The following is a 230686-nucleotide window of genomic DNA, read 5'->3' on the forward strand; positions in this document are numbered from 1 at the left end:
CAATAAAAAAGAAGAGGCTGTCTGATAGTTTTGGGACAGCCTCTTTTTTAGAGTAATTATTAATTAATATGTTTTTAGTAGCCTGGTGTTTGTTCCACTTCTGGGTCGGTGTCAGTTACTCCTTTGTTTATTGGCCATAATACTTTATGAGCCTCAGTGCTTGGGTTTAGAATAGGAGCAGTAGAGCTATCGTAATTAGCTTCTGTTGAGAAAACCAGTGGTTTTCCTGATGCATCTTGTAAACGAATGATGTCAAACCAACGTTTATTTTCTGCTACAAATTCCTTATCTCTTTCCTTCAAAATAGCTAATTCATTTTCAGCAAAACTACCATTGGTGTACCCATGTGCAGTTGCGTTATAGGCCGTACCATACGCCCTTTTGCGAACTTGATTGATATATTGAGCAGGGTCTCCTCCTTTTTTGTTTTCAACTTCAGCAAGCATTAAAAGAACATCTGAGTAGCGGTAAACAGGAATATCACTTGACCAAATACGTTTTCCACTCGTGTTGATAAAGCCCATGTATTTAGTTAGCACAATGCCTCGTCCTCCGCCTGTGGCGGTTCCGTAGAAATCATAGAAAGTAGCTGTTTTTCGAGAGTCAGCAATATCGAATTGTTCGAAAAGAGGGAAAATATATTCGTTACGGAATACACCCGCACCTGATGCAATGTTTAACGGATCATTGGTAGGGATTGGAGTTCCGTCAGCTTTGAATTTACTATTAAAATCGTTTGGATTATACATAAACTGACTAAAGTGGTTGGTCGCTTCATTTTCAAGGAAAGGCATTGAGAAAATAATCTCTGCGTTTTCTTTGTTGTTATGAGCAAATACATTGCTGAACGAAGGTAATAAACTGAAACGTCCTGAGTTTTTAACAAAATTTAATGCACTCTCAGCAGTGGCTAAATCTGTTTCTGCGGGAGTTTGATTACCTGTTGTTACTTTTGCTGACCATAAATAAACCTCAGCTTTCAGCATTTTTGTTGTATAGATACTCCATTGTGATTTTATCAAAGCAGTTGAATTTCCAAAATATGATTCTGATTTTGCAATATCCTCTTTGATGAGATCCAAAATTTCTTTTGGAGTGCTTCTTGGAGTGTACAAATCAATTCCATTTTCAGGTGTTTTGTCAAGTACTTTGGTTTCTTTGTTCATAGGAACACCTCCGTAAGTTCTGTACAACCAAAAATAATACCATGCTCTTAAACCATATGATTGAGCTAACATTAGTTGTTTGTCTGTGTCTTTCAGATAGTTAGCATTTTCAACCTGTTTAATAGCCCAGTTGATTCGCAAAATATTACCATAAAAACCAACCCAATTTGCTACACCTGTGTTAGCACTGGTTAAGTTTTGAGATTTAATTGCCGAGTAACTTACTGAGTTGGCCAGAGAGGTACTTGTGGTGATTTGAGTTCCTCCACGAGCTTCTCCTAATAACCAGTAATTTACGTAGTTACTTCGTAGTTCTCTGTGCAGCCCCAGCATATAACCTTTTGCTTGGGCTTCTGTTTTCCAAAAATTCTGACTTCCATAGTAGTCCTCTGGACCTAAATCCAAATCGTTACACGATACGGTTAATAGTAATGAGGAAGTCAATACTGTTAAATATTTAAATACTTTCATCTTGCTAAAATTTTAAAAAGTCAAGTTTAAACCAATGATTACTGTTCGCGGTAAAGGATAATTATTTGCAGTTCTTCCTAAAGCCTCAGGAGAATAGGCTTTTGATTGTGTCAAATATCCCAAGTTTTGTCCAGTTAAAGAAACTTCCAAGCCATTTAATGATAATGATTTGCATAAATCGCTATCGAAAGCATATGCTAATGAAATTTCTCGGAAAGCTAAATAACTTCCTTCGTACACGAACATGCTTGTATCACGGGTGTAATTTCTTTTTCCTAATTGGTCAGCCCATACATAACGGGGATATTTAGCATTTGGGTTTTCAGGTGTCCAAGAATCTTTGACTTCGGTTACTGTGTTGAATGAACCTTGTGCGTTTGCCATAAACCAAGGTAAACTTCCAATTTCACTTATCAATTGCTTAAATCCAAGGGCATAATCCATACGAGCTGAAAGGCGAATGTTTTCATAAGAGAATGTGGTATTGATACCTCCTGTGAATTTAGGGAATATATTTCCTACTTTGACTTTATCGAATTGGTCAATTTTTCCGTCTCCATTCACATCTTTCCAAATCACATCTCCTGGTTGAATAGGGAGGTGTTTAACCTTTGATGCTGATTTTTCGGCTTCACTGAGGGCTTCCCAAGCAGCAGGGCCATACAATTTTTTGTTATCGCTACCATACCCCCCGATAGATTCATCTATTAGGTTATTTGCTAACTGTCTAATTTCTTCTTCATTTTTGTAAATACCTAAGGCTTCATATACGTACAAGTCTCCTGGAGTTTGCCCTTCTTGATAACCGCCTACCCAAATTTTATTTCCTGTAGTTCCGTCATACACCTCAAAAGCTCCTTGTCGATTTCTCTCTAAGCCATTGTTAGGTAGTTTAATTACAGTGTTTTTGTTATGAGTTATATTTAGTCCAATGTCCCATTTCATTTTTTCTTTGTTAATGGCTTTGAAGTTGGCTTCAAACTCAATACCTCTATTTCTGAAAGCTCCGTTATTGGTTCTGATAGCTGTGATACCAGAAGAATGAGGAAGACCGATATTCGCATATTTATCCTCGGTCAAACGATCATAAAATGTAATGTTTGTTGACAAACGGTTCTCTAAGAACATTAAATCAGCCCCTACTTCAAAGGTTCTTGATTTTTCCCAACGCAACCCTGTGTTAGGTAAATCTCCTAAGTGAAAGCCTGTTTCTCCTTTGTATTTTCCTGTTCGGTAGCTACCTTGTAAATCGTAGGGTCCAATGCCTGAAGCGTTACCGTTCAAACCAAAGCTGGCTCTAAGTTTTGCAAACGAAAGTATATTTTTGAAACTGTCAGAAACAAAATCTTCTTTGGTAATTACCCATCCTCCTGAAACTCCAGGGAATGTACCCCAACGATTGTCAATCAAACTTGAATATCCATCACTGCGAAGTGTGAGAGATAAAATATATTTTCCGTCATAGTCATAATTTAAGCGACCGAAATAGGATTTGATACGATTATTACTATGGTTTGAATCAATGCGACGTTTTCCTTCTTCACTTAATGTAAGAGATAAATCCATAAAGTCGTCGGTAGGAGCTCCTTCACCTGTTGCAGAGAACCCCATGTGGTAGTTATCATAGTATTCATATCCCGCCATAGCATCTAAGTTATGAGAGCCTAATGACACTTTGTAGTTCAAAATACCGTTATAGGTCTGGCGAATCGTTCTTCCAAAAGAGGCTGAAGAGCTTCGCGTTTTGTTTATTGAGTTAGGTCTATCTAAATAGTCCTTGTCAAAAGATTCGTAAACTCCCTCGTCAAACATCACATAACCATTCAATGTGAAAGAAAGTCCTTTCAATAAATCCACTTTGAACGATTGTCCTAAGTTAAATTTATCGGTATTGTTTTTGCGAATGAATTTCCCATCGTAGATCCATGGGTTTCCGTCTTGAACATCTCTTCCCAGTACTAATTGTCCATCAACATATTCTTTCTGTGTAGGAGGAGCAGAAAGCATACGACCAAAATAACGGTCATCACCCATTCCGTTGATGTTATTATTCCAAGTAGCATGAGCAATAGAAAAACTACTGATTGATTTTAGCCAAGGTCTTAATTGATATTCAGCATTTAACGTACCATTTAAGCGTTTGTACCAGTTTTTTACAGGCAACCCTTCTTGATTAAAATATCCTAAACTTGCGTAGTATTTTCCTTTTTCGTTACCGCCAGTCATTGAGAATGTATAATCTCTTGTTAGAGCAAATGGGCGGAATGCTGTGCTTGAACGATCAAAATTAGAGAAGATAATTTCTTTTCCCGTTACGGGATCCATCATGGTTTGCCATCCTTCGCCAAGCAATGTTTGTTTTTGAGAATCTGACAATCGCTCTAATAACATCGGAGACCAAACCGCTTGTGAGTAAACATTAGGGTCAATCAATTCACCTGTTCTTGGATGGAAATGCAGGTTTCCTATTCCGTAAGGACCTACATTATTCAAAGAGTTAGCATTCGAATATCCTTTCCAAGTGCCATCCGCTAACTGATAGATACGAGAGGTGTTATAAACGGCGGTTCTTTGCCAATGTAGATAATCGCGTGCGTCCAAAAATTCATGCTGGCGATTCATATAGTCAAAGCTGTGCTTTATCCTCAAGTTCATCGAAGAAGAACCTACTTTACCGCGTTTTGTCGTTACAAGGATAACCCCGTTGTTGGCTCTTGCTCCGTAAATTGCTGTGGCTCCTGCATCTTTTAATAAATCCATTGATTCGATGTCGTTGGGGTTTAAGTCATTCAAACCTCCGCGAACTTGCCCGTCAACAATGACTAAAGGAGAACCAGAACCGTTTAGGTTTGTACCTCCACGTAGAATTAATGTTGGGATGGATCCAGGTTTACCCGAAGTTTGTGCTACTCGCAATCCTGCAACAGCCCCTGATAATGCTTGTGCAGGGTTTGAAAATGACCCCTTTTCCAATACTTCGGCCTTTACTGTGGCAATAGAGTTTGTTAATTTGGCTTTCTCACGAGTTCCTCCGTATCCCGTAACAACAACCTCTTCCAATTGGTTTGCTTCTTCTTTCATTAAAGCGTTGATAATCAATGATTTACCCCCCCCTGTAACTTTTTTCTCAACGGTTGTAAAACCTAATGAGATAAATTGAAGAATTTCTCCCTCGTTGGCTTTGATGGTATATTTTCCATCAAAATCGGTGGCAACACCACGGTTTGTGCCTTTTACAATAACCGACACGGCAGGAATTGGCATTCCATCATCTGATGAAGTTACCACCCCACTAACTTCTTTCTCCTGAGCAAAAACTCCTTGAAGAAAGAAACATAATGACATAATCAAAATGTGTTTTAGAAATTTTCCTTTCATTGCAACATTTAGTTTTTAAAGTTTTACTTAATTTTTTTAATATGTTATACATAATAACACAGAGGCAAAGATAATCTTTTTGGTCGAATAAGCAACAATTACGTTAATTTTTTTTATGATTTTCTTGATTTAAATCTTATAAATGATTCATTTTTTTGTGAAAAATATCCTCAAAATTGTTTTTTTTACAGTCTTAAATGTTAAAATTAGATGTATAGTTACATCAGATCTATTAAAAAAATGATTTATCAATAATTTTGTTTTTTTTCGTTTTTAAATCGATTTCTTGTGTAAAAATAGTTTAAACATCTCTATTTGGATTGAAACGAAAATAAACGAATTTTTTTCAAATTATCTAATTGTTTAGAAAAATAAAAGTATCATCCGAAAGGAATTGTTAGATTATGAAATAATAAAACCTTAAAATATCAATTTATAAAAATTCTAATTAGAGTATAAGTTATTTAAATACAGTTGTTTATTAGATAGCGAAAGAATACAAATAGTTGTCAGAACATAAAAAAGATATGAATCGGTTTAAACCTTGTTATTTTTTTATTGTCTAAGAGCTATATTTCGAATATTAAACCATAGGCAGTATGAAGAAAATTGTACTTTTATTATTTTTAGCAACCACTACGATTTGGGGGCAGGATTATTCTATTACAGGTAAGGTCGTTGAATATGACTCTAAAACTCCTTTAGAATACGCAACTATTGTTTTAGAACCTATTGAAAATCCAACAAAGTTGACGGGAGGCGTAACCGATGAAAAAGGAGAATTTCACATTAAAGCACCTAAAGGGATGTATACCTTGAAAGTCAAGTTTTTTTCGTTCAAAAATTATGAAGTGAAAAATTTCAACCTTAAAGAAAATACAAAGTTAGGTACCATAGCTCTACATTCAGATGTAGAGCAGTTAGAAGGAGTGGAAGTAGTTGCAGAGCGTACCACAGTTGAATTACATTTAGATAAAAAAATATACAATGTAGGTCAGGACATGACCGTTAAAGGAGGTTCAATTTCAGATGTTTTGGACAATGTGCCGTCCGTTTCGGTCGATACGGAAGGAAAGGTAAGTTTCCGTGGTAACGAAAGCGTTCAAATTCTCATTAACGGAAAACCTTCGGCCTTGTCTGGTGTGAATGATGAAGCTTTACGTCAATTACCTGCCGAATCTATAGAACGTATTGAGGTAATTTCGAATCCTTCATCACGTTACGATGCCCAAGGAACTGCAGGAATCATTAATATCATTCTTAAAAAAGGAAGTGCTATTGGACTTTTTGGGTCTGTAAGTGCATCTGTTGGAAATCCGGAGGCTTATGAATTGGGTACGAATTTGAGTTTACGAAAAGAAGATTGGACATTCTTTGGAAATCTATCCTACAGTAATCGAAAATCTCCAGGAAAAACACTTTTTAACCAAGAAAATTTGGATGCAACAGGAAAAACCGCTAACTTCCAAGATGAAAATCGACAAACATTCCGTAATCGTAAAGGGTTGAATTTCAATCTTGGAGCTGAATATCGTTTCAATGAACGTTCTTCCATTACAAATAGCGTAGTAGTGGTTTCCAATGACGGTAAAAACATTACTGACACAGACTTTTTTAACTATAACGCCAGTCGTGTTTTGACAGCGCAACGTTATAGAAATAACACTGAGAAAAGTGATGATTTACGTTTTCAATACGCAATGAATTTTGAGCATAAATTCAATGATGAAGGTCATAAATTGACTGCTGACTATCAATTCTCTAAATCAGATCAAGAAGGAAATGGACTCATTACGGAGCATAACTTAACATCGAATACCTATTTAGATGTGGAACAAACCATCAATAAAGAAAAAGTGAATAAGCATTTAGCTCAAATTGACTATGTTCTTCCGTTTGGAGCTAACAAAAAATCACAGTTCGAAGCAGGATATCGAGGAACAGTCGATGAGAACGATACCGATTACACAATGGGAATTTTGGATAACACAGGGAAGTTGATAGTAAATAACAATTTAAGCAATCGATTTATTTATGACCAATACGTAAATGCTTTTTATTCACAATTGGGAGTTAAAGTAAATAAATGGAATTTTATGGGAGGCCTACGTTTTGAACACACCAAAGTCCAATCACTGTTAGTTAATACTGATGAAAATTATTCCAAAGAGTATGCAGGATTGTTCCCCTCGGTGTATGTAGGACGTGAGTTTGAAGGCGACCAACAAGTTAGCGTGAGTTATAGCCGTCGTTTGCGTCGTCCGTGGTCACGTTTTATAAACCCATTTGTGTCACGTTCAAGTAATACCAATTTATTCGGTGGGAACCCAGACCTCGACCCAACTTATACGAATGCTTTTGAGATTTCTCACTTAAAAAAATGGGAAAAAATGACGCTAAGTTCATCCGTATATTACAACTATTCGACCCAAGTTTTTGATATGATTTCTTTGGAAACAGGTGATTTCGTTACAGTCAATGGATTGTTAGTGCCAGTGATGTTGCGTCGTCCAATCAACTTATCCGATGAGGCACGCACGGGAGTAGAATTTACCGCCAATTATACTCCTAAAAGAAATTGGCGTTTTTCATTGAATTTCAATTTTTATCATTATAAATCAAATGGTGAATACACCTATACTAACTATCTGAATACAACAACCGTTCAACGATTCAATACCGAGGCTAACTCTTGGTCAAGCCGATTTACAGCTCGTTTGCCGATTGTGTATGGAATTGATTTTCAAACAAATGTTAACTATTCAGCACCAAGAAAATCAGCTCAGTCAGAGGTAGAAGGCTCTATTTCAGCTAATTTGGCACTCAGTAAAGAACTTTTTGACAGAAAGGCGAGCGTATCGTTGAATGTAAGCGATGTGTTTAACTCACGTAAAATGATTGCCGACACTCGTACTGAGCGTGTTATTTCACATTCTGAGATGCAGTGGAGACAACGTCAAATCATGTTAAATTTCACCTATCGTTTCGGAAATATGAAACAACAACCTAAAGAACGGCGTCAACGCACTATGGACGATGCAGGTGGAGATATGGAAATGATGTAAAAACATAAAGAAAAATGACTAATGAAAGAGGTGATTCTTAACGAATTGCCTCTTTTACGTATTAATTCATAAGTTCTAAATTTGAGATAATTGTACTCTTTTTATAATTACATTTAAAATTTCGGTTGTGTTATAAAAAGTATGATGGTAGTTTTGATTGTCAGGCTGAGCGTAGTCGAAGCCCTGTAATTACGAGGCTTCGACTACGCTCAGCCTGACAGAAATATCCACTTTATTAAAGGTATCATACTTTTTACAACACTTTCAAAATTTCATCTGTGTTAAGTGTATCGAAATATAACAAAACTTTATTTTATTATTAAATATGTTATTTTCAGGTGTTTAAATATAAAAAGGCTATTTATATTCTTTTTGTTTATTACGAAAATATAGTTAATAATTACGATTTAACTTTTTATTAACAAATTTATATTTTTATATCCATACATTTGCCCTGAATTGCAATTGAATGGGTGTATAAAAAATGTCGAAGACCATTCGGAGATAATAATTATCTAAGAATGATGAAAAGTATACCTGTGAAAATAAACCTAATTTTGAATACGATTAAGATATGAGAGCGTATAAGTTATTTTTAATATTGCTATTTCCGTTTTTTGCAATTGCACAAAATGGACGCTCTTTGGAAGTCACATCCCTTTTTGGAATGCCTGTGTATACTTCCTTTGATAAGATAGACAATGCTTTGGTCGGTCGATCATATCCTGCTTTGGTTGCCAAATTAGATAAAGGAAATGGTTTAGCTGGAGGCGGTGAATTTATTTTCAGATTCAACCGCTGGGGAATTAAATTGGGGACATTATCAGCAAATTTAAGTAGCTCCTCAAACCAAGATGGGCATTATTATAGCGGTGAAAATGAATATACTACTTTTGGTGTAACGTACGATGTTATAGCTAATGAAATCTTTACGTTTACTCCCTATTTTGGTTTAGGTCATCAAGAAAGTGAAATTTATTTAGATTATGAATTTAAAAATTCAGTTACACCTACATCACTTCATATACAAGGCAAAGAAGCTGATTTTACTTTTGGAGGCAAATTTTATTTTAGAGTCTACCATTGGAATGACAAACGTTTTAAGATATACTTAAACGCTGATATTTTCTATAAGATTTCTTATTCAAACAAGTGGCGATTTGACAATATGTTGATTAAATCTAAAGATTTTGATTTATCGACTTTAGGAGTTTTAGGAGGGGTTACTCTTCGATATGATTTTTAAGTCCAGTGCATTTAGTCTCTAAAATATGAGAGTATCATTTTCAGGACTTTTTAAATTTTTATCAGGATATAATCTTGTTCTTTCTTTTTTTGCGATTATGTTCGATATGTAATTTGGGTTTATAGAAAAAATATAAACGTAAAAATTTGGTAGATAGTAAAAAAAGTACTACTTTTGCACCTCAAATTTTTAACACAAAAAATAATTTTATGAATCATTACGAAACTGTTTTCATTTTGAATCCCGTTTTATCTGAAACACAGATAAAGGAAGCAGTAGAGAAATTCGAGAATTTCCTTACGGCAAAGGGTGCAGAGTTTGTATCAAAAGAAAATTGGGGCTTGAAAAAATTAGCTTATCCAATTCAAAACAAAAAAAGTGGTTTTTATCACTTGTTTGAGTTTAAAGCAGCTGGTGAAGTTATCAGTTCATTTGAATTAGAATTTAAACGTGACGAGCGTGTAATGCGTTTCTTGACCGTTAAATTAGACAAACACGCTGTTGCGTGGGCTGAGAAAAGAAGAGCAAAGTTGAACATTAAAAAAGCGTAAGAAATGTCTATCGAGCAACAAGCAAAAGGAAAAAAAGACGGAGAAATTAAATACTTAACTCCGCTAAATATCGACACTTCAAAACAAAAAAAATACTGTCGATTCAAAAAATCAGGAATCAAATACATTGATTATAAAGACGCAGATTTCTTATTGAAATTTGTTAATGAGCAAGGAAAATTGTTACCACGTCGCTTGACAGGGACATCTTTGAAATATCAACGTAAGGTAGCTACGGCAGTTAAAAGAGCACGTCATTTGGCCTTAATGCCTTATGTGGCTGACTTGTTGAAATAATCAAAAAAATAATAATAATCAAAAGTTGTTGGTTTTCTCAACAGCGAGAGGCCTAACTTCATAATTCGTAAAAAGGACAACAACATCATGGAAATTATCCTAAAACAAGACGTTCAAAACTTAGGTTTTAAAGACGATATCGTAACCGTTAGAAATGGATATGGTCGTAACTATCTAATCCCACAAGGATTGGCAATTTTAGCAACTCCTTCTGCAAAGAAAGTGTTAGCAGAGAACTTGAAACAACGTGCTTACAAAGAGCAACACATTATTGATGAAGCTAAAAAAACAGCTCAGGCATTGGCTGGATTGGCTGTTAAAATAGTTGCAAAAGTGGGTGCGGGAGGCAAATTATTTGGTTCTGTTAATAATGCTGATTTGGCTCAAGAATTAGCAAAGGCTGGTCATGAAGTAGATAAAAAATATGTAACTATTCCAGGAAACAGTTTAAAAAGAGCAGGAAAATACAACGCTTCTGTGCGTTTACACAGAGAAGTGATTGTGGATTTGCCTTTCGAAATCGTTGCTGAGATTGAGAAAGTTGCTGAAAAACCAGTTGAAAAAACTGAGAATGAATAGTTTAGAGACTCGTACAAATCGAGTACTTAATTAAAGATAGAAGAGGCTGTCAGGAAAATCCGACAGCCTCTTCTGTATTCTCTGTGATTTGTGCCATGTGTGATTTTAATAAAAGGTCTGAACCATTTATAAGGTTTAAAACCACATGGAAACATAGCTCCTATCTCGTTTAATAAAATTCGTTTATCTTTCAAATTACAAAAGAGATTTCCTATTTTTCAATGACTTGCAATTTTGCAAATTTGAGGAGTATTTTCCGAATGCCTCCTGACTCAAAATCAATACTTGCTTTTCGGTCGCTTCCAATACCTTCCAAAGAGATGATTTTTCCTCTGCCAAAACGCTCGTGAAAAACAAGCATTCCTTCGGTTAAGGCGACTCCTTGGTTGGGGTTAGTACCATTACTAACAGAAGCACTGTTGATGGGTTTTAGCTTGCGTAAACGTTGTAGTTCATCTCCTGTTGGAGCATGAGAAGGGGGAGGGGTGGAGTTTGTAGGTTTTTGTAAGCGCAGTCGACTTTTATCTACTTCTCCGAAAATATCTCTGTTAATTAGCGGTTTGTATCGGTAGTTTGGATTGTTTATAGGAGCTGTTAGGTACTGTACGTATTGGTTGTTAATTTCATCAATGAATCGGCTAGGTTCTGCATCCGATAGCTTACCCCAACGGTAGCGATTTTCCGCATAGGTTAAATAAGCCTGTTTTTCCGCACGAGTAAGAGCTACATAAAACAGACGACGCTCTTCTTCTAATTCGGCACGTGAGTTTACGCTCATCGCTGAAGGGAACAAATCCTCTTCCATACCTACAATATATACGTATGGAAATTCCAGTCCTTTGGCTAAGTGAATGGTCATCAGTGCCACGCGGTCATCATCACCAGTGTCTTTATCCATGTCGGTAACCAAAGCAACATCCTCCAAATATTCGGCTAAAGAAGCTGTGCTATCGGCAACATCCTCCTGTCCCTCCACAAAATCTTTAATACCATTGAGCATTTCTTCGATATTTTCCATTTTGGCGATTCCCTCAGGCGTACCGTCTTTTTTGAGTTCTTGTAATAATCCTGTTTTTCGAGCCACCTGTTCGGCAATCTCAAAAGCATTGGATGTTTTACTAAGTGATTGAAAATTAAGTATCATAATCACAAAGTCAGTCAATCTTTGCTTTGTGGAAGCATTCATATTCAATCCGTCGATTTGGTTAATTTTGTACATAATTTCAAAAATCGACTTTTTGTAATGATTTGCGGCAAAGGTAAGTTTCTCAAGTGTTGTTCCTCCAATTCCTCGAGCAGGGAAATTGATAATTCGTACTAAAGCCTCTTCATCATTTGGATTGATAATCAAGCGTAAATATGCTAACATGTCTTTCACTTCCTTACGTTGATAGAAAGACAATCCACCGTAGATTCTGTATGGAATGTCGCGTTTTCGCAAGGCATCTTCAATAGCGCGTGATTGCGAGTTGGTTCGATAAAGTACTGCAAAAGCACTATTTGGTAATTGTAGGTTCATCTTATTTTCAAAGATGGATCCCGCTACAAAACGCCCTTCATCGGAGTCGGTGGGGCTACGGTGTATTTTTATTGGTTCGCCTAATTCGTTGGCTGTCCATACCACTTTCTCAAGTTTAGTTTTGTTGTGGTCAATTACCGAATTGGCAGCTTCAACGATGTTTTTCGTTGAACGATAGTTTTGTTCCAGTCGATAGACCCGAGCGTTTTGATAGTCTTGCTGAAAGTTTAAGATGTTATTGATGTTCGCTCCTCGGAATGCGTAAATACTCTGAGCATCGTCTCCCACCACACAGATATTCTGAAATCGGTCAGCTAATGCCTTGACAATCAGATATTGAGAATGGTTGGTGTCCTGATACTCATCTACCAAAATATACTGAAAACGCTGTTGATATTTTGCCAATACATCTGGATACAAGTTTAGTAACTCATTGGTTTTCAGTAGTAAATCATCAAAATCCATAGCTCCCGCTTTGAAGCAACGTTCCACATAAGCCTGATAGATTTCCCCCATGCGTGGACGTTTTGACATAGCATCGGATTCCATCAGTTCGGGATTGTTAAAATATGCTCTAACGGTGATTAAATTATTCTTGAAAGATGAGATTCGTGATTGAATTTGCTTGTATTTATAGACATCCTTGTCCAATTCCATTTCCTTGATGATCGAGTTTATCAATCGTTGTGAATCTTGGGTGTCATAAATTGTAAAATTTTGAGGATATCCTAATTTATCAGCTTCAATACGTAAAATTTTAGCAAAAACAGAGTGAAACGTCCCCATCCACAGATTTTTAGCCTCATTGCCTACGATTTCGGTAATACGTTTTTTCATTTCATTGGCTGCTTTATTGGTAAAAGTCAATGCCAATATATTGAAGGCGTCTACCCCCAGATGTATCAAATTTGCAATGCGATAGGTCAAAACTCTTGTCTTTCCAGATCCAGCTCCTGCAATAACCATCAGAGGCCCTTCCTTTTGTAGTACGGGGGCTCGTTGAGCATCATTGAGTTGTGCTAAATATTTTTCCATAGTGCTGATTTTTATTTAAAGAGCTCCTTATTTTTTAGTTTCAATTTGCTTGAGATTTTCCATTTTTTTCTTTTGTAAGAAACCATAAATGTTTTCAAGATGTTCTATGATGCGACCGCCTCCAAATTCGTAAACCTTACTAACCAATCCGTCTAAGAAATCACGATCGTGTGAAACTACTATTAGTGTGCCATCAAATTCTTTCAAAGCTTGTTTTAGTATGTCTTTAGTTCGCATATCTAAATGGTTTGTAGGCTCATCCAGAATCAGTAAATTTACAGGTTCGAGTAATAATTTAATCATCGCCAAGCGGGTACGTTCTCCGCCTGAAAGTACTTTTACCTTTTTTTCACTGGCTTCCTTGTCAAACATAAAAGCTCCGAGTATATCGCGAATTTTGGTACGAATATCACCCTTAGCAATGTCGTCAATGGTCTGGAATACAGATAATTCTTCATCAAGTAAAGATGCTTGGTTTTGAGCAAAATAACCTATTTGTACGTTGTGCCCAAGTGTGAGTGTTCCTTCATGCTCAATTTCTTGCATTAAACATTTAACAAAAGTCGATTTTCCTTCGCCGTTACGCCCTACTAAGGCTACTTTTTCACCTCTTTTAATGGTGAAATTGGCATGGGAGAATACTTTCTTATCTCCATATGACTTGCCTATGTCTTCGGCAATTACAGGATAATTTCCTGAGCGTGGTGATGGTGGAAATTTTAGCCTAAGAGCTGATGTATCTTCTTCATCAACTTCAATGATTTCTAATTTTTCCAGCATTTTTACGCGTGATTGCACTTGTAGGGTTTTGGAATACGTACCTTTGAAACGTTCGATAAACTCCTTGGTTTCAGCAATCATTTTTTGTTGATCTTCAAATTGTTTCTGTTGTTGAGCTCTGCGTTCTTTGCGGAGTTCTAAATAGTGAGAATATTTAGCTTTGTAGTCATAAATACGTCCCATTGTAACTTCTATAGTCCGATTAGTAATGTTATCCACAAAAGCTCGGTCGTGTGAAATTAACACTACCGCTTTGGCACTGTTTATTAAGAAATCCTCGAACCATTCGATAGAATCAATATCTAGGTGGTTGGTAGGTTCATCTAAAAGTAATACATCGGGATTTTGCAAAAGTAATTTAGCCAATTCAATACGCATGCGCCATCCACCACTAAACTCTTCTGTTTTACGTTGAAAATCTTCACGTGTAAAACCCAGTCCAAGCAGTGTTTTTTCGATGTCAGCTTCGAAATTTGTATCCTCAATGCTATAAAACTTTTCGCTCAAAGCCGATACTTCTTCAATAAGTTTCATATACTCGTCGGACTCATAATCTGTGCGAACCGTAAGCTCGTTATTGAGTTCTTCAATACGTTTTTCCATTTCGTGCAGATGAGCAAATGCTTGAGCAGTTTCTTCAAATACGGTACGACCATCATTGGTCATCAAGTGTTGTGGCAGGTAGGCAATGGTGAAATCTTTGGGATACGATACTCCTCCTCTTGAAGGTTCACGCACACCAGCCAGTATTTTGAGTAGTGTCGATTTTCCTGCCCCATTTTTTCCCATAAGGGCTATTCTGTCCTTTGGATTGATAACAAAAGATACATCCGAAAAAAGTGTAGTGCCGCCAAATTCTACGGCTAATCCGTTTACTGAAAGCATGATTATTGAGTTGAAAACGGCAAAGATACACCATTAAATCTGATTTGCAAAAGAAGTTTTTTGAAATGCTTTCGGAGTAAAATCTTTATTTCAGAGTAGATGTTTTGATAGGTTTAGGATTCAAAATTAGGTTATAGATGTAGTGTATAACAGTTGTATTAAGCTGAAGTATAGACGGTTGATGGTGTAATTTTATTATACTACAAAAAACTTCGATTTTCCTATTTGGATATTTTCCAAAAATTAGATAATCGAAGTTTTATATAGTAAAATTATTTGATTATTAGATGTGTATCACCTCGTCGTAAGCAGCTGCTACGGCCTCCATAACAGCTTCACTCATCGTCGGGTGTGGGTGAATTGCTTTTAGCACTTCGTGTCCGGTGGTTTCCAATTTACGAGCCACGACTGCTTCTGCAATCATATCAGTAACACCTGCTCCAATCATATGACAACCCAACCATTCCCCATATTTCGCATCGAAAATTACTTTTACAAAACCATCTGAATTTCCTCCAGCTTTTGCTTTTCCTGATGCTGAGAATGGGAATTTTCCTACTTTTATGTCATAACCTTTCTCACGAGCTTGTTTTTCAGTAAGTCCTACTGAAGCAATTTCTGGGGTACAGTATGTACATCCCGGAACGTTGCCATAGTCAATTGGCTCTACGTGAAGACCTTTAATTTTCTCAACGCATAAAATTCCTTCCGCCGAAGCCACGTGAGCCAAGGCTTGTCCTGGAACTACATCTCCAATGGCATAGTATCCTGGAACATTGGTTTGGTAGTATTTGTCAACCAAAATTTTATCGCGGTCCGTAGCGATTCCTACATCCTCCAAACCGATATTTTCGATGTTGGTTTTGATTCCAACGGCTGAAAGTACTACATCAGCCTCAAGTACTTCTTCTCCCTTACTTGTTTTTACATGAGCTTTCACTCCTTCACCTGAGGTATCTACTTTGGTAACTTCAGCAGATGTCAATATTTTAATTCCTAATTTTTTGAAGCTACGTTCTAATTGTTTTGACACCTCTTCATCTTCCACAGGAACGATGTTTGGCATGAATTCCACAATAGTAACTTCAGTCCCCATTGAGTTATAGAAATATGCAAATTCAATTCCTATAGCACCACTTCCTACAACAATCATTTTTTTAGGTTGAGCAGGTAAAGTCAAAGCTTGGCGATATCCAATCACTTTTTTACCATCTTGTGGAAGAGCTGGTAATTCACGCGAACGAGCTCCGGTAGCAATGATAATATGGTCAGCACTGTATTCAGTTATTTTACCATCCTTGTCCTTTACTTCCACTTTTTTACCTGGCTTCACTTTTCCATATCCTTCGATGACGTCAATCTTGTTCTTTTTCATCAAGAATTGAACCCCTTTGCTCATTCCATCAGCTACATTACGACTTCGTTGTACCACTGCTGAGAAATCTTTATCGAACTCCTTAACCGAAAGTCCGTAGTCAGAAGCATGTTTCAGATATTCAAATACCTGAGCTGATTTTAATAAGGCTTTTGTTGGGATACATCCCCAGTTCAAACATACACCTCCCAAATTTTCTTTCTCAATAACAGCGGTTTTGAAACCTAACTGAGAAGCACGGATTGCGGTTACGTAACCACCAGGCCCACTTCCCAATACAATAATATCGTATTTACTCATCTTTAAAAATATTTATTTGTCAAAAATATCTATTATCAATCAAGTTACGAAGTTACGTATTTTTATTGTATTAATGATGTTTTTTTTGTTTTTTTTTATTTATTGATGGGTTAACATGCTTATTAACAATAGATTGTGCTTTTATGAAAATTAATTCTATATTTTAGTTTAGTATTGATTTTTATCGTAAATTTGCCGTTGAGTGCCTTCCTAAATTCGGAAGTGCAATAAAAATTGAATAGAAGTAAAATGAGATATAAAATATACGTATTACTTATATGTTGTATAGTCAACGTACTTTTTTCACAAGAAAAAAAAACGGATAAAGACCTTAAAGTAGGTTTAGTGTTGAGTGGGGGAGGAGCGAAAGGATTGGCTCATATTGGTGTTTTGAAAGCTATTGAAGAAGCTGGAGTTCGCATTGATTACATCGGAGGAACAAGTATGGGAGCAATTGTGGGGGCTATGTATGCTACAGGATATTCAGCAAATGAATTGGATTCTATCTTTCATCGTTTAGATTTCGATAAATTGATTTATGATAAAACATCACGCCGAGCCAAATCGTTGCATGAACGTTTTATTTATGACAGGTATGCTTTGGCACTACCTTTTAATAATTTAAAAATTGGGATTCCACGTTCAGTATCAAAAGGTCAAAATATTTATAATGAGTTTGTTAAACTCTTATATCCAATTGGAGATACGTTTGATTTTTCAAAACTATCAATTCCTTTTTTGTGCATTGCTACCGATATTGAAAAGGGAAAACAAGTAGTTTTGGAAAGTGGTTTTTTGCCTAAAGCTATTATGGCAAGTGGTGCGTTTCCTTCATTGTTTGATTTAGTTGAGATTGATGGGGATTTATTGACAGATGGCGGAGCATTAAACAATTATCCTATAGATGAAGTAAAAGCAAAGGGAATGGATATCATCATTGGAGTTGATGTGCAAAGTCCGTTTCAAACACGAGAGGAAATTAATTCCGCTTTTGGTGTATTATCACAGGTCAATGCTTTTGCAATGTATGGGAATATGCCCGAAAAAATAGCAAAGACAGATGTTTACATAAAACCAAATATTGTTGGATTTAATGTCATATCCTTTGACAGAGGTAGTGCAATCATCAAAAGAGGAGAGAAAGCTGGGTTTGACCAAATAGAAAAACTTAGAGAAATAGCTTCCCAACAAAAGGAGAAACGAACTCCTGAAAAAATAAAAAAAATAGATTCTATATATGTTAAAGCAGTTCATTTTCACGGTAATGAGCATTATTCTCGTAGCTATTTGCGAGGAAAACTTTATCTGAAAGAATTAGAGCGAAAAATCTCGTTTCAAGATTTGAATGAAGGAATAGATAACTTAATGGCTACCAATAAGTTTCATACGGTACATCACCAAATTCGTTATACCGATGAAGGAGAACATATTGATTTCTTATTGCGAGAAAATCCTGAACGCACTTTCGTCAAGTTTGGATTACATTATGATAATTTATTCAAAACAGGTTTCATAATGAATTATACCAAACACTATTTATTTCAAATCGACGATTTTTTCTCCGTAGATGTGGTTTTAGGGGATAATTTCAGGTATCAATTTGATTATTTTGTAGATAAAGGATATTACACTAGTTACGGATTTCGTTCTAAATTCAATCAATTTTATAGAAAAATACACCCCGACAGAATCTCAAAATACAGTATTGAAGGGTCTAAGCTTAACCGTTTACATTTGGATGCTTATGATTGGGTAAATCAGTTTTATTTTCAAACGTTATTAGGAAATGGGTTTGTAGCGGGTATTGGTATTGAAAACAGAGACATAAGTTTTAAAACAGAACAAGTGTTCTTCACAGAAGATTTCACACCCCTCTACAAAGAAAAATCAAACTTTGGAAGTGCTTATAGCTACATAAAGTACGATTCTTTTGACAATAGTTTTTTTCCACGTAGAGGTGTCTATTTTGACGCTATGTTTCATCTTTATTTATTAGGAAAAACTCCAGAGAAATTCAATCAATTTTCAATGACTAAAGCAAGTTTATCATTTGCAATACCTTTATTTCCTAGGCTTTCAGCAAAATTGGCTTTCGATGGAGGATTCACTTTGGGGAACGCCGAAGGAATTCACACGTTAGATTATTTCTTTGGAGGCTACAATAAAAATGCATCAAATAATTATATTCCTTTCTATGGATATGACTTTTTGAGCTTTGGAGGAAAAAATTTTCTAAAAGCAGATATTACCTTAGACATTAACCATTACAGAAAACATCACATTCTGTTACACGGAAATGTCGCTAAAGTAGATAATGAGCTATTCCAAAGTCTAAATTGGCAAACTTCTCCTGATTTTTCAGGCTATGGGATTGGTTATAGCTTGCAGAGTGTGTTGGGGCCCATCGAATTGAAGTTTACCTATTCGCCGGAACTTAAAAAACCAATTTGGCTACTTAACATAGGATATTGGTTTTAGTTGATAAATTTAATAAAAAAAATCGTGCGATTTCCGTTTTTTTAGTAGATTTGTGGGTTGTTTACCAATATTGCTTTTACTAAAGAAAAATTAATCATAAACACATTGATAATCATTACATTAACAACAGACTTTGGAGAACGAGACTACGCAGTTGCAGCCGTTAAAGGAAAGATTTATACCGAAATTCCGAATGTGGCTGTGGTTGATATTTCCCATCTTATAGCTCCGTTCGATGTGATGCAAACTCATTACATACTCAAAAATGCCTACCATCATTTTCCAAAAGGAAGTGTTCATATTATTGGAGTAGATGCTGAAGCTACACCAGAGCGTAAGCATTTGATAATGAAGTTAAGAGGTCATTATTTCATTGGTGCTGACAATGGAATTTTTCATTTGCTTTCAGAAAATGAGTCGGATGTGGAAGTGTATGAATTATTTAATACAACTACCAAAAATCAATTTCCTGTATTGCATTTCTTTCCGAAAGTAGCTAAAGATTTGTTGGAAGGAATTCCGTTACAAGTTCTGGGAAATCGAATTGAAAAATGTTTTGAAATGACTTATTTTAAGCCAGAAGTGTCCGATAACAAAACATTTATTACAGGAACCGTGATTTATATTGACCACTACGGTAATGCAGTGAGTAATATTCCAAAGTCTTTATTCCACGAGGTGGGACAAGGACGTCCTTTTGAGGTCATTTTCAACATGTATTCTTTTACTAAGATACATGAAAATTACAGCGATATTATTGATTTTTCGATACCTAAGCAACGCAGAGCCATACCCGATGGAGAGCGATTAATTTTGTTTAACAGTCTTGATTATCTGCAAGTTAGTGTATACAAAAGTAATTTACATACTGTTGGAGGGGCTTCTTCATTGCTTGGGATAGATTATCTTGACCAAGTTAGTATTCGTTTTTTGGATAAGAAAAAGTAAACAAATAATCAGATATAGAATAAAAGATATTTATTATGACTTTAATTAAATCAATTTCAGGGATTCGAGGTACCATTGGAGGCAAGCCCGAAGACAATTTAACTCCAATTGATGCAGTGAAATTTGCTGCTGCCTACGGAACATGGCTAAAAACGACTCTTAATAAAGAAAATATCCGTGTAGTATTAGGGCGCGATGCACGTATTTCAGGAGAAATGATTCAGAATTTAGTAGCGTACACCTTAGTAGGTTTAGGTATTGAGGTAATCGACACAGGATTGAGTACTACTCCTACTGTAGAGGTTGCTGTACCGATGGAAAACGCTGATGGAGGGATTATACTTACGGCAAGTCACAACCCTAAGCAATGGAATGCCCTGAAACTCCTCAATAGCAAAGGTGAATTTTTAAATGGCAAAGACGGTGAAGAAATCTTGAAAATTGCCGAAAAAAGTGATTTTACATTCTCTCAAGTTGATGATTTGGGTAAAATAACCAAAAATGACACTTACATAGATAAACACATAGAATCAGTTTTAAACCTAAAACTTGTAGATGTTTCCGCCATTAAAAGTAAGAAATTTAAAGTAGTAGTCGATGCGGTAAATTCAACAGGAGGTATAGCTATTCCTCGGCTTTTGGAGAAATTGGGAGTGGAAGTAGTAAAGCTTTACTGCGAACCAAACGGTCATTTTCCTCACAATCCTGAGCCTTTGAAAGAGCATTTGGGAGATATTTCTGCCAAAGTGATAGCTGAAAAAGCTCATTTCGGTATTGTTGTTGATCCTGATGTAGACAGATTGGCACTCATCTGTGAGGATGGAGAAATGTTCGGCGAGGAATACACCTTGGTGGCATGTGCGGATTATGTACTAAGCAAAACACCAGGAAACACGGCTTCGAATCTTTCATCATCAAGAGCCTTGCGTGACATTACAGAAAAATACGGAGCTAACTATTTTGCTTCGGCAGTCGGTGAGGTAAATGTAGTAGAAATGATGAAGAAAAACAACGTTATCATAGGTGGAGAAGGTAATGGAGGAATTATCTACCCTGAGCTACATTACGGGCGAGATGCTTTGGTTGGGGTAGCTTTATTTCTCTCTTTATTAGCTACTAGAAATATAACATCCGTAAAAGAATTACGAGAAAGCTATCCAGCGTATTTCATGAGTAAAAACAAAATCGAACTTACGCCTGAGGTAAATGTTGATATGATTTTGACAAAAATGGCTCAAAAATATGCTCACGAAAACGTGAATACGATTGATGGAGTGAAGATTGATTTTGCTGAAAGTTGGGCTCACTTACGAAAATCAAATACAGAGCCAATTATTCGTATTTATACCGAAGCTAAAAGTTTTGAAGAAGCTGATGCTCTAGCAAATCGTATAATTGCTGATATTCAGAATATTATAAAATAAAAATATTTTACACTAATGCTTTGTTAAGTTATAAGAAGTCTAATATATCCAAGCAATAGAAACAGAATTGTTATAAATCTCAAGGTTCTGCAGAATTTCTTTTCATCGTTGATGGAGGATTGGGTTTACTTTTCTATCTTAAGTTCGATTAGTAAGTGCAATTTTTGACATGCCTTTTCTCTTTTTTTAGAAAGAGTGTATCCAAAGTCTGCGAAAGAAAAATCCATGAGAAAAAAAGGTTGTCTGAAAAGTATAATTTTGGCAATTCAAAAAATAAGACTTTCATAATCAATGTTTTTATGAATCTAATTTTGTTAAAATAGACCTTTTCAGACAGCTTCTTCAAGGAAATGTTTTTTCTCTGTTAAATAATCATATGAGACAATATATAAATTTCTAACATAAAAAAATTGAGCTTTGATTTGAGGTGAATCTGTGTTTTGTAAAAACATAAATATTTTTTAGTTTAATCTAAAAAATGTTATACCTTTGCACTCGGTAAAACAATTTTTTTTTAAATGTACAGTACCTTAGTAACTTATTTAGAAAATATAGATCCTATTTTAGCCGCTTTCTATGCTACACTTTTCACGTGGTTAGTGACGGCATTAGGTGCATCGGTGGTATTTTTTTTCAACAAGGCAAATAAAATCGTTCTTGATGGAATGTTAGGTTTCACGGGAGGAGTTATGGTTGCTGCCAGTATATGGAGTTTACTAATTCCTGCTATTGAAATGTCTGAAGGAGAAGGTTTTGTAAAAATAATTCCGGCTACGGTTGGTTTTTTATTAGGTGCATTCTTTTTGTTTTTATTAGATAGACTTTTACCGCATTTTCACGCCAATTTCAAACAAACAGAAGGTGTTAAATCGCCTTGGCAGAAAACAACTTTGCTGATTTTAGCAATCACTTTACACAACATTCCTGAAGGATTGGCAGTAGGAGTGCTTTTTGGTGGTGTAGCAGCAAATATTCCTGAGGCATCCATTGCGGGGGCTATTACTTTGGCAATAGGAATTGGTCTACAAAATTTTCCTGAGGGGATTGCAGTTTCAATGCCTTTACGTCGTATGGGGTTAAGTCGTAGGAAAAGTTTTTTCTATGGGCAGTTATCAGCTGTGGTTGAGCCAATTGCGGGAGTTTTAGGGGCTGTGGCTGTAATGTTTTTTACTCCTATTTTGCCCTATGCCTTGGCTTTTGCTGCTGGTGCCATGATTTATGTAGTTGTTGAAGAAGTTATTCCTGAATCACAGCAGAATAAAAATACAGATGTACCAACCGTCGGTTTTTTAGGAGGGTTTATTGTCATGATGGTGTTGGACGTAGTGTTAGGTTAAAAATGAAAAAAGTACTAATCATCACATACTATTGGAAACCTGCGGGAGGCCCCGGCGTACAGCGTTGGCTTACGTTTGTGAAATATCTCCGAAATTTTGGAGTTGAACCGATTGTTTATACACCTGAAAATCCAAGCTATCCAATTGTGGATGAGAAAATTGGTGAAGATGTTCCTTCTGATATTCAAATTATTAAGCATCCTATTTGGGAACCTTATGGTTTGGCTTCATTCTTTTCAAAAAATAAAACTAAGAAAATGAGTGCTGGTATCATTCCCCGAAAAAAAATATCTTTTGTAGAGAAAATGATGCTTTGGCTCCGAGGTAATCTTTTTATTCCTGATGCGCGTAAATTTTGGGTAAAGCCTTCTGTTGCTTTTTTATCAGATTTTATTGAAAAAAATGATATTCAGACTATTATAACAACATCTCCTCCTCATAGTATTCACCTTATAGGATATAAATTGAAAAAAAAATATCCAGATTTGAAATGGATTAGTGATTTCAGGGATCCATGGACAACTATAGGTTACTATAAAGATTTGCGATTAACAAAATGGGCAGATTCAAAGCAAAAATATTGGGAAAAAACGATCTTGAATACTGCTGATACGATTCTCGTTACGAGTTTCAAAACTCAGAAAGAATTTTCAGAACTTACAAAGCGACCTATTCATGTAATTACTAATGGATATGATGACATGAACATTCAAAAAATATCTCTTTCAGAGAAATTTTTAGTATCGCATATAGGGTCGTTACTTTCCGACCGAAATCCAAAAATGTTATGGCAAGTATTTTCAGAACTAGTAACTGAAAATGAGGAATTTGCTAATGACTTTCAACTGTGCTTTGCAGGAAAATTTAGTGAAGACGTTGAACAAGAAATTCGTGCTTTTGGTTTGGGAAGATATATAATAAACAGAGGTTATATTACTCATAATGAAGCTATTGAATTACAACGTTCTTCCCAAATTTTATTGCTTATCGAAATCAATAGCAAAGAAACAGAAAGTATCATTCCTGGGAAATTGTTTGAGTATATGGTATCGGGTCGACCCATTTTAGCCATAGGCCCAAAAGGTTGGGATGCTGTTCAAATCATTCGGGAAACTAATACAGGAAAGTCTTTTTCATATGACGAACATCAGCAATTAAAAGCAACTATTTGGGAATGGTATGAATTATTCAAAATTAGGAGTTTGAAAACTACTCCGATAGGTTTAGCTCCATATCATCGAAAAAAATTGACCCAGAAATTAGCAGACTTGATTTAGTCAAATTCAGGGTTTAGATACGTGGTTTTGTTAAACGTACGATGTATGTATAAAAACTTACAAAACAAAAATAAATCAAACTAAATATACAAGAATCAAAATATGAAAGTAGCAATTGTTATGGGAAGTAAAAGCGACTTACCTGTGATGCAGGAAGCAGTCGATATTTTAAAAGAATTTGGTATTGAAACTGTAGTTGATATTGTTTCGGCGCACAGAACTCCTGAGAAATTAATGGATTTTAGTATGAACGCCCATAAACGAGGTATAAATGTAATCATTGCAGGGGCAGGAGGAGCAGCACATCTTCCGGGAATGGTAGCTTCCATGTCACCTTTGCCCGTGATTGGAGTGCCTGTAAAAAGCAGTAATTCCATTGATGGTTGGGATTCAGTTCTCTCTATTTTGCAAATGCCAGGAGGAGTTCCTGTAGCTACTGTTGCATTGAATGGGGGAAAAAATGCAGGTATTTTGGCTGCTCAGATTATTGCTGCTCAACACCCACAAACTTTAGAAAAAATTTTACAATATAAAGAAGGATTAAAACAAGCTGTTTTAAAATCCGCTGAGACATTGTAGAAATTTAATACTATACCCAATAAAACAATAGAATATTGATTGTCAATGCTTTGACTAATTAAACATCTCAGCTGAAGTTTTATTGGGTGCTGTATTTCATGATGGTTAGGAAAGGTTTAATAATTTATCCCTATTTTGTTGATTTTAATATATGATTTATTACAAACTCATCGGGAGAAATGGCTTCATCGACGGAAAATTCTCCAATTTTTGTACGTCGTAAGGCAGTTAAGTATCCGCCACACTGTAAGGCTTTCCCAAAATCATTAGCCAAGGAACGGATGTACGTTCCTTTACCGCATATTACTTCAAAATGAATATTTGGAAATTCACTTGTATCTAAGTTGAATTGCTCAATAGAAACCGTTCGTGAAGGGATTTCAATAGTTTCATCTCCTTCACGTGCAAATTCATAAAGTCGTTTTCCTTTTTTTTTAAGGGCTGAAAACATAGGCGGATACTGAACAATTTCTCCTACAAATTGTTGACGAGTTTTTTCAATTAGCTCGGGAGTAATGTGTTCTATGGAAAAAGTTTGATCGATTTCCGTTTCCATATCAAAAGAAGGTGTGGTCGCTCCAAGCCGAATAGTACCCGTATATGTTTTTGTAGCTTCTTGAAACTCAGTAATTTTTTTGGTGAATTTTCCTGTACATACAATCAATAAACCCGAAGCAAGTGGGTCGAGCGTCCCTGCGTGTCCAATTTTAATCTTTTTGAGTTTGTAATTTTTGATTATAGACCACTTTATCTTATTAATAGCTTGGAACGATGACCAATGTAAAGGTTTGTCTATCAGTAATATTTTTCCGTTGGAGAATTCTTCTGGGGTAATAATCATTTTAGCTATTTTGTTCTTCGTTTCCGTAATATTTGACTCCAATTTTGATACGTTCCCTTCCGTTTTCAATACGCCATTTATTGGTATCACGTAGTGAATAGGCACATCCACAGTACTCCTGCATATAGAATTTTTCACGTTTGCTGATTTCTAACATACGAGCCGAACCACCTTTTTTCCGCCAATTGTATGTCCAATACGTAATACCGTCGTATTTGGCAGCTGCACGTTCACCACAATCATTGATTTGATCAAAGTTTTTCCATCGTGAAATCCCTAATGAACTGCTAATCACATCAAATCCGTTTTCGTAAGCATAGAGTGCGGTGCGTTCAAAACGCATATCAAAACACATCGTACAACGGATACCTCGTTCTGGTTCCATTTCCATACCCTTGGCTCGTTCATACCAATTGTCCACATCATAATCAGCGTCAATGATTGGAATATTGCATTGTTCAGCAAATCGAATATTTTCTTCCTTACGAAGTTCATATTCTTTCAATGGATGTATGTTTGGATTGTAGAAAAAAATTGTGAAATCAATGCCCGAAGCCTGAATGGCTTCCATCACCTCGCCTGAACAAGGAGCACAACAAGAGTGTAGCAACAATTTTTTTCCATCATTTGGCAGTACTAATTTTTCTCGAATTAATGTCATAAGTGTGTTTTCTAATTAGTTTTTTGCAAATAACGCAATTTTTTTTCAAATATAAAAACCGAAACATTGAATTAGTTCAAAGACACCGAATTTATCAAGTTTCAATTGAGTAAATGGGAGAAAGCGTTTAACAAACTGATTTCTAAGACGCTTTGGGTAGTAGAGCGTACTTTTGGGAGTCAAAAGCGATGGTTTGGTGTGGGCGTCACATGGCTCAAAGGCTTAGCAAAAGTACACACGCAACATATTTTGGAAGCCATTGCCTACAATCTGAAGCGAAGTCCGAAGATGGAGATACTTCCTGTCTTTTAATGAAAAAAAGGCTCAAAAAAGGGAGAAAAAACGATGAAAATCACCTATTTTCTGTTTTTAAATATGTGATTTTCTAAAAAATCGGTTCAAAGATTATTTAAAACCAGTTAGAAAAAGGAAATGGAGGGTATTGCAAAGGACTCTATATTTAGCTATGAACACCTTTAAAAACACGATGATAAATGTTAATTAACATTATTTAAAGAACTAAAAGTTGCTTTTTCGAATAGATAAAAATAACTTTGCAGTATCTTATAGCAATACATATTATTATCTAATAACTAATTTTTATCTAACATTCGATATGAAAAGAATTCGTCATGTTTTTTATGCTTTCGTTTTGTTTTTTTCGTTACAATCTGTCAATGCAGAAAACAATCACACGGTATCCGTTACAGATTCTATTCGCTCCAAAGAATATGTTTCCTTGGCTCTTAAAAAAATGGAAAACAATATCAAGGAGTTGTACGATGAATTGGAGGGGGAGTATTATGACCTGAATTATGAGGCTTTTCGTTATGCCTACATTGGCTATCAATCACTTAAAAATCAACAACGCTTGAACGAAAAGGAAATTCTTTCTATTATTGATTTTTCAAAAGATAGTAACACTAAGCGTTTTTATACCATTGATTTGGAAGAAAAACAAATCATTTTTCATACATATGTCTCGCACGGAAAAAAAAGCGGAGATAAACTATCTACCTCATTTTCAAATACTAAGGAGTCTAATAAAAGTAGTATAGGTTTTTTTATAACCGGCAGTACCTACATGGGAAGTAAAGGGTTCAGTCTTCGTTTGCACGGTGATGAAAAGGGATATAATAGCAATGTGGCGACACGCGGAGTGGTTATCCATACAGCCGATTATGTTAGTGAAGATTATATCAGACGTAACGGTCGTTTGGGACGTAGTTTAGGATGCCCTGTTCTACCTGAGCATATCTATAAAGATGTTATTGAAACTATAAAAGATAAAACCGTTGTTTTTGCATATTATAACGATAAAAAATATTTAAAATCTTCAAAATATCTCAACTTATTGAAATTGATTGACTATACGGTTTTTTAACCTATTTGTGATTCAACAAATTAAGTTTCTTCGAGAATATTAAATTTATTATGGAAGGAAATACAAAGGTACTATCTTCTGTTATCAAACAGATTATACAACAAAATAAATTGGAATATGGACTCCATAAAGTAGAAGTGCAGGAGATATGGGCTCGGATAATGGGGATTAGTATTGCCAAATACACCAAATCCGTAGAGCTAAAGGGAGATGTGTTGTACGTTGAATTATCTTCTCCTGCTCTTAGTGAGGAACTTACGTACGGAAAAGAAACTATTGTCAGAAGTATTAATGAAGAGATAGGCAAAGAAGTTGTTAAAAAATTAGTCTTCAGAAGTTGATTTTTCCTGCCTACTCTATTTACGGTATGTTCTAATGTAACTGTACGTCTTTAAATAAAAAATATTTTCCTTCTTACACCATATATTATAATTTAATTTTATATTTTTGCGACCAAAAGTTAGTAGTATGGCTAAAAATATAGTGATTGTTGAGTCGCCTGCAAAGGCAAAAACTATTGAAAAGTTCTTAGGCAAGGATTTTAAAGTGGTATCAAGCTACGGGCATATTGTTGATTTGCCATCTAAAGAAATTGGGGTGGATATTGAAAACGGATTTAAACCTAAATATCTTGTTTCCAACGATAAAAAGGAGGTGGTAAAAGAATTAAAAGCACTCACACAAAAAGCTGAAACGGTTTGGTTAGCAAGTGATGAAGATCGCGAAGGAGAAGCTATTTCATGGCATTTAGCAGAAACTTTGAAATTAAATCCTGAAAAGACAAAACGTATCGTTTTTAACTCAATCACAAAAACAGCTATTGAAAAAGCAATACAAAATCCACGAAGTATTGATTATAATTTGGTTAATGCACAACAAGCTCGTCGTGTGTTGGATCGGCTTGTAGGCTATGAACTTTCTCCGGTGCTTTGGAAAAAGGTAAAAAGTGGGCTTTCTGCAGGGCGTGTACAATCCGTTTCGGTGCGGCTTATCGTGGAAAGAGAGCGTGAAATCCAAGAGTTTAAAACGCATTCATCCTATAAAATCACTGCTGAATTCGCTAATTCTGAAGGGAAAACTTTCAAAGCTACTTTATCCAAATCGTTCGACACACTCGAAGAAGCAAAGGCTTTTTTAGAAAAAAATATAGAAGTTACATTCAAAATAGCTTCATTAGAAACTAAACCAGCTAAAAAATCACCAGCTCCGCCATTTACGACTTCAACATTACAACAAGAAGCCTCACGAAAACTTTACTTTTCAGTGAGTAAAACGATGACCGTAGCTCAACGGTTGTATGAATCTGGATTCATCACTTACATGCGTACGGATAGTACTAATCTTTCCCAAGAAGCTCTATCGACAGCTCAGAATGCCATACATCAGCTTTATGGTACTAAGTATAGTCAAGTGCGAAACTTTGCGACCAAAGCCAAGGGAGCTCAAGAAGCACACGAAGCGATTCGTCCAACGGACATGATGCGTACAAATATTCCCGCTGAAAGCGACCAAGCTCGACTCTATGAATTGATTTGGAAACGTACTATCGCATCTCAAATGGCTGATGCCCAATTAGAAAGAACAAATGTAAAGATCGAAGCTGATAAACATAAGGATTTGTTTGCTGCTCATGGAGAAATGATCAAATTTGACGGTTTTCTGAAAGTTTACTTAGAAAGTACCGATGAAGAGGAGGAAGAACAAGAAGGTATATTGCCTATACTAAAAACGGGAGAAAGCGTCAAAAATAATGATATCATTGCTACACAACGTTTTACACGTCCACAAGCACGGTATACAGAAGCTTCATTAGTCAAAAAATTGGAAGAGTTAGGTATCGGCCGTCCTTCCACTTACGCTCCAACCATCTCAACTATTCAAAATCGCGGTTATGTAGAACGTAGCAATTTTGAAGGAGAAGAGCGTAACTATCAGCAACTTACATTAAGCAATGGAATCGTAAAACAAAAAACACTTTCCGAAAAAGTGGGTGCGGACAAAGGAAAATTAGTTCCTACAGACATTGGCATGGTCGTAAATGATTTCTTAGTATCCAACTTCGAAACGATTATGGATTACAATTTCACTGCTACAGTCGAGGGAAGTTTTGACCATATTGCAGAGGGAACCGAAAATTGGACAGAAATGCTACAAAATTTCTATTCCCATTTTCATCCCGTAGTGGAAGATGTAGAAAAAAACGCAGGTAGAGAGACGGGTGAACGTGTATTAGGAATTGATCCAAAATCGGGTCGTCCGCTCAGTGTGCGTCTGGGACGTTTCGGAGCAATGGCACAAATTGGAACAAGTGAAGATGAAGAAAAACCATTGTTTGCGAGTCTTCATTCGGGAATGTCAATTGAAACAATTACTTTTGAAGAAGCCTTACAATTATTTGAATTGCCTCGTAAATTAGGGATTGTTGATGGAAAAGAGGTAGATGTGAATATCGGACGTTTTGGCCCGTATGTGCGTCATGGAGATACGTTCATTTCATTAGACCGAGGCGAAGACGTATTCAGCGTCACCCTTGATAGAGCCAAGGAAGTCATTGAGAAAAAAAACAAAGCAGATGCTCCTTTTGCGATGTATGAAGGTAAGGGAGTGAGCAAAGGCGTAGGTCGATTTGGTCCTTACATTAAATGGAATGATATGTTTATTAATGTAAGTAAGAAATATGATTTCAACAATCTTTCACAGAATGATGCCGAAGAGCTGATAGAAGCTAAATTACAGAAAGAATCCGAGAAAGTTGTAAAAGAATGGGATGACGTTCGTTTGGAAAAAGCTCGTTGGGGACGCTACAATCTCATCAAAGGTAAAACCAAAATTGAACTACCGAAAGAAACGGATGTGGCAAATTTTACATTAGAACAGGCAAACGCTTTGTTAGATGCTAAAACAAAAAAGACTCCAGCAAAAGCAAAGACTGAGAAGAAAACCACAACTAAAAAAGTCACAACAACGAAGGCAACTAAAAATAAATAACTTTAATTCAAAAATTTAGCCTTTTATAATACAAACATATAATTAATAAACATATTAATGGATAAATTCGGAAATATAGTAGATGTTAACGTACCTGTTTTGTTCTGTTTTTATGCTGATTGGCATGAAACTTCTGTGCAGATGAATGGCGTACTGAAAGAAATAGTTACCCAACTTGGAAATAAAGTCAAAGTTGTTAAAATTGATGTTGATAAAAACAAAGAATTGACAAAGGCTTTAAAAATCAATGGATTACCAACGATTGTCATATTCAATCAACGTGAATTAGTTTGGCGTGGTGAAGGTTTCCACGGCAGTAATCTGCTTATTACTGAATTGGTAAAATACTTACAATAGAATTTTTTAATTTTGATTTATCTTACCCTTTGTGATAAAGTACATTTTTCCATTATTAAATTTTAGGAATGAAAATGTAGTTTAAGATAGATTTTAAAAATTATATATAAGCTTGTGAGAGTCATGATGAAAATAGTTTTATTATGACTCTTATTTTATACAAAATAGAATGGAAAAGGTCTGTTTAGTGTATATAACCACATTATTAAAAATGAAATAATAAATGATTAATGGCAAAATTTGATTTATATTTCATTAATCACATCTTTGAAAGTTTTATTTGTAACTTTTTGTGTGTATTTTGACTTTTTGTTTCATAAAAATTTTGTAGTTAAAAAGAAATAGTATTTTTGCATTTCAAAATAGAACTATTATGAATACAACAGACCTACTTTCCATAGCTAATGAATTTGGTAATCCAGTGTACGTGTATGACGCTACGAAAATAACTTCTCAATATCAAAGACTTACGTCAGCTTTCAATACTATTCCAAACCTCAGAGTGAACTATGCAGTTAAAGCTCTTTCTAATATTTCTGTTTTGAGACTGCTTCGTAATTTAGGAAGTGGATTGGATACAGTCTCCATTCAGGAAGTACAATTAGGTTTATTAGCAGGTTTTTCACCTGAACAAATAATTTTCACTCCCAATGGAGTTTCATTGGAGGAAATTGAAGAAGCCACTGCTTTGGGTGTGCAAATCAATATTGATAATTTATCTATTTTAGAGCAATTTGGAAGTAAATATCCACAAATTCCTATCTGCATTCGTATCAATCCGCATGTAATGGCAGGTGGAAATTCTAATATTTCAGTCGGACATATTGATAGTAAATTTGGCATCAGTATTCATCAAATACCTCATATTCTGCGTATTGTTGAAAATACCAAAATGCAAATTAATGGAATTCACATGCATACTGGAAGTGATATTTTGGATATTGATGTATTTCTGTATGCTGCTGAAATTCTCTTTGAAACAGCAAAACATTTTGAAGGATTGGAATTTCTTGATTTTGGCAGTGGATTTAAAGTCCCTTATAAAGAGGGGGATATTCAAACTAATATTGAAGAATTAGGCGAACGACTTTCAAGCAGATTTTTAGCATTTTGCAAAGAATATGGCAAAGATTTAGCTTTAGCTTTTGAGCCAGGAAAGTTTTTAGTCAGTGAAGCAGGTTTCTTTTTGGCAAAAGTAAATGTTGTGAAGCAGACTACTTCAACAGTATTTGCTGGAGTGGATACAGGATTCAATCATCTGATTCGACCGATGCTCTATGGAGCAACTCATCAAATTGAAAATATTTCCAACCCTAATGGAAAAAAACGTTTTTATTCGGTGGTAGGTTATATCTGTGAAACAGATACTTTTGCCTCTAACCGACAAATAGCTGAAATTTCCGAAGGAGATATTCTTTGTTTCAGAAATGCAGGGGCATACTGTTTTTCGATGTCAAGCAACTATAATTCGCGTTTGAAACCCGCTGAAGTTCTATGGCACGACGGAAAGGCAAAACTCATCAGACAGGCCGAAACCTTTGATGATATTTTGAGAAACCAAATTCAGATATTTTAGAATCGGTAATAATTGAACAATTTAATATTCAGTAATATCTATAACACAGATTCATGACTTTGTCAAATCTTTAAGATTTGACAAAGTTTTTTCATATAAAACAGCTTTGAGGATATTCCACTTGTACTAAAAATAATCCACAAGCAGGAACAGATTTTCCTGCTTTACTTCGATTCTTACTTTTTATAATATTTTCGAAATCGACAATGGAAATTTTTCCCAAGCCAACATCCAGCAATGTGCCCACAATAGCTCGAACCATATTTCGCAAGAAGCGATCTGCGGAAATCGTAAAAACTAAATGATGCTCTTGCTGTTGCCAAAAAGCATCGTAGATTTTACAATCATAAGTTCTCACATCTGTATTGGATTTTGAAAAGCACTGAAAATCAGTATAATCAAATAATTTTTTTGTAGCTATTTCCATTTTAGGAAGATCCAAAGGAAGATTCAAATACATGCTTGACTCGTAGGCAAACACATCTTTTTTCATAGAAATATGATATTGATAGGTACGTTTTAGAGCGTCAAAACGAGCATGTGCTTGATCTGTAACACGGTGAAGTTTATGAATGGCTATATCTTTTGGAAGAAAAGCATTAAGCCTGTAAATCAATTGATTATCAAGCTCTTTTTCGATGTCAAAATGGGCAAACATTTGGTGAGCGTGTACACCACTATCTGTGCGTCCTGCCCCCACTACTTCAATAGGAGTTCTCAGTAATGTGCTTAGACTATTTTCTAATATTTCTTGCACACTAACTGAATGAGGCTGACGTTGCCAACCAAAGTAATTTTTTCCATTGTATGAAAATTCAATGAAATACCTCATTTTTGTATTTAAAAATTTGATAATAAACTTTTTACACCAATTCCTGAATCATCCAATGGGATAATTTTTCCATTAATAAGTTTGGCTCCATCGAAACAATCGTTGGCTATAAGCAAGGCTCCATCAAGGTCTGCAAAATCCATATCTGCACAGAGTTGTGCCGCAGCCGAAATAGCACAAGAAGTCTCGGTCATACACCCCATCATTGTTTTCATTCCAAGTGACTTTGCCAAATCACGCATTTTCCATGCTTCTCGCATTCCTGTACATTTCATCAATTTGATGTTTATACCTGAAAAAACGCCTTTCAATCGTGAAATATCTTCTAAACGCTGAACCGACTCATCGGCGAAAATGGGCAAGGGACTGCTCTCTGTTAAGAGAGCTATATTATCTAAGTCATCTTTTTGCATGGGCTGTTCTACCATAACGACACCTTGTTCTTGTAACCAGAAAATCGTATCCATAGCTTGGTGAACATCTGTCCATCCTTGGTTGGCATCCACCGCAAGAGGGAGATCCGTTACAGAACGTACAGCCCGTAACATTTGTTTATCATCCCTCCCTCCAAGTTTTATTTTCAATATATTGAAACGTCCCACAGCTTCCCTGGTTTTCTCACGAACCACTGTATCAGTATCAATGCCTATGGTGAATGTAGTATCAGGTATATTGTTTTTGTCTAAATGATAATACTCGTGCCAAGATTGATTGTTGATTTTTCCAACTAAATCGTGCAACGCAATATCAATAGATGCTTTTGCAGCTGTATTCTTCATAGCGAGGCTATCGACATAGTCCAGAATCTCATCTATATCTATAGGAGAAGAAAAGCTTGTGAAGTCGATTTTTTTCAAGAAATCAATCACAGAAATTTTTGTCTCACCTAAATAAGGAGGCAAAGAGGCTTCGCCATACCCACACAGCCCATCGTATTCTATTTTAGTAAGAACGACAGGTGTGGTACTACGCGAATGTCCAGAAACAGAAAACCTATGCCGAAGGCGTAAGTCATAGGGAAACCAAGACAATTTCATTATCTATATTTCTCTCGTACCGTCTCCAATACTTACATCATAAATCGAAGGAGCATAACCTATTTTTTCGGTGTATACTTTTTCAATATGCTTTTTGTAAGCATTAACACGGTCATTTTTTACCAACGCAATAGCACAGCCTCCAAAACCTGCTCCCGTCATACGAACTCCTGTAACCCCTTCAAAATTAACACTTTCTAAATAGATAGTATCCAATTCCTTCCCTGTAACTTCATAGTCTTCCATCAGTGATTTATGTGAAGCTGACATTAACTCACCAAATTTTTCTATATCACCCAATTTTAATGCTTTTTCAGATGCTTTAACACGTAAATTTTCATAAATTACGTGCTTCACTCGTTGTTGCATTTCAGGAGTAAGCAAATGCTTATTAGCTTCAAAATATTCCGCAGGGATAGAACACAAATCTTTGAAATTTTCGGTTTTGTTGAATATTTCTAAAGCTGCTTCACAGGTAGCTCTACGCTCGTTATATTTGGAATCTGCTAATTTACGTTCCTTATTGGTATTGATAATCAGTAATGTATCGTCTTTTAAAACAAAAGGTGTGTAGGTATATTCTAACGTCTGACAATCCAAAATAATAGCATGGTCTTCTTTTCCCATACCAATAGCAAACTGATCCATAATACCGCAGTTTACCCCCACAAACTTATTTTCTACTTGTTGAGATATTTTAACTAATTCTACTTGATTTTTTCCCAAGTCAAACAGGGTGTTTAAAGCAAAAGTTGTTACCAATTCAATCGATGCAGATGACGACAATCCTCCTCCGTTGGGAATATTGCCATAAAACAAAAGTTCCAACCCTGATAGAGTAGCCCCCTCACGAGTGAAATAGTCAATACAACCCAATGGATAGTTTATCCAAAGAGAATCTTGTTTTGTATATCCTTTAGTGTTTACAGGAACCTGATGAACAGAATCAGGGAAGTTCAAACTCCTGAAAGTAAACATATTATCCTCTGTCTTACGTACTGCTAAATAAGTTCCATTTCCTAAAGCACAGGGCATTACCAGTCCTCCGTTGTAGTCTATGTGTTCTCCTATCAGATTTACTCTTGCAGGAGCAAAAAATATCTTGTCAGCAGGTTTTCCGTATGCTTGTTCAAAGGATTCTTGAATATATGCTTTCATATTTTGTATGTGTTATTTAGTTGTTTTTGTCATTTTACGAACATCAAAGTTACAAAAATATATTGGAAAAATAAAATACATATTCTTAGATTTTTCAATCCATAATATTCATAAAATTATTTGGTAGTTTTGATACTAATCATCAGGCATTAAACCTCCTTTTTCGTTTCAAAAGTCATACATTCTGTACTCATTAATTTCTTATGCTAGAATAAAAAATTAGTATGACTATATTAACGGTGATTTTAAAACTACAAAATAGTCGTTCCAAATGAATAATTTTCTTTTACTTTACCACGACTACAAAATAATTTTTTTTGCCTTTTTGTAACAAGATAAATTTTCCGTCTATCAAATCGTTTTCAGAGGCTACAAACCCTTCTGTTACTTTTTCTTTATTAACCGAAATAGCGTTGGCTGTAAGGTCGCGACGGGCTTCTCCACGTGATTTCAAAAAGCCTGATTGGTCAGCAAGTAACTCCACAATATTTCCACCGATAACTTCCTCTTTGGCAAGTTCTTTTTGTGGTACACCATCAAAAATTTCTAAAAACATTTTACTATTGAGTCCTTTCAAACTTTCGGAGGTAGAATTTCCAAACAGAATTTCCGAAGCCTTTACAGCGTTGTCATAATCCTCTCGAGAATGTACCATTACGGTGATTTCTTCGGCTAATTTCTTTTGTAAAATTCGCAAATGCGGTGCTTCTTGATGTTGTTTTGTAAGTTCGGCAACCTCTTCTTGCGTAAGCATCGTAAAGATTTTGATGTACTTTTCGGCATCTGTATCGGAAGTGTTGAGCCAATATTGGTAAAACTTATATGGTGAAGTTTTTTCAGGGTCGAGCCAAATATTTCCTCCTTCGGATTTCCCGAATTTTGTTCCATCGGCTTTGGTAATCAGCGGACAAGTCATTGCGTAGGCTTTTCCACCGGCAATTCTTCTAATCAGTTCGGTTCCTGTGGTGATATTTCCCCATTGGTCAGAGCCTCCCATTTGCAAAGTCAATCCGTTTTCGCGGTACAAGTGCAAAAAGTCGTAACCTTGTAACAATTGATATGAAAACTCGGTAAAAGACATTCCTTCTGTGTTTTCTTTTGGGTCAAAGCGTTTTTTTACCGAATCTTTTGCCATCATATAATTCACGGTGATGTGCTTCCCAATATCACGAATGAAATTTAAGAATGAAAAATCTTTCATCCAATCGTAATTATTGACTAAGATAGCTCTGTTTTCGGCAGTGCTTTCAAAATCAAGGAATTTTGAGAGTTGTTTTTTGATTCCTGCAATATTATGCTCTAAAACCTCGTTGGTCAAAAGGTTTCTCTCGGCAGATTTCCCCGATGGGTCGCCCACCATTCCCGTAGCACCGCCCACCAGTGCATAAGGTCTATGACCGCAATTCTGAAAATGCTTGAGCATCATTACCCCCACCAAATGCCCGATGTGGAGCGAATCCGCCGTTGGGTCAATCCCCACATACGCCGAGCGTACGCCCTCTAAAAGATGTTCTTCCGTTTCAGGCATCATATCCTGAATCATTCCACGCCATTGTAATTCCTGTATGAAGTTTTTCATTGTTTTTATTATTCTTATATAATTATCAATTATTTTAACACACTGTTATTTAGTTATTTAAATGCATAAATCAAAAATACTTAGTGAAATTAGAAATCCGCAATTTTGTATGATATACACCAGTAAATTTTTCATTTTGCAAAGATACGTTTTTTGTCCTTGCTATGGATATTGTAATAAGATATTTTTCCTTAACTAACGTTGTAAATCACTCGAATTGAACGAAAATTCGGGATAGCCTGAAAACTAATTTGAGTACGTAGAATGTATTTTTTTACGTTTTCAGCGGAATGGGTAAAAGGAATTTTCAGTAGAATGTCCTTGATATATTCATTTCGTATACGAGAAACTAAAGGGCTTTCAGGGCCTAAAATATGTATATCAGTATGTTTTTCAAATCCTTGACGTAATGATTTTCCAAACCAATCGGCTCCTTCTGTAACTTTATTAAAATCGGCATGTTTGAATGAAATTTTTATCAATCGAACCATTGGTGGATACAAAAATTCCCTGCGTTCAGCTATTTGATTGTTGAACATATCTCTAAAATTGTGTTCCAATACCTGTTTTAGTACCGGATGGTTCGGATTGTAAGTCTGAATCAATACTTTACCTTTTCTAGTACTTCGTCCTGCTCGTCCAGAAACCTGAATTAGTAATTGGAAACTACGCTCATAAGCCTTATAGTCAGGAAAATGAATGAACGAATCGGCGTTCATCACTCCTACCAAACCTACATTTTCAAAATCTAATCCTTTACTAATCATTTGTGTGCCCACCAAAATTTGAGTTTGTTGTTGCTCAAATTTCGACAGTATTTTTTGATAGCCATATTTTCCGCTTGTGGTATCTTGATCCATTCGGTCAATGGTCACTTCAGGAAAAAGTTGAGCCAATTCCTTTGTGATTTGCTCTGTTCCAAATCCTTTGGTTATCAATTCATTACTTCCACAAGCAATACAATTATCAAGTATTGGAATAGCATACCCGCAATAGTGACAACGCAATTGTTTCCTACCCTGATGATACGTTAAACTAACGTCACAAGCGGGACATTGAGCTACTGTTCCGCAACTTTTACATTGTATTTCAGGAGCATAACCTCGTTGATTTTGGAATAGAATTATTTGCTGTCCTTCCGACAAGGTAGTTTGTATCTCTTGGATAAGTTTATCAGAAAAATGCCCTGTCATCTGTTTCCGAAAATGTTTATCTCTAATATCAATCAACTCAATATCAGGGTATTGAAACTCACCAAATCGTTTTAGTAAATACGCAAATCCATATTTTTTACGCTTAGCATTGTATAGGCTTTCAATTGAGGGGGTAGCCGAACCTAGTAACACCCTAGCATTCTGTATTTTAGCTAACATAATGGCTGTGTCACGAGCTTGAAAACGAGGTGCAGGATCAAATTGTTGGTAAGAAGCATCGTGTTCCTCGTCGATTATGACTAATCCTAAATTGGAAAAAGGTAGAAATACGGACGAACGAACTCCTACAATTAGCTGATTTTTAATATTTTCATTGAGTACATTATTCCAAACTTCAACCCGTTCATTAGTTGTATATTTGGAATGATATACCCCTAATTTATCTCCGAAATGCTTTTTCAAACGATTGATCAAATGTTCCGTAAGTCCAATCTCAGGTAATAAATACAATACTTGTTTGCCTTCATCTAAACATTTTTGAATCAGATGTATGTAGATTTCAGTTTTTCCAGAAGCGGTAACTCCTTGAAATAAAACAACTTGGTTAGTATTAAACTGTTCATTAATTTGCTTTAAAGCTGTTAGCTGAGCCTCGCTGAGCGATTTACTTCCAATCAATTCACCTTTGAAATTGATTCGGTCTTTTTGGATGTAATATTCCTCAAAAATTCCTTTTCCAACCACTGATTTCAAAACAGTAGCCGAAACGTTAGAATCGGAGAGCAATTTTTCTACCTTTAGAGGAAGTTTATTACGCATCATCCAATTAAAATAGGCTACTAATAATTGCTTTTGCTTTACTGACTTACCGACATCCTCAAAAACAGCTTTCATCCCTTCATCCGATTGGTATTTTTCTGCCAAACGAATGTATTTTTCTAATTTAGGTACGTATTTTTCAAATATTTTTTCAGAAATACGAATGGCTCCTTTTTCTAATAAACTTTTAACCACTTTCAAAGCTTTTCGTTTTCCTACAATTTGATTTATTTCCTTAGCAGTGAGTGCTGTTTTATAGGATAATGCCTCATAAACCATCCATTCATCATCTGAAAAAAGAGTCATTTCCAAATCAGTTTCGTCCCTCTCCACGATAGTTTCACTCTCTAACAAAAAAGCTGATGGCATGGCTGCTTTAAATACATCTCCCAACCAACACATATAGTAGTCCGAAATCCATTTCCAAAGTCGTAATTGAGAATGATTTACAATAGGGGTTTCATCCAAAATATACTCAATATCTTTGGTTTCGTATGAAGGTTCTGTAGTGTGTACACTCTCTACCAAAGCCGCATATACTTTTGATTTCCCGAAAGGTACAGCAACACGCATCCCTGGTTTTAGGAAATGAGCTTCTTCCTTAGTTACGTTGTATGTGAATAGTTTTCGCAACGGAATGGGAAGTATAACGTCAATGAAATAAGCCATTTATCGTATTTTTTTAAGTCGTAAAAGCGAAGCGTTGAGTTCAAATCCCAACAAAAGAATATTAGAATTTAACCAAATGTACAACAAAAAAATCAACAATGCTCCAATGGAACCATATAATTGATTGTATTGTGAAAAATTTTCGATGTAAATACCAAACAAATAGGTGGTTAATGCAAATAATAACACTGTCAGAATTGAACCTATGGAAAAAAACTTACTTTTTTTACCCTCCTTAGTACCAAAGAAAAACAGAATAGAAGTTGCTAAATAGATAATGACAGTTACAAAACCAATTTTTGACCATTGAATGATAGTTTCTGTACTGTAAAGTAGTCCTGTTCTCTCCAAGTATGGAACTATGTAAATGCCATAGTAAATAAACATTGCTATCACAATCAGAATCAGCAAAGCAATAATGATTGCTACCATTAGAGCAACCATATACTGACGGATGTAAGTACGTGTTATTCGTACATGGTAGGATGATTCAAAGCCTCCAAAAATAGCTACTATTCCATTTGTCATCAGTAATATAGATAATAAAAAAACTGATGAAAGTAATCCTCCTCGGCGGTTATCGGCTATGTCAAAAAAAATACTCGAAAACAGTTCATTAGTGCCAGGAGGCAATAGCCCGTCAATAAAACTCCAAACGTCAATTTGAAAAGTGTCAATCGGTACGTACGGAATCAAATTCAGTATAAACAACAAAAACGGAAAAATAGCTAAGAAAAAACTAAATGAAATAGCGCTAGCACGATAGGTCAATGCCCCCTTGACAATCCCAACAATGTAAAGCTCTAAGAAATCGTATAGAGAAAAACTATTTTGCGAAATGGTTACTCTTTTCAGTAATGCAACAAGGTTTTTCACTACAGGAATTTTAGCTAATTTTTGTTCTATTTTTTCCGACATATGTTTTTTGTTGAAGTAGGGTGATTTATCTAATTGAAGATGAGTTTTTTTAAGCGTTAATTTCGAAAGTAATTAGCTTTTCTTTTAGTCAGTAAATTTTAGGCTAAGAACTACACTTGATGACAAAAGTATAAAAAATATTTCACAATCGAAAGATTTTTGGCAGCTCGAGTAATAAGCTAATGGCAACTTGTAAATAGGTTTTAAAATTAAATTATATGAACAAAAAAAGATTTTTACGAAGTTTTTACTTCGCAAAAATCTTCAATTATCTTGTACTGCTTGAGCTTTTAACTCTCAAAAAGTGGCTATGCTGATTTTTTAGCTTTTCTTGCTTCTCTTTTCTCTTTGATAGCTTCCATAATAGCTCCTCCTACCCAGTAAGGAACTACGAAAGTCAATAGGAAAATCATCAACCAAAAACCGATAGTTGCGATGCCTAAAAACACTAAAAATCCTAAATATTGGTCAAATTCAAACATAATCTTAAAATTTCGCCAAATGTACAAATTTTTGTACATATTCAAAAATAAATTTTTTACATTTTTCTGTTTTTGAATCTAATTTAAAATGCTTTTAAATTATTTTTCTACAGGTTTTCCTGCACCGCTCCACTGCATAAAACCCCCATCTAAGTGCATCAAGTTTTTAAACCCAGCCTTTTCGAGTATTGCATAGGCTTTTGAACTGCGTCCACCACTTTTGCAATATATGTAGACAGTATCCTCTTTATCGTATTGTTTTTCAAAATTTTCTAAGGAATCATCTTCAAAGAAATCTATATTAATGGCTCCTTTCAGATGTCCATCAGCAAACTCTTCTGCAGTACGTATATCCACTAATTTGTCAGTAGCTTTTGGTTCATAGTCTTTGATTTTGATGTTTTTTTCTGAAGGAATGTTACTACAAGAAAAAAGTCCCATAGCTAAAATTAAAATTGATTTTTTCATAGGTATTCGTTTTTTATTCAATTTACATTCATTATAATTAAATTTCACCATGAATAGTATGGTCATATAGTAATTAGGTATTATTCTTACTCTTGTACAAACAGAAGAATGTTACTTATGTTTTATCTTTAAGCATTGGAACAAATTGAAAATCACCGTATTCCGTTTTGTGAAATTCCGTATCTGATATACGTTCAAAAAGGGTCATTACTTGGGTTTCTATTCCAATAGGTACTACTAATCGCCCCCCTATAGCTAACTGAGATAACAACGTCATAGGCACTTCGGGAGCTCCTGCTGTCACTAAAATACGATCGAATGGAGCTTCGTTTGGTAAACCTTTATAACCATCGCCAAAATACATTTTTGGCAGACGAGACATTAATTTAGGTAATAACAACTGCGTTTGTTTGAACAATTTGTGTTGACGTTCAATCGTATAAACTCTTGCTCCTAAAAAAACTAATACACAGGACTGATAGCCACTGCCAGTACCTATCTCCAGCACCTTTTGTCCTGTCGAAACTTCTAATAATTCAGTTTGAAAAGCCACTGTGTAGGGTTGTGAAATTGTCTGTCCTTCTCCTATAGGAAAAGGCTTGTCTTGATAGGCGTGCATTTCAAAACCGCTGTCCATGAACAAATGACGTGGAATTATGCGAATAGCCTCTAAAACATCTTGGTCTTTTATTCCTTTGGCTCTGAGCAAATCAACTAACTGATTTCGCATTCCTTTATGTTTCAAGGTGTCATTTAGTTGTAACATAACAATCGTTTATCCTCAGTGAGCAAAGGTATTATTTTTTTTCATTTTTGTAAAATTATTTAGTTCAAAAGTCATACTTTTTTTATTAACTTTGCCCTGAAAACATATCAATATAATATTTTATGAAGAGAATTAGTATCATTGTGATTCTGTTGGTCGTTTTTTCATGCAAAACGAATCCATTTACAGGTAAAAGTACGTTTAACTTTATGCCGAATAGTAATTTATTTCCGTTGTCTTTTTCTCAATATTCTTCTTTTTTGAGTGAAAATAAGGTCATTACTGGAACTAAAGAAACCGAAATGGTAAAGAAAGTGGGGCAACGTATTGCGAAAGCAGCTCAAATGTGGTTGGAACATAACGGATATAAAGATTATCTAAAGGACTATCAATGGGAATATAATCTGGTACAAAGCGATCAGGTAAATGCTTGGTGTATGCCAGGAGGAAAAATTGTAGTTTACACAGGAATTTTACCTATCACACAAACCGAAACAGGCTTAGCGGTGGTTATGGGACACGAAATAGCACATGCTTTGGCTGACCATGGAGCTCGACGCATGAGTGTAGGTACAACACAACAACTTGTCGGAATGTTAGGAAACGTAGCTTTACAGAACAGTAAGTATTTAGATGAGTTTAATATGGCGTATAACGTTGGTTCTCAGGTAGGTGTAACCCTTCCTTTTAGTAGAGCTCATGAAACGGAAGCGGATGAAATAGGAATTCAAATCATGGCAATAGCAGGATATGATCCAGAAGAAGCACCAAGACTATGGGAACGCATGGATGCTAATAGTTCAGGTGGCACCATTGAGTTACTCAGTACACACCCTTCAAATGCCTCAAGGATAGCTAATCTCAAAAGTATGGTTCCTAAAGCAAGAGCCGAAGCTGCAAAATTTGGTATTAGAACGTTTCAATATAACTAAGTTACTTTCGTATTCTGAGAGTAGATTTTCAATCAATAGGCAAATTCCCTTATTTAATTAAGTTAAGTTAGAGGATTTGTGTGTTTATGACCTCAAATAAAAATAAAAATTTTACTAATGCCAAAAAAATATACGGACTTGGTATTAATGGTACTGTATACGAATATGGGTTGAGTAATATTTTGTAAAATTTGATGGGTAATTACGGAAATCAGTAATGCAAAAAACGGTTGATGTAGCTTTATTGTTTCCAAGTTGAGCGTATTAAAGGGCTGTTCAAGATGATAAAAGTTTTGTATTTTAACATTTTGGACGGTTTCTTTTTGTTTATAAGATAGAATGTTTATATTTTTGCGTTATTCTTTATCTGGAATGAAACTCATGTCATTATTATGAAAGCAGTATTATCTTTACTATTTATCCTATTTTTCTTCTTTTCTTTTTCCCAAGAGAAAACAATGACTTTAACTTTGGAGCAGTTAGTGACGATGGCAAACAGTCAATCCATAGCTTCGTTTAAGGCAAAAAATATGTACCTATCGAATTATTGGAGTTTTAAATCGTTCAAAGCAAACCGATTGCCTTCCCTTTCACTGAGTATGACGCCTTTGCGTTACAATCGAGATTTTGTAAGACGGTACGATTCCCAACAAAATATCGATGTGTACCGCCCACAACAAACCTTGTTTTCACACGGAAACCTTTCTCTAATTCAGAATTTTGATTGGTTAGGGGGAACCTTTTTTGTAGACTCAGAGTTAGGGTATCATCGTAATTTTAGCGACAATAAGTTTACACAATATTCAAGCGTACCCATTCGTATAGGATACAGACAGCAACTTTTGGGGTATAATCCGTTTAAGTGGGAAAAAAGAATCGAACCCATCAAATACGAAGCTGCCCAAAAAGAGCTTCTTTACAACTTGGAACAAACAGCGGAAGAGGCCGCCGGCTACTTTTTTAATTTAGCGATGGCACAAGCGGAGCACAAATTAGCAAAAGAAAAAATACAAAGTGCAGACACGTTATACAACATCGGGAAAGAACGTTTTGAAATTGCTGCCATTCGCCAATCCGACCTGATGACGCTACGTTTGGATAAAATCAATGCTGAAAATGCTCTACAAACTGCTGAAATTAGTGTAAAAAGAGCAATGTTTGCGTTGGTTTCTTACTTAAACTTGGAAAAAGATACTAAAATTCTGTTGGATATACCACAAAAGGTAAAAAACATCACTATAAATCCTGAAGAAGCACTCAGTTATGCTAAGAAAAACAATCCTAACTTCTTAAAACAAAAAATACAGATATTGGAACTGCAACAAACGGTGGATAAAACCAAACGAGAAGCGAGATTTAATATGGGTGTTTCGGCAAGTGTAGGTTTTAATCAAGTAGCTCCGAGCTTTGACAAGGTCTATAACTCCCCCTTACAGCAGGATGTGTTTGCCATCACGCTTTCTGTCCCGATTTTGGATTGGGGTGTGAATAAGGGCAAATACAATATAGCAAAAAGTAATCTTTCAGTGGCAGAACTCTCTACCAAACAAGAAGAAATCAAAATCGAAGAGGAAATACTGATGACTTTGGGAGATTTTCAAGTACAACAGCAAATCATCATCAGCGCACAAGAAGCCTTGGAGTTGGCATCGCAGGCATACCAACAAACCCAAGAACGATTTATCATTGGTAAGGCAGACATTAATAGTCTTACCCTTGCTAATGACCGACACCAACAAGCACAACGCAATTATATTTCAGCTCTTCGAAACTATTGGCTAAATTATTACAAAATACGAAAATATACCTTATTTGATTTTGAAGTAGGGGAATCCATACAAATTGATTTTGATAGTTTGAATTAAAATAATTTGTTAATAGTAAAATTAATTGTTATTTTTAACAAAATTCTGTAGTATATAATTATAAAAATGAAACAGTTTACGTACCTTATTTCCTTTCTTTTGTTGATTTCTTGTAAAAATGAATCAATACGTCCTCAAAGTGACAATCAAATTAAAATAGACCCAAACAAAAAAGAGCTGTTTTTTGACATTAAACAAGCTCAATTTTCTGAAACGATACCTCTTGAGAGTACAGAGCATTCTTTATTGGGTAATATCGATAAAATATTAATAAAGAATAACCATATGTATATTCTTGATAAGGAGATTGCAGAGGCTATATTCGTTTTTGATGAAAAAGGAAAATTTATCTACAAAATAGATCGTTCGGGGCAAGGACCAGGAGAATATTCGTCCTTAGATGACTTTACTATCGATGAGAAAACAGGATCGTTGTTAATTTTAGATGCAGATCAGAGAAAAATTCTATATTTTGAAGGTTCTACATTCACTCACGAGAAAAAAATACCATATGATATTAGTTTTATCTCTTCTAACGGGGAAAATTTCATTGGTGTAACTAATTATTGTGACGGTGAAGGGCAAGAATGTCACCATGTGTTGTTGTTTGATAATGATTTTAATCTCATCAAAAAAGAGGAATCTTTCGTGTATGACCCTCAAAAAATAGAATGGGATTTAAGATTACCTCTATTTACATCTGCTCAAAAAAACTTTTATACAAAATCTTTTTCAAATTATATTAAACTTGTAAATGAAGGTAGCGTAAGAAATTTTGTACACATAGATTTTGGAAGTAACAATCTGCCTGAGAATGTGTTGAATTACGATAGACAAAAACTCTTAGATTATTTAAAAAAAGAAAAGAATGTTGCTTATCTAATAGATAATTTTATGATGGATGAAAATCTTGTTTACTTCAATTTCTTCTATAATCAGAAGTTGTTATCCGCTTTTGTATCTACTGAAGATTTTAGTAAGAACAGATTATTCCATAACATAATAACTATGGAAAAAGTATCTCTAACTCCTCTCTATATGCATGGTGGTTTTATCTATTTCGTAATGGACTCAATGCAAATGGAAAATCAAGCCGATGCAGATTCGGAAGACAGCCATACAATGGAATCTAATCCCATTCTGTTAAAAGTTAGTAGTGAAAAAATAGCAGGTTTATTTTTTAGCAATTGATAAATAATGATTTAAAAAATGAAATTTATTAGAAATGCCTTATCTTTGATAGCTACTTTGCTTGTAATCAGTTGTAACTCGGAAAATAAATCGATTGATTTTCTGCAAGTTGACGTTAAATTAGAAGATAATACTATTCATCTTTCAGATATTTTTTCTTCGGTAGAGATTGTGCCTTTACAAACAACCGATTTATCCCTGATTACAGATGGAGCTCAGCTAAAATTTTCCGATCAGTTCATTTTTATTGAAAGTAATAAAAGTATCAAATTATTTGATTATGAGGGAAATTTTGTTAAAAATATCGACCGCAAAGGCAATGGAGTAGGGGAGTACTTGGGTATTTCAGATTTTTATGTTGATGATAATTCAAAAAAAATTGAAGTCCTTGACAAGCGTCAGAAGAAAATATTGCAGTACAACCATAATGGAGATTATTTAAGTGAAATTCCATTGAATTTTTGGGCAGTTAAATTTACTCGAGACACTAATAAAGATTTATTTGTTTACAGCGGAAACGAGAGAGATAACAATAATGCGTACAAATTCAATATATTTGATAATGAAGGGAAAGGTTATCGCTTTTATGGGATAGACGAAAAAAAGAGTAAGTTTTTACACATTTTAAACTTGGTACACTTTTATAAAAGTGGAGATGAAATGTTGTTTTTTGAGCCTTTTAATGACACCATTTACAATTTTAAAGAAAATAAATTAAAGCCGAAATATGTCATTTCATACAACGGAAAGAACGTACCTCCATCATTTTATGAAAACAATAATTGAGTTCCTCATATAATTTCATATATTTGCAGTTCATAAAATCAGGTAGTTATGGAAATTTTTAACGGTCAAAATCTTTTAGAGTTCACTGAACGCTTCAAAACCGACTTAGATTGTGAAGAATATTTAGCTCATTGGAAGTGGGAAAAAGGCTTTGTTTGTCGTAAATGTGGGCATACAAAAAGCCAAATCCGCAAGGATTTTTCAAGAACTTGTAACATTTGTTCTGATACGGAAAGCCCTACGGCAGGAACACTTTTTCACAAAGTAAAATTCGGGCTTCGTAAGGCTTTTTTTATTTGTTTTGAGATGTGTGCAACCACTAAAAACCTATCAGCTTTACAAATGTCTGTTCGTTATGGAATTACCGAAAATACGGCTCGATTGTTTATGCACAAAGTTCGTGAAGCAATGAAATCCAATGAATTACATAAAATGAATGGTCAAGTTCAAGTGGACGAGTTTACTGTGGGAGGGAAAGAAGATGGCAAACAAGGTAGGAGTTACGATTCAAAGAAAAAAAAGATTGTTTGTGCCATAGAACTAACTGATGATGGGAAGGTTAAACGATTCTATGCTAATAAAATAGAAGATTATTCTGCCAAATCATTACGGACAATTTTTGATAAACATATTGATAAATCCGCCCAAGTGACCACTGATGATTGGAAAGGTTACAGACCTATTAAAGATTTCAATATCAAACAAATACCGAGTAATAAAGGGAAGAATTTCCCTATTTTACATACCATAATACACCAAGTAAAAAGTTGGTTGAGAACGATTTATTGTCGAGTTTCAGATTTCAATATGGATAGATATTTGGCTGAATTTTCATACCGAATTAACCGTTCTCAATCGAAAGATAATATATTCAATAATCTCATCAAACGAATGATTGAGAAGAAACCTGTTCATCACCGGAATTTGATATGTAGTTAAGTGTGGAACTCAAAACAATAATTTTGGAAATATATTTGAATTTTTCCAAGAATTTAAAAAGTATGGTTACATAAACTCCACATACAACGCATTTGAAACCCAAACAAAATTATATTTTCAATGTTTCAAACAAAGTGAAAAATACCTGATTTCATACGATAAAAAAACAAGTAAGTCATTTTCTTATAACAAAATTATAGATGATTTATTTTCAAAAGGAAAGGAATTGCCTTTTCAAGAGTCGGATATCACTTTTTTTGCAGAAAACAGTACGGTAATGTTTATGGTACACCCCTCGTGGATTATTGAAAATAAGATAAATGAGCTATATCCTAACCTAAATAACCTCAAAGAAGATGATAATTCGTTGTTATTTATCGGAAAATTAAAATAGAAGTCATTTTTGAAAAAGAGTTGTGTTCTAAAAGAATGATATTATTATGAAAAGCTATATTGGAATTGTTTGTTTTTGCATATGTTTTACTTTCGTAAGTTGTGAACAGAAGGATAAGACATTGAAATTCAGTGATAATCCTGTGGAATTGTTCTTTAAGGATAGCATTCCTATAAACCAGTTGCTGAATGTTGAACAAATGCAAGTAACAAACAATTCCAATTTGGTAATTAGAAATTCAGCAACAGATACCATTTTTAGTGTATATGATTTGCAAGATTTGAAACATATAGGAAATATTGGATATAAAGGGAGCGGTCCGAATGATTTTTTGATGCCTTTGATAATTCATGCAGAGAGCGATTCTCTTTTTGTATTTGATTTCGCAAAAGATGGGTTTAGTTGCATTATAAACAAGAAAAGTAGTCAATTATGGAAAGGATTATTTATAAAAGAAACTCCTCTGTCTATGTTGCTCACTGAAAATAAAATCGTGTTAGACACCAAAGATGGTGAGAGACTTCGGTTGGTTACTTATGATACTTCAGTTGGCGAATTAAATGAATTATTTTCTTTTGAAGAAATCAACAATTTAAATATTCCTATAAATCTAAAAACAGGATATTGGACAAAACTTTCTAAAAAGGACATTTTTGTTTACGCATATCAATATATTCCGAAAATTGATATTATTTCTTCAAGTGGAAAATTGTTGAAGACTATTTTATATGAAAATCAAGCTTTTCCTTCTTCCAATGACAATGTGGATTATGGAAAAGCGATGGTATATAATTTTAAAGTATTGGCATCATCGGAGCATTTTTTCATTTACAGAATAAATCAGGAGGGCAGAAAAATAATGGATAAGGATATAAAAACGTTTATCGACAAATATTCGTTGGAAGGTGATTTAATAGAAACATATCAATTAAACACCTTTTTTAAGGATTTTGTTATATGGAATGATTTATTAGTGGGAGTTAAATATCCTGAGCAAGATTGTTTTATGATTTACGAATTTCCAAAGAAATAAGCCTTTGAATTTTTGAGCATTATAAAATGGTCTTCTAACTTAAATTGATTTTGGCATTTTTTGATAATTTTTAAAATGAATAAGATAACTATTTTTTCCTTTGTTTTTTCAAAATCAAGAATGAGTTATTAGGTTAAAAATTTGAATTAGATAGAAAATGTTGGAAAATAAAATATCTTCATTCAGCATTATTTTAGTGTTTTTGTGCATTTCTTTAGCGGGAATAGCACTTGTTCCTTTATTGCCTGTAAAGTTAGCACCCTCCCAAAATCTCCCTGCTCTGACAGTGTCTTTTTCGATGCCCGGAAGTGCATCGCGTGTGGTGGAAATGGAAGCTACTTCAAAGATAGAAGCGATGCTTTCCCGTATTAAAGGTATTAAAAAAATTACTTCTCGTTCGGGAAATGGTTGGGGAAGCGTTTCCTTGGAAATGGATAAACACACTTCCATTGATGTTGCTCGTTTTGAGGCATCCACCGTTATAAGGCAGTTGTGGGGCGATTTACCAAGAAGTGTTTCTTACCCACAATTGCAAGTGCGTCGCCCTGATGAAAATGCGAATCGCCCTTTTCTAAATTATACTCTCAATGCATCAGCACCACCCATTACTATTCAAAATTATTGTGAAAACAGCATCAAACCCCGACTTAGTGAGATTGAAGGTATCTATAAAGTGGATGTAAACGGAGCAACTCCTATGGAATGGCAACTTCAATACGACAACGACCAACTGAACCGAATGGGAGTAAGTGTGGACGAAATCCAACGAGCCATACAGTTGCATTATAATACACAATTTTTGGGTATTGGAGAAATTGAAGATAATGGAAATGTTCGAAAATTTGCACGAGTTGTCTTAGGAGATGCTTCTGAAAAAGAAACTTTTGACGCTTCCAAAATTTCTGTCACCAATAAAGACGGAAAGATACTCTATTTGAATCAATTAGTAAATGTCAGTAGGGTGGAACAAGCTCCCCGAAGCTATTACCGTATCAACGGACTCAATTCCATCTATATTTCCATTTCGGCAGAAGAAAACGCCAATCAATTGCAGTTGAGTAGCGAGATCAAAAAATTGATGGAAGATATTAGAAAAAATCTTCCGCAAGGGTATGAATTACATCAGAGTTACGACGCTACCGAATACATCAAAGATGAACTCAACAAAATTTACTTCCGAAGTGGGCTTACTATCCTGATTTTATTGGCTTTTGTATTGCTCATCTCACGAAATTTTAAATATCTGTTCCTTATCGTTAGCAGTTTGTTCATCAATCTGGCAATAGCTGTTGTGCTGTATTATTTTTTACGTTTGGAAATACAACTCTATTCACTGGCAGGGATTACCATTTCCCTCAATTTGATGATAGACAATACTATCATAATGACCGATCATTTGCAAACCAAAAATAATCGAAAGGTCTTCTTACCGATTTTGGCAGCTACGCTAACTACCATCGGAGCTCTTTGTATGATTTTCTTTTTAGACGAGCGATTGCGACTCAATCTGCAAGATTTTGCGATGGTAATTGTTATTAATTTGGCGGTTTCGTTGCTCGTTGCCTTGTTTTTCGTACCTGCAATGATGGAAAGAATTAAAATCGCTAACAAAACACGAAAATCACGACAGAAATTCCGTATATCGAAGCGTTTTATCGTAAAAACAAGCCGATTTTATCAAAAAATCATTTTGCTTTTAAAGAAAGGAAAATGGGCTGTATATGTATTTTTTATTCTTTTGTTTGGACTACCTGTTTTTTTGCTTCCCGATAAAATTGATAAGGAAACTCGATGGGCGGAGCTGTACAATAATGTTTTCAATACGGCAACTTACAAAGAAAAAATAAAACCCATAACGGATAAGGTTTTTGGAGGAACCTTGCGTTTATTTGTTCAGAACGTATATGAGCGGGGATATTTTGACCGAAATCAGGAAATGGTCTTAACCATTACCTCTTCAATGCCCAACGGGACTACACTCTCACAGATGAATACTTTGGTACAGCGAATGGAAAGTTATCTTTCTACTTTTTCTGAGATAAAACAGTTTCAAACCTCTATAAATAGCCCTAACAGAGCTTCCATTTCTGTGTATTTTACCAAGGAAGCGGAACGCTCGGGATTTCCGTACAGACTGAAAAATAGTGTGATTACCAAAGCCTTGGAATTGGGTGGCGGTAGTTGGGGTGTTTTTGGGTTGGAAGACAGAGGATTTAGCAATGACGTGAAAGAAACTGCGGGAAGTTTTTCGGTAAAATTGTTGGGATATAACTACGATGAGCTGAACACTTGGGCAGACTCTCTGAAAAATAATTTACTGAAACATCGTCGTATCCAAGAAGTGACCATCGGTTCAGATATGTCTTATTACAAAGATGATTATCAAGAATTTATGTTTAACTTAGATAAAAAACAACTTGCCATTCAGAATATGTCTCCCTCTCGGTTGTTTAATTCGCTTTCGAGTATGTTTGGTAGGGACATTTGGGCAGGAAGATTGTTTGTTGATGGACAAAATGAAGATATCGTACTTCACAGTAAGCAATCCAAAACATACGATATTTGGGCATTGCAACACGCTGGAAATCATTTTGACGAACAATTTCATAAACTGAATCAATTTGCTCAAATTACCAAAGGACAAGCTCCGAAAGAAATCGCCAAAGAAAATCAACAATACCGATTGATAGTGCAGTTTAATTACATAGGTTCTTCCCAACAGGGAAATAAGGTACTTGATAATGAAATAGAAAAGCTCAACAGTAGCTTGCCTTCGGGATATAAAGCCGAAAAACAAGGTTGGAATTGGAATTGGGGAAAAGATAAAAAACAATATTGGCTATTGGGTTTGCTTATTGCGATTATCTTTTTTACTACTTCCATTTTGTTTAATTCGCTCAAACAACCTTTTATTGTTATTTTGATTATCCCTATATCATTTATTGGGGTTTTTCTTACGTTTTATAGTTTCGACTTGAATTTTGACCAAGGCGGATTTGCATCGTTTGTACTGCTTTCAGGGATTACGGTAAATGCTAATATTTACATTTTAAATGAGTATAACGGTCTTCGTAAAAAATACCCTAATCTTTCCTCAGTAAGAGCTTATTTGAAAGCGTGGAACAGTAAAATCATTCCGATATTACTTACCATAATTTCTACTATTTTAGGATTTATCCCTTTTGTAATCGGACTCAAAAGAGAGGCTTTTTGGTTTCCACTTGCTGCAGGAACCATGGGAGGATTGCTCTTTTCGCTGGTAGGAATTTTTATATTGTTACCGATGTTGGTTGTCAAAAGAAAATAATCTTTATGTTTAAAAATTGAAAAGTTCACACTTTAAGGACTATTTAGTATTTCAAAAAATAAAAGATGGTAGATAAAACAAAAGACCAACAAATAACGCTGTGGATTGAAATGTATTCAGAGTCATTGCTCAATAGGGCTTTATACTTGGTTTCGGATAAGGAAGATGCGGCCGATATCGTGCAAGAAGTTTTTCTTGTAGCTTACACTTCATTTGAATCTTTTCAAGAGAAAAGTAGTCCACTTACGTGGTTGTACAATATTCTTCGCAATAAAACAGCCGATTTTTATCGGAATAAGTATAAAAATCCTGTCAGTACGAGTCTTTCTGATTTTTTTGATGAAGATGGAATCTGGACAGATCAGAGCGTCTTAAACTTTTGGCAAGAAATATCAGAAAATTCCTCAGAAAAGGAAGATTTTTCACGAACTTTGGACGAATGTATCGAAAAACTGCCTCAACGATGGAGGTTTCTCGTTAAACTTTATTATTTAGAAGAGAAAAAGACGGAAGTAGTCTGTCAGGAAATGGAAATTTCAACGACTAATATGTGGAAAATATTGCAAAGGAGTCGTTTGCAGCTCAGAAAATGTTTGGAAATTAATTGGTTTGGAGATGTTTAGCAGAATTATTCATTATTTTATATTGCCTTGTAGTGAAATTTCATTGCTTATTGAAAAGAAAACAGCAAGGAAAATTTCTTTCTTTGAAAAAATACGTCTTTTTTTACATCTGCGGTTGTGTCGTTTGTGTAAAATGTATCACAAAAAAGTAATGTTTTTGGATAAATCACTTCAAAATACAGAAATCACTGAAAAAAAAGTTGTTTTTAATCATTCTGAAATTCAGTTATTTAAGCGTAAAATGAAAGAAAATTTAAAAAAATAGTTCTTTTTTTGTCAGGTTTTTTAAAAGTTAACGACTATAAGGATGTACGATTAATCATACATTTTTAACAGATAACCTTTTAATAATTAAACCAGATGGAAAAACAAATTTCAAATTGTCCGTTGTCGGATGAAAAAATCTACAAAATAGGCTATTACGTATCTCTTTTCGGGACAGCTTTAATTTTATTTTGGATAGGAATTTTCAAATTCACAACAGCTGAAGCCAATGCGATAAAACCTTTGGTCGAAAATCATTTCTTAACATTTTGGGCATACGATTTGATGAGTGTACAAGCCGTTTCAAATCTTGTCGGTATCGTTGAAATTACATTGGCTTTATTGCTTTTACTCAGTCCGTTTTTTCCAAAATTGAGAAAATATGCTGCCTACGGAATGATAGTAACTTTTTTAGTAACAATTAGTTATTTGTTTACTACTCCAAATATGTGGCGAAAAGTAGAATGGCTACCAATTACAGATTTTTTTATACTGAAAGACCTTGTATTGTTGGGTTTCAGCCTAATGTTGGTAGGAAAACAAGAAAAAAAATAATTTTAAATTAGATGTCAAAATGAAAAATATAATTACTTTTATGGCGGTATTGCCTATCATGATTTTGCTTACAAGTCAATGCAAAATCTCAAAGGAATCAGTGAAAATTCAAGAGTCAGTTATGAAAAAGCAGAATATGGATATCAAAACAAAGAATAACAAAAAGGATATGAAAGAAATTTATTTTGCGGGAGGTTGTTTTTGGGGAACAGAACACTTCTTTAAGCAAATTCGTGGTGTTATTGCCACTCAAGTTGGGTATGCCAACGGAAATACCCAAAGGCCAAGTTATGAAGAAGTATATACCGATAAAACGGGATTTACGGAAGCTGTGAAAGTTGTTTATGACCCGAAAGAGGTTGATTTACAATTGCTTTTGGATTTATTCTATAAAACTATCGACCCAACCAGTTTAAACAAACAAGGAAACGATATAGGAACACGTTATCGTACAGGGATTTATACTGTTGATGATTCTGATAGAAAAATAATTGAGAAATCACTTAACGAATTGGCTTCCAAATATAATCAGCCGATTGTGGTGGAGAATTTGCCTTTGAAAAATTTCTATGATGCGGAAGAAAATCATCAAAATTATTTAGATAAAAATCCGGATGGGTATTGTCACATAAATCCCAAATTGTTTCAGGTGGCAAAAGAAGCTAACTCTTTGCCTAAAAACGGTAAAAAAATGTACGAAAAGCCGACCGATGACGTATTAAAGGATAAGCTTACCAAAATTCAGTATGAAGTTACACAAAAAAACGCTACGGAACGTCCTTTTCACAATGAATATTGGAATGAATTTCGCGAAGGAATTTATGTGGATATTACCACAGGTGAGCCTCTTTTCATTTCAACAGATAAATTTGAATCGGGATGCGGTTGGCCAAGTTTCTCCAAACCGATTGATAAAAAACTCATTGCAGAGAAAATAGATAAATCGCACGGAATGACCCGTGTAGAAGTTCGAAGCAAAACAGGTGACGCTCATTTAGGACACGTATTTACAGATGGACCTTTGGACAAAGGAGGATTGCGTTACTGTATCAATAGTGCTTCTCTGCGTTTCATTCCAAAGGAAGAAATGAAAAAGGAAGGGTATGGTGATTATTTGAAACTGCTGAAGAAATAAATTCTTCTTATTAGATTTGGACTTCTAATAAAAATGTTCACAAAACAACAAGAGACCATATTCAAACGGTCTCTTGTTGTCTTATAAAGCAACCTCAAAGATGTAGGTATTTATTTCGAATTTTTGTACTGTGTCATTAGTTTTCTATGAAAATCTCTTTCTGCATTTTTCAATAATACTAATTTTTGTGCAGAGATAACTTTTAAAAGTTCTTTATCTTTATCCTTGCTTATTTTTGAAATTTTATCTCCTAATTCAGTGTCTTTTTTCAAAATTTCCAAAGCCTCTTTTTCGGTCAGATTCTCTTTCTTAGAAAAACCATGTCTACGACACGTTTTGGCTTCGGTATGTAAATCGTGTAAAATTTTATTATATTTTTCGTATATAGGCCAAAACTTTTTTGCCTCTTCAGCAGTTAAACTCACTTCTTCGGTGATATATCCTATTTTTAGAGTTTTTATACGCTCATAGTTATCCTCTTTTTGAGCAAAAATAGAAAAAGTAAATAAATTAAATAACAAGAAAGTATAAATCAATTTCATAATTACCTATTTTTTTAATATTCATCTAATCTATAATCGTATTCTGACAAGTAACTGTCAATATTTCCAAAGGATTGTATGTCCCCAACCAAAAAATTATCTAAGTGAACATCTTCAGATTCTTCAACTATCAGGTAAGATTTATCTTCGATATATATATCGCTGAAATAACCCTGAATCTCTGCCGAAGTCAAATCCGAAAAACGAATGATATCCTTTTGATTATGAGATGTATATATCCAAACAGAAGAGAGTGCAACAGCAACTAAAACCGAAGCTACGGCATATCTGACAAATGAAAACGTGCGTGTTTTTGTTTTCTTCGTTGTAGCTTTCAAAATAGCTTGTTTTGACTTCTCAAAATACTTCTCTGGAACAATAAATGTTTCTTTATTAGGTGCATACTCTTCCAATTCAACCCTATTCATCAATTTCTTTTTGAACTGGTCAAAATAATTTTCGGGCAGTTGCATTCCCGATTGAATATGTAAATTATCTTCGTTCATTTTCTCTAAGACGATAAAAAAGTAAAAAAGTTTAATGACTTTCTAAATAATTTTTAATTTTCTGTACAGCATGATGATATGAAGATTTCAACGCTCCCACTGAAGTACCCAAAATTTCAGAAATTTCCTCATATTTCAATTCTTCAAAATATTTCATATTGAATACAATTTGCTGTTTTTCAGGTAACGAAGATATAGCTTGTTGGAATTTTCGCTCAATTTCGTCGCCTTCAAAATAAGTATCAGCTTCTAAGTGCGAACTTCGGTCGTATTGCAAATCTTCGATAGTACAATTTTTCTCATTAGCTTTCTTTTTCAAAAAATCAAGAGCTTGATTGGTCGCTATGCGGTAAATCCATGAAAATAAAGAGCTATCTCCTCTGAAATTTTCAATACTTCGGAAAATTTTGATAAATGTTTCTTGTAATACATCATCAGCATCATCGTGTGAAATTACAATACGACGGATATGCCAATAAAGTCGCTTTTGGTACAAATCGACCAAAATTTCAAAAGCCTTTCCTCTTTTTTTCTCATTTTGAAGTTGTGATATGAGCTCTTTTTCGTCCAAATTTTATGTTTCAAAAGATTGCATTTCTACCAGTTTTCGATATACGCCATCTTTGGCAAGTAACTCTCCATGAGTACCTTGTTCTACGATGCGCCCCCTTTGCATTACCACGATTAAATCCGCATTTTGGATGGTTGAAAGTCGATGAGCAATGACAATTGAAGTTCGATTTTTCATCATATTTTCCAAAGCACTTTGTACCAAACGCTCACTTTCCGTATCTAATGCTGAGGTGGCTTCATCTAAAATCATAATGGGTGGATTTTTTAAAACAGCACGGGCGATACTCAACCGTTGTTTTTGCCCACCACTGAGTTTACTGCCGGAATCACCTATGTTTGTGTCAAACCCCTCGGGTAGGTCTTTGATAAATTCGTAAGCATTTGCCACTTTGGATGCGTCCAAAATAGCCTCATCGTTAGCAGTCGGATTTCCTATCAGTAAATTGTTCTTTATGCTGTCATTAAATAAGATTGAATCTTGTGAGACCACGCCGATAAGTCTGCGTAAATGACTTATTTTTAGTTGTTTGATGTCTATTCCATCGATTTCGATAGTTCCTTCATTAACATCGTAAAAGCGAGTTATAAGATTGGCGATCGTACTTTTTCCACTTCCCGATTGCCCCACCAAAGCAATGGTTTTTCCTTTGGGAATTTCTAGTGAAAAATCAGTTAAAACGTTTTGTTCTCCGTATCGGAATGTGATGTTTTTCAGTGAAATAGCTGATGAAAAATCAAAAATTTCGGTTGCATTCTCTTTTTCCTTAATTGGATTGTCATATTCCAAAATCTCGAATACGCGTTCGGCTGCGGCATTTCCTCTACGGAAATCGTACGAGGCTTTGCTAATTGCTTTGGCAGGGGTTAAAATGTTGTAAGCCAATCCCATAAAAGCGATAAATGCAGCTCCATCTAAACTTTTTTCCACCAAAACCATTGTTCCACCAAACCATAAAAGCGTAGCAATCATCAATATTCCTAAAAACTCGCTCATGGGCGAGGCTAAGTTTTGTCGGTTACCTAAATTATTTGCTAATTTAAAAAAACGATAGGTTGACTCCTCAAATCTTTTTTGGAAAGTTTTTTCGGCATTGAATGCTTTTACAACTCGCAATCCGCCGACGGTTTCTTCAATGAGTGATAAAAATTTGCCTTGTTCTTGCTGTACTTTTGTGGATTGCTTTTTTAGTGATTTTCCTATTTTGGAAATAATCCACCCTGAAAGTGGAATAAATACAAAAGTGAAAATGGTTAATTTTATACTGATACCGAGCATCATTACAATTGAAAATATAATTGTAAGAGGCTCACGTACAATGAGTTCTAATATAGATAAAAAGGAATGCTGAACTTCTCCTACATCACCAGCCACACGAGCTATGATGTCTCCTTTTCGTTGTTCTGAAAAGTAGGAAAGCGGTAGATTGGTAATTTTTTTATAGAGTTTGTTACGTAAATCTTTCAAAACGCCATTTCGCAAATGGGTAATGAAAAATACTGCTATATAGTTAAATAAATTTTTTAGTAAGAACAACAAAATTACCAAACAGATGACAATAGTGAGTGCTGATACAGAATCCTCACCTACCATATTCGAAATTTTGTAGTTTAGCCATTTTTTTCCGTAGTCCACTAAATCGGAGACGTTTCCAGAGAAAGTGGGCACTTCGTAAACCCTGCTCTCTTTCTTTCCAAACAAAATGTCCAACATAGGAATCAATGATACAAACGACAAAGCACTGAATAATGCATATAATACATTAAAAAGGACATTTAAGAAAGCGTATTTCTTATATGGGTATATATATGGTATGAATTTTTTTAAATTAGGATTCATTTTTTTTGGATTCTGAATTTTATTTTACAGAGGAGTATGTTTTTTAAAAAACTTTCTCATATTCTATTCATCAGCTACATTTGTTAATTTTTGGTGTAGTTACGATGATTAATAACGCAATTTGAATTTAGGAAAACATTATTTACTTTTATGTGAAAGACTCAAATTTCATAAAAAAAACTCAAAAAACGCACATAAAAACACGAATTTTGAGTTTTTTATCTATCTGAAAAACATACTTATTTGTTGTGTTTTTTCACAGTTTCGTCTCTTCGAACCTTCCCGTTATCTGTGTATTCAAATTTTGGAACAAAATAAATAGCTCGTGGCACTTCCAATTTTAACATATCTTTATCAACAAACAAATCATGCGATAAAGTTGGATAATCTTTTTCATTACCTTCTATGTATAAAACCGCTTTCTCCCCAAGTTTCTCGTCAGGTTCACTGGTTAAAAAGTACTGGTTTTTGATATATTTTTTCATTTTACGCTCCACACTTTCAGGAAATACCTTGAATCCGCCCGAATTGATTACATTATCGTAACGTCCCACCCAAATAAACTCAGTTTGAGATATTAGTTCCACAATATCATTCGTAACCACCAAATGATCCGCGATTTGAGGTGCGTTGATTACCAAACACTTTCGGTCATCTTGTGAAAAGGTAACACCCGGTAGTGCTTTGTAACTTTCTTCGTGAGTAGCGGTGTGATTCACTCTACGCATTGCAATATGTGAGATAGTTTCCGTCATTCCATATGAAGAGTAAACATGTGTAGAAACATTTTGCAATTTGTTTTCCAAATCTTCATCGATGGAAGCTCCTCCCAAAATCAATTTTTTCACCCGATGTAAATCGTACAACGACTTTGAAGCTTGTAACGGAATCATCGCTGAGAAATCATAGTCACGGTTAGTTAATGCTAAAGGCATTGACGAGGGCTGGATGATATCTAAATGCAATCCTAAAATGATAGAACGGATAATCATCATTTTTCCAGCAATGAAATCAGCTGGTAAGCAGAAAAGAGCCGTATTTTTAGGTGATAAATTTAGATATTTACCTGTAGCCAATGCTGAGTTGACCATAAACTGCTTTTTCAAATGTATTACCTTAGGAACACCTGTTGAACCAGAAGTAGTTGCTTCAATAAAGTCACGATTATCCAACCAATTTAACAAGAAATCTCCGACAGATTTCAGATGATTCTCTCCGTTTTTTACATAGTCGGTAGCCAAGATAAGCAACCGTTCTCTGTCCATTGGAAAATTGTCAATTTTGAAATCTCTATGTATGAATGTATAATCTATTTCGTTCATTATGTTTATTTTTTTATGCTATGTATTAATTAATTATCTAAAAATGTATGTAAATCTTGTAACACAAATATCTTGGAAATAAAGTGTTTATTTCCTTATGTTTTATGAAAAAATAGAGGTGCAAATATACGAAAAGGATAGGGAAGTTAAAAATAATCGTAAAAATATTTTTATCGGGTAGATTTAACCTTTAAGGCTATGTCTGTTTTTGAGCTTTTCTAGTTGATTTACAAATCAAAAACAGAACTTCGTTTGGTGTAAAATAGGTCTTTTATCCTTAATAGAGATGCTAATAACAGATAGATTCCGAACCAAGCTCCGAGTGTAGCAAACGTGCTGTATATGAAAAATATACGTACATCTTTAGCTCGTACACCTAGCTTTTCTGCTATTCGAGAGGAAACTGCAAATCCGTGTTTTTCCAAAAAAAAACGAAAATCGAACAATTTTTGTTTCATATCTGATTAATTACCTTGCAAATATAGTAAAAAATAGGTACATGATTCACTTTGTTTTTAAATTCTTTATTGATGTTGCACCTGTAATTTGTAATCTAAATGATATTATTCGATGAATAATTTTGAAAGTACTCATAAAAAAACCGCTTGATTCTCAATAATCAAGCGGAATATTACAAGTTTTTTTGTAAGAAAGAGTATCTTACTGTTTGGTAGTGAATAAGGTTGGTTTTATGTTCAATTGCACCCAGAACCAATTTTGCATATCGTGAGTTATGGGCGTTTTTATGGCATCAGAAGGCAAATGATGTGAGTATCCAATGTTTAAGCCAACATCTTTGCGGAATTGCTGTGTGAACATAAAGTCTAACTCGGTTCCGAGATAGCTTTTGTTATCAGCACGTTTTGCATTGCTCATAAAAATATGCGGCATGAATAGCAAATTTGATTTCTCATTGAATTTAACAATGGCTTTAGCATAGATATCGTTGAGTCCTGTGGTTCCCTGTAAATTTTGACCTAAGTAGTAAAAATCCATATGCCCGTTGAACTTGTGAGCCGTTCCGTACAGAGGATTGAAACTTTTGATTTTAGCAGAAGTGTCATCATAGTCTCTACCGCTAAGCATTTCCATTCCCAATCCTGCGGTAAACTCCTGTGTCTTATAAATTAACTCAGCCCGAAGTTGATATGCCAAAACGCTTGTTTTTTGAAATTTTCCAAATTGGTAATAAGCACTTGCTTCCAGCATTAGGCTTGATATCGGGAAAATACCGTAAAAACCAGTGGTTTGCATGTTCGACACACCATCTTGTTTTCCTGATGAGTCAAAGTCTTGAAATCCATTGTTGATAAACAAAAAGCTAAGTGAATTGTCCTGCCATTTTTTGTTGGCTCTTAAAAACTGCATTGTTTTGTAGGTGTTTTTTGAAGCACTACCGACATTATAGGTGTTTCCTACATTGGGCTGTCCCTCTTGATTGAATGCCAATCCGATATTCAGAAAATCGCCGTATGAAATGACAGCCGCATCGTGAAAACGACCATATTGAGACCAATCCAATCCTCCTAAGATCCGCTCATCATCATACGAAATGACTTGTCGTCCTAATTTTACATTCCAATTTTCATCAATTTGCATTTTTGCCCAAGCTTCAAAAAAACCTAAATGATTTTTTAATTCTGCTTGAGGTTGTTGTGCATCGCCCCAAGTAAAAATTTGCTGTGCTGTCAAGCGAAGTTCTAACCACTCGTTTTGATAGGAAGTCCCCAATCGAGCTCGTTGGTTTACAAAAAAAGCAGGTTTCTCTTCTTTTTGAAAAAGCCTTCCCTGACCGTGCCGATATTCAGATCGAGTTCTGAAATTAGCGTCAACAGAGAAATCTTGTGCGACCAAAGTACTAAATCCCACAAGGAATAATAACGTTGTTAAGAAATGTTTTTTCATTTGCAATGGTATTAGTTTGTTTAAGTAACTTTTACATCTTATATAAGAGATTTTTTAATCTCTTATAGAGACAGCACAAATATACACACTATTTTTTATAAAATGAAAAAATAAATCTTAAAAATTACGTTTATCACAATAAATTGTTTGTTTTTTGCGTATAAATATGATATTTATCATTTCTGAGGATATAAAATAATTTTTTGATAGATTATTCCTGTCTTTCCACTTTTTTGTAGAAGTATTCAATTCCCGCTGTATTTTTCACCGTAAATGATTTTTCCGATAGCGACTCCAAGGTTTCTACCCATTTATTGTCTTTGGAGGTATAATTCATCTCCCAAGTATTACCTTTTTTGACGATTGAGAAAAATTCGGCATCCTCACTCGTTTGGTACTTACCAAAAAGTTGTGGATAAACCTTTTTACGAAATCCGCTGTTATCCTTCAAGTCGATATAATCGTAGGTTGTATTTATTTCGTATATTTTTACAGATTTGTCAGCTAAGATAACCTTTTCAATTTCCCAATACCCATTGAGTAGCACCAATTCCTTCTCAGTGATTTTATTTTTGCAAGATGTTGATAGTGAGATTAATAATACAATTATAGTATACTGAATTGTTTTCATAAGTATGTCAAATTATTGCAACTTTATCTTTATTTAAAAAACGTTTACGTACGAATATCGGAGGTCAAATTTACAAAAAATATGCGAGAAAGTTTTGTTATTTCCTTTTTTTGTTGTTACTTTGCATTTCAAAGAACTTTAAAAATGGAAGATAAAAGCTATTTAGAAGATTTACAGCATATTAAACAAATGATGCGAAAATCTACTCAATTTCTGTCATTGAGTGGACTTTCTGGGGTGTTAGCTGGAGTGTATGCGCTCATTGGAGCCTATGTTGTTCATCTTTTGCTTGAAAAACATTATGCTTATAATCAATTTGTTATCTTAGAAAGTAAAACGTTTAAGGCTATTTTAGGAGTTGCAGCAACTGTATTGATACTCTCATTAGTAACGGCTTATATATTATCACAACGCAAAGCAAGACGTAGGGGAGAAACTTTAATCAACGCCACTTCGAAACGTGCTTTTTGGAATTTTGCCATTCCAATGCTTACAGGAGGGATACTGATTTTCTTGCTACTAAAGAATGAATATTATGGATTATTAGCACCTATGACTTTGATCTTCTATGGTTTAGCTTGTGTGAATGTCAGTAGATATACCTTTGGGGATGTTCGTTATTTGGGAATAACTGAAGTTATTTTGGGCTTGTTGGCTGTACAATTTTCAGGCTATGGATTGCTCTTTTGGGAGATTGGTTTTGGAGTATGTCATATTTTTTACGGTTTGTTAATGTATTTTAAATATGATAGGGGTAGGGTGGAGTAGTTTTCTCTTTCTTAAAACCTGTACCAAAATTACCATTTTATACTGATGAACATCTGTTTTAAAGGAAATAAAAATTAAAAATTGAAGGAACTTTTACAACATATAAATAAAGCATTCGATAATCGCACACGATTGGGGATTATGTCAATACTTATGGTCAATGAAAGTGCTGATTTCAATACCTTAAAGGAATTACTTGACGTCACAGATGGAAATTTAGCGAGTCATACAAAATCCCTTGAAAACGAGGAGTATATCGTTGTAGAGAAACGTTTTATCGGTCGTAAAACCAATACTACCTACAAAGCAACAGAAAAAGGACGAAAGGCTTTCCAAAGCCATATACTAGCCTTGGAAAAAATTATAAAAGGGACTGAAAATTAGTGAGTTCTATTTTTTTAATTTTAAACTTTGAAATTCAAAGAGCTTTTAAATTTATTATTAATATAAAAACAAACGTTATGGAATCAAATCAAAAATCATTTATCGCAACATTGTTGCAATCAAGTACCGCTCGAATGGTCATGGTCGGAATTTTAATTTTGGTATTGCTAATTCCGTTAGAATTAGTAAAAAGTTTAGTTAGAGAACGCAAATACCGACAGGAGGAAGTCATAGGTGAAATCAATTCAAAATGGGGGGAGAAAGTGTTTTTCTATGGGCCTATTTTAAAGGTTCCTTACACTTCCTACGAGAAAAATACCGTTTATGACAAAAAATTAGGGACAACTGTTATAGAGCGAAAAGCCCAACAAAATGTAGCGTACTTTTTTCCTGAGACATTAAAAAATATTTCGAACGTGATGACCGAAACTAAAAAGCGTAATAATTATGAGTCGGTGGTATTCACAGCTGAAATGGAATTCGAAGGGAAGTATGTAAAACCAGATTTCTCGTCAAAAAATATCCCTGAAGAAGATATTCACTGGGATAAAGCTACTATTTTGATTCGAACAACCAATTTATCAAGCATAAAAAATGGTGTTTCCATCAATTTATCAGGGAAATCGTATTCTTTCGAGCCTATTTATGAAGAAAGTTCTTCGAATTATGCTGAATATGATGAGTATAACGGTCATACAGGAGCCTATTTCGTAGTATCTTCATTAGAAACATCTTTTTTTAACCTAAAAGAGCATTTTGATAATGGGAATTTTAATTTTTCGATAAAATATGATGGAAGTTCAAGCATTAGTATCGTCCCGATTGGAAAAATTACAGAAAGTACAGTTAAATCGAATTGGAAAGATCCGAGTTTTAAAGGCAATTTCTTGCCGTATCAAAAAGAAATTACAAATAGCGGATTTTCAGCTGATTGGAAAGTGTTACATATCAATCGTCCTTTTGCTCAACAATCTTTTGGTGTGTTACCAAGTATTGAAAAATACACTTTCGATGTAGATTTTGTAATCCCTGTGGATGAATATCAGCAAAATGAAAGGGCTAGTAAGTATGGATTTTTGGTTATAGGACTTACATTTTTAATTTTCTTTTTGATACAAACCATCAGTAAAGTAAAAATTCATATTTTTCAGTATACGATGATAGGATTAGCTTTGATCATGTTTTATACACTTTTGATTTCGATTACAGAGCATAGTAGCTTTTCAAAAGCGTATCTTATTGCATCATTAATGGTTATTTTACTCATTAGCTTATACTCGGTATCCATATTGAAAAACAGAAAGTTTCCATTTTTTATAGGATGCTCACTATCAGCTGTATATGGATTTATTTATGTGATTATTCAATTGGAGAACTACGCACTTTTAGTGGGAAGCATTGGCTTGTTTGCAATTCTTGCTATCGTGATGTACGTTTCGAGGAAAATAGAATGGTAAGAGAGTTATAATGCAATGAAGAAAGTCGGGGTGACTGGACTCGAACCAGCGACCACACGCACCCCATACGTGTACGCTACCAACTGCGCCACACCCCGATTTTTCGGTTGCAAATATACTATTTTTTATTTAAATTCCTAATCTTTCCTATAACCTGTTTACTTTATCAATACCTTTGATATGTTTCAAATCTAACATCAATTGCTTTAGAGTAGCGTTATTGTTCACTGTAATTGATAGCTTTCCGTTGAACATATTTCCCTCTGTGTCTATGTTTATGTTTGTCATTTTTACAAATTTATTACTTCCAATGGTTTGTGAAATATCAGCTACCAACCCATCACGATCTAAACCGCTAATTCGGATAGCGACTTTAAATTCTTGTTCGGCTGATTTTACCCATTTGGCAACCATGATACGGTAAGCATAGTTTGACTGCATTGAAATAGCATTCGGACAGTTTTTTTTATGTACCTTAACTCCCTCATTGATAGTAATAAACCCAAAAATAGGATCCCCAGAAATAGGGTTACAACATTTAGCAAACGTATAGTCCAAAGATTCCTCTTCTTTGCCAAAAACAATGCTATCGTAGTGTTCATTTGAACTTTCCACCTCTTCCACCACATTCTTTTTACTGGTGATTTTGCTTTTGAAAAAGTTGAAGAATGACGAACGTTTTGAAGCAAAATCTCTAAGCATCTGGTTTGTGATTTCTCCCGTACCAACTTGGTAAAAAATATCCAAACTTGTTTTGGTTTTGAAATGGCTAACTAAGTCGTTTACAACATCTTCTGTAAGGCTTACTTTCAATTGTTTCAATTTGCGTTGCAACAGTTCCCGTCCTTCGGCGGCTACCGTTTTAACCTCTTCTTTGAGAGCTGATTTGATTTTGCTTCGAGCCTTAGCTGTAGTTGCATAGTTCAGCCAGTTTTTGTTTGGTTTGGCATTTTCAGCGGTGATGATTTCTACTTGATCGCCACTTTTCAGAACATGGCTTAGGGGAACGAGTTTGTTGTTTACCTTTGCCCCACGAGTTTTCATTCCTACCCCCGTATGGATGTAAAATGCAAAGTCAATCGGTGTGGCTCCTTTAGGTAAGGATTTGATTTCTCCATTAGGGGTAAAGACAAAAATTTCTTTGGCATAGAGGTTTAGTTTGAAATCCTCAACGAAATCCACAGCATTACCATCACTATTTTCCAACACTTCTTGCAAACGATTAAGCCATACTTCAATCCCTGCTTCTTCCTGGTTTCCGTGCTTATATTTGAAGTGAGCAGCATATCCCTTTTCGGCAATTTCGTGCATACGCTCACTGCGTATTTGAACCTCCACCCAGCGTCCTTTAGGCCCCATTACGGTAATATGCAATGCTTCATAACCTGTTGATTTTGGTGCTGATATCCAATCGCGAAGCCTTGTTGGATTGGGGCGAAAATGATCCGTAACAATAGAGTAAATTTTCCATGCTAAAAACTTCTCTTCCTCAGGAGTGCTTTTATAAATGATACGTATGGCAAATTTATCATATATTTCTTCAAAGGTAACGCCTTGATTTTCCATCTTTTTGTAAATTGAGTAGATAGATTTCGGACGACCTTTGATACGGTATTCTATTTTTTGACTGTTTAAAGATGATTCAATGATTTGGGTAAATGATTCTATATAGCTTTTTTGCTCTTCTTTCGATTCTTCCATCTTACCGAGTATGCTGTAATAATACTCAGGGTCTGTGTACTTTAGCCCCAAATCCTCCAATTCGGTTTTAATGTTGTATAACCCGATACGATGTGCTAATGGAGCATAGATGTACAAGGTTTCAGAAGCTATTTTGGCTTGTTTGTGTTCCGCCATTGAGTCCATCGTTTGCATATTATGCAGACGATCAGCGATTTTGATGATAATTACACGCACATCATCGTTCATCGTTAAAAGCAGTTTTCTGAAATTTTCAGCCTGTAATGATATATCTTTTTCTTTACTTAGGTTGGAAATTTTAGTAAGTCCTTCAACGATATGTGCTACTGTTTTGCCAAAAAGACGTTCCATATCTTCCACAGTGTGGTCGGTATCTTCAACTACATCATGTAACAAAGCTGCAGCAATGGAAACGGCATCCAAACCAATTTGCGAAGCTACAATTTTAGCTACTGCAATCGGATGTAGAATGTAAGGCTCACCACTTTTGCGACGTTGTTCTTTATGAGCATCTACTGCCGTGTCGAAAGCTAATCGAATTAGTTTTTTGTCATCTTCCGTAAGTGTCTGATAACTAATACTTAATAGCTCTTTGTACTCCCGAGCTATTATTTTATTTTCTTCCTCCAAGTCAAAATTCCATCCCATAGCCTCAAAATGTTTTGTTTGTGAATTATCTTAAAAAATCTAAAAAATATTTCTTTTTTTCAGTGAAATTTAAGTAATTCAGAAAGAGGTATATTACTTATTTTTAGGAAAAATACGAGTTTTTGTGTCTTTCTGAATCTGTATGTGTCTGAAAAATAAATATTTAATTTTTAATACCTTGTTGAATTTTGTTCAGAATGATATTCTTATATTGGTATAAAATACACACCTTCAAAGCACAAATATAAAAAATAATTAATAAAATCCTACAATAATTATAAATTTATTTAAAGAATATCTATAAAAAGCAATAGCAAGTTAATTTTATTTAAGTGTCAATTTTTTTCACTTTTACGTACAACACAGTTTGTTACGTATATGCTCATTTTCAGTAGTTTTAAAAGTTCATATCTACAAGTAAACTAATTACCTTTGAGTGTAATCTGTCATATATTTCGCAGACAAATATCTATTTTTTTTACTCAGAAACTGACGTTTAGTCTATCGTGATGTATGCCAAATTTGCATATTTCAAATTAAAGTAGTTATTTTGTTCCTTATTCATATTAAATTATATGTCGTCAATTGAAAATTATAGAAAAGTATTTTTAACTCATTTGCAAGAAAATATCACTAAGCAAGAACCTGAAAATTTGTATGCCCCGATGCACTATATCTTAGGTTTAGGAGGGAAACGTATACGTCCTATTTTAACATTGTTAGGGGCAGATATTTTTCAAACAGATTATAAAAAGGCACTCCATGCGGCTTTAGCAGTAGAAGTTTTTCATAATTTTTCATTAGTTCACGATGATGTTATGGATAAGGCGCCTTTAAGGCGAGGACAGCAAACGGTTCATCATAAATGGGACTTAAATACAGCTATTCTTTCAGGAGATGCTATGCTTATCATAGCTTATCAGTTTTTTGAAAATTATGAACCTATTGTTTTTCAGCAACTTGCTAAGTTGTTTAGCAAGACAGCTTTGCAGGTTTGTGAAGGGCAACAATGGGATATGGATTTTGAAACACGTAACGATGTTAGTGTGGAAGAATATTTATTGATGATAAAATATAAAACCGCTGTTTTGGTGGGAGCTGCTTTACAGATGGGAGCTATAGTTGCCAAAACAACAGACGAAAATAAGCAATTGATTTATGATTTTGGGGTTCAATTAGGGATGGCATTTCAACTGCAAGATGATTACTTAGATTCTTTTGGAGACGCTTCTTTTGGAAAGAAAATTGGTGGGGATATTTTAGAAAATAAGAAGACAATGCTCTATTTGAAAGCTTTGGAACTTGCTGATAATGAGCAAAGAAATTTATTGTATAATCTTTATAATACCACGGAAGAAACCCCTCAAAAGGTTGAAAAAGTAAAGAAAATATTTACGGATACAAAAACCACTGATTTCGTAAAAACTCAAATTGAATATTATACCCAACAAGCCATTCAAACTCTCGAAAAATTAGATATTCAACAAGATAAGCGAAATGAAATCAAGCAATTTGCGCTTGATTTGATGCATCGAAAAATTTAATTTAAATTACACAGATTCAGTAGGGATATCAAAACATTGTGTCCTACTGAATGATATTTACTTCACTTTCCAAATGAATCTGAAACTTGTTGTATACGGTTTGTTGTATGAATTTTGATAACTCAACAAGTTCTTGTCCTGTAGCATTACCATAGTTTACCAAAACTAAGGCCTGTTTTTGGTGTACACCTGCATCACCTCTTCGGTAGCCTTTTAGTCCGCAAGTTTCTATGAGCCAACCCGCAGGGATTTTTGTAGACTCTTCATTGACAACATAATGAGGCATCTGAGGGTATATTTTCTGTAATTTTTCGAAATGAATTTTGGATACAATCGGATTTTTAAAAAAACTACCACTATTGCCAATTTCTTTCGGATTAGGAAGTTTACTTTCTCTGATGGAGATGACTGCTTTTGAGATGTCTATCGGTTGTGGATTTTTAATATTTTTTTGTTCCAAAATTTCACGAATGGCTCCGTATTCTGTATGTAAAATGTGATTCTTTTTGGTCAATTTAAAAGTTACCGAAGTTATGATATAATTTCCTTTTTCTTCACACTTGAAAATAGATTCCCGATATGAAAATTTACATTCATCCTTTGAAAACTGTTTTTGAGTTATCGAGTGGATATTTATGGTTTGGCAATACGCCATAACATCTTTAATTTCAACACCATACGCTCCTATATTTTGAATTGGAGTAGCTCCTACATTTCCAGGTATGAGAGATAGATTTTCAAGACCTCCGTATCCTTTTTCCAAGCAAAATTGTACAAACTCGTGCCAATTTTCACCTGCTGCTGCGGTTATCCACACATGGTCATCTGTTTCCCTTTCAATAGAAATACCTTTGAGTTGTATCCAAAAAACTGGATTTTCAATGTTTTTTGTGAGTAACATGTTACTTCCTCCTCCAAAAATGAAAGGATTTTTGTAATTGCTAAGTGCTTTTGTAAGCCCTTTTTCCGAATGTATGGTCACAAAGGTAGTGGCTTGAGCATCAATCCCAAAGGTGTTAAACGGTTTTAAAGATACGTGGTGTTCTATAATCATATGAATTGTATTTATGCCTTATTTTCTTCCTCCTCTTCTGGTAAAATATCAATTTTTGGCTCTATAAGAGTTTCTTTATTTGCGATGGTTCTTTCTAACGAAAGCAATAAACTCGGTAGTAATAACAAATTGGTTAGCATGGCGAATAAAAGAGTTAGTGAAATCAATCCACCGAGAGCTTTTGTTCCGCCAAAACTTGATAGCATAAACACCGAAAACCCGAAAAACAATACCACTGAGGTGTAGAACATACTTACTCCTGTTTCTCGTAAAGTCGCATAAACGGATTTGCTGATTTTCCAGTTTCTTGCAACCAATTCTTGACGATATTTTGCCAAAAAATGAATGGTATCATCAACTGAAATACCGAAAACAATACTAAAAACCAATATGGTCGAGGGTTTTAGAGGTATGCCAAAATAACCCATCATTCCTGCTGTAACCAATAGTGGTAATAGGTTAGGAACCAATGAAGTGAGTATCATTTTAAACGAACGGAACATGTAGGACATGATCAGTGCAATAAGTAAAATTGCTAATCCTAACGAATAAATAAGATTTTTTGCTAAATAGGTAGTTCCTTTAGTAAACAGAAAAGCTTTTCCTGTGACTTTCACTTCATACTTTTCTTCTGGAAATAATTTTTTTGCTTTTGCGTAGATATTTTCTTCTATTTGTTGCATTTTGTCCGTACCAATATCTTTCATGAAGGTTGTGATTCGAGCCGTTTGCCCCAAGGAATCAACATAGGAACTTAGCATTTGTCCGTTACCTTTTGAATTTCTGACGTAGGACATTATGAAATTTTGTTCCTGAGAGGTTGGTAAATCGTAGTACTCTGGATTTCCGTTGTAGTAGGTTTGTTTAGCATATTTCACTAAATCAACTATTGAAATAGGTTTAGAAATTTCTGGAATATCCTCAATATATTTACATAACTCGTCAATTTTTTTTAAGTTAGGCAATCGCATTACTCCATTTTTCTGTTTGGTATCTACCGTAATTTCCAAAGGCATGATGCCTCCAAATTCTTTTTCAAAAAACAAAATATCATCGAAAAAAGGAGCTGATTTTGGCATATCTTCAATCAAACTTCCTGATATTTTCATTTGATTAATCCCTATAATACTTAGTGTTAGCAGCATTACAGCAATAGAGAATACTGCAATTCGGTGGTGCTTAACGGTTCGTTCCAACAGTTGTATAAACTTCTGAATCCAAGTGCGGTGCAAGTGTTTCAAATGTTTTTCTTTTGGAATTTTCATAAAGCTGTATATGATAGGTATAATGCACAACGAAATGAAAAAGATAGACATGATGCTGATGGCAGCAATGGTTCCGAACTCCTGTAAAAGACTACTTTCCGTAAAAATAAAAGTAGCAAAACCGATGGAAGTTGTTAGGTTAGTAAGCAAGGTCGCATTTCCTACATTTCTGATGACACGTTGGAGAGATTTAGCTTGGTTTCCATGTTTGTTAAATTCCTGTTGATATTTGTTAATCAAGAATATACAGTTTGGAATTCCAATAACGATTACCAAAGGAGGAATAAGTCCAGTCAAAATCGTAATTTCATAATTGAATAAACCAAGCAACCCGAATGACCACATAACCCCAATAGAAACTACACTCATCGAAATAAACATAGCACGATAAGAGCGGAAAAAAAGGAATAAAATAAATGATGTAATAAGCAACGCCATTCCGATAAATAACCCAATTTCATCGATAATGTTTTGAGCACTAAGTGTTCGTATGTAGGGCATACCTGAAGTACGTACTTTGATTTGCGTTTGCTGTTCAAATTTTTCTATAATAGGGATTAAGGTGTTTATAATGAAGTCTTTACGTTCTTTCGTGTTTATGATTTTTTTGTTCATATACAACGCCGTTTGTAAAGTTTCTGTTTCTGGATTGTAGACGATTCCTTTATAGAAAGGCAGTTTTTCAGAAAGTAATTGTTTGATGCTATCTACTTGATTTTGAGAGGTTATTATGCCGTCTATAAGTGGTTTCGTAGTAAAACTTTCGGTAGCTACGTCTTTTGTTAAAACTGGTAAATTCCCTATGGAAAGCACAGCTTCAACTTCCTTAAATTGTTTAAATTCATTGGCTAAACCTTTCCATTGATTTAATATTTCGGGAGTGTAACTATTTTTATTTTCAATAGCTAATAGAATAAGATTTCCTTCTTCACCAAATTTTGATAGAAATTCATGATATTCTAGGTTAATCGGATGTCCGTCAGGAAGCATATTCGCTTCCGTAAATGTAAAGCGAATGTTTTTCCATTGCAAGGCTAAAAAAAGGGTTATTAGTGCAATAGCAACGAGTATCGCAATCCGATTTCTCAGAATCAGACGTGCAACAGTAGTCCAAAATTCAGCTTTAAACCATTTTATCATGTTCTATTTTATTAATTTCGTTTATCTTTAACTTAATTGCATCATTAATGTCTATTTGGTAAATGATTTTTTTCCAATTTTATTGTTTTGATGCGTTTTTATTCTACAATTGAGCTCATTATGTTTGTTTTTTGAGTCTCGTAAATACGTAATATGATGAAGTTTCTTATTAATTACGACTTTTTCAAATTTACCGCCCACCTTTCAAGTCCGTAGAGTATAAAAAATCCTGCCAACGCCAATACAACAGCTGTTAGAAATTGTGAATCACCTGAAATACTTTCATAAGTGGAAGGCAAAATACTCTTTTCCCATACAGGCACTTCGTTGCCATGCGAATCAATGCGAGTTTGAAGAATCTCCTTCCAAGGCCAAATTTTATTCAGTGAGCCAATGATAACCCCTGTGAGCCCCGCAATTGTGGTATTTCGGTAATTCGCAAAAAGCCATTTCAATACTTTTGAAAAACTCAGTATTCCAATGATTGCTCCTATGCCAAAAACTCCTATAATCTTAAAATTCCAGTCATTTAAGGCTCCCAAAACGATATGATACGACCCTAAGAGTACTAAAATAAATGCTCCCGAAATACCTGGTAAAATCATCGCACAGATTGCCAATGCTCCCGAAAAAAATACGTAAATCAGTCCATCGTTGCTTCCTAAAGGTGGAACAATGGTAATTAAATAAGCTAAAATTCCGAAAAAGAGCATTGATAAAACCGTTCCAAGATTCCATTTTTTAATGTCCTTTGCCAAAAATAGTATACTTGCCAACATCAATCCGAAGAAAAATGACCATACAGCAATCGGTTGGTTTTCCAATAACCATTTTACGCCTTTTGCTAAGGATAGAATGCTTATACCTATCCCCACAAGTAGTGAAAAGAAAAAATTACCGTTGATATGTTTCCAAAAATTGACAATCCCATGGTTTTTCAGGACTTTGAAAGCTCCTAAATTTATATTGTTGATAGAACTAATCAGCTCTTCGTAAATACCTGATATAAAAGCGATTGTTCCACCTGAAACACCAGGAACTACATCCGCAGCTCCCATAGCCATTCCTTTTAGGGAAATTAGCATATAATCTAAAAAAGTTCTTCGCATTTGTTTAAACAATTAGCCTACAAAGGTACGTAAATATTTAAAAAAGTAAACAGTAGGAACGGAAAAACTTTTTAATGGACTATATCATAGAAGCTAAATGAAAATTCTAAAAATGAAATTAGAGTAGGAATCCAATTTTTAAACAAGAAAAAACATAAAAAATTTGTTTTTTTTTGCAGAAAGTATTACGTTTGCAACCGAATTAATTAATAAATGTATCATAACAGTATAATTATTAGCCTTATTATTATCATCAATAACACCTATTGATGCGAGGCTTCGTATATGTAAAACACACAAAACCTGCATCAGAAATTAGATGCAGGTTTTTTTATTTTTAAAATTTGATTCAGAAATCATCATCAAAATATGGAATTAAATAAATACAGCAAACAAGTCACACAAGACGATACGCAACCTGCAGCACAAGCAATGCTACACGCTTTGGGACTGACCGATGACGACCTAAAAAAACCTTTGGTAGGCATCGCAAGTACGGGTTATGAGGGAAATCCTTGTAATATGCATCTAAATAATTTAGCTTTAAAAATTAAGGAGGGCGTACAGCAATCGGGTTCTGTGGGATTGATTTTTAATACCATAGGAGTTTCAGACGGAATCTCAATGGGTACTTACGGAATGCGTTACTCTTTGGTTTCGAGAGATATTATCGCTGATTCTATCGAAACGGTAATTCAAGCAATGTGTTACGATGCACTCGTTACAGTGGTAGGGTGCGACAAAAATATGCCGGGAGCTTTAATGGCAATGCTCAGACTGAATCGACCCTCAATTTTGGTGTATGGCGGAACAATTGCCGCAGGTTGCCATAACGGAAAAAAACTCGATGTAGTTTCCGCTTTCGAGGCGTGGGGACAAAAAGTAGCAGGAACTATTGATGAAAAAGAATATAAGGAAGTAATACACAAAGCCTGTCCGGGCGAAGGAGCTTGTGGCGGAATGTACACAGCCAATACAATGGCATCGGCTATTGAAGCATTGGGAATGAGTTTGCCTTACAACTCTTCAACTCCTGCCTCAGGTGATGCCAAAAGGCAAGAATGCCTCAAAGTGGGTAAAGCGTTGTGTTATCTGCAAGAAAACGACATCAAACCTCGCGATATCGTCACGCGAAAATCCATCGAAAATGCTTTCCGATTGGTGGTTGCCTTGGGGGGCTCTACCAATGCCGTATTGCACTTTTTAGCCATTGCAAAAGCAGCTCAAATCCCGATGACTATTGATGATTTTGCCAAGCTGAGCGATTCCACACCTTTTATCGCAGATCTCAAACCAAGTGGAAAGTACGTTATGGAAGATTTACACCACATCGGCGGAATCCCTGCTGTGATGAAATATTTACTCGAAAAAGGATTACTTCACGGTGATTGCCTTACAGTTACAGGTAAAACAATAGCTGAAAATCTTGCAGATGTACCATCACTTTCTGAAAACCAAAATATTATACATCCGTTAGAAAAGCCAATCAAAGAAACGGGGCATATTCGTATTCTCTATGGAAATTTAGCCACCGAAGGAGCTGTAGCAAAAATCACGGGTAAAGAAGGACTTTCGTTCACCGGAAAAGCTAAAGTTTATGAAGGTGAATTTCTTGCCAATGAAGGAATTGCCAAAGGCGAAGTTACCGAAGGAACAGTTGTGGTCATTCGCTATGAAGGCCCGAAAGGAGGTCCGGGAATGCCTGAAATGTTAAAACCGACTTCTGCCATTATGGGAGCAGGTTTGGGCAAAAAAGTAGCACTCATCACCGATGGTCGATTTTCAGGGGGTTCACACGGATTTGTGGTTGGACACATTTCGCCCGAAGCACAAAACGGTGGCAATATTGCATTGGTACAAGATGGTGATTTGATTACCATTGATGCTGTAAAAAACACTATTGATGTACATCTCACCGAAGAAGAATTAGCTCAAAGACGAGCCAATTTCAGCCTCAAACCACTAAAAGATACTGCCAAACGAGGGGTGCTTTACAAATACGCTCGTACGGTAAGTTCCGCCTCACAAGGTTGTGTTACCGATGAATTTTAAATCATATCTGTAAAACAATGACTTATATTGCCGAAATAAAAAATATTCTATCACAAGCGAGGCAACGTGCCTATACGGCTATCAATTCGGTAATGGTTGAAGCCTATTGGCTAATTGGCAGACGAATTGTAGAAGAAGAACAAAATGGCGAAAACCGAGCTGAATACGGAAAAGAAGTATTACAAACTTTATCCATAGCGTTGACCAATGAGTTTGGGAAAGGATACAGTTACAGAACTTTGAGAGAAATACGCCAATTTTATTTGACTTTTCCTGAAATTGAAAAATGGCGAACACTGTTCGCCAAATTGAGTTGGTCTCATTTTCAACGAGTTTTAAAAGTTTCTAATGAAAAAGCACGAATGTACTATCTGACCGAAGCTGCCGAAAATATGTGGACTGTGCGAACCCTTGACAGAAACATTTCTACCTTATACTATGATAGATTATTAGCAAGTGATAATAAATTGGAAGTACAAGAAGAAATGCAAAACAACACAAAACTTCTTCAATTTGAGGAATTTATAAAGAGTCCAACGGTGTTGGAATTTTTAAAACTTCCTATAGGAAAAAGTTACACTGAAATGGAGTTAGAAAAAGCCTTGATTGATGATTTACAAGAATTTATGTTAGAACTCGGTAAAGGTTTTGCTTTCGTAGCTCGTCAGCAACATATAAAAACCGAAACTTCTGATTTTTATATCGATTTGGTATTTTATAATTATATTCTGAAATGTTTTGTTATTGTAGAATTGAAAACCAATAAATTAACGCATCAGGATATTGGTCAATTGGATATGTACGTCAGAATGTATGACGATTTGAAAAGACAAGAAAACGATAACCCCACCATAGGGCTTTTGCTTTGTACGGAAACCGATGGTGTGGTGGCAAGATACTCTATTTTGAATCAAAATTCGCAATTATTTGCCACAAAATATGTACATTACTTGCCTACAGAAGAGGAATTAGTCAGAGAAATAACACAGCAAAAATGGTTTTTTGAGCAGAAAAACGCAAAATAGTATCAAAATCAAAACATAAAATATGATGACAGGAGCAGAAGTTTTAATCAAATGTTTGTTAGCCGAAGGGGTCGATTTAGCTTTCGGTTACCCCGGCGGGGCGATAATGCCCGTTTATGACGAACTTTACAAATACCAAAATCATTTGAAACACATCCTCACTCGCCACGAGCAAGGAGCTATTCACGCTGCACAAGGCTACGCAAGAGCTACCGGAAAAGTAGGTGTGGTTTTTGCCACATCAGGACCCGGAGCAACCAACATCATCACAGGAATTGCCGATGCCCAAATCGATTCCACGCCGTTGGTGTGCATCACAGGTCAGGTAGCAAAGCACCTCTTAGGAACAGATGCCTTTCAGGAAACAGATATCATCGGAATTTCTACCCCCGTAACCAAATGGAATTTCCAAATCACGGAAGTAGAAGAAATACCCGAAGCAATTGCCAAAGCCTTTTACATTGCCCGTTCGGGAAGACCCGGACCTGTACTTATCGACATCGTAAAAAGTGCTCAGTTCGACCAAGTTGCTCAGTTCGACTATAAGAAATGTACTCGAATGCGAAGCTATAATCCTGTACCTGAAATAGATGATTCAAAATTGGCTGAAGCCGCACAAATCATCAATCAAGCACAAAAACCCTATGTTGTTTTCGGACAAGGAATCATTTTAGGTCAAGCTGAAAACGAGCTAAAATCCTTTTTAGAAAAGACCGATATCCCCGCAGCAGCGACCATTTTAGGACTTTCGGCATTGCCCACCGAACACCCCAATTATGTAGGAATGGTAGGTATGCACGGCAACTATGCACCCAATGTAATGACCAATACGTGTGACGTACTCATTGCTTTGGGAATGCGTTTTGATGACCGCGTAACGGGCGATTTAAGCAGATACGCCAAACAAGCAAAGGTGTTGCATTTTGACATTGACCCTGCGGAAATCAACAAAAACGTAAAGGTTGATGTCGCCATATTGGGCAATGTAAAAGAGGCTTTACAGAAAATACTTCCGTTAGTAGAACAGAAAAAACATACAACGTGGCGAGAAGAATTCAAAAAATACGACAAAGAAGAATATGATTCCGTTATTAAAAACGAATTATATCCTGAAAAAGAAGGACTTACAATGGGAGAAGTTTTAGAATTGATAAATAAATGTTCTAATCACGAAGCGGTTATCGTTTCCGATGTGGGGCAACATCAGATGATGGCTTGTCGTTATGCGAAATTTAAAAATTCACGCAGTAAAATCACTTCAGGAGGATTAGGCACAATGGGATTTGCCCTACCGGCAGCCATCGGAGCAAAAATAGGCGTTCCTGAAAAACAAGTGGTTGCAGTAATTGGCGATGGTGGGTTTCAGATGACCATTCAAGAGTTAGGAACGATTTTTCAGTCGCAAATTCCTGTGAAAATTGTAGTTTTAAACAACGAATTTTTAGGGATGGTTCGTCAGTGGCAAGAACTATTTTTTGACCGCCGATATGCTTCTACCGAAATGATAAATCCTGATTTTATTAAAATTGCAGAAGGGTATCACATTCAATCGCGATTGGTTACTAAACGCAGTGATTTAGAAGATGCTGTTAAAGAAATGCTCAATTCCGACAAGGCTTATTTCTTGGAAGTTCGTGTCGAGAAAGAAAACAACGTTTTCCCGATGGTACCCACAGGAGCTTCAGTTTCGGAAGTGAGACTGAAATAAAAGAAGTTCAATGACAATAAAACCTTGAACCTGAAACTTTAAAACCTCAAACGTAAAATTGTAAATATGGAACAAAAAACATACACCATCACCATATATTCGGAAAATCAGCTTGGGCTACTCAACAGAGTGACGGGGATTTTCCTCAGAAGACATATTGATATGGAAAGCATCAATGTGTCGGCATCGGAAATTGACAATGTATTTCGGATGATTATTGTGACTCATACCACTCAAAAATGGGTAGAACATTTGGTTCAACAGATTGAAAAACAGATAGAAATCATCAAAGTATTTTATCATACCGATGAAGAAATCATTTCCCTTGAAAATTCGCTTTTCAAGATGCCAACGGCTTCCCTTTTTGATGAAGAAACTCCCATTCAAGCTATTATTCAGCGATATAACGCCAATATTGTTGCTGTTTATAAACATTTTTATGTAATTTCAAAAACAGGCTCACGAGAGTCCATCGCAGCACTTTATCAGGAGCTGAAACCTTACGGAATTATGCAATTTTCAGGCTCGGCACGAATTGCTATTTCAAAATCGGAAATGAAAGTATCTCCCTTGCTCAACAAATATGAGGTAGATAACCAAAAATAGTAGAGTATGATGTAAGAAAACAGTTTTTTCAAGTTGAGTAAAATCAAATCTTTAATCCTAAGAACTTTGATTTTATTCGGTTTGACACCAAAAGTTATCATCATATTTTTAAGAACACAATCCATATAAATCTTTAAATTAAATCAGAAGAACAATGAAAAATTATTTTAATACCCTAAATTTCAGAGAAAAATTAGCACAATTAGGCGTTTGCGAATTATTACAGAAAAGCGATTTCAGTCAAGGAGTTGAAGCCTTAAAAGGAAAAAAAATTGTTATCGTGGGAGCAGGAGCCCAAGGGCTTAATCAAGGGTTGAATATGCGTGATTCGGGTTTGAATGTTTCCTACGCTTTACGTGAATGTGCCATCGCCGAAAAACGCCCTTCGTACACCAATACCATCGCCAACGGCTTTCAAGTAGGCACTTTTGAAGAGCTTATTCCTACGGCAGATTTGGTGTGTAACTTAACTCCCGACAAGCAACATACTTCCGTGATTAACAAGATTATACCTTTGATGAAGCAAGGAGCGACTTTATCTTACTCACACGGATTCAACATCGTGGAGGAAGGCATCGAAATCCGCAAAGATATTACCGTGATTATGGTAGCTCCAAAATCGCCGGGTTCGGAAGTGCGTGAGGAATACAAACGTGGATTTGGTGTACCGACTTTGATTGCCGTTCACCCCGAAAACGACCCTGAGAATAAAGGTTTTGAATGGGCAAAAGCCTATGCAGCAGCTTTGGGAAGCGACACCGCCGGAGTGCTACGTTCATCGTTCGTGGCGGAAGTAAAATCGGATTTGATGGGCGAACAAACCATTCTGTGCGGACTTTTGCAAACAGGTTCGATATTGGCTTTCAATAAGATGAAACGCGAAGGAGTTGCCCCTGAATACGCTGCCAAACTCATTCAATACGGTTGGGAATCCATTACCGAAGCCTTAAAACACGGCGGAATTACCAATATGATGAATCGTCTATCGAATCCTGCCAAAGTAAGGGCATTTGCCATTTCCGAAGATTTGAAAAAGATGATGCGTCCGCTCTTTGAAAAACATATGGACAATATTTTAAGCGGACATTTTTCAAAAACGATGATGGAAGATTGGGCAAACGACGACAAAAACCTGCTTACGTGGCGTTCCGCTACGGCTGAAACCGATTTTGAGAAAACTCCTACCACTACCGAAGCTATTGAAGAGCAAACCTATTTTGACTACGGAACATTATTGGTAGCGATGGTAAAATCGGGGGTGGAGTTAGCTTTTGAGGTAATGACCGAATCAGGCATAAAAGCCGAATCAGCATATTATGAATCACTACACGAATTGCCTCTGATTGCCAACACTATAGCTCGTAAAAAATTATACGAAATGAATAAAACCATTTCCGACACCGCCGAATACGGCTGCTATTTGTTTGACCACGAATGCCGACCGCTCATTGCTGCCTATATCGACGGATTAGAAAAAAATGTAATCGGGCGTCATTTCACTGCCTCAAACCAAATCGACAATATTGATTTAATTCAAGTGAACAAATCCATAGCCTCACACCCCATTGAAGTAATTGGAGCACATTTAAGGGCTTATATGACTGATATGAAGCGAATAAAATAGTTTAAATTTAATCATTTATTTTCATATTTATACTTTTGTCTTGAAACATAACAATAAAAAAATAGTACGTTACACCAAAAATTCAGAACTATAAATACGTCAATCATAAGAACAATTATACCGAGAAAAAGATAAATGTTTCATCAGAGAAAAACAAAATAACCTAGGAAAATTAAGGAAATATATGGAAGTAACAACATACATACCACAAGTTCAAGAAGTACAAAAAGCAATGCTACGGATAAAATCTGTGATAAATACCACACCGCTTTCAAAAAGTGTGCGATTAAGCAATTTATTCGAAGCGGAAATTTATTTTAAAAGAGAAGATTTACAACAAGTGCGTTCTTATAAAATTCGAGGAGCGTACAACAAAATCAGCTCCCTTTCCGAGCAAGACAAACAACAAGGAATCGTCTGTGCGAGTGCCGGAAATCACGCACAAGGTGTGGCACTTTCTTGCCAAATATTAAATATCAAAGGTGATATTTATATGCCTGTAACTACCCCACAACAAAAAATCGAACAAGTACAAATGTTTGGTGGAGAGAATGTTACTATAATTTTAGAAGGCGACACTTTTGATGATTCCAACAATGCCGCAATAAAATTTGCAACAGAAAACGCAAAAACGTTCGTCCCTCCTTTTGACGATGAAAAAGTCATTGAAGGACAAGCCACTATTGGGCTAGAAATTCTCGACCAAGCCAACGAACCGATTGATTATGTGTTTGTTCCCATAGGTGGTGGTGGACTTTCGGCAGGGCTTTCTTCCGTATTTAAAACGCTTTCTCCACAAACGAAAATCATTGGAGTTGAACCCTTAGGTGCCCCCTCAATGAAAGAAGCGTTGAAAACAGGAAAACCTGTGGAACTCATTGAAATCGACAAGTTTGTAGATGGTGCTTCGGTAAAGAAAGTGGGCAGTTTAAATTTTGAAATCTGTAACCGGTTTTTAGATGATGTTGTGCTTGTCCCCGAAGGGAAAGTATGTCAAACCATCTTGGATTTGTACAACCGCGATGCTATTGTAGTTGAACCTGCTGGGGCGTTATCAATTTCGGCTCTGGATTTCTATAAAGAAAAAATTAAGGGTAAAAAAGTGGTTTGTGTTATCAGCGGAAGCAATAATGACATCACTCGAACGGCAGAAATTAAGGAACGTGCCTTGCTTTATGCCAATTTAAAGCATTATTTTATCGTTCGATTTCCGCAACGCGCCGGGGCATTGAAAGAATTTGTGGTTGAAATCCTCGGAAAAACAGATGATATTACCTATTTTGAATACTCCAAAAAGCACAATCGCGAAAACGGACCTGCCGTAGTAGGCATCGAACTCAAAAACGAATCTGACCTTCAACCACTTATCGACCGGATGAAACAACGCAACTTCTATGGGGATTACCTAAACAACAAACCCGATTTATTTCAGTTTTTAGTGTGATATAGTTAATAAGTATATTTAGCGTTGTTAAACTTAAAATCCCCGAATTTTGATTTTTGTAGCAAAATTCGGGGATTTTATAAATAACCTTTTGAAGTTAATAACAAAAGGATTTTTGATTTCAAATTTTATAGTTCTTTAAATACTGCATGCATTAAACGTCTCTTGTCGTTGATAACTTCCTCCAAGGAAATCATGCTCTCAGTACGAGCTACACCTTCAATTTCATCAATCATATAGATAACTTCTTTGGTGTGTTTTGGATCTCTGGTGCGAATCTTACAAAAAAGGTTGTATTTTCCGGTGGTTACGTGAGCTACGGTTACATAAGGTATTTTTTCCAATCGTTCCAAGACGAATTGTGTTTGATGATTTTTTTCCAGATAAATACCGATGTAGGAGACAAACGTATACCCAAGTCTATCATAATCAACAGTTAAAGTAGAGCCTTTAATGAGTCCTGTTTCCTCCATTTTACGTACACGTACGTGAACTGTTCCTGCGGAGATATCTAACTTTTTAGCGATATCAGTGAAAGGAGTTCGCGTATTTTCAATTAACATATCTAAAATTTGGTGGTCTATTTCATCTAACTTAAATCTGCCCATTTGTATTATAAATTAATTTCACCCGCAAAATAAATATTTTTTTTCATATTCTCAAAATATATAGCAATTTTTTTTCATATAAAATTTATTTATGCAATTTTAAAACCAAAATCACGTAAATTCAATTCTTTTTCTATATCTTTTTTAGAAACGGGTTTTGTGAAGAAATCGGATAATTTTCGTTCTTGATGTCCGTAATGATTTGATAAATCTTCAATCATAGCAATGTAAGGTTCGAAATGAATTTCGTTGTTTTTCAGAGTTTCCTTAAATAAAATTCCAATATGGTTATTATCTCCGTAAAAATCATCACGTATTAAAATATCAAAGAAAAGTTTATCATTTTCAGGAATTGTGAAATATGGTTTATAATATTTTCCGGTAACTTCATTTTGGTTGATATATGCCAAGGCTTCGAGTATGGATAGTGAGATGTATTTTCGAGTTTCTTCTCGTGCATAATCATCTTGGTAATGTCCAGATTCAAAGAGTATTGTAGGGGTTCCTAAGGAAGTATACATATCTCCTGTGCAATTGAGATTAAAGCTATCGTCAAAGCGTCCTACTTGGTTTGGAATTTTTGTTTGTAACATAGCATTCATTACCCCAATAACCTCCATTGCTTTTTTGCGAGTATGGTTTATTTCACGAGCTCCGTTGTAAGAAGGTGCTAAGAATGAGACCGTTGCGGGATTTTGAGTTTTCCCTGCACTGAAAATAGTACGTTGATCGTGTAAATTGAAACAAAAATCGGGCTGTACCAATTTATATGCTTTTCTAAGGCACTGGCTTTCGGGTTGAGACAAATCGTAAGCATCCCGATTCAAATCAATTTCATTGGCATTCATCCGATTGTAAACTTCAGCTCCATCGGGATTTAATATCGGGATAAAAAACATGCTGATATTTTCTAATTCTGAAGGGTTTTGTGTCATATAGTTCAACACATCAAACAAAGCCTTAGTCGTAGTGGATTCATTGCCATGCATTTGCGACCATATCAAAATTTTCGTTCTTCCGTTTCCTTTTTGATATAATGAAATAGAATTTCCTTGCACTGATTTTCCTAACAATATTTTGTTTTCAAAGGTATGTTTTTCTAATAAAGGCTCAATCATTAATGAAGTGATGTAGCGTCCAAAAAGTTTCGGTTCTTTGTAGTTTGTATATTCCATTTGTAGATTGTTTACAAAAGTTAATTCTCCTATTTTCTCGATTGTATTTAATTTATAACCAAGCCATAGCCCTATGACAAATGTCTGAATGCCTCCAAAAATGAATGTTCCTATTATTAAGAGTAAAATAGCAGTTAATACATCGTTAGTGTCCAATGTTCTATCCAAAACTGAGACTATTACTAAGCATAACCATCCCGCAAGTAGCATTGTTAGCAATAGCAAAAACTGAAAAACGATTCCGAAAAGGATACGTATGGAATCGTATCTCTCCCATGGAAACTTTTCTCCTAATTGATATCCAACCCAATACGTAGTTACAATCGCTATGAATATAGGAAGGATCAATTGATTGTCTAATGATCGTATTCCAAAAGCAAACAAGGTCAAAAAAGCGAAATAAAATTCCAGAAATATGGCTATGAAAATATATTTAGTAGCGGGTTTTAATGACATGAGTTTAATCTTTTACTTTGGAAACAAACTTTTTCGTCCAATAGTTTTCGTGATAATATCTTTTTCAATATTCCATCCTCGAGCAGGACTATATTCTCTTCCGTATAGAATGATTTGTATATGCAATTTATTCCATTTTTCTTCAGGGAATAAGCGTTTTGCATCTTTTTCCGTCTGTGTGACATTTTTTCCGTTCGAAAGTCCCCATCGATACATAAGTCTATGAATGTGTGTATCCACAGGGAATGCAGGGACTCCGAAGGCTTGAGACATGACCACACTGGCGGTTTTATGCCCCACTGCGGGTAAGGCTTCCAGATCTTCAAAATTCTGAGGGACTTCGCCATTATGTTTATCAATCAGAATATGTGAAAGTTCATAAATTCCTTTTGATTTTGCAGGAGATAATCCCACAGGTTTGATAATTTCACGTATTTCTTCTACCGAAAGGTTTATCATATCATACGGATTATCAGCTTTTTGGAAGAGTAGGGGAGTGATTGTATTCACACGAGCATCTGTGCTTTGAGCCGAAAGCAACACAGCAATTAGTAGCGTATAAGGATCTTTATGGTCAAGAGGAATCGAAACCTTCGGATATATTTTCTCCAATGTGTCGATAACAAAAGCCACTTTTTCAGTTTTTTTCATTTTGAATATTATTTTTGCAAATATACAGAACTAATTGAAAATTTTAGCTTTATGGGTGAAAAGTATAACAACTTTGTTGAACTATTTATGGTAATTTTGAACTTTTTAAACTCAAAAATTCAATAAATTTTGTATCTTTGGCGGTAAACAAGATTTTGAATATATGAAAAATAGCTATTTATTGTTTTTGGTATTGTTGTGCTTTTATTCGTGTGATAACAAACCTATTTCTCAAGAGCAAAATATTAATTACCAACATCTTACTGATTTTGTAAATCCATTCATTGGGACAGATGGCCCAGGAAATACTTATCCTGGAGCTACTGTACCTTTTGGGATGGTGCAACTTAGTCCCGATATAGGAATTCCAGGTTGGGATAGAATTGCAGGGTATTTCTATCAAGATAGTATTATTACAGGATTTTCTCATACGCACCTTTCTGGAACAGGAGCGGGTGACTTGTATGATATGTTAGTGATGCCTACGAATAGTCGCTTCGACGAGCGTATTGCTGAAAATTCCTACAAACCTTTTTCTAAATTTAGCCATCAACAGGAATATGCCACAGCAGGATATTACACAGTTGATTTACAAAGTTTTGGAATCAAAGCAGAACTTACTTCTACAGAAAGAGTAGGCATCCACCGGTATACTTTTCCAAAAGATAAAAATACTAAAATTACCATAGATTTAGGTTTTACAATGAATTGGGATGCCCCTACCGATACACATATTAATGTAGTAAATGATTCAATAATAGAGGGTTATAGAAAATCTACTGGTTGGGCAAAAGACCAACGTATTTATTTCGTAATGCAGTTTTCTAAGCCTTTTTCAAAGTATATCCTTTTTAATGATGAAAAAGAGGTTGAAAATCCAACAAAAGGGAAAAATACGCGTATAGAGTTGCATTATTCAACTGAAAAAGATGAACAAATTGTGATTAAAACAGCTCTTTCTACAGCCGATATTACAGGAGCCTATGCCTCGATGAATGCCGAGGCATTCCATTTCGATTTTGATCAATACCGTTCTGAAGCTCAACAGAAGTGGGAAAAACAGTTGAGAAAAATACAAATAGAAACTGATGATATTAATAAGAAAACAATTTTTTACACGATGATGTATCAATCCATGCTAGCTCCTACGCTAATTAGTGACCCCAACGGAAACTATAAAGGGGCAGATGGTAATGTACAGAAAGCGAATAATTATAAACGATACGATACTTTTTCACTTTGGGATACATTTCGTGCGACACATCCTCTCTTTACAATGATTCATACTGAAAGAATGAATGATTTCATACAATCATTACTGGCTCATTATCAGGAAACAGGTAGACTACCCGTATGGTCGATGCAAGGAAATGAAACTAATATGATGATAGGATATCACGCAGTACCAGTGCTCGTTGATGCTTACTTCAAAGGATTTCCAATGGATAAAGAATTGCTTTATAAAGCTTGTTATGAAAGTGCGATGGTTGATGAGCGTCAGATTGATTTATACAAAAAATATGGTTACGTTCCTATCGATGATCATCATGAAAATTGGTCAGTTTCAAAAACAGTGGAGTATGCTTACGATGATTGGTGTATTGCTATGTTGGCAAAAGATTTAGGTAAAGATTATGAATTATTTGCTAAAAGAGCAAAAAGTTGGAAAAATCACTACGATCCAAAATCAACTTTTCTTCGACCTAAAGACCAAAAAGGAAAATTCGTAAGCGATTTTATACCCAAAGAATACACACCATATTTTTGTGAAAGTAATGCTTGGCATTATTTCTGGTTTGTGCCTCAAAATATTCCGGAGCTAATCAAAAGTGTAGGTAGCGAAGAGCGTTTTGAACAGAAGTTGGATTCGATGTTTTCGTATTACCCACTCCCTGAGGACAAATTACCAATTTTTAGTACCGGAATGATAGGACAATACGCTCACGGCAACGAGCCGAGCCACCATGTAGGGTATTTGTATAATTACGTTAAAAAACCATCCAAAACACAGGAAATTATCCGTCAAATACTCAAAACACAATACAAAAACGAACCTGCGGGGCATTGTGGTAATGAAGATTGTGGACAGATGTCTGCTTGGTTTGTATTCAGTTCCTTAGGGTTTTATCCCGTGAATCCTGCTCAAGGAGTATATCTTTTTGGTACCCCTTATTTTCAAGAATCAAAAATACAAGTAGCTGAAAATAAATATTTTGAGATAAAAGCAACTAATTTTTCAGAAGAAAATAAATATATCAAAGCCATTTATTTGAATGGAAAACCTTATAAAAAACTGTACATCAGTCATAAAGATATTATGGCAGGTGGTGAACTTATGTTTGACATGAGTAATATACCCAATGATGTTGGACTTGGTAGTTATGAATTGCCTGAGGTTAATAAAGTGTATTAATTTTCAAAACGTTACCTAAACGTATGATAAGAAAAACGAAATTTTGTAAATTTTGTTTGGAGTCCATACTCTACAATGTTTAGGTTGTACGAAGAAGGAGGCAATAAACTTTACAGCAGCAGGAAGTTTGAATATATCCTTTTTATATAACACAATTAAATCCTAAAAATTAGGAGAGAATATTTTATCTTTTTTTCTTTCTCTGTATCAAAAATTACTTTTTTCTGCTTAAAATATCCAAAAAAGAAAAATCCAACAGTTTGGATAAAACTGTTGGATTTTTTTGTTCTTAATTTAATTTTTAGAAAAAATGAAGATTTTACAAATGTTCTTTATTTAATCTTCTTCCAATGAATCTTCAGGGATTTCCAATCCGTCAGTGTTCAAATCATCATCACTTGAAGCATCAAAATCATCATCTTCATCAAAGTTTTCCATTGAATCAGCTAAACGTGTGCTTACTTTTACCAAATAGATGGTGTCTTCAGTACGCACTTCTAATGCTTCTACAGTTTCGTTCTTTGCATTCTTAAAACGAATCACATCATCATCCCCATATCCGTCAGGATATTTTTCTACTAACATTGATAGAATTTCACTTGTAAGTTTCTTATAATCAACTATTACTCGTTTCATATTGATATTTTTCTTTTCCGAGGGCTAATGTACTTTAAATTTTAGAATTACAAAACAGAAAATCATTTTTTTTCTTGACAATTTAAATATTTTAACCTTATTTTGGAAGTGTAGTAATCTGTTTATTTTTTAGAAAACAATCGGACTACTTCTCCAATCCAAAGTACCAAACTTGTTGATAGTATGATTATTATCCAGTCTACTAATTTTAAAGGTGTCACGTTAAACATAACACCCCCAAAAGTCGTTATTAATACTTGTCCCAAAATGATGATTACAGCAATAAATAAAAAACCTTTATTATTAGCTAAGTTATTAAACGCACTTTTGCCTGTATGATGTGCTTTGGCGTTGAACATGTTCCAGAATTGCAACATCACAAAGATGGAAAAGAACAACGATAATTCATATGCTGAAAGTCCACTTTCCACTTGGTTAAAATTAAAGAAATTTACAAAGTAATCTTTTACAGAAAATTCCGTAAGAGTGTAAATATCAGTATGTTTAAAGTATTGAACAAAGCCAAAAAGTAATAAAACAAACAGAATTCCCACTCCGAATATGATTTTAGCCATCGCAGGAGTGATTATGTTTGATTTACGCTCTCTCGGCTTTTCTTTCATGACGCTACTGCTTGGAGGTAAAGAAGCTAAAGCCAAGGCAGCAAAGGTATCCATAATCAAATTAACCCAAAGCATCTGTGTCACTGTCAAAGGAGATTCTGTTCCTAAAAATGCTCCAATTAATACAATTAAACAAGCTACTACATTGATTGTCAATTGGAAAAGAATAAATCGTTGAATATTCAGATAGAGAGAACGTCCCCACATAACGGCTTTTCCAATACTAGTAAATGAGTTGTCTAGAATAGTAATATCGCTGGCTTCCTTAGCAACTGAAGTTCCATCACCCATTGAAAGACCTACTTGAGCAGCCTTAAGTGCAGGGGCATCGTTTGTACCATCTCCAGTAACGGCAACCACTTCGTTTCTTTGTTGTAATAGGTTTACCAATCGAGCTTTATCAAGGGGTCTGGCTCGTGAAATCACACGTATATCAGGTAATTTTTTACTTAATTCATCGTCAGAAAGGGTAGCAAAATCAGTTCCTGAAATATGGTTTTGATCATTGCAAGTTTCGTCCCATAAACCTATTTGACGAGCAATTTCCTTGGCAGTTCCTGGTGTGTCACCTGTAACGATTTTCACCTGAATTCCAGCTCCCATACATTCTTCAATGGCAGCAGGAACATCTTCACGAACAGGATCACTAATAGCAGTTATGCCAATGAAATTCAATCCCTTAACTGTTAATTTTCCATTTTCCGAAATGATTGAATTTTCGTTGTCAATTACTTTATAGGCAAAACCTATTGTTCGCATTGCCTGTGATTGATACTGCTCTAATTTGCTCTCAAAATCGGCACGATGAATCTCTGAAAGGAATTCATTATTAGAGTCATAACAGAAATCCATTACTATTTCAGGAGCTCCTTTGACGTACAAAATTATTTTATTTAGAACTGGTGATTTTACCAAAGTTGCCATATATTTCCTTTCCGTAGAGAATGTCAATTGATTGACAATCGGAGTATTCTCACGAATGGGAAGGTAGTTTGTACCTTGTCCATCCAACCATAGTAATAAAGCTCCTTCGGTTGGATTTCCTAACACTTGTGGTTTTTCCTTGTCTGAAAAGTCTAAATAAGCTGTGGAATTGACCGCCATTGACTCGGATATAAGTTGCTTTCCTTCTAGTTCAGATGAAAATTTATTAAAGAAAATATCATAAATTTTCATCTGATTTTGAGTCAGCGTTCCCGTTTTGTCGGTACAAATCACAGTGGTTGCTCCCATTGTTTCACAAGCGTGCATCTTTCTAACCAAGTTATTGGTTTTCATCATACTACGCATACTGTATGCCAAACTAAGGGTAACACTCATAGGCAGCCCTTCGGGAACGGCTACCACTATGATGGTAATAGCAATCATTAGGGTATTTAAAGCATATCCCCAGAAATGAATCCATTCGATTTGTGAATTAGCAGAATTCGAGAAAAATACTACAAATCTGCCAATAATCACAAGTAAAGCAATGCCATAACTCAATTTAGTAATAATCCCTGCTAATTTGTTAAGCTGTTCATTAAGAGGCGTTTTTATTGAGTTATCAATTTGTACACCTTCAAATACTTTTCCATATTCGGTGCGGTCTCCTACTTGTGAAACTTTAAAAATTCCATGTCCGTCAACTACCGATGTACCTCGGCAAACGTAGTTAGATGGGTAGGTAGCCTCTGACTCAAATTCCTCAGGATTTGTTGTTTTATAAACCATCGGTTCTCCTGTCAATGATGATTCATTGATTTGTAATGAAATAGCTTCTAATAGTTCGCCATCTGCAGGCACCTCTTCACCTGTTTCTAAAATGATAATATCTCCAACAACGATGTCATTCTTCAGCACTTGCGTAACTTTTTCATTACGAATAACTTTGTAGAAAATCTCATCATTTACTTGGTTTAATATTTTAAATTGTCTATTAGCCTTTACCTCAAAATAGAAAGCTACACCTGTGGCCAAAAATACGGCAAAAAGTATCCCAATAGGTTCTAAAAAAACGTGTCCTCCTTTGTCATGGGCTATAAACTCATAACAAGATACCCCAAAAGAAGCCACCAAAGCGACTAATAAAATCATAATGATTGGGTCGGAAAACTTTTCTAAGAATTGTTTCCATAAAGGTTCTGTTTCTACTGATGTGAGAGTGTTGTTTCCAAATTTCTGACGACTCTCAAGTACCTGAGCATCGGAAAGCCCTTGATAGTGATTTTTTTGTGTCATTTCTGTATTAAATTGAGTGCAAAGATAGATTTTATATGTTAAAAAAATAGTTAATTGTATGGTGAAATTAAGAAATAAAAAAGAGGTACCCTTTTTGGGGTAACCTCTTAGCAAAAAGGTATGGAATTTTTTATAATTTATTTTTTCCTATTTTATGTCCCGCCATACCGTAATACAATATGAACAAGAAACAAGGTAAGCAAATCCAATAAGCATTTTGCATTCCGTAGCTATCTTTTAACCATCCGAAAACGTATGGAATTACAGCTCCCCCTGCAATTGCCATAGTTAAAAGAGAAGCTCCTGTTTTGGTAAAATTTCCTAATCCATCCATTGCCAAAGGCCAAATAGCAGGCCACATAAGTGAGCATCCAATTGCTATTAAAATAATTAATGAAACGGTAAGGTTCAGTTGTAATCCAAAAAAACTAAAGAAAATATCAGTTGGAGTTATACATACTAAAATGGAACCAATGATAGCTATTAAAGAACAAATTTTTAAAGCCGTAGATTGTGAAATATATTTAGGAATTAAAATTACTCCCGAAATGTACCCAATAACCATTCCTATAGGAGAAATCCATGCATATATTTCAGCATTTTCAATACTTAATGATTTTGCGAAATCAATCAGGGAAGATAATGCTACTGTTTCAACTCCTACATAAAAAAACAAGGCTAAAACTCCCAATAATAGGTAAGGAAAATCGAAGACAGAATTTTTACCGTTATCGCGAATTTGCGTAGTATCAACGGTTTCTTCTTCTCCTTGTGCTTTTACTTCAGGAAGAGGAGCAAAGAAACTTAATATCCCTAAAAATAAAAATACAGCTATCAAAATATAAAAAGGAGTATTCAGGTCTGCGATAGCTATTTTATCAACTTCTTTTCCTATAATCCAAACTAAGAATAAAGCAGGAATAGGCCACGCTAATTTATTACAAATCCCCATTATACTGATACGTTTTGCCGCACTTTCAATAGGGCCTAAAATGGTAGTGTATGGATTTACAGAGGCTTGTAAAAAGGCATTTGCTGTACCGCTTACGAAAGAGGCTATTAAAAAGAGCATAAAACTTTCAATTTTAGCCGATGGAATAAAAAGTACGAAAGCTAAAGCAAAAAGGAAGAAAGAAAAAGCCATCGTTTTTTTATAACCGATTTTTTTTATCAGTATTGAAGCTGGATACCCAAAAATCAAAAACGGAATAAAGGTAGCCGCAACAATTAAGTATCCCTGTCCTTCAGGAGTGATTTTTTTCAAAACAGGAATTAGGATTCCATTAATCCCCAAAGCGAATCCAATGGAGAAAAACATAAGCCCGATGAACGCTAACGGGACTAAGAAACTTTTTGTAGAACTGTTTGTCTGCATACTATTTTAAATTGGTTAATATTAAATGATATTTTATAAATTCAGACGCCTAAATTACAAAAAAACTTACAAACCAAAAACTTATTTCTTGATAAAAATATACTCCTAATAAAAAGCAATTTTAAATATATTGATTTATAATGAATTAATGTTTTTATTTCAATTTCTGATGCAAAATCCTATCCATAAAGTCTTGCATAAAAGCTCTTAAATCGGTAATACCTTTGTGAGTAGTTTCCTCTGGAAGAATTTCTTTTAGATTTTCCTTTAAATTTTGGTCATTTTTTGCGTAAATTCCTACTATTTCACCTTTTATATCAGCTACATATATATAATCTCCTTGTATTAGTTGATAAAAATTTCGATTGGTAACATAGGCTCTGTGAGGTTCTTCTTTAGCAAATAGACTACGACCCCAAGATCGGAAAGGTTTTTGATAACCGGCCAAATCTACGAGGGTAGGAAATATATCAATTTGCTGAGCTAATTCGTCCGAAGTTCCCGTTTGTATTAATTCCTTACTGGGACTATAAAAAATTATTGGTATATTGAAATACGAAATTTTTTGTTTGTAATAATCATAATAAGCTGTAGAAGGGTGATCTGCAACAAATACAAATATTGTATTTTCAAACCAATCTGATTTTTTTGCGGATTCGAAAAATTTCCGTATGGAATAATCGGAATAAGCCACTGCATTTTGCATCGGCACATCTCCTTTGTTGAAAACACCTTTGTATTTTTCTGGAATTGTATAAGGTTCGTGTGATGAGAGCGTAAATACTGTTGCCAAAAAAGGAGTTTTCATTTTATCAATTTCTTTTTTAGTATATTGTAAAAAAGGCTCATCGTGTATCCCCCAACTACCATTGTGCTGACTTTCATCGTTAAATTCAGTCCTTCCAAAATAATGCTCAAATCCTATTTGTTTCGTAAATCCGCTAAATCCCATAGAGCCATTGGTAGCTCCGTGAAAGAAAGCCGTTTTATAGTTCATTTCCCTGTAGATATTTGCAATGGAGGCTATTTCTTGTTGGGAATGTGGTGAATACGCAAGTGGTGTCTCAAATGTTGGGATTCCTGCTGTAACTGCTGAAATTCCTTCCATAGAGCGACTGGCGTTTGCATATACATTAGTAAAATAAAGTCCGTTTTGAGCTAACGAGTCCAAGAAAGGCGTATAGGATTTAAACTCAGGAATTGCTTTATCTTTATTGAATGTTTCAAAATATTCATTTCCCATACCTTCTAAAATAAACAGGACGATATTCGGCTTTTTAGTTACTTTTCGATTATATTTTTTTATAGGACGAATATTTTCAGCAATATAATCCTCCGTAGCAAAATTATAAGTTCGAAAGCTATCGCTTTTTCCTAAAGTTCGGATAATACCAAAAGGAGTGTTGAGAATCAGATTGACTTGTGAGAGGTCGTTGGCAAATTTATTAGCATCGGTAATGGTAAGCGGAATAGTACCTTTTTTGAAAGGCATACCTCGTATTCCTAACAAAAATAAAGGCGTGATAGCGAACATAAAAACTGTAGAACCAATAAAATAGCTCCATTTGTTTGAGTAAGTTTGAGGATTTATTTTATTTTTTTTGTAAAGATATATCCAAGTGAATACGCAAACTAAAAAAATAACAAAAACTGACCAATGCCTTACCAAGAATCCAAACAGAAGAGACCATTTATTATCTTCGCTAGCCGCCAACGACCATGCACTGAGCGTAAGTCGTGAGCGATTATATTCGAAAAATACAATATCTATGAAATTTAATAAGAAAGGAGGGATATTTGTCAAAAAATAGACCCAAAAAACAATTTTCTGATATTTTTTTGAAGTATTGACCCATAAAGGAAACAAACTCAATACTAAAAAGAGTAAGTTTATATAAATAATGGCAGCAGAATCGAATAGTAGCCCATAGAATGCTAATCGAAAAAATTCTGATACATTATCAACAGAAATGAGGTCTTTATTGAATAAATAAAAGCACACTCGAGCAATAAAATAAAATAAATACACCAAAAAAAGGCGATAAAACAAGATTTTATATTCTCTTAAACGGATGTTTTTCATGACAATATCTCTTTATGGGTGTCAATATCACTGAAAACAGTTAGCTCTCAAGCGATTTATGTTTTAAATTACCTATTTTAAGAAGAAAACTCACAGAGTAGGGCTGCCATATTTTCGACTTCATTTGAATTGTAACCCTCTGTTGATAAGATAAAAATCCAAAAGTACCATTGCAGCCATAGCCTCTACGATAGGTACAGCACGAGGTACAACACAAGGATCATGCCTACCTTTACCCTGTACTGGAATCAAATTTCCACGAATATCTAAAGCTTCTTGCTCTTGCATTAATGTTGCAACCGGTTTGAAAGCAACTTTAAAATAGATATCCATTCCATTGCTGATACCTCCTTGAATGCCACCTGAACGGTTGGTTTGAGTACTCCCATCTGGATTGAAAAGATCATTGTGCTGACTGCCACGTAATTTTGTTCCCTCGAAACCACTTCCATATTCAAATCCTTTTACCGCGTTAATGGAAAGCATCGCCTTGGCTAATTGTGCGTCCAATCGGTCGAACACAGGCTCACCAAGTCCTATAGGTACATTTTGAATAACGCACATAACCGTTCCTCCAACGGTATCCCCTTCTTTACGGATTTGTTTGATGTAATCTTCCATCTGTTGAGCCAATTTTGGATCGGGACAACGAACAGCATTGGTTTCCGCTAGTGATAAGTCCAAATTAGTGTAAGGTGTTTGCAAAGCTAATTCACCTACCGATGAAACAAAAGCTGTAAAACGAATTTGATGAAGTACCTGTTTAGCGATAGCTCCTGCCACTACACGACAGGCAGTTTCACGAGCAGAACTTCGGCCACCTCCTCGATAATCACGATGTCCATACTTCTGTTGATATACATAATCAGCGTGACTCGGACGGAAAATATCTTTAATATGGTTGTAATCTTGCGATTTTTGATTCGTATTCTCAATAATAAAGCCTATAGAAGTTCCAGTGGTCTTTCCTTCAAAAATTCCTGAAAGAAAACGCACTTCATCAGGTTCTTTACGTTGAGTAACAATGGAAGATTGCCCTGGCTTTCGTCGGTCTAATTCTTGTTGAATCAATTGAAAATCAATAGTTATTCCTGCAGGACACCCATCAATTACACCTCCTAATGCCGTTCCATGTGATTCGCCAAAAGTAGTCAGTCGGAATAATTCTCCAAATGTGTTTGCGGCCATTTTTTATTTAATTTACAGAATATTCAATCATCTCTTTAATACGGTAAAAATCTTAGTAGATTATCTACACGATTTTTTCGCTCTGAGCATTTCCCGTTTTCCAGGTGGACCTGCCAATTTTTCAACCTGAAAACCACATTGCCTCATGGCTCTTTGAACACTTCCCTTAGCAGAGTAAGTTACTAGAACGCCTTTGTTTTTCAAAGCCTTATGCATTTTTTCAAAGATAATTTCTTCCCATAATTCAGGTTGCACTCTTGCTCCAAAAGCATCGAAATATATTAAATCAAAACGATTTATATCATCAATTGTCTCAAATCGTTGTCTGCGTTTTTTAAGAGTAAAAGTCTCTGTTATAGGAATATTTGTTTCCCAATCCGATTGATGAATATGCTCAAAAATAGGATCCAGTTTTTCATTTCCAATAATTTGAGTATAGTTCATTTGTTGTGCTTCTTCCCACGAAAGCGGATAGGCTTCTATACCTTCATAATGTACTTGCAACCTCAGATTCTGATGCTCTATGTATGTTACCAAAGCATTCAATCCTGTGCCAAATCCTATTTCAAGAATCGAAATTTGTCTATTTTCAAATAATTGCAATCCATTTTTTATAAAAACATGCATTGCTTCTTGTAAAGCTCCGTGTTTAGAATGGAAATTTTCGTTCCATTCAGGGATGTGTATGGTTGTGGAACCATCTGAAGTGGTAATAACTTGTCGATTCATCAGTTACAGCACTAATTTTTCCCAATCGTTATAATGCTTTTTATCGATAATTGTTCCTTTTTTTATAGTTATCAGTCCAGGATTGGAACGAATCATCGTTTTTAAGGTTGTTTCATCGTTGTAGTAGAACTCAAAATTCAATTCATATTCCTTTATGAGTTGCTCCGATTGGTTCAAATCGTATGCTAAACCGATAACAGTATATCCCGATTTTAAAGCCTTGTCAGTGATAGTTTTGATGTTCTTAAAAGCATTTCTATCTGTTTTTTCAATTTTATAACAAATCACCAAAAGCAACTTTTCTTTGCTCATCATCTCATCAAGATAATTTTCTCCTTCTTTTTCTATATAAAAATCGTGAATTGGAGGTTCATATCCTTTATCAACTAATTTAGTTTCAAAGGATATAAATTCACCATCTACTGTAGGATAACTACCTTGCGTAGTCACTATTTTTTCTTCTCCATTCACATTGAATTTCCAAAGATAATCATAAACCGCTTTTGGAGCATTTTCAGGAATCCTCATACCCTCAGGAATGTTCACACCAATTTTATAAGGTCTAAAATCCTTTATTGGTAAGTGATTATAAACTTGATATACAAATACAATACAACCAATCAACGAAACAAAAGTAACCACGAACGGCAGTTTTCTACCAATTGGTTGAATCATTTTTTGTTTCCAAAATAGGATTAAAGTTACGACAAGCAATAGAATATCTTTCCCAAATGATTGCCAAGGAGTAAATTTAATAGCATCACCAAAGCACCCACAATCAGTAACTTTGTCGTAATAAGCTGAATAAAAAGTTAAAAAACCAAAGAAAATGAGCATCAATAGCGTAGCCCAAAGAGTCAATTTTTTTAAATATCCCATCAGAATCATCACCCCCAAAAGTACTTCAGCAATGCATACAAAAATAGCAATCGCCAAAGCAAAAGGCATAAAAAAAGGTAAATTGAGTACTGACTCACTAAAATATTCTTCCAGTTTAAAAGAAAATCCGATGGGATCATTAAGTTTTATTAATCCGCTAACAATAAACGTGATACCTAAAAAAAGTCGTAAAATATGGATTATAATTTTCATTACAAATATTATTTTTTTAATTCTTTGAGATGGATTAAGGCGAACACAGCATAGTTTATCATATCTTGGTAATTGGCTTCAATTCCTTCGCTGACAAGGGTTTTACCTTGGTTGTTTTCAATTTGTTTTACACGCAGAAGTTTTTGTAAAATCAAATCAGTAAGCGAACTAACACGCATATCACGCCATGCTTCACCATAGTCATGGTTTTTTTTCTCCATCAACGAGCGAGTTTCTTCTACTTTGTTCTCATAGAGCTGTATAGCTTCCTGCGTTGATAAATCAGGTTGTTGTACCACCCCTTTTTCGATTTGAATAAGTGCCATTACGGAATAATTAATGATTCCAATAAACTCCGAAATTTCCCCTTCATCAATTTTCCGTACCGAATTTTCCTGTAAACTCCGAATACGTTGAGCCTTAATAAAAATTTGGTCAGTAAGTGAAGGTAATCTCAGAATACGCCACGCACTTCCGTAGTCAGTCATTTTATTGATAAAAAGTGACTTACATTCTGAAATCACCTGATTGTATTGTTCTATTGTGTTATTCATCGTTCATAAATAATTCACAAAGGTAATATTTTTATGAGAATAATCCATTTTTATATATTAAAATATTTGATTTTTGCTTTGATATGTATGGTATAAATCTATATCATTAATATTCTATTTATTGAAGGATACGTATATACAAAAAAGTCGCCACTTCCCAGCGACGACTTTTCCTCATTAAAACAAAAAATTATGAAAAAAACTAAATTACTTTCCTTTTTCCATTTTGTCTTTCAGCTCTTGAAGAGCCTCTAAGTCACCCAAAGTTGATTTTTCAACATTTGTTGTTGTATTAACAGCAGCTTCCTTAGCTATTTTCTCTTCTTCTTCTCTGAAAATTGCTGTATGTGAAGCAACTACTCTTTTGAATTCTTTGTTAAATTCAATGATCTTGAAATCAGCAACATCTCCTTTTCCTAATTTCTTGCCGTCTTCTTTTTCTAAGTGACGTGTAGGAATGAAAGCTACGATGTCCTCGTTAAAATCAACAGTGGCACCTTTGTCTACTATTTTAGAAACGGTTCCATTATGGACAGTTCCAACAGCGAACTCTACTTCATATTTATCCCAAGGATTTTCTGTAGTTTGTTTGTGTCCTAATGAAAGTTTACGACCTTCAACGTCTAATTCAAGAACAACAACATCTAGTTTATCTCCAACGTTTACAAACTCAGAAGGGTGTTTTATTTTCTTAGTCCAAGATAGATCAGAAATATAAATCAATCCATCAATTCCTTCTTCTAACTCAACAAACACACCGAAGTTTGTAAAGTTACGTACAGTTCCAACATGTTTAGAACCTACAGGATATTTTGAAGCGATATTTGTCCAAGGATCAGATGTTAACTGTTTGATACCTAATGACATTTTACGCTCTTCTTTGTCCAATGTGATAACCACAGCTTCAACTTCATCACCTAAGTTAACGAAGTCTTGTGCTGAACGGAGGTGCGTACTCCAAGACATTTCAGAAACATGGATAAGACCTTCAACTCCTTCAGCAACTTCAATGAAAGCACCATAGTCAGCAATTACTACTACTTTACCTTTCACCTTATCACCAACTTTCAAGTCATCGGTCAATGCGTCCCAAGGATGTTTACTTAATTGTTTCAAACCTAATTGGATACGTGATTTATTGTCATCAAAATCAAGGATAACCACGTTCAATTTTTGGTCTAATTCAACTACTTCACTTGGGTGGTTGATTCTTGACCAAGATAGATCAGTAATGTGAATCAATCCATCAACACCACCTAAGTCAACGAACACACCGTAAGAAGTTACATTTTTAACAACACCTTCTAAAACTTGACCTTTTTCAAGTTGCCCGATGATTTCTTTTTTCTGTTCTTCAATATCAGCTTCGATAAGAGCTTTGTGAGAAACAACTACGTTTTTGAATTCATGATTTACTTTTACTACCTTGAATTCCATAGTTTTATTCACAAATTGCTCATAATCACGAATTGGTTTAACATCAATCTGAGAACCTGGTAAGAATGCTTCGATTCCGAAAACATCTACAATCATACCACCTTTTGTTCTACTCTTAACAAAACCATTTACAATTTCGCCATTTTCGTGAGCTAAGTTTACGCGATCCCATGCTTTTATAGTACGAGCTTTACGATGTGAAAGCACTAATTGCCCTGTTCTGTCCTCACGGATATCAATCAAAACCTCAACTTTATCTCCTACTTTTAAGTTAGGATTGTAACGAAATTCGTTCAAAGAGATAACCCCTTCTGATTTAGCATTGATGTCGATGATTGCTTCTCTGTCAGTGATGCGAACTACTGTTCCTTCAACAACTTCATTGTCTTGAGTGTCAACAAAGTTGTTTTTCACTAAATCTTCAAAATTTTTTAATTTGTCTTCTTGAACTCCATCAATACCTTCTTGGTATTTAGCCCAATCGAAGTTTTGCAAAAACTCCTCTTTTGTTTGTTGTTGTTCAGCCATTTGCTGATAATTAAATTTGTATTCTTATGAAAATCAAGAGATTAGCAAATTTTCACTTGAATGATTAAACATTATTTTTCTCTCTTATTCTCTTGTAAATGCTATCTAAGAGCGTGCAATATTAAATATTATTTTTCTAATAACCAAAGAAATAGTATGTTTTTTGTAAAACTTAGATTCAACCCCCAAGTGCAATTTTTTATGCCACGAATTTATAAAATAAATTTTTAGGTTCTTCAAAATCTAATGTTAATCTCGGTCTTCGGTTAATTTTATGTTGAATTTCTTTAATCTTCTCTTTGCTAATTTTCTCAAAATAAGTACCCTTAGGGATATATTGTCGTACAAGTTTGTTGGTATTTTCACTCAATCCTCGCTCCCAAGAACAATACGGATTGGCAAAATAAAAATCACAACTTAATTTCTTGCTAATATACTCATGTTCAGAAAATTCTAATCCATTATCACTGGTAATGGTTTTCACATAATCTTTATAAGGGAGCAAAGCGTATATCATTGCTTTGGCTAAACTTTTTGCATTTTTACCACTTAACTTCCTCATTATTAGAAATTTTGTTTTTCTTTCTACAATCGTCAGAATCGCTCCTTTATGTTCTGCCCCCACGATTAAATCTACCTCAAAATGTCCAAATTCTTCATTAGTCAAAACGATTTCAGGGCGTAAACGAATTGGTTTTCGGTTTTTTATCACTTCTTTTTTGCCTGAAACGGGGCGTTTTCGATGTTTTAACTTATGTCTTAAATATTGATATAAATCTCCTCCTTTTTCCTTGTCTTCTCGGATATATTGATAAATCTTTTCAGTACTTACCATACTTATTTCATGCTTTTTACAGTAACCTACGATTTGCTGAGGAGACCACTGTTCCCGCCTTATTTTCTCTTCTACAAAAGCTGCTACCTTTGGGGTAAACTTCCTGTTTACGGCAAATCTTTCCTTGCGAATATTGGCTTGTTCCTGAGCGTTTTGAGGGTTATACCCCCCTCTTTTGAGTTTGTTCCTCTTAAGCTCTCTACTGATAGTGCTTTCTGAAACGCCCATTTGCTGAGCAATAAATTTTTGTGATTTATTACATTTAAGATATGCTTTTATTTCGTATCTTTGCTCCAAAGTTAAATGTTTATATTTCATTGTCTTATTTGGTTATTTGACAAAGAAATAACATTTTTTTGAAGGGAGAAAGTTTTTTTACTTTCTCTCTTTTTTCTTTGGGCTAGCCCAAAGAAAAAAGAGAGAAAAACGATCCCAAAAAATTGCACTTACTAATGGAATTTAAGAAATATTTTTTTGATATTCAGTGTAATACCACATTTTCTGAGTTTTATTTGTATTATTACAAAATCAACATAGCGTCTCCGTAGGAATAAAATTTATATTTTTCTTGTACGGCTTCCTTGTATGCTTTCATAATCAAATCATGTCCTGCAAATGCTGAAATCATCATTAATAAGGTTGATTTTGGTGTATGAAAGTTTGTTATCATGGCATCAGCAATACTAAAGTCGTGTGGTGGAAAAATAAATTTATTTGTCCATCCTACATAAGGATTTACTGTATTTTCTGATGAAACAGAACTTTCTAAAGCTCTCATTACCGTTGTTCCTACCGCACAAACTTTATTTTTACCTCGTTTGGCTTTATTGATAATCTCAGTCTGGTCTTCTAAAATGAACATCTCTTCGCTGTCCATTTTGTGTTTTGACAAGTCCTCAACTTCTACGGGACTGAAAGTGCCTAAACCTACATGTAAAGTTACTTCTGCAAAATTTATTCCTTTGATTTCTAATCGTTTCATCAAATGTTTGGAGAAGTGTAATCCGGCCGTTGGAGCTGCAACAGCTCCTTCGTGTTTCGCGTAAATAGTTTGGTAACGCTCTTCATCTTCAGGTTCAACGGCTCTTGAAATATATTTTGGAAGTGGTGTTTGACCTAATTCTGTGAGTTTATTTCTGAATTCTTCGTAAGAACCATCATATAAAAAGCGGAGTGTACGTCCTCGGGAAGTAGTGTTATCAATTACTTCAGCAACCAAACTGTCGTCTTTTCCGAAGTATAATTTATTTCCAATACGTATTTTTCGAGCAGGATCTACAAGCACATCCCATAAACGCTGGTCTGCATTCAATTCACGAAGTAAAAACACTTCAATTTTTGCTTTTGTTTTCTCTTTATTACCATAGAGCCGAGCAGGAAAAACTTTGGTGTTGTTCAGTACAAAAACGTCACCATCGTCAAAATAATCGATGACATCTTTAAAAAGTTTATGCTCAATCAATCCTGTTTTTCGATGTACAACCATCAAACGTGCTTCATCGCGATTTTCACTCGGATATTCAGCCAATAATTCTTTAGGTAATTCAAAATTAAAATTTGATAATTTCATTGTGTGATGTATAAAACCGTATATTTTTCCATAAAAAGTCTGCAAATATACGTTTTCAAAATAGGCTTTGTCAAGTAATTATAAGATTATTTCTCAAGTGTAATGTTAAGCGATTGAAATTTAATATTTTATCTTATTATTTTCTCTCTATTCTTTAAAACTTGATATCAAACCCGTATTTTTGCGGAATGCACGTTTTAGGTTCCTATCTGACCTGATAATCCCAATGTTTTCGTCAGATAAAGGAACAAAAACCAATGTGAGTGTTCCAAATGAAGCTATCATGATTACTGTTATCCATTTCTACAATTAGGTATTACCTTGATCTTTGTAGGATGCAAAAGTAACCACAGAACTGTAAGAGAATTTCGAGTCGATTCATACGGCAGTCAGAAATTTCTGAATGTCCCCAGCTCCTAATCTGTACTCTTCAAAAGTTAGCTTTTGTTTCCGTACGAACAAAATAGTGTTTTTTTGAAACATTTTGAGTTGTTGTGATTTAGAATCTTAAAGCAGGGATTCTAAGGAATAGTAAGTTCATTTTAAATGTTTTTTCGATTTAATTCGAATCAATCTTTTTAGTCTTGTCTCAATGTATAAATTCAGTCAAGCAAAACATCTTTCGCCTATAAAATACAGCATTTTCGGATTTTAATTCGAGCTGAAGAGACCTCCATTGTTCTGAAAGACAATTATTTTTATCTTAAATCCGTAAGTAACATCGTTAAATAATTCGGATTGACTCCATTTCAATAATAAATACATATTTATTTTTTCAGTTCATTATTTATTTTCATATTTGTACTTTTGTGTTGAAACATAGTAAGCGAAGGCTTAGTATGTGAAACCAAAATTGCCTCCACAAGGTCGGCGAATTTCATTTCAAGGCTGTGGATACTTCACTAAAAATTAACTCTCATATACTCCGCAGAGCGGACTTTCTCTCCAATGCCGATAGAAATCACCGAAAAACATTGAAAATCAAAATCTAATAGATAAAAAAGATATGTAGTTAAATACTGAAATTGGTTTCTTTTTTCTCAATAATTAAGAAAGTTATTTCCTTTTGACAGAATACTAACTACCATGATTTTCGTAGTCTTTGCCGTTGCTCAAATGGGTGAAAAGACAATTCAGTAGTATGCCAGAGAACAAAAAATTGCACTTCGAGTTTGAGTCTGCACGACAATCTTTTTTATGAATAACTTGTAACTTTTAGATATTCTTCTTACCTTTGAGCGATTTATTTATCAAAAAATATATGGAAACTGTAAAAAATTATATTGAAGAAAACAAAGAACGATTTATTGATGAACTGATTCAACTTCTTAAAATTCCGTCGATTAGTGCCGACTCAGCATATTCGCAAGATGTAATAAACACAGCTGAAGCTGTGAAAAATGCTTTAGAAAAAGCAGGATGTGATACAGTCGAGATATGTGACACCCCAGGCTATCCTATTGTGTATGGTGAGAAAATTATAGACCCTGCATTGCCTACTGTTTTGGTGTATGGTCACTATGACGTACAACCTGCTGATCCTATTGATTTGTGGCATTCTGATCCTTTTGAGCCAGTGATTAAAACCACTGAAAAACATCCACAAGGGGCTATTTTTGCTCGTGGAGCTTGTGATGACAAGGGGCAGATGTATATGCACGTTAAAGCCTTGGAATATATGGTGAAAACGGGCAATTTACCTTGCAATGTGAAATTTATGATTGAAGGAGAAGAAGAGGTAGGTTCTGAAAGTTTGGGTTGGTTCGTAAAACGCAATCACGAAAAACTCAAAAACGACATTATTTTGATTTCCGATACAGGGATGATTGCTAATGATACACCTTCAATCACGACAGGGCTTCGTGGTATCAGCTATGTTGAGGTAGAAGTTACTGGACCTAATCGCGATTTGCATTCAGGGCTCTATGGCGGAGCTGTAGCAAATCCGATAAATATTTTGACAAAAATGATTGCTTCTTTACATGATGAGAATAAGCGAGTTACCATACCAGGATTCTATGATAAAGTAGAAGAACTCTCACAAGAGGAACGCAATGAAATGGCAAAAGCACCTTTTTCATTGGAGAATTATAAAAAAGCCTTGGACATTGAAGATGTTTATGGAGAGGAAGGCTATTCAACTAACGAACGCAACTCCATTCGTCCTACTTTGGATGTAAATGGTATTTGGGGAGGATATATTGGCGAGGGAGCCAAGACCGTTATTCCGAGTAAGGCATATGCTAAAATATCAATGCGATTAGTACCTAATCAAAATTGGGAAGAGATTACACAACTGTTCAAAGAGCATTTTGAGAGTATTGCTCCTGCAGGAGTCAAAGTGACTGTAAAGCCACATCATGGAGGGCAAGGATATGTAACGCCTACAAATTCAGTAGGGTATCAGGCGGCAGCAAAGGCCTATAAGCAATCTTTTGGTAAAGACCCAATTCCTGTGCGTTCAGGAGGAAGTATTCCGATTGTAGCTCTTTTTGAAAAAGAATTAGGTAGTAAATCTATTTTGATGGGGTTTGGTTTGGATAGTGATGCGATTCACTCGCCTAATGAACATTTTGGAGTTTTCAACTTCTTAAAAGGAATTGAAACTATACCATGGTTTTACCATTTTTTTGCGAAACCTAACGAATAGGTGTGATTTTAAAATGTTATAATTCAAAACTTTATAAGATTGTATAAAAACATCTTTGTAGGAATTGCGTGTCTATTTATTGATTTCGATTGTGGTCTGTTTTTGATATGCGATTTCTACAAGGGTGCTTCCGTTGGGTGACTTTACAATATTGATACATTCAGTAAATAAGCAATAAAAGGATTTTAAGCCTTGAAGCAGCATTGAATCCGTAATTCAATAAATCATAAAACTTAAAAATATGGCAGAGTTTATACGTATTTATAATGACAATCCGAATGAGAAAGAGATAGCGAAGGTGGTGGAGATTCTCCGCGAAGGTGGATTAGTTATTTATCCAACAGACACGGTCTATGGATTGGGATGTGACATTACTAACACCAAGGCTTTGGAAAAAATAGCTCGTTTCAAAGGAATAAAGTTGGAGAAAGCAAATTTTTCATTCGTTTGTGCCGATTTAAGCAATCTTTCTGATTATGTTAAGCAGATTGATAGTTCTACGTTTAAAATATTAAAGAAAGCTTTGCCTGGGCCTTATACATTTATTCTTCCCGGCAGTAATAATCTTCCGAAAGATTTTAAGAAGAAAAAGACGGTAGGAATCCGTATTCCCGATAATAATATAGTCCGTATCATCGTTGAAAGGCTTGGAAACCCGATTGTGTCCACTTCTATCTATGATGAGGATGATTTGATTGAGTATACTACCGACCCTGAACTTATTTTTGAAAAATGGCAAAACAGGGTCGATGCCGTTATCGACGGAGGATACGGTGATAACGTGGCTTCGACCGTTATAGATTTATCAGGTGATGAACCCGTTGTAGTTCGTGAGGGCAAGGGAAGTGTAGACATTTTTTAATATCTACACTTCAATACTAACTGATTTATTACCTGTATTTTTACCTTCTTCAAAGTAAAAATCAATACGTCCCAACTGAATTCCAAAGCAACCCACTTGGTTTACTAAGGTGGTGTTCCCCTTTTTGTTTGTTACTAAAGTAGGCTCAGTTAAGAACGTATGTGTATGTCCGCCTATGATGAGGTCTATATGTGACGTTTCTTCTGCAATTTTAAGGTCGTAGATTTGATTTTTTCTATCTACGTAATCATATCCTAAATGAGAAAGACAAATTACTAAGTCACATTTTTCTTCTTCTTTGAGTTTACGCTCCATATCCAATGCGATTTCCAAAGGATCTAAATAAACAGTTTCTTTGTAATTCTGTTTGCTGACCAAATTTTCTAATTTTACCCCCAGTCCGAAAACTCCAATGCGGATACCATCAACCACATACACTTTGTAAGGATTTGTGTGTCCGTCCATTAGAGTATTTGAAAAATCGTAGTTTGAGATTAAGAAATCAAATTTAGCATGAGGCAATTGAGCGTACAGTCCATCAATTCCATTATCAAAATCATGGTTTCCAATGGTAGAGGCGTTGTATCCCATCATGGACATTAACTTAAATTCGAGTTCTCCTCCATAGAAATTGAAGTAAGGAGTTCCTTGAAAAATATCTCCAGCATCAAACAGTAATGTGTTTGGGTTTTCACGACGAATTTGTTCAACTAAATAAGCCCTTCGTGCTACGCCTCCACGATTTGGGTTCTTAGGAGCATTGGCAGGTTGTGGGTCGATATGGCTATGCGTATCGTTTGTGTGTAAAATAGTGATTTTCTTTATATTATCAGGCTTCATTGCTAACGACAAACCTCCCAACCCCACAAATAAGGACGAAGCTCCCACATTGCGTATAAAAACTCTTCTCTTCATAATTTCTTTTCTTTTCTATGATTGCGATTCTGCTATTTACAATTTATTTTGTAGTTGAAAAATTTTGTGTTCTGACCAAAGTCATCTACCGCAAAGGTATGAATTTATTGTAGAAAATTCAATAAGTACTTTTGTTTTTTTTATGTTTTCTTTTTGAAAGCGTCGTTTACGGGTTATTTTTCCTTAAATCGAATGGACACTAAAAAGTAATGCGGAATGAGAAAGTGCGTACCGAAACGTTCGGGAGCAATATCTGACTGGGCAACTTCACAGTATGAGCCAGAGCCATCAGGATTGATTTTCGGGGTAATGATAGCAAAAATAGCAGTAGCTTTATTGGTGTCAGACGTAAAAAACCATTCATTTGATGAACCAAAGAAATCCTTTAAAACGTACATATCCGATTCGCTTTTCAAATCAAAATATACTTTTTTACTACCAAAGCGTTCACCTCGCAAAAATCCTTTAAATTTACCGTCTGCCATTTTAAAGAAGAATGTAAGGGGCAAAGTATTGGATTGATTTCTGAAATAATCAGACTCCGAACCATCAAATAGTGTTTCTGTTCTTACAAGGTTTCCGTTTTCATACTCTGAAATTGTAACTTCATAATGTTTGCCTTTGATAGTAGTCCCGTGAAAGGTAAGGGTTTGGATGTAGATATTTTCAAAATCTAATAAAGCTTGTACCTCTTTGTTTTCACTGCCATAGACGGAAGTTACTTTTATTTTTTCCTGTCCGAAAGTAATGCTTAAAAAGGCGATGCATAGTAAAAATGTAAATCTCTTCATAAAATATTTAGGTATTGTTGTATAAAGCGTTGATAGTTAAATAATAAGGTTGTGATTTTGTGAAATATAAATAACGGTAGAGTTATGCTCCACAGATTCTTAAAGCACAAATATAGTAAAAAAGGTGCCAAATCCTACAGAAAACAGAATTGTATTCGTAAAGAATTTCACTGACAATTTATATGTAACCATAATTTGTTTTGTAAAGATAGTCTACTAATGATTTACCGAAATATTTTATTTTTTCGTTATATTGCTCAAATTAAGAAGATTATCTTCAAAAAGTGTTGTCGTTTCTGGTTTGTTTTAATGTACAAATCAAATTTGAATAATCGTTTTACAAAACTTTACTAATGCTAAAATACTAATGTTATGATTGTATTGTTTTTTTATATTTCATCTGATTTATTGTTCTGTAAATCAATCAATAATAAAAAAGTTAAATCCAAATATCGACAAAAAAATGTCAAAAAAAATTGTTTTTACCACTTTTTATTGTTACTTTGCGTGTTGATTTTAAAATTTTGAGCAAAATGAATGAAGTTACCCGTTTGTTTGATATTCCGTATTATCAGCTAAAAAACTTTCCTTTGGAAGATGCTTTTGTAACAAAATACGACGGAAAATGGGAAAAAACGTCCACTGAAACCTATATTCAAAAAATAAATCAAGTTAGTCGAGGTTTGCTACGTTTAGGAGTGGAAAAAGATGATAAAATAGCAGTCATTTCATCCAATAATCGCACTGAGTGGCACGTTTTAGATATGGGTATTTTGCAAATAGGTGCTCAAAACGTACCCGTCTATCCAACTATTTCATTGGAAGATTACGAATATATCTTCAATCACGCAGAATGTAAATATTGCTTTGTTTCTGATAAACAATTGCTTGATAAAATTACCTCAATTCAAGATAAATTACCTCATTTGAAAGGGATTTACACCTTTGACACTGTTCCTTATGCACACAGTTGGAAAGAAATTTTAAACTTGGGTGTTGATGAAAGTAACCAACCCGAAGTTGAAAATTATAAAAAACAAATTCATGGAACAGATTTAGCTACCATCATATACACTTCAGGAACAACAGATCGTCCGAAAGGGGTGATGTTGTCACATAAAAACATAATTTCCAATGTGTTAAACTGTGAAGACAGGCTTCCCATAAAAGCAGGTTCTCGTTGTTTGAGTTTTTTGCCTGTATGCCATATTTTTGAACGTATGCTGACATATTTCTATCAGTATAATTTCATGCGAATTCATTTTGCTGAATCCATTGAAAAAATGGGAGAAAATATTAAGGAAGTAAAACCCCATTTGATGACAGTCGTTCCACGTTTACTTGAAAAGGTATATGATAAGATTTATACCAAAGGTACGGAACTCTCTGGCATTAAAAAGAAATTATTTTTCTGGGCTTTGGATTTGGGCTTTGCATATAAACCTTATGGAGCGAATGGCTTCTGGTATGGTTTTAAATTGGGAATTGCTCGTAAATTGATATTCAAAAAGTGGCAGGAGGCCTTGGGGGGAGAACTGCAATTGATTGTATCGGGAAGTGCCGCATTGCAAAATCGTTTAAATCGAGTATTTTGTGCTGCAGGATTGAATATCGTTGAAGGATATGGACTTACAGAAACATCTCCCGTAATTTCTGTGAATCGAAAATCAGGTAAATATTTGAAAATAGGCACTGTAGGAAAACCTATCAACAATGTTGAGGTGAAAATTGCTGAAGACGGCGAAATTCTTTGTAAAGGAGACAACGTGATGTTAGGTTACTTTAAAGATCCTCAAATGACTGCACAGGCTATTGTTGATGGTTATTTCCATACAGGAGATATTGGGGAGTTGGACAAAGAAGGATTTTTAAAAATCACCGACCGTAAGAAAGAAATTTTCAAAACATCGGGAGGAAAGTACATTACGCCACAACGCATTGAAAGTCTTTTGAAACAATCCAGATTCATTGAACAAGCTATGGTGGTGGGTGAGGGAGAAAAGATGCCTGCGGCAATCATTCAATTGAATTTCCCTTTCGTAAAAGAATGGGCAAAACGTCGTGGAATTAATCTTGAAAGTAGCAATGAGCAAATAATAGCCAACAAAAAATTATTTGACCGAATTAGAAAAGAGGTTGAGCGGGCTAACGAGAATTTAGGGCAATGGGAGAAGATCAAAGTTTTTGGACTTACACCCGATGAGTGGAGCATTGACGCAGGGCATCTGACCCCAACTTTGAAACTAAAACGTCGTATTATTAAAGAAAAATATTCCGAACTTTATAAATCGTTCTACGCTTAGTTTAAAAGTTTAACGACCAACAAATAGAGTTTCACCTGAATTTCTGGCTGGTAAAGATTTTTGTATGCAAAGATAGTATACAATCTCAAGCCAACTACAAGAAAATATAACAACTGTACGTGAAAGAGATAACTGATATTTCCAAATTCAAAGCCTCCAAGGGAAGTGTTATTACCATCGGAACATTTGATGGGGTGCATTTGGGGCATCAAAAAATTATTCGAAAGTTGGTGGAAGAAGCTAACCAAAGAGATTGGTACTCAACCATTTTTACTTTTTTTCCACATCCGAGAATGGTAGTACAACACTGTAATGATTTGAAATTGATCTATACCTTGGAAGAGAAAAGTCAGAAGTTGTCTACGTTAGGTATAGACCAATTGATAACCCATCCGTTTGATGAAAAATTTTCACAAATGTCGGCTCGGGAATTTGTGGAGGAGTTTTTAGTTAAAACTCTGAATATGAAAAAAGTAGTGATTGGGTACGATCATCGCTTTGGGCGAAATCGAACAGCTGATATTGATGATATGCGTCAATTTGGAGTACAATACGGATTTGAAGTAGAAGAAATTTCAGCAAAGGAAATAAACGAAGTATCGGTTAGTTCTACCAAAATACGCGAAGCCTTAGCTCAAGGCGATGTGAAGAAAGCATGGGACTACCTTGGAAGCCCTTTTTTGATTACCGGACAAGTTGTTCACGGCATGAAACTTGGTAGGGAAATAGGTTTCCCCACAGCTAATATTCAGGTAGATTTTCCGTACAAGCTAATTCCCAAAGATGGTATTTACATCGTTTATAGCATCATCAGTGGCAAAAAGATATATGGCATGATGAGTATCGGAAAGAATCCAACTATACCAGGCAAAGAGCCTTCTATCGAAGTGTTTTTCTTTGATTTTGATAAAGATATATACGGAGAAACCCTACAAATCTATTTTTTACAATACCATCGCACTGAACAAAAATTTGATTCAATAGAAGCATTAAAAGCTCAGTTGCAACAAGATGAAATTATTTCGAGGAAGTTTATCAGCACCTTAAAAGATTTCTAAATAATCGTTTTTTCGCAGAATTTGATTTTGTTGATATTATTACTTCAAGAATCCAAATTTTAGAAGTTCTGTATCTCTATTTTTTAAAATAAACTTTTGAAAAATAAGGTCAGTTAGCACAAGAATTTGTCTTCGTTGTTGAATGTTATGGTTAAATAAGCAACATTATGAAAGCAACCTATATTGTAAAAGCCTATCGTACGGCTGTTGGAAAAGCTCCTCGTGGATTGCTTCGTTTCAAGCGTCCCGACGAGTTAGCGGCTGAAACTATTGCCTATATGATTTCACAAATGACTGATTTTGATAAAACTATGATTGATGATGTCATTGTAGGGAGTGCTGTTCCCGAGGCAGAGCAAGGGCTAAATGTGGGAAGGATTATTTCCTTAATGGGTTTGCAGACCGACCAAGTGCCTGGGATGACCATTAATCGATATTGTGCATCGGGACTAGAAAGTGTTGCTATTGCAATGGCAAAAATTCAGTCTGGTATGGCAGACTGCATCATAGCAGGAGGGGTGGAAAGTATGAGTTATATCCCTTTTGGAGGATACCGTCCTTCACCCGATTATAAATCAGTTATGCAAGGGAATGAAGATTTCTATTGGGGAATGGGACTTACCGCCGAAAAAGTAGCTTGTCAGTTTAATATCTCGCGAGAAGATCAAGATATGTTCGCGTTTCAATCGCATCAAAAGGCAGTCAAAGCTCTGACCGAAAAACGATTTGAGGGTCAGATAGCACCTATTCAAGTAGAGGAAGTGCTACTTAGAAATGGGATTCGTACCGCACGAACATACACCTTTAAAACTGATGAAGGGCCACGTAGTGATACCTCATTAGAGGCATTAGCAAAACTAAAACCTGTTTTTGCAAAAGGAGGTAGTGTTACGGCAGGAAACTCTTCCCAAACAAGTGATGGAGCTGCTTTTTTGTTGCTGATGAGTGAGGAATTAGTCAAAAAACTGAATATTAATCCTATAGCTCGATTGATAACATATGCCGTTGCAGGTGTACCACCAAGTATTATGGGGATTGGGCCTGTTAAAGCTATTCCTAAGGCTTTGAAACAATCAGGGTTACAACTCAGTGACATTCAAATGATTGAGTTGAATGAGGCCTTCGCGGCACAAACCTTAGCAGTAATTCGAGAATTGGATTTGAATCCTGAAATTATTAATGTGAATGGAGGAGCGATAGCTTTAGGACATCCGTTAGGGTGTACGGGAGCAAAACTCTCAGTGCAACTATTTGATGAAATGAAACGCCGTAACCAGAAGTATGGAATGGTTTCTATGTGTGTGGGTACAGGTCAGGGAGCAGCCGGAATTTTTGAGGTTTTTTAGGAGTTAAATATTTTCTGAAATATGATGGATATATTTTCTGACATAACTATTGAAAATCAGCAAGTTAATTTACATTTGCCCAATGGAATTTCTTTGTATTTAAAACGAGAAGACAAAAATCATCCGTTTGTATCAGGGAATAAACTTAGGAAGTTGAAATACAATATTTTAGAAGCTAAAAAACAGCAAAAAAATACATTACTCACTTTCGGAGGAGCTTATTCTAATCATATTGCCGCTACTGCTGCTGCAGGACAGTTGATGGGATTGAAAACCATCGGTGTCATTCGTGGGGAAGAGTTGTGCGACAAAATTCATGAAAATCCAACCCTAAGATTTGCACAGCGTTGTGGTATGGAATTTCGATTTGTAACCCGAACTGAATATCGATTAAAAGACAGCTTAGAGTTTTTAAATAATTTGTTACACAATTATGGTACAGATGTTTATGTGTTACCAGAGGGAGGGACAAACATTCTGGCTGTACAGGGTTGTCAAGAAATTTTGATTTCCGATGATGCTTCATTTGATGTAATTTGCACAGCCGTTGGTACGGGAGGAACTATGGCAGGATTGATAAACAGCAGTTTTCCACATCAGAAGGTTTTGGGGTTTCCTGCTTTGAAAGGAAAATTTTTAGAAGAAGTCATTAAAAAATATGTTTCAAAAAACAATTGGAAGCTCATACACGATTACCATTTTGGCGGATATGCAAAGATTAACGATGATTTAATACGATTTTTGAATAACTTTAACGAAAAAACCAATATTTCTTTAGACCCAATTTATGTGGGTAAAATGATTTTTGCTATTTTTGCCCTCGCAAACCAGGGGTATTTTGAACCGAATACAAAAATACTTGCGATTCACACAGGAGGTTTGCAAGGAATTGCAGGATTTAATGAGAGGAGATTAAGGAAAAGTAAAGAAATCTTGAATTATGTTTAAAAAAATACTATTTTTGTTGGCGTTTTTGTCGATTTTAGTGTCTTGTTCTTCAAGATATTACAAAAATCCGAAAAATCCCAAAAAAGTAACTCATCGAGGACAACGTCCTATGCCTAAAAATATTGACAAGAAGACTAGAGAACTTGTCAATGAGAAATTAAAGAAATACGAAAGTTCGGAGGAAATATATCATGAAATTCCACCAGCAATGCCTGTGACAACTGCTGTAACACTCAAATATATAGAGGATTACAAAGAAATTTCAATGGTAGAAATGCAACGTTATAGAATTCCAGCAAGTATTACTTTAGCTCAAGGAATCTTAGAAAGTGCTTCAGGGCAAGGACGTTTAGCACGGTATGGCAATAATCATTTCGGAATCAAGTGTCATTCTGCTTGGAAAGGTAAAACGATTACTCATGATGATGATGAAAAGGGAGAATGTTTCCGCCGTTATAAATATGCTTTTGAATCGTTTGAAGACCATTCACAGTTTCTGGTAAATCGCAGTCGCTATGCTTCGTTGTTCACTTTAGCCATCAACGATTATGAAAAATGGGCTCATGGACTCAAAAAAGCAGGATATGCCACCGATCCTCAATATGCTCAAAAGTTGATTGCTATCATTAAGCGTTATAAACTCTATGAGTATGACAATCTTGTGATCAAGGCTGATAATCAAGGAATTGCTATTACAGACGCTTTGCGTACCCAACAGACTCAAAAAGACAGCGTTAAAGCAGTTGAACCAGTGATTCAGCCTGTAGAGACATTTGCAAAACCATCAACTGAAGGAAGTCCAGTTTACTATGTGGTACAAGCAGGGGATACGCTTTACAAAATTTCGAGAGAACAAAAAGTGCCTGTTAACCAGATTATGAAACTTAATAATTTGAATGACATTACAAGTAATAATTTACAAGTAGGTCAGGAATTGAGGTTAAATTAAATCCATGAATTTCAGACAATTAAAAGAGTATCTTGTCTATAAATTAAGTGAGAAATACGAATCGAGGGAACTACAATCCCTCTATTTTCTTTTGTTAGAATTTTATACGAATTCTTCTCGAACTGAAGTACATCTGTATCCCGATAAAGATCTTTCTGTCGATGAAAAGCAGTGTATTTTGACCGCAATTGATGAACTTTTTATTGAAAAACCCATTCAATATATTTTTGGAGAAACTTTCTTCTTCGGAAATCGTTTCTTTGTAAATGAAGATGTACTGATTCCACGGCAGGAAACCGAGGAGTTGGTAGCTTGGATTCTTGATGAAACCTCTGAAAATCAACAATACAATATATTGGATATAGGGTGTGGCAGTGGGTGTATTTCTATTTCAATTGCTAAAGAAAGACTTGCTTCAAAGATTAGTGCCTTGGATATTTCACAAAAGGCTCTTAGTATAGCTCAAAAAAATGCAGTAGAAAATGGAGTCTCTGTCCGTTTTATACATCAAGATATTTTACAAACAGACACCCTGTTACATACATACGACATTATCGTGTCGAACCCCCCATATGTTCGCAATTTGGAAAAACAAGAAATGAAGCAAAATGTATTGGGTTATGAACCTCATTTGGCTTTGTTTGTAAGCGATGAAAATCCACTTATCTTCTACGAGAAAATAGCTGATTTGGCTCAGAAATCACTAGCCCCCAAGGGAAAACTTTTTTTTGAAATTAATCAATATTTAGGAATTGAGACTGTTAACATGTTATATGCCAAAGGCTTTTCCGAGGTTCAGTTGCGCAACGATTTGCATGGCAATCCAAGGATGATAAAGGCTATGTTATAGCTTTTTTTCGTAACAGTTAATATAGTTGTTTGCGGTATGCATCTATTGCTTTTTTTACTGAACCATTTTCTTTTAAAAGTTGTTCAGCAATGGGGTAATCTGTTTGGAGTTCATCCATAACAAATCGGATACCTCTATCCACTAATTTGTGGTTGTTTAATTGCATATTGACCATTTTATTACCTTTCACCCGACCAATTTTAATCATAAGAGCGGTTGAGATCATGTTAAGTACTAACTTTTGAGAAGTACCACTTTTCATTCGAGTGCTTCCTGTGACAAATTCAGCACCTACATTTATTTCGATAGGAATATCGACCTCTTTGGAAAGCGGAGCGTTTGGATTATTGATTATACAAGCTGTGAGCAATCCATTTTTACGGGCTTCTCGTACGCCACCAATCACGTAAGGAGTACTTCCAGAAGCAGCTATACCAATTACACAATCGTTTGGAGTAGGGGAGTATGGAGTAATGTCCTTCCAAGCCTGTAAAGGATCGTCTTCAGCAAATTCGACAGCTTTTCGGATAGCGGAGTCGCCACCTGCAATAAGTCCTATTATTCGATCGTGGGGCATTCCGTAGGTTGGAGGTATTTCAGAGGCATCAAGGATTCCAAGGCGTCCGCTGGTTCCTGCTCCAATGTAAAAAAGCCGTCCGCCTTGTTCAAAACGAGGAATTAGGGCGGTCACTAATTTTTCAATTTGAGGAATGGCTAAAGCAACCATTTCGGGTACTTTTCGGTCTTCGTTATTCATGTTATGGAGCAAAGAATTGACGTCCATTTCTTCAAGATTATCATAAGCCGAAGTCTCCTCCGTAATTTTTCGATATAAACTCATTGAGGTTCCATTTTGTATGGCAAATATAGGAATAAATTTAGCAAAATAGAAAATTATGTAAAAAGAAAAAGCCACTCTTAAAGAGTAGCTTTTCTAAAAAATCAGTCTATTTAATATGAACAAATTATGCTTTTGCTCCTGGGGCCCATGATGAGCATAACATTTCAGCAGATGCTTTTGCTGGATGAGCACACTGTGCAGTCTTGAAACGAACGCATGTACCACAACTGATAGCATCTTTCGCTGCTACTGTCATATCGAAGCTGTCACAAGTATATTTAGCTTCTACTTTTGTATGGTGAACACTACATACATTATTTTCCTGTAAATTTTGGCAGTTTACACAACCGTTTGTCAATCTGATAGCCATAACCTTTTATTTTTTAATTCAACATTATTTTAACTTCTAAATTCTGATGCAAAGGTACGATGAAATGAATATAGAAACAATTTAAATAACTGAAAATGAGTTATATGTATTTAGATTGTTTACAGTTAAAACTTATTTATAAAAGGTATAAATTAAACTAAGTTCGAAACTCAATGTGTTTGTGATAATTAGATTTGATGCATTTTCTTTTATCTCTGATTAACGAGGATACGAACGTTGAGTTTCTAAACTATTTCACAGGCGTTCCATTGGAAATTTGATCCGCATCAGGGTTTAGGAATACAAATTGTCCTGTTGTATTTTCAACCATTAAAATCATTCCTTGGCTTTCTATACCACGCAATTTTCTTGGAGCTAAGTTAACCAAAACGGTTACTTTCTTGCCGATAATATCTTGTGGATTGAAACTTGTGGCGATTCCAGAAACGATGGTGCGAACATCAATTCCTGTGTCTACTTTTAAAATTAATAATTTGTCAGCTTTAGGCATTTTTTCTGCCTCTAAAATAGTTCCGATACGGATGTCCATTTTTGCAAAATCTTCGTATGAAATCAATTCTTTTTGAGGTTCAATATTGCCTACAACTTGTGCTTTATTTGCTGATTTCGTAGCTTCCAAACGGGCTAATTGTTTTTCAACAGCATCATCTTCAATCTTTTCAAATAACAAAGCAGATTTCCCTAACGTGTGATTAGCAGGAATGATATGTTGATCTATTTCGATACTGTTCCATGTTGGTTTTGTCTGTAAATTGTTAAAGTTAAGCATGTTGCATAGTTTTTCAGCTGTAAAAGGCAAAAAAGGTTCACTTAAGACAGCTAAAGCTCCTGCAACTTGCAAAGCGATATACATTTGTGTTTTTACACGCTCAGGATTCTCTTTGATAAGTTTCCAAGGTTCTTCATCAGCGAGATATTTGTTTCCCAAACGAGCTAAATTCATTAACTCTTGTGATGCCTCACGGAAGCGATAGGATTCCAAAGAGTTAGATATTATGTTCGGGAATTCTTTCAACGTAGCTAATACCTGTAAATCTGTGTTCGAAAATTCATTTGGTGTTGGTACATTTCCGTTGTAATATTTTTGTGTTAAAACCATCACTCTATTTATGAAATTTCCGTAAATAGCTACTAATTCATTATTATTTCGTGCTTGAAAATCCTTCCAAGTGAAGTCGTTATCTTTGGTTTCAGGTGCATTGGCTGTTAAAACATAACGCAATACATCTTGCTGATTTGGAAAGTCTTGCAGATACTCATGTAGCCAAACAGCCCAGTTTTTAGATGTAGAAAGTTTATCGCCTTCTAAATTTAAAAATTCGTTGGCAGGTACGTTTTCGGGCAAAATATACGACCCTTCGGCTTTCAACATGGCAGGGAAAATGATACAATGGAATACAATATTGTCTTTACCAATGAAATGGACTAATTTTGTGCCTTTATCTTTCCAATAGGGTTTCCAGTCTTTACCTTCTCGTTCTGCCCATTCAATGGTTGAAGAGATGTAGCCGATGGGAGCATCGAACCAAACGTAAAGTACTTTACCTTCAGCACCTTCCACGGGGACCGGAATTCCCCAATCCAGGTCGCGTGTGACTGCACGTGGTTTCAACTCATCGTCTAACCAACTTTTTACTTGTCCGTAAACGTTTGGCTTCCAGTCTTTTTTATGACCTTTCAAAATCCATTCTTCGATGAATTTTTGGTATTTGTTCAAGGGTAAAAACCAGTGTTTGGTTTCACGCATGGTAGGAGTAGTACCTGTGATAGATGATTTTGGATTGATTAAGTCTGTGGCATTTAAGGAACTACCACATTTTTCACATTGATCACCATACGCCTCAGGATTGTTGCATTTTGGGCAAGTGCCTATCACAAAACGGTCGGCTAAGAATTGCTGTGCTTTTTCGTCATAGAGTTGTTGTGATACTTCCTCTATAAAATCATTTTGGTCATAGAGTTTTTTGAAAAAATCAGCCGCTGTTTTGTGGTGTATGGGTAGAGAAGTTCGGGAATAATTGTCGAATGAAATTCCGAAATCTTCAAAAGATTGTTTGATGATAGCATGATATTTGTCGATAACTTCTTGTGGAGTGATTCCCTCTTTTTTTGCTTTAATAGAGATAGCTACACCGTGCTCATCGCTTCCGCAAATGAAGGCTACATCGTTGTTTTTCAGACGTTGATAACGTGCGTAGATGTCCGAAGGAACGTATACTCCTGCTAAATGTCCGATATGAATGGGGCCATTGGTGTAGGGCAATGCCGCTGTGATTGTAATTCTTTTTGCCATGTTTCTTTTGAATATAACTATGAGTTGGCAAAGATAGTGTATATTTAAAAATAGTCAAAAAATATTTTTCTGATAAAGATCACTTAGATTCAACCCTCAAGCATATTTTTTTACATTTAATTTTCGCATTTCGTAATTGATTTCGTATTTTTGCCGAATTGAACTCATTTTAAAAAAGTTGTAAGCCTTGACTTACGAGAAAATATGCAATTTGAATTACTAAAAACAGACGAAAAAACGAAGGCTCGAGCAGGAAAAATCACCACAGACCATGGAGTGATTGAAACCCCTATATTTATGCCAGTAGGTACAGTAGCATCGGTGAAAGGGGTGCATCAGCGAGAACTCAAAGAGGACATCAATCCGGATATTATTTTAGGAAACACCTACCATCTGTATTTACGTCCGCAAACTGCGATTTTAGAAAAAGCAGGGGGCTTACATAAGTTCATGAATTGGGACAGAAATATTCTAACCGATAGCGGGGGGTATCAGGTCTATTCTTTGGCGGCCAACCGAAAAATTAAAGAAGAGGGTGTAAAATTTAAAAGTCATATTGATGGGTCATACCATTTTTTTTCACCTGAAAATGTGATGGAAATTCAGCGCAGTATTGGAGCAGATATCATCATGGCATTTGATGAATGTACTCCCTATCCTTGTGATTATCAATATGCAAAACGTTCATTGGCGATGACGCATCGTTGGCTTGACCGCTGTATTTCTCATTTGGAAAAAGTACCTCCCAAATATGGCTATTCTCAGAGTTTATTCCCTATTGTACAAGGTTCGGTGTATAAAGATTTACGCCAACAATCAGCGGAATACATTGCTTCCAAAGGAGCCGACGGAAATGCGATTGGCGGATTGTCCGTAGGAGAACCTGCGGAGGAAATGTATGCAATGACCGAAGTAGTTTGTGATATTCTCCCTAAGGATAAGCCTCGTTATTTGATGGGAGTAGGAACTCCTATCAATATATTAGAAAACATATCGTTAGGGGTTGATATGTTCGATTGTGTGATGCCAACGCGGAATGCTCGAAATGGTATGCTTTTTACCTCACAAGGGGTTATTAATATCAAAAATAAAAAATGGGAAGATGATTTTTCACCCATTGATCCTGATGGACATACGTTTGTGGATGTGCAGTATACCAAAGCCTATTTGCGACATCTTTTTGCTGCCAATGAATATCTTGGTAAACAAATTGCTTCGATTCACAACTTAGGATTTTACCTTTGGTTAGTTCGAGAAGCCAGACGACGCATCTTGGCCGGTGATTTCAGCATTTGGAAAGAACAAATGATACGACAAATGAGTACCCGCTTGTAAGTATGGTTATTATTGAAATAAAATGAGTATGAAGATATTAGATTGGTACATATTAAAACGCTATTTAGCCACATTTTTTACGCTTATCATTCTTTTTATTCCTATTGGAATTGTAGTGGATTTGTCGGAAAAAGTGGATAAGATGATAAGTCGGAATGCACCTATTGACGAAATTTTGATTTATTACGCAAGTTTTACTATCTATTTTGCCAACATTTTATTTCCAATTTTCTTATTTTTATCTATCATATGGTTTACCTCCAAGTTAGCTAATAACACTGAAATTATTGCAATACTTGGTTCAGGAATTTCATTCAATCGATTTTTGAAGCCTTATCTCATCGGAGCTACAATCATTTCGATCATTGTTTTCTTTATGGGGATGTTCATAACCCCTGCAGCCAGTAAGATTTATAATGAGTTCTACGATAAATATTTAGGAAGTAAGAATACTACCAGTGTGACTGATTTGTACAACCAGTTCTCCGAAAATGACTATCTCTACGTGAGTTCATTCAACTATGAAACCAAAACAGGATATAACTTTTCAGTAGAGCATTTTGACGGAGTACACTTGAAACACAAAATTATGGCACAATCCATTAAGTGGATCGAAAATGACAGTGTAAAAACATATCGTTTAACGGATTACGTCAAAAGAACACTCACTGAACAAGGGGAGATTTTAGAAAAAAGATATGAGCTTGACACCTTGTTTGCTTTTACTATTGACGATTTGATGCCTGTTGAATATGCTGCTGAAAGCAAAAATATTTTTGAACTTGACAAATTTATTGAACGAGAAAAAATGAAGGGTTCTCCTAATATAAATCTTTATTTATTAACGAAATATCGTCGTTGGGGATTGATGTTTACGGCATTCATTCTTACGTTCATTGGAGTAGCGGTTTCTTCTGTAAAACGCAGAGGGGGAATGGGAGCAAACTTAGCGTTTGGAATCGCTATTGGATTTATATTTATATTTTTTGATCGTGTTTTTGGAACACTTGCCGAAACCTCGGGAATATCCCCATTGACAGCAGTCATCATCCCAAATGCGATTTTTTTAGCATTAGCATTATATTTACTTAGGACTATAAAGCATTAATAATTAAATAGATATGAAGTGATGAACTTTAAATTATATCGTAAAAATGATGTGGATTATTTGAACAACTTTTTTAGTATATGATTTATGCCGTTCTTTTTATATGATTTTCACCATATTTATTTGCAGAACCCCTTTTTTTTCCTTAAACTTGCAGTCTAATTTCACAAAAAATGCTTACCTTTGTAGGCTATTGATATATAAAAAAATAAAGTAATACACATAAGATAATATGGGCTTTTTTGATTTCTTAACAGAAGAAATAGCGATAGATTTAGGAACAGCGAATACGTTAATTATCCACAATGACAAGGTCGTGGTTGATAGTCCCTCAATAGTGGCACAAGATCGAACCACCAGCAAAATCATCGCTGTGGGTAAAGAAGCACGATTGATGCAAGGAAAAACGCATCCCAATATTAAGACTATACGTCCGTTGAAGGATGGAGTTATTGCTGATTTCGACGCATCAGAACAGATGATTAGTATGCTAATTCGTAGTATTCCTGCATTGAAAAAACGTTTTTTCTCACCTTCGTTGCGTATGGTAGTTTGTATTCCCTCGGGGATTACAGAGGTGGAAACCCGTGCTGTACGCGAATCTTGTGAGCGCGTGAACGGAAAAGATATTTATTTGATTCATGAACCCATGGCAGCCGCTATTGGTATTGGGTTGGATATTATGCAACCCAAAGGAAATATGATTATAGATATTGGAGGGGGAACTACAGAAATTGCTGTAATTGCCTTAGGGGGAATTGTCTGTGATAAATCAGTGAAAATTGCAGGGGATATTTTTAATTCTGATATCGTGCATTACATGCGTACGCAGCATAACTTATATGTAGGGGAAAGTACGGCTGAGAATATCAAAATTACCATTGGAGCAGCCACTGAAGATTTAGAATCTCCCCCTGATGATTTGAGTGTGCAAGGTCGTGATTTGCTAACAGGAAAGCCAAAACAGGTACAAGTATCCTACCGTGAGATGGTTAAGGCTTTGGATAAATCCATCTTGCGTATTGAGGATTCGATTATGGAAACCCTTTCGCAAACGCCTCCAGAGTTAGCAGCTGATATTTACAACACAGGAATTTATATGGCTGGTGGAGGAGCTATGCTTCGTGGTTTAGACAAGCGTATTTCTCTCAAAACTGATTTACCTGTGTATGTTGCTGAAGATCCATTGCGAGCTGTAGTTCGTGGAACGGGAATTACACTCAAAAATATCAATAAATTCAGAAGTATTCTCTTGAAATAGTAAATGAGGTTCCGTGAATCTATATTTCATATAGAGATGAAAGTTTTGTTTTTCAGCAGGAATTTATTGTTTTGAATATATCCTGCTGATATGCAAATATAAATGAAGGAAATTTGTCTGAGTTTTTGTTCTTGGTGAGCGTTCGCCATTGGAGTATAACATTGTCTCTGGCAAGTTACGTCTAATGTAAAATCAAATAAACAATCAAATAAATTTTATATTTTTACGAAATTATGCAACAAATCATTTTGTTTTTTATACGTAAGAAAAATTTTTTCATGTTTTTGTTGCTTTTTTCTTTTTCTATATCATTGATTTTCAGGGATAATTTTTATCCCCAAAGTAAATTCATCAATTCAGCAAATGCTGTTTCTGGTACATTCTATCGATTTACAAATTATTGGCGTCAGTATTTTGATCTGCGTACTCAGAATGAAATGCTTAGCGAAGAAAATAGAGAACTTCGTAGGCAATTGTTGGCAATGCAACAGTACGGAAGTCGTTATGTTTTTATGGATTCACTGCAGTTTTTTGATTCTTTGAAATATGAAGTTAGAAAGGCTAATGTAATCAGGAATAGCTTTTTACATAGTAAAAACTACATGACCATTGACAGAGGAGCGAAAGATGGCATTACCCAAGATATGGGAGTTATCTCTTCTAAAGGAATTGTTGGAATCATTGAAAATACGGGAAACCGTTTTTCGACCGTGCAAAGTGTTTTGAATACCAAATCAGCATTAAATGCTATGGTTAAGAACTCAGGACATTTTGGTTCTTTGAAATGGAACGGAGATAGAATTAATGTTGTGCAATTAGTTGATATACCAAATATTGCACCTATTCAAGAAGGAGATACTGTTATAACGGGAGGAATGTCAAACATTTTTCCAAAAGGGATTCCCGTAGGGAAAATTGCAGCTATTAACAGAAGTCAGATGGACAATTCATATGTGATTGATGTGGAACTTTTCACCGATATGGCAAAGATTGATTTTGTGTATATCATTGAAAATAAGGATAAACAAGAGATTCATAATTTAGAAAACCAGATCTCCTATGAATAATATTTTTATAAAGAATACTGTATTGTTTGTCGTGCTACTGCTATTGCAGGTTCTTATTTTTAATAATATTAGTTATTGGGGGTATGTTAATCCGATGGTCTATCTGTTGTTTATCATTTTATCTCCTTATCGAGAAAACAGAGTTCCTTTTCTGTTTGCATCTTTTCTATTAGGATTGTGTGTAGATATTTTTTCTAACACAGGAGGGTTGCATGCAGCAAGTAGTGTGTTTGTAGCCTATTTTAGGTCAGGTATTTTAACTTTGGTTTTTGGGAAAAATCTAGACTATCAAGAAATAAAATTACAACAGCATCCATTTACAAAGGTGCTTGTTTACGTAGTTTTATTGGTTATATTACACCATATTTTATTTTATTTTCTCGAAATTTTTAATTTTAATCATTTGCTTACTACTTTTGCGAGGATTGGTGTGGCTTCTTTCTTCACAATGGTTGTTTGCTTGCTGTTTATTTACATATTTAGCAATACGAAAAAATGAGAAAATATTTACTTTTTTTCGCTATAATTTTAACTGGTATTATCTTTTCATTGCGATTGATTTATCTACAGGTTATCGCCTTCAATGAAGATGCGCGTCCTGATGCGGATGTGGCGATTGAGGTGGTTTATGACTATCCAGAAAGAGGCTATATCTATGATAGAAATGGAGAGCTATTGGTATCGAATCAACCTGCTTATGATGTGATGGTTATCCCCAACGAGGTAAGACGTATTGATACCTTGGAACTATGTAATTTGCTGTCAATCAACAAAGAAGTTTTTGAAGAACGTTTGAAAAAGGCTAAAAAATATTCCTATCGAAAACCTTCCGTTTTAGTAAATCAATTATCAAAAGCTGACTATGCAGTTTTGCAAGAAAAATTGCGAAAGTTTGACGGGTTCTATATCCAGAAACGAGCCTTACGACACTATTTGACTCATAATGCAGGGAATGTTCTAGGGTATATCAGTGAGGTAAACGAATGGGAATTGAAAGAAAATTCATATTATCTTTCGGGGGAACTTATTGGTAGACAGGGTGTTGAAAAACAGTATGAGACTTTTTTACGAGGAGAAAAAGGGGTGCGTTACTTCCAAAAAGACAGACATAATCGTCAAATAAGTAGTTATAAGAATGGCGCTCTTGATACGCTTCCTGTGATGGGACAAGCATTGCAATTGACCATCGACATTCATTTACAGGCGTATGGAGAGCAGCTCATGCAAAACAAGAGAGGTGGCGTTGTCGCTATTGAGCCTCAAACGGGGGAAATCTTAGCGTTGGTTTCTGCTCCGTCATTCGACCCTAATTTATTGGTGGGACGGCAACGTTCCAAAAATTATACAGCTTTATACCAAGATTCTATTGCTAAGCCTTTGTATGACAGAGCTTTATTGGCTGAATATCCACCTGCTTCACCTTTTAAAGTAGTGAACGCTTTGATTGCTTTACAGGAAGGAGTGATTGATCCAAACACCCGATTCAGTTGTGGTGGTGGCTATCACTATGGAAATCGTGTGATGCGTTGTCATTGTGGTCGTTCAAGTAATGATTTGTATCACGGAATTGCATTTTCATGTAATTCCTATTTTGCCAATTCTTATCGGCGTTCGATTGAAAAATACCCTAAAACAGCTATTGGGATGGATGCTTGGGCGAATCATCTCAAAAGTTTTGGTTTAGGAGGTTTTTTGGGAAGCGATTTTCCCATCGGTCGTCCAGGAAAAGTGCCTGACGCATCCGTTTACGACAGGGCGTATGGGGTAGGTCGATGGACTAGTTCGAATAACGTTTCCAACTCAATTGGGCAAGGAGAATTGCTTACCACTCCAATTCAGTTGGCAAATGTGATGGCTATTGTGGCTAATCGTGGTTATTTTTACACACCTCACATAGTGAAGAAAATAAATGGTCAGGTGACTCCTTTTGAACAGTTTACTAAACCTAAACATACCACTATAGACGAAAAACACTTTGAACCTATTATTCAAGGGATGAATATGACCTATAATTATGGAACGGCACGAGGTACTGTCATTGAAGGGGTAGATGTAGCAGCAAAAACAGGAACAGCTGAGAACTTTATCCGAATCAATGGAGTACGCACAAAACTTGAAGATCATTCCATTTTCGTAGCATTCGCACCTTTAGAAAATCCTAAAATAGCCATAGCTGTGTTTGTTGAAAATGGTTCGTTTGGTTCACGCATCGCAGGGCCAGTAGCTTCTTTGATGATTGAAAAATATCTCAATGGTGAAGTGAAGCGTACTGACTTGGAAAAGCGTATGTTCGAACGAAGTTTGGAAAGTGAATATGCTAAGCAGTTGAAAAAAGATTAAGAATGTAAGGAGGGTTTTTATATGAAAGGTTTTCCATTTTTCAAAAGAAATCAGCGAATTGGAATCTTCCTATTGCTACTACTTATTGTATTGATACAAATCGCTTATTTTGTAGTTGATTTCAGTGAAAAAACATCTGAAAGATCTTCGCAATTGTTTGCAAACATAGAAAAACAGGTCGATTCGTTGCGTACTGTAGCGTTACGTCCCAAAAAAGATACAATCTATCCCTTTAATCCAAATTATATTACTGATTATAAGGGATATATTTTAGGAATGTCTACCGAAGAAATAGATCGATTATTGGCTTTTCGTAAGCAAGGTAAATTTGTAAATAGTACCCAAGAATTTCAAAATATTACAAAAATTTCTGATTCTCTACTGAAAAAAATAGCTCCAGCGTTCAAATTCCCTGAATGGGTAAACAACAAAAAATCAAATGATTACCAAAAGGTAAAAACTTCATTGACCTCTTCTCACAAAGAAAAACAAGATATTAATACAGCCACCAAAGAACAACTGATGGAAGTAAAAGGAGTAGGTAATGTGTTGTCAGACAGAATATTAAAATACAAAGAACGTCTACAAGGATTTGTTGAGATGGATCAATTAGCCGAGGTGTATGGTTTGGAAACAGATGTTGTTGAGCGACTCAAAATACAATTTGAAGTAAAAACACTTCCGAATATCGTTAAAAAAGATATTAACTTGATAACCCTCAGAGAATTAGCTAAAATTCCGTATCTTAAATACGAGGAAGCTAAGAAAATCATTGGGTTACGAAGTGAGTTGGGAAATTTTAAAAAGTTTGATGATTTGTTGGAAATCAATGAATTTGACACATTGAAGATACGAAAACTCCAATTTTATTTGTTTATTGAGGATTAAATACTTTTATTTTTCAAATTATTTATGTAATATTGCTCACGAGAGAGGTTAGCAGTTCGTGATGCTTTACAAAAAGGAACTGTCATATCCTGCCGAACTTTTATTATCTTGATTACACATATTTTCGACATATGTTCGGGATTTTGGTAAAGGAAGAAAATTTGTATAATCTGTACTATATTATTTGTTATCAGATTGTTGTTAGGTGATTGAGGTAAGGATCTTGGCCTTTTGATAAAATTTAAATAGCAACCATATAAAAATAAATAGCGTATGAATTTTAGTTATTCCGAAACACAAAAGATTGTAGCTGAGACGGCCAGAGATTTTTCTGAAAAATATATTCGTCCTAATGTCATGAAATGGGATGAATCGCAGGAGTTTCCCGTTGAGGTATTCAGGAAAGCAGGAGAGATGGGCTTTATGGGAATTTTAGTTCCTGAAGTTTATGGAGGTTCGGGGCTTGACTATCATCAGTATATAGCCATAGTGGAAGAAATTTCAAAGGTTGACCCATCGATAGGTTTGTCGATAGCAGCTCATAACTCACTGTGTACAAATCATATACTTTCTTTTGGGAATGAAGAACAAAAGCGAAAATGGTTGCCAAAATTGGCTTCAGGTGAATGGATTGGAGCTTGGGGAATTACTGAACATAATACAGGGTCTGATGCAGGAGGAATGAGTACAACAGCTGTGAGAGACGGTGATTTTTGGGTGTTGAACGGAGCTAAAAATTTTATAACACATGGAAAATCAGGTCAAATAGCAGTTGTTATTGCACGTACTGGAGAAAAAGGAGATAAACATGGTATAACAGCTTTTGTGGTAGAACGCGGTACTCCAGGGTTTAGTAGTGGTAAGAAGGAAAATAAATTAGGAATGCGAGCCAGTGAAACGGCCGAAATTATCTTTCAAGATTGTAGAATTCCAGACTCTAATCGATTGGGAGAAGTAGGAGATGGGTTTATTCAAGCAATGAAAATTTTGGACGGAGGACGTATATCTATCGGTGCTTTGTCGTTAGGAATTGCTAAGGGAGCTTATGAAGCCTCGGTGAAATATGCCAAGGAGCGTATGCAGTTTGGACAAAGATTGATTGACTTTCAGTCTATTGCGTTTAAAATAGCCGATATGGCAACTGAAATAGAGGCTTCCGAGTTGTTGTTGCATAAAGCCGCTTATTTGAAAAATACAAATCAGAAAGTAACCCAGCAAGGAGCGATGGCAAAAATGTACGCTTCTGAGGTATGCGTAAAAGTTTCCACTGAAGCCATTCAAATTCACGGTGGTTATGGCTATACTAAGGATTTCCCTGTCGAGAAATTTTTCCGTGATTCCAAATTGTGTACTATTGGAGAAGGAACTACTGAAATTCAAAAATTGGTCATCAGTCGAAATATAGATAAAGCCTAATTCCGAATAATATACAATAAGCTAATGCCATGGTAAAAGCATTAGCTTTATCTTTTTTGTATGAAATCTTACTAAATCATGATACTTCGAACATTATGATATGTTAGTAAGATTTCTACGAAATTAAGGTGAAACCCTGTAAATATTTAATTTTTAACTCTTTGAAAAAGATGTTTTTATATAGGATATACCGCATATTTGAAAAGTAAACACTTAATTGTAAAAAAATGATTCGATTTGCAATAAAAAATGATGCTGATTTTGTAGCTCCATTGATGTTTCAGGCAATGGAAGAAATTGTTTTCAAACTCATTGGGAAAGAAGATAAAATTGAGGCAATTTCTTTCCTAAAAACGCTTTTTTTGGAGGAAAGAAATCAATATTCCTATACAAATACAATTGTTTTTGAAGAAAATAGCCAAGCTATTGGCTCTTTAGTTTTTTATGATGGTGCCGATTTGCACGAACTTAGAAAGCCTGTTCTGACATTGGCTGAGCAAATTTCTGGAAGAAAAATCATTGTTGAAGACGAAACTTCCGAAGGAGAGATTTATATTGATACAGTGAGCGTAAGCCCTCAGGGACAAGGAAAAGGCATTGGTTCACAATTAATTACTTTTCTGCAAGAGTATGTTTCTAAAAACAAACTTGGAAAAATCGGGCTACTTGTTGATGAAAAAAATCCACAAGCCGAAAAGCTCTATACACGCTTAGGATTTGAATATGTGAATAAACAATCACTAGCGGGTGGAAGTTATAAACATTTGGTTTTTGAAACACATAAATAAAAATACACTTAATGCAATTCTCTATACAATCTGATTTTCAGCCTACTGGCGACCAACCTCAAGCCATTAAGCAACTCACACAAAGCATCGAAAAAGGGGAAAAATATCAGGTCTTACTCGGTGTGACAGGCTCGGGGAAAACCTTTACTGTGGCTAATGTGGTGCAGAATGTACAACGTCCAACGCTTGTTCTAGCTCATAACAAAACCCTTGCTGCTCAATTATATAGTGAATTTAAAGCGTTTTTCCCAAACAATGCGGTGGAATATTTCGTGTCGTATTACGATTATTACCAACCCGAAGCCTACATTCCCACTACGGGAACGTACATCGAAAAAGACCTATCCATCAATGAAGAAATCGAAAAATTACGGCTTAGTGCTACTTCTTCTTTGCTTTCAGGACGACGTGATGTGTTGGTTGTGGCTTCCGTTTCGTGTCTGTATGGAATCGGGAATCCTATTGAATTTCAGAAGAATGTAATCACTATAAAGCGAGGCGAAGTACTTCCACGAACTAAATTTATGCATCGCTTGGTGCAGAGTTTATATGCCCGAACCACTGCCGATTTCATTCACGGAAATTTCCGAGTGAAAGGCGATGTGGTGGACGTTTACCCTGGCTATTCCGATACGCCTTTCCGCATTCATTTCTTTGGAGATGAAATCGAAGAAATTGAGGTTTTCGACCCGCAAACTAACAAAGTATTAGAACGTTACGATAGTTTGAATATCTATCCTGCCAATATGTTCGTAACCTCGCCCGATGTGTTACAAAAAGCCATTTGGAACATTCAGCAAGATTTGGTCAAACAAGTGGAATATTTCAAAGAAATTGGTAAACACCTGGAAGCAAAACGTTTGGAAGAACGCACGAATTTCGATTTAGAAATGATTCGCGAGTTGGGATATTGCTCTGGAATTGAAAATTATTCACGTTATTTGGACGGAAGAGAACCTGGTTCACGTCCATTTTGCTTGTTGGATTATTTCCCTGATGATTTTCTGATGGTCATTGATGAAAGTCACGTAACTATTCCGCAAGTACACGCAATGTATGGAGGCGACCGCAGTCGGAAAGAAAATTTGGTAGAATACGGCTTTCGTTTACCCGCTGCTTTAGATAATCGTCCGCTGAAATTTGAGGAATTCGAAGCACTTCAGAATCAGGTAATTTACGTAAGTGCCACACCTGCTGATTATGAACTTCAAAAAACGCAAGGAGTTTATGTTGAGCAGATTATTCGTCCGACAGGATTGCTTGACCCCGAAATAGAAATTCGTCCGAGCGAAAACCAAATTGACGATTTGGCGGAAGAAATTCAGCTTCGTGTAGAAAAGGACGAACGTGTTTTGGTAACCACTCTTACCAAACGAATGGCGGAAGAGCTTACTAAATATTTGACCAAAATTGGGGTGCGTTGCCGATACATTCACAGCGATGTGGATACCCTTGAACGAGTGGAAATTATGCAAGATTTACGCCGTGGATTGTTCGATGTTTTGGTGGGCGTAAACCTGCTTCGTGAAGGTTTGGATTTACCTGAAGTTTCGCTTGTTGCCATTTTAGATGCTGATAAAGAAGGCTTTTTGCGTTCTACACGTTCGCTGACTCAAACGGTGGGACGAGCTGCCCGAAACGTAAACGGAAAAGCCATTATGTATGCCGATAAAATTACTCAAAGTATGCAAGTAACCATTGATGATACCAACTATCGACGTGAAAAACAGATGAATTACAATTTCCGTAATGGAATCACTCCCAAACCATTAAACAAGAAAATCGAAAATACACTTAGCAAAAGTCCAATTACTGAATTTCATTACGACCCTTCGTTTAAACATGTAGCAGAAGCCGAAACTTCGTATATGACAGAAAAAGAGCGGACAAAAAAAATAAAAGAACTCAAAAAACAAATGGAATCTGCTGCTAAAGAATTAGATTTTGTAAAAGCAGCACAATTGCGCGATAGGATTAAAGAATTGGAAACAATTTAGAATCATAAAAAACGTCCGAAAAGCTTTGCCTTTAATGGTTCATAGACAAAACTTTCCGGACGAATTTTAGTATGAGCATGTGTTAAATTTGGTCGTGCTTTAAGATTTTTTTTCCGTTTTTTCCTATTTTTGTACTCTGACTATCGGAGCAATGCAGTGTAATTGTGATTAAGATTTAACAAAAGTACTACGTTTTTTCCTGATTGTTAATTTTTTATGTCATCATACTTTTTACAGTACGACCAAATACTTTTCCGTTACCTGCAATTTTAACCAAAATACCGCTAAAACCTATGACGAATAAAGTGAAATTTTTGAGAGAACAGAAAAATTTAACGCAAAATGAACTTGCAGAAAAATCGGGAATTTCTTTGCGCACAATTCAACGGATTGAAGCGGGAAACATTCCAAAAGGTTTCACCTTGAAAACCATTGCAAAGGCTTTGGATACTCAACCCGAAAATCTATTTGAAGAAAAAGAAAAATTTGAAAGAGCGAAATTGATTAATTTTTCTGCGTTGTCAGGACTAATTTTGCCATTTGGAAACGTGATTATTCCACTGATTTTAACATACAGAACCAAAGATTTAAAAAACAAAACTATTGGAAAGGAAATTGTAGGCGTTCAAATTATCTTAACGGTGATACTTTCGGTTTCAATGATTTTAAGTCCATTTATTCAGAAAATAATTGGAGCGAAATTTCCTCTTTTTGTAGTTCCACTAATCATTCTTATTTGTGCAAAATTGTTTGTTATTATAAAAAATGGGATTAGTTTGAATCAAAAACAAGATTTATCTATTAAACTGAAAAACAATTTTTGAGTTCCTCATATAATTTCATATATTTGCAGTTCATAAAATCAGGTAGTTATGGAAATTTTTAACGGTCAAAATCTTTTAGAGTTCACTGAACGCTTCAAAACCGACTTAGATTGTGAAGAATATTTAGCTCATTGGAAGTGGGAAAAAGGCTTTGTTTGTCGTAAATGTGGGCATACAAAAAGCCAAATCCGCAAGGATTTTTCAAGAACTTGTAACATTTGTTCTGATACAGAAAGCCCTACGGCAGGAACACTTTTTCACAAAGTAAAATTCGGGCTTCGTAAGGCTTTTTTTATTTGTTTTGAGATGTGTGCAACCACTAAAAACCTATCAGCTTTACAAATGTCTGTTCGTTATGGAATTACCGAAAATACGGCTCGATTGTTTATGCACAAAGTTCGTGAAGCAATGAAATCCAATGAATTACATAAAATGAATGGTCAAGTTCAAGTGGACGAGTTTACTGTGGGAGGGAAAGAAGATGGCAAACAAGGTAGGAGTTACGATTCAAAGAAAAAAAAGATTGTTTGTGCCATAGAACTAACTGATGATGGGAAGGTTAAACGATTCTATGCTAATAAAATAGAAGATTATTCTGCCAAATCATTACGGACAATTTTTGATAAACATATTGATAAATCCGCCCAAGTGACCACTGATGATTGGAAAGGTTACAGACCTATTAAAGATTTCAATATCAAACAAATACCGAGTAATAAAGGGAAGAATTTTCCTATTTTACATACCATAATACACCAAGTAAAAAGTTGGTTGAGAACGATTTATTGTCGAGTTTCAGATTTCAATATGGATAGATATTTGGCTGAATTTTCATACCGAATTAACCGTTCTCAATCGAAAGATAATATATTCAATAATCTCATCAAACGAATGATTGAGAAGAAACCTGTTCATCACCGGAATTTGATATGTAGTTAAGTGTGGAGCTCAAAACAATTTTTTATAACCCATTTCGTAAAATTGTCGTAAGATTGTCGCCCTTAATTTTTAATGTTTTCAAATTAAATTGCAGAAAATTGCAGAAAAATTTTGAATGAAAACGCTTATGAAAACATTTGTAAAAATCTTATTGACATTTTTGGTAATCATTGTTTTGTCCTCAATAATTGGATATTTTTATTTTGACAGAAAATTTACTCCTGAAGAAAATTATCTCAATGTTAAAAATGAAAGTGGAGAAATTTTTATAAAATGGGGAAATGAAAAAAACAGCATTCTGTTACCCATTAAATTTAGTGGAAATTCCACAACTTATTTTATGCAGTTTGATACAGGAAGTCCTTCAACTATTTTCTATAAAAAAGCGGTAGAAAATATTCCGAATATAAAAATAAACACACAAAATAAAAGGGCTATTGCAAGTTTCAATTTAGGAAATTCAATAATTTCTTCCGATAAGTTTAAGGTTTTAAATTATGGAGATAAAACGGACACTCTAAAAATTATTGGAACAATTGGTTCCGATATTTTAGAGAATAGAATAACAGTTCTAAATTTTAAAGAAAATTTATTAGAATTTAATATAGATAAAATGCCAACGAACTTTGAAAATAAACTATCTGATTTCCAATTCAAAAAAAGAAAAATAATTATAAAAGGAAGTTTGAGAGGTAAAGACGAAAAATTTTTATACGATACGGGAACAAGTGCTTATGAATTGGTTACGAACAAAGAAGTTTGGCAAAAATTAAAGTTAGCAAATTCAAAAATTAAGATTGAGAAAGAAAATTCTTGGGGAAATATTTTGACAACTTACACCTCAAAATCTAATGAAGAAATATCTTTAGGAAAGAATAAAATTCATTTGAACACTGTTACTTATGTAGACGGATTTTCACAAACTCAAAGTTTACTGATGAAATTTTCTGGAATGACGGGAATGTTAGGAAATAAAATCTTCTTGAATAACAAAATTCTGATTGACGGAAAGGTAATGAAAATAGGCGTTGAATAAAAAAACGGCAGGTAGCATCGATTTAGCAAAAGTCGGGGTTAAAGGAAAGATTGAATTTCAGTTTTTAAAATTTAGTACTACAAAAATTGTCCGAAAAGTTTTTTTGAGTATTCATAAGAGATTCATAGACAAAACTTTTCGGACAATTTTAGAGAATATCAAATCTTTACTGTCGCCATTGTGATGGATTTTGACGCCATTCTTTGAGAGTATGTAGCTCATCTTTAGTGATATACCCTACCTTTAACGCTTGTGTCAACAGATTTTCGTAGTCGCTAAGTGTATATAGTTCTACTTTTTCATTTGCAAAATTGGTGTGAGCCAAATCGAATCCATAGGAGAAAATCGCAATCATTCCCAAAACATTTGCTTGACTATCCTTAAGAGCTTTAACCGCATTCAAACTACTCATTCCTGTACTGATAAGGTCTTCAATGACAATCACGTTTTGATTAGCCTCCAAAAGTCCTTCGATTTGGTTTTGCCTACCGTGTTTTTTAGGCTCAGGACGTACGTAAATAAAAGGCAAACCCAGTAGATTTGCTACTAGCATTCCAATACCAATTGCTCCGGTAGCAACTCCAGCAACCACTTCTGTTGTTGGAAATTTTTCCTTAATTTGTTCAGCCATTTGTGAGGCAACAAAATTACGAACCTCTGTGTATGAGAGAATTATACGGTTGTCACAATAAATTGGCGATTTCCAGCCCGAAGCCCATGTAAAAGAATTTTCAGAATTCAATTTAATTGCTTTTATTTGCAATAAAAATTCAGCTGTTTTTTGTGCAGTGTTACTATTTAAAACCATTTTGATTATGTATGAAATTTTTGTAAACAATAAATCTATCGTTCTAACAAGTGTAGAGCAGACAAATGTAGGTGAAAATAATAAGAATGTCAAATATTTTCCTCTAAAAAAGGAAATTACTATTGAATTTCTTATTTCTGAAATAAATAAAGAAGAAGTTGATAAAATCTACCTTTATCATCCGAAAGAGGAAAAACTTTTGAAAAAATTCAAGAAAAAAGTTACGACCATAAAGGCAGGTGGGGGTATTGTAACCAATGCAAAGGGTGAAATACTTTTCATAAAACGACAAGGTAAGTGGGATTTGCCTAAAGGAAAGAAGGAAAAAGGCGAAAACATCGTTGTTTGTGCTTTGCGTGAAGTGGAAGAGGAAACACGAGTTAAAAAATTGAAAATCATACGTTTTAATACGATTACCTATCACATATTTAAGCATGATGGAGCATATTTCATGAAAGAGACTTATTGGTATGATATGTTCACCAAATACAAAGGAAAACTAAAACCTCAAACAGAAGAAGATATTGAAAAAGTACGTTGGAAAGCTCTCTCGGAGATTCCAGAACTGTTGAACAATTCATATCGAAGCATTCAAAAAATATTTGAAGGAATAGGGGAGAACAAGGAGTGATTTTCTTTTAGAAAAGAGTTCTTTTGCTTTGGAATAATACATAAGAAATGAAAAGAAACATATTATTAGCCTTACTTTCAGGAGTACTGTTAGCAATTTCGTGGCCTACTTATGGTTTTGCGATGCTTATATTCATAGCGTTTGTACCTTTACTGTTTGCAGAGCAACATATCCGTAAAAATTACAAGCATACCAAACGAAAATTGTTTTTCGTTAGCTATTTATCTTTTTTAGTTTGGAACGTAATTACCACGTGGTGGATTTGGCATTCTACTCAAGGCGGTGCAGTTTTTGCTATTTTAGCAAATACTTTATTGATGACCATCGTTTTTATGTTATATCACATAGTAGCCAAACGAATGGTTCGGAAAGTAGCATATATTTTTCTAGTAGCAATATGGTTGTCGTTCGAAAAATTTCATTTGTCATGGGATATCTCGTGGACATGGTTGAATCTAGGAAATGTATTTTCAGAATATCCTGCTTGGGTACAGTGGTACGAATATACAGGAACCTTTGGCGGAACCTTGTGGGTTTGGTTGGTTAATATTATTTTATTTTTATACGTAAACGCTTTTTTTGAAACAAAAAACAGAAAAATATTGGCTAAGGGTGTTGGAATTTCGGTTTTATGCTTTGCTGTGCCTGTTATTTTTTCTTATTTCACGTATATTAACTACAAAGAAGATGAAAACCCGATAGATGTTATTGTTTTACAGCCAAATGTAGATCCTTATTATGAAAAATATCAGATTTCTAATCCTGAAATCGCTAATTTATTAGTCAAGTTATCTGAAGATAAAATAGATCATAACGTCAATTTTATTGTTACTCCTGAAACTGTTTTTGGAGATAATATTGGGTTGAACCAATTGCAACAATCATGGGAGATTTCTATATTACGACAAATGGTGGCTCAATATCCGAAATTGAACATAGTTGGCGGTGTAGCAATGATTGATTTTATCCAAGATGAATCCTTACTAACTCCTCAGAGCAACTATTTGGAAAAACACAACGTTTGGTACAACGACTACAATTCAGCTTTTTTGCTAAATAAAAATGCTGATATTCCTCTTTATCATAAATCGAAATTAGTGGTTGGTGTGGAAAACTTCCCATATCAAAGTGTTTTAAAGCCTATTTTTGGGGAAACGTTGATAGATTTAGGAGGAACAGTAGCTTTAAAAACTACTCAACCACATCGAAGTGTGTTTTACGGGGAGCAAACTAAAGGAAAGGCTGCTCCAATTATCTGTTATGAGTCAATTTATGGTGAATTTGTGACCGATTACGTCAAAAACGGTGCGAACTTTTTGGCTATATTGACCAATGACGCTTGGTGGCAAAACACCCAAGGACATAAGCAATTACTAAGTTATGCACGTTTGAGAGCCATCGAAACTCGCCGAAGTATCGCCCGAAGTGCCAATACAGGAATTTCAGCTTTTATTAATCAACGAGGCGATGTGCTAAATTCATTGCCCTATGATACGCAAGGTAGCTTACGAGGGACTATCAACTTGAATGAAAAAATTACATTTTACACGAAAACAGGGGATTATTTAGCTCGAATATCCTATTTTTTGAGTTTGTTTGTGTTTTTATACGCAATAGCTCGGAAAAGGGAGGTGATATTTCGTAATTAGTAAATAGCAAATAGTAAAACTTTTAAACCTTTAGCCTTTACGGTTGGAGGTTTATTTTTTTTTGCACTAAATTTTATTACATAAGAAAATTATGTATATTTGCAACATAAATATATAAGACGATGAAAAAACAAAATTCAGCACTTTATAAAGGAAGTCTGAGTACCATCATTATGAAGCTGTTACAGGACAACGGACGAATGTATGGCTACGAAATTACTCAGAAGGTAAAGCAGCTTTCGCAAGGAGAGATTGCTATAACTGAAGGTGCTTTATACCCAACTTTGCATAAACTCGAAGCCCAAGGATTACTTACACCTGAAATTGAGCAGGTAGACAACCGCATTCGTAAATACTATAAAATAACGGAGAGCGGTATCAAAGAAACCGAAAAACAGGTGTCTGAAATACAAAATTTTATAGCTTGTCTTCAGAACATTATTAATCCTCAGGGAGATACGGATTTAGTACCCGTTGTAAAACTATAATTCCAATAAAGATAAAAATATTCCACAGATACCCTGACGGATTATTTTTTAGATTTTAGATATATTCTGTTGAAGTTTGTGTTATCAGTGGAAACAAAATCGTAGAAATATATTGCAACATATCTCTGCAATAAAAAGCAATACCATATAATATGAAAACCATAACCCCAAAACAAATCGAACGTCTGTATGAATTTACGCATCAGTGTCAGGTGAAATACTTTGACGTACAAACTGAACTGGTTGACCATCTGGCAAATGCTATCGAAACACATTGGCAAGAATTTCCTGACGACGATTTTGAAATCGTTTTAATACAAGAAGCTCAAAAGTTTGGTACTTTTGGTTTTAAGGAAATTACAGAAGAGAAAGAAAAACAACTGCGTAAACGATATAAGAACATTATTTGGAAAGAAATAATCGCTTTTTTCTCGTTCCCAAAAATTATAATGACAATAATTCTGACAATGTCATTATTTATTTTGTTAAACCTATCTTCTGACAAAGGAACCGTTGTTAATGTGCTGTTTATGAGTACCTATTTAACAATTATTTCTTTCTTCATCCAACAATATATCAGGAAGAAAAGACAGAATGAGAGCGATAAAAAATGGATTTTAAAGGATATTATTTTTAATAATAGTTGGTGTGTTTCTTTTTTAGTAATCATACTTAACACACTTTCTATGGCTAATATTCATCATACTGAGTATATTGAAAATAAATATTTTATAAGTATATTTTCTTTTGTCATAGTTCTTATTTATATTTTTTCTTATTTGGTGTTATTTCATATTCCTTTCAAGAGTGAAAAATATCTTACAGAAACATATAAGGAATACAAAGTAGCAAAACTTACATCGTAAAAATAATGCGAGTTTGTTACAAGTCAGAAAATTACAATGAAAAGTAATTCCGAATAGAAATACCCAAATAAAAACACATAAACTAAAATCGAAAAATTTTATGAAAACCATAACCCCAAAACAAATCGAACGTCTGTATGAATTTACGCGTCAGCATTACGTGGAATACTTTGACGTACAAACTGAACTGGTTGACCATCTGGCAAATGCTATCGAAACACATTGGCAAGAATTTCCTGACGACGATTTTGAAACGGCTTTGCAGAAAGAATTCCGAAAATTCGGGGTGTTTGGGTTTAATGATATTGTAGAGGAGAAAACAAAACAAATGGAAAAATTGTACAAAAAATTGCTTCGGAAGAAAAAAATTGAGTTCTTCACCTTTCCTAAAATACTACTTACTCTTTTTATATCAGCTGTAATATATACATTACTTTCAGCTTTCAATACTATGTGGATGCCTTTCTTAGGAATAATCATTGTGTTTTATATTTTCAAAGGTATCATTTATCTGAAAACTAAATCTATTTACAAAAGAAAATCAAACAAACAATGGCTTTTCAAAAACATCTTTCTGTATCAGGATAATTATCCTTTGTTGTTACACACTTCTATGCACATAATACTTTATTATTGGCTGTTCATTCAAAAGCAGCATATTCCTATCTTATTTATTGTTGTAGGCTTTACGCTTCAATTTATATACACATACATTATAAGCTATCATATTCCGAAAAATAGTGACTGCTACTTTCTGGAAATGTTCCCCGAATACAAATTTGAACTCTCAAACTAAGTTTCTACTATGAAAAAAGTAACCCCAAAACAAATCGAACGTCTGTATGAATTTACGCGTCAGCATTACGTGGAATACTTTGACGTACAAACTGAACTGGTTGACCATCTGGCAAATGCTATCGAAACGCATTGGCAAAAATTTCCTGATGACGATTTTGAAACGGCTTTGCAGAAAGAATTCCGTAAATTCGGGGTGTTTGGGTTTATGGATGTGGTGGAACATAAAACTAAAGAAATGAATAAACGTTACAGCAAAATACTATGGCAGAAAATTAAAGACTTTTTTACTTTTCCTAAAATAATGATGACTTTGTGTATTGCGTTGGTTGTTTATACAGTTTTGTATTTCTTTAAGGATATAGCCGCTGAAATCGTTGGTAGTATGACACTTATCATTTTGTTTTTAATATATGCCTTTTTACTTTCAAAACCCAAGTTATATCAAAATAAAACTGATAAAAAATGGCTTTTTGAGAACGTCCTCTTAGGATATAACAACTATGTAGGGGCGTTAGGATTGTTGGCTCAGCTTCATTTTTTTGTTAGATATTTGGGAGAAAATATTGCTTTTATGGCTGTTTTTTCGATTTTAATTACGTTTTTAGGCATATCGGTATATTTAGTTTTTTATTATTTACCCAAAAATCGTGATAAGTATCTAATGGAATTGTATCCCGAATATAAAGATTTTATGATAACTACTTAGTATGGCATATTACAATATATCTTCAAATAAAAATAGAATAGTATATAATATGAAAACAGTAACCCCAAAACAAATCGAACGCCTGTATGAATTTACACGTCAGCATTACGTGGAATACTTTGACGTACAAACTGAACTGGTTGACCATCTGGCAAATGCTATCGAAACGCATTGGCAAGAATTTCCTGACGACGATTTTGAAACGGCCTTGCAGAAAGAATTCCGTAAATTTGGAGTGTTTGGGTTTATGGATGTATTAGAAGAAAAAACCAAACAAATGAGTAAACGTTATAATCGAATGTTGTGGAAAAAAACCAAAGAACTGTTTGTTATTTCCAAAATAATCTTGATATTTTGTATTGTTATCTCCATTTTTTCACTATTTACTTTGTTTGGGAACGCAAAAATTATGGTTCCCGCGTTGTCTCTTGCCATTTTTATTGCTGCTATTGTATTTATGGTTAAAAACAGACGTACGCTTAAACAAAAAGGTGATAAAAAGTGGCTTTTTGAGGATATCATTTTGCGATTGAATGATCATACTTTCTTTTTCTTCTTTCCTTGTCAGATGAGTTTACAGTTTTGGCGTGATTTTCCTGACAGTGAAATGGCATATATGATTTATTCTGCAGTATTCACGTTTCTACTTGTTTTGATGTACGTGCTAATGGTCTACTTTCCCAAACATCGTGACAAATATCTTCAGGAATTATATTCTGAGTACAAAACTCAGTATATCAAGTAATTTTAAGAATATCAAAAAGTAATGAGTAGAAAAAAACTTTATATATTCTACTGCTCTGTATGGATAGATGTATTTTTTGAAAGGAGAATCTGCAAAGATTCGATGAATCTCTGGAAACAAAAACCGTAAGTAGGGGCGTATCGCAATACGCCCTTACGATGGTATAGGAAACCGTAGGGGCGTATTGAAATATACCCTACGATGGTACAGGAAACTGTAAAGGCGTATCGCAATACGCCTTTATGATGGTACAAGAAACCGTAGGAGCGTATCGCAATACGCCTTTACGATGGTACAAGAAACCGTAGGGGCGTATCGCAATACGCCTTTATGATGGTATAGGAAACCGTAGGAGCGTATCGCAATACGCCTTTATGATGGTATAGGAAACCGTAGGGGCGTATCGCAATACGCCTTTACGATGGTATAGGAAACCGTAGGGGCGTATCGCAATACGCCTTTATGATGGTATAGGAAACCGTAAGGGCGTATCGCAATACGCCTTTATGATGGTATAGGAAAACGTAGGAGCGTATCGTAATACGCCTTTATGATGGTACAAGAAACCGTAAGGGCGTATTGCAATACGCCCCTATGATGAAAAAATAAAAATGTTAATTTTTTTTGTTTCTCACGGAAAATGAATACCTTTGGTAGCGAAAACATCGTTTTTCAACATTGAATTTCTAACCAAAAAAACTAAAGCTATGAAGTATCATTTAGTACAAAAAGCAAATCCGCAAGATCGCAGTAAAAAGAAATTTTATGCCAATGCGGTAATTTCGAGTAAAGTAGAACAAAAGGATATCGCTAAAACGATTTCATCTAAATCGTCACTTACGGCTGGTGATATTGCCAACGTAATTCAAAATCTATTAGAAGAGCTTCCGAAAGAACTACTAAAAGGGAATAGCGTAAAGCTGGGCGATTTTGGAACATTCCGCATCTCGATTAGCAGTGAAGGCGTCGAAAACGAAAAAGATTTTAATGCTTCAATGATTAAGGACGTTCGCATTATCTTCACTCCAGGTGTGGAAATGAAAAAAGCCATTGAAGGAATTTCTTTTGAAAAATCGTAAAAAGAGGGTTTAAAATTTACGGCTGTATCTTTTGTACAGCCGTATTCTTTTTACGTAGTGGTCTTAAAAGTAATGTAAGAAAAGTTATAGTTTTTTTATTAATTTCAATTTAAAATTTTAATCTGTAATTTAATAACGTTTAAAAACTGAGTTATGGTTAAGAAATACTTTTTTTTAGGAATCCTTCTACTATTTGCTGTCATTGGCGTACATGGACAAAAGGCTACAGCCGAAACACCCCCTATGGGATTTATGACTTGGAACTATTTTGCTGAGAACATTTCTGAAAGTCAACTCAAAGAAGTTGTTGATGCAATGGTAAGTACAGGATTACGTGATGCTGGGTACAATTAAAAAATGAACAAGAATAAAATTCTACTACTTATACAATTGAAATTTTTATAAAAATTATTCATTAGAATTATTTCTAAGACACATTTTAAAATGTAGAAATAAAGAAAGAAATGATTTTTCATGTAACAATTTAAAATTTTTGTATACTAAAATAAATAAAACTTACGTCAAGAAAAAAAAATATTGACGTCAGGAAATTTTTAAAAATACATTTAGATATGGCGTTGTTCAATGCTGTACTAATAATTCAAGAGGGAAAGATGTACTACGCTACATCTCTGTAATAGAAAACAATATGTAAAGAAAACTTACCTCTGAACAAATCTGCCGATGTATTGAATTTACACTTCAGTATTCGGTGGAATACCATCATTTGGCAGGTAAATTTGCCGTGCCAAAAAAATGGAGGCAGTATTGTTTAATCAAGATTAATTTTTATCTTTGTGAACTTTAAATTTAAACACAGAATATGGCGTATTTTTATATTTTAGTTATAGCACAGTTAGTCAATGGTTTATTCTTTTGGAAAGGATACGAAAAGGCAGGTTACAAAGGATGGCAAGCCTTTGTTCCTTTTTACAATACGGTCATTTTTCTTAGGATTATAGAACGTCCATGGTGGTGGTTGTTCTTAGTGTATCTTCCTGTAATAGGGAATATTATGCTCATTGTGATGAACTATGAATGGTTGCATGTGTTTGGCTATCGCAAAAAACGTTACACGCTACTTTCGGTTTTGACTTTGGGTTTGTTTACTGCCTATGTAAGTTATACCGCTTTTTACGTAAAAAAAGACAATCAGGTTATCAAAAAGAATGTATCTTCGTGGATAAGTGCTACTCTATTTGCCGTAGTAGCAGCTTCAGGAATTCATACCTATTTCATTCAACCTTATATGATTCCGACTTCATCGCTGGAGAAAACATTGTTAGTAGGTGATTTTCTGTTTGTTAGCAAGTTCCACTACGGAGTTCGTGTACCGATGACACCACTTGCTCTACCGATGGTTCATGATTCAGTACCTGTATTAGGAGTAAAGTCATACTTCAGCAAACCGCAACTACCTTATTTGCGTTTACCTGCCTTGCAGAAGATTGAGCGTAATGATATTACGGTTTTTAACTGGCCTACGGACACGGTGAGTTTTTTCCGCGACCCGTCAAATATTCACGTTCATAAACCTATTGATAAAAGGTCGAATTACGTGAAACGAACTGTTGCTTTGCCTGGCGATGTGTTTGAGATTAAGGATGGAGACGTGCATATCAATGGTAAAAAAGAGATATACCCCGTAAGAGCTAAGTTACAGTCTTCCTACGTTGTTGAGGTGCAACCCAATAAAGGGGTTTTCGATAAATACAGTATGTACAAACAGTTCGGTGTGACGGATTACTTTTTCGAAATTCAGCCTAACGTATATGTTTTCTCCTCTTTAACAGAAGCAGTAGCCGAAACTCTACGTCAGAATCCAAATATTGTATCCGTGAGAAAACGAGTGGAAGAGGTCGGAAAATATAATCCATCGGTGTTTCCGCATTCCGAAAAATATCCATGGAATGAAGATCAATACGGTCCAATTACCATTCCTGCTGAGGGAGCTACAGTAGTTTTGTCAGCTGAAAATTTATCGTTGTACAAACGTATTATTGAAGAGTACGAAGGTAATAAACTTCGGATACAAGGAGAAGATGTTTATATAAACGACATAAAAACGAATTCCTATACCTTTAAACAGAATTATTACTGGATGATGGGAGATAATCGTCACAATTCCGAGGATAGCCGTTATTGGGGATTTGTACCTGAGGATCACGTGCTTGGAAAACCCGTCTTAGTTTGGATGAGTTTAGACAGAAACGCTTCGGGATTGGACAAAATCCGTTGGAATCGTTTGTTCACTACGGTCAATGGCGAAGGGGAACCTGTTTCATACAGATACTATGTGTTAGCAGCTCTTGGATTATGGTTGGCATATAGTTTATTAAGAAAGAAAAAGAAAAAATAATTTCATTAGAAAATGTTAGAAAGCGTACTTTTGCATCCTACTTATTTTCCGTCAATTGCTCAATTTTATTGGATATTGAACCGTCCGTGTGTGTTGGAGGTTTCGGACAACTATCAAAAGCAAACACTCCGAAATCGGGCATACATTTACGGTGCTAACGGAAAACAGGCTTTGAATTTACCTATAAAACATGTGGGAGGAGAAACAGGCAGACAATTGTTCAAAGATGTTAAAGTTGAAAACCATTTTCCTTGGCAGCGATTGCATTGGAAGAGCCTCGAAACGGCATATCGTACTTCTCCTTTTTTTGAATATTATGAAGATGATTTACGTCCAATTTTTGAAAAAAACTACACCTTTTTATTGGATGTGAATATGGATACTATCGAAACGGTGTTGGCTTGTTTGCAAACCGATATTAATTTTGATAAAACCGTTTCCTACGAAGCTACTCCAAAACATTTGAAGGATGCTCGGATTTTGACTAACGCTAAAAAAGAATTGCCTGTGGAAATGACGGAATATCATCAGATTTTTTCCGATAAACATGGATTTATTCCCAATTTATCTATTTTGGATTTGCTCTTCCACGAAGGGCCTAACACCCAAGATTATTTAGCAACTCAGATATATATAAACATATAACATAAATAACACAGAAAATGCGTTTTCCACAACCATATACACTCAAACAAATAGCAACAATTATCGGGACTTCCTTTGTGGGTGATGACAATTTCCCTGTTTTAGGGATGAATGAAATCCACGTGGTTCAAGCAGGGGACATCGTTTTTGTTGACCATCCGAAATACTATGATAAAGCCTTGCAATCAAATGCCACAGTGGTACTCATTAACAAAGAAGTAGAGTGTCCTAAAGGCAAAGCTCTGCTAATTTCAGACGATCCTTTTCGGGACTTTAACAAACTGACAGAGTTTTTTAAACCTTTCCTGAAATCTACCGCTTTGGTCTCGCCAACCGCTAAGATTGGAAAAAATACAATTATCCAGCACGGTGCTTTCATAGGAAATAACGTACAGATAGGCGATAATTGTGTAATTCATTCGAATGTAAGTATCTATGACGATTGTATTATTGGCAATAACGTAACGATTCATGCGGGAACCGTGTTGGGAGCCGATGCATTTTACTATAAAAAGCGTCCCGAAGGGTTCGATAAGTTGAAATCAGGCGGTCGTGTGGTTATCGAAGATAATGTTGATTTGGGAGCTTTGTGTACTATCGACCGCGGAGTTACAGGTGACACTACTATCAGAAAAGGAACAAAAATAGATAATCAAGTTCATGTAGGACATGATACTGTTATCGGTGAAAAATGTTTAATAGCTTCCCAGACAGGAATTGCGGGTTGTGTTGTTATAGAAAATGAGGTAACCATCTGGGGGCAGGTAGGTATGACCAGTGGAATTACTATTGGAGCCAAAGCAGTTATCTTGGCTCAAAGTGGTATCTCAAAATCGTTGGAAGGAGGCTTGACTTATTTTGGATATCCAGCCGAAGAAGCTCGAAAAAAATATAAAGAAATGGGAGCCTTACGCAGACTTATAACTCAGTAAATCAAAATGGAAGCACCAATAGTACATCTTAAAAATACATTTATTCAACAACGGTCAAGCGTGGTGTTGTCAGATGTGAATTTGACCATCAACAAAGGAGAGTTGGTCTATGTAATCGGAAAAACGGGAACGGGAAAGAGTAGTTTAATTAAACTTCTTTACGGCGATTTGCCTTTGCTTAAGGGTGAGGGGTATGTGGCAGGGTTTAACCTAAAAAAAATGCAAGAGTCCGACATCCCCTTGTTAAGACGTAAGTTGGGTGTCGTGTTCCAAGACTTTAAATTACTTTCAGACCGAAATGTATTCAATAATTTAGCTTTTGTTTTAAAAGCTACAGGTTGGAAGGACTCCAATAAAATTAAACAACGTATTGAGCGTGTGTTGGCAAAAGTGAAAATGGAAGATATGATTTTGAAATTTCCACACGAATTGTCCGGAGGAGAACAACAGCGCGTGGCAATAGCCAGAGCTTTACTCAATAATCCTGAACTTATTTTAGCAGATGAACCAACCGGGAACTTAGATCCCGAAACTAGTGTTGAGATTATGCAAGTATTGAAAGAAATCAATGCTTCGGGGCGTACTATTTTAATGGCAACTCATGACTACGCCTTGATTTTAAAGTTCCCATCAAAAACTTTGAAATGCGATGAATCCAAGCTTTTTGAGGTTATCCAAAGAACTGTTTAAAAGATTTTCTGAAAAATATTAATATTGCATTTATTTTCACCACGACTCCAACTGCCTACAGCGGAAGGTGTCATGCAAATGGAAATAATAAAATCAAGACAACTCAATGAAATTTTCACTAACTATTTTTGTACTATTCATTAGTTTTTTTTCATATTCCCAAACCAAAACTGACTATATTTCACCGTTGGACATTCCGCTGTTACTCTCAGGTAACTTTGGCGAGTTACGAGGAAGTCACTTCCATGCAGGGGTCGATTTCAAAACTCAAGGCAAAGAAGGATTGAAAATCTATGCTATCGAAGATGGGTACGTTTCTCGTATTAAAGTAGGGGCATATGGTTATGGTAAGGCTTTGTATGTCACACATCCCGATGGGAATACCAGCGTGTATGCTCACTTACAGAAATTTTCACCCGATATTGAAAAATATATTAAGAAAAGACAATACGCACGAAAATCGTTCGAAATAGAAGCCTATCCCAAAGCTATTGAGCTACCTGTGAAAAAAGGAGAATTAATTGCTTATGGAGGAAATACAGGTAGTAGTGGCGGGCCTCATTTGCATTTTGAAATCCGTGATTCGAGTGCCAGAGCCATGAACCCTTTGTTGTTTGGCTATGACATTTTAGATGAAATTCCACCCAGTGTGTATCAATTGGTAGGCTATTCTCTTGGGAGCGATTCTCAAATTGAGAAATCGCAATTGCCACGACAAATCAATATGACCAAACAATCGGACGGGTCGTACTTAGCAGATAAAATTACAGCCAGTGGTAGCATCGGTTTAGGAATACAATCTATTGATAAGCAGAACGACACTTATCACATTTGTGGAGTTTACCGTGTTACCTTGGAAATCAACGGAATTGTACATTTTCAATATGTTTTTGACAAATTGGATTTTACAGAAGCACGTTATATTAATGTTTTTTCCGATTACGAGCAGTATGTGGATAAAAAAACAAGAATCCAGTTGTTGTACAAAAAAGCCGGAAATCGTATTTCAACGATTTACCGAAATATAAAAAATAACGGACATATTGACGTTCAGGATGGTATGTCCTATTTGGCAACCATTTCAGTTGAAGACATTAAAGGTAATACCACTCGAATTGTCCTTCCTATCGAAGGGAAGCAACAGGAAATAATAGAGCCCAAACCCATTGCAGAAGGGAAATTATTAGTAGCTAAGCGTGACCAGTTCTACACTTTTGAAAATGGAAATGTTTATTTTCCTGAAAATACATTTTATGATGATTTTATGATACAAATCGATAGTAAAAATGACACCCTTTCGCTACATCATCCACGAGAAGCTGTACATAAGCAATTTACTTTGAATATTGAAAATAAGAAATTTACGGAAGAGGAAACTGCACAAGTGTTTATCGCTTACTTGAATGAGAAAAATCGACCTTCGGCAGAACGAACAACTTACAAAAATGGAGTTTTCACGGCAAAAACTCGTAATTTAGGACGATTTACCCTTATGAAAGATACCATTCCACCAACTGTAAGGCCCGTGAATTTCAAAAATAATGGATTGTTAAATGCTTCAACTTTAAAAGTGGAAATCAAGGACGATTTGAGTGGAATTGGGAGCTATTCGGCATCCCTTAACGGTGAGTGGATTTTGTTCGAGTATGACCCCAAAACACGGATGCTTACGTTTGATTTTTCGGACATAGAGGCAAAAAAAACAGATGCGTATAAGTTAGAAATGATTGTTAAAGATGGAGTAGGGAACGTCCAAAAGCTAAACGTCTCGTTCAAGAAAAAGTGACGAAGCCTATAAAAAAATAATTTTGCTACGCCTACCTTTTTTTAGGAAGACGTGATAACGGGAACATGTAAAAACTGAATTTTCGATACGAATAGAGGCGAAAAACTTTCGGAAAATTCAATCGTATATCGTTTAGAAAAACGGAAGTGATGTAAAAAGTATGATATCTTAAAAAAAGAGGATATTTCTGTCAGGCTGAGCGAAGTCGAAGCCCTGTAATGATGAGGCTTCGACTTCGCTCAGCCTGACAGTCAGAACTTCCATCATACTTTTTACAACACGACCAGAAAAACAACAACATTTTAAATATTTATAAATATGAAACAAATAATTTTTACAGAAAATGCACCCGCACCGATTGGGCCTTATAATCAAGCGATTTTGGCAGGAAACACATTGTATGTTTCAGGACAAATTCCTGTAAATCCAAAAACTAATGAAGTCGTTAAAGGCATTGAAGCAGCAACCACTCAAGTGATGGAAAACCTAAAAGCGGTTTTAGAACAAGCAGGAGCCACGTTTGAAAACGTGGTAAAGACGACCATTTTCCTTAGCGATATGGAGCAATTCGGACAAGTAAATGCTATTTACGGAAAATATTTTGACGAAAAAACAGCTCCAGCACGTGAAACAGTGCAAGTGGCAAACCTTCCTAAATATGTAGAGGTCGAAATCTCTTGCGTAGCCGTATTGTAAATTTGAGTAAATTTCTATATCCAAAAAAGCTGTCTATTTCTAGATAGCTTTTTTATTTATGTAAAATTTAACAACAAAAAAAATAAAAAATATTTGCATAGTTAAAAATAAAATTTACTTTTGCAGAAATTTTAAAATACCTATTAAGCTATGTATTGGACGTTAGAATTGGCATCTTACTTAAGCGATGCACCTTGGCCTGCAACTAAAGACGAGTTGATTGACTATGCAATTAGAACAGGAGCTCCTATGGAAGTTGTAGAAAATCTTCAATCGCTTGAAGATGAAGGGGATATGTACGAGTCTATCGAAGAGATATGGCCTGATTACCCATCTGAGGAGGACTATCTGTGGAATGAAGACGAGTATTAATGGAATTTGACAATAGAAAGAAGTCTCTTTTTTGAAAGAAGAGGCTTTTTTTGTTTATTGACTTTTTGTCAGTTTTAAAACTATTGGTATATTTGTTGCCTTGTAAAAGCGTTCTGAATCCTTGCTCAAAACAGATGAACCTTTATAATTATATAAAATATTTAAGATGTTAGTATTAAGCATTTTATTAGAAAGGCCTACTAACTCTAACCACTAAAATAACATATTAGAAATGAGTATTGTAAATTCACTGATTAAAATTTTTGTAGGTGATAAAGCAAAAAGAGATTTAAAGTCTATTCAGCCTATTGTAGAAAAAATAAAAACATATGCACAACAGTTGGAAGCTATTTCTAACGATGAATTACGTGCTAAAACAATTGAATTTAAACAAAAAATTCGTGACGCTCGAGCTGAGTTTGATGCTAAAATATTTGATTTACAACAGAAAGCAAATCAAACGGATGATATAGATGAAAAAGAAGATCTATATACCGAAATTGACAGTCTAAATGCAGAGGCCTATGAAATTTCAGAAAAGACTTTGGATGAGATTTTGCCTGAGGCTTTCGCTGTAGTAAAAGAAACTGCACGGCGTTTGGCAGGTAACCCCACTCTTACGGTTACGGCGACCCCTTATGACAGGGAACTTTCGGCTACTAAATCCTACGTAACAATCGAAGGTGATAATGCTGTTTGGCAAAACTCTTGGGATGCGGCAGGTAAGCAAGTTACCTGGGATATGGTGCATTATGACGTACAGCTTATCGGAGGGATTGCTCTGCATCAAGGAAAAATTGCAGAAATGCAAACAGGAGAGGGAAAAACTCTCGTAGCTACTTTACCGGTCTATTTGAACGCTTTAACGGGAAATGGAGTACACTTGGTAACCGTGAACGATTATTTGGCACGTAGGGATAGTGCTTGGATGGGGCCACTTTTTGAGTTCCATGGAATGCGTGTGGATTGTATTGACAATCATCGACCTAATTCACAGGAGCGTCGTAATGCCTATAATGCCGACATCACCTACGGAACTAATAACGAATTTGGTTTTGATTACTTGCGTGATAATATGGCACATACATCGGAAGATTTGGTGCAACGAGTTCATAATTATGCAATTGTCGATGAGGTAGATTCGGTGTTAGTAGATGATGCTCGTACTCCGTTAATTATATCAGGGCCAACGCCTAAAGGAGAGTTGCACGAGTTTAACGAATTGAAACCCTTAGTGTCGGATTTGGTGTCGAAACAACGTCAGTATTTGACAAAGGTTCTTGCCGACGCCCGTAAGCTCATTGCGGAAGGAAACACCAAAGAGGGAGGTTTTCTATTGCTTCGTGTGTATCGAGGATTGCCCAAAAATAAAGCACTTATTAAGTTTTTGAGTGAAGAAGGAGTTAAGCAATTACTTCAAAAAACCGAAAACTTCTATATGCAGGATAATAATCGCGAAATGCCAAAAGTAGATGAGGAATTGTATTTCGTGATTGATGAAAAAAATAATCAAATAGAGCTTACCGATAAAGGTTTTGCTGATATTTCTTTTGATGGGGATAAGAATTTCTTTGTACTGCCCGACATTAGCATTGAAATAGCAAAAATAGAAAAACAAGGTTTGCCTATTGAGGAAGAGGCAGCCTTAAAGGAAAAATTATTTCAGGATTTCAATGTAAAAAGTGAGCGTATTCACTCATTGAATCAGCTATTGAAAGCCTACACGTTATTTGAAAAAGACGTTGAATATGTGGTAATTGACAACAAGGTATTGATTGTTGATGAACAAACAGGGCGTATTATGGATGGTCGCCGTTATTCGGACGGGTTGCACCAAGCTATTGAAGCAAAAGAGAACGTAAAAATTGAGGCTGCAACGCAAACGTATGCTACCATTACCTTACAGAATTATTTCCGTATGTACAACAAGCTATCGGGAATGACGGGTACTGCAATTACGGAAGCTGGGGAATTTTGGGAGATTTATAAATTAGATGTAATGGAAATCCCTACCAACAGACCTATTGCTCGTAAGGATAAAAATGATTTGATTTATAAGACCAAACGTGAAAAATATAATGCTGTAATTGAGGAAGTTGCGCGTATTTCAGAAGCAGGTCGTCCTGTACTTATTGGTACTACTTCGGTAGAGGTTTCAGAACTTTTGAGCCGTATGCTTACCATGCGTAAAATCAAGCATAATGTTTTGAATGCTAAGTTGCATAAAAAAGAGGCTGAAATTGTAGCAGAAGCTGGACAGCCAGGGGTGGTGACTATTGCAACCAACATGGCAGGTCGAGGAACTGATATTAAGTTAACTCCAGAGGTAAAGGCTGCAGGAGGTTTGGCAATTATCGGTACAGAACGCCACGATTCACGTCGTGTGGATAGACAGCTTCGCGGTCGTTCGGGACGTCAAGGAGACCCTGGAAGTTCTTTGTTTTTCGTGTCATTAGAGGATAATTTGATGCGTTTGTTTGGTTCGGAACGCATTGCTAAATTTATGGATAAATTAGGACATAAAGAAGGTGATGTGATTGAGCATTCGTTAATGACTAAGCGTATCGAAGCAGCACAAAAGAAAGTAGAGGAAAACAATTTTGGTATTCGTAAGCGTTTGCTTGAATATGACGATGTGATGAATGCACAACGTGAGGTAATCTACAAACGCCGTCGTCACGCTTTGGAGGGAGAACGCCTTAAAGTGGACTTGGCGAATATGATTTATGATACTTGTAAAGTTATTGTAGAGCAAAATAAAGGAGGAAATAATTTCAAAAATTTTGAATACGAACTTATTCGATTTTTCTCTTTGAAATCTCAAATTACCGAATCTGAATTCGGAAAATCGTCTGTTAATGATTTGATTAATACACTTTACAAAGAAGTATTGATTCACTATCAAGAAAAGACAGAACGCAGTGCCGAAACAGCTTTTCCTGTGATAAAAAGTGTTTACGAAAATCCATCGAATACCTATGAACGTATCGTAGTGCCATTCACGGACGGACAAAAGGCAATGAACATCGTTACCGATTTGAAGGAGGCTTACGAAAGTAATGGCAAGAAATTAATCAGTGATTTTGAGAAAAATATCACTTTAGCTATCATTGATGAGGAATGGAAAACGCATTTACGTCGTATGGATGAACTTAAACAGTCGGTACAATTGGCTGTGCATGAGCAGAAAGATCCGTTACTTATCTATAAATTTGAGGCTTTCGAGCTTTTTAGTTCAATGATAGATAAAGTAAATAAGGAAATTATTTCATTTCTGTTCCGTGCCGAATTGCCTACGCAAAACACCCCGATTCAAGAGGAACAACGAGTACAACGTCAGCCTGAAAACTACCAAACATCGCGTGAAGAAGTGGCAAACCGTCAGCGAGAGGCAGGAGAGGCAGTGTCAAGACGTCCGCAAGTGGTGGAGACCATCGTACGTGAGCAACCAAAAATTAATAGAAATGAGCGTGTTACGGTGCAAAACATCCGTACGGGTGAACGTAAAGAAATGAAATATAAACAAGCAATTCCCCTCATTGAAAAAGGAGAATGGATTGTAGTTCCGAGTTAGTTAAGTTACTAAATGAAATTGAAAGGCTATCTGAACAGGTAGCCTTTCTATATAATCAACATATTATGAAAATAGCAATCATCAATGGGCCTAATCTGAATTTACTAGGAAAAAGAGAGCCTGAAATCTACGGAAGTGAAACTTTTGAACAATTTTTTGAAAAGTTGCAAAAGAAATATCCTTCCGTGCAACTAACTTATTATCAGAGCAATATAGAAGGAGAACTCATTGATAAAATTCATGAAATAGGTTTTGAATATGACGGAATAATCCTCAATGCAGGGGCTTATACGCATACGTCTATTGCTATTGCCGATGCTATCAAAGCAGTCACCACCCCTGTATTAGAAGTGCATATTTCCAACACCTATGCACGTGAAACTTTTCGTCATAAATCCTATATTTCGCCTGTGGCTAAGGGAGTTATATTAGGTTTGGGTTTGAAAAGTTATGAACTGGCATTGATAAATTTTCTATAAATCCGCTATTCGTTTTACAAATTACGAATTACGAATTACAAATTACGAGTTACAAATTACGAGTTACGAATTACGAATTACGGAAAAGCCTCGCCCCCGTAATTCGTAATTTTTCATTCGTAATTAACTATCGTACTTCGTAATTAACTATCGTACTTCGTAATTAACTATCGTACTTCGTAATTAACTTCGTAAATCGTAATTAACTATCGTACTTCGTAATTAACTTCGTAATTCGTAATTAACTATCGTACTTCGTAATTAACTTCGTAAATCGTAATTAACTATCGTACTTCGTAATTAACTTCGTAAATCGTAATTAACTATCGTAATTCGTAATTAACTTCGTACTTCGTAATTTTTCATTCGTAATTAATTAACCACCGTCCAGCCTTTTGCTCTAATAGCATTAAGTTGACTTTGAGAAAAGTCTTGATAGTTGTAATTGTTAAATTTTGCTTCTTCAGATGCTGAGCGTGTGGGCAAATCATCTACGATTTTTTGTTTGCTTGCAGGAGTTAGGTTGTTGTTTATGATAGTAATATGATTTAATTTTGTGTTTTTACTAATGTCTAAACTGGTAAATGGATTCCCTGAACAATGAAGTCCTGTTAAGTTCGTGTTTTTACTAATGTCTAAACTTGTTAGTTGATTGCCACCACATTCAAGAAAATCTAAATTTGTATTCTTGCTAATATCTAAACTTGTTAGTTGATTACCATGAAGATAAAGATATGTTAACGCTGTATTTTTGCTAACATCTAAACTTGTCAGTTGATTATACATACAACCGAGTTGTTCTAAGAGTACGTTGTTAGAGAGATTCAGATTGGTTAGTTGATTATTATGACAAGATAAGTCTCGTAACTTTGTATTTTTGCTGATATCCAAACTGGTTAGCTGATTATCATAACAGTAGAGACTCTCTAAATTTATATTTTTAGAAAGATCTAAACTGGTTAGCTTATTATACGTACATAAGAGATTCTCTAAATTTATATTTTTAGAAAGATCTAAACTGGTTAGTTGATTATACATACAGTAGAGACTCTCTAAATTTATATTTTTAGAAAGATCTAAACTGGTTAGTTGATTATAGTTACAGCTGAGACTCTCTAAATTTATATTTTTAGAAACATCTAAATTAGTTAATTGGTTTTTATGACAATTAAGAAGTAGTAAACCTGTATTTTTGCTAACATCTAAATTAGTCAGTTGACTTTCATAACATTCAAGTACCTCTAAATATGGATTTTTACTGATATCTAAATTTGTCAATTGATTTTCGCTACAATAAAATATGGTTATTTTTCCATAAATTGTTACTGTTTTTTCGGAAGTGTTTTGTTGCATGAGTGAATAAGGAATTGTGGTGTAAAAACTCGTTACATTTTCTCCCGTGTCTTTTTGTCCATTGTTGTTTAGGTCTATCCAAACACCGTTTTGGTCTTGAGGGTCAGCATTGATAACCAATTTAAGACTATTTGCGGTTGTTTTTAGTACCATTTTTGGGGTTTCTTCGTTGGTTACTTTTACAACGCAAGTGGCTGTTTTCCCGCCATCGGCAGAGGTTACAGTGATGTAGGCGGTTCCTGTTCCTACAGCGGTTACTTTTCCATTGGCATCCACAGTAGCAATGGAGGTGTTTCCGCTTGTCCACGTTACGGCTTTGTTAGTGGCGTTTGTAGGCAACACGTTTGCTGATAAATTATGGGTGTCTCCAAGGCTTAAAGTTAAGTTGCTTTCTGATAACTCAACAGCGGTTACTTGCACAATCGTACTACCCCCTCCTGTAGGTATAGGAAATATTCTATCTCGGTATTCGCTCCAAAACCAATTAGGGTCGTTTTTATAGGTGTCTACATAGGCTTGTGGCACATAAATAAACGGATTTTTGTTACCGTGTCCAAAAAGTGATAAACTATATAGAGCATGAGTTCGAGGTGGGGTAGGAGCTTTCACCGTAATTGAAACCAATGATGGGGTATCTGCAAATAGTCTTGGGCCTATGTTTTCTAAAGTTGCTGGTAAAACAATAGATTGCAACGATGAGCAACCTTCAAAAGCAGACGTTTCAATACGTTTCATTCCCTCGGCTATGGTTACTTTGTTTAATGCCGTACAGTTTTGAAAAGCCTCTTCTCCAATCATGTTCACATTTCCGTGAATTACTACTTCTTTTAGTCTTTGACAGTTTGCAAAGGCTCTACTGCTTATTATAGTCACGTTAGCTGGAATAATCACTTTTCCATCAGCAGGGATTTTTGTGCAATCCCATCCTGTTAATACACTTCCGGTAATACGTGCTCCGTCGGGTATCACCGAGTAAGCTGTCACCGTTACTTTACAGGTGGCTGTTTTAGAACCATCTTCGGTAGTAGCTGTAATATAAACAGTTCCAGAAGCAACGCCCGTTACTTTTCCGCTGGAACTAACAGTAGCAATGGAGGTGTTTCCACTTGTCCACGTTACGGTTTTGTTAGTGGCGTTTGTAGGTAACACATTAGCCGTTAGCTGTTGTTCTCCACCCACAGTTACTGTAGCGGTTCCGGGTTGTATGTTTATGCTTGTTACCTGAATTATAGGAGTCGTTACGCTTACTTTACAAGTAGCAGTTTTCCCGCCATCTTCGGTAGTAGCGGTAATATATACCGTTCCTGAAGCTACGCCTGTTACTTTTCCGTGATTATCCACTTTGGCTATTCCTGCGTTGGCAGTTGTCCAAGTTACTTTTTTATTGGTTGCATTCGTGGGGGATACCGTTGCAGTCAATTGGAGTTCGTCTCCTACTGGCAAGGTAATAGTTTCGGGTTGTATGCTTACATTTGTTACAGCTATTACGGATTCTACAGTTACTTTACAAGAAGCTTTTTTTCCTCCATCTTCGGTAGTAGCTGTGATGTATACTGTTCCTGAAGCAACGCCCGTTACTTTTCCGTTGGCAGTCACCGTAGCAATGGAAGGGTCAGCACTCGTCCAAGTTACTTTTTTGTTGGTTGCATTCGTAGGGGATACCGTAGCAGATAATTGACGTTGGTTTCCTATTGCTAAGACAATGCTTTCTGGCTGTATGCTTACGTTTGTTACAGCTACTATGTTTTTTTCTACAGTTACTCTGCACGATGCTTTTTTTCCGCCATCTTCTGTTGTAGCTGTAATGCTAACTACTCCTGCTGTAATAGCCGTTACCTTTCCATTTGCATCTACCGTAGCAATGGTTTTATCAGTAGTTGTCCAAGTTATTTTTTTGTTGGTTGCATTGGTAGGTGATACGGTAGCAACCAAAGTTTTGGTGTCACCCTCTAATAAGGTGATAGTTTCATTGTCCAAACTTACGTAGGCTACTGTAATCACTTTTTTGGATACGGTTACCTTACAAGAGGCTGTTTTCTTGCTATCTTCGGTAGTAGCTGTAATGTATACCGTTCCTGAAGCTACACCTGTTACTTTCCCCAAATCGTCCACGGTAGCAATAGCGGTATTAGCACTTGTCCAAGTTACTTTTTTATTGGTAGCATTGGCAGGTAAAACGATAGCCGTTAAACTGTAAGTATTGCCCTCCACCAACGTAATTTGCTCTTCCGAAAGGCTTACGCTCTCCACAGCAATGACTTTTGCTTCGACGGTCACTCGGCAAATTGCAGTCTTTTTCCCGCTTTCTGTAGTAACCACTACGGTAGCTGTACCCACTTTATGAGCGGTTAGTAACCCTCCTTCGTTTATGGTGACAACAGCCTCATTTTCACTTGTCCAATGAATGTTTTTGTTGGTAGCATCGGCAGGCAGTACGGTGGCTGTTAAAGAATAGGTATTTCCTTCCACTAACGTAATTTGCTCTTCCGATAGGCGTACGCTTTCCACTTCAATAATTTTTGCCTCAACAGTAACCTCACAGAGAGCTGTTTTCGCTCCATCTTCGCTGGTTGCCGTAATGGTCACGACTCCCGCCTTAAGAGCCGTTAGCTCTCCCATTTCATTTACCGTAGCAATCGTGCTATCCGCAGAACTCCACATAACTTTTGGGTTAGTAGCCTCAGCGGGTAATACCGTAGTGGTTAAAGAGTGCGTATTCCCCTCAGTGAGAGTTAGTTTTTCAGGGGAAATACTCACCGAAACTACATGGATAAAACGTGGGGCGACGGTTACCTTACATACGGCGGTTTTTTCTCCATCTTCGGTAGTTACTGTGATTTCAACCGTACCTGGTTTCAGTGCTGTAATCAGCCCTTTGGCATCAACTGTAGCTACATCGGTGTTGCTACTTTCCCAGCTGACACTTGCGTTGGTAGCATCTTCAGGAAGAACTATTACTGACAGTTTGTGGTTGTCCCCTTCCGTCAATTCCAATTCATTTTTCTCTAACGTAACACTCGTTACGTGAATGATAGGCTCTTCTTTAATACAAGCCAAAAGTAAAACTAAAGCAACCACACTGGTCACTACCCATTTTCCAATCTTTGTATTCATAACTATCAAATTTGATTTACTATTTTAAAAATATTTCCTTAATGTTTTACAGTTTTTTGAGTATGTTAATCATCAGTTTCTGTTTCAAATCGCACAACAAAATAACAGAATTTGGTAAATAACTACAATTGTTAACGTTTGTTAAATGTTAAAATATTGAACCTAAAATACTGTTTTATGCATGAACGGTCGAAAATCGTACCTGAACTGTCAATTTATTAACATTTCTTTAAGTGTTAAATTTAGAAGGATAATAAGTTAATTACGAATTACGGGATTTAAATTTCGTAATTCGTAATTTAAAATTCGTAATTAACCTAGCCTCTTGGCACAGTATTTGACCTCTTCAAAATGTTTAAAAATTGTAAATATAATGCTATGAAGTACAAATATCTTTTTTCCGGTGTTAGCATTTTGATGAGTGTAGTTTCTCATGCACAATCGATGCTTCCTAAAATGAAAATTGCAAGTCAGCAAAATGCAAATCCTATGGAATTGCAAGAGTTGCACACTGACATTTACGTTGTAGGGCAAACAGTGATTACCACTATGGAAATGGTGTTCTATAATCCTAACGATCGGGTGATGGAAGGTGAATTTGAGTTTCCTCTCGGAGCAGGACAAGTGGTTTCTCGTTTTGCCTTGGACATCAACGGAAAGTTACGTGAAGGCGTAGTAGTGGATAAAAAACAAGGACGTGTAGCCTTTGAAAATATTGTCAGACGTGGTGTTGACCCCGGTTTATTGGAAAAAACCGAAGGAAACAATTTCAAAGCACGTGTTTATCCCATACCTGCAAAGGGTTCTCGACGTATTTTGATTGCTTTTGAACAAGAATTAAGTCATAGAAATGGAAAAGATTTTTATTTTCTCCCCGTAAAAAGTGATTTTACACTGAAAAAATTCAGTTTGAAGGCTGAAGTTGTGTCACGAGAAGTAAAAACAGAAGATGATGGAGTGGAATTATCATTCAAAAATTGGCGAAATTCGTATATTTCAGAATTGACAAAAACGGATTATAGGCTTAATAAAAACATCACTTTAATATTTCCAAAAATAGAAAAACAGCAGATTTTTGCTTCTACAGAAAACCAAAAAACGTACTTTTATGGAAGTATTTTACCTGAAAAAGAGATAATTAACAACAAATCGTTTCCCAAAAAAATTGGATTACTTTGGGATATTTCAGCTTCAAGTGAGGAACGTGATTTTGATAAAGAATATCAGTTGTTAGATGCCTATTTTAAAACCATAAAAAATGTTGATGTTGAGCTAATTACATTTAATATTCGTGCTAATGTTCCTAAAAAATTTAGTATTAAAAATGGAGATTGGTCAGCGTTAAATTCTTATTTGAAAAAACAAACTTATGATGGAGCTACTTATGTTAATCCATTGGAAATTAAGGATTCAAGTGATGAGTATTTGGTGTTCACGGACGGAATTTTCAATTTTGGAGAGGAAAAAGATTTGAAATTATTGACTGCTATTATCCAAAAACCTGTGTATGTAATCAATTCAAAATCAGTAGCAAATACTGATAAAATGCAATATATAAGCAATCAGACAGGTGGAAATTTTATCAATTTATCACAACAAACAGTTGAAAATTCTTTGGAAAAATTACTAAAACCAACATTTCGTTTGATTGAGGCAAAAGTGAAGTCAGGAAAAGTGTCGGATGTATATCCACAAGTAGGAAGTCCAATCACAGAGAACTATTTTTCATTTGCAGGGCAATTGCAATCGGATAAAGCAGAGTTGGAGTTTTCTTTCGGATATGGAAATAAAATCACTGAAAGTAAAATAGTTACCGTTCAGAAAAATATGGATTCTTCCGAAAAAGAATTTAAGCAGTTAGAACGTTTTTGGGCAGGGAAGAAAATCGCACAAATGAGGTCAGAAGCTGAAAATCAGGATAAAATAGATGCCGTTGGGAAAGAGTTTGGTATTGTAACTGAAGGAACATCGCTCATTGTTTTGGAACTTTTATCGGATTATGTTGCCAATAGAATCGTTCCTCCAACAGAACTGCAAAAAGATTATTTTGAAGCCGTTGCTCGGGAAGATAAATACGCTAAGGAGGAAGAAAATCGCAAAAAATCTCACAAAAAAGACAAAATTGAGGAGGTTATTGCGATGTCAAAAGCTCAAAGTGAGTGGTGGAACACGAGTTTTCCAATTAGTGTTGAGGAAAAAAACGGAAAGGGAGAGATTCCACCCCCATCGCCACCTGCATCTGCAATTGAGGAAGTTGTGGTAATATCTGCTACTCATTCAGATAGGAGAGAAGTGGCAGTAGAAGAAATAGCTTTTATGGAAGAAGCCGAAGTAGCGTCCGAAATGAAAGAGATGGTTGCGATGACCGGTGGAGTAAACAAAAAAATGACTGAAAAAACAAACGTTAATCAAACTAAAAATATTGGTATTCAGTTAAATACTTGGAATCCTGATACACCATATCAAAAAGTGTTGGAATATACCGATGAAGGAAAAGCCTATGAGACTTATTTGAAATTAAAGCAAGAATATGGTAAAACACCTGCTTTTTACGTTGATGCTGCTGATTATTTCTTCAAAAAAGGAAAAAGCGAAACTGCAACTTTGATACTTTCAAACTTAGCGGAACTCAACTTAGAAGAAGCTCAAATTTTGCGAGTTTTGGGATATAAATTATTAGAGTACAAAAATCCAAAATTGGCCATATTGATATTTCAAAAAGTCTTGAAAATGAGAGAAGAAGAGCCTCAATCGTTCCGTGATTTAGGTTTGGCATTGGCTCAAGATAAACAGTATAACAAAGCTGTTGAAACGCTTTATAAAGTTGTTACCGAAGTATGGAATAGTCGTTTTTATGGTATCGAACTTATTGCAATGAACGAAATTAATAACATTGTTAATACGCAAAAAAATGTAAAAACGTCCTTTATAGACAAGCGATTACTGAAAAATGAACCAGTTGATGTACGTGTTGTACTTACTTGGGATACAGATAGTTCCGATATGGATTTATGGGTAACCGACCCTAAAAAAGAAAAATGCTATTATTCAAACGACCTGACGGAGTATGGAGGGAAAATATCAAATGATTTTACAGGAGGCTATGGACCAGAGGAATTTATGATAAGAAAAGCAATTGATGGTCAATATGAAATTCAGGTACAATATTACGGAAATTATTCACAAAAACAATTGTTCCCAGTAAGTCTTCGTTTAGAATTTTTCACCAATTATGGTTCCAGAAATCAGAAAAAACAAGAAGTTGTCATTCGGCTTACTAATAATAAAGAAGTTATTGATGTAGGAAAGTTTATTTATAAAAAGTAATTCATTTGGAAAAATTGTAGGGGGTATATAAGAAGAAGTTGAAAATTTCATTCAAATAAAAAGCCTCTGTTTGACCTTGGTGATGTTATAAAAAGTCTTCAAAAACTTTTATGTATTGCTATTGATAGGTTAAACAGAGGCTATTATTATGCTATCGTTTCCATCCATTGGCATCAAAGGAATTCTTTTTCCAATACCACATCATTAAAAATCCAATCAACGCACCTCCAACATGTGCGAAATGTGCGATATTACCACCGAAAATAGAGAATCCTGTAACACCTGAGAATAAATCTATTCCCACCAAAATAGGAATGAAATATTTAGCTTTTATCGGATACGGAATGAAAATCATCATGAGTTTGGCATCAGGGAACATCATCCCAAAGGCAACTAAAATCCCGTAAATTGCTCCTGAAGCTCCCACAGCTGGTGTAAAATAGGAACTCATCATATCGTTAAACGTACTTTTAGGAATAATATGCTCCCAAGCTGTGTTGTACTTACCTTCGGCTAATACACTTTTCACCATTTCGGGCGTAAAACCATTATCAGCTAAGGCTTGTAATCCTTCCTGAAAATAGTAGTAATTCACTCCTGAATGTATTAACGCTGAACCTACGCCACACGAGAAATAGAAAAACAAAAATTTTTGTTGTCCCCAAATCTTTTCTAACGGACTGCCAAATGCCCAAAGTGCATACATATTGAAAAATAAGTGCATTAGTCCGCCGTGCATGAACATATATGTTACATACTGCCACCATTTGAAATTAGGATTTTCAAAAAAGTAGATTGCAGCATTTTCTGCGAGATTTATGTTAGGAATCAAATTGTATTCGGCAATGAAAAATACAATAACATTTATGATTATTAAGTGTTTGATTATTTGTGTGATACGTTCCATGAAATATATTATAGATTAAAAATATTTATCAATTTCATTAAGTGAAAGATGGCTATACACTCGCTTTCCAAGTGGCGAAATTAAACTTTCTTTACAAGCAAACAAATTATTTAACAAAGTTTCTTGCTCCTGTTCCGTTAGGTTTTGTCCTGTTTTTATGGCTAAACTACGGCTAAGACTTTGTGCAAAAGCCTCTTTTTGAGAGTTTTCGTTTGTAGGTAGGTTTTCAATGTGTTGCTGAATGAGTTCTTGAAATACGTTGGGAATATCGCTGTCCGAAATATGTAGAGGAACTCCATTTATTTGTATTTTATCTTCTTGAATATCAATAATAAAACCAATATTTTCAAATAATTCTTTTAATCTTTTAACCACATCAAGTTCCTCCCTTGAAAAAGATAATTCCAGAGGGAACATTAGTTGTTGACTTGCTGTACTTGTTGATTTTAAGGTTTTCAGAAAATCTTCATACAAAATCCGCTGATGCGCTCGGTTTATATTAACGATAATTAGTTCATTATGCAACGTTGTTACAAGGTATTTCTTTCCTATTGACAGTATATTTTTTCCTATTTGCGGTGACAACGGTTCTACATCAAAGAGTTTACTCTCAATTACTTGTGGTTCAAAGCTATTCAAATCAGATTCGATACCTATATACAGACTTTCCCACGAGCTTTGTTTTTTAGGGTGCGAAGAAAAGTTCTGTCCATTTCCCGAATTTCGGTTGTTTTGAGTTTCTTCTTTAAAAGGATTAAAATTAGGATCTATTTCAATTTTTGGAAAAACAGGTTCCTTATCCTTATAGCTATAAGGAATGTCGAAAGTCGTGTCTCGATTAAAATCAAGTACTGGAGCTATATTAAATTGTCCTAAACTGTGTTTTACTGCCGACTTGAGGAGAGCGTAAATGCTGTGTTCGTCCTCAAATTTTACCTCAGTTTTAGTTGGGTGAATATTGATGTCTATGGTTGAAGGGTTAACTTCCAATCGAATGAAATATTCAGCCTGTTGTTGGCTGTTAATAAGTCCTTCGTAGGCCACCGTAATAGCGTGATTTAGATATCTATTTTTTACAAAACGATTGTTTACCATTAAAAATTGCAGGGATTTCGTTTTAGCTATGTACTCAGGTTTCACCACGAAACCGCTTATTTTCAAAATGGGGGTTTCCTCCTCAATAGGTACTAATTTTTCATTTGTTTTTCCACCAAAAAGGTGTACGATACGTTGTCTAAAATTTGTGATAGGTAAGTTAAATAGCTCATTCCCATTGTTGTAAAAGTGAAAATGGATATTTGGATGAGCCAATGCTACACGATGAAATTCATCTAATATATGTCGTAATTCTACGGTGTCCGATTTGAGAAAATTTCGTCGAGCAGGGATGTTAAAAAACAAATTTTTCATTGAAATAGAAGTACCATCAGCTGTAACACATGGTTCTTGATAAGTTATCTTGCTTCCTTCTATCCGAAGTTCTGTTCCTAATTCATCCGTAGGTCGTTTAGTGATAAGTTCTACATGAGCAATTGCCGCTATGGAGGCTAATGCCTCCCCTCGGAATCCTTTTGTTTGCAATTGGAATAAATCTTCCGCTTTTTGAATTTTGGAGGTAGCATGTCGTTCAAATGCAAGTCGGGCATCTGTTACGCTCATTCCTATGCCATTGTCAATGACTTGGATAAGAGTTTTTCCTGCATCCTTAACGATGAGTTTTATGTTAGTAGCCTTGGCGTCAATCGCATTTTCAAGTAATTCTTTCACTGCAGAGGCAGGTCGCTGAATTACTTCTCCTGCTGCAATTTGATTGGCAACGTGATCGGGTAATAAACGAATTATATCGGTCATTTTTATTTTAGGAATCGTTTTCTTGGTAGTCTGTGGGATTGTATATATCAAGCTATATTTTTTAATCTATTTCCTATCAGGCTGATTTTTTTATATATTAGCTCCTTTTAAATATAGATAGATCAAAATCAAGTATATACAATGCTAAAAATAGTAAAATCGCTAACACAATTAGAAAAGTTTTGTTGATTTCTACGTTTTTGGTATTTCGACTGTTAGCACGGACATCTCGCCATTGAGCAGTGAAGTGATTGGTCTGTGTTTCGCGATCTTTTCGGATACGAGAGTCTAAATCATAGATGTTTCCTTTTTCTTTTCCATCATAATAGCGAGGAGTGTAATTGTATTTTTTATTTTTTGGTAAGGAGAATAATTTAAATTTCATAACAATTTATTTTTCAGATAGATATAAAATAGTACATCTTAGTTTTTACGTTTCTTTATGAAAAAGACATCAATGGGTAATGCAAAGATAGTCATTTTTTTTAGCATAAAACTATTTTTTCAGTTTTGGTTCTTAATTTTTTTTCATATTTTCGCACCAAAACCATGTACATATTATGAATTTAACCTCGGAAAACATATTACTCGTCGGGTCTTTACTACTACTTGTTAGTATCGTTGCAGGACGAACTTCTTACAAATTCGGAGTGCCTACTTTGATTTTATTTTTAGGTGTTGGGATGCTTGCCGGTAGTGATGGTATCTTGAAAATAGAGTTCAATAATCCTGGATTGGCTCAATTCATTGGAATTCTTTCTCTGAATTTTATTTTGTTTTCAGGAGGATTGGAGACTCGTTGGAAGTCTGTACAACCCATTTTGGGACAAGGGATTATGCTTTCTACAGTTGGAGTACTGCTCACCGCCGTGTTTTTAGGAGTTTTTGTGTGGTATGTTACTGATTTTACTATATTTGAGAGTTTGCTATTAGGTTCGATTGTGTCATCGACTGATGCTGCTGCTGTATTTTCGATTTTACGATCTAAAAATCTAGAACTCAAAGAAAATTTACGTCCAACTTTGGAGTTTGAGAGCGGAAGTAACGATCCTATGGCTTACGTTTTAACAACTACTTTTTTAGGTTTGGTACAAATTCCTGATCAAGATTTATTAGGTGTAATTTTTATTTTCCTAAAGCAGATTATATTAGGTGGTATTTTAGGATTTATCTTTGGGAGACTTAGTAAAATTATTTTCAACAGAATATCTTTAGGATTTGAAGGGTTATATCCTGTGTTAGCCATAGCTTTGATGTACATTACTTTTTCAGGAACCGAAGCACTTGGTGGTAATGGATTTTTAGCAATTTACGTAGCTGCGGTTTACTTAGGTAATCACAGTTTTATCCACAAAGGAAGTGTTATCAAAATGTTTGACGGATTGGCATGGTTAATGCAAATTGTGATGTTCTTGACCTTAGGTTTATTAGTTAATCCTTCTGAAACCATTCCATTGATGGGAATTGGATTGTTGATTTCTGTATTCTTGATTTTAGTCGCACGCCCATTAAGTGTGTTTTTGGGAACATTGCCTTTCAAAATGAGTTTCGCACGACGTTCTTATATTTCGTGGGTTGGACTCCGAGGAGCTGTACCTATTGTATTTGCCACGTACCCTATGTTAGCAGGTCTTGAAAAAGCAAATATCATCTTTAATATAGTATTTTTTATTTCGGTAACTTCCGTATTAATTCAAGGAACAACACTTTCAATGGTAGCCAAGTGGCTCAATTTGGCATCTGAACAACCTGCCGAAAATGAAGAAAACCCAGCCGATGCTATCAAGAGAGAACATCCTCGTGCGGTCATGCAAGAAATTTTTATTCCAGAAGATTGCTATGTGGTAGACAAAAAAATAGTAGATGTGGACTTTCCTTCCAATGCCATTATAGCAATGATAAAACGCAAAGACAAATACATAACTCCTAACGGTTCTACCCAAATTGAAGGAAATGATACCCTGATTGTTATATCTGATAACACCCAAGTTATGGATGAGGTTCGCAATGCTTTGGAGTTGGAGTCATAACTTTAATAATAACTTGAAGATTTTTTCACTCAGATAAAAATAGAAATAAATTACCAGAGAGAGGGGATACCTATGGAAGTTCAAAAATAAATTTAAAATTCATATGAAGCAGTTATTTAAATTTTTTATATGTCTCTTTTCGATAAGTGTGTTTTCACAATCGATTGATAACAAGTTGTTTACTGTAGAAAGTAAGTATGATTTCAAGCAGACAATAAAGTTACTCAAAAAAGGATTGACCTCGGAGAATATACAAATATTTTCAGTGATTGATCATAGCAAAGCAGCTAAAAAATCGGCACTACATTTGGCTCCTACCACAGTTTTAATTATAGGGAATCCGAAAGTAGGTACCGTTTTGATGCAAGAAAATCAATTATTAGCTATTGAATTACCTTTAAAAATACTTATTAGAGAAGTCAACGGAAAAACTTTTGTAACCTATAAACGTTTAGAAACCTTATATAATGATTATACGATTGAAAAAACAAAACCTTTACTTGAAAAAATTGACCAAGCAATGCTAAAAATAATAGAAAAAAGTATTTCTATGTAAGTTCAATTAAGATGTGGAAAAAAAAGTTTATTTTTAATATGTTGTTAAACAGTATGTTATAAATATTTTCAAAAAAAACTCAAAAAAAAGTGATTAAAAATTTGGAGAGAATAAAAAAAGTCGTATCTTTGCAACCGTAAAACAAAAGGATAGGCGGGAGTAGCTCAGTTGGTAGAGCGTCAGCCTTCCAAGCTGAATGTCGCGAGTTCGAACCTCGTCTCCCGCTCAAAGCCGTCGAAAGACGGCTTTTTATGTATATAAAATGTATGTAACCTTACTTCTCTAATTAGACTATTTTACAACTGTAAAAATACTGATACTATGGATTTATTTTACGCTGTTGATTTGGCAGGAGTTTTTGTATTTGCTATTTCAGGAGCTTTGGCTGCTCGCGAAAAGAAAATGGATTTGTTCGGGATTTTCATCATCGCGTTCGTTACTGGACTTGGAGGGGGAACCCTACGAGACGTACTATTAGGTCGAACACCGGTTTTTTGGATGCAAGCCCCTATTTACGTAGCAATGATTTTCGGAGGAACCTTGTTTGCTATTATCTTCCGAAATAAAATTCATTATTTGCGAAAATCCTTATTATTATTTGATACTATTGGTATCGCTTTTTTTACCATTATTGGAACAGAGATAGCACTTTCCTTTTCCTATGAATTGCATCCGACCATTGTTGTGTCTATCGGAGTGATGAGTGCTTGTTTTGGTGGAGTTATTCGAGACATACTCTGTAATGATATTCCTGTAATTTTTCATAAAGAAATTTATGCAACTCCTTGTGTTGTAGGTAGTTTAATGTATTTGGGGTTGAAAGAGCTACCTTTTTTTCACGATTATATTTCTTTGATAACCATTGTTTTTATTATAGCTTTTCGAATTTATGCCATCAAAAAATCATTGGAATTGCCTAAAATAGGTTAGCTCACATATCCGAAAAACTTGAATATAACGCTGAGTACATAAATACTTTTATATCTTTTCAAGGAAAAAATATACGCTAAAAATTGTCAATTCAAAAAAAAATATTACATTTGCCTCGTCTTCAAGGAACACTATCTAAAAAGATTTTCTCAAAACACATACTATAATATTTTTCTGAACAACCAAAGTAGCTACAATGTTTTGATAGCTATTAAAACCCATATTTCTTTAAATAATTTAAGATTCAAATGTTAGACATTACAGATTTAAAATCTATGAAGCTACCTGAATTGCAGGGAATAGCTCAAGCAATGAAAGTGCCTAAGTTTCGCAGTTTCAACAAAGAGGATTTGATTTACCAAATTCTTGATCATCAGGCAGCTAACCCTTCTCAAGAACAACAGGAAAGCGAAAAGAATGAGGTGAAAACCAAAAAGCAGACACAAAAGAAAACTCAAAGAAAGACTGTAACAAATAAAAAGAAATCAAATTCAGCCTCGACTACCACTCCAACCGTTCCTCAAAAGGAGGAAAAGATACAAGAAGAAAATACTCAAAACAACGGAAAAACTAATAAAGAACAACTTCCAAAATCCGATGCTAAGGAAAATGTTACCACTAATAATAAGGAGAATAAACAATTCCAGAAAGTAGGATTTCAGAAAAAGAATAACCAAAATACTACAAATCAATCTCAACAAACATCTCAAAATCAGCAGAAGACAGGGCAAAATCAGAATACCTATCGCAATGGAAATGGACAAAATAACAACTCTGAAAATTTTGATAAAGAGAAACGAAATCGATACCGTTCACCTGATTTTGAATTTGATAGCATCGTAGAGTGCGAAGGAGTTTTGGATATTATGCAGGACGGCTATGGATTTCTGCGTTCTTCGGACTACAACTACTTAGCATCTCCCGATGATATTTATGTCTCCCAATCACAAATCAGATTGTTTGGATTACAAACAGGAGATACCGTACTGGGTGAAGTGCGTCCCCCGAAGGAAGGTGAAAAATATTTTCCTTTGCTTAAGGTTTTGAAAATCAATGGTCTTGATCCGCAAATTGTACGTGATCGAGTACTTTTCGAGCATTTGACTCCACTTTTTCCCAATGAAAAATTTAAATTGGCAGATAAAGGAAGTACGCCTTCAACGCGTATTATTGATCTATTTTCTCCTATTGGAAAAGGGCAAAGAGCAATGATTGTAGCTCAACCTAAAACAGGTAAAACGATGTTACTTAAGGATATAGCTAATGCTATTTCAAAAAATCATCCAGAGGTGTACTTGATGGTATTGCTCATTGATGAACGTCCGGAGGAGGTTACGGATATGCAACGAAGTGTTCGTGGTGAAATCATCGCCTCAACCTTTGATAAAGAGGCTTCGGAGCATGTGAGAATAGCCAATATTGTTTTAGAAAAAGCCAAGCGATTGGTTGAATGTGGACATGATGTGGTTATTCTTTTAGATTCAATCACTCGTTTGGCACGAGCATACAATACCGTGCAACCAGCCTCAGGTAAGGTGCTTACAGGAGGTGTGGATGCTAATGCTTTGCACAAACCTAAGCGTTTTTTTGGAGCAGCTCGCAATATTGAAAATGGAGGTTCTCTGTCAATTATTGCAACCGCTCTAACCGAAACTGGATCAAAGATGGATGAGGTTATTTTCGAAGAATTCAAAGGAACAGGAAATATGGAATTGCAGTTGGATCGCCGTATTGCTAATCGTCGTATTTTTCCTGCCATCGACCTGATTTCGTCTTCAACCCGTCGTGATGATTTATTACTTGACGAAAAAACATTGCAACGTATGTGGATTCTACGTAAATACTTAGCCGATATGAATCCTTTGGAGGCTATGGAATTTATGGAAAATAGAATTAAACAAACTCGCGATAATGAGGAGTTTTTATTAACAATGAATCAGTAAAAAAATAATAAAATATTTCATAATTAATTTAAAATGGAAATAAAAGTAGACGCAAACAAAGTTGATATGTTTATCGTATCAAATGGAAAGTACTTCAAGAGTGAAGCTATTCCTTACATCCGAAAACAGTTGTCTGAAATGAATGAAAATCAGTGGGTTATGCTACAGAGTTTACAGTTTAAGGACTCGCAAACAGCCTTAATCGTTTCTCTTATTGGAGGAGGTTTGGGTATCGACCGTTTCTTCATTGGCGATATTGGTTTGGGAATTGCTAAATTGCTTACTTGTGGAGGTTTAGGAATTTGGACAATTGTCGATTGGTTTTTGATCATGGATGCCACTCGTGATAAAAACTTTGAAATGTTACAAAATTTATTGCGATTTTGACCTCAAGAAACCTGTATGTTTTTGTAACGCTTCTTTCTATTGTTGGATGGATTTGGTTAGTAGTTAACTTGTTTCTTGAACAACATAGCGTTGGGGTGTCTGTTTGTTTGTCAAAACAAATTACCGATGTTCCTTGTCCTTCCTGTGGTTCAACTCGTTCGGTTCTGTCCGTTTTTAGAGGTGATTTTTTGGAAGCGATTTTTCAGTGGAACCCTTTGGGGATTGTTGTTTCACTGGCCTTGATGATTCTTCCCATATGGCTGGTCTATGACTTTTTGACAAAAAAACAGACACTGTACCAAAAATATATTACAGCAGAAAATCTATTAAAAAATCCGTATCTTTACATTCCGCTTTTTATATTTTTGGCATTGAACTGGATTTGGAATATTTATAAAGGACTATGATTGAGATATCTAATTTTAATAAAAGACTTACGGAAAGTGAAAAAGAACGAGCTTCATATAGCTACCTGATGTCAATTGTAGTGTTGCTTGTGGGGTTACCTTTGCCGATTGTAAATTTAATTTCAACTTTCTTTTTTTATATTGCTAACCGAAATAATACCTTTTTTGTTCGTTGGCACTGTATTCAGTCTTTAATTTCGCAACTCAGTGTTTTTTTCGTCAATACAGTTGGATTTTGGTGGACAATTTCCATTATTTTTGGAAGTAATGAAGTTTCTAATCTGTATATTTCTTATGTTTTAGCAGCTATTATTTTTAATATTTGGGAGTTTGTAGTCACATTTTATACAGCAACAAAAGTTAGAAAAGGCATACACATTTCGTGGTGGTTCTATGGAGATATTACGAATCTAATAGTTAAAAATAATGATAGGAAGACTGATTTTTAGAGGTTTAGCTGTTTTTGGTGTTTTTTTCATCTCTTGGTTACTATTGGCTCAAATCAACTGGATTGGGGTGTTTAATTTCCTACCCAACAATTCAAAGTACCTACATAAAATTGAGGAGAAATTGGGCGAAGTTACCTTAGCTGATTTTAAACGGTACAATTCGGAATTGGAGAATGTCTTTGTTTCAAAAACTATTGATAGTATTGTAGCAAAAATATGTACAGCTAACGGTATTGTAAAAGATTCTTTGAACGTATACATATTCAGCAATTCTGAGGTAAATGCTTTTGCTTTACCTGATAATCAAATGGTTATATATACAGGGTTGATCCAAAAAACTGAAAATCCTGAAGCCTTAGCGGGGGTCATTGCTCATGAATTGGCTCACATTGAGAAAGATCACGTGATGCAATCGCTAAAAAAGGAAATTGGGTTAGGAGTCTTATTTACTGTACTTACAGGACAAAGCGACTATACACTAATTTCTGAAATTAGCAAAATGCTTGTTTCTTCCTCATTCAGTCGAAAAATGGAAAAAGAAGCCGATCTTTTGGGAGTGGAATATCTCATAAATGCTCAAATAGATCCAGTACCTTTTGCCGATCTAACAAGCAATCTTAATGATATGGAATTTAAAGCACTGAAATGGATTAACTCGCATCCTATGTCGGAAGAGCGTAGTAAATATATTATGAAAGTTGTTGATAATAAGGATTTTACTTTCAGAAAGCTTGTCCATACATCTACTTGGGAGAAGATTAAAGAACAAATTAATTCTGACTTATGAGAAAGATTTTCAGCGTAATTTTTTGTTTGTTATCACTTTCATTATCAGCACAAAGTAAGATAAAACAAGCTAAAAATAATTTAGGAACTCCACAGCAAAAGCAGTCGGGAAGCTCCTCACAAAGTAGTGGTTACAGCACTTCATTTGGAGATTCTTCTGTAAGTTTTTGGGATATATTTTTTGAATCTTTCCTATATGACCTCACTTTGGCATTGGCATATAATATTGCTTTTGAAACTGAAGCTGAATCCGAAGGACGTATGAGTCGAGCTACATTAAATCGGTATCCTTTTTACGGAAATTCAAAAGGTGACTACCAGTACGAAGCTCCTTGGGAAGACTTTGTGTTATGGCGATTAGAGGGCTCAAATTACTATTTTTCAGAAAAAGGACGCTTCTTTACCAATGATTTTAATGCAAAGGTTCGTATTGGAGAGCGTTTTGGCATCAATTTACAATATTTACACTTTTGGGAAAAATTGCTACAAGCTGAGGACGAAAAATTAGATATTTTTGTGCTTACGGGTGAATACTACCGAATTAGAACTCAACGGGTTTCTACTCATTGGGGAATTGGGGCAGGATATGTAGGTAACGAATTGAAACAATGGGGATTAGCTTTTGAGTTAGGAAATGAAATATTCTTTAGGCCTTTTTCCCTTCATGCTGATTTAAAGTATGTTTATTTCAAACGAAACGATGTATTTTCATTTTCTGTTGGGCCTCGATTCTATTATCGAAACTTACACATTGGAGCTAAATATCAACGAATGAATTTGGCAAGTGTGCAAACCTCAGGCTTCAGTGTAGGTTTGGGAATTGTTTTTTGATATATATTATCGTGTTTTTATGTTGATATACAGTCACTTGTATTTGAATTACTTTTTTTTGTAAAATATTTGTAAGAAAAACTTTTTTATTTCAAAAATATACGTATCTTTGCAACCGCATTTGGGGGAAGATACTCAAGCGGCCAACGAGGGCAGACTGTAAATCTGCTGACTATGTCTTCGCAGGTTCGAATCCTGCTCTTCCCACTAAAAGAGATTTTCAGTTTTGAAGGTCTCTTTTTTCGTATACGACCATTTCGTTTTTTAATCATTTTATAAAATAAATAGCTATGTATAAGCAATTTATCCAGCCAATTCTCTTTTCATTAGATCCTGAAAAAGCCCATCACTTAACGTTTTCACTGTTAAAAATCATCCATAAAATCCCTGGAATCCCTTCCCTGCTTCGTTCCATCTATCAAGTAGAGCATCCCGCTTTGGAGCGTGAGGTTTTTGGAATTAAATTTAAAAATCCGGTAGGACTTGCGGCGGGATTGGATAAGGAAGCAAAACTCTACAAGGAATTGTCAAACTTAGGTTTTGGATTTGTTGAAATCGGAACAATTACTCCCAAAGGGCAACCTGGTAACCCTAAAAAACGTCTGTTTCGTTTGAAAGAAGATAAAGCCATTATAAATCGAATGGGATTCAACAATCAAGGGGTAGAAGAAGCGATACAACGCTTGAAAACGAACAAAAACGTACTCATTGGAGGCAATATAGGTAAAAATAAAATTACTCCAAATGAAAACGCAGTAAACGACTATAGCTATTGTTTTGAACGTCTTTTCCCATATGTGGATTATTTTGTGGTGAATGTAAGTTCTCCTAATACGCCTAATTTGAGGACATTACAGGAAAAAGAACCATTAAAATTGTTACTCAATACATTGCAACAATTAAATCTTGCTAAGGAAAAGCAAAAACCAATACTTCTAAAAATTGCACCTGACTTAACCGATGAGCAATTGCTCGACATTATCGATATTGTTAAAGAAACAAAAATAGCAGGAGTAATCGCTACTAATACAACTATTTCACGTGAAGGATTGCAATCAGCCAATAAAAATGAAGTAGGAGGACTTAGTGGGAAACCGCTTACCAAACGCTCTACTGAGGTCATTCGTTTTTTAAGTGAAAAAAGTCGTAGAGCCTTTCCTATCATTGGAGTTGGGGGTATTCATTCAGCAGATGATGCCATTGAAAAATTGAACGCGGGGGCGTCACTCGTGCAACTTTATACGGGCTTTATTTATGAGGGGCCTAATCTTATCAAAGAAATTAATAAAAAACTAATAGCTACCGCAGGGCAGCGTAGTTGAGTTTTAAATATCGAAGTAGAATCAGACAAGAGACTTTTCAGAATATGGAGTCTCTTTTTATATGACTCTTGAAACGGTCAAACCGTCACGAATTGGAAATAAAACGGTTTCTACACGTGGGTCTTCTTTGATTTTTTTGTTGTACTCAAGCAGAGCAAGAGTTTGTTTGTCGTTTGATTTCACATTTTGTACCACTTTTCCGCTCCAAAGTACATTGTCCGATACAATAATCCCTCCCGAGTTCATCTTGTTGATAATCAAATCGAAATATATAGCATAATTTTGTTTGTCGGCATCAATAAAAACCAAATCAAACTTGGTTTCCAATGTAGGAATAATGTCTTTTGCTTTTCCTAAATGCTGAATGATTTGTTTGCCTTTACCACTTCGGTCAAAGAATTCTCGTTGTAGTTCTTGTAATTCTTCCTTAATATCAATGGTGTGTAAAACGCCATTTTTTTGCAGTCCTTCAGCCAAGCATAATGTAGCATATCCAGTGTAGGTACCTATTTCTAAAATTGCTGATGGACTAATAAGTTTTGATAATAAACTCAATACACGCCCTTGAAAATGACCGCTAATCATACGGGGTTGTAAAACTTGCAAATGGGTACGACGAGTCAGCTCCTGTAATAAAAGAGGTTCATTTTCTGTATGTTCAGAAGCATATTCTTCAATTTCTTTAGGTAAAAAGTGCATTTAATGATTTTTTTATGTTGTTGTATATCAGTAATATAAGAAGTAAAGATTGTAAAAAAATAACATTCAGTTGGCGATTGTTCAAATCTTATTTATTTTTGCAAACATACTAAAAAAATAAGAAATGCAAAACGGAATTTACGCAAAATTTAAAACTACCAAAGGTGATATTTTGGTAAAATTGACGCATGACAAAACTCCTGGAACCGTTGGGAATTTTGTAGCATTGGCAGAGGGAAAACAAAAAAACAATAGTAAACCCTTAGGTACCCCTTATTACGATGGGTTAAAATTTCACAGAGTGATAGCCGATTTTATGATTCAAGGAGGTTGTCCTTTGGGTACAGGAACAGGAAATCCTGGATATCAATTTGATGATGAATTTCGCTCAGATTTGAAACATGACAAACCAGGAATCCTATCCATGGCAAATGCAGGGCCTGGCACTAATGGAAGCCAGTTTTTTATTACACACGTACCAACACCTTGGTTGGATGGAAAACATACTGTTTTTGGTGAAGTTGTTGAAGGTCAGGATATTGTAGATGCTATATCTCAAGGAGATATTATCAATGCAATTGAAATCATTCGAGTAGGAGAGGAGGCTCAACAATGGGACGCCGTGCAGGTTTTTGAAACGTTCAATGCCGAAAAAGAAGAACGCATAGCAAAAGCTCGTGAAAAAACAGAAAAAGAATTAGCTACTGAAACCGCAGGATTTGAAAAGACTGAAAGTGGATTGTTCTATAAGATTATTGAGAAAGGAACAGGAAAACAGGCTGAAGTAGGCGAAGAAGTAGCCGTACATTACACGGGGATGTTGCTTGATAAAACTGTTTTTGATTCATCATACCGTAGAAAACAACCATTGAAGTTTACTGTTGGAGTAGGACAGGTGATTGAAGGATGGGACGAAGGAATTCTATTGCTTCAAGAAGGAGATAAAGCTCGTTTGGTAATTCCATCTGATTTGGCATATGGAAGTCGTGGTGCAAGAGGAGTAATTCCACCAAATGCTCCGTTGATTTTTGATGTGGAATTGGTAAAAGTATACTGATAATAAACTACTAGAAATGAAGTTAGTCCAATTTAGATAAGCATTATTTGGGCTAACTTCATTTTGTATATGTTTATTAATATTAAACACGGAATAAAATACTCCTATTTAAAAAACTAACTTCAAATCCAATGTCCTTTTGAAATCCTGTAATAGAGGGTTTAATTCCACCAAACGGGCAAATTTTTCGTCTGGAGTTACGCGTATTTTATGTATAATTTCTTCATTTTCAATGATGTTTAATGAGATGTCATAATTACTAAGTGATTTGCGTAGAAAACCCAATAACTTAGCTTCTTCACGATGGACCTCATCACGAATCGTTTTGTTTGGAACTTGTAAATCAAGAACAGTTCCATGCAGAGTCGGTTGTCCCATTTCTAAAGTCGATGCTTGAATGCGTTCTCCTTGGGCTTTTAAGGTTTCAACGTATGCGTTAAAGCTATCAAAAAACTCTTTTTCAGTGAATTTTTCACGAGGTAAAGAGGCTTCGTCGATTTCTTCTTCCTTGAAATTTCGCAATACCTCTTGCTTGACTACAACACTTTTGATGGAGTAGTTCGACACTACCTCCTTCCTTGCTTCGGCACTGATGGAAGGAATCTGTTCCTGTACAGGAAGTGTTGTTGATTTATTAGTTATCTGCTTGGATACTACACTATTATCCTCTTCGGGAGTGTTTCCATTGAAAATATGAGCTGGGATTATGAAGCGTCCATCATTTTTTTTTTATCTCCTTCAAAGGTCAATGAAGCCAATTGCATTAGAGCAATCTCAACCAAAAGTCGCTGATTTTTACTAGTTCTATATTTTAAATCACAATCGTTGGCGATAGTAATGGCTTCCATCAGAAAAGGAACGCTTGTCTGTTGTGTCTGTTGTGCGTATTTTCGTTTGGTTTCTTCTCCCATTTCCATTAGTGAAATCGTAGACATGTTTTTACATACCATTAAATCTCTGAAATGACTCGCAAGTCCTGAGATGAAATGATGTCCGTCAAAGCCTTGTGCTATGATATTGTTGAAAGTTACCAATAAATCAGGGAGTTTGTTCTTTAAAATAAGATCTGTTACGTTAAAGTATGTTTCATAGTCCAAAACGTTCAAAATCTCAGAAGTTGCCTGACGCGTTATTCTATCTCCCGAGAAACTTACTACTCGGTCAAAAATAGAAAGAGCATCACGCATGGCTCCATCCGCCTTTTGAGCGATTATTTGAAGAGCCTCATCTTCAGCCTCAATCCCTTGTTCTCCAGCTATATATTTTAAATATTCACGAGCGTCGTTTACTGTAATTCTTTTAAAATCAAATATTTGACATCGAGAAAGAATTGTGGGAATGATTTTGTGTTTTTCCGTGGTTGCTAAGATGAAAATAGCGTGTTTTGGAGGCTCTTCTAAAGTTTTTAAAAACGCGTTAAAAGCAGCAGTCGAAAGCATATGCACCTCGTCGATGATATACACTTTATATTTTCCCACTTGTGGCGGGATACGCACTTGCTCTATCAGTTTACGGATGTCGTCCACGCTGTTGTTTGAAGCTGCGTCCAACTCAAAAATATTGAACGCAAAATCGTTATCATCTTGAGTACCGGAATATTGTTCGTTAATTTTCTTTGCTAAAATTCTGGCACAAGTTGTCTTTCCCACTCCACGAGGCCCTGTGAATAGAAGTGCCTGTGCTAAGTGATTATTTTCAATAGCATTGGTCAACGTATCGGTAATGGCTTGTTGCCCCACCACATCGCGAAACGTTTGCGGACGATATTTTCTGGCTGATACTATAAAATTGTTCATGCGTAATATTTTTCATTTGGCTTTGCAACTCGTTCCCTTATCAAAGCCTTAAAATGTAGGTGTTTTTGCCTAATATCCTAATATTTTTAGCATATCTTCCGCTTTTTGTTGTTCCATAAACAGGCGGGAAGAGATTTTTCCTTCTTCGTCTTTGTCAATAAGTATGATTTTAGGTTGTGGAATCAGGCAGTGTTGCAACCCACCTACACCTCCAATAGTGTCTTGATAAGCTCCTGTATTGAAAAATCCAATGTATAACGGTTTGTTTTTGTTATACTTAGGTAAATAAATAGCGTTCATGTTTTGTTCACTATTGTAGTAGTCATCACCATCGCAGGTCAATCCTCCCAACAGAACGCGTTCGTATTCGTCATTCCATCGATTGATAGGCAGTAGCACAAAACGTTTGTTAATAGCCCATGAATCAGGCAAGGTTGTGATAAATGAAGAGTTTATCATATTCCATTTTTCACGGTCGTTTTGTTGCTTTTGGTACATGATTTCATAAATTGCCCCTCCAGCTTCTCCCACTGTGAAACTTCCAAATTCGGTAAAAATGTTTGGTACAGGCACTTTTTCCTGGTCACAAGCAATTTTTATCTGACGAATGATTTCATCGACCATATATGCGTAGTCGTACTCAAAAGCTAATGAACTTTTGATAGGGAAACCGCCTCCAATGTTCAAGCTGTCTAACTCAGGAGCTACTTTCTTCAATTGAATATATACTTTCAAACATTTCAGAAGCTCGTTCCAATAGTAAGCATTATCCTTGATTCCTGTATTAATGAAAAAATGTAACATTTTTAATGTAACTTTTTCATTATCTTTTATCTCACGGTTGTAAAAAGGGACAATGTTTTTGTAGCCGATTCCCAAACGACTGGTGTAGAACTCAGAACGAGGATCTTCCTCTGAGGCAATACGAATGCCTATATTGTATTTTCCGTTGATTTTCTTATCGAAAAGATTGATTTCCTCGTAGTTGTCTATGATTGGCATACACCTGTCAAATCCACGATTTACTAAGTCAGCGATGCCATCAATGTATCCATTGCGTTTGAACCCATTGCAAATGATATGGTTTTCTTTTGTGATTCGTCCTTCCTGAATCAAGTTGTTGATGATGTCTATATCAAAAGCCGAAGAAGTTTCCATGTGGATATCGTTCTTCAAAGCTTCGACCATAACATGCTTGAAATGAGAACTTTTTGTGCAATAGCAATAGTTGTAATTTCCTTTATATTTATGTTTTTTTATCGCTTTTTGAAACCACGATTTGGCTCGTTGGATATTTTCTGAAATTCGAGGCAAATACATAAATTTTAACGGAGCTCCGTATGTACGAACCAGCTCCATTAAGTCAATATCGTGAAAACGAAGTTCGTCTCCTTCTAATCTGAATTCTTCTTGTGGAAAATAGTAAGTTTGGTCTATTAAGTCGATGTATTTATTTTTCATTTATATTGATTTTTTATATTAGGTTAAAAAAAATTTTTTGATTAAATAACTATTTTTTTCGGTGTGTTAAAATCAAAAAAAGGAATAAAATCAGTATAGAAAATTAAATACGCAAAGGCAATAATCTTTTTCTTCGAGGTTGTTCTTGTGATTTCTCAACAAACCTCAATCGGAAAAATATCAAAATGTCTTTTCCTTTGAAAATAGAATCTAAAATATTTTTTCTTTCAATGCGAAGAATATTCATTATTTGTAAAAGGTGCTTTCTTAATTATCAATTACTTACCTATAAAAACGCATATAACATGCACACACGTTGCAAAATTATATATTTTATTGGAATAAACATATATTTTTTTGAAATTAATATCAACAAATTGTTCATAAAAATAGAACACAAAAATATTTTAACTTTAAATAAGGGACAAAAAATCTTAACCTATTGATATGGCAACAGTTGCTTTTCGTTGTTAAAATCCTGTTGAAAACATATTCGTTTTTGATTATTATATTTGAAAATTATGCCTTTATTTTGCATTCGAGAAATAGATATACCATGACTCCGTATATATTTTTCTTTTATTTTATCTACTTGAAAATTAACTATTTAACTTAATAATAAATAATCATTCCCTAAGTAAAATTAAGGAAAAAAACTAAACAATCATTATGAACGAAGAACAAAACATTTGGTGGCTCAATGAAGAATCCGAGCAGATTTTAAACAGAGGGTATTTGTTAAAAGGAGAAACCGTTGAAGGAGCAATTGATCGCATCACTCATGCAGCGGCTCGTAGGCTTTACAAACCTGAATTACAACCTGCCTTTAAAGAGATGATTACCAAAGGATGGATTAGTTTTTCATCGCCCATTTGGGCAAATATGGGAACGGAACGTGGTTTGCCAATTTCGTGTTTCAATGTACATGTACCTGATAGTATTGAGGGGATTACGCACAAATTAGGTGAGGTAATCATGCAGACTAAAATCGGAGGTGGAACATCGGGCTATTTCGGGGAGTTGCGTCATCGTGGTTCTGCTGTTACCGACAATGGAAAATCAAGCGGCGCAGTGAGTTTCATGAAGCTTTTTGATTCGGCTATGGATGTGGTTTCGCAAGGAGGCGTTCGCCGTGGAGCTTTCGCTGCTTATTTAGATATTGACCACCCTGATGCAGAGGAGTTTTTGCAAATTAAAGATGTTAATTTTCCGATTCAGAATCTGTTTTTTGGTATTTGTGTACCAGATTATTGGATGCAAGAAATGATTGATGGCGACCTTGAGAAACGCAAATTATGGGCAAGAGTATTGGAATCACGTCAACAGAAAGGACTCCCATACATTTTCTTTACGGACAATGTGAACAGAAATCGTCCTCAGGTCTACAAAGATCATAATATGCTCATCCGATCAAGTAATTTATGTAGTGAAATTATGTTGCCATCCAGCTTTGATGAATCGTTCATTTGCTGTTTGTCATCAATGAATTTGGAATTATTTGACGAATGGAAAGATACTAAAGCTGTGAAATTAGCTATTTTCTTCTTAGATGCTGTTTTGTCGGAATTCATTGAAAAAACAGAAGGAAATTACTACTTACAGGCAGCGAGAAATTTTGCCATCCGCCACCGAGCGCTGGGATTAGGTGTATTAGGGTATCATTCTTATTTACAGAAAAATATGATTCCGTTTGAAAGTTTTGAAGCAACACAATTTAATGCTCGTGCTTTCAAACATATTAAGGAAGAGGCGGATAAAGCTACCAGAGAATTGGCACATATCTATGGTGAGCCTGAGCTTTTGAAAGGCTATGGGCGTAGAAATACTACCACTATGGCAATCGCTCCTACTACATCAAGTTCTGCCATTTTAGGACAAGTTTCGCCGGGGATTGAGCCTTATTCAAGTAATTACTACAAAGTAGGATTGGCAAAGGGAAATTTTATGCGTAAAAATAAATACCTAACTGCCTTGCTTGATGAAAAGGGATTGAATAATGAAGATATTTGGAGAAGTATTCGCTTAAATCACGGTTCGGTTCAGCATTTGCAAGAACTAACCCAGCATGAGAAAAATGTATTTAAAACTTTCAAGGAAATATCTCCAATGGAAATCATTACCCAAGCAGCTCAGCGTCAGGCTTATATTGATCAAACACAAAGTTTGAACTTGAACATTCCTGCTATTATGCCAATCAAAGATGTGAATAAGGTGCTGATTGAGGCATGGAAACTGGGTGTGAAAACATTGTACTACCAACGAAGTCAATCGGTTGCTAAGGAGATGATGATGAATTTTGTGAATTGCAGTAGTTGTGAGGCATAATACGAATAATGAGAATATAAATGGAATACTAACAATGAATAAACTTACTTTTTTTCTGATTTTCTGTTCCATAGTGATGTTTTCACAAGAGAAATCTGTGGAAGATATATCCTCAAAAAAAATAGATCGAGGGATGATAAATCCTTTTAGGAGAATGTATCAGGAGTTTGCTACTCCAAATCAGTATAGAACGGCTTCTGGGGCTCCAGGAGTGGCCTATTATCAACAACAGGCTGATTACGTGATGAAAATAGAAATAGATGATCAAACACAAAAATTGTATGGTGAACAGACTATTACTTATCATAACAATTCTCCCGAGACATTAGATTATTTGTGGTTACAGTTGGATCAAAACAAGCGTTTGCCAGAAGCTCCAACCAAAAAACGAAATAGCAAATTTATGGACGTGGCTTATGAACCTCAACGATTTGCTGAAACTTTTATGGCAGTACCTTTTGAGGGAGGTTACCATATTGAATGGGTCAAGGATGCTACTGGTAAAGAGTTGGCGTACACCATCAATGAAACCATGATGCGAGTGGATTTAAAACAACCTTTGGCATCGGGAACTAAAGTTTCTTTTTCAGTGAAATGGTGGTATCAGATCAATAATTATCAAAAAAATGGAGGAAGAGCTGGTTATGAATATTTTCCAAAAGATGATAATTGCTTATATGTAATCGCCCAGTTTTTTCCACGTATGGCGGTCTATAACGATGTGGAAGGTTGGCAAAATGAACAGTTTTGGGGCAATGCCGAATTCGCCTTGAATTTTGGAAATTATGATGTTTCCATTACAGTTCCTGCAGATCATATTGTCGAAGCCACAGGTGAATTGCAAAACCGGAAAGAGGTATTCTCCCCTAAGATGTTAGAGCGATATGCCTTGGCTGAAAGATCATTTGAGAAACCTGTCGTAATTGTGACCCAAGCCGAAGCTGAGGCTAAAGAAAACAAAAAAGAAACTGCAAAAAAGACATGGCGTTTCAAAGCATCAAACGTGCGTGATTTTGCGTTTTCAAGTTCTCGTAAATTTATTTACGATGCTATGGCAGTAAAAATAGGTAATAAGAAGGTAATGGCTTTATCACTTTATCCAAAAGAAGCAAATCCCTTATGGGAACAGTATTCAACTAAGGTGGTAGCTCATACGCTCAAAACATACTCAAAATTTACGTTTGACTATCCGTATCCGAAAGCAGTGTCTATTAGTGCTGAAGATCAAGGAATGGAATATCCAATGATTTGTTGGAACTATGGTCGTCCAAATTCAGAAGGATCCACCTCAATGGATACTAAATTTGGAATGATAAGTGTAATCACTCATGAGGTGGGACATAACTTTTTTCCCATGGTTGTAAATTCAGACGAGCGTCAATGGGGGTGGATGGATGAAGGAATGAATACCTATTTGCAATACTTTGCTGAACAGTCCTACGGGGAGCAATATCCTGAGGACATTGCTCCTTATAAAAGGTATCCAAGCAAACGTGGATTTGCCAAACAGATTGTGAAATATATGTCAGGTGACCCAACTTACTTGGAGCCAGTAATGTCTAATCCAGAGGAAGTTACTAGATTAGGAGAGAATGCGTATGGCAAACCAGCTGCAGGATTTGCTCTTTTGCGAGAAGTAATTATGGGACCTGAATTGTTTGATTTTGCTTTTAAAACATATGCTAATCGTTGGAAATTCAAACACCCTACACCCGAAGATTTTTTTAGAACTATGAGTGATGCTTCAGGTGTTGAATTAGACTGGTTTTGGAGAACATGGTTTTATTCTACTGAGTATGTCGATTTGGGTATTAAATCTGTAAAACTGTACCAAGTATCGGATACGCCAAACGACAAATTGAAGGCAATGTTAAAAGAGCGAAACATGAAAATTACGGACTTACAGCCTTTAGTACATGTTGTTTCCAAAGGAGATGCTGCTTATAAAAAAGAGAATTTCGACAAACATCCATATGAATTATCAATTCCCTTAGGAGATTATGTTGCCGATAATCGGTCGTTGGAGCAACAGTCAATGGCTCCGCAACCTACATATTTTTACGAAGTAACGTTCGAAAAAAAAGGAGGTGTTCCAATGCCTATTTTATTGCAGGTTAATTATGCTGACGGTGCTTCGGAAATGATGAAATTTCCAGTACAAGTGTGGCGATTGAATAATAGGGAGTTCACGTACATCATAACATCTAATGAACGTATAACTTCATTTATGATTGATCCTGAAGAACTTACAGCAGATATTAATACTCTAAATAACCATCATACTACTGAAGAACTATAAAATAAGGATTACACTGATTTTCAACATACTAAAAGAAGCTGTCCGAAGAGGGTAGCTTCTTTGTTTTCATAGAAAAGGCATAAATTACATTTTACCAAGAAAAATCTATTTTTCACTTTGAAGTAACATTTTTCAGATTGTTTTTGGAAACAATATAGATTTTTCCCTGTTTTAGGCTACATTTCTAATTTTTGCGTGTAATTTTCTGAAATTATACTTGGCAATAAAATTGTATCTTTGCCATCGGTTGTTTTTTTTACAGCCTAAAATTACAAAATTTTAAGGAAAAACACCAAACAAAAAACTGTCCGAAAAGTCTCGAACAGCTTCTTCTCTTTAATACATTTTTTCATATCAGAGTTTCTTCTAAAAGAACTAACTCCTCGATAAAAAATTATTTTTCATAACCTGGATTATTAGGTTTTAATGCAGGGTTAAGCAATATTTCATTCGATGGTACCTCATATAAGTAATATTTATCTAACCAGCCTTTCCCGTCCTTTACAGGGTCATTATACAAATATCGATAACCTTCTGTAGCAGCGGGATTTGCGTGTCCAGAATTCAAATCTACTATGGCAGTGGGACCTTCTTTACCAACAAGAGTAGATTTTTTAATCCACATTCCATAAGCCTGTTTATTAACGAACCAGTCTGCCTTTTTCCAACGACGTACATCATCAAACCCAAATCCTTCACCCATAAGTTCAATGATACGTTCTCTACGGATTTCCCAAAGCACAGGATCAACCGTTTTATCTCTTTGTGGGTCAAATGAATCATCAACATTAGCTACAATCATTCTACCCACAGAAGCTCTGTCACGCAACCTATTTATGGAGCGGTCTGCTACATCTTGATTGAAAGCACCTAATTCAAATTTTGCTTCAGCATAATTGAGCAGTACTTCTTCAATTTTAAAAATGGGTTTATCAGAAGTATTTAGGGCACCATTGTTAAAGCTTTTTTCCCAGCCACTATAATTTTTCCATACGTAATAACCTGAACGACAAGAAACAAACCCTTTAGCCCCAACTCCTCCAACAAAATTAGGAATAGTGGGCACTAAGGATGCACTCCAGTTTTGTGCAGGTAGGCGTTTCATTCCTTCACCTGGATTGCTTTTTGTAATATTCGGTTTCATAATATCAATATATTCCCTATCCGCAGGATTGTTGGTATATGTCCAACCAGAACCACCCTCTTCCCCAGCTTTTGGGCTTCTTGCCAAGACTTTATAAGGAGGTATTACGGTATGGTATAATCTAGGATCTCTATTTCTGAAAGTTTCATAAGGAGTTTTATCTCCAGCATAGAGCGTATTGGCAGCATTATGAATAGGTAATCCGTCTTTGGTTAAATACATATCCACAGTATGTTGTGGCATTTCTATGAAATGCGAAGAGGTATGTTCCAAATAACTATCGTTATGACGGAAATAAGAGTGATCAAAATATTCCTTTCGCAAAATCACTCCAGGAACTCCTTCTAGTGAAGGGCTTGTCCAAAGTTCACCATAACCTGCAGCAACCTGTCCATCAGTACCTGTGTATAATGCAGGATATGATTTCATCAAAAGTTCAGAAACGCGAACACATTCTTCAAGATATTTTTCATAATCTCCTAAATTGTGGTATTTGCGCCAAGTAGCCTCACGTAGAGCAAAGCGAGAGAGTACCACTCGAACCACATCTTGAGATATGGTATTCTTTCCCGACTTGGCACCTCCTATGTGTTGTTCTGCCCATTTTAATCGCTCCAAAATCTTGTCTGTAACTTCTTTCCTAGGAGTTCGTGGACCGAATGCTTCAGGAGAATCTTCATTCAATACTGTTTCTACCCAAGGTACATCTCCAAATCGGTTTACTAGTTCCATATACTTGTAAGAATGGAAAAAATACCCCACAGCTCTCCAATAATTCTTCTCATCTTGAGTCATCTCAGATTTGTCAATATTAGCAAGAAGCATATTGGCACGACGAATGTGACCGAAATCCCAACCATTTCCAGAAACGGCATCACCAATGGTTTGCCAAGCATACGGATTTTGAGCACTTACTCCTTTGTGTGTAAGGTATCCTGCATAGCGGTCTGCGTGATAATTATTCCCTCCAGGAAATAATCCATAAAGCGGATAAGCAAATGCTTTAAAATTATCAAAATTTTTGAAAGCATTAGCCTCTGTAGGTTTATCAAGTGGGTGTTTTTCAAGAAAATCATCATTACATCCTACTGAAAATAAAGACCCTACGATTATTATAGTTTTAAGTAGATTTTTCATTTTTGTACTGATTTTAAAAAGTTAAACTTCCTCCGAAGGAAACAATCCGTGAAAAAGGATATCCCCAATTGATTCGTTCTGGGTCAATTCCTTTTGGTAAAGAGCTGAAAGTAGCCAAATTCTCAACCCCTATAAAAAAGCGAAGTTGAGAAACATTTAAAATTTCGAGAACTGGTTTTTGGAAAGCGTATGATAAAGTAATATTTTTGATGCGAAGATACGAGGCATCTTGTAAGAACTTATCCGAAGTACGTCTGTTATGTCCTGCGTTTCCTCCTTGCCCGTAAATTCTGTAATAGGTAGCATTAGGGTTTACCGCAACCATATAGTCAGGATTTGAAGGGTCGTAGCTTTTAGCTCTCCAATAATCGGTTTGATTATAAAACAATGGATTGAATTGCCCATCTGGGGCAAACGGAAATATTGCCTGTCCACCTATCCAAACATCGCGTTTGCCTATACCTTGCAACATTACATTCAAGTCAAACCCTTTGTAATTAACACCAAAATTAGCCGAATACTGATAGCGTAAAGAACTGTTTCCTATCACTTTCATATCTCCAGGATCGTCAGCCGTATTTTTACCATTATCAATTCGGTTAGTAGCGTGTTCGTCATCACGTAAATTTCTAAACTTCATATCACCAGGACGTACATTCACATTTTTAACAGAGGTTGCCCCATCTTTCAACTTCCAACTGTTAACATCTGCAAAATCATCAACTGAGTAGTATCCGTCGGCTACATAACCCCAAATTTCACCAAAATCACGTCCTTCATACCATAAAGCCTCTCCTTTTCCGTTAAAAAGAACTCGTGATTTATTAGTCTCAAATTTAGTAAGTTTCGACTGATTATCGAATAAATTAACTCCTATACGATACCCAAAGTCACCTATTTTGTCTTTCCAATTGATCTCAAATTCCCAACCTTTAGTATGCATAGTTGCCGAATTTTGACTAGGTGCAGCGATACCAACAACCGCAGGTAATTGCACAACACCTTCTGTCAGCATATCTTTAGTATCTCTCTGAAAAATATCAAAAGTAGCTCTTAATCGATTATTAAAAAATCCAAAATCTGCCCCGAAGTTAATGGAAGTAACCGTTTCCCAAGTAAAAGAATTACTAACCAAACTAGGCAACCCCATAGCTGTAATTCTATCGAAGTTTTCTGACCATTCATTTGACTTATAAACTCCCAATGTTGGAGAATACTGATAAGGATTAATGTTCTGATTTCCAATTTGTCCCCACGAAGCACGTAACTTAAACTCATTAAGCCAGTTTTCGGAAAAAGCCATAAAATTTTCACGACTTACCTGCCAACCTAGTGATGCAGAAGGGAAAAAACCAAAACGAGAATTTTTAGGGAATTTTGAAGAGCCATCATAACGTCCGTTGATTTCAAGTAAATACTTTCTATCATAATTGTAGTTGAATCGGAAAAAACCACTTCGTATAGTATATTCTGAATATCCATCGGTTATCACAAAATTCTCGGTAGCACCGCCAAAGGAAGGTACAGTTGGTACATTCTGACTTTCAGCGGTACTGCGTACTATCTCATAATAACTTGATTCTTGAGAAAATCCTGCCATCAAACTAAAATGATTTTTTAGAATATCTTTTGTATAGGTTCCGTAAGCATTTACAGAATTGTAATTAGTAAAACTATAATCTTTCCGATATACATCTTTTGTTGGAGAAGACGTTTCGCCTCCTTGTATAGAGGTATGTATCCACTTGTTAGAAAAATGGCTATGTCTGTTATCTGTTTTATTGAAAGTATATTCAAAAATCCCTGTAAATCCTTCAAAAGGCTTAAATATAGATTTTGAAAAGATACGCGTTGTACCCCCATTGTTTACTGATGTGTTATTTCCTAAAATAGAGTTACGCGGTGTAATTAAAGGCAGGTCTTTATTTGAGCCAATATTAACACTTGCGGGAAAATTTCCTTCTGGATAATACGAAATCAATCGAAGGCTATAAAGATGAGCTCCTTGCGGATTCGTTTTTTGGGACTCAGAATATCTTACATCAACCTCTTGAGTAAACCAATTAGCAATATCTGCTGAAATAAATGCTCCTAAATTTTTACGTTTGTAGGAATCTTTATCGGTAATCAAAGGGCCATCTTCGTGATTGTATCCTCCAGACATACGATAACGTAACTTGTCAGTCCCTCCCGAAACAGATACATTATGCGTCTGCAAAAGTCCTGTACTTAATATATTGTCATATAAGTCTTTTTCGTGTAAATAATAAGGAATTCCGCTGGGATCTACATAAATACCATCACCAATGATATTGAATTTAGATGGGTTTTCTCGGTATTCTTTTAAATATTGTACCCATTTGGTAACATCCTGTGAATTTGCCCAATATGCGTTAGGAAAACCTGCTTCTTGATATGCCTCAAAATATTCATATAGAGAAGCTTGTTTAGGTTTATTAATTGATTTTTCAAAACCAATGTTGTAATTGTAATTGAATTGAAATTTAGTACCTGAAGAAGGTCGTTTGGTGGTTATGAGTACTACACCTCCCGCTGCACGAGCTCCATAAATGGCAGACGAAGCAGCATCTTTTAACACAGTAACTGACTCAATATCCTCTGGATTGAGTGAGCCTATATCACCAGGTACGTTATCTATCAGCACAAGAGGACCTCCTCCGTTAATGGATAGATTTCCTCGTATTTGGAGGGTATTACCATTTTGCCCAGGGGTAGGATTTCTCGTTACTTGTAATCCTGCAACAGCTCCTTGTAAAGCACTAGATGTATTAACTACGGGACGATCACCTAAAACCTCCGCCATCTTCACTTGCGACACGGCTCCTGTTAAGTTCTCTTTCTTCTGTGTTCCGTATCCAATTACCACTACATCTTCAAGCTGTTGTGTCTCCTCTTCAAGAATTACATTGATAATCAGGTTTTTAACACTTTCGTCCATTACTTTTTTGGATTGCGTCTTAAAACCAATAAAACTAAATTCAAGTACATCGCCCTGTTGCACTTGAATTTCGTAATTTCCATCAAAATCGGAAACCACGCCACTCTTAGTCCCTTTTATCATAACATTAGCTCCTGGTAAAGGGCTATTCATCTCATCAGTAACTTTTCCAGTTACTTTCACTTGTGCTATTAGCGGTAAAGCTAAAAATGTCAGCATAAGTGTAGTTAATAATTTTTTTAGCATATAGTGTTAATTTTTATGATTACATGTGCCAAATTTATGAAAAAAAAGAAGTGAAAAACATGATTTTTGTTATGTTTTTGGGTGTAATGGACAAAAAATAGACTTTTTTAGAAGATTGGTTTTAATAGTTATTTCTTAGACCCTATTTTTTTACTAAATTATTGAGACCTTTGTAAGAACCATTTAATCCCTATATTTCCGTATTCGAATGATTTTTTACATGTGTTTTTGAAAATTTAAAAGTGTACTTTTTATCGTTTTTCCCATTTTTTCGGATTGATTTTACCCGCCTCTTTTTTTGAGTTATCTATCTCAATTGTCTACTACATTTTTAGTAATTTATTTAAAAAATCTTTTGTTTTTCAACTTTTCCCTCGGACAATTCATCTTCTTTTCGATCTTAGGAGATTTCAAAAGATTTCGGTTTTTTCGAATAAAACCAACTTTGCGTATACTTGTATCTACTTTCATACTTTCATGAATGACGACTCTGTGTTTTTCCAATTGATGGTTGATTTCCGAAAGTAATAGAAATGAAAGTATTTCATTTCGGTAAACTTAGGACAGAATCTTTCACCTGTATCTGCAGAGTTTTATAGCCGATAGATGGTTGCTTCACATTCCGATGAGCAACATTTTGAAGAGCAACATTTTGAAGAGCACTAATCCATTGCAAGGTTTTTCGCCCGAAGTGGAAAGTCCTTTTTAATGATGTGGGGTGATGAAAAACGCAATATAATGGTAGCCATTTTTGTTTTAAAAGAATCTTTTCGATTGCTTCTTTCTATATTGTAAGAATCAAAGGTCGTAACGGATAGGCTTTTGGAGCTTTTAATGAGACAAATATACAATACAAACACTTAATAATTAATTGTTTAAATGTTTATTTCTCATTTTTATCCTACAAAGGTTTTTACTGTCCAAAACCGATAAGTTACATAAAAAACGTCCAAAAATCAAAAACTTTTGCACGGGAGTGATTTAATAAATATTTTTCGAGGGATACTCTAATTTTCCCTTTTTTACTCTTTTCAACATCTTCAAAGAACATTCTCAAACTAACAGTCGGCTAAACTAACAGCCACAGCTAACCCTCCTTCCGAAGTTTCTTTATATTTATGATTCATATCTTTGGCGGTTTCCCACATAGTGCTAATTACTTTATCAATAGGGACTTTCGCATTTTTGGGGTCTGTTTCGATAGCGAGTTCAGCCGCGTTAATTGCTTTGATAGCTCCCATGGCATTTCTTTCAATACAAGGCACTTGCACCAAACCTCCGATGGGATCACAGGTAAGTCCTAAATGGTGTTCCATGGCAATTTCAGCAGCTATAAGCACCTGGTCTGGCGTACCTCCCATCAACTCACATAAAGCTCCTGCCGCCATTGCTGATGAAACGCCAATTTCAGCTTGACAACCTCCCATCGCAGCAGAAATAGTAGCTCCCTTTTTAAATAAACTACCTATTTCACCCGCTACTAACAAAAATTGCTTGATTTGCTCATTGGAAGCCTCATGATTTTCAATAGTTAAATAATAGAGCAATACAGCGGGAATTACACCCGCACTTCCGTTAGTTGGAGCTGTAACCACGCGACCCAATGAGGCATTTACTTCATTGACAGCCAGTGAAAAACAGCTTACCCATTTCAATATTTCACGGAATTTAACATTCGTTTTTTTGATAGAAAGCAACCAATCTTGTGGATTGTGATATGTTACCACCCCAATCAAATTTTTATGAATATCATAAGCACGACGACGAACGTTTAGCCCTCCAGGCAGTATCCCCTCAGTGTGGCAACCTATGTAGGCACATTCAAGCATTGTATTCCAAATACGCAATAGTTCGCTATCAATTTCGGCTTCTGAACGTATAGATTTTTCATTTTCGAAAACAATTTCTGAGATTTTTTTGTTTTCTCTATGACAATATTCTAGCAATTCGGTAGCTTTTTCAATTGGAAAAGGAAAATTTCGGACAACTTTTCCTGTATTATTGTCGCTTTCTTCGTTTTCTTTGATAATAAAACCTCCTCCTATAGAATAAAAAGTAGAATTATATTCAAAATCATTGCCTTTTGCGGTAAAAGAAATTCCATTGGCATGGAAAGGCAAGAAGTTTTTGTTAAAAACAATATTTTCTGAAGGAATGAATTTAATAATTGACTCATTCCCTAAGCAAAGTTCCTGATTCCTATTGATGGCATTGATGATGACTTCTAAACTTTCAATAGGGACATACTCAGGGTCAGCACCACTAAGCCCTAACATCACAGCTAAGTCCGTAGCATGCCCTTTTCCAGTTAAGGACAATGAACCATATAAATCTACTCGAACTTCAAAAGTTTTATGTAAAAAATTTTTGTCTTTCAATTCTTTAACAAATGCCTCAGAAGCTCTCCAAGGGCCTAAGGTATGTGAACTTGAGGGGCCTATCCCTATTTTTAACATATCGAATACGCTGATTCTTTCCATTGTATTTGCTGTCATAGTAAATTTACCGCAAATATAGTAATTTAGGCTGTTCTGTAGTTAAAATTTTCTGGAAATATTTTACCGAATTACGGTCAATTTTTGCCACAGAGGCTCATCGGGTAGGGGAGCGATGATTTCGATTTTTTCCTTTTTTACAGGATGAATAAAACTCAATTTTCGAGCGTGTAAATGAATACTACCATCTGCATTTGAACGTCTGGCTCCGTATTTTAAATCACCCTTAATAAAGCAATCTACAGCAGCTAATTGTGCTCTAATTTGATGATGTCTTCCTGTAATTAATTGAATTTCCAACAGATAGTAATTGGTTAGTTTTTCTAACACTTTGTAATGTAAAATAGACTTTTTACTATCTTTAACTTCTTTTGAATGGGCTGTGGATTTATTTTTCTCCGAGTTTCGCGTAAGCCAATGAACTAAGGTTCCCTCGCTTTCGGTCGGACAGTTATCAGTCATTGTCCAATATGTTTTTTCAACAGCAGCCTTATTAGCAAATAGGGTATTGAGCCTTGAAAGAGCCTTTGAAGTTTTTGCAAAAACTACAATTCCTGTAGTAGGTCTATCTAAACGATGTACCACACCAAGGAAAACCTCTCCTGGTTTATGGTATTTCTCTTTGAGATATGATTTTACAATTTCACTGAGTGGAGTGTCGCCAGTTTTATCACCTTGAACGATGTCTCCTGCTCGTTTATTGATGATGATTAAATGATTGTCTTCGTAGAGAACGTCTAAATTTTTTTCGTTTGAAATTACTTTCATATTTTCGTTTTTTAGTCAAATACATAAATCGGAAGTCGTCATAGAACAAACCTCCCAAAAGTAATGCTATAGCAATGGTAAGAGCGTATAGATTCATCTTCATCTTAACGAAGAAAAAACCTCCGGATAATCCTCCTAAAAAGAAAAAGGTAATGATAAATAATCGAAGTTTAATAGTTGATTTTAAGTTTTTTAGCTGATTTTTGTGTTTATTTTTACTCAGATAAATCCACTGTGAAAGTTCGATACCCAAGTCTGTGAAAAGTCCCGTTAGGTGAGTAGTTCGTACCACTGAATTTGATATTTTCGTAACGAAAGAGTTTTGTACACCCATTGCAAACAGCAGAATAAAGGCTGTCACATCATTCGAAAAATCAGTGATAAAATAGTTGAGAGCCATTGCTGTAAATAACAAAAAGCACTCAACAATGGTTGGAGCTAAAAAAATATTGTGTTTTTTGTAAAAATTTGCTGTTTCTATTAAGTAACCCGATGTAAATGAACCCATTAGAAATGAAAGAATATATAATAAATAGAGAGTTCCTTTCCAAAATTCCATAATAAAAACGTCGTACATAAAGAGTGCAAAATGCCCCGTTACGTTAGTTGTCAATTTCCCTAAAAATAGAAATCCAACAACATTTACGACCCCTGCAACGAAAGATAATACTACCGCTATTTGCAGATTATTTTTTGGAGTCCTTTTCTTTCCCTGATGTCGAAACATTTTATAAGCCTTAAAAATCAATAACCTCAATAAATCATACAAGGGCGTATAGACTACGCCCCTGCATGTATTTACCTTTTGTAAAAAGATATAGTGTCATTGACTATTAAAAAAAGTGACGTTTAAAGGCCTCCATAGCTTGATATTTTGCCAAACCAAGTTTGTGAAGACGGTTAGCCGTATCAGAATTTCGCTCTTCTGCTCTTTGCCAGAATTCACGCATGTCACTTCCCATATACATAGCTCCGTCTTTTTGTGATTGGTGGAAGAAAATCGCCTGACGTTTGCGAAGCACTTGGTCACGTGTCATAGGAACAATCATTTCCATTTCGTGAACATCCCACTCATGCCATGCACCGCGGTAAAGCCACACCCAACAATCTTTCATATAATCTTCATTTTTCAAACGTTCCAAAGCAGCAAAAATTCCATCCAAGCATACTTTATGTGTTCCATGAGGATCGGCTAAATCACCTGCTGCATATATTTGATGAGGTTTTACTTCACGAATCAAATCTTCTATTATTTTGATGTCTGCCTCACCAATTGGTTGTTTTTCAACCGCTTGAGTTTCATAGAAAGGTAAGTTCAAGAAATGCAAATTTTCATCGGGAACATTGTAATAACGCGTAGCTCCATAGCACTCATGGCGACGAATGTTTCCTTTAAGTTTCCAAACATCCAAGGTCTCTTTATCTCCTTGTTTTTTATTTTTAAGGATTTGCATTACTTTTTCAAGATGTGATACATCCGTTTTTCCCAGTAACATATCATGAGCTACTTCTACAAAACGTAACGCTTCAGTGTCAGCAACTGCCGTGCTTCCCGAAGTTTGGTAAGCAATATGTACCTCGTGCCCTTGTTCTACCAATCGGTCAAAAGTACCTCCCATTGAAATTACATCATCGTCGGGGTGAGGGCTGAAAATAATAACTCTTTTTTTGTGAGGATGTTCTCTCTCAGGTCGATACGAATCATCGGCATTAGGTTTTCCGCCTGGCCAACCTGTGATGGCTCTTTGAATACGATTAAAAATACGGATATTTAGGTCGTAAGCCGAAGTGTCCTCTAACAAGACTCCTAATCCATTTTCAAGATAATCTTCCTCACGAAGTCCTAAAATGGTTTTATCTAAACGTTCGCACAACCAAACTACCGCACGTGCAATTTCTTCTTCGTTTTTATTATTGAAATCATAATCTCCTACTAACCAAGGAGTTTTATTGCGAATCAATTCACTTGCAGCCGTTTCATCAATCACAAAAGTTGTATTTTTGTGTTCTTGTAAAAATGTAGCGGGAATTTGTGATGAAACTTCTCCTTCAATAGTTTTTGCAATGATAGAAGCCTTAGAAGCTCCCCAAGCCAAAAGCACTACGCGACGAGCCGCTAAAACTGTTCCAACTCCCATCGTAATGGCTTTACTAGGTACATTTTTATATCCACCGAAAGCGTGTGCTGCATCCGTTTTTGTTACTTTGTTCAAAGTGACCATACGCGTGATGGAATTTACGTTTGAACCAGGTTCGTTAAATCCGATATGTCCAGTACGTCCGATTCCTAAAAGTTGGAAATCAATTCCACCTGCTTGTTTTATTTTTTCTTCATAAGCGTAGCAGTAGTCACGAACTTCTTCCTTGCCTAATGTTCCGCTTGGGATGTTGATGTTTTCAGGAAGTATGTCCACATGGTTGAATAAGTTTTTGTGCATAAAATGCCAGTAACTTTGAATATCTTCCTTTTGCATTGGGAAATACTCATCCAAATTGAACGTAATTACATTTTTAAAGCTAAGACCTTCCTCTTTATGCATACGAATTAACTCCTGATAAACCTTTACAGGAGAAGAGCCAGTCGCTAAACCGAGTACGCAATTCTTTCCTTCAGCTTGTTTTGTTCTAATCAATTCAGCTATTTCTTTGGCTACGGCAATAGAAGCCGAATTTGCATCCGAAAAAATAACATTGTGTATTTTTTCATAGCGAGTTTCCTCGAACAATCCAGCAGGCTGGTGTTTGATGGATTGCGTGTTTTTTTGAATGGTTGTACTCATTTTATTCTTTTTTTGGTTGTTTCTTTACTTTATTTAGGTAATAAGTTATAATAATCTTTTGATTTTTTAAGTATGGATTAAGGATGCAAGACTCTCTTTGATTCAATCACTGTATGATCCGTAATATCTACTTATTTCCGAAATCAGAATACTCTCATGTGAGAAGAATAATTAGTTAATAACTTTCTTCTTCATTTGGAAAACTTATGTTTTTCACATCTTCGACATAGCGAGAAACCGCTGAATTAATATCTTCATATAAATTAGCGTATCTACGTAGAAAACGAGGATGAAACCCTTGAGTCATTCCAAGTACGTCGTGTAGTACAAGTACTTGGCCATCCACATGGCTTCCTGCTCCGATACCAATTACTGGAATTGAGACAGATTTAGCAACCTCTTCCGCTAATTTTGCAGGAACTTTTTCCAAAACAATAGCAAAGCATCCCATTTTTTGCAGTAAAAGAGCATCTTGTTTTAGTTTTTCAGCTTCAGCATCTTCTTTTGCTCGAACAGTGTATGAACCAAATTTGTAAATTGATTGTGGTGTCAATCCCAGATGCCCCATAACAGGGATTCCTGCATTTAAAATACGCTTTATACTCTCCTTTATTTCCTTACCGCCTTCCAATTTTACTGCGTGTCCACCGCTTTCTTTCATTATGCGGATGGCAGAACGTAGAGCTTCCTTAGGGTCGGACTGATATGAACCAAAAGGCAAATCGACTACTACTAAGGCACGGTTCGCACCACGAACCACTGATGAAGCGTGGTAAATCATTTGGTCTAACGTAATTGGTAAAGTCGTTTCATGTCCTGCCATTACGTTACTTGCCGAATCTCCCACCAAAATAACATCTATTCCAGCTCCATCAATGAGTTTACTGAACGTATAGTCATACGCCGTAAGCATTGAGATTTTTTCACCTCTTGATTTCATATCAATCAGTGACTTGGTTGTTACACGTTTATATTCTTTTTTTGCTACTGACATATTCAAATTGTTGATTTATAATCGCCTATTTTCTGTGTATAGTTTGCGTTCTGTCAGGACCTACCGAAACTAAGGTAATTGGTACTTCGAGTTCCTTCTCTAAGAAATCAATATAATTTAGCAACTCCTGTGGCAATTTATTATGATCTTTGATTGTCGTTAAATCCTGAGCCCATCCTTTCATCTCTGTGTAGATAGGCGTAACATTTTGTTCCTCAATATTGTATGGTAAGTGTTTGATTTCTTGTCCTTTATACAGATATGCAGTACATACTTTCAAAGTGTCAAATCCACTTAGTACATCGGCTTTCATCATCATCAGCTGTGTAACTCCATTTATTTGAACAGCGTATCGTAATGCAACCAAATCCAACCAACCACAACGACGTTTTCGCCCAGTGGTAGCTCCAAACTCTTTACCCACACGTCCCATTGTTTCACCTGTTTCATCAAACAATTCGGTAGGGAAAGGTCCACTACCTACACGTGTGGTATAAGCTTTGAAAATTCCTAACACATCTCCAATCTGCGTTGGAGCAACCCCCAAACCAGTACAAGCTCCAGCAGCCGTAGTATTTGACGAGGTTACGAAAGGATACGTGCCAAAATCAATATCCAACAGCGAACCTTGAGCTCCTTCAGCCAAGATTTTTTTATTATTTCTGATAGCTTGGTGTATATATTCCTCACTGTCAATAAACTGTAAACTTTTTAGAACCTCTATAGCTTCAAAAAACTCAGCCTCTAACTCAGCTAAGTTGTACTGAATTTCAACATTGTAGTGAGAAATCATTTCTTCGTGTTTGTCGGTCAAATTGCGGTAACGTTCTTTGAAGTCATCCAATTCGATGTCCCCCACACGAAGTCCATTTCTTCCAGTTTTGTCCATATAAGTAGGTCCAATGCCTTTGAGTGTAGAACCAATTTTTGCTTTTCCTTTTGAAGTTTCAGAAGCAGCATCTAACAATCGGTGAGTAGGTAAAATAAGATGTGCTTTACGAGAGATTAATAATCTTTTTTTCAGATCAATATTGAATTTTTTGAGTGCTTCGATTTCTTTTTTGAAGATGATAGGATCAATAACTACCCCATTTCCAACGATGTTTATTGCACTTTCATGGAAAATTCCAGACGGTATGGTGTGCAAGACGTGTTTGATGCCGTTAAATTCAAGAGTATGTCCTGCATTAGGTCCTCCTTGAAAACGAGCTATGATATCATATTCTTGAGTGAGAACATCTACAATTTTTCCTTTTCCTTCGTCGCCCCATTGAAGCCCAAGAAGTAAATTTACTGCCATTTTTTAGCGATTTTATGATTTGGTTATTTGTTTTTCTTTCCGTAAAAATATAGCGAATGGTTCGTAATTTCGATATTAAAAACCTCTTCAATTGTTTTTTTGATAGATTGGATTCTCGGATCACAAAATTCAAACACTTCGCCTGTATCGGTTAAAATTACATGATCGTGCTGACGATCAAAGTATGATTTCTCGTAGTGAGCTTGGTTTTGTCCAAACTGGTGTTTACGTACCAAACCACATTCCAAAAGCAACTCAATAGTATTGTAGAGCGTAGCACGACTTACTCGATATTTTTTGTTTTTCATGCTGATATACAGCGTTTCAATATCGAAATGTTCACCACTTTCGTAAATTTCTTTCACGATAGCGAAACGTTCAGGTGTTTTTCGATGTCCATTTTCCTCTAAGTAGGCGGTGAAAACCTTACGAACAATTTCCAGATTTTCCTCTGTGGTATTAGCCATATCTTTTCAAGTGTTAATTATAAGGGACAAAGTTACAATTTTTTTTGCTATTAAACAATTATGGTTTGATATTATTTATACCTTAGATTCAATACCCAAGTGCAATTTTTTATGCCATCAATTTATAAAATAAATTTTTAGGTTCTTCAAAATCTAGTGTTATTACTTACTTTTATAGTTTTTAAAGTTAAGGTGTTCGTGATGTGCTCTCTAAAAAAGAATCATCCTTCGGTTAATTTTTTGTTCTTTAGAAAATATTTCCTTGCGAATATTGGCTTGTTCCTGAGTGTTTTGAGGGTTATAAACACCTCTTTTGAGCCTATTCCTCTTAAGCTCCTACTGATGGTGCCTTTCTGATACACCTAATTGCTTGGTAACAAATTTTTGTGATTTATTACATTTAAGATATGCTTTTATTTCGTATCTTTGCTCCAAAGTTAAGTGTTTATACTTCATTGTTTTATGTGATGTTTCTTAAATTACATTAGTATTTAAATTCCATCGGTAAGTGCGATTTGTTGATGATAGTTGTTTATTCATATACAAATGACTACCTTTGTCCGCTTGTTATACAGTAGAATAGTTTTTATTTAACTTCACCTATGGTACTACGTACCTATATTTCAAAAGTATATTTAAAGTAAAATAGTATCAATAAAAATTTAAACATGCGATTACATCGAAATCTTACAGAGGCTGTCATCGAAGGATTGGGGTTTATTTTTAACGAGCAACAGTATGCCGATAAAGTAGTTGAAAGACAACTGAAAAAAGATAAACGCTGGGGGGCTCGTGATCGTGCTTTCATAGCCGAAACGATGTATGACATTGTACGATGGAAACGTCTGTATGCTGAAATTGCAGAGGTAAAAGCACCGTTTTCTTCACATGATTTATTTCGGATGTTTGCTGTATGGGCAGTTCTTAAAGGTGTTCATTTGCCTGATTGGTCGTGTTTTGAGAACACACCCCAACGTCGTATTAAAGGCAAATTTGATGAACTTTCAAAAATACGTAAATTTAAAGATTCCGTTCCCGACTGGCTTGATGCTTTGGGAGAAGCGGAGTTAGGTTCAGATATTTGGAGCAAAGAGCTCACTGCCCTCAATGAATTAGCTCCTGTTGTATTACGAGTGAATACTCTAAAAATTGCTCCTGCACAGCTCAAAAACCTATTAAGAAATGAAGGTATCGAAACAAAACTTCTAAAATCCTATCCTGAAGCCTTAGAGTTGATACAGAGAGCTAACATATTCACTACCAAGGCTTTTTCAAGTGGTATGTTTGAGGTGCAAGACGCTTCGTCACAGAGAGTAGCTCCTTTCTTGGAGGTACTTCCCTCAATGCGAGTGATTGACACATGTGCCGGTGCTGGTGGAAAAACCCTACACTTGGCATCGCTGATGAAAAATAAAGGGCAAATTATTGCAATGGATATTTATGAGAACAAATTGCAAGAACTCAAACGTCGAGCCCGTCGTAATGAGGTATTTAATATAGAAACCAAAGTTATTGATAATAAACACCTTAAACGAATGCAAAACACAGCCGACCGCGTATTGATTGATGCACCTTGTAGTGGATTGGGAGTGCTTAAACGTAATCCAGATGCTAAATGGAAATTACAACCTGAATTTTTAAATAAAATTAGGGAAACACAACAGCAGATTTTGCAAGATTACAGCAAGATGGTAAAGCCTGGAGGAAAAATGGTTTACGCAACCTGCTCCATACTTCCTTCGGAAAATCAAAAACAAGTAGAAACTTTTTTAGAGTCTGAGGCAGGTAAAAACTTTATATTTGAAACTGAAGAAAATATTTTTGCACACCAAACAGGCTACGACGGATTTTATATGGCTCGAATGCGGAAAAAGTAAAATTTTTTTCATAACTTTGCGTGATAGAGACTCAATTTATTAATTCTGTAGGAGCTATTAGGTTTTAACAATAAATAGAAATTCCTCAGAAAAGATATAAAATGGATTTTTCCCTAAGAATAGTTGTAGTGTTTTGAATATTTTGATAAAAAACACTAGAAAATAAGTACCTTAGTAGGACTATTAAATCATTTAAAATTAAAACATCTAAATAATTTTGGAGAGCTTAGAATATAACACAGAACGTACCCCTTTAATCATTCCTGAATATGGTCGACATATCCAGAAAATGATTGAGAAGGCAATTCATATCGAAGACCGAGAAGAACGCAACAATACCGCCAAAGGAATTATTGCAGTAATGGGAAATCTAAATCCACATTTAAGAGATGTGCCTGACTTCCAACATAAATTATGGGATCAACTTTTCATCATGTCTGGATTTCAGCTGGATGTAGATTCTCCTTTTGAACGTCCAACAGAAGCTGTTTTAGTACGACACCCTGACAGATTGAACTACCCCCAAAGTCATCCAAAATATCGTTTTTACGGTAACAATATCAAAAAAATGATTGATGTTTGTGTGCGTTGGGAAGAAAGTGATTTAAAAACAGCATTGAAATTCTCAATAGCGAATCATATGAAAAAAAGTTACTTAAATTGGAATAAAGAAACTGTTGAGGACGAAGTAATCTTCCAACATCTGTATGAATTAAGCAATGGGCAGATTGATTTAAAGCAAGATAAAGAAGATTTAACAACCAGTCAGGAATTGATTAAAACAAAACAGAATCTGACCAGAAAAAATACATCTCAAAACAATAAAAAAGGAGCTACAAATCATAAAAAAACAAAATAAGTATGGGAATTTTTAAAATTGAAGGGGGGCATCAGCTTAAGGGTGAAATTACTCCACAAGGTGCTAAGAATGAAGCACTACAGATTTTATGTGCTGTACTGCTCACCGATGAAAAAGTGACCATTCACAATATACCAGATATTTTAGACATCAATAAATTGATGTCATTACTTGAAAACTTAGGAGTGAAAACTCAAAAATTAGGAAAAGGATCATATAGTTTCCAAGCCGATGAAATCAATATCAACTACTTGGAATCCATGGCATTTCACTCTGAAGGACAAAGTTTACGAGGGTCTATAATGATTGTTGGGCCTCTTTTAACACGTTTTGGTGTGGCATATATTCCGCAACCAGGAGGTGACAAAATAGGTCGAAGACGTTTAGATACCCACTTTGAAGGGTTTATAAAATTAGGAGCTGACTTCAAATATGATTCTGACAATCACATATATAGCGTAAAAGCAAATGGACTCACAGGAACGGATATGCTATTAGACGAGGCTTCGGTTACGGGAACGTCGAATATAATTATGGCAGCAGTCTTAGCTAAAGGAACTACCACGATTTACAATGCCGCTTGCGAACCCTACGTACAACAACTGTGTCGTATGTTAAACAATATGGGGGCTGACATTCAAGGTATTGGTTCTAATTTTATTACTATCAACGGAGTAGAAAAACTATCGGGATGTACACATACTATATTGCCGGACATGATTGAAATAGGTAGCTGGATTGGACTTGCAGCCATGACTCAAAGCGAAATTACAATTAAAAACGTAGGCTGGGAGCATTTGGGATTGATTCCCAACGTATTCCGTAAGTTAGGTATTAAATTAGAGCGCCAAGGTGATGATATTTATATTCCTGCCCACAAAGATGGGTATGAAATTCAAAGTTATATTGATGGCTCTATTCTGACAGTTGCTGATGCTCCTTGGCCTGGATTTACGCCTGATTTACTGAGTATCGTTTTAGTGGTTGCTACCCAAGCTCGTGGTGAGGTACTTATTCACCAAAAAATGTTCGAAAGTCGCTTGTTTTTCATTGATAAACTTATTGATATGGGGGCAAAAATTATTCTGTGTGACCCGCATCGGGCTACTGTCATAGGTAACGATTTCAAATCACCCTTACGAGCCACATTGATGACTTCACCCGACATACGTGCTGGAATTGCCTTGCTTATCGCAGCACTTTCTGCCAAAGGAACATCAATTATCTATAACATTGAACAAATTGACCGAGGTTACGAAGATATCGATGAACGATTACGTTCCTTAGGAGCTAAAATCATACGTGTAAACTAAAATATAAAAAGATGCTCATTATAGGAATTGCAGGAGGAACGGGATGTGGAAAAACAACCGTTGTAAATCAAATTGTTAGTGAATTATCCCAAGAAGTAAGTGTCATTTCACAGGATTCTTACTATCGGGAAATGAGTCATTTGCCTTATACCGAAAGGGTAAAAACAAACTTTGATCACCCCGATTCTATCGATTTTGATTTACTAAAACAACATTTGATATCTCTAAAATCAGGAATACCAGTGGAAAGTCCCGTCTATTCTTTCGTTGAACACAACAGAACAGGCGAAACGGTACTGATAAAACCAACTAAAGTAGTCATTGTAGAGGGAATTTTAATTTTTTCACGTGCTGATATCCGTGAGTTGTTCGATATTAAGATTTATGTACATGCCGATCCTGATGAACGACTTATCCGACGTATTAAACGCGACATTACCGAACGAGGACGCGACGTAGAAGAGGTGTTGAACCGCTATCAAACCACTCTCAAACCGATGCACTTGAAGTTTATTGAACCAGTAAAAGAATATGCAGACATTATAATACCTAATAATAGACGTAATTTCGTAGCTATTGACATCATTAAAACCATTGTACATAATCGCATTTTAGCAAATTAAATGAAAAAAACTATTTTTCAATACGTTTCATTTCTCAAAGGATATAGACTGTATGTCTTTATCCTGTTTTGTTTTTTCTTTTGGATGGCTTTTTTTGATTCTAATTCTTTACTCACACACCGTGAATTGAATAAGGAAATTCATAAATTGAATCGACAAAAACAGTTTTTACAAAAGGAAATTGAAAAAGATAAAGAAATGTTATTGATTTTAGATACCGATGAAGGTCGTGAACGTTTGGGACGAGAAGAGTACTACCTGAAACACGACAATGAGGATGTTTATATTATTGAGCATGACACTATTGATTAATAAAATATTACGAAGTTATTTTACATATAGTCTATGAATTTTGGTATTATCATCCCCGCTCATAACGAAGCTAATTACATTGTACAAACTTTGGAATCATTGTTTAATCAAACGCTATTACCAACACAAATTATCGTAGTAGATGACGCTTCAACGGATGAAACCCCATTAATTTTAGATAAAATACGTCGGAAAAATCCTATTTTAGAAGTTATTCGCAAAGAAAATACAGGAAAACACCTTCCTGGTAGCAAAGTAGTACAAACCTTCAATACAGGACTACCTTTTTTGCGCAAAGATATTGATATAATCTGCAAGTTTGATGCAGATTTAGTGTTTCCTACAGATTATTTAGCTACTCTACAACGACATTTCCTTGAAAACTCACAATTAGGCATGTGCGGAGGATTTTGTTATATTGAAAAAAACGGCACTTGGGAATTAGAAAATCTGACCAACAGGGATCATTTACGAGGAGCTTTAAAAGCATATCGGAAAGATTGTTTTTCGAACATAGGTGGACTACCTCCTGCTATGGGTTGGGACACTATCGATGAGTTACTTGCTCGTTATTTCGGATGGGAAGTATGTACTGATTCATCACTGAAAGTCAAACATTTAAAACCTACAGGAACGAGTTACACTCTCCAAGCTCGTCTGCTACAAGGCGGTGTTTTCTATCGCCTCCGCTATGGATTTTGGTTATCACTCTTAGCTTCTGTTAAATTAGCATCGAAAAAAAGAAAATGGCAACTTTTTAAAGATTATCTACAAGGTTATTTTAATGCCAAACGTGAAAAACAGCCATATTTGGTAACCTACAAACAAGGTCAGTGGATTCGCAACTATCGATGGAAAGGGGTTTGGAAACAATTATTGAAAATCAAATCATAAAATTGTACAAAATCTCTCTAAACGTTGTATTTATTTATGTTTTTAATCTCTTATTTGATTTTTTTTCATCTTTTGTTGTAAACACATACTTTTTTTGTAATTTTGTCGCCTGAAAAATTATTACTTTACTATATGACACAAATCAAAAACATCGCAATCATTGCCCACGTTGACCACGGAAAAACCACTTTGGTAGATAAAATACTACACCACTGTGCGTTGTTCAGAGAAAATCAAGAGTCGGGAGAATTGATTTTGGACAACAACGACATTGAACGCGAACGCGGAATTACTATTCTTTCTAAAAATGTTTCCGTGAATTATAAAGGAACGAAAATCAATATCATAGACACCCCAGGACACGCCGATTTCGGTGGTGAGGTAGAACGTGTGCTTAATATGGCGGACGGAGTACTTCTTTTGGTAGATGCTTTTGAAGGTCCAATGCCACAAACGCGTTTCGTGCTTCAAAAAGCTATCGAAATGAAACTCAAACCTATCGTGGTTGTAAACAAAGTGGACAAGGAGAATTGTACCCCTGATGAAGTTCACGAAAAAGTGTTCGACCTAATGTTTGAACTCGGTGCCGAAGAATGGCAGTTGGATTTCCCTACCGTGTACGGTTCTGCTAAAAACAATTGGATGTCAGAAGATTGGAAAAACCAAACTGATTCTATCGACCCGCTTTTGGATATGGTTATCAAGCATATTCCATCACCTAAAGTAGAGGAAGGAACCACACAAATGCTTATCACTTCATTAGACTATTCTTCTTTTACAGGTCGAATTGCTATCGGGCGTTTGCAACGTGGTGTGCTAAAAAGCGGAATGAATGTTTCGTTGGTAAAACGCGACGGAACTATCACAAAATCAAAAATTAAGGAACTACATACTTTTGACGGATTAGGTCGTAAAAAAATCGACGAAGTACAAGCGGGTGACATCTGTGCTATCGCAGGATTGGAAGGTTTTGACATCGGCGACACCATTGCCGATTTTGAAAATCCGGAAGCCTTGCCTACCATCGCCATTGATGAGCCTACAATGAGTATGTTATTCACTATCAACGATTCTCCTTTCTTCGGAAAAGAAGGAAAATTCGTAACTTCACGCCACATTAAGGAACGTTTGGAAAAAGAATTGGAGAAAAATCTTGCTCTTCGCGTAGAGCCTACGGATAGTGCCGACAAATTTATGGTTTTCGGACGTGGTGTATTGCACCTTTCAGTACTTATCGAAACGATGCGTCGTGAAGGTTATGAATTACAAATTGGTCAGCCACAAGTAATTATAAAAGAAATCGACGGCGTAAAATGCGAACCTGTTGAGGAATTGACTATCGACCTACCTGAAAACCTGTCAGGAAGAGCGGTTGAATTTGTAACTCTCCGTAAAGGCGAAATGCTGTCAATGACTCCGAAAGGCGAACGAATGGTTATTGAATTCATTATTCCATCACGAGGGATTATAGGTCTTCGTAATCAGATACTTACTGCTACTGCCGGAGAAGCTATTATGGCACATCGTTTCTTGGAATATCAACCTTACAAAGGCGAAATACCAGGACGTATCAATGGTTCGTTAATTTCTATGGAAAATGGAAAAGCTATTCCGTATTCTATTGATAAACTGCAAGATAGAGGAAAATTCTTTATCGACCCGAACGAAGATGTGTACGAAGGACAAGTAATTGGTGAAAATTCACGTGGTGATGATATGGTGGTAAACGTTACTAAAACCAAGAAACTCACTAACATACGTTCGGCGGGTGCGGACGACAAAATGCGAATTGCTCCTGCTATTAAATTCTCTTTGGAAGAAGCTTTGGAATATATTCAAAAGGATGAATACGTGGAAGTTACGCCAAAATCAATACGTTTGCGTAAAATCTACCTAAACGAAAACGACCGTAAACGCTACGAAAAAGAGTTTAAATAATTGTAAGATTTCCTTTTAAAGAAGTAACAAAAAAGCCGAAAAGTATTACACTTTCGGCTTTTTTATCAATATGATATGACTATTTTTGTCTGAAGTAAATATCAATTGGAACTCCTCTAAAATCGAAGTTTTCGCGTAATTTATTCTCAATGAATCGTTTGTAAGGTTCTTTTACATACTGAGGCAAATTGGCAAAAAACACAAATTGAGGCATTGGTGTAGGTAATTGCATACAATATTTAATTTTGATATACTTACCTTTGATGGCAGGTGGTGGATAACTTTCAATCAGAGGTAACATAATTTCGTTTAGCTTTGAGGTTTGAACACGCTTTGAACGATTTTTATAAACTTCCACAGCCTGTTCAATAGCTTTGAAAATACGCTGTTTGCTCAGTGCTGAGATGAAAATAATGGGTACATCAGTGAATGGAGCAATTTCTTTACGTATGATTGCTTCATACTCTTTCATCGTATTATTTTGTTTTTCAACCAAATCCCATTTATTTACCAAAATAACGATTCCTTTTCGGTTCCGTTCCGCTAACCAAAAAATATTAGAGTCTTGACCTTCAAACCCACGTGTTGCGTCAATCATCAGTATACACACATCGGCATGTTCTATGGCTCGAATAGAACGCATTACGGAATAAAATTCCAAATCTTCCTTTACTTTTGATTTGCGACGGATACCCGCTGTATCAACCAAATTAAATTTGAATCCAAATCGGTTGTACTCTGTGTCAATTGCATCGCGTGTGGTACCTGCAATGTCTGTAACTATATATCTATCCTCTCCAATCAATGCATTGATAAATGATGATTTTCCTGCATTAGGTCGTCCAACCACTGCAAAACGGGGTAATTGCTCTGTTTCTTCATTACCTTCTTTAATAGGAAGTACCTTTACCAGGTCGTCCAATAACTCACCACTGCCACTTCCATTTAAACTGGATAGTGTATACACATTTTCAAAACCAAAGGCATAAAATTCGTGTGAATCAGCCACTCGATTGTTGCTATCTACTTTATTTACAGCTACAAAAATCGGCTTTTTTGACTTTCGAAGCAAATCAGCCACTGTTTCATCCATTCCTGTAACGCCATCTTCCACGTTCACCATGAAAATAATGGCATCAGCCTCATCAATGGCTAAAGTAACTTGTTTATCTATTTCTTTTTCAAAATAATCGTCGCTCCCTAAAACATATCCTCCTGTATCAATAACAGAAAATTCAACTCCATTCCAATCCGTTTTCCCGTAATGACGATCACGTGTAACTCCACTCACAGCATCAACAATCGCCTCACGGCGTTTTATTAGTCGATTAAAAAAAGTAGATTTCCCTACATTTGGGCGACCCACAATGGCAACTATTGCACTCATAATTTTGCTTATTTTTTGTGCAAAGATATAAAAATAATTAGGAAACGCAATTGGGTGGGCAAACGGAAAAGGTTCTCAAATTTGATTATCACATAAAGAAATGTAGCGTAATAAAGTGGGGGAGGAGTAGCAATAAAAAAGGCTACCCCAAAAAGTTTGCGGATAGCCTTTCTACGATTTCAATTGTTTTTACTTCTTTTTCCAAGCATTTATATTTTCTTGTATAGCCTTTACATAACCATCATTTCCTGCTTTTTGAGCTCTTTCCAAAGCTATTTCAGCAGTTTTGATAGCATTTTTATAATCTTTTTTGGCTGCTTGGATATCAGATTTCAGTTTTTGTACCCAATAAGCTGTAGGGTTAAGTTCCACCGCTTTTGATGACCATTCCAAAGCCTTGTCTAAATCTATATTTTCTTCAAAATAGAACATAGCAGCTCTGTGATAATCACTTGCTGTTGGGCCGTTCATTGTTTTTCCTATACTTTCGATTACGGCTTGTCGGGTATTCACTTTGATAGGGACTTTTACTAAGATATTATCCCATGCAAGGGTAAGCATGGCATCATTATTACGAATTTCATCAAAACCAATCGTAAAAGTTTCTACTTTGGGGTTTATAGTTAATGGTTTGACAACAGATTCTGCAATTACCTTTCCTTGATCGAAATTTTTACCTGGAGCTCCCCATAATTCTGAGTCAGCATATAAAAATACTTTCCATTGGTTGGTGTCAGGCACAGAATAAAGAGCATATTTTCCTGCTTTGACTTCTGTATTTCCAAAAGTTATTGGAGTAGAAAACTCAATAACCGTAGCAGCATTAGCTCCAGTACGCCAAATTTTTCCGTATGGAACCAAATCTCCGAAAATAACCCTGTTTTTCACTGACGGACGAGCGTAAGTTATCTGTACTTCCGTAAGTCCAATAGTCTGATTTATTGATGATTTAGGACTCGCGTTTGGTGTTTTTAACTGAGCCATACCCAGTTGAAATGTTAATAAAGCAACGATAGAAATAGCTATTTTCTTCATACTAAACTAAGATTTAATTATATTATTCCACAAAAATATATATTTTTTTGAATTTGAACTAATTTTTATAACTGTATTTTTATTTGATATTATTTAATATTATTTAATATTATTTGCTTTGGAATTAGTAATTAAGTATAGATAGTTCATTGTTTAGTTTAAGCATTAATAATTTTAAACTATAAATCATCATATATAATTGTTTTGTGTAACATTTGGTTTTTCTTCTAAATCGGGCTAAATAATGCCGAATTCTGCTGTTGTAACTTTCAACAGTATAAGTTTCCTTTTAGTTTGCAGATGCTTTTCAGCAGGGATAAACTCTTTGTAGCTTTTCCAATAATCCGTACAATACACCTTTGATAATTCCATTTTTTATTTTGTTTTTGCTTTTACAAATTGGACAATCCATCTCTTATTTTTCTGCCAAGTATACAAAAACTATATTTAATAGCCAAATAAAGTAAAACGTGCTAAACAATATTTTTAGAGCTGATAATTTGAAAAGAAGCTGTCCAAAAAGGACAGCTTCTTTTGTTTTCTGAGTTTAAATTTTATTTTAGACTACCTACCATATCTTCTGGTTTTACCCACGCATCAAAATCCTCAGGGGTTACGTATCCCAAACGAACGGCTTCCTCTTTCAGAGTAGTTCCGTTTCGGTGTGCTGTTTGAGCAATTTCAGCAGCTTTGTAATATCCTATTTTTGTATTTAAAGCGGTAACCAACATTAAAGAATTATCGACTAACTCTTTGATACGTCTGTGATTAGGTTCAATTCCTTGTGCACAATGTTCGTCAAATGACACACAAGCATCTCCTAATAATTCTGCTGAACGCAAGAAGTTTGAAGCCATCAAAGGTTTGAAGACATTCAACTCGTAGTGACCTTGAGCTCCTCCAACGGAAATAGCAACGTCATTACCCATAACTTGAGCAGCAACCATTGTAAGTGCTTCACACTGTGTAGGGTTTACTTTTCCTGGCATGATAGAACTACCAGGTTCATTTTCAGGGATTAATATTTCTCCAATTCCTGAACGAGGCCCAGAAGCCAACATACGAATATCATTTGCAATTTTGTTCAAAGAAACCGCTAATTGTTTCAAAGCTCCATGAGCTTCCACAATTGCATCATGCGATGCTAAAGCCTCAAATTTGTTAGGAGCTGTAACAAATGGATGTCCTGTGAATTTAGCAATGTATTCAGCTACTTTCACGTCGTATCCTTTTGGAGTATTGAGACCTGTTCCTACAGCAGTTCCACCTAAGGCTAATTCAGAAAGATGAGCCAATGTATTTTTAAGGGCTTTAAGTCCATAATCCAATTGAGCTGCATATCCTGAAATTTCTTGTCCTAAGGTAAGTGGTGTGGCGTCCATAAGGTGAGTACGTCCAATTTTTACTACATCTTTGAAGGCTTCAGCTTTAGCTTTTAAGGTGTTGCGAAGTTGTTCTACGCCAGGGATAGTTTTTTCAACCACCATTTTATAACAAGCAATATGCATTCCTGTTGGGAAAGTATCGTTTGAAGATTGCGATTTGTTTACGTCATCATTTGCTTTTAAAACAGGATCACCTTCGCCTATTTTCCCGCCTGAAAGTACTTGTGCACGGTTCGCAATTACTTCGTTTACGTTCATATTTGACTGCGTTCCGGAACCCGTTTGCCAAATTACAAGCGGAAATTGGTCATCTAATTTTCCTTCTAAAATTTCATCACAAACTTGTGCAATGGCATCTCTCTTTTCAATAGGAAGTACACCTAGATCGCAATTTGCATAAGCAGCAGCTTTTTTTAGATAAGCGAAACCGCGAACAATTTCAATAGGCATTGAAGCAGGTGCACCGATTTTAAAATTGTTGCGTGAGCGTTCGGTTTGAGCTCCCCAATATTTGTCGGCAGGAACTTTTACTTCACCCATTGTGTCTTTTTCAATTCTGTAATTCATTGTATTCTTTTATTTTATATTAAACGATTTTTTGGTTCTAAAACTCTACAAAGTTACTAAATTAAAAATAAAAAGAAGAAATTTTTTAAGATTTTTTTATGTAGCTTTTATCATATACATATTTACACTATTTCTGTTTGATATTCGCTCTCAGTGAGCAAAACTGTTTTATATCGAAGTGTTTCCTGTTTGATTATTTTCTGTTCAACATATTTTATCAAAGCATTGTAAGAGAAAAATATATTTGATACTTTTGTCGAAAACTAACGTAGAAATGAGAATAAAATTGATAAAAACATTGTTATTTTTTACATTTACAGCAATACTCACTGTTGGATGTAAAAAGGAAGTAGAGGAAACGCCTTACTTTACCCTTAAAGATTCCATAGAAGTTTCTAGAGAAGCGTCTTTTGAGTTTATTGAAGTACAAACAAATGTATCGAATTGGCGAATTGTAGTGCCAACGGAAGCTGCTTCATGGCTAACAGCCGTAAAGGAAAAAGGAGGGTTTAAAATTGCAACAGTCTCAAATAAGGGAGGAGAGCGTTCAGCAACTTTACAATTAATAGGAGAACGAGTAACTTACAATTTTTTGGTAACCCAGCTTGGTATATATCCAAATCCGGATAGCATAGAACATGATTTGAAGTTGAAAATAGTTACAGGTTCTGCGTCTTCTTTTCAGAAGGGTTCCGAGATTGAAAAGGTCTTTGATGGAAATTTGAAAGGGGGTTCAGATGCTGAGATATATCATTCGGCGTGGGACAACAGAGCCTCTAATTATTTTCCGATTACCATCGAATTAGCATTGGAAAGTGCAAAGGACGTGGATTATATGATGTATTACCCGAGAACCAATAGCTCGAATGGTCATTTTAAAGAGGTAGAAATTTGGGTTAGTACGGAGAAGAAATCCGAATATACAAAAGTTAAAGATGTTGATTTTGGTGGTACAGGGGCTGTGAGTCGAGTGAACTTCGGTGCAACCATTGTAGGAGCAAGGTCGTTTAAGCTCGTTGTTAAATCGGGACAAGGCAATGGGGCAGGATTTGCATCTGCTGCAGAAATTGAATTCTATGCTAAAAGAACCAGTAATTCTGATGCTCTTTCCATATTTAAAGATATAACTTGTTCGGAACTTAAAGAAGGAATTACCGAGCAAGAGATTCAAAGTATTAGCAATACATTTTATAAGAATATTGCTATGCTAATTAAAAACAATCAATATCAGTCAGAATTTCGCATACAGGAATATAGAGCTTGGGCTGATCCAAATGTAATTAAGACTAAAAATCGTATGCAATATGCCTATAGTAATCTTGATAATCCAACGGGAATTTCCGTGAACGAAGGAGAAGATTTGGTTGTTTTTGTAGGAGAAACCAAGGGTCAAAAGCTACAAATTAAAATAATGAACTTGGATAAACCAGGGGGAGATGGTTTTGACCAAGCTTCATATCATCCCTTGTATGAAGGTGTTAACAAAATAAAAGCAGGTTCAAAGGGACTTATCTATTTACAGTACCAAACTCCTAACTATGCAACAGCACCCAGAATTAAAATACATTTTGCAACAGGGAATGTCAATGGATACTACGATAAAACAAAACATACTGCGGTTAATGATTGGAATCGTTTGATAAGTGCTGCAACTAATAAGTATTTTGATGTAATTGGAGAACATGCTCATTTGTGCTATCCGACCGAAAGTTACAAGGCATACGCAACTTCTAAAGGAAAGGAATTGATTGATATTTATGATGAAATTGTGCGTCAAACCCATATTTTTGCAGGAACTATAGGCGAGAGAGCCATGACCAATAGAGCTTATTTTCAAGTGATGTATCACTCTTACATGTATTGTACGGCATATAGGACTTCCTATCACGAAAGTACTATGTCAACGGTTTGTAATCCCGATGTTTTGAAAACAGGGAATAACATTTGGGGGGTAGCACACGAAATTGGACATGCTCATCAAGTACCTCCTGTTTTTCAGTGGATTGGTATGACCGAAGTTTCCGTAAATATGAACCCTATGAATATCCAAACCGCTTGGAATACCCCAACACGTTTGGAAGTAGAATCCATGCAAGGCGAGGGTGGTTATAATAACCGTTATGAAAAGGCTTACAATATAGGTTTGATTCCAGATGTGCCAAATTGTGAAATTCCAGATGTATTCTGCCGTTTAATACCTTTCTGGCAATTAAATTTATACTTTTCAAGAGTGAAAAATGACCCTACTTTTTACGCACGATTCTATGAGAAAATGCGAACAATTGATTTAAAACCGACCTTGAAAGATGGAGAATATCAAGTAGATTTCACCAAAATAGCCTCTGAAATGGCGGGAATGAATCTTATTTCTTTTTTTGAAAAATGGGGATTCTATAAACCTGTTGATAAATCAATTAAAGATTATGCTACCCGACAATTGACTGTGACGCAAGAGTATGTTGATCAAATCAGAAAAGAAATCAATGTTTTAGGACTTCCTCCAATAACGGATAAGATAGAATATATTTGCGATAGCAATTGGACATATTTCAGAGACCAATCCTCCGTTATTAAAGGGACAGCTACCAGAAGAGGGACGACAGTGACCACCATTGGATATAAAAATGTGGTTGCTTATGAAGTTTACAGTAATAACGATTTGATTTATGCGACCAACAAAAATTCATTCGATTTTAAAAATACAGCGGCAACAAATGTAATAGTTTATGCAATTGCCTATGACGGCACAAGAACCGAGGTTACTTTTTAAATCAATCACACACCATCAGTTGTAAACTCCTATCTTGTAAAATTAAAATTCAGTATTCTTGATTTTTCTGCACAAATAATTTTTTATTTTCGAAAGAAATATTTACTTTTGCGAAATACTAAATAAAAAAACATGAGCGTATTAGTTAATAAAAATTCAAAAATAATTGTACAAGGATTCACTGGAAGCGAGGGAACTTTCCATGCTGAACAGATGATTGAGTACGGAACAAACGTAGTGGGAGGTATCACTCCTAACAAAGGTGGGCAGGTACATTTAGGAAAACCTGTTTTCAATACAGTGAGAGAAGCTGTTAAAGAAACGGGAGCAGATGTTTCAATCATTTTCGTTCCACCTGCATTTGCTGCTGATGCCATTATGGAAGCTGCCGATGCAGGAATCAAAGTGATTATTACTATCACAGAGGGGATTCCTGTTGCAGATATGATTAAAGTATCGGACTATATTAAAGATAAAGACTGTCGTTTAATTGGGCCAAACTGTCCTGGGGTTATCACTCCTGAAGAAGCTAAAGTAGGCATCATGCCCGGGTTCATTTTCAAAAAAGGAAAAGTAGGAATCGTTTCAAAATCAGGAACTTTAACCTATGAAGCAGCAGATCAAATCGTACGTCAAGGTTTAGGGATTACCACGGCTATTGGTATTGGAGGTGACCCAATTATCGGAACAACCACTAAGGAAGCTGTTGAACTTTTAATGAACGACCCTGAAACAGAGTGTATCGTAATGATTGGAGAAATTGGAGGACAGTTGGAATCGGAAGCAGCCCGTTGGATTAAAGCTAACGGAAATAAAAAACCTGTTGTAGGGTTCATCGCTGGAGAAACCGCTCCAAAAGGAAGAACAATGGGACATGCAGGAGCTATTGTAGGAGGTGCTGATGACACTGCTGAAGCTAAAAAACGTATTTTAAAAGAATGCGGTATTCATGTTGTAGACTCACCAGCTAAAATTGGGGAGAAAGTAGCTGAAGTATTGAAAAAATAAATTCTCAGAAGATAATGTGAATGAATAGGCTGTCCTAGAAAAAACGGATAGCCTTTTTGATTTATAAATTTTTTCTGTAAGGTCTGAGAAGTTAATGAAAATCTATGGTTTCGCGATATAATTTTTATATTTTGAAAATCAATAATTTAATAAAATATTTCTTCAAAAAAATATTTTATTATAAACTGAAAAAAATATTTTTTTGAAGAAATATTTTTTTTGAGTACTTTTGTCGCTAAAATTATACTGTAATGAAAAAGCATCCTTCTGAGGAAGGAAGAAAAATAAAAATCGTAAGAATATGAAATTCATTGTATCAAGTTCGTACTTATTGAAGAAATTACAAGTCATAGGTGGAGTTATTAATAGCAATAACACCATGCCGATACTTGATAATTTTCTGTTTGAACTAAGTCCTAATCTTTTGACTGTTTCAGCATCGGATTTGGAAACCACCGTAAAAGGTACTTTGGAAGTGGAGTCTGATTCAGAAGGAAGTATTGCCGTTCCTGCTAAATTATTGATTGAATCACTAAAAGCATTTCCTGAACAACCTCTTACTTTCATTGTGAAAGAAGGAAACCAGATTGAAATCAGCACAACAAATGGTAATTATCAGTTGACTTATTTCAGCGCCGAAGATTTTCCTAAACCAATTAGTTTACCAGAAGCAAGTAAAGTAAGTTTATTAGGAGATATCTTAGCTACGGCTATTCAGAAAACCATTTTTGCTGTTGGAAATGATGATTTGCGTCCGACAATGAGTGGTGTATTCTTTGAATTTAATGATGAGGGCTTGACTTTTGTGGCAACGGATGCTCACAAATTGGTAAAATACCAACGTACGGATATCAAAGCAACGGAAAGTTCCGATTTTATTATGCCTAAAAAACCTCTAAACTTGTTAAAAGGAATTTTAGCAGGAAGCGAATCGGAGGTTACGATTGAATATAACGAAAGTAATGCAAAATTCTCTTTTGATGATATGGAAATTATCTGCCGATTGATTGATGGAAAATATCCAAATTATGATGCAGTAATTCCGAAAGAGAATCCTAATAAATTAACTGTAAACAGATTACAGTTTTTAGGTTCAGCACGTCGGGTTTCTATTTTTTCCAACAAAACCACACATCAAATTCGATTGAAAGTTGCAGGGTCTGATCTGCAAATTTCAGCTGAAGATGTTGATTATAGTAACCGAGCTGAAGAACGTTTCGCATGTGACTACCAAGGGGATGATATAGAAATTGGATTTAATTCCCGTTTTTTGATTGAAATGTTGAATAATTTAGAATCGGACGAGGTGATGCTCGAAATGTCGTATCCTAATAGGGCAGGAATTTTGACTCCTCTTGATGGGTTGGATGTAGGTGAGAAAGTGCTTATGTTGGCAATGCCTATTATGCTAAACCAACAAGCACAATAAAAATAAATAAATTTTAAAAGCTGTCTGTAAAGGCAGCTTTTTATATGTTATTTGGTAAATAACCTAGATTTGGAAAACGTTTTCGAGAAAAAAGAAGAAAAAAATATCTTATATTTAAGAAAAAAACTGTAACTTTACGTCCCAAAAAATAGAATAGAAAATAAAAAATAAATAAGACAATGTCAGTAAAAAAAATAGCAGTATTGACTTCAGGGGGAGACGCTCCTGGAATGAATGCAGCCATTCGTGCTGTAGTGCGTACGTGTGCATATCACAACGTAGAAGTATTAGGTGTGTATCGTGGCTATCAGGGAATGATAGAGGGCGATTTTGTTGAGTTGAATGCTCGTAGCGTTCGTGATACTATTAACAAAGGAGGAACATTTTTGAAATCAGCTCGTTCTAAAGAGTTTAGAACTCCTGAGGGACGTAAAAAAGCTTATGAAAATCTAAAAAAATCAGGAGCAGATGCGTTAATTGTTATCGGTGGGGATGGTTCTTTTACAGGAGCGTTGTTGTTCAATGAAGAATTTAATTTTCCAGTGATGGGAATCCCAGGAACCATTGATAACGACATCTATGGAACTAGCCATACCTTGGGGTACGATACAGCTTTAAATACAGCTGTTGAGGCTATTGATAAAATCCGAGATACGGCAAGTTCCCATGATCGTATGTTTTTTATTGAGGTGATGGGACGCGATGCAGGGTTTATAGCACTGAATACAGGTATTGGAGTAGGGGCTGAACGAATCTTAATCCCAGAGGAAAATACTACAGCCGAAGAATTGTTAGCTGATATAGAGAAAGGATATGCTAAAGGAAAAACTTCGAATATCATTATTGTTGCTGAAGGGGACAAATCGGGGAAAAATGTATTCCAATTGAAAGAATACGTGGAGAGCAAACACCCTGGATTTGATATCCGTGTGGCAATCTTAGGGCATATGCAACGTGGAGGAGCTCCTTCGTGCTATGATCGTGTTCTTGCCAGTCGTATGGGAGTGAAAGCCGTAGAAACACTTTTAGAAGGAAAATCAAACTATATGGTTGGAGTAAATAACGATGTTATAGATTTAACACCGCTCGAAAAAGCCATCAAAGGTGGAAGCAAATTGGATATGGAACTTGTTCGCGTAGCAGAGATTATGAGCGTATAATACAAAATCATTGCCCTTGAAAAGTTGTTTTCAATTTTTGAGTTTTAAGTAATCAAAAAACACAAATATTATGGAAATCACAAGTTTATGGCAATTGGAACCAAACGGGATTTATACCTAAACTGATTATTCACTTTGAAAATAGAAGGAAAAAGTAGAACTTTTCAAGGGCAAGATTTTTACGAGTTATACGAAGAGAGGTTGATGTTCAGGAATGTTGGGTAGTTCATTCTACTGAAAAAGCTATTTTTGTGTATGTTTTGGAAGATAACAAATATGGACTACTTAAACCTATTTTTGAAGGCGATGTTTTTTACTTCGGTGATTTTCCCGAATTTAGAAATAGAAGCAGACACAGTTTTTGAAATCTAATAAGAATGATTATACCTAAAGAGTTAAAAGAGGCGATAAGTCACTTATCGTCAGCAGAAAAAGATAAACTCATTTTCAGATTATTAAAAAAAGATTTGGTCTTAGCAAATCGGCTTTTGTTTGAGTTGGTTAGTGAGGAATCTGTCGAGGAAAAACGCCAAAAAACACAAGAAAAAATAGAGGAAATTATCGAGCGAAGAGCTAAATATGTTTATTCGTCTGGAGTGCTTAATATGGAAGTTCGTGAGTTAAGCGGTATGATTAACGAACACGTAAGCATAACCAAAGATAAATTCGGAGAAATTTCGTTGAATTTATCAATGATTTGTAAAATTCTCGAAACTCATAAAAAAGATATTTTGGAACAAAATTTTAAAAAAGCTCAAAAATTTTGTACGGCAGTTATTGCCCGAGCATTTAAATTGCTGATTTTGATAAAGAAAATGCACGAAGATTATTTTATGGAGTTTCAAGAAGATTTACAAAAATTCGGAGAGCTGATTGCCGATAATCCGTATTTGATAAAATCGGCAATTCACAACGGATTGGATGTTCGTTGGCTCATTTCAGGAGAAATTCCTGATGATATTTCCAAAATACATAGAGAGATCAGAGATAAGGGTCTTCTGTAAAAAAAGAAACAAAAGAAAACCATCAATAGATAACCCGTTGCCATTCAGGAGTTGCTTTAAGTAATAGAAGATACTAATCTGATTGCCCCTAAAAATGGAATAGAGTAAAAAACAAGCAGAACAAAATAGGATATAAAGGTTTTTTGTGAAAATTTAACATTTAAAAATCGTATATTTGCAAGGATTAAAATAGTAGAAAAAGTGAGTAAAGATATCGTCACGCCCCAAGAATGGATCGCAAATTGGCAATCAAATCGGCGATTGACACGTAAGGTGATAGAAGCGTTTCCCGAAAAAGAATTATTTGAATTTTCAATCGGTGGAATGCGTCCGTTTGCAAATATCGTTGATGAGTTGGTTTATCTAACTGATTTATCAATTAAACAAGTATCTGAGAATCAAGTTGTTGAATTTTCTGATTTTATGGGATATGCCGGAAAAACCAAAGTTGAAATTTTAACCCATTGGGACAAAATTACCATTTTGATTGAAAAATTTGGCAAGGAAACATCACAAGAAAAATATCGTGAGATTTTCAATATGTTTGGAATGTATAATTATGCTCTTATTGAAAATTTAATCTATCTACTTGAAAATGAAATACATCATCGAGGACAAGGCTATGTTTATCTGCGGGCTTTGGGCATAGAGCCACCCGCCTTTTATGGTGAGTATTAGGAATTAATTATCAATTGTTGAAAAACATTTTCAAAATTAGAAAAACTATAAAAAATGAAATACAAAGGCTATCAGCCAAAAGCCAATAGCTAATTGCAGAAAAAATAATTTAATAACAAATAAAAAAATAATTATGTCAACATTAAAAATTGGAATCAACGGATTCGGACGCATTGGACGTCTTGTGTTTAGAGCGGTTTACGAAAGACCAAATGTAGAAATCGTAGGGATTAACGACCTTCAAGATGTAGAATACATCGCTTATCTTTTAAAATATGATTCAGTTCACGGAACTTTCAAAGGAAACGTAGAAGTAAAAGACGGAAACTTGGTAGTTGACGGAAAAGTGGTTCGTATCACTGCTGAAAAAGACCCAGCAAACTTGAAATGGAATGAAGTTGGAGCTACTGTAGTTGCTGAATGTACAGGTATTTTTACTACATTGGAAAAAGCTCAAGCTCACATCAATGCAGGTGCTAAAAAAGTAGTTATTTCTGCTCCATCTGCTGATGCTCCAATGTTCGTAATGGGAGTTAACCACAAATCAGTAAAACCAACTGACAACATCGTTTCTAACGCTTCTTGTACAACAAACTGTTTGGCTCCTATCGCTAAAGTTATCAACGATGCTTTCGGAATTGAAGAGGCTTTGATGACAACAGTTCACGCTACAACAGCTACACAATTAACTGTTGATGGTCCTTCTAAAAAAGACTGGAGAGGCGGTCGTTCAGCACTTATCAACATCATTCCTTCATCAACAGGAGCAGCTAAAGCGGTAGGAAAAGTTATTCCTGAATTGAACGGAAAATTAACAGGTATGGCGTTCCGCGTTCCAACAGCTGACGTTTCAGTAGTGGATTTAACAGTTCGTACTAAAAAAGATACTTCACTTGAAGAAATCAACGCTGCAATGAAAAAAGCATCAGAAGGAGAGTTGAAAGGTATCTTAGGATATACTAACGAACTTGTTGTTTCTCAAGATTTTGTAGGAGATAAAAGAACTTCAATCTACGATGAGAAAGCAGGTATTGCATTAAGCAAAAACTTCTTCAAAGTAGTTTCTTGGTACGATAACGAAGCAGGATACTCTAACAAATTGGTTGATTTGGCAGAGCACGTAGCTTCTTTATAATAGTATATTTCAAGGCTGTTTGGCGGAGTCAAACAGCCTTAATTTTTTAATTACTCAATAAATAAATTAGAAAAATATGATTTTAATTGTTGATAGTGGAGCTACCAAGGCGGATTGGACGGCACTAAATGACAAAGGAGAGCAATTGTTTTTTACACAAACTTTGGGCTTGAACCCAGAAGTTTTGACAGAGGAACTCATTATTGAGCGTATTACGACTAATAATGACTTATTCTCAAACAAAGATAAAGTTACAGGATTGTATTTTTATGGTGCAGGTTGCGGTACAGAGCGTATGACTTCGTTTATGGCTCGTACTTTGCAAACTATTTTCAGAACAGCCAAAATTGATGTAAAAGAAGATACTTTTGCTGCGGTTTATGCAACTACGCGTCCTGAAGATAAGGCTATTGTTTGTATTCTTGGTACGGGGGCTAATTGCTCCTACTGGAATGGAGAAAAATTAGTTCAAGCAGTTGATTCTCTAGGATATATTCTGATGGATGAATCCAGCGGAAACTTCTACGGAAAGCGTCTGGTTACAGATTACTTTTTCAATAAAATGCCCAAAGAATTAGCTCAAAAATTTGAGAAAGAGTATGATTTAAACTCAGATGTTATCAAAAATCACTTGTATAAACTTCCGAATCCAAATAGTTATTTAGCAACGTTTGCAAAGTTCATTGTAGAAAATAAGGAACACGACTATTGTCGAAATATTGTTCGCAATGGAGTACAGCTGTTTGTTGATCATTGGATTTCGCAATACGAGGCTCGTTATGAAGTGCCAATTAATTTTGTAGGAAGCATTGCTTTTTATTTGCAAGATATTCTAAAAGAGGTGCTTACAGAAAATAATTTGAAGTTAGGTAACGTATTACGTAAACCTATTGATGGGTTGGTGGCTTTCCATGTTAATAAAGTGAAATAGTCAAAATTAAATTATGGAATAAAGGCTTCAACATTTTTTATGCTGAAGTCTTTATTTTATTGCTAAAAAAAACGTTACCCTTTTACTCTTATAAAAATATGTTTTATATTTGCGCCAAATATAGAAGTATTATGTTAAAAATTAAACTTTTTGTTGTTTTTTTGTTGTTTATTGGGTCGTTTCATGTGTCTATAGCACAGACTGAAATGGATGTACAACAAATATCTTCAGTAAATGTAGATAACTTATCCGATGAGCAAATTAGAGCTTATTGGAAAAAGGCTCAAGATCAAGGTTATTCTTTAGAACAGCTTATTGTAGGAGCACGAACTCGAGGAATGTCTGAAATTCAAGCAAATAAGTTGAGACAACGTATTTTGCAGTTATCCACATCAACGCCTTCTTCTAACCAGAAACAAATATCACAGCGAGTTGATTCAGAAGCAATTGGGTTTACTGGTCAAGAAAATAAAGACTCATTAGCGGTTAAAAATGATAAGAATAGTATTTTTGGAATGAATTTTTTCAAAAATCCTAAAATTTCGTTTACGCCAAATAGCAATATGGTAACTCCTGAAACTTATCAAGTAGGGGTAGGAGATGAATTGCTGATTGAAGTTTGGGGAGCTACAGAAACTTCATTTAAACAGGTTGTTGATAATCAAGGTAATATATCTGTTAATGGTGTAGGGAAAATTAATGTGTTAGGCTTGCCATTAAATCAAGTTAAAGCGAAAGTAAATTCTCAGTTAAAGCGTATTTATTCTGGAATTTCTGCTTCTGAAGGTAGCTATAACAAAATATATACAGGTGTAACTATCACTCAGGTGCGTACCGTGAGTGTTAATATTATTGGAGAGGTTGTTGTCCCTGGGACATATTCGCTAAGTGCTTTGTCTACAGTTCTTAATGCTCTATATGCTTGTGGTGGTCCCACTGAAAGTGGTTCATTTCGAGAGATTAAATTAATCAGAGGAGGAAAACAAGTTGCTATTTTTGATGTTTATGATTTCCTGATTAAAGGGTCGGAAAAAGGCAATTTGACATTGCAAGACCAAGATGTAATCATTGTACCTCCTTACATAAATCGTATTTGGGTTGAGGGTCGTGTAAAAAGAGAAGGAGCTTATGAAACGAAGGAAGGAGAGACTTTAGCAAACTTAGTTACCTTTTTTGGAGGATTCGAATCAGATGCATTTGTAAATACATTGGTTGTTGAACGTATTAAAGATGCTAAACGAGAAGTTCGTGAAGTTATGTTCGAAAACATAGCAAATTTTAAAATGCAAAATGGAGATAAATTAAACATCCATCCAATCACAGATGAATACGAAAACCGATTGAGTATTGGAGGAGCTGTTTACCAACCTGGTACGTATGAGTTTAAAGAGGGAATGACAGCTTTTGATTTATTAAATCGAGCTAATGGACTTAAAAGAGAAGCTTCGTTAGAAAGGGGTCTGATTTTCAGAACTTTGAACAGAGTTGATTATCAAACCATCAATTTTTCCGTGAAGGATTTGATTGAACAGAAGCACAATATAGCTCTTAAGGATAACGATAGTATTCATATCTTTTTTAAGGATTCTTTACAAATGAGTCGTTTTGTAAAAGTAGAAGGAGCTGTTAATAAACCTAAAGATCTTCCTTTTATGGAGAATATGACTATAAAGGATGTTATTGTACTTACGGGAGGATTGGCACAAGGAGCTGATGCGTCAACGATTGACGTTTTTCGTGAAACATACGATCAAAATTTTAAAAAATTAAGTCAAGAGTTTAAAGTAACAGAAGACGATTCGGACTTTATATTACAACCCAACGACATCGTTTCAGTGCGTTATCTTAAAGGTTATACTCCTATGCAATCCGTAAAAATAGAAGGAGAGGTACTTTATCCTGGTGTGTATAGCATACAAAGCAAAGATGAGCGCATTTCAGATTTAATTGCGAGAGCGGGGGGATTTTCTCCTCATGCGTATATTGAGGGAGCTACTTTAATTCGTAAGAAATTAGATGAGAGTGAAGTCAAGCAAGAGCAGTTTTTGGATGAGTTGATATCTATTGGTAGCATTGGTGATCAAGATAAATCTTTAAAAAAGATAGAAAAAAAAGTTTCTGAATATCGTATAGGAATTAATTTACAAAAAATATTAGAAAAAAAGCATAGTAAATATGACTTGGTTCTTAATGAATCCGATGTGCTGTTGATTCCCTCTGAAAAACAAACTGTTGAAATTCGAGGTGAAGTGTTAGCACCTTCACTGGTTCGCTATCAAAAAGGGATGACACTTCGTGATTATGTGAACAGAGCAGGAGGGTTTTCTGATAGAGCTAAAAAACGTTCCGTGTATGTGATGTATGCTAATGGTGATATTCGTTCTACAGATATTTCCTTGATTTTCAATAATTATCCAGAAATTAAGCCGGGAGCGATTATTATTGTTCCTTCAAAACCTGAACGTCAACGACTTTCACCAGGAGAAACCATCGGAATTATTTCAGCCATAACCACTATGGGGGTATTGATTTATAACGTTATAACAAAATAAAATGGAAAATAATAGACAAAAAGAAGAAGATACAATAGATTTATTGGAGTTAATCCGAAAGCTTTGGGGTGCTCGTAAGTATATCTTAAAAGTTACAATCTTATTTTTCATCATAGGAATCTTAGTTGCTTTGTTTTCGTCAAAGGAATATACCGCAACTACACTGATGATTCCTCAAACTACTGATGGTAAATCAATTGGAGGAGGATTAGGTGGGTTTGCGGCTATAGCTGGAATTAGCTTAGGCGGAGCTTCCTCAGAGGAGGTTCCCATTACAGTTTACCCAAAAGTGGTTCAAAGTGTTCCGTTTAAAAAGAAATTAGTACAAACACCTTTGAATTTTGAAAACATTTCAGAAAAGATTACCTATAAAACTTATTGTGAGGATCATGTAAAACCCGGTATATTGGATTATGTGAAAAAATATACTATAGGTTTACCTGGGTTGTTGTTTGGAAGCAAAGAAGAAGAAAACACTTCTGAGGAACAAAAGACCGTATTACAACTATCTCAAAAGGAGCGAGAAATTTTAAATAGCGTTGATAGTCAATTATCAATTACAATCAATGAAAAAGAGGGTACGATTATGCTATCTTACTCAATGTCGGAGGCCTTAGCAGCTGCTCAGATGTTACAAAGTGCTCAGAATTTATTACAAGAGAGTATTACTGAATTTAAGACTCAAAAAGCAGTTGAAGAATTAGATTTTATTAAGGAACGCTATCAAGAAGCTGAGAAAGATTTCAAAAGTAAACAATTTGCTTTGGCTCAGTTTCAGGATAAAAATAGAAATCTTTTTAGTTCGTTACCTCAAACTCGTTTACAGCAATTACAAACAGATTATAACTTGGCTTTCAGCGTATACTCTGAATTGGCTAAACAATTAGAAAGCAAAAAGATAAAAGTAAAAGAAGACCAACCTATTTTCACTATTATTGAACCTGTGAGTGTTCCTAATGAGCGTTCAAAACCAAAACGACCAATGATAGTTGCTATTTGGACATTTTTAGGTATAGTGATTGGTATAGGAGGTGTTTTTATAAAAGATTTTATCAAACAGATTAAACAAAAGAAAGAAGCTTAGTAAGGCTTCTTTTTTTGTTGATTGAATGTGTCAAATAGTTTGGTATGAGTTGGCAAAACTAATAATTTACTACAAGAATGCATAAATAATCACTCTTTCTCAAATTTTGTTACTGTTTTATGGTAAAAGTTTACTCTTCACTGATTCATTTAATCTATTGAATTTCAAGGGGATTGAATGTTAAAGTTTATTTGCCTAAATTCTAAAGATTTTTTACCTTTACCCCAATCAAAATAGTTGCCTTATGGAGGAACTCATACTCACGTTAATAAATCAAACCTCACAAAATATATTTCTAACAGGAAAAGCAGGAACAGGAAAAACTACATTACTGCACAAAATCATTAAAACTACACATAAAAATACTATTGTGGTTGCTCCCACAGGCATAGCAGCTTTGAATGCAGGTGGAGTTACCATTCACTCTATGTTTCAGTTGCCTTTTGCGTCATTTTTACCAACATTGTCCAATCCACCTGTGGTTTATGCTAATTCGCGTTTTGAAAATCGGATGACATTGCGTAAGCACTTTAAAATGAGAAGAAATAAACAACAGTTATTTCATCATTTGGAGCTATTGGTTATTGACGAGGTGAGTATGCTACGTGCCGATGTTTTGGATGCTATGGATTTTATGTTGCAAAATATTCGAAAAGACAAACGTCCTTTTGGAGGGGTACAAGTTTTGTTTATTGGAGATTTATTGCAGCTACCACCCGTAGTCAAAAACGAAGAATGGGAGGTTTTGAAAACATACTACAGTGGGATATTTTTCTTTCAGTCCAAAGTTATTACTGAAAATCCGTTATTATACGTAGAGTTGGATAAAATATATCGACAGTCGGATGATGATTTTATTTCCATACTAAATAATCTTCGAGATAATAAATTGAATTTCAGTAATATGGAATTATTACAAGGTTATGTAAATCCTAATTTTAGATCGGATAGACGAAATGAATATATCACTTTGACGACTCACAATGCCAAAGCTGATGCTATTAACAATCATGAAATGAGAGAGTTACATAGTAAAGAATATATGTTTGAGGCAGAGATCGTAGGTGATTTTCCTGAATATATGTATCCTATAGATAAATATATTTACCTAAAAGAAGGAGCGAGGGTTATGTTCATTAAAAACGACTTATCACCTGAAAAATTGTTTTTTAATGGAAAAATGGGGACAGTGATGAGGCTTTCGGATGGTGAGATTGAAGTTCTTTTAGATGGAGGAAAAACCATTAATGTTGAAAAACATGAATGGGAAAATATCCGCTATCAGATTAATGAGCAAACCAAAGAAATTGAAGAAGAGCGACTTGGAACGTTCTCACAGTATCCATTGAGGTTAGCTTGGGCAATTACTGTACATAAAAGTCAGGGGCTTACTTTCGAAAAGGCAATTTTAGATTTAGACCATGTGTTTGCCCCAGGACAATTGTATGTAGCTTTTTCTCGATTGCGTTCCATGGAGGGAATGGTATTGCTTTCTCAAGTTAGTAAATATGGTATCGAAAATAGTGAGGAAGTGGTTCAGTATGCAGTAAATAAAGCTAGTCCAGAACAACTTTCTCAAGCATGTGTCAGTGGTGAAAAAGCGTACTTAGAGAATGCCGTTTTACAATGTTTTCAATGGGATAATTTGCTAGGAAATTGGAACTTACACAAAGGTAGCTATGTAGGAGATATGGGAAATAAGAATCTTTATAAAGACTGGGCATTAGAACAGATGAATCAAGTCGTTGAAATGGTTATACTGACCGAAAAATTTACCAAACAGTTGAAACATATCTTACATACTGACTATGATTTTAACTTCCTCTATGAGCGTTTTGAAAAGGCATATCTCTATTTTTTTCCACGATTAGAGGTTATTTGGTATGAAGTCTTACGAGTGCAAAAAGAGATTGAAACTCATAAAAAAGTGAAACAATTTCGTGAGGAACTTATTGATTTGGAGAGTGTAACTTCGGAAGTAATACGTAGCCTATTTAAAACAAGACAAATGATGCAATTGGCTAAAAATCAACAGCCATTTAATAATTCTTCCATCAATCTTTCGCCGTTGGTAAGGATTCGTGAAAATTTAATATTAAAAGCAAAAGAACAGCTGAAAGAAAAACGACTTTTTGTGGAGGAGCAATCACATCAGGCAACAAAAATTGCTACCAAAGAAAAAGAATCGACCTATGATATCACCTATCAATTATGGGAAGAAATGCGTTCTGTTGAGGCAGTTGCAGAAAAACGCATGTTTACCACAGCAACTATCTATCGACATCTTATGAAGTTAATGGAAATGGATAAGGTGCAAATTTCAGAATTGCTATCCGAACAGGCTCTAAACGAACTGACAACTCTTTTTGAACAGGAAGAAGATTTGAGCTTAGGATATATCTATGACCTTTTGAACGAAAGATACACTTGGGATGAATTACGCCTTTTTAAAAGTTATTTTTTGAAAAATATGAGTTCAGAATGAATAGACAGACTCTGCAAGAATCCCATCCTTATGGTTTATAAACTATAAGTGCATTTAGTCAGTATTTTAAACGGCATCAGGAAACAAAAAGTTCTATTTGATGTAATTATATAAAAGGATTTTTAGAGTAATTTTTTAGTGGTACTGCTTCAAAAAACTATTCTAAAAATTCCAAAAATTCAAAACAAAACGTATATTTGCACATTATTTATCAAACGGAGAGAGCTATACTCTTTATTTTCAAACAACTATATGACACAGCAAAAAGATGAAATGTCTTTTTTAGACCATTTGGAGGAACTACGGTGGCACCTAATCCGCTCCACTGTAGCCGTTTTGGTCATTGCCGTAGTGGCGTTCTTCTTGAAAGATTTTATTTTCGATACTATTATTTTTGGACCTCGAAAAGGTGATTTTATTACCTACGAAATGTTTTGTAAATTGGGACAATTTTTTAATTATGAGAGTGATTTCTGTATGGAAAAACTGCCTTTTAGCATCCAAAATAGAACAATGGCAGGACAATTTTCAGTGCATTTATGGACATCTATTTGGGTAGGAGTTATTCTTGGTTTTCCTTATATTTTGTATGAAATTTGGAGATTTATAAGTCCAGGGCTATATGAAAATGAGCGAAAAATAGCGAGTGGTTTCATTTTCATAGCGTCCTTGTTGTTTTTTATGGGAGTGTTGTTTGGTTATTACATGATTGCACCTCTTTCTATAAATTTTTTAGGAACATACACTGTTAGTCAAGAAGTTGCAAACCAAATTGATCTAAATTCTTACATTTCGGTAGTCCGATCATCCGTAATTTCGTGCGGTTTAGTATTTGAATTACCTATTATCATTTACTTTTTAACCAAATTAGGACTCATAACCCCGACTTTTATGAGGAAATATCGTCGACATGCACTTGTTTTGGTACTTATTTTAGCTGCAATCATCACACCTCCCGATGTAGCGAGTCAAATTATTGTAGCTATCCCCATTATGTTACTTTATGAAATTAGTATATTCATTTCAGTCTACGTTTTGAAAAAGGAACAAAAACGTAAGGCAAAAGTGGAATAAAATCCTATAAATGAAACATTATCATATTTTCAAAACATAATTTAATATTTTAAGGTTCAATGAATTGTAAAACCTACCTAAAGCAATTACCTAACGTGAAAACGTTAAAACAGATTTGTCGTGGCAGAGCTGTGATGGATTGGATTATTTGTGGATATGAGTTTGAAACCTACCACACCTTCTACAAGAGTAAGCAAGAGGAGTATGACGGCACCGAGGCTCAATGGGGCTTAGGGTTTGAGGATGAAGATGGAATCTCCCTGTCGTTCTATTTTCTTGACAAGGCGTGTCTGATTGTGCCGTCAGCGAGTTCGGAAGATAGTAAAGATGCTAACAGTCAGTTGTTTGAAAAAAAAATACCGAAGATTTTTCATCCTTATTTTCGTAAAAATTTTTCGAATTCTGATATTCCGTTCGTGTTGTGGTCATTGGATGGAGAAACGTGGAATGCTGAGGAAAATTTTGAAATTGAAGAAATTATTTCTAAATTTGACCAAATCACTACTAATCCTGCCGTCTATAAGCAATGGGCATTTGATTTCTTTGGTGATGAAACTTATTTCAAGGAAGATGCTTCAGAGCAGACTATTACGGACATTTATGAAGGTAAGATACTCACCGAAGCAATGGTATATAGTTTAGTGAGCGAAGTGCATGATTGGGTGGATTTGGAGGCTGAATTGGATGAAATGCCATACCGATTTGAGTTTTAAATCCTAACCATTTTTATACCAAAATTCAAGCAGGAAAGTTTATCTTTTGGTATAGTTTACTCCGAATTTAAAGCAAAATTACCCAAAACGAGGGGTTTGTTAGCTTTGGTACTATTTGGAGTGTATTGTTCTAACAGATACCATTAGTATTGCTCGAAAAATTAAATTTATTGCATATTTTTTACATACGATGAAGTTAATAGTCAATGATATTATCAAAATCTATAAAGGAAGAAAAGTTGTTAAAGGCGTTTCTTTGGAGGTAAATCAAGGAGAAATTGTTGGGCTTTTAGGGCCTAATGGAGCGGGTAAAACAACATCTTTCTATATGATTGTGGGGTTGATTAAACCCAATGGAGGAACTATTTATCTTGATAGAGAGAATATTACTGACTATCCGATGTATAAAAGAGCTCAGCGAGGTATTGGGTACTTGGCACAAGAAGCCTCCGTTTTTCGTAAATTGAGCATTGAGGACAATATCAAAAGTGTGTTGCAATTGACCAAGTTATCTAAAAAAGAACAACAGATGAAAACCGATTCATTGATTGAAGAGTTTGGTTTGGGACATATTCGCAAAAACCGAGGTGATTTATTATCAGGAGGTGAGCGACGTCGTACTGAAATTGCACGAGCATTAGCAACAAGTCCAAAATTTATTCTATTGGATGAACCTTTTGCAGGAGTTGATCCTGTGGCTGTAGAAGATATTCAACGTATTGTTGCACAGCTTAAAAATAAAAATATTGGTATCCTAATCACCGACCATAACGTACAGGAAACTTTAGCGATTACTGATCGTACTTATCTTATGTTTGAGGGAGGAATTCTCAAAGCGGGAGTTCCTGAAGAGTTGGCAGAAGATCAAATGGTTAGAAAAGTTTATTTAGGACAAAATTTTGAATTGAGAAGAAAAAAGTTATTTTAGTAAGGAGTTCCCACTTGTATTTTTTTGAACTATTAGCGTTGTTGAAATAGTTAGGAATACAATGTTTATGTCTTCTTCATTTTCAATACTCGAAAGAGTTGCTCCATAGGTCGTTTGTAAAATGTGATTAATCCAAATTAATTATGTTTCTGATTATTAGTAGATTGATGTATCACTTAACTTACTCTTAATTAGTTATACGTTGATTTGGTATATTTTTTCTGGGAAAAGCAATAGCAAGAATTTGATTTTTAGGGGTTTATTTTTTGTAAAATTAGAGCCTTTGTCCAAAATGTTTATGTGGAATGGCTAATCGAGTATCAAATAAGTTCTAAAAATTTAAGACGAATTTGGTTTGTGTGTATTATTTTAAATATGAAATAGTTATATTAGAATGTTCTGCAAATCATATTTTCAAAATAAACTTGTATAAAATAGTAAAGAAGTATTACAAATGAATTATATAGAATATGATTTCAAAATAGAACCTCAGGGAGTTGCTTCTGAGATTCTGGTGGCTGAGTTAGCAGAATGGGGTTTTGAGAGTTTTGTTGATACCGAACGAGGGATTTTGGCCTATATTCAAGAAAGTTTGTGGAATGAACATATTTTAGATGAGATTTATATTTTAAAATCGGAGGAATTTCTCATAACTTATTCATTCCGAACTATTGAGCAAGTAAATTGGAATGAAGAGTGGGAAAAGAATTTTGATCCCATTTCAGTAGATGGTTTGTGTACGGTTCGGGCTCCTTTTCATCCAAAAACAGACACTAAATATGATATTATTATCGAACCCAAAATGAGTTTTGGAACAGGACATCATGAAACGACTTATATGATGTTGCAGTTTTTATTACAGACCGATTTTAGCGGAAAATCGGTACTTGATATGGGTTGTGGTACCAGTGTTTTGGCGATTATGAGTGAAAAACGAGGTGCGACTAAAATTACGGCAATAGATATTGACGATTGGTGTGTTGAAAATTCAATAGAGAATATACAACGAAATGATTGTAAGTGTATTGAAGTGAAGTTAGGTGATGCTTCTTTATTAAAAAACGAGCATTTTGATGTGGTAATAGCTAATATCAATCGAAATATTTTATTAAATGATCTCTCGTTGTACGCAGCGACTCTATCGCAAAATGGAATGGTGCTTCTCAGTGGATTTTACAAAAGTGATATGCCAGTAATCCTTGAGGAATGCAGTAAACATGGTCTTTCATTTGTTGAAAATTTAGAACGTAATGAATGGGTAGCAGTAAAATGTGTCAAAAAAGATTAATTTTTGTAATATGCTAATTTTCAATCATAAAGAGCAAACCCAAACCGAGACCGAAACACTTGTTGAGGAATTATTGGATAGGGAATATCATCTTGTTTTATACAACGATGATGTAAACACCTTTGATCATGTGATTGATACATTGGTACGAGTTTGTGATCATACCTATGAACAAGCCGAACAATGTGCTATTATAGTGCATTACAAAGGAAAATGTGATGTAAAATCAGGAACCTACAAGACCTTAGAACCGATGTGTACTGCACTTTTAAATGCTGATTTAAGTGCTGAAATTGAGTGATTTCTATATTCTTGTCGAAAAACTGATCGAATTAAACGAAAAATTGAAATGAATCACTATATATCTAACGATACATTATTTTTAGAAAATATTGAAAATCTCTTAATTGAGGATGTAAAACTCAAATTATCGGAGGAGGCAAAAATAAATATCCAAAAAAGCCAAGATTTTTTGAGTAGATGGTCTCTTGAGCATCAAAAACAAAATATTCCTAACGAAAATGCTGATTTTCAGTGTCGTTTATTGAAATCCTATGCCTGTGGTGTAGGTACTGCCATTCCTGATGAGGTGGTAAAATTGATGTTATTTTTAAAAATACAGTCTTTTTGCTACGGATTCAGCGGTATACGTCTAGAAATTATTGAACGATTTTTGGATTTTTTTAATTACAATGTATTGCCAGTTGTTTATTCAAAAGATACACCAGATGATCGTATTTCATTGGCACACCTGTCTTTACCGCTTATTGGCGAAGGTGAGGTACGCATTAAAGGAAAGATTTTTTCCTCCTGTGAGCTGGAAGAAAAATTTGGTTGGAAACCGTTGCATCTGAAAGAAAAAGAAGCCGAAATCTTGTTAGGAGGTACACAATTGACAACTGCTTATGGAGCTTTTAATATGATCAAAGCTCTTAAATTGTGTGAGTTATCGGATTTTATAGCTTCGGTTTCTTCACAAGTTTTCGGAGTGAGTGACTTGTTCTTCTCAGAACAAGTCCAAATCGTTCGTCCACATAAAGGGCAAATTCAAACAGCAGAATCGTTACGCAAATTTCTGAAAAACAATGAAATAAATGTGGAACGTTCAGAGTTTGATACAGCTCCCGAGGCTTTTCGTGCTATTCCACAGGTGCATGGGGCTGTCAAAGATACGGTAGCCCATGTTCGAAAAGTTATTAAAACCGAAATTAATTCTG

184 protein-coding genes, 3 tRNA genes and 2 pseudogenes (1 of these 189 cut by a window edge) are annotated in these 230686 nt (G+C 35.3%); 118 read left to right on the top strand and 71 right to left on the bottom strand.

Translation table 11 applies throughout. From position 1 onward, the window contains the following. Window positions 1–74: 74 nt before the first annotated feature. Both ACF3OB_RS10510 and ACF3OB_RS10515 read right to left on the bottom strand, forming a co-directional pair. Window positions 75–1637 (bottom strand): RagB/SusD family nutrient uptake outer membrane protein, encoded by a 1563-nt coding sequence (locus ACF3OB_RS10510; protein WP_095893251.1) that lies wholly within the window; start codon window positions 1635–1637, stop codon window positions 75–77. A 12-nt stretch (window positions 1638–1649) separates the two neighbouring features. Then, window positions 1650–5015 carry a SusC/RagA family TonB-linked outer membrane protein gene (locus tag ACF3OB_RS10515; protein ID WP_095893250.1) on the bottom strand — a complete coding sequence of 1122 codons (3366 nt, stop codon included), beginning with the start codon at window positions 5013–5015 and terminating at the stop codon, window positions 1650–1652. Window positions 5016–5614: 599 nt separating this feature from the next. Between ACF3OB_RS10515 and ACF3OB_RS10520 the strand changes: the two genes are divergently transcribed. The 5 genes from ACF3OB_RS10520 (at window position 5615) to rplI (ending at window position 10753) form a co-directional block, all read left to right on the top strand. After that, window positions 5615–8080 (top strand): outer membrane beta-barrel protein, encoded by a 2466-nt coding sequence (locus tag ACF3OB_RS10520; protein WP_392447665.1) that lies wholly within the window; start codon window positions 5615–5617, stop codon window positions 8078–8080. A gap of 574 nt (window positions 8081–8654) precedes the next feature. Beyond that, a complete protein-coding gene (locus ACF3OB_RS10525) occupies window positions 8655–9326 on the top strand; it encodes a hypothetical protein (RefSeq protein ID WP_392447667.1) in 672 nt (223 codons plus the stop codon). A gap of 209 nt (window positions 9327–9535) precedes the next feature. Then, a complete protein-coding gene (gene rpsF, locus ACF3OB_RS10530; RefSeq protein WP_042005321.1) occupies window positions 9536–9877 on the top strand; it encodes a 30S ribosomal protein S6 in 342 nt (113 codons plus the stop codon). Between the two features lie 3 nt (window positions 9878–9880). Then, entirely contained in the window at window positions 9881–10174 is a 294-nt protein-coding gene (gene rpsR / locus ACF3OB_RS10535) for a 30S ribosomal protein S18 (RefSeq protein WP_042005311.1), read from the top strand. 87 nt (window positions 10175–10261) lie between these two features. Beyond that, on the top strand, window positions 10262–10753 hold the full coding sequence (gene rplI / locus ACF3OB_RS10540; RefSeq protein WP_095893247.1) for a 50S ribosomal protein L9: 492 nt from the start codon (window positions 10262–10264) through the stop codon (window positions 10751–10753). Window positions 10754–10964: 211 nt separating this feature from the next. Here rplI and ACF3OB_RS10545 read toward each other — a convergent pair whose 3' ends face one another. The 3 genes from ACF3OB_RS10545 to lpdA form a co-directional block, all read right to left on the bottom strand. Beyond that, on the bottom strand, window positions 10965–13307 hold the full coding sequence (locus ACF3OB_RS10545) for an ATP-dependent helicase (protein WP_392447669.1): 2343 nt from the start codon (window positions 13305–13307) through the stop codon (window positions 10965–10967). A 27-nt stretch (window positions 13308–13334) separates the two neighbouring features. Then, window positions 13335–14972, bottom strand: coding sequence for an ABC-F family ATP-binding cassette domain-containing protein (locus ACF3OB_RS10550; protein ID WP_392447671.1), 1638 nt, complete (start codon window positions 14970–14972; stop codon window positions 13335–13337). A gap of 283 nt (window positions 14973–15255) precedes the next feature. Beyond that, the gene (gene lpdA, locus ACF3OB_RS10555) at window positions 15256–16647 is read right to left on the bottom strand and encodes a dihydrolipoyl dehydrogenase (protein ID WP_095893243.1); all 1392 of its coding nucleotides are present in this window, start codon (window positions 16645–16647) and stop codon (window positions 15256–15258) included. 249 nt (window positions 16648–16896) lie between these two features. Here lpdA and ACF3OB_RS10560 point away from each other — a divergent pair, with 249 nt between their 5' ends. From ACF3OB_RS10560 to purE, 6 genes are all read left to right on the top strand, one after another. Further along, complete coding sequence (locus ACF3OB_RS10560; protein ID WP_042005749.1) at window positions 16897–19125, top strand: patatin-like phospholipase family protein; 2229 nt, start codon at window positions 16897–16899, stop codon at window positions 19123–19125. Window positions 19126–19230: 105 nt separating this feature from the next. Beyond that, window positions 19231–20073 carry an S-adenosyl-l-methionine hydroxide adenosyltransferase family protein gene (locus tag ACF3OB_RS10565; protein WP_095894419.1) on the top strand — a complete coding sequence of 281 codons (843 nt, stop codon included), beginning with the start codon at window positions 19231–19233 and terminating at the stop codon, window positions 20071–20073. A 35-nt stretch (window positions 20074–20108) separates the two neighbouring features. After that, on the top strand, window positions 20109–21497 hold the full coding sequence (glmM, locus tag ACF3OB_RS10570) for a phosphoglucosamine mutase (RefSeq protein ID WP_042348246.1): 1389 nt from the start codon (window positions 20109–20111) through the stop codon (window positions 21495–21497). Window positions 21498–22015: 518 nt separating this feature from the next. Next, window positions 22016–22834: a ZIP family metal transporter gene (locus ACF3OB_RS10575; protein ID WP_172914119.1), complete on the top strand. Its 819-nt coding sequence runs from the start codon at window positions 22016–22018 to the stop codon at window positions 22832–22834. Between the two features lie 2 nt (window positions 22835–22836). Then, the gene (locus ACF3OB_RS10580; protein WP_392447674.1) at window positions 22837–24111 is read left to right on the top strand and encodes a glycosyl transferase family 1; all 1275 of its coding nucleotides are present in this window, start codon (window positions 22837–22839) and stop codon (window positions 24109–24111) included. Window positions 24112–24213: 102 nt separating this feature from the next. Next, window positions 24214–24690, top strand: a complete 477-nt coding sequence (gene purE / locus ACF3OB_RS10585; protein ID WP_095893239.1) for a 5-(carboxyamino)imidazole ribonucleotide mutase — start codon at window positions 24214–24216, stop codon at window positions 24688–24690. A gap of 142 nt (window positions 24691–24832) precedes the next feature. Here purE and truB read toward each other — a convergent pair. Next, window positions 24833–25528, bottom strand: a pseudogene (gene truB, locus ACF3OB_RS10590) (tRNA pseudouridine(55) synthase TruB); the annotation flags it as partial. 4 nt (window positions 25529–25532) lie between these two features. Beyond that, a complete protein-coding gene (locus ACF3OB_RS10595) occupies window positions 25533–26192 on the bottom strand; it encodes an epoxyqueuosine reductase QueH (protein ID WP_042006271.1) in 660 nt (219 codons plus the stop codon). Window positions 26193–26297: 105 nt separating this feature from the next. Here ACF3OB_RS10595 and ACF3OB_RS10600 point away from each other — a divergent pair, with 105 nt between their 5' ends. From ACF3OB_RS10600 to lysA, 6 genes are all read left to right on the top strand, one after another. After that, window positions 26298–26504, top strand: coding sequence for a transposase (locus tag ACF3OB_RS10600; RefSeq protein ID WP_157909091.1), 207 nt, complete (start codon window positions 26298–26300; stop codon window positions 26502–26504). 304 nt (window positions 26505–26808) lie between these two features. After that, window positions 26809–27576 (top strand): murein L,D-transpeptidase catalytic domain family protein, encoded by a 768-nt coding sequence (locus ACF3OB_RS10605; RefSeq protein ID WP_042006268.1) that lies wholly within the window; start codon window positions 26809–26811, stop codon window positions 27574–27576. 50 nt (window positions 27577–27626) lie between these two features. Beyond that, window positions 27627–27917, top strand: coding sequence for a DUF721 domain-containing protein (locus tag ACF3OB_RS10610; protein WP_042006266.1), 291 nt, complete (start codon window positions 27627–27629; stop codon window positions 27915–27917). 127 nt (window positions 27918–28044) lie between these two features. Further along, complete coding sequence (topA, locus tag ACF3OB_RS10615; RefSeq protein ID WP_392420273.1) at window positions 28045–30564, top strand: type I DNA topoisomerase; 2520 nt, start codon at window positions 28045–28047, stop codon at window positions 30562–30564. Window positions 30565–30621: 57 nt separating this feature from the next. After that, complete coding sequence (locus ACF3OB_RS10620; RefSeq protein ID WP_095893233.1) at window positions 30622–30921, top strand: co-chaperone YbbN; 300 nt, start codon at window positions 30622–30624, stop codon at window positions 30919–30921. 373 nt (window positions 30922–31294) lie between these two features. Further along, window positions 31295–32497, top strand: coding sequence for a diaminopimelate decarboxylase (gene lysA, locus ACF3OB_RS10625; RefSeq protein WP_042344950.1), 1203 nt, complete (start codon window positions 31295–31297; stop codon window positions 32495–32497). 91 nt (window positions 32498–32588) lie between these two features. Here the strand turns inward: lysA and truA are convergent, their stop codons facing one another. The 9 genes from truA to ACF3OB_RS10670 all read right to left on the bottom strand — a co-directional run bounded on the left by truA (window position 32589) and on the right by ACF3OB_RS10670 (window position 42379). Beyond that, window positions 32589–33329, bottom strand: a complete 741-nt coding sequence (gene truA / locus ACF3OB_RS10630) for a tRNA pseudouridine(38-40) synthase TruA (protein ID WP_172914121.1) — start codon at window positions 33327–33329, stop codon at window positions 32589–32591. Window positions 33330–33337: 8 nt separating this feature from the next. Further along, a complete protein-coding gene (locus ACF3OB_RS10635; protein ID WP_392420276.1) occupies window positions 33338–34366 on the bottom strand; it encodes a dipeptide epimerase in 1029 nt (342 codons plus the stop codon). 3 nt (window positions 34367–34369) lie between these two features. After that, window positions 34370–35524 (bottom strand): galactokinase, encoded by a 1155-nt coding sequence (locus tag ACF3OB_RS10640; protein ID WP_119652303.1) that lies wholly within the window; start codon window positions 35522–35524, stop codon window positions 34370–34372. 286 nt (window positions 35525–35810) lie between these two features. Next, window positions 35811–37103: a tyrosine--tRNA ligase gene (gene tyrS, locus ACF3OB_RS10645; protein ID WP_392447677.1), complete on the bottom strand. Its 1293-nt coding sequence runs from the start codon at window positions 37101–37103 to the stop codon at window positions 35811–35813. A 191-nt stretch (window positions 37104–37294) separates the two neighbouring features. Continuing rightward, window positions 37295–39745 (bottom strand): primosomal protein N', encoded by a 2451-nt coding sequence (gene priA / locus ACF3OB_RS10650; RefSeq protein ID WP_095893229.1) that lies wholly within the window; start codon window positions 39743–39745, stop codon window positions 37295–37297. Then, window positions 39746–40663 (bottom strand): YihY/virulence factor BrkB family protein, encoded by a 918-nt coding sequence (locus tag ACF3OB_RS10655; RefSeq protein ID WP_042006254.1) that lies wholly within the window; start codon window positions 40661–40663, stop codon window positions 39746–39748. Window positions 40664–40971: 308 nt separating this feature from the next. After that, window positions 40972–41184 carry a hypothetical protein gene (locus tag ACF3OB_RS10660; protein WP_111947367.1) on the bottom strand — a complete coding sequence of 71 codons (213 nt, stop codon included), beginning with the start codon at window positions 41182–41184 and terminating at the stop codon, window positions 40972–40974. Between the two features lie 60 nt (window positions 41185–41244). Then, window positions 41245–41613 (bottom strand): rhodanese-like domain-containing protein, encoded by a 369-nt coding sequence (locus ACF3OB_RS10665; RefSeq protein WP_392447679.1) that lies wholly within the window; start codon window positions 41611–41613, stop codon window positions 41245–41247. Between the two features lie 115 nt (window positions 41614–41728). After that, window positions 41729–42379 carry a protein-L-isoaspartate(D-aspartate) O-methyltransferase gene (locus ACF3OB_RS10670; RefSeq protein ID WP_119652307.1) on the bottom strand — a complete coding sequence of 217 codons (651 nt, stop codon included), beginning with the start codon at window positions 42377–42379 and terminating at the stop codon, window positions 41729–41731. A gap of 122 nt (window positions 42380–42501) precedes the next feature. Between ACF3OB_RS10670 and ACF3OB_RS10675 the strand changes: the two genes are divergently transcribed. The 11 genes from ACF3OB_RS10675 (at window position 42502) to msrB (ending at window position 55403) form a co-directional block, all read left to right on the top strand. Continuing rightward, the gene (locus ACF3OB_RS10675; protein ID WP_042006252.1) at window positions 42502–43311 is read left to right on the top strand and encodes a M48 family metallopeptidase; all 810 of its coding nucleotides are present in this window, start codon (window positions 42502–42504) and stop codon (window positions 43309–43311) included. Window positions 43312–43703: 392 nt separating this feature from the next. Beyond that, the gene (locus ACF3OB_RS10680; protein ID WP_392447681.1) at window positions 43704–45176 is read left to right on the top strand and encodes a TolC family protein; all 1473 of its coding nucleotides are present in this window, start codon (window positions 43704–43706) and stop codon (window positions 45174–45176) included. 66 nt (window positions 45177–45242) lie between these two features. Beyond that, window positions 45243–46367, top strand: a complete 1125-nt coding sequence (locus tag ACF3OB_RS10685) for a 6-bladed beta-propeller (RefSeq protein WP_392447683.1) — start codon at window positions 45243–45245, stop codon at window positions 46365–46367. Window positions 46368–46385: 18 nt separating this feature from the next. Further along, the gene (locus ACF3OB_RS10690) at window positions 46386–47153 is read left to right on the top strand and encodes a 6-bladed beta-propeller (RefSeq protein ID WP_392447684.1); all 768 of its coding nucleotides are present in this window, start codon (window positions 46386–46388) and stop codon (window positions 47151–47153) included. A 48-nt stretch (window positions 47154–47201) separates the two neighbouring features. Beyond that, on the top strand, window positions 47202–48092 hold the full coding sequence (locus tag ACF3OB_RS10695; protein ID WP_095894058.1) for an IS1595 family transposase: 891 nt from the start codon (window positions 47202–47204) through the stop codon (window positions 48090–48092). A gap of 226 nt (window positions 48093–48318) precedes the next feature. Then, window positions 48319–48486, top strand: a complete 168-nt coding sequence (locus tag ACF3OB_RS10700; protein WP_392447687.1) for a hypothetical protein — start codon at window positions 48319–48321, stop codon at window positions 48484–48486. A 46-nt stretch (window positions 48487–48532) separates the two neighbouring features. After that, window positions 48533–49519, top strand: a complete 987-nt coding sequence (locus ACF3OB_RS10705; RefSeq protein WP_172918167.1) for a hypothetical protein — start codon at window positions 48533–48535, stop codon at window positions 49517–49519. A 157-nt stretch (window positions 49520–49676) separates the two neighbouring features. Next, window positions 49677–52826, top strand: coding sequence for an efflux RND transporter permease subunit (locus tag ACF3OB_RS10710; protein ID WP_392447689.1), 3150 nt, complete (start codon window positions 49677–49679; stop codon window positions 52824–52826). Between the two features lie 65 nt (window positions 52827–52891). After that, complete coding sequence (locus ACF3OB_RS10715) at window positions 52892–53449, top strand: RNA polymerase sigma factor (protein WP_392447691.1); 558 nt, start codon at window positions 52892–52894, stop codon at window positions 53447–53449. Between the two features lie 360 nt (window positions 53450–53809). Next, window positions 53810–54268: a DUF417 family protein gene (locus ACF3OB_RS10720; RefSeq protein ID WP_172919228.1), complete on the top strand. Its 459-nt coding sequence runs from the start codon at window positions 53810–53812 to the stop codon at window positions 54266–54268. Window positions 54269–54287: 19 nt separating this feature from the next. Next, a complete protein-coding gene (msrB, locus tag ACF3OB_RS10725) occupies window positions 54288–55403 on the top strand; it encodes a peptide-methionine (R)-S-oxide reductase MsrB (protein ID WP_172917078.1) in 1116 nt (371 codons plus the stop codon). 110 nt (window positions 55404–55513) lie between these two features. Here the strand turns inward: msrB and ACF3OB_RS10730 are convergent, their stop codons facing one another. The 8 genes from ACF3OB_RS10730 to ACF3OB_RS10765 form a co-directional block, all read right to left on the bottom strand. Further along, window positions 55514–55945, bottom strand: coding sequence for a hypothetical protein (locus ACF3OB_RS10730; RefSeq protein ID WP_172919230.1), 432 nt, complete (start codon window positions 55943–55945; stop codon window positions 55514–55516). Window positions 55946–55959: 14 nt separating this feature from the next. Beyond that, window positions 55960–56451, bottom strand: a complete 492-nt coding sequence (locus ACF3OB_RS10735) for a hypothetical protein (protein ID WP_392420283.1) — start codon at window positions 56449–56451, stop codon at window positions 55960–55962. Between the two features lie 31 nt (window positions 56452–56482). Beyond that, window positions 56483–57022: an RNA polymerase sigma factor gene (locus ACF3OB_RS10740; RefSeq protein WP_042006236.1), complete on the bottom strand. Its 540-nt coding sequence runs from the start codon at window positions 57020–57022 to the stop codon at window positions 56483–56485. Between the two features lie 3 nt (window positions 57023–57025). Next, on the bottom strand, window positions 57026–58861 hold the full coding sequence (locus ACF3OB_RS10745; protein ID WP_392447693.1) for an ABC transporter ATP-binding protein: 1836 nt from the start codon (window positions 58859–58861) through the stop codon (window positions 57026–57028). 239 nt (window positions 58862–59100) lie between these two features. Further along, window positions 59101–60183, bottom strand: coding sequence for an AMP-binding protein (locus ACF3OB_RS10750; protein WP_042006233.1), 1083 nt, complete (start codon window positions 60181–60183; stop codon window positions 59101–59103). A gap of 227 nt (window positions 60184–60410) precedes the next feature. Then, on the bottom strand, window positions 60411–60641 hold the full coding sequence (locus ACF3OB_RS10755) for a hypothetical protein (protein ID WP_042006231.1): 231 nt from the start codon (window positions 60639–60641) through the stop codon (window positions 60411–60413). A gap of 202 nt (window positions 60642–60843) precedes the next feature. Continuing rightward, window positions 60844–62088 carry an alginate export family protein gene (locus tag ACF3OB_RS10760; RefSeq protein WP_392447695.1) on the bottom strand — a complete coding sequence of 415 codons (1245 nt, stop codon included), beginning with the start codon at window positions 62086–62088 and terminating at the stop codon, window positions 60844–60846. Between the two features lie 211 nt (window positions 62089–62299). Then, the gene (locus ACF3OB_RS10765) at window positions 62300–62719 is read right to left on the bottom strand and encodes a hypothetical protein (protein WP_042006226.1); all 420 of its coding nucleotides are present in this window, start codon (window positions 62717–62719) and stop codon (window positions 62300–62302) included. 144 nt (window positions 62720–62863) lie between these two features. On the opposite strand from ACF3OB_RS10765, the gene ACF3OB_RS10770 reads away from it, so the two are divergent. The 3 genes from ACF3OB_RS10770 (at window position 62864) to creD (ending at window position 65328) form a co-directional block, all read left to right on the top strand. After that, window positions 62864–63487, top strand: coding sequence for a hypothetical protein (locus ACF3OB_RS10770; protein ID WP_095893219.1), 624 nt, complete (start codon window positions 62864–62866; stop codon window positions 63485–63487). Between the two features lie 81 nt (window positions 63488–63568). Next, entirely contained in the window at window positions 63569–63871 is a 303-nt protein-coding gene (locus tag ACF3OB_RS10775) for a winged helix-turn-helix domain-containing protein (RefSeq protein ID WP_042006222.1), read from the top strand. A gap of 77 nt (window positions 63872–63948) precedes the next feature. After that, a complete protein-coding gene (gene creD, locus ACF3OB_RS10780) occupies window positions 63949–65328 on the top strand; it encodes a cell envelope integrity protein CreD (protein ID WP_392447697.1) in 1380 nt (459 codons plus the stop codon). A 25-nt stretch (window positions 65329–65353) separates the two neighbouring features. Here the strand turns inward: creD and ACF3OB_RS10785 are convergent. Together ACF3OB_RS10785 and ACF3OB_RS10790 are read right to left on the bottom strand one after the other, a co-directional pair. Continuing rightward, a tRNA-Pro gene (locus ACF3OB_RS10785) sits at window positions 65354–65426 on the bottom strand. A gap of 49 nt (window positions 65427–65475) precedes the next feature. Next, window positions 65476–67677, bottom strand: coding sequence for a RelA/SpoT family protein (locus tag ACF3OB_RS10790; protein ID WP_042344923.1), 2202 nt, complete (start codon window positions 67675–67677; stop codon window positions 65476–65478). Window positions 67678–68252: 575 nt separating this feature from the next. Between ACF3OB_RS10790 and ACF3OB_RS10795 the strand changes: the two genes are divergently transcribed. Further along, entirely contained in the window at window positions 68253–69221 is a 969-nt protein-coding gene (locus tag ACF3OB_RS10795; RefSeq protein ID WP_042006216.1) for a polyprenyl synthetase family protein, read from the top strand. A 43-nt stretch (window positions 69222–69264) separates the two neighbouring features. Here ACF3OB_RS10795 and murB read toward each other — a convergent pair whose 3' ends face one another. The 3 genes from murB to ACF3OB_RS10810 all read right to left on the bottom strand — a co-directional run bounded on the left by murB (window position 69265) and on the right by ACF3OB_RS10810 (window position 73789). Further along, the gene (gene murB, locus ACF3OB_RS10800) at window positions 69265–70275 is read right to left on the bottom strand and encodes a UDP-N-acetylmuramate dehydrogenase (RefSeq protein ID WP_392447699.1); all 1011 of its coding nucleotides are present in this window, start codon (window positions 70273–70275) and stop codon (window positions 69265–69267) included. An 11-nt stretch (window positions 70276–70286) separates the two neighbouring features. Next, window positions 70287–72680 carry an efflux RND transporter permease subunit gene (locus tag ACF3OB_RS10805; RefSeq protein WP_095893215.1) on the bottom strand — a complete coding sequence of 798 codons (2394 nt, stop codon included), beginning with the start codon at window positions 72678–72680 and terminating at the stop codon, window positions 70287–70289. Between the two features lie 173 nt (window positions 72681–72853). Then, window positions 72854–73789 carry a DUF368 domain-containing protein gene (locus tag ACF3OB_RS10810; RefSeq protein WP_042344918.1) on the bottom strand — a complete coding sequence of 312 codons (936 nt, stop codon included), beginning with the start codon at window positions 73787–73789 and terminating at the stop codon, window positions 72854–72856. 369 nt (window positions 73790–74158) lie between these two features. On the opposite strand from ACF3OB_RS10810, the gene ilvD reads away from it, so the two are divergent. The 6 genes from ilvD (at window position 74159) to ilvA (ending at window position 82248) form a co-directional block, all read left to right on the top strand. Continuing rightward, window positions 74159–75841, top strand: coding sequence for a dihydroxy-acid dehydratase (gene ilvD / locus ACF3OB_RS10815; protein ID WP_392447701.1), 1683 nt, complete (start codon window positions 74159–74161; stop codon window positions 75839–75841). 17 nt (window positions 75842–75858) lie between these two features. Next, the gene (locus ACF3OB_RS10820) at window positions 75859–76866 is read left to right on the top strand and encodes a YhcG family protein (RefSeq protein ID WP_172919237.1); all 1008 of its coding nucleotides are present in this window, start codon (window positions 75859–75861) and stop codon (window positions 76864–76866) included. Between the two features lie 25 nt (window positions 76867–76891). Next, on the top strand, window positions 76892–78574 hold the full coding sequence (gene ilvB, locus ACF3OB_RS10825) for a biosynthetic-type acetolactate synthase large subunit (RefSeq protein WP_392448783.1): 1683 nt from the start codon (window positions 76892–76894) through the stop codon (window positions 78572–78574). 66 nt (window positions 78575–78640) lie between these two features. Next, window positions 78641–79180, top strand: a complete 540-nt coding sequence (gene ilvN / locus ACF3OB_RS10830) for an acetolactate synthase small subunit (protein ID WP_013996713.1) — start codon at window positions 78641–78643, stop codon at window positions 79178–79180. Between the two features lie 154 nt (window positions 79181–79334). Beyond that, entirely contained in the window at window positions 79335–80804 is a 1470-nt protein-coding gene (ilvC, locus tag ACF3OB_RS10835) for a ketol-acid reductoisomerase (protein ID WP_392447704.1), read from the top strand. Between the two features lie 184 nt (window positions 80805–80988). Beyond that, the gene (ilvA, locus tag ACF3OB_RS10840; protein WP_392447705.1) at window positions 80989–82248 is read left to right on the top strand and encodes a threonine ammonia-lyase IlvA; all 1260 of its coding nucleotides are present in this window, start codon (window positions 80989–80991) and stop codon (window positions 82246–82248) included. Between the two features lie 128 nt (window positions 82249–82376). Here ilvA and ACF3OB_RS10845 read toward each other — a convergent pair whose 3' ends face one another. The 3 genes from ACF3OB_RS10845 to nth all read right to left on the bottom strand — a co-directional run bounded on the left by ACF3OB_RS10845 (window position 82377) and on the right by nth (window position 85138). Then, a complete protein-coding gene (locus ACF3OB_RS10845; protein ID WP_042008552.1) occupies window positions 82377–82856 on the bottom strand; it encodes an Lrp/AsnC family transcriptional regulator in 480 nt (159 codons plus the stop codon). Between the two features lie 89 nt (window positions 82857–82945). After that, window positions 82946–84031, bottom strand: a complete 1086-nt coding sequence (locus tag ACF3OB_RS10850) for a DUF2817 domain-containing protein (protein ID WP_392448785.1) — start codon at window positions 84029–84031, stop codon at window positions 82946–82948. A gap of 468 nt (window positions 84032–84499) precedes the next feature. Next, window positions 84500–85138 carry an endonuclease III domain-containing protein gene (gene nth / locus ACF3OB_RS10855; protein ID WP_392447706.1) on the bottom strand — a complete coding sequence of 213 codons (639 nt, stop codon included), beginning with the start codon at window positions 85136–85138 and terminating at the stop codon, window positions 84500–84502. Window positions 85139–85301: 163 nt separating this feature from the next. Between nth and ACF3OB_RS10860 the strand changes: the two genes are divergently transcribed. Beyond that, window positions 85302–87551, top strand: coding sequence for a GH92 family glycosyl hydrolase (locus tag ACF3OB_RS10860; RefSeq protein ID WP_392447708.1), 2250 nt, complete (start codon window positions 85302–85304; stop codon window positions 87549–87551). A 336-nt stretch (window positions 87552–87887) separates the two neighbouring features. Here the strand turns inward: ACF3OB_RS10860 and ACF3OB_RS10865 are convergent, their stop codons facing one another. From ACF3OB_RS10865 to queA, 11 genes are all read right to left on the bottom strand, one after another. After that, window positions 87888–88187, bottom strand: coding sequence for a hypothetical protein (locus ACF3OB_RS10865; protein ID WP_042008555.1), 300 nt, complete (start codon window positions 88185–88187; stop codon window positions 87888–87890). 122 nt (window positions 88188–88309) lie between these two features. Then, window positions 88310–91030: a calcium-translocating P-type ATPase, PMCA-type gene (locus tag ACF3OB_RS10870; RefSeq protein WP_119652328.1), complete on the bottom strand. Its 2721-nt coding sequence runs from the start codon at window positions 91028–91030 to the stop codon at window positions 88310–88312. A 130-nt stretch (window positions 91031–91160) separates the two neighbouring features. Beyond that, on the bottom strand, window positions 91161–92405 hold the full coding sequence (locus ACF3OB_RS10875; RefSeq protein WP_197063219.1) for an MFS transporter: 1245 nt from the start codon (window positions 92403–92405) through the stop codon (window positions 91161–91163). 154 nt (window positions 92406–92559) lie between these two features. Next, window positions 92560–94488: an LTA synthase family protein gene (locus tag ACF3OB_RS10880; protein WP_392447711.1), complete on the bottom strand. Its 1929-nt coding sequence runs from the start codon at window positions 94486–94488 to the stop codon at window positions 92560–92562. Window positions 94489–94608: 120 nt separating this feature from the next. Then, window positions 94609–95676: a chorismate synthase gene (aroC, locus tag ACF3OB_RS10885; protein WP_392447712.1), complete on the bottom strand. Its 1068-nt coding sequence runs from the start codon at window positions 95674–95676 to the stop codon at window positions 94609–94611. Window positions 95677–95736: 60 nt separating this feature from the next. Next, the gene (mnmD, locus tag ACF3OB_RS10890) at window positions 95737–96405 is read right to left on the bottom strand and encodes a tRNA (5-methylaminomethyl-2-thiouridine)(34)-methyltransferase MnmD (RefSeq protein ID WP_392447714.1); all 669 of its coding nucleotides are present in this window, start codon (window positions 96403–96405) and stop codon (window positions 95737–95739) included. A 3-nt stretch (window positions 96406–96408) separates the two neighbouring features. Further along, on the bottom strand, window positions 96409–97497 hold the full coding sequence (locus ACF3OB_RS10895) for a BT_3928 family protein (RefSeq protein WP_392447716.1): 1089 nt from the start codon (window positions 97495–97497) through the stop codon (window positions 96409–96411). 8 nt (window positions 97498–97505) lie between these two features. Beyond that, a complete protein-coding gene (locus ACF3OB_RS10900; RefSeq protein WP_042008562.1) occupies window positions 97506–98051 on the bottom strand; it encodes a DUF1599 domain-containing protein in 546 nt (181 codons plus the stop codon). 207 nt (window positions 98052–98258) lie between these two features. Continuing rightward, window positions 98259–100016, bottom strand: a complete 1758-nt coding sequence (gene rpsA / locus ACF3OB_RS10905) for a 30S ribosomal protein S1 (protein ID WP_042008563.1) — start codon at window positions 100014–100016, stop codon at window positions 98259–98261. 199 nt (window positions 100017–100215) lie between these two features. Next, entirely contained in the window at window positions 100216–101169 is a 954-nt protein-coding gene (locus ACF3OB_RS10910; RefSeq protein WP_392447718.1) for an IS30 family transposase, read from the bottom strand. 202 nt (window positions 101170–101371) lie between these two features. Next, window positions 101372–102421, bottom strand: coding sequence for a tRNA preQ1(34) S-adenosylmethionine ribosyltransferase-isomerase QueA (queA, locus tag ACF3OB_RS10915; protein WP_042008564.1), 1050 nt, complete (start codon window positions 102419–102421; stop codon window positions 101372–101374). 1261 nt (window positions 102422–103682) lie between these two features. Here queA and ACF3OB_RS10920 point away from each other — a divergent pair. After that, the gene (locus tag ACF3OB_RS10920) at window positions 103683–105071 is read left to right on the top strand and encodes a dipeptidase (protein ID WP_042343876.1); all 1389 of its coding nucleotides are present in this window, start codon (window positions 103683–103685) and stop codon (window positions 105069–105071) included. A 241-nt stretch (window positions 105072–105312) separates the two neighbouring features. Continuing rightward, a complete protein-coding gene (locus ACF3OB_RS10925) occupies window positions 105313–105933 on the top strand; it encodes an L-threonylcarbamoyladenylate synthase (RefSeq protein WP_042008567.1) in 621 nt (206 codons plus the stop codon). Between the two features lie 3 nt (window positions 105934–105936). Here the strand turns inward: ACF3OB_RS10925 and ACF3OB_RS10930 are convergent, their stop codons facing one another. Continuing rightward, window positions 105937–106848 (bottom strand): bifunctional metallophosphatase/5'-nucleotidase, encoded by a 912-nt coding sequence (locus ACF3OB_RS10930; RefSeq protein ID WP_095893203.1) that lies wholly within the window; start codon window positions 106846–106848, stop codon window positions 105937–105939. Window positions 106849–107021: 173 nt separating this feature from the next. After that, window positions 107022–107639, bottom strand: coding sequence for a hypothetical protein (locus tag ACF3OB_RS10935; RefSeq protein WP_392447720.1), 618 nt, complete (start codon window positions 107637–107639; stop codon window positions 107022–107024). A 533-nt stretch (window positions 107640–108172) separates the two neighbouring features. Between ACF3OB_RS10935 and ACF3OB_RS10940 the strand changes: the two genes are divergently transcribed. From ACF3OB_RS10940 to prmC, 6 genes are all read left to right on the top strand, one after another. Beyond that, entirely contained in the window at window positions 108173–109942 is a 1770-nt protein-coding gene (locus ACF3OB_RS10940; protein WP_042346361.1) for an AMP-dependent synthetase/ligase, read from the top strand. Between the two features lie 119 nt (window positions 109943–110061). Continuing rightward, window positions 110062–111000, top strand: a complete 939-nt coding sequence (locus tag ACF3OB_RS10945; protein ID WP_042346359.1) for a bifunctional riboflavin kinase/FAD synthetase — start codon at window positions 110062–110064, stop codon at window positions 110998–111000. Between the two features lie 167 nt (window positions 111001–111167). After that, on the top strand, window positions 111168–112346 hold the full coding sequence (locus ACF3OB_RS10950; protein ID WP_042008575.1) for an acetyl-CoA C-acyltransferase: 1179 nt from the start codon (window positions 111168–111170) through the stop codon (window positions 112344–112346). A gap of 21 nt (window positions 112347–112367) precedes the next feature. Beyond that, the gene (locus ACF3OB_RS10955; protein WP_241693943.1) at window positions 112368–113294 is read left to right on the top strand and encodes a 1-aminocyclopropane-1-carboxylate deaminase/D-cysteine desulfhydrase; all 927 of its coding nucleotides are present in this window, start codon (window positions 112368–112370) and stop codon (window positions 113292–113294) included. Next, entirely contained in the window at window positions 113287–114243 is a 957-nt protein-coding gene (locus ACF3OB_RS10960) for a glucosaminidase domain-containing protein (protein WP_392447723.1), read from the top strand. The genes ACF3OB_RS10955 and ACF3OB_RS10960 overlap by 8 nt, the downstream gene beginning before the upstream one ends. A 4-nt stretch (window positions 114244–114247) precedes the next feature. Next, window positions 114248–115093, top strand: a complete 846-nt coding sequence (gene prmC / locus ACF3OB_RS10965; protein ID WP_392447725.1) for a peptide chain release factor N(5)-glutamine methyltransferase — start codon at window positions 114248–114250, stop codon at window positions 115091–115093. Window positions 115094–115109: 16 nt separating this feature from the next. Here the strand turns inward: prmC and ACF3OB_RS10970 are convergent, their stop codons facing one another. From ACF3OB_RS10970 to metG, 3 genes are all read right to left on the bottom strand, one after another. Beyond that, window positions 115110–115934: an N-acetylmuramic acid 6-phosphate etherase gene (locus ACF3OB_RS10970; RefSeq protein WP_392447727.1), complete on the bottom strand. Its 825-nt coding sequence runs from the start codon at window positions 115932–115934 to the stop codon at window positions 115110–115112. A 124-nt stretch (window positions 115935–116058) separates the two neighbouring features. Further along, window positions 116059–116304, bottom strand: coding sequence for a hypothetical protein (locus ACF3OB_RS10975; protein ID WP_042008417.1), 246 nt, complete (start codon window positions 116302–116304; stop codon window positions 116059–116061). A 250-nt stretch (window positions 116305–116554) separates the two neighbouring features. Beyond that, window positions 116555–118618 (bottom strand): methionine--tRNA ligase, encoded by a 2064-nt coding sequence (metG, locus tag ACF3OB_RS10980; RefSeq protein ID WP_392447729.1) that lies wholly within the window; start codon window positions 118616–118618, stop codon window positions 116555–116557. 204 nt (window positions 118619–118822) lie between these two features. Here metG and tgt point away from each other — a divergent pair, with 204 nt between their 5' ends. From tgt to ACF3OB_RS11045, 13 genes are all read left to right on the top strand, one after another. Then, on the top strand, window positions 118823–119953 hold the full coding sequence (gene tgt / locus ACF3OB_RS10985; protein WP_095893195.1) for a tRNA guanosine(34) transglycosylase Tgt: 1131 nt from the start codon (window positions 118823–118825) through the stop codon (window positions 119951–119953). 28 nt (window positions 119954–119981) lie between these two features. After that, window positions 119982–121061, top strand: coding sequence for an LptF/LptG family permease (locus ACF3OB_RS10990; protein ID WP_042008421.1), 1080 nt, complete (start codon window positions 119982–119984; stop codon window positions 121059–121061). A 232-nt stretch (window positions 121062–121293) separates the two neighbouring features. Continuing rightward, the gene (locus ACF3OB_RS10995) at window positions 121294–122322 is read left to right on the top strand and encodes a rod shape-determining protein (protein WP_042008422.1); all 1029 of its coding nucleotides are present in this window, start codon (window positions 121294–121296) and stop codon (window positions 122320–122322) included. A 233-nt stretch (window positions 122323–122555) separates the two neighbouring features. Further along, window positions 122556–123389, top strand: a complete 834-nt coding sequence (mreC, locus tag ACF3OB_RS11000) for a rod shape-determining protein MreC (protein WP_392447730.1) — start codon at window positions 122556–122558, stop codon at window positions 123387–123389. Further along, window positions 123382–123888, top strand: coding sequence for a rod shape-determining protein MreD (locus tag ACF3OB_RS11005; protein WP_095893193.1), 507 nt, complete (start codon window positions 123382–123384; stop codon window positions 123886–123888). Before mreC ends, ACF3OB_RS11005 begins: the two co-directional genes overlap by 8 nt. Further along, a complete protein-coding gene (mrdA, locus tag ACF3OB_RS11010) occupies window positions 123885–125729 on the top strand; it encodes a penicillin-binding protein 2 (RefSeq protein ID WP_042008425.1) in 1845 nt (614 codons plus the stop codon). The genes ACF3OB_RS11005 and mrdA overlap by 4 nt, the downstream gene beginning before the upstream one ends. Before the next feature lie 21 nt (window positions 125730–125750). Beyond that, complete coding sequence (locus ACF3OB_RS11015) at window positions 125751–126617, top strand: helix-hairpin-helix domain-containing protein (protein WP_212895527.1); 867 nt, start codon at window positions 125751–125753, stop codon at window positions 126615–126617. Between the two features lie 273 nt (window positions 126618–126890). After that, window positions 126891–128033, top strand: a complete 1143-nt coding sequence (locus ACF3OB_RS11020) for an acyl-CoA dehydrogenase family protein (RefSeq protein ID WP_042343272.1) — start codon at window positions 126891–126893, stop codon at window positions 128031–128033. Between the two features lie 227 nt (window positions 128034–128260). Further along, a complete protein-coding gene (locus ACF3OB_RS11025; RefSeq protein ID WP_392447732.1) occupies window positions 128261–128821 on the top strand; it encodes a GNAT family N-acetyltransferase in 561 nt (186 codons plus the stop codon). Between the two features lie 11 nt (window positions 128822–128832). Further along, window positions 128833–130818, top strand: coding sequence for an excinuclease ABC subunit UvrB (gene uvrB, locus ACF3OB_RS11030; protein ID WP_095911667.1), 1986 nt, complete (start codon window positions 128833–128835; stop codon window positions 130816–130818). A 293-nt stretch (window positions 130819–131111) separates the two neighbouring features. Continuing rightward, a complete protein-coding gene (locus tag ACF3OB_RS11035) occupies window positions 131112–131642 on the top strand; it encodes a helix-turn-helix domain-containing protein (protein ID WP_392447735.1) in 531 nt (176 codons plus the stop codon). Between the two features lie 48 nt (window positions 131643–131690). Further along, entirely contained in the window at window positions 131691–132581 is an 891-nt protein-coding gene (locus ACF3OB_RS11040) for an IS1595 family transposase (RefSeq protein WP_095894058.1), read from the top strand. Window positions 132582–132708: 127 nt separating this feature from the next. Continuing rightward, window positions 132709–133617: a hypothetical protein gene (locus ACF3OB_RS11045; protein ID WP_392447737.1), complete on the top strand. Its 909-nt coding sequence runs from the start codon at window positions 132709–132711 to the stop codon at window positions 133615–133617. A 166-nt stretch (window positions 133618–133783) separates the two neighbouring features. Here ACF3OB_RS11045 and pyrE read toward each other — a convergent pair whose 3' ends face one another. After that, on the bottom strand, window positions 133784–134425 hold the full coding sequence (gene pyrE, locus ACF3OB_RS11050) for an orotate phosphoribosyltransferase (RefSeq protein WP_042008452.1): 642 nt from the start codon (window positions 134423–134425) through the stop codon (window positions 133784–133786). A gap of 7 nt (window positions 134426–134432) precedes the next feature. On the opposite strand from pyrE, the gene ACF3OB_RS11055 reads away from it, so the two are divergent. The 18 genes from ACF3OB_RS11055 to aroQ all read left to right on the top strand — a co-directional run bounded on the left by ACF3OB_RS11055 (window position 134433) and on the right by aroQ (window position 152920). Further along, on the top strand, window positions 134433–135056 hold the full coding sequence (locus ACF3OB_RS11055) for an NUDIX hydrolase (RefSeq protein WP_392447739.1): 624 nt from the start codon (window positions 134433–134435) through the stop codon (window positions 135054–135056). Window positions 135057–135103: 47 nt separating this feature from the next. Then, complete coding sequence (lnt, locus tag ACF3OB_RS11060; protein ID WP_042008436.1) at window positions 135104–136705, top strand: apolipoprotein N-acyltransferase; 1602 nt, start codon at window positions 135104–135106, stop codon at window positions 136703–136705. A 122-nt stretch (window positions 136706–136827) separates the two neighbouring features. Continuing rightward, window positions 136828–137193: a PadR family transcriptional regulator gene (locus tag ACF3OB_RS11065; protein ID WP_042008439.1), complete on the top strand. Its 366-nt coding sequence runs from the start codon at window positions 136828–136830 to the stop codon at window positions 137191–137193. A 152-nt stretch (window positions 137194–137345) separates the two neighbouring features. After that, entirely contained in the window at window positions 137346–138059 is a 714-nt protein-coding gene (locus ACF3OB_RS11070; RefSeq protein ID WP_392447741.1) for a hypothetical protein, read from the top strand. Between the two features lie 100 nt (window positions 138060–138159). Continuing rightward, complete coding sequence (locus tag ACF3OB_RS11075; protein WP_095893184.1) at window positions 138160–138855, top strand: hypothetical protein; 696 nt, start codon at window positions 138160–138162, stop codon at window positions 138853–138855. A 9-nt stretch (window positions 138856–138864) separates the two neighbouring features. Then, a complete protein-coding gene (locus tag ACF3OB_RS11080) occupies window positions 138865–139563 on the top strand; it encodes a hypothetical protein (protein ID WP_392447743.1) in 699 nt (232 codons plus the stop codon). A 49-nt stretch (window positions 139564–139612) separates the two neighbouring features. Further along, window positions 139613–140308, top strand: a complete 696-nt coding sequence (locus tag ACF3OB_RS11085; protein ID WP_392447745.1) for a hypothetical protein — start codon at window positions 139613–139615, stop codon at window positions 140306–140308. Between the two features lie 707 nt (window positions 140309–141015). Further along, on the top strand, window positions 141016–141387 hold the full coding sequence (locus ACF3OB_RS11090; protein ID WP_042010485.1) for an HU family DNA-binding protein: 372 nt from the start codon (window positions 141016–141018) through the stop codon (window positions 141385–141387). Window positions 141388–141540: 153 nt separating this feature from the next. Beyond that, window positions 141541–141741 (top strand): hypothetical protein, encoded by a 201-nt coding sequence (locus ACF3OB_RS11095; protein ID WP_042010462.1) that lies wholly within the window; start codon window positions 141541–141543, stop codon window positions 141739–141741. Between the two features lie 469 nt (window positions 141742–142210). Beyond that, a complete protein-coding gene (gene lepB, locus ACF3OB_RS11100) occupies window positions 142211–143746 on the top strand; it encodes a signal peptidase I (RefSeq protein ID WP_392447747.1) in 1536 nt (511 codons plus the stop codon). 12 nt (window positions 143747–143758) lie between these two features. Continuing rightward, complete coding sequence (locus tag ACF3OB_RS11105) at window positions 143759–144391, top strand: WbqC family protein (protein WP_042010466.1); 633 nt, start codon at window positions 143759–143761, stop codon at window positions 144389–144391. A 17-nt stretch (window positions 144392–144408) separates the two neighbouring features. Continuing rightward, window positions 144409–145323 carry a UDP-3-O-(3-hydroxymyristoyl)glucosamine N-acyltransferase gene (lpxD, locus tag ACF3OB_RS11110; RefSeq protein WP_042010469.1) on the top strand — a complete coding sequence of 305 codons (915 nt, stop codon included), beginning with the start codon at window positions 144409–144411 and terminating at the stop codon, window positions 145321–145323. Between the two features lie 6 nt (window positions 145324–145329). Next, window positions 145330–146013, top strand: coding sequence for a cell division ATP-binding protein FtsE (locus ACF3OB_RS11115; RefSeq protein ID WP_042010471.1), 684 nt, complete (start codon window positions 145330–145332; stop codon window positions 146011–146013). Window positions 146014–146119: 106 nt separating this feature from the next. Next, on the top strand, window positions 146120–147799 hold the full coding sequence (locus ACF3OB_RS11120) for a M23 family metallopeptidase (RefSeq protein ID WP_232751826.1): 1680 nt from the start codon (window positions 146120–146122) through the stop codon (window positions 147797–147799). A 318-nt stretch (window positions 147800–148117) separates the two neighbouring features. After that, window positions 148118–148495, top strand: a complete 378-nt coding sequence (locus ACF3OB_RS11125) for a RidA family protein (protein WP_042010475.1) — start codon at window positions 148118–148120, stop codon at window positions 148493–148495. A 150-nt stretch (window positions 148496–148645) separates the two neighbouring features. Continuing rightward, window positions 148646–148867 carry a DUF2795 domain-containing protein gene (locus ACF3OB_RS11130; RefSeq protein WP_042010477.1) on the top strand — a complete coding sequence of 74 codons (222 nt, stop codon included), beginning with the start codon at window positions 148646–148648 and terminating at the stop codon, window positions 148865–148867. Between the two features lie 232 nt (window positions 148868–149099). Then, window positions 149100–152441, top strand: coding sequence for a preprotein translocase subunit SecA (gene secA / locus ACF3OB_RS11135; RefSeq protein WP_392447749.1), 3342 nt, complete (start codon window positions 149100–149102; stop codon window positions 152439–152441). A 65-nt stretch (window positions 152442–152506) separates the two neighbouring features. After that, window positions 152507–152920, top strand: coding sequence for a type II 3-dehydroquinate dehydratase (gene aroQ, locus ACF3OB_RS11140; protein ID WP_042010482.1), 414 nt, complete (start codon window positions 152507–152509; stop codon window positions 152918–152920). A 372-nt stretch (window positions 152921–153292) separates the two neighbouring features. On the opposite strand, the gene ACF3OB_RS11145 is transcribed toward aroQ, so the two are convergent. Continuing rightward, window positions 153293–157387, bottom strand: a complete 4095-nt coding sequence (locus tag ACF3OB_RS11145) for an Ig-like domain-containing protein (RefSeq protein ID WP_392447751.1) — start codon at window positions 157385–157387, stop codon at window positions 153293–153295. A gap of 378 nt (window positions 157388–157765) precedes the next feature. Here ACF3OB_RS11145 and ACF3OB_RS11150 point away from each other — a divergent pair, with 378 nt between their 5' ends. Beyond that, the gene (locus ACF3OB_RS11150) at window positions 157766–160714 is read left to right on the top strand and encodes a VIT domain-containing protein (protein WP_392447753.1); all 2949 of its coding nucleotides are present in this window, start codon (window positions 157766–157768) and stop codon (window positions 160712–160714) included. 151 nt (window positions 160715–160865) lie between these two features. On the opposite strand, the gene ACF3OB_RS11155 is transcribed toward ACF3OB_RS11150, so the two are convergent. From ACF3OB_RS11155 to ACF3OB_RS11165, 3 genes are all read right to left on the bottom strand, one after another. Further along, on the bottom strand, window positions 160866–161621 hold the full coding sequence (locus ACF3OB_RS11155; RefSeq protein WP_392447755.1) for a rhomboid family intramembrane serine protease: 756 nt from the start codon (window positions 161619–161621) through the stop codon (window positions 160866–160868). Window positions 161622–161636: 15 nt separating this feature from the next. Next, window positions 161637–163472: a DNA mismatch repair endonuclease MutL gene (gene mutL / locus ACF3OB_RS11160; protein WP_392447757.1), complete on the bottom strand. Its 1836-nt coding sequence runs from the start codon at window positions 163470–163472 to the stop codon at window positions 161637–161639. A gap of 97 nt (window positions 163473–163569) precedes the next feature. After that, entirely contained in the window at window positions 163570–163857 is a 288-nt protein-coding gene (locus ACF3OB_RS11165; RefSeq protein WP_042345328.1) for a hypothetical protein, read from the bottom strand. A 175-nt stretch (window positions 163858–164032) separates the two neighbouring features. Here ACF3OB_RS11165 and ACF3OB_RS11170 point away from each other — a divergent pair, with 175 nt between their 5' ends. The 12 genes from ACF3OB_RS11170 to ACF3OB_RS11225 all read left to right on the top strand — a co-directional run bounded on the left by ACF3OB_RS11170 (window position 164033) and on the right by ACF3OB_RS11225 (window position 173113). Then, complete coding sequence (locus ACF3OB_RS11170; RefSeq protein WP_042008163.1) at window positions 164033–165502, top strand: potassium/proton antiporter; 1470 nt, start codon at window positions 164033–164035, stop codon at window positions 165500–165502. Between the two features lie 103 nt (window positions 165503–165605). After that, window positions 165606–166058 (top strand): DUF302 domain-containing protein, encoded by a 453-nt coding sequence (locus tag ACF3OB_RS11175; RefSeq protein ID WP_095893176.1) that lies wholly within the window; start codon window positions 165606–165608, stop codon window positions 166056–166058. Between the two features lie 153 nt (window positions 166059–166211). Beyond that, window positions 166212–166284: transfer RNA gene (locus ACF3OB_RS11180), tRNA-Gly, on the top strand. Window positions 166285–166379: 95 nt separating this feature from the next. Next, entirely contained in the window at window positions 166380–166988 is a 609-nt protein-coding gene (locus tag ACF3OB_RS11185) for a trimeric intracellular cation channel family protein (RefSeq protein ID WP_042008161.1), read from the top strand. Window positions 166989–167236: 248 nt separating this feature from the next. Beyond that, window positions 167237–168931 (top strand): transcription termination factor Rho, encoded by a 1695-nt coding sequence (gene rho / locus ACF3OB_RS11190; protein ID WP_042008158.1) that lies wholly within the window; start codon window positions 167237–167239, stop codon window positions 168929–168931. Window positions 168932–168964: 33 nt separating this feature from the next. Further along, window positions 168965–169318: a TM2 domain-containing protein gene (locus ACF3OB_RS11195; RefSeq protein WP_095911652.1), complete on the top strand. Its 354-nt coding sequence runs from the start codon at window positions 168965–168967 to the stop codon at window positions 169316–169318. Continuing rightward, window positions 169315–169725: a DUF2752 domain-containing protein gene (locus ACF3OB_RS11200; protein ID WP_212895515.1), complete on the top strand. Its 411-nt coding sequence runs from the start codon at window positions 169315–169317 to the stop codon at window positions 169723–169725. Before ACF3OB_RS11195 ends, ACF3OB_RS11200 begins: the two co-directional genes overlap by 4 nt. Further along, window positions 169722–170174, top strand: a complete 453-nt coding sequence (locus ACF3OB_RS11205) for a hypothetical protein (protein ID WP_042008152.1) — start codon at window positions 169722–169724, stop codon at window positions 170172–170174. The genes ACF3OB_RS11200 and ACF3OB_RS11205 overlap by 4 nt, the downstream gene beginning before the upstream one ends. Beyond that, a complete protein-coding gene (locus ACF3OB_RS11210) occupies window positions 170152–170961 on the top strand; it encodes a M48 family metallopeptidase (RefSeq protein WP_392447760.1) in 810 nt (269 codons plus the stop codon). Before ACF3OB_RS11205 ends, ACF3OB_RS11210 begins: the two co-directional genes overlap by 23 nt. Beyond that, window positions 170958–171791: a hypothetical protein gene (locus ACF3OB_RS11215; RefSeq protein ID WP_392447762.1), complete on the top strand. Its 834-nt coding sequence runs from the start codon at window positions 170958–170960 to the stop codon at window positions 171789–171791. The genes ACF3OB_RS11210 and ACF3OB_RS11215 overlap by 4 nt, the downstream gene beginning before the upstream one ends. Before the next feature lie 125 nt (window positions 171792–171916). After that, window positions 171917–171998 (top strand) — tRNA-Tyr (locus ACF3OB_RS11220). A gap of 83 nt (window positions 171999–172081) precedes the next feature. Next, the gene (locus tag ACF3OB_RS11225; RefSeq protein ID WP_042345325.1) at window positions 172082–173113 is read left to right on the top strand and encodes a quinone-dependent dihydroorotate dehydrogenase; all 1032 of its coding nucleotides are present in this window, start codon (window positions 172082–172084) and stop codon (window positions 173111–173113) included. Window positions 173114–173170: 57 nt separating this feature from the next. On the opposite strand, the gene ACF3OB_RS11230 is transcribed toward ACF3OB_RS11225, so the two are convergent. Next, a complete protein-coding gene (locus tag ACF3OB_RS11230) occupies window positions 173171–173812 on the bottom strand; it encodes an O-methyltransferase (protein ID WP_042008144.1) in 642 nt (213 codons plus the stop codon). A gap of 124 nt (window positions 173813–173936) precedes the next feature. On the opposite strand from ACF3OB_RS11230, the gene ACF3OB_RS11235 reads away from it, so the two are divergent. Continuing rightward, window positions 173937–174869: a peptidylprolyl isomerase gene (locus ACF3OB_RS11235; protein WP_212895512.1), complete on the top strand. Its 933-nt coding sequence runs from the start codon at window positions 173937–173939 to the stop codon at window positions 174867–174869. Between the two features lie 108 nt (window positions 174870–174977). Here the strand turns inward: ACF3OB_RS11235 and ACF3OB_RS11240 are convergent, their stop codons facing one another. From ACF3OB_RS11240 to ACF3OB_RS11255, 4 genes are all read right to left on the bottom strand, one after another. After that, entirely contained in the window at window positions 174978–175436 is a 459-nt protein-coding gene (locus tag ACF3OB_RS11240) for a hypothetical protein (protein ID WP_338083752.1), read from the bottom strand. A 137-nt stretch (window positions 175437–175573) separates the two neighbouring features. Further along, window positions 175574–176665 (bottom strand): DNA polymerase III subunit gamma/tau, encoded by a 1092-nt coding sequence (dnaX, locus tag ACF3OB_RS11245; protein WP_392447766.1) that lies wholly within the window; start codon window positions 176663–176665, stop codon window positions 175574–175576. A 69-nt stretch (window positions 176666–176734) separates the two neighbouring features. After that, window positions 176735–178126 (bottom strand): decarboxylase, encoded by a 1392-nt coding sequence (locus tag ACF3OB_RS11250; RefSeq protein ID WP_042008134.1) that lies wholly within the window; start codon window positions 178124–178126, stop codon window positions 176735–176737. Between the two features lie 103 nt (window positions 178127–178229). Next, the gene (locus ACF3OB_RS11255; RefSeq protein WP_156127630.1) at window positions 178230–178373 is read right to left on the bottom strand and encodes a hypothetical protein; all 144 of its coding nucleotides are present in this window, start codon (window positions 178371–178373) and stop codon (window positions 178230–178232) included. Between the two features lie 422 nt (window positions 178374–178795). Here ACF3OB_RS11255 and ACF3OB_RS11260 point away from each other — a divergent pair, with 422 nt between their 5' ends. Both ACF3OB_RS11260 and ACF3OB_RS11265 read left to right on the top strand, forming a co-directional pair. Next, entirely contained in the window at window positions 178796–180451 is a 1656-nt protein-coding gene (locus ACF3OB_RS11260) for a ribonucleoside-diphosphate reductase subunit alpha (protein ID WP_042008132.1), read from the top strand. 34 nt (window positions 180452–180485) lie between these two features. Then, window positions 180486–182750 (top strand): M1 family metallopeptidase, encoded by a 2265-nt coding sequence (locus ACF3OB_RS11265; RefSeq protein ID WP_392447768.1) that lies wholly within the window; start codon window positions 180486–180488, stop codon window positions 182748–182750. Window positions 182751–183144: 394 nt separating this feature from the next. On the opposite strand, the gene ACF3OB_RS11270 is transcribed toward ACF3OB_RS11265, so the two are convergent. From ACF3OB_RS11270 to ACF3OB_RS11310, 9 genes are all read right to left on the bottom strand, one after another. Further along, entirely contained in the window at window positions 183145–185031 is a 1887-nt protein-coding gene (locus tag ACF3OB_RS11270) for a RagB/SusD family nutrient uptake outer membrane protein (RefSeq protein WP_095893169.1), read from the bottom strand. Between the two features lie 13 nt (window positions 185032–185044). Further along, window positions 185045–188236: a TonB-dependent receptor gene (locus ACF3OB_RS11275; protein ID WP_241697262.1), complete on the bottom strand. Its 3192-nt coding sequence runs from the start codon at window positions 188234–188236 to the stop codon at window positions 185045–185047. A gap of 1058 nt (window positions 188237–189294) precedes the next feature. Continuing rightward, window positions 189295–190716, bottom strand: coding sequence for an L-serine ammonia-lyase (locus tag ACF3OB_RS11280; RefSeq protein WP_212895568.1), 1422 nt, complete (start codon window positions 190714–190716; stop codon window positions 189295–189297). Window positions 190717–190794: 78 nt separating this feature from the next. Next, a complete protein-coding gene (locus ACF3OB_RS11285) occupies window positions 190795–191499 on the bottom strand; it encodes an RluA family pseudouridine synthase (RefSeq protein WP_392420318.1) in 705 nt (234 codons plus the stop codon). Next, window positions 191429–192226, bottom strand: coding sequence for a YoaK family protein (locus ACF3OB_RS11290; protein ID WP_095893167.1), 798 nt, complete (start codon window positions 192224–192226; stop codon window positions 191429–191431). Before ACF3OB_RS11290 ends, ACF3OB_RS11285 begins: the two co-directional genes overlap by 71 nt. Before the next feature lie 106 nt (window positions 192227–192332). After that, a complete protein-coding gene (gene nagB / locus ACF3OB_RS11295) occupies window positions 192333–194279 on the bottom strand; it encodes a glucosamine-6-phosphate deaminase (RefSeq protein ID WP_119652369.1) in 1947 nt (648 codons plus the stop codon). Window positions 194280–194454: 175 nt separating this feature from the next. Next, window positions 194455–195273: a 3-methyl-2-oxobutanoate hydroxymethyltransferase gene (gene panB, locus ACF3OB_RS11300; protein ID WP_095893165.1), complete on the bottom strand. Its 819-nt coding sequence runs from the start codon at window positions 195271–195273 to the stop codon at window positions 194455–194457. Window positions 195274–195298: 25 nt separating this feature from the next. Then, window positions 195299–196573 carry an adenylosuccinate synthase gene (locus ACF3OB_RS11305; protein ID WP_392447771.1) on the bottom strand — a complete coding sequence of 425 codons (1275 nt, stop codon included), beginning with the start codon at window positions 196571–196573 and terminating at the stop codon, window positions 195299–195301. Window positions 196574–196596: 23 nt separating this feature from the next. Beyond that, window positions 196597–197040 (bottom strand): Fur family transcriptional regulator, encoded by a 444-nt coding sequence (locus tag ACF3OB_RS11310; protein ID WP_042008119.1) that lies wholly within the window; start codon window positions 197038–197040, stop codon window positions 196597–196599. Between the two features lie 668 nt (window positions 197041–197708). Between ACF3OB_RS11310 and ACF3OB_RS11315 the strand changes: the two genes are divergently transcribed. From ACF3OB_RS11315 to typA, 7 genes are all read left to right on the top strand, one after another. Continuing rightward, window positions 197709–198917 (top strand): RsmB/NOP family class I SAM-dependent RNA methyltransferase, encoded by a 1209-nt coding sequence (locus ACF3OB_RS11315; protein ID WP_042345307.1) that lies wholly within the window; start codon window positions 197709–197711, stop codon window positions 198915–198917. A gap of 217 nt (window positions 198918–199134) precedes the next feature. Further along, window positions 199135–199776, top strand: coding sequence for a DUF4290 domain-containing protein (locus ACF3OB_RS11320; protein ID WP_042009637.1), 642 nt, complete (start codon window positions 199135–199137; stop codon window positions 199774–199776). Between the two features lie 2 nt (window positions 199777–199778). Then, window positions 199779–201089 (top strand): UDP-N-acetylglucosamine 1-carboxyvinyltransferase, encoded by a 1311-nt coding sequence (murA, locus tag ACF3OB_RS11325; RefSeq protein WP_042009640.1) that lies wholly within the window; start codon window positions 199779–199781, stop codon window positions 201087–201089. 11 nt (window positions 201090–201100) lie between these two features. Next, window positions 201101–201712, top strand: a complete 612-nt coding sequence (gene udk / locus ACF3OB_RS11330) for a uridine kinase (RefSeq protein ID WP_042009643.1) — start codon at window positions 201101–201103, stop codon at window positions 201710–201712. After that, window positions 201713–202024, top strand: a complete 312-nt coding sequence (locus tag ACF3OB_RS11335) for a septum formation initiator family protein (RefSeq protein ID WP_042009645.1) — start codon at window positions 201713–201715, stop codon at window positions 202022–202024. Window positions 202025–202057: 33 nt separating this feature from the next. After that, window positions 202058–202918, top strand: coding sequence for a glycosyltransferase family 2 protein (locus tag ACF3OB_RS11340; RefSeq protein ID WP_392447773.1), 861 nt, complete (start codon window positions 202058–202060; stop codon window positions 202916–202918). Between the two features lie 132 nt (window positions 202919–203050). Continuing rightward, window positions 203051–204856, top strand: coding sequence for a translational GTPase TypA (typA, locus tag ACF3OB_RS11345; RefSeq protein ID WP_095911644.1), 1806 nt, complete (start codon window positions 203051–203053; stop codon window positions 204854–204856). A gap of 79 nt (window positions 204857–204935) precedes the next feature. On the opposite strand, the gene der is transcribed toward typA, so the two are convergent. The 4 genes and pseudogenes from der to fumC all read right to left on the bottom strand — a co-directional run bounded on the left by der (window position 204936) and on the right by fumC (window position 209230). Further along, the gene (der, locus tag ACF3OB_RS11350; protein WP_095911643.1) at window positions 204936–206243 is read right to left on the bottom strand and encodes a ribosome biogenesis GTPase Der; all 1308 of its coding nucleotides are present in this window, start codon (window positions 206241–206243) and stop codon (window positions 204936–204938) included. Window positions 206244–206432: 189 nt separating this feature from the next. Further along, window positions 206433–207278, bottom strand: a complete 846-nt coding sequence (locus ACF3OB_RS11355; protein ID WP_042345297.1) for a DUF2911 domain-containing protein — start codon at window positions 207276–207278, stop codon at window positions 206433–206435. Window positions 207279–207402: 124 nt separating this feature from the next. Further along, a pseudogene (locus ACF3OB_RS11360) lies at window positions 207403–207647 on the bottom strand (IS1 family transposase); the annotation flags it as partial. Window positions 207648–207832: 185 nt separating this feature from the next. Further along, window positions 207833–209230: a class II fumarate hydratase gene (gene fumC / locus ACF3OB_RS11365; RefSeq protein WP_042006488.1), complete on the bottom strand. Its 1398-nt coding sequence runs from the start codon at window positions 209228–209230 to the stop codon at window positions 207833–207835. Between the two features lie 274 nt (window positions 209231–209504). Between fumC and ACF3OB_RS11370 the strand changes: the two genes are divergently transcribed. From ACF3OB_RS11370 to ACF3OB_RS11450, 17 genes are all read left to right on the top strand, one after another. Continuing rightward, window positions 209505–212000, top strand: a complete 2496-nt coding sequence (locus ACF3OB_RS11370) for a M60 family metallopeptidase (RefSeq protein WP_392447775.1) — start codon at window positions 209505–209507, stop codon at window positions 211998–212000. A gap of 132 nt (window positions 212001–212132) precedes the next feature. After that, window positions 212133–213008: a succinate--CoA ligase subunit alpha gene (gene sucD, locus ACF3OB_RS11375; RefSeq protein WP_042006491.1), complete on the top strand. Its 876-nt coding sequence runs from the start codon at window positions 212133–212135 to the stop codon at window positions 213006–213008. Window positions 213009–213309: 301 nt separating this feature from the next. Further along, window positions 213310–214437: a DNA polymerase III subunit beta gene (dnaN, locus tag ACF3OB_RS11380; protein WP_042006493.1), complete on the top strand. Its 1128-nt coding sequence runs from the start codon at window positions 213310–213312 to the stop codon at window positions 214435–214437. A 179-nt stretch (window positions 214438–214616) separates the two neighbouring features. Then, the gene (gene pfkA, locus ACF3OB_RS11385; protein ID WP_042006495.1) at window positions 214617–215597 is read left to right on the top strand and encodes a 6-phosphofructokinase; all 981 of its coding nucleotides are present in this window, start codon (window positions 214617–214619) and stop codon (window positions 215595–215597) included. A 377-nt stretch (window positions 215598–215974) separates the two neighbouring features. Beyond that, window positions 215975–216601, top strand: coding sequence for a hypothetical protein (locus ACF3OB_RS11390; RefSeq protein WP_392447776.1), 627 nt, complete (start codon window positions 215975–215977; stop codon window positions 216599–216601). Between the two features lie 201 nt (window positions 216602–216802). Further along, window positions 216803–217279, top strand: coding sequence for a DinB family protein (locus ACF3OB_RS11395; RefSeq protein ID WP_392447778.1), 477 nt, complete (start codon window positions 216803–216805; stop codon window positions 217277–217279). A gap of 133 nt (window positions 217280–217412) precedes the next feature. Beyond that, the gene (gene gap / locus ACF3OB_RS11400; RefSeq protein ID WP_042006499.1) at window positions 217413–218414 is read left to right on the top strand and encodes a type I glyceraldehyde-3-phosphate dehydrogenase; all 1002 of its coding nucleotides are present in this window, start codon (window positions 217413–217415) and stop codon (window positions 218412–218414) included. Window positions 218415–218490: 76 nt separating this feature from the next. Next, complete coding sequence (locus ACF3OB_RS11405) at window positions 218491–219345, top strand: N-acetylglucosamine kinase (protein WP_042006500.1); 855 nt, start codon at window positions 218491–218493, stop codon at window positions 219343–219345. 131 nt (window positions 219346–219476) lie between these two features. Then, window positions 219477–221897 carry an SLBB domain-containing protein gene (locus ACF3OB_RS11410; protein ID WP_392447780.1) on the top strand — a complete coding sequence of 807 codons (2421 nt, stop codon included), beginning with the start codon at window positions 219477–219479 and terminating at the stop codon, window positions 221895–221897. A gap of 1 nt (window position 221898) precedes the next feature. Then, on the top strand, window positions 221899–222981 hold the full coding sequence (locus ACF3OB_RS11415) for a Wzz/FepE/Etk N-terminal domain-containing protein (protein ID WP_392447782.1): 1083 nt from the start codon (window positions 221899–221901) through the stop codon (window positions 222979–222981). Window positions 222982–223225: 244 nt separating this feature from the next. Beyond that, complete coding sequence (locus ACF3OB_RS11420) at window positions 223226–225466, top strand: helix-turn-helix domain-containing protein (protein WP_392447785.1); 2241 nt, start codon at window positions 223226–223228, stop codon at window positions 225464–225466. A gap of 252 nt (window positions 225467–225718) precedes the next feature. Next, on the top strand, window positions 225719–226540 hold the full coding sequence (tatC, locus tag ACF3OB_RS11425) for a twin-arginine translocase subunit TatC (RefSeq protein ID WP_172919032.1): 822 nt from the start codon (window positions 225719–225721) through the stop codon (window positions 226538–226540). A gap of 59 nt (window positions 226541–226599) precedes the next feature. Continuing rightward, window positions 226600–227253 carry a hypothetical protein gene (locus ACF3OB_RS11430; RefSeq protein ID WP_042006507.1) on the top strand — a complete coding sequence of 218 codons (654 nt, stop codon included), beginning with the start codon at window positions 226600–226602 and terminating at the stop codon, window positions 227251–227253. Window positions 227254–227443: 190 nt separating this feature from the next. After that, a complete protein-coding gene (lptB, locus tag ACF3OB_RS11435) occupies window positions 227444–228181 on the top strand; it encodes an LPS export ABC transporter ATP-binding protein (RefSeq protein ID WP_042006509.1) in 738 nt (245 codons plus the stop codon). 454 nt (window positions 228182–228635) lie between these two features. Then, on the top strand, window positions 228636–229469 hold the full coding sequence (gene prmA / locus ACF3OB_RS11440) for a 50S ribosomal protein L11 methyltransferase (RefSeq protein ID WP_042006511.1): 834 nt from the start codon (window positions 228636–228638) through the stop codon (window positions 229467–229469). Between the two features lie 10 nt (window positions 229470–229479). Then, window positions 229480–229770 carry an ATP-dependent Clp protease adaptor ClpS gene (locus tag ACF3OB_RS11445; RefSeq protein WP_042345277.1) on the top strand — a complete coding sequence of 97 codons (291 nt, stop codon included), beginning with the start codon at window positions 229480–229482 and terminating at the stop codon, window positions 229768–229770. 48 nt (window positions 229771–229818) lie between these two features. After that, a protein-coding gene (locus tag ACF3OB_RS11450) for an aromatic amino acid lyase (protein ID WP_392447787.1) crosses the window boundary here: on the top strand, window positions 229819–230686 show its 5' portion. 539 nt of this gene lie beyond the right edge of the window; 868 of the gene's 1407 nt are visible here — the first part of the coding sequence; the start codon lies at window positions 229819–229821; the stop codon falls past the right edge of the window.

Origin of the sequence: Capnocytophaga canis, from assembly GCF_043187445.1 — a bacterium.
In the GTDB taxonomy this organism is placed as follows: Bacteria; Bacteroidota; Bacteroidia; order Flavobacteriales; family Flavobacteriaceae; genus Capnocytophaga; species Capnocytophaga canis.

What these genes read in the sequence shown, in the direction of transcription:
- ACF3OB_RS10510 (WP_095893251.1), bottom strand. Translation starts at nt 1,637, where the DNA reads ATGAAAGTATTTAAATATTTAACAGTATTGACTTCCTCATTACTATTA.
- ACF3OB_RS11275 (WP_241697262.1), bottom strand. Translation starts at nt 188,236, where the DNA reads ATGCTAAAAAAATTATTAACTACACTTATGCTGACATTTTTAGCTTTA.
- ACF3OB_RS10735 (WP_392420283.1), bottom strand. Translation starts at nt 56,451, where the DNA reads ATGAACGAAGATAATTTACATATTCAATCGGGAATGCAACTGCCCGAA.
- ACF3OB_RS10680 (WP_392447681.1), top strand. Translation starts at nt 43,704, where the DNA reads ATGAAAGCAGTATTATCTTTACTATTTATCCTATTTTTCTTCTTTTCT.
- lpdA (WP_095893243.1), bottom strand. Translation starts at nt 16,647, where the DNA reads ATGAGTAAATACGATATTATTGTATTGGGAAGTGGGCCTGGTGGTTAC.
- ACF3OB_RS10970 (WP_392447727.1), bottom strand. Translation starts at nt 115,934, where the DNA reads ATGAGTTTATATCGAAAAATTACGGAGGAGACTTCGGCTTATGATAAT.
- ACF3OB_RS11430 (WP_042006507.1), top strand. Translation starts at nt 226,600, where the DNA reads ATGAATTGTAAAACCTACCTAAAGCAATTACCTAACGTGAAAACGTTA.
- ilvA (WP_392447705.1), top strand. Translation starts at nt 80,989, where the DNA reads ATGGAAGTAACAACATACATACCACAAGTTCAAGAAGTACAAAAAGCA.
- tatC (WP_172919032.1), top strand. Translation starts at nt 225,719, where the DNA reads ATGACACAGCAAAAAGATGAAATGTCTTTTTTAGACCATTTGGAGGAA.
- ACF3OB_RS10635 (WP_392420276.1), bottom strand. Translation starts at nt 34,366, where the DNA reads ATGAAATTGTCTTGGTTTCCCTATGACTTACGCCTTCGGCATAGGTTT.
- ACF3OB_RS10920 (WP_042343876.1), top strand. Translation starts at nt 103,683, where the DNA reads ATGGAAACTGTAAAAAATTATATTGAAGAAAACAAAGAACGATTTATT.
- ACF3OB_RS10665 (WP_392447679.1), bottom strand. Translation starts at nt 41,613, where the DNA reads ATGAAAAAATCAATTTTAATTTTAGCTATGGGACTTTTTTCTTGTAGT.
- ACF3OB_RS11105 (WP_042010466.1), top strand. Translation starts at nt 143,759, where the DNA reads ATGTTAGAAAGCGTACTTTTGCATCCTACTTATTTTCCGTCAATTGCT.
- ACF3OB_RS11185 (WP_042008161.1), top strand. Translation starts at nt 166,380, where the DNA reads ATGGATTTATTTTACGCTGTTGATTTGGCAGGAGTTTTTGTATTTGCT.
- ACF3OB_RS11215 (WP_392447762.1), top strand. Translation starts at nt 170,958, where the DNA reads ATGAGAAAGATTTTCAGCGTAATTTTTTGTTTGTTATCACTTTCATTA.
- ACF3OB_RS10720 (WP_172919228.1), top strand. Translation starts at nt 53,810, where the DNA reads ATGGAAAAACAAATTTCAAATTGTCCGTTGTCGGATGAAAAAATCTAC.
- ACF3OB_RS10660 (WP_111947367.1), bottom strand. Translation starts at nt 41,184, where the DNA reads ATGTACAAAAATTTGTACATTTGGCGAAATTTTAAGATTATGTTTGAA.
- sucD (WP_042006491.1), top strand. Translation starts at nt 212,133, where the DNA reads ATGAGCGTATTAGTTAATAAAAATTCAAAAATAATTGTACAAGGATTC.
- ACF3OB_RS11420 (WP_392447785.1), top strand. Translation starts at nt 223,226, where the DNA reads ATGGAGGAACTCATACTCACGTTAATAAATCAAACCTCACAAAATATA.
- mnmD (WP_392447714.1), bottom strand. Translation starts at nt 96,405, where the DNA reads ATGAATCGACAAGTTATTACCACTTCAGATGGTTCCACAACCATACAC.
- rpsA (WP_042008563.1), bottom strand. Translation starts at nt 100,016, where the DNA reads ATGGCTGAACAACAACAAACAAAAGAGGAGTTTTTGCAAAACTTCGAT.
- ACF3OB_RS10860 (WP_392447708.1), top strand. Translation starts at nt 85,302, where the DNA reads ATGAAAAATAGCTATTTATTGTTTTTGGTATTGTTGTGCTTTTATTCG.
- mreC (WP_392447730.1), top strand. Translation starts at nt 122,556, where the DNA reads ATGCAACAAATCATTTTGTTTTTTATACGTAAGAAAAATTTTTTCATG.
- panB (WP_095893165.1), bottom strand. Translation starts at nt 195,273, where the DNA reads ATGTCAGTAGCAAAAAAAGAATATAAACGTGTAACAACCAAGTCACTG.
- msrB (WP_172917078.1), top strand. Translation starts at nt 54,288, where the DNA reads ATGAAAAATATAATTACTTTTATGGCGGTATTGCCTATCATGATTTTG.
- queA (WP_042008564.1), bottom strand. Translation starts at nt 102,421, where the DNA reads ATGAAATTATCAAATTTTAATTTTGAATTACCTAAAGAATTATTGGCT.
- ACF3OB_RS10595 (WP_042006271.1), bottom strand. Translation starts at nt 26,192, where the DNA reads ATGACATTAATTCGAGAAAAATTAGTACTGCCAAATGATGGAAAAAAA.
- der (WP_095911643.1), bottom strand. Translation starts at nt 206,243, where the DNA reads ATGAGTGCAATAGTTGCCATTGTGGGTCGCCCAAATGTAGGGAAATCT.
- ACF3OB_RS11445 (WP_042345277.1), top strand. Translation starts at nt 229,480, where the DNA reads ATGCTAATTTTCAATCATAAAGAGCAAACCCAAACCGAGACCGAAACA.
- ACF3OB_RS11310 (WP_042008119.1), bottom strand. Translation starts at nt 197,040, where the DNA reads ATGGCTAATACCACAGAGGAAAATCTGGAAATTGTTCGTAAGGTTTTC.
- ACF3OB_RS10865 (WP_042008555.1), bottom strand. Translation starts at nt 88,187, where the DNA reads ATGAAACGAGTAATAGTTGATTATAAGAAACTTACAAGTGAAATTCTA.
- ACF3OB_RS10810 (WP_042344918.1), bottom strand. Translation starts at nt 73,789, where the DNA reads ATGCGAAGAACTTTTTTAGATTATATGCTAATTTCCCTAAAAGGAATG.
- ACF3OB_RS10880 (WP_392447711.1), bottom strand. Translation starts at nt 94,488, where the DNA reads ATGAAAAACATCCGTTTAAGAGAATATAAAATCTTGTTTTATCGCCTT.
- ACF3OB_RS11095 (WP_042010462.1), top strand. Translation starts at nt 141,541, where the DNA reads ATGGTTAAGAAATACTTTTTTTTAGGAATCCTTCTACTATTTGCTGTC.
- ACF3OB_RS10870 (WP_119652328.1), bottom strand. Translation starts at nt 91,030, where the DNA reads ATGACACAAAAAAATCACTATCAAGGGCTTTCCGATGCTCAGGTACTT.
- ilvB (WP_392448783.1), top strand. Translation starts at nt 76,892, where the DNA reads ATGACAGGAGCAGAAGTTTTAATCAAATGTTTGTTAGCCGAAGGGGTC.
- ACF3OB_RS10520 (WP_392447665.1), top strand. Translation starts at nt 5,615, where the DNA reads ATGAAGAAAATTGTACTTTTATTATTTTTAGCAACCACTACGATTTGG.
- ACF3OB_RS10730 (WP_172919230.1), bottom strand. Translation starts at nt 55,945, where the DNA reads ATGAAATTGATTTATACTTTCTTGTTATTTAATTTATTTACTTTTTCT.
- ACF3OB_RS11040 (WP_095894058.1), top strand. Translation starts at nt 131,691, where the DNA reads ATGGAAATTTTTAACGGTCAAAATCTTTTAGAGTTCACTGAACGCTTC.
- dnaN (WP_042006493.1), top strand. Translation starts at nt 213,310, where the DNA reads ATGAAATTCATTGTATCAAGTTCGTACTTATTGAAGAAATTACAAGTC.
- ACF3OB_RS11075 (WP_095893184.1), top strand. Translation starts at nt 138,160, where the DNA reads ATGAAAACCATAACCCCAAAACAAATCGAACGTCTGTATGAATTTACG.
- ACF3OB_RS10820 (WP_172919237.1), top strand. Translation starts at nt 75,859, where the DNA reads ATGACTTATATTGCCGAAATAAAAAATATTCTATCACAAGCGAGGCAA.
- ACF3OB_RS11080 (WP_392447743.1), top strand. Translation starts at nt 138,865, where the DNA reads ATGAAAAAAGTAACCCCAAAACAAATCGAACGTCTGTATGAATTTACG.
- nagB (WP_119652369.1), bottom strand. Translation starts at nt 194,279, where the DNA reads ATGAGTACAACCATTCAAAAAAACACGCAATCCATCAAACACCAGCCT.
- ACF3OB_RS11265 (WP_392447768.1), top strand. Translation starts at nt 180,486, where the DNA reads ATGAATAAACTTACTTTTTTTCTGATTTTCTGTTCCATAGTGATGTTT.
- ACF3OB_RS11225 (WP_042345325.1), top strand. Translation starts at nt 172,082, where the DNA reads ATGTATAAGCAATTTATCCAGCCAATTCTCTTTTCATTAGATCCTGAA.
- priA (WP_095893229.1), bottom strand. Translation starts at nt 39,745, where the DNA reads ATGGCTTATTTCATTGACGTTATACTTCCCATTCCGTTGCGAAAACTA.
- ACF3OB_RS10895 (WP_392447716.1), bottom strand. Translation starts at nt 97,497, where the DNA reads ATGAAAATTATAATCCATATTTTACGACTTTTTTTAGGTATCACGTTT.
- ilvC (WP_392447704.1), top strand. Translation starts at nt 79,335, where the DNA reads ATGAAAAATTATTTTAATACCCTAAATTTCAGAGAAAAATTAGCACAA.
- ACF3OB_RS10670 (WP_119652307.1), bottom strand. Translation starts at nt 42,379, where the DNA reads ATGTTACAACTAAATGACACCTTGAAACATAAAGGAATGCGAAATCAG.
- ACF3OB_RS10790 (WP_042344923.1), bottom strand. Translation starts at nt 67,677, where the DNA reads ATGGGATGGAATTTTGACTTGGAGGAAGAAAATAAAATAATAGCTCGG.
- prmC (WP_392447725.1), top strand. Translation starts at nt 114,248, where the DNA reads ATGAATTTCAGACAATTAAAAGAGTATCTTGTCTATAAATTAAGTGAG.
- ACF3OB_RS10715 (WP_392447691.1), top strand. Translation starts at nt 52,892, where the DNA reads ATGGTAGATAAAACAAAAGACCAACAAATAACGCTGTGGATTGAAATG.
- ACF3OB_RS10845 (WP_042008552.1), bottom strand. Translation starts at nt 82,856, where the DNA reads ATGGGCAGATTTAAGTTAGATGAAATAGACCACCAAATTTTAGATATG.
- ACF3OB_RS10745 (WP_392447693.1), bottom strand. Translation starts at nt 58,861, where the DNA reads ATGAATCCTAATTTAAAAAAATTCATACCATATATATACCCATATAAG.
- ACF3OB_RS10910 (WP_392447718.1), bottom strand. Translation starts at nt 101,169, where the DNA reads ATGAAATATAAACATTTAACTTTGGAGCAAAGATACGAAATAAAAGCA.
- ACF3OB_RS10760 (WP_392447695.1), bottom strand. Translation starts at nt 62,088, where the DNA reads ATGAAAAAACATTTCTTAACAACGTTATTATTCCTTGTGGGATTTAGT.
- tgt (WP_095893195.1), top strand. Translation starts at nt 118,823, where the DNA reads ATGCAATTTGAATTACTAAAAACAGACGAAAAAACGAAGGCTCGAGCA.
- udk (WP_042009643.1), top strand. Translation starts at nt 201,101, where the DNA reads ATGCTCATTATAGGAATTGCAGGAGGAACGGGATGTGGAAAAACAACC.
- ACF3OB_RS11410 (WP_392447780.1), top strand. Translation starts at nt 219,477, where the DNA reads ATGTTAAAAATTAAACTTTTTGTTGTTTTTTTGTTGTTTATTGGGTCG.
- mutL (WP_392447757.1), bottom strand. Translation starts at nt 163,472, where the DNA reads ATGACCGATATAATTCGTTTATTACCCGATCACGTTGCCAATCAAATT.
- ACF3OB_RS10795 (WP_042006216.1), top strand. Translation starts at nt 68,253, where the DNA reads ATGTCGTCAATTGAAAATTATAGAAAAGTATTTTTAACTCATTTGCAA.
- ACF3OB_RS10605 (WP_042006268.1), top strand. Translation starts at nt 26,809, where the DNA reads ATGAAAAGAATTCGTCATGTTTTTTATGCTTTCGTTTTGTTTTTTTCG.
- ACF3OB_RS10955 (WP_241693943.1), top strand. Translation starts at nt 112,368, where the DNA reads ATGATGGATATATTTTCTGACATAACTATTGAAAATCAGCAAGTTAAT.
- metG (WP_392447729.1), bottom strand. Translation starts at nt 118,618, where the DNA reads ATGGCAAAAAGAATTACAATCACAGCGGCATTGCCCTACACCAATGGC.
- ACF3OB_RS11130 (WP_042010477.1), top strand. Translation starts at nt 148,646, where the DNA reads ATGTATTGGACGTTAGAATTGGCATCTTACTTAAGCGATGCACCTTGG.
- prmA (WP_042006511.1), top strand. Translation starts at nt 228,636, where the DNA reads ATGAATTATATAGAATATGATTTCAAAATAGAACCTCAGGGAGTTGCT.
- ACF3OB_RS11015 (WP_212895527.1), top strand. Translation starts at nt 125,751, where the DNA reads ATGAAAGGTTTTCCATTTTTCAAAAGAAATCAGCGAATTGGAATCTTC.
- ACF3OB_RS10750 (WP_042006233.1), bottom strand. Translation starts at nt 60,183, where the DNA reads ATGAACGAAATAGATTATACATTCATACATAGAGATTTCAAAATTGAC.
- topA (WP_392420273.1), top strand. Translation starts at nt 28,045, where the DNA reads ATGGCTAAAAATATAGTGATTGTTGAGTCGCCTGCAAAGGCAAAAACT.
- ACF3OB_RS10975 (WP_042008417.1), bottom strand. Translation starts at nt 116,304, where the DNA reads ATGGCTATCAGATTGACAAACGGTTGTGTAAACTGCCAAAATTTACAG.
- fumC (WP_042006488.1), bottom strand. Translation starts at nt 209,230, where the DNA reads ATGAATTACAGAATTGAAAAAGACACAATGGGTGAAGTAAAAGTTCCT.
- ACF3OB_RS10995 (WP_042008422.1), top strand. Translation starts at nt 121,294, where the DNA reads ATGGGCTTTTTTGATTTCTTAACAGAAGAAATAGCGATAGATTTAGGA.
- ilvN (WP_013996713.1), top strand. Translation starts at nt 78,641, where the DNA reads ATGGAACAAAAAACATACACCATCACCATATATTCGGAAAATCAGCTT.
- ACF3OB_RS11065 (WP_042008439.1), top strand. Translation starts at nt 136,828, where the DNA reads ATGAAAAAACAAAATTCAGCACTTTATAAAGGAAGTCTGAGTACCATC.
- rpsF (WP_042005321.1), top strand. Translation starts at nt 9,536, where the DNA reads ATGAATCATTACGAAACTGTTTTCATTTTGAATCCCGTTTTATCTGAA.
- ACF3OB_RS11165 (WP_042345328.1), bottom strand. Translation starts at nt 163,857, where the DNA reads ATGAAATTTAAATTATTCTCCTTACCAAAAAATAAAAAATACAATTAC.
- secA (WP_392447749.1), top strand. Translation starts at nt 149,100, where the DNA reads ATGAGTATTGTAAATTCACTGATTAAAATTTTTGTAGGTGATAAAGCA.
- ACF3OB_RS11115 (WP_042010471.1), top strand. Translation starts at nt 145,330, where the DNA reads ATGGAAGCACCAATAGTACATCTTAAAAATACATTTATTCAACAACGG.
- ACF3OB_RS10705 (WP_172918167.1), top strand. Translation starts at nt 48,533, where the DNA reads ATGAAAAGCTATATTGGAATTGTTTGTTTTTGCATATGTTTTACTTTC.
- ACF3OB_RS11370 (WP_392447775.1), top strand. Translation starts at nt 209,505, where the DNA reads ATGAGAATAAAATTGATAAAAACATTGTTATTTTTTACATTTACAGCA.
- ACF3OB_RS10560 (WP_042005749.1), top strand. Translation starts at nt 16,897, where the DNA reads ATGAGATATAAAATATACGTATTACTTATATGTTGTATAGTCAACGTA.
- ACF3OB_RS11315 (WP_042345307.1), top strand. Translation starts at nt 197,709, where the DNA reads ATGCGATTACATCGAAATCTTACAGAGGCTGTCATCGAAGGATTGGGG.
- pfkA (WP_042006495.1), top strand. Translation starts at nt 214,617, where the DNA reads ATGTCAGTAAAAAAAATAGCAGTATTGACTTCAGGGGGAGACGCTCCT.
- ACF3OB_RS11415 (WP_392447782.1), top strand. Translation starts at nt 221,899, where the DNA reads ATGGAAAATAATAGACAAAAAGAAGAAGATACAATAGATTTATTGGAG.
- ACF3OB_RS10960 (WP_392447723.1), top strand. Translation starts at nt 113,287, where the DNA reads ATGTTTAAAAAAATACTATTTTTGTTGGCGTTTTTGTCGATTTTAGTG.
- ACF3OB_RS11070 (WP_392447741.1), top strand. Translation starts at nt 137,346, where the DNA reads ATGAAAACCATAACCCCAAAACAAATCGAACGTCTGTATGAATTTACG.
- ACF3OB_RS10710 (WP_392447689.1), top strand. Translation starts at nt 49,677, where the DNA reads ATGTTGGAAAATAAAATATCTTCATTCAGCATTATTTTAGTGTTTTTG.
- glmM (WP_042348246.1), top strand. Translation starts at nt 20,109, where the DNA reads ATGACTTTAATTAAATCAATTTCAGGGATTCGAGGTACCATTGGAGGC.
- mrdA (WP_042008425.1), top strand. Translation starts at nt 123,885, where the DNA reads ATGAGAAAATATTTACTTTTTTTCGCTATAATTTTAACTGGTATTATC.
- ACF3OB_RS10925 (WP_042008567.1), top strand. Translation starts at nt 105,313, where the DNA reads ATGGCAGAGTTTATACGTATTTATAATGACAATCCGAATGAGAAAGAG.
- murA (WP_042009640.1), top strand. Translation starts at nt 199,779, where the DNA reads ATGGGAATTTTTAAAATTGAAGGGGGGCATCAGCTTAAGGGTGAAATT.
- murB (WP_392447699.1), bottom strand. Translation starts at nt 70,275, where the DNA reads ATGATTATAGAACACCACGTATCTTTAAAACCGTTTAACACCTTTGGG.
- ACF3OB_RS10580 (WP_392447674.1), top strand. Translation starts at nt 22,837, where the DNA reads ATGAAAAAAGTACTAATCATCACATACTATTGGAAACCTGCGGGAGGC.
- ACF3OB_RS11020 (WP_042343272.1), top strand. Translation starts at nt 126,891, where the DNA reads ATGAATTTTAGTTATTCCGAAACACAAAAGATTGTAGCTGAGACGGCC.
- ACF3OB_RS11035 (WP_392447735.1), top strand. Translation starts at nt 131,112, where the DNA reads ATGACGAATAAAGTGAAATTTTTGAGAGAACAGAAAAATTTAACGCAA.
- ACF3OB_RS11125 (WP_042010475.1), top strand. Translation starts at nt 148,118, where the DNA reads ATGAAACAAATAATTTTTACAGAAAATGCACCCGCACCGATTGGGCCT.
- ACF3OB_RS11045 (WP_392447737.1), top strand. Translation starts at nt 132,709, where the DNA reads ATGAAAACATTTGTAAAAATCTTATTGACATTTTTGGTAATCATTGTT.
- ilvD (WP_392447701.1), top strand. Translation starts at nt 74,159, where the DNA reads ATGGAATTAAATAAATACAGCAAACAAGTCACACAAGACGATACGCAA.
- ACF3OB_RS11340 (WP_392447773.1), top strand. Translation starts at nt 202,058, where the DNA reads ATGAATTTTGGTATTATCATCCCCGCTCATAACGAAGCTAATTACATT.
- tyrS (WP_392447677.1), bottom strand. Translation starts at nt 37,103, where the DNA reads ATGAAAAACTTCATACAGGAATTACAATGGCGTGGAATGATTCAGGAT.
- ACF3OB_RS11195 (WP_095911652.1), top strand. Translation starts at nt 168,965, where the DNA reads ATGGAAATAAAAGTAGACGCAAACAAAGTTGATATGTTTATCGTATCA.
- lepB (WP_392447747.1), top strand. Translation starts at nt 142,211, where the DNA reads ATGGCGTATTTTTATATTTTAGTTATAGCACAGTTAGTCAATGGTTTA.
- ACF3OB_RS11210 (WP_392447760.1), top strand. Translation starts at nt 170,152, where the DNA reads ATGATAGGAAGACTGATTTTTAGAGGTTTAGCTGTTTTTGGTGTTTTT.
- rpsR (WP_042005311.1), top strand. Translation starts at nt 9,881, where the DNA reads ATGTCTATCGAGCAACAAGCAAAAGGAAAAAAAGACGGAGAAATTAAA.
- ACF3OB_RS11250 (WP_042008134.1), bottom strand. Translation starts at nt 178,126, where the DNA reads ATGAAAAATAAATACATCGACTTAATAGACCAAACTTACTATTTTCCA.
- ACF3OB_RS11230 (WP_042008144.1), bottom strand. Translation starts at nt 173,812, where the DNA reads ATGCACTTTTTACCTAAAGAAATTGAAGAATATGCTTCTGAACATACA.
- ACF3OB_RS11120 (WP_232751826.1), top strand. Translation starts at nt 146,120, where the DNA reads ATGAAATTTTCACTAACTATTTTTGTACTATTCATTAGTTTTTTTTCA.
- ACF3OB_RS11270 (WP_095893169.1), bottom strand. Translation starts at nt 185,031, where the DNA reads ATGAAAAATCTACTTAAAACTATAATAATCGTAGGGTCTTTATTTTCA.
- dnaX (WP_392447766.1), bottom strand. Translation starts at nt 176,665, where the DNA reads ATGAACAATTTTATAGTATCAGCCAGAAAATATCGTCCGCAAACGTTT.
- ACF3OB_RS11005 (WP_095893193.1), top strand. Translation starts at nt 123,382, where the DNA reads ATGAATAATATTTTTATAAAGAATACTGTATTGTTTGTCGTGCTACTG.
- ACF3OB_RS11235 (WP_212895512.1), top strand. Translation starts at nt 173,937, where the DNA reads ATGCAAAACGGAATTTACGCAAAATTTAAAACTACCAAAGGTGATATT.
- ACF3OB_RS10610 (WP_042006266.1), top strand. Translation starts at nt 27,627, where the DNA reads ATGGAAGGAAATACAAAGGTACTATCTTCTGTTATCAAACAGATTATA.
- ACF3OB_RS11280 (WP_212895568.1), bottom strand. Translation starts at nt 190,716, where the DNA reads ATGGAAAGAATCAGCGTATTCGATATGTTAAAAATAGGGATAGGCCCC.
- pyrE (WP_042008452.1), bottom strand. Translation starts at nt 134,425, where the DNA reads ATGGTTTTAAATAGTAACACTGCACAAAAAACAGCTGAATTTTTATTG.
- ACF3OB_RS10930 (WP_095893203.1), bottom strand. Translation starts at nt 106,848, where the DNA reads ATGAAGAGAAGAGTTTTTATACGCAATGTGGGAGCTTCGTCCTTATTT.
- ACF3OB_RS10950 (WP_042008575.1), top strand. Translation starts at nt 111,168, where the DNA reads ATGAAAGCAACCTATATTGTAAAAGCCTATCGTACGGCTGTTGGAAAA.
- lpxD (WP_042010469.1), top strand. Translation starts at nt 144,409, where the DNA reads ATGCGTTTTCCACAACCATATACACTCAAACAAATAGCAACAATTATC.
- lptB (WP_042006509.1), top strand. Translation starts at nt 227,444, where the DNA reads ATGAAGTTAATAGTCAATGATATTATCAAAATCTATAAAGGAAGAAAA.
- ACF3OB_RS11155 (WP_392447755.1), bottom strand. Translation starts at nt 161,621, where the DNA reads ATGGAACGTATCACACAAATAATCAAACACTTAATAATCATAAATGTT.
- creD (WP_392447697.1), top strand. Translation starts at nt 63,949, where the DNA reads ATGGAATCAAATCAAAAATCATTTATCGCAACATTGTTGCAATCAAGT.
- ACF3OB_RS10940 (WP_042346361.1), top strand. Translation starts at nt 108,173, where the DNA reads ATGAATGAAGTTACCCGTTTGTTTGATATTCCGTATTATCAGCTAAAA.
- ACF3OB_RS10640 (WP_119652303.1), bottom strand. Translation starts at nt 35,524, where the DNA reads ATGAAAGCATATATTCAAGAATCCTTTGAACAAGCATACGGAAAACCT.
- ACF3OB_RS11090 (WP_042010485.1), top strand. Translation starts at nt 141,016, where the DNA reads ATGAAGTATCATTTAGTACAAAAAGCAAATCCGCAAGATCGCAGTAAA.
- ACF3OB_RS10655 (WP_042006254.1), bottom strand. Translation starts at nt 40,663, where the DNA reads ATGTCGGAAAAAATAGAACAAAAATTAGCTAAAATTCCTGTAGTGAAA.
- ACF3OB_RS11255 (WP_156127630.1), bottom strand. Translation starts at nt 178,373, where the DNA reads ATGAATATTCTTCGCATTGAAAGAAAAAATATTTTAGATTCTATTTTC.
- ACF3OB_RS10675 (WP_042006252.1), top strand. Translation starts at nt 42,502, where the DNA reads ATGAAGAGAATTAGTATCATTGTGATTCTGTTGGTCGTTTTTTCATGC.
- rho (WP_042008158.1), top strand. Translation starts at nt 167,237, where the DNA reads ATGTTAGACATTACAGATTTAAAATCTATGAAGCTACCTGAATTGCAG.
- typA (WP_095911644.1), top strand. Translation starts at nt 203,051, where the DNA reads ATGACACAAATCAAAAACATCGCAATCATTGCCCACGTTGACCACGGA.
- ACF3OB_RS11085 (WP_392447745.1), top strand. Translation starts at nt 139,613, where the DNA reads ATGAAAACAGTAACCCCAAAACAAATCGAACGCCTGTATGAATTTACA.
- ACF3OB_RS11205 (WP_042008152.1), top strand. Translation starts at nt 169,722, where the DNA reads ATGATTGAGATATCTAATTTTAATAAAAGACTTACGGAAAGTGAAAAA.
- ACF3OB_RS11335 (WP_042009645.1), top strand. Translation starts at nt 201,713, where the DNA reads ATGAAAAAAACTATTTTTCAATACGTTTCATTTCTCAAAGGATATAGA.
- ACF3OB_RS10935 (WP_392447720.1), bottom strand. Translation starts at nt 107,639, where the DNA reads ATGAAGAGATTTACATTTTTACTATGCATCGCCTTTTTAAGCATTACT.
- ACF3OB_RS10765 (WP_042006226.1), bottom strand. Translation starts at nt 62,719, where the DNA reads ATGAAAACAATTCAGTATACTATAATTGTATTATTAATCTCACTATCA.
- ACF3OB_RS10515 (WP_095893250.1), bottom strand. Translation starts at nt 5,015, where the DNA reads ATGAAAGGAAAATTTCTAAAACACATTTTGATTATGTCATTATGTTTC.
- ACF3OB_RS11290 (WP_095893167.1), bottom strand. Translation starts at nt 192,226, where the DNA reads ATGTTTCGACATCAGGGAAAGAAAAGGACTCCAAAAAATAATCTGCAA.
- rplI (WP_095893247.1), top strand. Translation starts at nt 10,262, where the DNA reads ATGGAAATTATCCTAAAACAAGACGTTCAAAACTTAGGTTTTAAAGAC.
- ACF3OB_RS10545 (WP_392447669.1), bottom strand. Translation starts at nt 13,307, where the DNA reads ATGGAAAAATATTTAGCACAACTCAATGATGCTCAACGAGCCCCCGTA.
- uvrB (WP_095911667.1), top strand. Translation starts at nt 128,833, where the DNA reads ATGCAATTCTCTATACAATCTGATTTTCAGCCTACTGGCGACCAACCT.
- ACF3OB_RS11405 (WP_042006500.1), top strand. Translation starts at nt 218,491, where the DNA reads ATGATTTTAATTGTTGATAGTGGAGCTACCAAGGCGGATTGGACGGCA.
- lnt (WP_042008436.1), top strand. Translation starts at nt 135,104, where the DNA reads ATGAAAAGAAACATATTATTAGCCTTACTTTCAGGAGTACTGTTAGCA.
- ACF3OB_RS11175 (WP_095893176.1), top strand. Translation starts at nt 165,606, where the DNA reads ATGAAGCAGTTATTTAAATTTTTTATATGTCTCTTTTCGATAAGTGTG.
- ACF3OB_RS10875 (WP_197063219.1), bottom strand. Translation starts at nt 92,405, where the DNA reads ATGCAGACAAACAGTTCTACAAAAAGTTTCTTAGTCCCGTTAGCGTTC.
- ACF3OB_RS10575 (WP_172914119.1), top strand. Translation starts at nt 22,016, where the DNA reads ATGTACAGTACCTTAGTAACTTATTTAGAAAATATAGATCCTATTTTA.
- ACF3OB_RS11355 (WP_042345297.1), bottom strand. Translation starts at nt 207,278, where the DNA reads ATGAAGAAAATAGCTATTTCTATCGTTGCTTTATTAACATTTCAACTG.
- ACF3OB_RS10690 (WP_392447684.1), top strand. Translation starts at nt 46,386, where the DNA reads ATGAAATTTATTAGAAATGCCTTATCTTTGATAGCTACTTTGCTTGTA.
- aroC (WP_392447712.1), bottom strand. Translation starts at nt 95,676, where the DNA reads ATGGCCGCAAACACATTTGGAGAATTATTCCGACTGACTACTTTTGGC.
- ACF3OB_RS10695 (WP_095894058.1), top strand. Translation starts at nt 47,202, where the DNA reads ATGGAAATTTTTAACGGTCAAAATCTTTTAGAGTTCACTGAACGCTTC.
- ACF3OB_RS11145 (WP_392447751.1), bottom strand. Translation starts at nt 157,387, where the DNA reads ATGAATACAAAGATTGGAAAATGGGTAGTGACCAGTGTGGTTGCTTTA.
- ACF3OB_RS11025 (WP_392447732.1), top strand. Translation starts at nt 128,261, where the DNA reads ATGATTCGATTTGCAATAAAAAATGATGCTGATTTTGTAGCTCCATTG.
- lysA (WP_042344950.1), top strand. Translation starts at nt 31,295, where the DNA reads ATGAATACAACAGACCTACTTTCCATAGCTAATGAATTTGGTAATCCA.
- truA (WP_172914121.1), bottom strand. Translation starts at nt 33,329, where the DNA reads ATGAGGTATTTCATTGAATTTTCATACAATGGAAAAAATTACTTTGGT.
- ACF3OB_RS11390 (WP_392447776.1), top strand. Translation starts at nt 215,975, where the DNA reads ATGATTATACCTAAAGAGTTAAAAGAGGCGATAAGTCACTTATCGTCA.
- ACF3OB_RS11055 (WP_392447739.1), top strand. Translation starts at nt 134,433, where the DNA reads ATGTATGAAATTTTTGTAAACAATAAATCTATCGTTCTAACAAGTGTA.
- ACF3OB_RS10620 (WP_095893233.1), top strand. Translation starts at nt 30,622, where the DNA reads ATGGATAAATTCGGAAATATAGTAGATGTTAACGTACCTGTTTTGTTC.
- ACF3OB_RS10755 (WP_042006231.1), bottom strand. Translation starts at nt 60,641, where the DNA reads ATGAAACAAAAATTGTTCGATTTTCGTTTTTTTTTGGAAAAACACGGA.
- ACF3OB_RS10850 (WP_392448785.1), bottom strand. Translation starts at nt 84,031, where the DNA reads ATGGAATATACAAACTACAAAGAACCGAAACTTTTTGGACGCTACATC.
- aroQ (WP_042010482.1), top strand. Translation starts at nt 152,507, where the DNA reads ATGAAAATAGCAATCATCAATGGGCCTAATCTGAATTTACTAGGAAAA.
- nth (WP_392447706.1), bottom strand. Translation starts at nt 85,138, where the DNA reads ATGAAAAAAACTGAAAAAGTGGCTTTTGTTATCGACACATTGGAGAAA.
- ACF3OB_RS10990 (WP_042008421.1), top strand. Translation starts at nt 119,982, where the DNA reads ATGAAGATATTAGATTGGTACATATTAAAACGCTATTTAGCCACATTT.
- ACF3OB_RS11150 (WP_392447753.1), top strand. Translation starts at nt 157,766, where the DNA reads ATGAAGTACAAATATCTTTTTTCCGGTGTTAGCATTTTGATGAGTGTA.
- ACF3OB_RS10805 (WP_095893215.1), bottom strand. Translation starts at nt 72,680, where the DNA reads ATGATAAAATGGTTTAAAGCTGAATTTTGGACTACTGTTGCACGTCTG.
- ACF3OB_RS10685 (WP_392447683.1), top strand. Translation starts at nt 45,243, where the DNA reads ATGAAACAGTTTACGTACCTTATTTCCTTTCTTTTGTTGATTTCTTGT.
- ACF3OB_RS10550 (WP_392447671.1), bottom strand. Translation starts at nt 14,972, where the DNA reads ATGCTTTCAGTAAACGGATTAGCCGTAGAATTTGGCGGCACTACACTT.
- purE (WP_095893239.1), top strand. Translation starts at nt 24,214, where the DNA reads ATGAAAGTAGCAATTGTTATGGGAAGTAAAAGCGACTTACCTGTGATG.
- ACF3OB_RS11285 (WP_392420318.1), bottom strand. Translation starts at nt 191,499, where the DNA reads ATGAAAGTAATTTCAAACGAAAAAAATTTAGACGTTCTCTACGAAGAC.
- gap (WP_042006499.1), top strand. Translation starts at nt 217,413, where the DNA reads ATGTCAACATTAAAAATTGGAATCAACGGATTCGGACGCATTGGACGT.
- ACF3OB_RS10770 (WP_095893219.1), top strand. Translation starts at nt 62,864, where the DNA reads ATGGAAGATAAAAGCTATTTAGAAGATTTACAGCATATTAAACAAATG.
- ACF3OB_RS10900 (WP_042008562.1), bottom strand. Translation starts at nt 98,051, where the DNA reads ATGAATAACACAATAGAACAATACAATCAGGTGATTTCAGAATGTAAG.
- ACF3OB_RS11170 (WP_042008163.1), top strand. Translation starts at nt 164,033, where the DNA reads ATGAATTTAACCTCGGAAAACATATTACTCGTCGGGTCTTTACTACTA.
- ACF3OB_RS11260 (WP_042008132.1), top strand. Translation starts at nt 178,796, where the DNA reads ATGAACGAAGAACAAAACATTTGGTGGCTCAATGAAGAATCCGAGCAG.
- ACF3OB_RS10525 (WP_392447667.1), top strand. Translation starts at nt 8,655, where the DNA reads ATGAGAGCGTATAAGTTATTTTTAATATTGCTATTTCCGTTTTTTGCA.
- ACF3OB_RS11305 (WP_392447771.1), bottom strand. Translation starts at nt 196,573, where the DNA reads ATGGCAGTAAATTTACTTCTTGGGCTTCAATGGGGCGACGAAGGAAAA.